This is a genomic window from Burkholderia lata (genome assembly GCF_000012945.1).
Taxonomy (GTDB): domain Bacteria; phylum Pseudomonadota; class Gammaproteobacteria; order Burkholderiales; family Burkholderiaceae; genus Burkholderia; species Burkholderia lata.
On sequence record NC_007510.1, the window covers coordinates 2,495,162 to 2,722,664 of the forward strand.

A 227,503-nucleotide genomic window follows, 5' to 3' on the forward strand; every position below is an offset into this window, starting at 1 on the left:
ATCATCGACTACCCGGTCGAAGTGTCGCCGCTCGCACGTGCATCGGATACGGTGCCGGGCATCACCGAGCGTTTCGAGCTGTTCATGACCGGCCGCGAAATCGCGAACGGCTTCTCGGAGCTGAACGATCCGGAAGACCAGGCTGCGCGCTTCAAGAAGCAGGTCGAGCAGAAGGATGCGGGCGACGAGGAAGCGATGTTCTTCGACGCCGACTACATCCGCGCACTCGAATACGGGATGCCTCCGACCGGCGGCTGCGGGATCGGCATCGACCGTCTCGTGATGCTGCTGACCGACAGCCCGACGATCCGCGACGTGCTGCTGTTCCCGCATCTGCGCCGCGAAGACTGATCGCCGCGCCCGCGTGTGCGCCGCGCCCTGCGGCGCGCACGCATCAGCTTTGTAACCACGCGTAAATCCCGCCAGCCGGCGTCCGCCGGCTTTCGACCCCGCCCCGTTTTATCCCCTCGTCGCGACGGCCTTCTCCGGGTTTTCCCTGTCATGACTGCCGGCGCCCCGCTGCAATTCGTTACACCTTGATACGGCGCGCCGCGTGCCGGTGGACGACACTCCTCTTGCGTCACCACGCATGACCACGGGACCAGAACAAGGCGCAGGAACGCCAAGTCTGCTCGAGCCCGCAGCGTGGGGTCCGGCCCGGCACCGCAACGCCGATCCGGATCGACATCGGAGAAAAAAATGGACAACCAGAATCAGACCACGCCGCAAAAGCAACGCCTCCACCCGCTCATCGCTACCGCCGCCGGCGCCGTCATCGTCGCCAGCCTCGCGGCGACGGCCGCGATCACCGGCGTGTTCCCGAAGGCCAGCAGCAGCAACGAACAGAACGGCCAGACCCAGGCCGCACTGATCGCATCGCAGCCGGCCGTCGATACGGCCGCCGCTGCCAGCGCCGCACTGGCCGCTCAGGCCAAGCAACAAGCGGCTGAACAGGCCGCCCAGGCCGCCGCGCAGCAGAAAGCCGCCGTCGCGCAGGCCGAGCCGAAGCCCGCACCGCGCCCGGCCGCGCCGCATCGCCGTCACACGACGGCACCGCAGCCGCCGCAATACGCACAGCAACCGTCGGCACCCGCGCAGACCTACTGCCAGAGCTGCGGTACGGTCGTCTCGGTCACGCCGATCCGCACGCCTGGCCAAAGCTCGGGCATCGGTGCGGTCGGCGGCGCCGCGGCGGGCGGCCTGCTGGGCAACCAGTTCGGCCACGGTAACGGCCGTACCGCGATGACGATCATCGGCGCACTGGGTGGCGGCCTCGCCGGCAACCAGGTGGAAAAGCAGGTGCGCGCGGAAACCGACTACCAGGTGCAAGTGCAGATGGAGAGCGGCGCGACGCGCACGTTCACGTACCGCAACCAGCAGCCGCCGTTCGGCCAGGGCCAGCGCGTGCGGATCGAGAACGGGTCGCTGGTCGGCGCGTGATCGCGTGACGCCCCTGCCCGCGTATCGACCGCGGGCAACCGGCCTGAAAATGAAAACGGCTCGTGAGCGATTGCTCACGAGCCGTTTCTTTCATTACCGGCCGGCTGCGCCATTGCGGCGCACGCGGTATTCAGTCTTCGTCGTCGAAGTCCGATTCGTCGATCCAGTGGGCCTGGATCGCCTCGAGGATCTTCTCGCCGGAATGCGTCGGATCGTCGTTGAAGCCATCGAGCTCGAGCACCCACTGGCGCAAGTCGACGAAGTTGATCCGCTGCGGGTCGATGTCCGGGTGCTTGTCCGCCAGCGCAATGGCTATTTCACGCGAATCGGTCCATTTCATCGCCTGCCTCCGGTTCCTGTCAGTGGTTTTCCTTCGCGTGGTTGATCGAGTACTTCGGAATCTCGACCACCAGGTCCGAATCTTCCTTCACGATTGCCTGGCACGACAAGCGCGACGTCGGCTCGAGGCCCCACGCCTTGTCCAGCAGATCGTCCTCGTCCTCCTCGGACGGCGTCAGGTCGTTGAAGCCTTCGCGGATCACCACGTGGCACGTCGTGCACGCGCACGATTTCTCGCATGCATGCTCGATCTCGATCCCGTGTTCGAGCAGGTTGTCGCAGATACTCTTGCCGGGCGTCGCGTCGATCACTGCGCCATCCGGGCACAGTTCGACGTGAGGCAGCACCACCAGTTGAGGCATGTCCGTTCCGTCAGTCAGGGTGCGGCGCCAGGCGCCGCACGGTTCATTATCGCGCGGGCCGTCCCCGGCCCATGCGCAGTTCGTGAGTTCAGATTTCGTCGAGCCGGCGGCCCGACAGCGCGCGCTTGATGCTCTTGTCCATCCGGCGCGCCGCGAATTCGTCGGTGCCTTCGGCCAGCGCCTTGGTCGCCGCTTCGATCGCGTTCGTATCGTCGCCTTGCGCGACCGCGCGCAGCGCCGCGGCCAACGTGTCGACTTGCGTGCGCTCGTCCGCGTCGAGCAGTTCGCCGTCGGCCGCCAGCGCAGCCTGCGTCGCCTCGAGCATCCGCTCGGCCTCGACCTGCGCTTCGCGCAGCGCGCGGGCGCGCATGTCGATTTCGGCGGTCTTGAAGCTGTCCTCGAGCATCTTCGCGATGTCGTCGTCGGCAAGACCGTACGACGGCTTCACGACGACCGATGCCTCGACGCCCGACAGCTGCTCGCGGGCAAACACCGACAGCAGGCCGTCCGCGTCGACCTGGTAGGTCACGCGAATGCGTGCGGCGCCGGCCGTCATCGGCGGAATGCCGCGCAGCTCGAAGCGCGCCAGCGACCGGCAGTCGGCGACGAGCTCGCGCTCGCCCTGCACGACGTGGATCGCCATCGCGGTCTGGCCGTCCTTGAAGGTCGTAAATTCCTGCGCGCGTGCGATCGGAATCGTCGAGTTGCGCGGAATGATCTTCTCGACGAGGCCGCCCATCGTCTCGACACCGAGCGACAGCGGAATCACGTCGAGCAGCAGCCAGTCGTCGCCGGTGCCGCGATTGCCTGCGAGCAGGTCGGCCTGGATCGCCGCGCCGAGCGCGACGACCTGGTCCGGATCGAGGTTGACGAGCGGCGGCTGGCCGAAATATTTCGCGACCGCGTCGCGGATCACCGGCATGCGCGTCGCGCCGCCGACGAGCACGACACCCTTGATGTCGGCCGACGTGACCTGCGCGTCGCGCAGCGCCTTGCGGGTCGGCGTGAGCGTGCGTTGCACGAGCGGCTCGACGAGCGACGCGAACGTGTCGTGCGAGATGGTCTGCACGAGGTGCGCGCCACCCGACAGCGTGACGTCGAGCGACGCCTGCGGCGCGGACGACAGCGCTTCCTTCAGCACGCGCACACGATCGAGCAGCAGGCGCACATCCTCGGGCGCGAGCGTCTTCACATCGATGCCGGCTTGCGCGAGCACGTGACCGAACAGCGCGTGGTCGAAATCGTCGCCGCCGAGCGCGGAATCACCGCCCGCGGCCAGCACTTCGAACACGCCCTTGGTCAGCTTCAGGATCGACAGGTCGAACGTGCCGCCGCCGAGGTCGTACACTGCGTAGAGGCCTTCGGACCCGTTGTCGAGACCGTAGGCGATCGCCGCGGCGGTCGGTTCGTTCAGCAGGCGCAGCACGTTGAGGCCCGCGAGGCGTGCGGCATCCTTGGTCGCCTGGCGTTGTGCTTCATCGAAATACGCGGGCACCGTGATCACCGCGCCGACCAGATCGTCGCCCAGCGAATCTTCCGCGCGATAGCGCAGCGTCGCGAGAATCTCGGCCGACACTTCGACCGGGCTCTTCACGCCGTCGATGGTGCGGATCTGCACCATGCCCGGCGCATCGACGAATTCGTACGGCGCGTTCGCCGCGCCTTCGACCTCGGCCTTGCCGCGGCCCATGAAGCGCTTGACCGACACGATCGTGTTGCGCGGATCGGTCGCGGCCTGCTCTTTCGCCTCGTGGCCAATGCGTCGGCCGCCCTTCTCGAGATAGCGGACCACCGACGGCAGCAGCACGCGGCCTGCTTCGTCCGGCAGGACTTCGGGCACGCTGTTGCGCACCGCCGCGACGAGCGAGTTCGTCGTGCCGAGATCGATCCCGACGGCGAGTCGCCGCTGATGCGGCGCCGGCGCCATGCCCGGTTCGGAAATTTGCAGTAAAGCCATCTTGGTTCGTTCGGGCGCTCGGCCCGTTTGCTGCGCGTGCCGCAAGGCACGCGGTTAAGTTTCGAGGCGCTCGATCTGCGCGCCCACTTCCGACGCGACCCGTTCGATGAACATCAGCTGGCGCACGGCCTCGGCGGCCGCCTGATCGGCGCCGCTGTCAAGCAGCGTGCCGAGGCGCTCCACCCGCACGCGCCGCTCTTCGCGCAACTCGGCGAGCAGCGCGTCGAGCGCGTCGACGTTGCGGGCGGCCGCGGCATCCTCGATGCCCTCGCGCCACTCCATCTGCTGCATCAGGAACGCAGGCTCCATCGCGGTGTTGTTTTCCGCGCCGATATCGACGCCGCGCAGCGACAGCAGATACGACGCGCGCTTCAGAGGATCCCGCAGCGTGCGATACGCCTCGTTCGCGCGGGTGGCCCATTGCATCGCGATGCGCTTCTGCGCGTCGCCGGCCGCCGCGAAGCGGTCCGGGTGCACCTGCGTCTGCACCGTTCGGTAAGCGGCGTCGAGCACCGTCTCGTCGAGCGCGAATTGCGCCGGCAGGTGAAACAGGTCGAAGTGGCTGTCTTTCAGCGAGACCATCGTCGCGTTCAATTCCGGTTCGTCGCGCGGCAAACGCCGCACATTAAAAAGGCGGCCCGTGCCGCCTCTTGCCCGCATCGCGCGGAGATCCGCGTGGTCACACGCGGAACGATTCGCCGCAGCCGCACTCGTCCTTCACGTTCGGGTTGTTGAACTTGAACCCTTCGTTCAGGCCTTCGCGTGCGAAGTCGAGTTCGGTGCCGTCGATGTAGGCCAGGCTCTTCGGATCGACGATGACCTTCACGCCATGGCTCTCGAACACCTGATCCTCGGGAGCCAGCTCGTCGACATACTCGAGCTTGTACGCGAGCCCCGAGCACCCGGTCGTGCGAACGCCAAGCCGCAGGCCCACACCCTTGCCGCGACGGACGAGGTATTTCTGGACGTGCTGTGCTGCTTTTTCGGTCAGTGAAATTGCCATGATGTCCTTGCCGCGGCGCGCCACCGGGGCCCGCCGCGTTCCTTCTGAAAGCCGCTCGATGCCGCTCAGGCTGCTGCCTGATCGCCTTCCGTGGTGTCGTGACGCTTCTTGTAGTCGGCCACGGCTGCCTTGATCGCGTCTTCCGCGAGGATCGAGCAGTGAATCTTCACCGGCGGCAGCGCGAGTTCTTCCGCGATCTGCGTGTTCTTGATCGACAGGGCTTCATCGAGCGTCTTGCCCTTCACCCATTCGGTGACGAGCGAGCTCGACGCGATCGCCGAACCGCAACCGTAGGTCTTGAACTTCGCGTCTTCGATCACGCCGTCCGCGCCGACGCGGATCTGCAGCTTCATCACGTCGCCGCAGGCCGGCGCGCCGACCATGCCCGTGCCGACCGTGTCGTCGTCCTTCGCGAACGAACCGACGTTGCGCGGGTTTTCGTAGTGATCCAGAACCTTGTTGCTGTAAGACATGACTCAGACTCCTTGACTCGTAACGTCTGCGTGCGCGAATCCGCCCGCGGGTATGTTCTTCAATCCGGCGCTCAGTGTGCGGCCCATTCGATCGTCGACAGATCGATGCCTTCCTGGTGCATTTCCCAGAGCGGCGAGAGTTCGCGCAGCTTCGCGATCTTGCTGTTCAGCAGGTTGATCACGAAGTCGACTTCCTGCTCCGTCGTGAAGCGGCCGACCGTGAAGCGGATCGAGCTGTGTGCCAGCTCGTCGTTGCGGCCGAGCGCACGCAGCACGTACGACGGCTCCAGCGACGCCGACGTGCATGCGGAGCCCGACGACACCGCGACGTCCTTGATCGCCATGATCAGCGACTCGCCTTCGACGAAGTTGAAACTGATGTTGAGGTTGTGCGGGACACGGCGTTCCATGTCGCCGTTCACGTACGTTTCCTCGATTTGCGACAGGCCGCGCAGCAGCTTGTCGCGCAGCATGCGGACGCGCTCGTTTTCCGTCGCCATTTCTTCACGTGCGATACGGAACGCTTCGCCCATGCCGACGATCTGGTGCGTCGCCAGCGTGCCCGAACGCATGCCGCGCTCGTGGCCGCCGCCGTGCATCTGCGCTTCGATGCGCACGCGCGGCTTGCGACGCACGTACAGCGCGCCGATACCCTTCGGGCCGTAGGTCTTGTGCGCCGAGAACGACATCAGGTCGACCTTCAGCTTCGCGAGGTCGATCTCGACCTTGCCGGTCGACTGGGCGGCGTCGACGTGGAACACGATGCCCTTCTCGCGGCAGATTTCACCGATCGTCTCGATGTCCTGGATCACGCCGATCTCGTTGTTCACGTGCATCACCGACACGAGGATCGTGTCCGGGCGCAGCGCGGCCTTGAACACGTCGAGGTCGATCAGGCCGTCATCCTTCACGTCGAGGTAGGTGACTTCGAAACCGTCACGCTCGAGCTCGCGGCACGTATCGAGCACGGCCTTGTGCTCGGTCTTCACCGTGATGATGTGCTTGCCCTTGCCCTTGTAGAAGTTCGCGGCACCCTTGATCGCGAGGTTGTCCGATTCCGTGGCGCCGGACGTCCAGATGATCTCGCGCGGATCCGCGTTCACGAGCGCGGCCACGTTCTCGCGCGCTTCCTCGACCGCACGCTCCGCGTCCCAGCCATACGCGTGGCTGCGCGACGCCGGGTTGCCGAACTGCTCGCGCAGGTACGGCACCATCTTGTCGACCACGCGCGGGTCGACCGGCGTCGTCGCGCTGTAATCCATATAGATGGGCAGGTGGAGAGTGTCTTGGGTCATCTGTCGCTCCGGGAATTCTGTGCAGGGACTATGTACGTTGTGGGGTATGGCGGCGCTTTCGCGCTCACGAACTCGCGATGTTGAACACCGAATTGGGGCCGAGCGGCATCGTGCGAACCGGCTCGGCCGGTGCCGCAACGGGCTCCGGCGTGCGCCGGTCGCGCAGCACCGCAGGTGCGCCCTCGCGAGCGCGCTGCTGATCGACGAGATCCTGCAGCGACACCGAATCGAGGTACTCGACCATCTTCTGGTTCAGCGTCGACCACAGCTCGTGCGTCATGCAATGGCCGTCGGGCTGCTTCGAGCCGTCGCACGTGCCTTTGCCGCCGCACTGCGTGGCGTCGAGCGGTTCATCGACCGCGATGATGATGTCGGCGACGGTGACGTCCTGCGCGCGACGCGCGAGGTTGTAGCCGCCGCCCGGGCCGCGCACGGATTCGACGATTTCATGCCTGCGCAGCTTGCCGAACAGCTGTTCGAGATACGAGAGCGAAATCCGCTGGCGCTGGCTGATGCCTGCAAGCGTCACCGGGCCCTGCTCCTGGCGCAGTGCCAAGTCAATCATCGCCGTGACGGCGAAACGGCCTTTGGTGGTGAGTCTCATGGTGTCTAGGGGACTGCAATCTTGACGATTTTGGTCAAGTATAAATATTTGACGATTTTAGTCAAGTATCCATGTCTTTGAAAGGGTATTCGCAGACCGCTGAATACCGCGCGATCAGCGCTCGGTGCGGGCCCGGAGCGTCTCCAGCAGGCCTGCGCACGCGCGCTCGACCTGATCGAGCACCTGCTCGAAGCCCTGCGCACCGCCGAAATAGGGATCGGCCACTTCGGTTTCGGTCGAATCCGGCGCGAATTCCATCAGCAGGCGCACCTTGTCGTGATGCTGCGGCGGACAGCGGCGGCGCAACTCCGCGAGATTCGCGTCGTCCATCGCGAGCAGCAGGTCGAAGCGCTCGAAATCCGCCGCGCTCACCTGTCGTGCGCGCAGCGCCGACAGGTCGTAGCCGCGGCCACGCGCGGCAGCCTGCGCCCGCGTATCGGGCGGCTCGCCGACATGCCAGTCGCCGGTACCGGCCGAATCGATCGCGATCCGGTCCGCCAGCGCGGCCGCGTCGACCTGGTGACGCATCACGCCTTCCGCGGTGGGCGAACGGCAGATGTTGCCGAGACAGACGAAACAGATCGAAACGCGGGTCATCGCACTATCGGAAAGCCGCGGCGAGCCGCGTGGGAGAAGAACACGCCATTATACAAAGGCGGCCGAAATCGCGCCGCCGCGCAAAGCGACGGCGCCATGCCCTACAGCGCCTTCGGCGCGGCGAGCACGACGTCGCCGGATGCCGCCGGCAGCGGCTTCGCCGCGTCGCCGACCAGCCCGAACGACACCGCGCGCGCCAGCTCGGCCGAAGCCTGATGAACCGCGAGCGGACCACGCGACGGCGCCTCGGCCATCGCATGCAGATAGGCAGCCGCGGCCAGCGGAACGACGATTGCCAGCGGCCAGTACATCGATATTGTCTTTTTCATGATGCGGACCTCCTTGACCTCGTACCCCGAAACCCAATTCCGGGGACTACAGACAGGATTCTATAGACCGCACCTATCGAGATAAATATACAAATAGCGAACGCACTGTTGTCACCGGATGAACAGTCGTCAGCCGAGGTGACTTTGCGAGGCCGCGTACAGCTCGCGGAACGTGCGCCCGGTCGGCGTCGGCATGTCGCGCGTATCCATCCAGCCGCCCATCATCGGCAGGCGCCGCAGCGTGCCGCCGTTGCCGCCCAGCCGCTCGAGGATGCGCACCGCGAGCTTGGTCGTCAGCGCGTACAGCATCGGCCGGCGTGCGAAGAAGCCCCAGGCGGCGAGTGCCGCCCGCTCGCGCCACGGCCGCAGGTGCCGCTCGACCTGCTTCTCGCGCAGCGTGCGCAACAGGTGCGACAGCGGAATCCCGGCCGGGCACACGCTGTCGCATTCTCCGCATAGGGTTGCGGCCTGCGGCAGGTCGAGAGAGCGGTCGAGCCCGACGTAGCTCGGCGTCAGCACGGACCCCATCGGCCCCGGATAGACCCAGCCGTACGCGTGGCCGCCGACCTTCTGGTACACCGGACAATGGTTCATGCATGCGCCGCAGCGGATGCAGCGCAGCATCTCCTGGAATTCGCCGCCGATCAGCCCGGTGCGGCCGCCGTCGACGAGCACGACATAGTTGTGTTCGGGGCCATCCTCGTCGCCCGGGCCCCGCGGCCCGGTCAGCAGCGAGAAGTAGTTCGACGTCTTCTGCCCCGTCGCGGAGCGCGGCAGCAGGCGCATCGCGGTCGCGAGATCCTCGAGCGTCGGCAGCACCTTCTCGATGCCCGTCACCGCCACATGCACGCGCGGCATCACGGTGCACATCCCCTCGTTCCCTTCATTCGTCACGATCGCGACCGAACCGGTCTCGGCAATCACGAAGTTGCCGCCCGTCACGCCCATGTCGGCCGACATGAAATGCGGGCGCAGCACCTCGCGCGCCTCGCGCGTCATGTCCGGAATCTCGGTGAGCCGCTCGCGATGGTGCGTGCGCGCGAACAGGTCGGCGATCTCGTCCTTGTCCTTGTGCACGACGGGCGCAATGATGTGGCTCGGCGGCTCGTTGTCGTTGATCTGCAGGATGTATTCGCCGAGATCCGTCTCGATCGACTGCACGCCCATCTCCGCGAGCACCGCGTTCAGGCGCATTTCCTCCGACACCATCGACTTGGTCTTGATGACCTTCTTCACGTCGTGACGGCGCGCGATGTCGGCCACGAGCCGTGCGGCATCCGCGGTCGTTTCGGCGAACAGCACCGTCGTGCCGCGCCGCGTCGCCTCGCGCTCGAACGCCTCGAGCCACACGTCAAGGTTCTCCAGCGCGCGGTTGCGGCGGGCCTTCAGTGCGGCGCGCGTGGCCGGGAAGTCGATCGCGGTCATCGCGTCGGCGCGCGCGGACACGAATTTCGTCGACAGCTTCTTCAGGTTCTGCTGCAGGCGCTGGTCGGCCAGCTTCTGGCCGGCGCGCGCTTTGAAATGCATCGATTGGACTTGCATCGCGGTATCGGGGAAAAGTGAGCGGAACCGGGCGTCAGACGTCGCCCGCCAGCACCTGCGCGACGTGCAGCACGCGCGTGTCGCGGTCGCCGGTGCGGCGCAACCGCCCTTCGATGTTCAGCATGCAGCCGAGATCGCCAAGCACGACGGCGCCGGTACCGGCCGCGCGCACGTTCGCACATTTCTCGTCAGCGATGGCCGCCGAAATGTCGCCGTACTTGACCGCAAACGTGCCGCCGAAGCCGCAGCAGTGCTCGCAGTCCTTCATCTCGGTAACCGCGATGCCGCGCTGCGCGAGCAGCGCGCGCGGCTGCGCCTTCACGCCGAGCTCGCGCAGGCCCGAGCACGAATCGTGATAGGTGACCGGCCCGGTGAATTCACCCGGCGCGAGCGACACCTTCGCGACGTTCGCCAGGAAATCGGTCAGTTCGTAGACCTTCTGCTGGAACCGCGTGTAGCGCCCCATCAGCTCGGGGTCGTCGCGGAACAGGTCGCCGTAGTGCGCACGGATCATCCCGCCGCACGAACCCGACGGCGCGACGACGTAATCGAACTGCTCGAACTCGCGCAGCGTCTTTTCCGCGAGATCGCGTGCGAGCGCGCGCTCGCCCGAGTTGTAGGCCGGCTGGCCGCAGCAAGTCTGCGCGGGCGGCACGATCACCTCGTAGCCGGCGTCGCGAATCAGCTTGAGCGCCGAAAAACCGATTTCGGGGCGCATCAGATCGACCAGGCAGGTCACGAACAAACCGACTCGCATACGTGCTCCTTCGAGAAAACGGCTCTCATTATCCGCCGTTTGGCCGGCAAGACCAACGCCGGCGCTCACGCAAGCCCGCACGGCGCGAAACGAGGATTTCCTCGAACGGCGTTCGCTTTTTTCACGATACGAGATACAATCGTTCCAACACCGCTTGACGCGTCAACCGATTTCTCCCCCGACATGAGCCAACCCACCCCGGATTCAAAAACGTCGATCCAGGTGATCGAACGCATGATGCGGTTGCTGGACGCGCTCGCCGCGCACAGTGACCCTGTCAGCCTGAAGGAGCTTGCGCAGCGGACGGAGCTGCACCCGTCGACCGCGCACCGCATCCTCAACGACATGGTGACCTGCCGTCTCGTCGACCGCTCCGATCCCGGCACGTACCGCCTCGGCATGCGGTTGCTGGAGCTCGGCAACCTCGTGAAGGCGCGCCTGTCGGTACGCGACGCGGCGCTGATGCCGATGCGCGAGCTGCACCGCCTCACCGGGCAGACCGTGAACCTGTCGGTGCGCCAGGGCGACGAGATCGTCTACATCGAGCGCGCGTATTCGGAGCGCTCCGGGATGCAGGTCGTCCGTGCGATCGGTGGCCGCGCGCCGCTGCACCTCACGTCGGTCGGCAAGCTGTTCCTCGCGGCCGACGAGACGTCGCGCGTGCGCGCCTATGCGACGCGCACGGGGCTGTCCGGCCATACGCAGAACAGCATCACCGACATCGCGAAGCTCGAACGCGAGCTGACGATCGTGCGCCAGCAATCGTGCGCACGCGACAACGAGGAGCTGGAGCTCGGCGTGCGCTGTATCGCGGCCGGCATCTACGACGATTCGGGCAAGCTCGTCGCGGGCCTGTCGCTGTCGGCGCCGGCCGATCGCCTCCAGGATGCGTGGCTCGGCCAGTTGAGCCGCACGGCCCTCACCATTTCGGAATCGCTCGGCTACCGGCCGGCGCCCACGAAGGATACGGACGGGCTGCAGCGGCAGGCGTAAGCCGCTCCCGCGCACCCAATGAAAAAGCCCCGCGATTGCGGGGCTTTTTTTTAGCCGTCGGCGCGGCGGCGAACCGCCACGCCTTCGTGCGATCAGGTCCCGCCGGCCGGCGTGTTGGCCGCCGTCAGGCGCTCGCCGCCGCCGGCATCGAGCCAGTTGCGCAGGCGCGCCGCATCGGCGAAGCGCGAATACTTGCCGAACGAATCCAGCAGCACCATCACCATCGGCTTGCCGTGGATCGTCGCCTGCATCACGAGACATTCGCCGGCTTCGTTGATGAAGCCCGTCTTCTGCAGACCGATGTCCCACGAGCCATTGCCGCGGATCAGCGCGTTCGTGCTGTTGTAGACCAGGTTGCGCTTGCCCGTGTACACCTCGTAGGTGCGATCGGTCGAGAACTGACGAATCATCGGGTACTGGTACGCCGCATTGACCATCTTCACGAGGTCGCGCGCGCTCGACACGTTCGAGCTCGACAGACCCGTCGAATTCTCGAAGTGCGTATCGGTCATGCCGAGCGACTTCGCCTTCGCGTTCATCGCGGCGATGAACGCCGGACGACCACCCGCGTAGTAACGCGACAGCGCAGCGGCCGCGCGGTTTTCCGACGCCATCAGCGCGATGTGCAGCATGTCTTCACGCGACAGCACCGAGCCGACCGACAGGCGCGAGCCCGTGCCCTTCTCGTAGTCGCGGTCTTCGTCGGTGACTTCGATCTGGTCGGTCATCGGCGTCTTCGAGTCGAGCACGACCATCGCCGTCATCAGCTTCGAGATCGACGCGATCGGCACGACGGCGTGCGAATTCTTGTCGAACAGCGGCTCGCCCGAATTCTGGTCGACGACATACGCGACGCTCGAACGCAGCGCGAGCGCGTCGGGCGTGTCGTGCAGGCCGAACGCCTGGCCGACGGTCGGCCGGCGCGGCTGGAACGCGACCTTGCGCACTGCGCCGTGATGGCCGCCATGCACGTTCGACGCGAGCGTCACGCGCTTGCGCGATGCCTTCGCGCGCGGCGCGTCGGCGGCCGCGACTTTCGCGGATTTGTCGGAGCTGGCCTTGGCCGACTTCTTCTTCGCGGACGAAGCAGGAGCGACAGCCTTTTTCTTGGCGGCTTGTTGGGTCTTCGCAGTGGCGGCAAAGGCGTCAGCGGGCGCGACGGTCGCGGTGGTCGCCAGCAAGGCGACTGCGATCGACACAGCCGTGCCGAGCGTCATGCTCTGCAACAATCTGCGCGGTGAAAACGATTCGGCTTTCATTGGGGTCTGGACAAAGCGGGCGGGAGGTTTCCGCAAGTGTAGTTAAAGCTGAAAAAAAGAGCAATATTAGGCACTTACCGATCGTCGTTAAACCGGAATGTAAGGGTTGGCCAACCTCTGGCCAATGAACCCTCCCGCTCCCATCGAAAAAATTGATGGGATGCGCTGCCCGACAGTACCCGTCTCCCGATTACACACGGTTAATTGAGATAACGTCACTTCGGAGGCGATTTAAAGCGGGGAAACTACGTATCCGGCGCTCGGGGTGCCAGGGGCGCCGGTCTCGGCCGTGGCAGCGGCACGTCGCCACGGTACGCGCATCGAAACGGCGCGTTTTTCGACAGGAACAGAAGGATAACGTTCCACGGGCCTGTCAGGTTTACCTGTGCATGATCATGGTGCGCCGCGCCTGCCCCTCAACCGTGCGCACCATCTGGGATCGCGGCATGAAACCGATTCCGAACGACCACGATAACTCGTTGTTTTATCGATAATTTGTCACGATTGTGCAACGCACAAAAAATACTTGACATTGGTTTTCTCTGCCCTAAAATAAGCCTCATTGTTGCGTTGCACAAAGCACGCACATCCGAGGTTCCCCAGCGTAGTGCCCTTTACCCTGCGATCGACGCGATCGCTTTTCAGGAGCTTGACATGTCCTTGCTGACCCCCGAGCAAATCGCCGCCGCCCAGAAAGCCAACCTCGAAAGCCTGTTCGGTCTGACGACCAAGGCGTTCGAAGGCGTCGAAAAGCTGATCGAACTCAACCTGCAGGTCGTGAAGTCGACGCTGGCCGAAGGCCAGGAAAACGCACAGCGCCTGCTGTCGGTGAAGGACGCACAGGAACTGATCGCGCTGCAAGCGAGCCTGTCGCAGCCGGTCGCGGAAAAGGTGCTGTCGTACGGCCGTCACCTGTATGAAATCGCATCGTCGACGCAAGCCGAGTTCGCGAAGGTTGCTGAAGCGCAATTCGAAGAGCAGAACAAGAAGGTCCAGGCACTCGTCGACAACGTCGCGAAGAACGCCCCGGCTGGTTCGGAAACGGCTGTCGCTGCACTGAAGTCGGCACTGAACGCTGCGAACACCACGTACGAAACGGTTCAGAAGGCAACGAAGCAAGCCGTCGAAATCGCTGAAACGAACTTCAACGCTGCTGCTGCCGTCGCAACGAAGGCTGCTACCGCCGCTGCTGCACGTCGTACGAGCAAGCCGACCGCGTAAGCGTCCCCTGCTCCTGAAAGAGCCGCGCCCAGCGCGGCTTTTTCGTTTGTGGTGCCGGAATACGCTGGAACCGGCGCATTGCCGGCCGTTCTCGAACGGTCGTTTGAGCATCGGCCGCAAATAAAAGAAAACGCCGCCGCCCGGATGGCCCGGGAGGCGGCGTTTTTTCGTGGCCGGCAGATTGCCGGTCGAGCCCGCTGAGTTACTTCTTGCGTTGCGGCGGCAGGTCCGTACAGACGCCTTCATACAGCTCGGCGGCCATGCCGACCGATTCGCCGAGCGTCGGGTGCGGATGGATCGTCTTGCCGATGTCTTCCGCGTCCGCGCCCATCTCGACGGCGAGGCACACTTCGCTGATCAGGTCGCCTGCGTTCAGGCCGACGATTGCGCCACCGATCACGCGATGGGTTTCCTCGTCGAAGATCAGCTTCGTGAAGCCTTCATCGCGACCGTTCGCGATCGCGCGGCCCGATGCGGCCCACGGGAACACGGCCTTGCCGTACTTGATGCCTTCGGCCTTGCACTGGTCTTCCGTCTTGCCGGCCCAGGCCACTTCCGGATCGGTGTACGCCACCGACGGGATCTGCAAGGCGTCGAAGTACGCCTTCTCGCCGTGCGCGGCTTCCGCTGCGACGTGGCCTTCATGCACGGCCTTGTGCGCGAGCATCGGCTGGCCGACGACGTCGCCGATCGCGAAGATGTGCGGGACGTTCGTGCGCATCTGCTTGTCGACGTCGATGAAGCCGCGATCCGTGACCGCAACGCCAGCCTTGTCGGCGCCGATCTTCTTGCCGTTCGGGCTGCGGCCCACCGCGACGAGCACGAGGTCGTAGCGCTGCGCTTCCGCCGGCGCCTTCTCGCCCTCGAACTTCACGTAGATGCCGTCTTCCTTCGCTTCCGCGCCGACCGTCTTGGTCTTCAGCATCACGTTGCCGAAGCGCTTCGCGTTGTACTTTTCCCAGACCTTCACGAGATCGCGGTCCGCGCCCATCATCAGGCCGTCCATCATTTCGACGACGTCGATCTCGGCGCCGAGCGTCGAGTACACCGTGGCCATTTCGAGGCCGATGATGCCGCCGCCGATCACGAGCATGCGTTTCGGCAGTTGACGCAGTTCGAGTGCGCCGGTCGAATCGACGACGCGCGGGTCTTCCGGCATGAACGGCAGCTTCACGGCCTGCGAGCCCGCAGCGATGATCGCCTGCTTGAACTTCACGACCTTCTTGCCGTTTTCGCCCTGCACTTCCATGTGGAACGGATCGACGAATGCGCCGACGCCCGTGACCACTTCGACCTTGCGTGCCTTCGCCATGCCGGCAAGGCCGGTCGTCAGCTTCTTGACGACGCCGCCCTTGAAGTCGCGCAGCTTGTCGAGATCGACTTCCGGCTTGCCGAACGTGATGCCGTGCGACGCGAGCGCCGCGGCTTCTTCGACGACGAGCGACGTATGCAGCAGTGCTTTCGACGGGATGCAGCCGACGTTCAGGCACACGCCGCCGAGCGTCGAATAGCGTTCGACGAGCACGGTCTTCATGCCGAGGTCGGCAGCGCGGAACGCGGCCGAGTAGCCACCGGGGCCGGCGCCGAGCACGAGCATGTCGCATTCGACGTCGACGGCGCCAGCGTAGCTGCCGGCTTGCGGTGCGGGAGCCGGAGCGGCTGCGGCCGGTGCGGGTGCAGCTGCGGCGGGCTTGGCCGCTTCGGGTGCTTTCGCGGGTGCGGCGGCGCCTGCTGCTGCTTCGACGATGGCGATGACGGTGCCTTGCGAGACTTTCTCGCCGGCTTTGACCTTGATTTCCTTGACGGTGCCGGCGACGTCGCTGGGCACTTCCATGGAGGCTTTATCGGATTCGAGCGTGATGAGCGTTTGCTCTTTTTCGATCACGTCGCCGGGTTTGACGTTGACTTCGATGACATCGACGCCGCTGAAATCGCCGATATCCGGAACCTTGACTTCGATGAGACTCATTACTGTCCCCTTCTTGATTAGCTGCAGACAGAGAGGGAGAAACCCGCAGAGAAAACCCGCGACTACGGCCTGATCAAAGAGCGCGAACCTGGGCAGAACCACCTTTGCTGTCCGCCCAAGGACGCGCCTTTCTTTTGGTTACTTTTCTTTGGAAGACAAAGAAAAGTGACCGCCGCCCCGCGCAGGGGCGACGCTAATAGACCGTTAGCGAAACAGGTTCAACGACCGGGCGCGGATGACAAACAAAAAACCCACGCCCCCGCGAGCACTCTCCCCGCTCATCAAAGAATGATGCGACGGAAATCCGCGAGCAACGCGCCGAGATACGCATTGAACCGCGCGGCTTCCGCGCCATCGATCACGCGATGGTCATACGACAGCGACAGCGGCAGCGTCAGACGCGGCACGAACTGCTTGCCGTCCCACACCGGCTTCATCTGGCCGCGCGACAACCCGAGGATCGCCACTTCCGGCGCGTTGATGATCGGCGTGAAGTTCGTGCCGCCGATCCCGCCGAGCGACGAGATCGAGAAGCAGCCGCCTTGCATCTGGTCCGGCTTCAGCTTGCCGTCGCGTGCGGCCTTCGACAGCTCGGCCATTTCCTTCGCGATATCGACGAGCCCCTTCTTGTCCGCATCGCGGATCACCGGCACGACGAGACCGTTCGGCGTGTCCGCAGCAAAACCGACGTGGTAGTACTGCTTGAACACCAGGTTGTCGCCGTCGAGGCTCGCGTTGAAGGTCGGGAACTTCTTCAGCGCAGCGACGACCGCCTTGATCACGAACGCGAGCATCGTGAACTTCACGCCCGCCTTTTCGTGTTCCTTGTTCAACTGCACGCGCAGTGCTTCGAGCTCGGTGATGTCCGCTTCGTCGTTGTTCGTGACGTGCGGGATCATCACCCAGTTGCGATGCAGGTTCGCGCCCGAGATCTTCTTGATGCGCGACAGCGGCTTCGCCTCGAACGGGCCGAACTTCGAGAAGTCGACCTTCGGCCACGGCAGCAGGTTCAGCTCACCGCCGCCTGCCGGCGCGGCTGCCGCGCCCGGTGCTGTGCGCTGGCCGGTCATCACGCCCTTCACGAAGCCCGTGACGTCTTCCTTCGTAATGCGGCCCTTCGGACCCGAACCCTGCACGCGTGCGACTTCGACGCCGAGTTCGCGCGCGAACTTGCGCACCGACGGCGATGCGTGGCTGGCGCGGTATTCACCCGACGGCGCAGCGGCCGGAGCCGGCGCAGCAGCAGCCGGTGCTGCGGCCTTCGCGGGCGCGGCGGCAGGTGCCGGTGCGGCAGCGGCCGGAGCCGGTGCGCTCGCCTGCGGTGCGGCTGCTGCCGGCGCTGCGCCTGCCGCGTCGAGCAGCACGATCAGCGTGCCTTCCGACACCGAATCGCCCACCTTGACCTTGATCTCTTTCACGACGCCGGCGGCCGGGCTCGGCACGTCCATCGTCGCCTTGTCGGACTCGAGCGTGACGAGCGACTGCTCCTTCTCGACCGTGTCGCCAACCTTCACGCCGATCTCGATCACCGGCACATCCTTGTAATCGCCGATGTCGGGGACCTTCACTTCGAGCGTGCCACCGGTCGCTGCCGGGGCAGCCGCCGGGGTTGCTGCAGCCGGTGCCGGCGCTGCCGCCGGAGCCGGAGCAGCTGCGGGCGCTGCCGCGCCGTTCGCCTGCGCCGCGGCGCCGCCTTCGAGCAGGATGATCAGCGAGCCTTCCGACACGGAATCGCCCACCTTGACCTTGATTTCCTTCACGACGCCGCCGACCGGGCTCGGCACGTCCATCGTCGCCTTGTCCGACTCGAGCGTGACGAGCGACTGCTCCGGCTCGACGGTATCGCCGACCTTCACGCCGATCTCGATCACCGGGACGTCCTTGTAATCGCCGATATCCGGCACCTTCACTTCGATCGCTTGACTCATCTGTTTCTGTCTCCATGACCGCGCGCGCCCCTCGCGGGAGCGGCGCGCGGCATCACACGGCGTGTGCGTTAAACGGTCATCGGGTTGGGCTTCGACGGATCGAGGTTGTACTTGGCGATCGCTTCCGCGACCACCTTGCGCTCGATCGTGCCCTCGTCGGCCAGCGCATTGAGCGCGGCGACGGTGACCCAGTGACGGTCGACTTCGAAGAAGTGACGCAGCTTCTCGCGGGTATCCGAGCGGCCGAAGCCGTCCGTGCCCAGCACGACGAAGCGGCGATCGATCTGGCCGCGGATCTGGTCGACCAGCGCGCGGACGTAGTCGGTCGATGCGATGACCGGGCCCTGCGTGTCCTTCAGGCACTTCTGCACGTGCGACAGACGACGCTCTTCGGTCGGATGGAGCAGGTTCCAGCGTTCGACCTGGTGGCCTTCACGCGCGAGCTCGGTGAAGCTCGGCACGCTCCACAGGTCGGCAGCGACGCCCCAGTCGTTCTTCAGCAGGTCGGCGGCAGCGATCACTTCGTTGAAGATCGTGCCCGCGCCGAGCAGCTGGACGCGCGGCGCCTTCTTGTCGGCGTCGGCCTTCTTGAACGCGTACATGCCCTTGATGATGTCGGCCGCCACGTGCTCGCCCTGCGGAATCGCCGGGTGCTCGTAGTTCTCGTTCATCACCGTGATGTAGTAGTACACGTCTTCCTGGTCCGCCACCATGCGGCGCAGGCCGTCCTGGACGATCACGGCGAGTTCGTAGCCGAAGGTCGGGTCGTAGCTCACGCAGTTCGGCACCGATGCCGCCCACAGGAGCGAGTGGCCGTCTTCGTGCTGCAGGCCTTCGCCGTTCAGCGTCGTGCGGCCCGCGGTACCGCCGAGCAGGAAGCCGCGCGAACGCATGTCGCCCGCGGCCCATGCCAGGTCGCCGATCCGCTGGAAGCCGAACATCGAATAGAAGATGTAGAACGGCACCATGATCTCGCCGTGCGTCGAGTACGACGTCGCCGCAGCGATCCAGTCGCACATGCCGCCCGCTTCGTTGATGCCTTCCTGCAGGATCTGGCCGGTTTCCGATTCCTTGTAGAACATCAGCTGGTCGGAATCTTCCGGCACGTACTTCTGGCCTTCCTGGTTCCAGATACCGATCTGGCGGAACAGGCCTTCCATGCCGAACGTACGCGATTCGTCCGGGACGATCGGCACGATGCGCTTGCCCAGCGCCTTGTCCTTCAGCAGGATGTTCAGGATCCGCACGAACGACATCGTCGTCGAGATCTCACGGCCTTCGCCCGTGCCCTTCAGCAGCGGCTCGAACACGTCGAGCGCCGGCACCGGCAGCGACGTCGCCTTCTCGCGGCGATGCGGCAGGTAGCCGCCGAGGTCCATGCGCTTCTGGCGCATGTATTCGAGTTCCTTCGAGCCTTCCTCGAACTTCAGGTACGGCACGTCGGCGATCTGCTCGTCGGTGATCGGCAGGCGGAACTGGTCACGGAACTTCTTCAGTTGCTCGACCGGCAGCTTCTTCTGCTGGTGCGTGATGTTCATCGCCTGGCCCGACTCGCCCATCCCGTAGCCCTTGATGGTCTTCGCGAGGATGACGGTCGGCGCGCCCTTCGTGTTCGTGGCTTCGTGGAACGCCGCGTAGATCTTGTGCGGATCGTGGCCGCCGCGGTTCAGCGCCCAGATGTCGTCGTCCGACCAGTCGGCGACGAGTGCCTTCAGCTCAGGCGTGTTGAAGAAGTGCTCGCGCACGAATGCGCCCGACTCCGACTTGTACGTCTGGTATTCGCCGTCGACGGCTTCCATCATGCGGCGCATCAGCGCGCCCGACTTGTCGCGTGCGAACAGCGCATCCCAGCGGCTGCCCCAGATGACCTTGATCACGTTCCAGCCGGCGCCGCGGAACTCCGATTCGAGTTCCTGGATGATCTTGCCGTTGCCGCGCACCGGGCCGTCGAGACGCTGCAGGTTGCAGTTGATCACGAACACGAGGTTGTCGAGCTTCTCGCGGCTCGCCATCCCGATCGCGCCGAGCGATTCCGGCTCGTCCGTCTCGCCGTCGCCGAGGAATGCCCACACCTTGCGGCCTTCGGTCTTCGTGATGCCGCGCGCCTGCAGGTACTTCATGAAGCGCGCCTGGTAGATCGCCATGATCGGGCCGAGACCCATCGACACGGTCGGGAACTGCCAGAAGTCCGGCATCAGCCACGGGTGCGGGTACGACGAAATGCCCTGGCCGTCGACTTCCTGGCGGAAGTTGTCGAGCTGCTCTTCCTTCAGGCGGCCGAGCAGGAACGCGCGCGAGTACACGCCCGGCGACGAGTGGCCCTGCACGAACACGAGATCGCCGCCGTGCTGCTCGGACGCTGCGTGCCAGAAGTGGTTGTAGCCGACGTCATAGAGCGTCGCGGCCGATGCGAACGAGGCGATGTGGCCGCCGACGTTCGTGTCCTTGCCTGCGCGCAGCACCATCGCCAGCGCGTTCCAGCGCGTGTACGAACGGATGCGGTGCTCGAGGTCCTGGTCGCCCGGGATCTTCGCCTGCGCGGCGACCGGGATCGTGTTGATGTACGGGGTGTTGGCGGAGAACGGCAGGTGTTCGCCGTGCATGCGGGCGAACTCGATCTGCTTTTCGATCAGGTAATGCGCACGGCCGGTGCCCACGGAGGAGATCACGCCATCGAGCGACTCCAGCCACTCGACGGTTTCTTGCGGGTCGTCGTCACGTTCGGCGGCGACATATTTCATCACTTCGTTCGGTACAGCGGACATTCTCGTCTCCTGGGTCCTGGAATGTGAGGATCGCTCTCGTGCAGACGACGCGACGCGACCGGCTGCGGGCAAGCTCCGACGGATTGTAATGAGCGTGCACGGGCCTGCGCAACAAAATTTTCGAATTGTGAGATCTTTTCTCGCAATGCGGAATATTGCTGCGCTGCACCCATATTTCGGGGCTCTCCGGCGCGTCTCGGCTGAACAAATCCGTTTCCGTTCAACATATCCGGTATAGGTTTTCCATGTATTGCGCTGCGCTACAATCGTCGAATGTTGACCGATCGGCTTTTCGCACGCTCGGCGCGACCGTCGGGCCCGCCGGCGGAGTCGCAGCCGTCCCGTTGGCACCACGGACCGTGGTGGTCCAATTCCTATTTGCTGACGCCCCTGCTGTCGATCCTGGTGTTCCTGGTGGTGATGAGTCTCATCCTGTGGAGCCTCAATCGCCGCGAACAGCAGCAGCAGGAAGACACCCTCTTCCGTAACGTTGCGTGGGCGCAGCAACAGATCCGCCTGTCGATGACGGGGGCGCAGGAACAGCTCCAGGCCCTCTCCCGCGATCTCGCGTCCGGCCGCCTCGACCAGAACGCGTTCCAGATGGCCGTCGCGGACGTGATGCAAACGCATCCGGAAATCCTCTACCTGAACTGGTACACGTCGCCCGGCGTGCAGCGCTGGCCGACCGTGCATCCGCCGCTGCTCGGCCAGCGGCTCGCGAAGCCCGGCGAAGCGCAGATGCAGGATGCCGTGCGCGGCGCGTACGACGAGGCGCGCAGCACGCGCCGCCAGGCCTATTCGCCGCTGATCTACGACGACTTCGGCAACGGCTTCATCACGCTGCAGACACCGGTGATGCGCGGCGACCGCGAGTACCTCGGCTCGATCGCGGCGGTGTTCTCGGTCGAAGGCATCCTGAAGCACGACATCCCGCAGGAACTGTCGTCGAAGTACAAGATTTCGATCACCGACGCGAACAACCGCGAGCTGTCGTCCACGTCGACGCGCCCGCGCCTGCCGCGCGACTCGCACTACGACCTGCCGCTCGATCCGCCCGGCCAGGGGCTGACCGTGCGCGTGTACGCGTTCCCGCAGCTCACGAACCTGACCAACAACACGCTCGTGTGGCTCGTCGCGGGCCTGTCGTGCTTCGTGCTGTGGAGCCTCTGGAGCCTGTGGAAGCACACGCGTCAGCGCTTCGAGGCGCAGCAGGCGCTGTACGCGGAAGCGTTCTTCCGCCGTGCGATGGAAAATTCCGTGCTGATCGGCATGCGCGTGCTCGACATGCACGGCCGCATCACGCACGTGAACCCCGCCTTCTGCCGGATGACGGGCTGGGACGAAACCGACCTCGTCGGCAAGGTCGCGCCGTTCCCGTACTGGCCGCGTGACGCGTACCCGGAAATGCAGCGCCAGCTCGACATGACGCTGCGCGGCAAGGCGCCGAGCTCGGGCTTCGAGCTGCGCGTGCGGCGCAAGAACGGCACGCTGTTCCATGCGCGCCTGTACGTGTCGCCGCTGATCGACAGCTCGGGCCGCCAGACCGGCTGGATGTCGTCGATGACCGACATCACCGAGCCGAAGCGTGCGCGCGAGGAACTCGCGGCCGCGCACGAGCGCTTCACGACGGTGCTCGAAAGCCTCGACGCCGCGGTGTCGGTGCTGGCCGCCGACGAAGCCGAGCTGCTGTTCGCGAACCGCTACTACCGCCACCTGTTCGGCATTCGCCCGGACGGCCATCTCGAACTGTCGGGCGGCGGCTTCGACCGCGCGCAGGCCTCGTCAGACTCGATCGACATGGTCGACGCGTTCGCAGGCCTGCCGGCCGCCGCGCTGACGAGCAGCACCGCCGATGCGCAAGAGGTGTACGTCGAGAGCATCCAGAAGTGGTTCGAGGTGCGCCGCCAGTACATCCAGTGGGTGGACGGCCACCTCGCGCAAATGCAGATCGCGACCGACATCACGACCCGCAAGAAGGCACAGGAACTCGCGCACCAGCAGGAAGAGAAGCTGCAGTTCACGAGCCGATTGATGACGATGGGTGAAATGGCGTCGTCGATTGCTCACGAATTGAATCAGCCGCTCGCCGCGATCAACAACTACTGCTCGGGCACGCTCGCACTCGTGAAGAGCGGCCGCGGCACGCCGGAGACGCTGCAGCCCGCGCTGGAAAAGACCGCGCAACAGGCGCTGCGCGCGGGGATGATCGTCAAGCGGATCCGCGAATTCGTGAAGCGCAGCGAGCCGAAGCGCCAGCCGGCGCGGGTCGCGGACATCGTCGCCGACGCGGTCGGGCTCGCCGAAATCGAGGCCAGGAAGCGCAGGATCCGGATCGTCACGGAAATCCTCGCAAGAATGCCTATTATTTATGTCGACCCCGTGCTGATCGAGCAGGTGCTCGTGAACCTGATGAAGAACGCGGCCGAAGCGATGGCCGACGTGAAGCCGGCGTCGGTGGACGGCGTGATCCGCGTCGTCGCCGACATCGAGGCGGGCTTCGTCGACATCCGCGTGATCGACCAGGGCCCGGGCGTCGACGAAGCGACCGCCGAGCGCCTGTTTGAACCGTTTTACAGCACCAAGTCCGATGGCATGGGCATGGGGCTGAATATCTGTCGTTCGATTATCGAATCGCATCGGGGGCGTCTGTGGGTGGTCAACAACGTCGAGCCGGATGGCCGCATATCCGGCGCAACGTTCCACTGCAGCTTGCCCATTGGGGAACCCGCTGATCTCGGCCAAGGGGGGCGCGAGGCATCGGCATCACATACCGTTACGGGAGAACTATGAATAGCCCTGTCACCACCACTCAGGAAACCGTCTTTGTCGTTGACGACGACGAGGCCGTACGGGACTCGCTGCGCTGGCTGCTGGAGGCGAACGGCTATCGCGTGCAATGCTTCTCGAGCGCCGAGCAGTTCCTCGATGCCTACCAGCCTGCACAGCAGGCCGGCCAGATCGCGTGCCTGATCCTCGACGTCCGGATGTCGGGCATGAGCGGCCTCGAACTGCAGGAGCGCCTGATTGCCGACAATGCCGCGCTGCCGATCATCTTCGTCACGGGTCACGGCGACGTGCCGATGGCCGTCTCGACGATGAAAAAGGGTGCGATGGACTTTATCGAGAAACCGTTCGACGAAGCCGAGCTGCGCAAGCTCGTCGAGCGGATGCTCGACAAGGCCCGAAGCGAAAGCAAGAGCGTCCAGGAGCAGCGTGCCGCGAGCGAACGCCTGTCGAAGCTGACCGCGCGCGAGCAGCAGGTGCTCGAACGGATCATCGCGGGCCGCCTGAACAAGCAGATCGCCGACGATCTCGGCATCAGCATCAAGACGGTCGAAGCGCACCGCGCGAACATCATGGAAAAGCTCAACGTCAACACGGTGGCTGACCTGCTGCGCCTCGCGCTGTCGAAGAAGCAGGCCTGAGCGAGCGCCGGCCGCGGCGGCACTGCCCGCCCGGCCCGCGGCCCGCCCTGGCCGCCCCGCGCGATGCGGCCCACTCGCGCGGCGGCGGCCTTTCTCCCGGCGCGCAAGCGCCGCGGCCATGACGCTTCCTGCTTATTCGCTGTCGGGCGGCAGCAGGCGAACGGTATAATCGCGTGCTTTGCTGCGACGCTTCGGGCGCCGCACGACCGCATTCCAACTTCCCGGCAGGACCACCACCATGACAGCCCTCCTCATCGACGGCAACGCCCTTTCGAAGACCCTGCGCGCACAGGCCGCCGAACGCGCCGCCGCCCTGACCGCACGCGGCCACCAGCCCGGTCTCGCGGTGATCCTCGTCGGCGCCAACCCGGCGAGCGAAGTCTACGTGCGCAACAAGATCAAGGCGTGCGAGGACAACGGCTTCTTCTCGCTGAAGGACGCGTACCCGGACACGCTGTCGGAGGCCGACCTGCTCGCGCGCATCGACGAGCTGAACCGCGATCCGAAGATCCACGGCATCCTCGTCCAGCTCCCGCTGCCCAAGCATATCGACAGCCACAAGGTGATCGAGGCGATCGCGCCGGAGAAGGACGTCGACGGCTTCCACATCGCGAACGCCGGCGCGCTGATGACCGGCAAGCCGCTGTTCCGCCCGTGCACGCCGTATGGCGTGATGAAGATGTTCGAGGCACATGACATTCCGCTGCAGGGTGCGAACGCGGTCGTGATCGGTCGCTCGAACATCGTCGGCAAGCCGATGGCGATGATGCTGCTCGACGCCGGCGCGACCGTGACGATCTGCCACAGCAAGACGCGTGACCTCGCCGCGCACACGCGGCAGGCCGACATCGTGGTCGCCGCGGTCGGCAAGCGCAACATCCTGACCGCCGACATGGTGAAGCCCGGCGCGACGGTGATCGACGTCGGCATGAACCGCGACGACGCCGGCAAGCTGTGCGGCGACGTCGACTTCGCGGGTGTGAAGGAAGTCGCCAGCCACATCACGCCGGTGCCGGGCGGTGTCGGCCCGATGACCATCACGATGCTGCTGATCAACACGATCGAAGCCGCCGAGCGCGCCGCCGACGCGGCCGCCTGAGCGCCAGCCCATTCAGCCGGCGTGCGATTCCGCGCGCCGGCGCCTCGCCGGCCACACCGCACCGCGTCGGCCGCGCCGTCAAACGCCTTCCCCCCGCATTCGACCCCGCGTCAATCGCATCGTTAGAAACTAACGATTGGAAAGCGCGCGATGCGCCCCAATAATGTCGATATCGGGCGCCGCGTTGCCTTGCGCGCCTTACCCTTTTCACTCCGGTTCATCCGGCAACAGACAGGGAGTCTTATGTCCGCCAGCGCCAACACCAACCCGCTTCTCGATTTCTCGGGCCTGCCCCGCTTCGGCGAGATCCGTCCGGAACACGTGACGCCCGCGCTCGACACGCTGCTCGAAGCCGCCAACCATGCGGTCGACACGGCAAGCGCGGCCGCGACGCCGGCAACCTGGGCAGAAGTCGTCGAGACGGTCGAGCACGCAACGGAGCCGCTCGGTCGCGCCTGGGGCATCGTCGGCCACCTGAACGCGGTCGCCGATACGCCCGAGCTGCGGGCCGCCTATGGCGAGAACCTGCCGCGCGTAACCGAATTCTGGTCGAGCGTCGGCCAGAACCTCGCGCTGTACGAGAAGTACAAGGCGATCGCCGCAAGCGCCGAATACGCGACGCTGTCCACCGAACGCAAGAAGATCCTCGACAACGCGCTGCGCGATTTCCGCCTGTCGGGCGCCGAGTTGCCCGAGGACCAGAAGCCGCGCTTCGCCGAACTGCAGGAACAGCAGGCCGCACTGTCGAAGGCCTTTTCCGACCACGTGCTCGACGCGACCAACGCGTACGCGTATTTCGTTCAGGACGAAGCCGACCTGGCCGGCCTACCCGGCGACGCGATCGAGGCCGCGCGCGAAGCCGCGCAAAAGGATGCCAAGGAAGGCTGGAAATTCACGCTGCACTTCCCGTCGTACTTCCCGGTGCTGCAATACGCGGACAACCGCGCACTGCGCGAGACGCTCTACCGCGCCTATGCGACGCGCGCGTCGGAACTCGGGCCGCAGTACGGCGACGGCAAGGCCGAATGGGACAACACGGCGATCGTCGCCGATGCACTGAAGCTGCGCCGCGAAGAAGCGCTGATGCTCGGCTTCCGCAACTTCGCCGAAGTATCGCTCGCGCCGAAGATGGCCGAATCGCCGCAGCAGGTCATCGCGTTCCTCGAGGATCTCGCAACGCGTGCGCGCCCGCACGCGGACAAGGACTGGGACGAGCTGCGCACGTTCGCCGCGAAGGAACTCGGCCTCGCCGAACTCGCGCCGTGGGACGTCGCATTCGCAGCCGAAAAGCTGCGCCAGCAGCGCTATGCGTTCTCGGAAAACGAGGTCAAGCAGTACTTCCCGGAGCCGGCCGCGCTGAAGGGCCTGTTCACCGTCACCGAGACGCTGTTCGGCGTGCAGATCAAGCCGGACGACGCGCCGGTGTGGCACAAGGACGTGCGTTTCTTCCGCGTCGAGAACCGCGACGGCTCGCTCGTCGCGCAGTTCTATCTCGACCTGTACGCGCGCGAAGGCAAGCGCGGCGGCGCATGGATGGACGACGCGCGTTCGCGCGCGAAGCGCGGCAGCAGCGTGCAGACGCCGGTCGCCTATCTCACCTGCAATTTCTCGGCACCGGTCGGCGGCAAGCCCGCGTGCTTCACGCACGACGAAGTCATCACGCTGTTCCATGAGTTCGGCCACGGGCTGCACCACATGCTCACGCGTGTCGACGAGCTCGGCGTGTCGGGCATCAACGGCGTCGAATGGGATGCCGTCGAACTGCCGTCGCAGTTCATGGAAAACTTCTGCTGGGAATGGGACGTGCTGTCGTCGATGTCGTCGCACGTCGACACGGGCGCCACGCTGCCGCGCGAGCTGTTCGACAAGATGATCGCGGCGAAGAACTTCCAGAGCGGGCTCGGCACGCTGCGCCAGATCGTGTTCTCGATGTTCGACATGCTGCTGCACGTCGACTTCGACCCGGCGGGCGCCACCGGCGTGACCGCGTTCGCGCGCGAGATCAACGAACGCTATCACGTGATCCCGCAAGCCGCGTTCTCGCGCTGGCCGAACACGTTCAGCCACATCTTCGCGGGAGGCTACGCGGCCGGCTACTACAGCTACAAGTGGGCCGAAGTGCTGTCGGCCGACGCGTACGCGGCGTTCGAGGAAGCGGCTGCCGCGAGCGGCAGCGTGCTCGATGCGGCGACCGGCACGCGCTATCGCCGTGAAATCCTCGAGGTCGGCGGCAGCCGCCCGGCGATGGATTCGTTCAAGGCGTTCCGCGGCCGCGAGCCGCAGATCGATGCGCTGCTGCGCCACAACGGGATGGCCACGCCCGCGCACTGAGTGCCGCCCGGCCCTTCCGGCTGCATGCAAGCAAAGGCACCGCTTCGGCGGTGCCTTTTTTCATGGCGCGGGCGATGCGTCGTCGAATAGCGAGAACTGCCCGTGGCGCTCGGCCGTATCCTCGTCGATGCGCACGCCGACGCCGAGCAGCCGCACCGCCTGCGCACGCCGTTGCAGCCCCTTCGCGAGCAGCGTGACGGCCGTGTCCGCATTCGTCGCATCGGCCACGCACTCGACCGTCGTGCGCTGGAAATCGGCGAAGCGGATCTTCACGTACAGCTTGCGGATCGAGCGCGCGGCGCCCGCCCGTTCGATCCGCGCGTCGAGTTGCACGACGAGGCGGCGGATTTCCTCCGCGCACTGCTCGAGCGTCGTCAGGTCGGTCACGTAGGTCGTCTCGACGCTGACCGACTTGCGCCCCTGGTCGGCCTGCACGCGCCGCTCGTCGATCCCGCGCGACAGTTCGTACAGCCGCTTCCCGAACGCGCCGAATTCGCGGTGCAGGTCGATCAGCGGCCAGTCGCGCAACTGCGCGCAGGTCTGGATGCCGAGCCGGTCGAGCCGCGTGGCCGTTACCTTGCCGACGCCGTGCAGCTTGCGCACCGGCAGCGCCGCGACGAACGCGTCGATCTCGTGCGGCCGCACGACGAACAGCCCGTCGGGCTTGTTCCAGTCGGACGCGATCTTCGCGATGAACTTGTTCGGCGCGACACCGGCCGACACGGTCACGCCGACCGTGTCGAACACGCGCTGACGGATCTCGCGCGCAATCAGCGTCGCACTGCCCTGGCACCGCTCCGACCCGCTGACGTCGAGGTACGCCTCGTCGAGCGACAACGGCTCGACGTCGGGCGTGTAGTCGCGATAGATCGCCATGATCTGCCGCGACGCCGCGCGGTATTTGTCCATTGCGGTCGGCAGGATCAGCAGATCCGGGCACTTGCGCATCGCCAGCGCCGACGACATCGCCGAATGCACGCCGTAGCGCCGCGCCTCGTAATTACAGGTCGCGATCACGCCACGCTGGTCGGGCCGGCCGCCGACCGCGAGCGGCCGGTTGCGCAGCGACGGGTCGTCGCGCATCTCGACCGACGCGTAGAAGCAGTCGCAGTCGCAGTGAATGATCTTGCGCATGCGCGGCAGCGCGTCGCCCGGCAGCGGCACGTGCGGATCGGCAGGCGGAATGATGGTCGGGTTCACGGTGCCGATACTGTACAAAAACACAGTGCCGGTTTCAACTGTCGCGTGCGGCCGGGCCCGGCGGCGCCGTACTGGCCCGCTTTGCGCGGATCGTACCGGCCGGGCGCGGAGAGCGGCGCCTATACTCGTCTGCCGCAATACACGAAACGCACAGGTGACGGATGAAGACGATCGGATTGATCGGCGGGATGAGCTGGGAATCGTCCGCCGAGTACTACCGGATGATCAATCGCCATTCGAAGGCGTTGCACGGCGGGCACCACAACGCGAAGAGCGTGCTGGTGACGGTCGATTTCGCCGAGATCGAGGCGCTGCAGCGCACGCACGACTGGGCCGCGCTCGGCGAACGGATGGCCGGCGCCGCGCGACAGCTCGAAGCGGCCGGTGCCGATCTCGTCGTGCTGACCACCAATACGATGCATCGCGTGTGCGATGCGATCGAAGCCGCGGTGACGCTGCCGTTCCTGCACATCGCCGATCCGACAGGCAGTGCGCTGCGCGATGCGGGCGTCGAGCGCGTCGCGCTGCTCGGCACGCGCTACACGATGGAGTTGCCGTTCTACGCGGAGCGGCTGCGCGGCAAGTTCGGGATGGAGGTGCTCGTGCCGGACGAACGCGGGCGCGACGACGTGCACCGGATCATCTACGACGAGCTGTGCCACGGCATCATCTCGCCGGAATCGCGCGCGACGTACGTGACGATCATCGAGGAACTGGCCCGGCGCGGCGCGCAGGCCGTGATCCTCGGCTGTACGGAAATCACGCTGCTGATCGGCGCGGACGACTCGCCGCTGCCGGTGTTCGACACGACCGCGTTGCACGCGAAGGCGGCGGTCGAGTGGGCGGCACGCTGACCGGGCCCGCCGCTGCGATGCGGCCGATGACGCGAACGCGTCCCGGCACAATGGGCCGCTCGCCTCGACCGAACGGCCTCAGGAGCGGGAAGTAGCGAGGCAGGCGCCAGCATGGATGTACAACGACACCGCTGAATCGGTTCGCCTCGCATTCGCCGGCCAGTCAGGATGCTTCGGCCGTCGCGCCTGACCCGTCGCTCGGTTCGACTGGCCGCTCGAACGGGCACGCGGCAGCGAATGGCGCTCGCTCCCCCTGTCCCGGCGTGCCGATCAACGCGACCAGCCCGCACGCGAGCGACCCGCGCCAATGCAGGTAGTCGTGGCCGCTCGCCGTCGACGCATAGCGCACCGCATAGCCTTTCGCCTGCAGCACGTCGCGCATGTGGCGGCTCGTCGTGCCGATGCCGCCCGGCCCCTTGCCGTCCTCGAAACGGCCGCTCTCCAGATAGAAGCGCACGGGCAACCGCTCGCGCGACGCATATTCGCGCGTCAGCCATCCGGCGGCACGCGTGCGTGCATCGCCCTGCGCGGGTGCCCACCAGAACGAACCCGACTGGCTCAGCACGTTGCCGAACAGCTCCGGGTGACGCAGCGCCGCGTAGGCCGACGCGAGCCCGCCGTAGCTCGACCCCGCGATCACGGTGCGCGCCGCCGGCGCGCTCACGCCCTCGCGACGCGCCCACGGCATCAGTTCTTCCGCGAGAAAGCGCGCGAACGCGGGATTCGGCGGCAGTTCCCGGCCGCGCGTCGCGCCGTCCGGATTGCCGACGATGAGTGCAGCGGTGCGCGGCACGCGCCCTTCCGCGATCAGGTTGTCGAGGATCGTCGGCGTCGGCACCGTGTCGACGTACGCGTGTGCGTCGAACACCACGACGAGCGCGCGCGCCGGATCGTCCGCACGGTAGCCGGCCGGTCGATACAGGTACACGTCGCGGGTATTGCCGAGCACGGTGCTGGCGAACCGGTATGCGGCCAGCGAGCCGGCCGGCACGTTCGCGCGCGGGGCGATCCACGGCTGCGGCGGCGCGTCGCGCAACTCGAGCACCGACTTGCCCTGGAACGGATCGGGCGCCGGATTCATGAACGCGTGCGGATTGAGCGGATCACGCTGCGCGGTCGCGAGAATCGCGCGGCGCCGCGCACCGTCGTCGAGATCCAGTTCGGGTACGTCGGGCGCGAGCAGGTAGCTGATGCGCGTCGTGGCCGGCACCACGTAGCTGCGGTACCAGACGTCGCTGCCCGGCAGGTGCCGCAGCGTGTCGTGCTCGCCCGACGGGCTGCCGAGCAGCCGCACGTTGTCGCGCGCACCGCGCCACAGGAACGTGACGAGCCGCATCGCTTCGTCGGGCGGGTTCAGGCCGCGCGCGATCGTTGCGTCGCTGCGCGCCGGCTGCGCGGGCACCGGTTCGACGAGCGGCGTGCCGCTTGCCGCCACCTCGCGCCAGAACGCGTCGGTCGACCCGCCCGCCGCAAGTTCGACAGCGAGCGTCGCGATGCGCGGGCTCGCGATGCCGGGCACCGGTGCGTGCTGCTGCGCGCGCGGTACGCGACTTACGATCGCGAGCCGGTACGCTCGCCGTCCGTCAGCCGACAGTGCGCCGGCCTCGGGCGCCGACACCTGCAACACATAGCCACCGTCCGCCGGCGCGACGAACATGAAATCGCGCGACTGGCCATCGGCCGTCACGAGTCGCCGCAGGGGGTGCCCGTCGCTCGTCACGAGATCGACATTCGCCGCCGCGCCGTCGAGGCGCCCCTGGACGAACGTACCGGCATCGAGCGCCAGCGCGTGCGCCGTCTGCTCGCGCGCGACATTGCCCGTCACCACCTCGCCCGTCGCGAACGTGCCTTCCGCGTGCGCGGTCGACATGCCGATCGCCGCCAGCGCCACACCGACACGCCACGTACACGCCATGCGCATCGCCCAGTTCCGGAGAGTCATCATCGTGCGCCTCAGAAGTCGATGGTGGCCGACACCTTGAAGGTGCGCGGCGCATTCTGCGTGACGTAGCCGTCGTTGAAGGTGCCGGCCCAGAACGTGCGGTTCGCGACGTTCTCGACGGCGCCGCGCAGCACGACCGCCTTGCCGGCGACCTGCGTTGCGTAGCGCGCGCCGAGATCGAAGCGGGTCCAGCCGGGAATGCGCTGTGTGTTCGTCGAGTTGACGAACTGCGCGCTCGTCGCCACCGCGCGGCCGGACAGCGTCAGCCCGCGCACCCACGGCGCATCCCATTCGAGGCCGAGGTTCGCCGTCCATTTCGGCACGCCGTACGCCGTGTTGCCGTCATAGGCACCGCCGGCCGTGTGCGTCAGCAGCGCCTGCGTGTACGCGACGCCGCCCAGCACGCGCAGCCGCGGCACCACCTGGCCGAACACGTTCCATTCGACGCCGCGGTTGCGCTGCTCGCCATCGGCGCTGTACAGGTTGGTCGCGGGGTCCTTCAGCATGCTCGGCTTCGTGATCTGGAACAGCGACAGCGTGTTCGCGAAGGTGTCGGTCTCCCATTTCGCGCCGACCTCGACCTGCTTGCTCTTGTACGGCGCAAACATCTGGCCATAGTTCTTCGCCGTGACATCAGACACGGTGTCGCCCTGGGTCAGCCCTTCGACATAGTTCGCATACAGCGACACGTCCGGCCCGAACGGTCTGACGACGAGCGCGAACGCCGGCGTCAGCGCGGTTTCGTTGTAGTCCGCGGTCTTCAGTCCCGTCGCGGCCGCATAGGTCTTCGCATGGACGCGCTGGCTGCGCAACCCGACCGTGAGCTGCACGCGATCGCGTGCGAGCGACAGCGTATCGGCCAGCGCGACGCTCGTCAGCGCGGACTCCGACGTCTTCGGCGCCGGGCCCGGCGACGGCGCGAGCGGCGGATCGATCGGCGCGTAGATGTTCGACGCGAACGTCGCGCTCGTCCGGTTGATCGTGCCGGCCTCGATCTGCAGCGACGTCACGCCGAGCGACACCTGATGGCTGACGGGCCCCGTACGAAACCGGGCGCGGGCGCCGGCCTCGATCGACGTCGTGTCGGTATAGCCGTTCTGGTTGTACGTCACCGCGCGATAGTTGCCGTTCGGCTGGATCGCGCCGGCCCGCGTCCCGTTGATGAAACCCGCGTAGCGATAGCTGAGGCCGCCGATCCCCGCGTACGCGGTAATCCGGTCGGTCAGGTCGAGTTCGCCGCGCGCGACGACGGCCTGGTTGTCGAGCTTGCCCCATGCGCCGCGCAGCAGGTTCGTGCCGGGCGACGGCGGGCTCACGACCTGGCTCGCGAACGATGCCATCCACGGGCTGCCGTTGTCGAAACGTTCGGTGTCCGTATAGGCATCGAGCGAAAAACGCGCACGCTCGCCTTTCACGTCGAACGCGAGCGACGCGAACTCGCGCTTCTTGTTCTGCCCGTCCATCGTCGTGCGGCCGTCGCGATACGCGCCGTTCACGCGGATGCCGACCTGGTTTCTGTCGCCGAAGCGCCGGCCGAGATCGGCGTGCACGCCGAACTGGCCGTCCGAGATGTAGTCGGTGGTGAGCCGCGCGAGCGGCGTATCGCCCGCCCGCTTCGGGACGAGGTTGATCGCACCGCCGACGCCGCCGCTCGGCGAGATGCCGTTCAGCAACGCGTTCGGCCCTTTCAGCACTTCGATGCGCTCGATGAATTCGGTGGGCGAGTGACCGTATGGCGCGAGCCCGTACATCCCGTTGAACGCGAGATCGTCGGCGATCACGTTGAAGCCGCGGATCGTGTAGTTCTCGACGATGTGGCCGGTCGACGTCGTGAAACGCACCGACGGATCGTTCTCCAGCACGTCGGCGACGGTACCGGCCTGCTGGTTCTCGATCAGCGCCGAGGTATAGCTCGTGATGTTGAACGGCGCATCCATGAAGTCGGCGTTGCCGAGCATGCCGAGCCGGCCCCCGCGCGCGACCTGACCGCCAGTGTACGCCTCGGGCAACGCCCCCGCACGCGCATTCACGACGATCGTCGGCAACGTCGCGCCGGCGCCCGCCGCGGCCGGCACGGCCGACGCGCGGCGCCGCACGAGGTAACCGCCGCCGGTGCGCACAGCCTCGAGCCCGTGCGGCGCGAGCAGGCGTGCGAAACCTTCCGCGACGCCCACGCGAGCGTTCAACCCGTCGCTCGCGAGATGCTGCGTGAGTGCTGCGTCGCTCGCCAGTTCGACGCCTGCCGCCACCGCGTAGCGATTCAGCACGACGTCGAGCGCGCCGGCCGGAATCGCATACGCGCGCCGCTCGTCGGTGTCGACGCGCGACGGCGGATCGTCGGGCTGCGCTTGCGCGCCGATCGGCATCGCAAGCGCCAACGCGGCGGCAAGCGCCGGTTCGAACGCGCGCGACGCGGCGCGGCGGCGTACGGGCCGGTTGGCGGGACGGGAGGCTGCAGACGGGGAAAACCGGCGGAACGCCATGATGAAGAATCCTTTGGGTTCGGAATATTGCGAAGGTGCATCGTGTATTCCGAACGAACCGCCGAAACCCTCAATCGTCCCGTGAATTTTTTTACTGATGACCCTGCGCCGACGTTCAGCGCGGGACGACCGTGACCCAGTAGCGCGTGCGGTAGACGACGTCGACCGGCAACGCGGTACGCAGGCTGGCGAGTGCGCGATCGGTGTCGGTCAGCGAGAACACGCCCGACACCGACAGCCGCGCAAGCGCCGGATCGCAGCGCAGGACGCCCGGCCGGTAGCGTGCGAGCTCGGCGCACCATGCATCGACGCGCATGCGTTCGGCGATCAGCCGGCCCTGCGTCCATGCGCTCGCACGGACATCTGCCGGCTCACGCGGCGCGAAGCCGTCCGCATCGAACCGCACGGCTTCGCCGGCCTCGAGCCGCAGCAAGCGATCGGCTGCGCGGGCCGGCCGGATCTCGACCGCGCCGTCGAACACGTCGACGCGTGCGCGCATCCCCTCGTCCGAGGCCGTGAAGCGCGTGCCGAGCGCACGCGCCATCCCCTGCCGCATCTCGACGCGCAGCGGCCGCCCCGCCGTGTCGTGCGCGGTCTCGACATGAACCGCGCCACGCACGAGCACGATGCGTCGCTCGCGCGCGTCGAAACGCACGTCGATCGCACTCTCCGTGTCGAGCCATACGCGCGTGCCGTCCGCGAGCGTGACATCGCGCACTTCGCCCACCCCGCTCGCATAGTCGGATGTCGCCGATTGCCACAGACGCGTACTGCGCACGCCGTAGCTCGCGCCGCCGAGCGTGATCGCCCAGCCGAGCGCGCGCATCGCGCGCCGGCGTGCGGGCCGGGCCGGCTGGGCAAGCAGGACACCGCGCGCCGTATCGGCCGGCACGCTGCCGAGTTTCGCGTCGATGCCGGCAAGCCGCTGCCATGCGCGCTCATGTTCGGGATGCTCGGCACGCCAGGCCGCGCAGCGGCGCCGATTGTCGTCGGTCGCGTCGCCCGACCACAGACGGGCAAGCCAGCCGATCGCCTGCTCGACGACGGCCTCGGGCAATGCATCGCCCTGCCGCCCGCTCACGATGCGCTCCCGTAGAGCGCCGCATAGCACGCGCGCAGCGCGGACGCGACGTACTTCTCGACCGACGACACCGACACGCCGAGCTGCGCGGCGATCTCGCGATAGGTCAGGCCGTCTAGCTTGCACAGCAGCAGCGCCGTGCGTGCGTTGGCGGGCAGGCGGTCGAGCATCGCGTCGATTTCGCACAGCGCCTCGATCACGAGCGCGCGTGTTTCGGGAGAAGGCGCTTCGGCCTCGGGCAGGTATCGAACCGTGTCGAGATAGGCCGACTCGATATGCCGCCGCCGATAGAGATCGATCACGAGTCCGTTCGCGATCTGGGTCAGGTAGCGGCGCGAATCGTCGGGTTGAGGCGTCGTGCCGGATGCGAGCACGCGCAGATAGGTGTCGTGGGCGAGATCGGCCGCGTCGCACGCATTGCCGAGCTTCTTGCGCAGCCAGCCGCGCAGCCAGCCGTGATGATCGTTGTAGAGCGCACGGAAACCCCGCTGCGCATGACTGTCGATGACGCCCATGTTCCCCGACGCCGCGTGGTCGCGCAGCGCCCCATTAATGATAATGATTCTCATTAATTTTATGAGACAGGAGGCGGGACTGGCAAGCGGGAATCCGGCCGGCGACGCGTTTCCGGGGCCGGAAAACAAAAAACCCGGCACGGGGCCGGGTTCCTGTCGACGAAGCGCGCATCGGTCACTTGCGCTGCACATCGTCTGGTGTGCTTGGTTGCGGGGGTAGGATTTGAACCTACGACCTTCGGGTTATGAGCCCGACGAGCTGCCAGACTGCTCCACCCCGCGTCAGAGAAATAAATTATAGGGTGAGGGAGTACTCACGTCAATACTTTTGTCACAATTTCTTCTCGGTTCATCGAAACCGCTGCGCGCGGCGCCTCCCCCGCCCCGCACGAAGCGCGCGTTCGCGCCGCGTGCTCGCGGTAAGATGGCGGCCTTCGCATTCACCCCGCACGCACACTCCCGTTCATGAAAATCGCCACCTGGAACGTCAACTCGCTCAACGTCCGCAAGCAGCATGTGCTCGACTGGCTCGCGCAAAGCGGAACCGACGTGCTGTGCCTGCAGGAACTGAAGCTGCCGGACGAGAAATTTCCGCGCGCCGAGCTTGAAGCCGCCGGCTACCGCAGCTGGTTCACGGGCCAGAAGACCTACAACGGCGTCGCGATCCTCGCGCGCGACACGCTGTCCGTCGACGAATCGGATGTCGTGCGCAACATCCCCGGTTTCGACGATCCGCAGCAGCGCGTGGTCGCCGCGACGGTCGACGGCGTGCGCATCGTGTCCGCGTATTTCCCGAACGGCCAGGCGCCCGACTCCGACAAGTTCGTCTACAAGATGCAATGGCTCGACGCGCTGCAGGCATGGCTGCGCACCGAGCTGCAGCGCTACCCGAAGCTCGCGCTGCTCGGCGACTACAACATCGCACCGGAAGACCGCGACGTGCACGACCCGGCGAAATGGGAAGGCCAGAACCTCGTGTCGCCGCAGGAGCGCGCCCACTTCGCGCAGCTGATCGAGCTCGGCTTCGTCGATGCGTTCCGCCGCTTCGAACAGCCGGAGAAGACCTTCACGTGGTGGGACTACCGGATGATGGCGTTCCGCCGCAACGCGGGGCTGCGCATCGACCACGTGCTGCTGTCGCCGGCGCTCGCCGAGACGTGCACGTCGTGCGAAGTCGATCGCACGCCGCGCACGTGGGAACAGCCGTCCGACCACACGCCCGTCGTCGCGGTCGTCGGCTGATCGCTCGATCCGCCCGCGCGCGTTCAGCGCCGCGCGGGCGCCGGCCCGAGATGGGCCCACAGGAACCCGAATTCGGCCGCATCGGCTTCCGCGCGTTCCAGATCGTCGGCGCTGCCGTGGCCACCGTCGGTGTTCTCCCAGTACCACACCCGTTCGTGACCGAGCGCATGCATGCGCGCGGCCATCTTGCGCGCATGCGCGGGATGCACACGGTCGTCGCGCGTCGACGTCGTCAGCAGCAGCGGCGGATACGCGACACCTTCGCGCACGCGGTGATACGGCGAGTACGCGGCCAGCGCCGCGCCTTCATGCGGATCGTCCGGATCGCCGTATTCGTCGAGCCATGCGGCGCCCGCGTGCAGCTTCGGATAACGCCGCATGTCGAGCAGCGGCACGCGGCAGAGCACCGCGCCGAACAGCTCCGGCCGCTGCACCATGCACGCGGCGACCAGCAACCCGCCGTTGCTGCCCCCCTCGATGCCGAGCTGCGCGGCGGTCGTCACGCCGGTCGCGGCCAGATCCTCGGCCACCGCGATGAAATCGTCGAAGGAACGCTGGCGGTGTTCGCGCTGCGCATCGACGTGCCAGCGCGGCCCGAACTCGCCGCCGCCGCGGATGTGCGCGAACGCCATCACGCCGCCGCGCTCGAGCCACCCGATACCGAACGCATCGCTGTAGCCCGGCAGGTTCGGAATCGCAAAACCGCCATAGCCCGATAGCAGGCACGGCCGCGCAACGCGCGCGGCGCCGTCGGCCACGTCGAGTGCATCGCGTGGCCCGATCAGCGTGTACGGCACGATCGTGCCGTCTTGCGAGCGCGCGCTCGCACGACGCACGACCAGCCCGGCCGCATCGAACTGCACCGGCGGCCGGTCGAGCAGCACGCGACGCGACGGCGCGTCGTCCGCGCGATCGGCAAGATCGGCCAGCCAGCATTCGGGCGGATCGAGATAGGTGTCGACGTCCACGTAAATCTCGTCGTTCAGCGTCGCTTCGACCGGCTCGACGTCGATCTGCGCGTCGCCCGGCCCCGGCCACTCGAACGGCCGGGCATCCCACGTCCACGTACCGTCGTCGGCCTGGCTCGGCTGCCACAGCATCGTGCGGTTGTGCACGTCGTCGAGCCAGCTCGCGATCAGCGTCGTGCGCGTGTGCGTCCACGTGCACGCGGATGTCGTCGGTTGCGGCACGAACAGCGTCGTGAGTGCGCGCGACCCGGCGAGAAACGCCTGCTCGCGGATCGCGAGCAGCGAACCGCCCGCATGGCGCACGCCGTCACAATCCCAGTCGAGGCGCGGCTCCAGCATGAGCCAGCCCTCCCAGAACCCGACCTCGACATGGGTCGGCACGTCGTAGCGCGCCCACTCGCCCGTGTCGGTCAGCCGGTACGCATGTGCGTCGAAGAAATCGACGCTGCGCCACGCGACGTGACGGTTGTCGATCGGATCGAACCCCGCACCCGCACTGATGTCGTCGGGTTCGCCGCTGAACACGACGGGCGCATCGGCGAGCGCCGTGCCGCGCACCCAGCGCCGCGCTTCATACGGATAGCCGGCCGCGGTCGCATGCGCTTCGCCGCGATCCCAGCTCACGTAGACGGTATCGCGATCGATCCAGCCGACCGTGTGATGCCCCGGCTCGTCGATCGTGAAGCCGCCGTCGACGAAACGCCGTTCGACGAGATCGAATTCACGCACGACGACCGCGTCGGCGCCGCCCGGCGACAGCGACAGCAGCGCCCGATCACCGTCCGGATACAGGATCGAGTCCTGCTCGAACACCCACGACTCGCCCTCCTCCGCACCAAGCGCGTCGACGTCGAGCAGCGTTTCCCACGCCGGGTTTCCCGCGCGCCAGTCGTCCCAGCGCGTGCGGCGCCACAGCCCTTTCGGATGGAGATCGTCCTGCCACAGGTCGTAGGCCCAGTCGCGCCAGCGGGTCGGAATCACCGGGCGTTCGCGCGGCAGATACGCTTTGGCGAGGCGCGCGGTCAGCGCGCGATACGCGTCGTCGTCACGCAGCGCGGCGCGCGTGCGCGCATTCTGCTCGTCGACCCAGGTGCGGGCGCGCTTGCTGTCGAGCGATTCGAGGAAACGGAACGGGTCGGCCCCAGCGGGCCAGCGGAAGGAATCGGACATTGCGGATAGGCGGAATGGCAAACAGCGTGCAAACCGCGATTATGTCCGATTGCGGCATGCGCGATGCCCGCGCATGCCGCAAATCGTGCTCAGGGCTCCAGATGGAGTTCCTGGATCTTGCGCGTGATCGTGTTGCGACCGATGCCGAGCCGCTCCGCGGCCTCGACCTTGCGGCCGCGCGTGAAGTCGAGCGCCTCGCGGATCACGGCCGCCTCGAAGCGGCGTGCGAGTTCGTCCATCACGTCGGCCGAGTTCTCGCGCAACAGCCGTGCAACCTCGGTGCGCAGGCCGTGCTCCCACAGCGGATAGCCGGCCGGCGCGCTGCCGTTCGGCGCCGCCGCGACCGGTGCGGACGCCAGTGGAGCGCCGCCAATCGCCGGTTGCGCGAGCGTTGCCGCCTCGCCACTGCCGCCGTGCGCGTCCACACCGTCGCTCGTCGCAACCACCGGCGCACCGGCCGGCACGAGGTCGGGCGGCAGGTCCTTGATCTCGACCGTCTGCGCGGGCGCCATCACGGTCAGCCAGTTCGCGAGGTTCTCGAGCTGGCGCACGTTGCCGGGAAACGCCAGCGACGTGAGGTACACCAGCGCTTCGTCGGACACGCGCTTCGGCTCGACGCCGAGATCGCGCGCGCTCTTCTGCAGGAAGTGGCGCGTGAGCAGCGCGATGTCCTCGCTGCGCTCGCGCAGCGGCGGCAGGCGCAGCCGGATCACGTTGAGCCGGTGGTAAAGGTCCTCGCGGAACAGCCCCTGCCGCACGCGCGATTCGAGATTCTGGTGGGTAGCGGCGATCACGCGCACGTTCGCGCGCAACGGGTTGTGGCCGCCGACCCGATAGAACTGTCCGTCCGACAGCACGCGCAACAGGCGCGTCTGCAGGTCGAACGGCATGTCGCCGATTTCGTCGAGGAACAGCGTGCCGTTCTCGGCCTGCTCGAAGCGGCCCTGCCGCGTCGTCTGCGCGCCGGTGAACGCGCCGCGCTCATGGCCGAACAGCTCGGATTCGAGCAGGTCCTTCGGAATCGCCGCGGTGTTCAGCGCGATGAACGGCCCGTTTGCACGCGGGCTGTGACGGTGCAGCGCACGCGCGACGAGTTCCTTGCCGGTGCCCGATTCACCGGTGATCAGCACGGTCGCGGCCGAGTGCGACAGGCGACCGATCGCGCGAAACATGTCCTGCATCGCGGGGGCCTGGCCGAGCATCTCGGGCGCCTCGGCCACGCGCTCGTCCTGCGGCGCGCCGCCGCGCAGGCTTTCCTCGACCGCACGGCGGATCAGCTCGACCGCCTTGTCGACGTCGAACGGCTTCGCGAGATATTCGAACGCGCCGCCCTGGAACGCCGCAACGGCGCTGTCGAGATCGGAGAACGCCGTCATGATGATGACGGGCAGGCCCGGCAGGCGCTCGTGCATCGCCTGCAGCAACTCGAGGCCCGAGCCGCCCGGCATCCGGATGTCGGATACCAGCACCTGCGGGGTCTCGTGGTCGAGCGCGGCCAGCGCGTCCCGCACGTTCGCGAAACTCTTCGTCGCGAAGCTGTCCCGGGCGAGCGCCTTTTCGAGCACCCAGCGGATCGATTGGTCGTCGTCTACTATCCAGATCGGCTTCATAGGTCGGTCAGATATTGGTGAATCTGGTGAATCGCCATGCCGCCGCTCAATGGTCGAGCGGCAGCAGGATCTGAAATTCGGTACGTCCGGGCCGGCTTTCGACCTCGATCATCCCGTCGTGCTGCTGCACGAACGTCTGCGCGAGCGTCAGGCCGAGGCCGCTGCCGTCGTCGCGCCCGGACACGAGCGGGTAGAAGATCCGGTCGCGGATTTCCTCCGGAATGCCGGGCCCGTTGTCGATCACGTGCAAGTCCAGTGCCAGCCGGTACAGGCGCTTCGCGATCGTCACCTTGCGCGCGATGCGCGTGCGCAGCTCGATCTTCGCGTCGCCCTGCGCGATCCGTTCGCGCAGCGCCTGCGCGGCGTTGCGCACGATGTTGAGCAGCGCCTGGATCAGTTGCTCCTTGTCGCCGCGCAGGTCCGGCACGCTCACGTCGTAGTCGCGCTCGATCGAGAGCCCGCGCGGGAATTCCGCGAGCATCACCGCACGCACGCGTTCGCATACTTCATGAATGTTCACGTCGCCGACGATGTGCGGATGCCGGTGCGGCTCCAGCAACCGGTCGACGAGCGTCTGCAGGCGGTCGGACTCCTTGATGATCACCTGCGTGTATTCGCGCAACTCGCCGCGCTCGCGCTCGCCGAGCTCGAATTCGAGCAGCTGGGCTGCGCCGCGAATGCCGCCGAGCGGGTTCTTGATCTCGTGCGCGAGGTTGCGGATCAACTGCTTGTTGACCGCGGTCAGGTCGTGGATGCGCTCCTCGCGATCGGTGCGCGACTGCCGCTCGTTCTCGAACAGCTCGACGAGCACGAAATCGGGCGAGGTCTCGAGAAAGCCGACGATCGCGTGCACATGCAGCGGTTCGCGGCCGGGCCGGTCGAGCACGGTATCGAGGTGCGTCGCATGAAAGCGTTCTTCGCCGATCGCGGTGATCGTCGATGCCAGCTCGTTCGCATTCGGAAAAATCTCGCCCCACGGCCGCTGCGCGAGCTGCCGGCGCGAAATGTCGAGCATCGCCTCGGCTGACGGGTTCGCGAACGCGATCCGCAGCGTCTTGCGGTCGAGCACGATCACGACCGTCGGCAACGCTTCCAGCCCCGCCAGCAGGCCCGAGCGCGAGAGCCGCTCGTCGTCCGTCAGTCGCTCGGGCTGCCCCGTTTTCGCCTTGATCAGATTCTTCAGAACCATCTGCGTGCTTGTCGCGCCTTTACGGGCCAGAAAAGGAAAATCACCGGAACAAAAAAGGGACGGCTGGACGCCGCCCCTTTCAGACTCCGCCGTTCCCGCCGCAAGCCGCGCGACGGGAACGAACCGGCATGACGGCGCTGAATCGAAGCGCCATCGCCGATTAGAGCGAGTAGTACATCTCGAACTCGATCGGGTGCGTCGTCATGCGGAACTTCGCCAGCTCCTGCTCCTTCAGCGCAAGGTACGCGTCCAGCATGCCGTCCGTGAACACGCCGCCGCGCGTCAGGAACTCGCGATCCTTGTCGAGTGCTTCGAGTGCCTGGTCGAGGCCCGCGCACACGGTCGGGATCTTTGCATCTTCTTCCGGCGGCAGGTCGTACAGGTTCTTGTCCGCTGCTTCGCCCGGATGGATCTTGTTCTGGATCCCGTCCAGACCCGCCATCATCAGTGCCGAGAACAACAGGTACGGGTTCGCCATCGGATCCGGGAAGCGCGTTTCGATACGGCGGCCCTTCGGGTTCGACACGTGCGGAATGCGGATCGATGCCGAACGGTTGCGTGCCGAGTAGGCGAGCTTGACCGGTGCTTCGAAGTGCGGGACCAGACGCTTGTACGAGTTCGTCGTCGGGTTCGTGATCGCGTTCAGCGCGCGGGCGTGCTTGATGATGCCGCCGATGTAGAACAGCGCCATTTCCGACAGGCCGGCGTAGCCGTTACCCGCGAACAGGTTCTGGCCGTCCTTCCAGATCGACTGGTGAACGTGCATGCCCGAACCGTTGTCGCCAACGATCGGCTTCGGCATGAACGTCGCCGTCTTGCCGTACGAGTGCGCGACGTTGTGGATGATGTACTTCGACCATTGCGTCCAGTCGGCGCGCTCGACCAGCGTCGAGAACTTCGTGCCGATTTCGTTCTGGCCCTGGCCCGCCACTTCGTGGTGGTGCACTTCGACCGGGATGCCGAGCTGTTCGAGCAGCAGGCACATTTCCGAACGCATGTCCTGGAACGTGTCGACCGGCGCGACCGGGAAGTAGCCGCCCTTCGTGCCCGGACGGTGGCCCGTGTTGCCGCCTTCGAATTCCTTGGCCGACGACCACGGTGCTTCTTCCGAGTTGATCTTCACGAAGCAGCCCGACATGTCCGTGCTCCACTGGACCGAGTCGAAAATGAAGAATTCCGGTTCCGGACCGAAGTAGGCGGTGTCGCCGATGCCCGTGCTCTTCAGGTAAGCTTCAGCGCGCTTCGCGAGCGAACGCGGGTCGCGCTCGTAGCCCTTGCCGTCTGCCGGCTCGACCACGTCGCAGGTCAGCACCAGGGTCGACTCTTCATAGAACGGGTCGACGAATGCGGCGTTCGGGTCCGGCATGAGCAGCATGTCCGACGCCTCGATGCCCTTCCAGCCGGCGATCGACGAGCCGTCGAATGCATGGCCGCTTTCGAACTTGTCTTCGTCAAACGCCGAAACCGGCACCGACACGTGCTGTTCCTTGCCGCGCGTATCCGTGAAGCGGAAATCGACAAACTTGACGTCCTCGTCCTTCACGAGCTGCATGACGTCGGCGACGGTTTTACTCATAACCTCTTCTCCTGATTGAACAATTCCGGCGGACTGGGAACCGCCTCGTTTATCGAGCTGACCGGGGTCTTGCTTTGGCGCAGCGCGCCCCGATTCGACCGAATCCTATAAAGCAGCTTCCGTGCCACCTATGCGCAAGATTGGCGCGAATCGCGCCGGCGCTCGTCGCGACGGGGCTGTGCTGCGCAATTCCGGGGCTCGGCTTCGCACCGCCTGCCAACCGAAGGCACCGCGCTGGTGCAATCGTTGCAGTGCGCCGCGCCCACTGGATCATCTTGGTGCATGCGCGCCATTCTGCACTCTTTTGGTGAATGCGTGTGGGGTGCGCGCACCGTATTCCACGCGGACATCCGTGCCGCGACGCCGCGCTAGAATGTTCGTTTGACCGATAGGAGACTCCCTGCCATGAGTACGCTCGACCAGCTTTACGCGAAGGCCGACGAACGCCGCGCACAAGCCGCGCTCAACTACGCCGGGGCGCTGCTGCCGGCCGAGGCCTTCGAACTGCTGCAGCTCGATCCGTCGGCGCGCCTCGTCGACGTGCGCACCCGCGCCGAACTCGACTGGATCGGCCGCCCGCTCGTCGGCGACGGCCAGTACCTGCACCTCGAATGGACGCGCTACCCGGGCGGCGTGCCGAACGCCGAATTCGTCAACGAACTGAAGGCGGCCCTCCCGGCCGATACGCCGATCCTGTTCCTGTGCCGCAGCGCCGCGCGCTCGAAGCTCGCCGCGATCGCCTCCACGCAGGCCGGCTACACGAAGGCGTTCGACCTGCTCGAAGGCTTCGAGGGCGCGAAGGACGCCGAAGGCCACCGCAAGACGGTCGACGGCTGGTGCTTCCGGAAACTGCCGTGGATCGGCGCCTGACGGCACGCCGCTCCCGCCGGTTGCGACAACCCCATCGTCGAGCCGGGCGATGACATGCCGATGACGGGCCGCGTTGCGCGGCCCGTGGCTTTTGTACCGCTGATCGAGGGGCCGCTCAGGCGCGCGGCGTCTCGGGCTCGACGACGTCGCCGCCGAGCAGGTGCACGCCTTCGCGCAGCTTCACGTACGCGGCCGCGACCGCTTCCGGCTCGCCCTTCACGCCGAGGTCGATGTGACGGCGCGCGTAGATCCCGCCGCGCTCCGCATCGCCGACGCTCGGCAGGCTGAACACGCGCACGCCCGGGAAATCGCGCTCGATGCGCTCCATCAGCGGCGTGAGCGTCGATTCCGGCAGCTCGAACACGTACAGCGAGCGCTCCGCGTGCGGCGTCGCGTGATGCAGGTGCGCGTACTTCGTGTCGAGCACCCATTCGATCATCGGCCACGCCATCACCGGGAAGCCCGGCACGAAGTGCAGGTCGCCGACCGAGAAGCCGGGAATCCGGTTGTAGCCGTTCGGGATGATCGTCGCGCCCACCGGGAACACGCCCATGTTGAAGCGGTGCTGGTTCTCCGGCGAATCGAAGTCGACCGGCGTGGCCGGATCGGTGTGCGTTTCGCGGATCCGCTCCGAAATCAGCACCTTCGCTTCTGGATGCAGCTCAAGGGACACACCGAGCGCGGCGGCCGCGCACTGGCGCGTGTGGTCGTCCGGCGTCGCGCCGATGCCGCCCGTCGAGAACACGATGTCGCCCGACGCGATCGCGCGTGCGAGGGTCGCCGTGATGCGCGCCGGATCGTCGCCGACGTATTCGGCCCAGTCGAGCGTGAGGCCGCGCGCGCCGAGCAGCTCGATGACCTTCGCCAGATGCTTGTCCTGCCGGCGGCCCGAAAGGATTTCGTCGCCGATGATGATGATGCCGATGCTCATGCCTGCCCCATGTCGATTGCGGTGGCGCGCGAACTCGCACGCAGGTCCTCCAGCGCGCGCAGGCAGTAATGCCCGAACCACAGCGCCGAGAAGACGAGGATGAAAGCGTATACCCAGATCATGGCGGCCGCGACGAACGGAAACAGCACCATCATCCAGACCGACGATACCCATACGAAGGTCGGCACGGTGCCGAGCAGCCCGGTCGCGACGCCGATGCCGATCAGCGGCCAGCGGTGCTGCCGCACGAGCGCGCGGCGCTCGTCGCGGCTCGCGTGCAGCGCGAGCGCGTCGTAGGTCATCACGCGATACGTGAGCCAGCCCCAGATCACCGGCGGCAGCAGCGCGAAGAACGGCGGAATCAGCCACAGCGGGATGGTGACGACGAGCACGACGACGCCGGCCAGCGCCGCCCACAGCGAATTGAACACGCTGCCGAAGAAAGTGCCGCCCCGCTTCGACTCGAGCGCCGCGAACTGCCGGTTCGACAGGTGCTTGATCACGACCGGCATCGAAATCGTCGCGATCAGCAGCAGCACGGTCAGCACGATCAGCGGAATCGCAAGCGACACGACCACGAACGGCGCGACGACCGCATGCAGCTGCGACATGCCGATCGCGTCGAACGCGCGGTACAGCATGGCCGTCAGCACGAAGCCGTCGAGCGCGCCGCGTGCGAGGTCCAGCAGCGACTGCCACGAGAACCACAGCACGGCGCCCCACAGGACGGCCGAGACGAGAAACGGCATCAGGGTGAGCCACAGCATGCGCGGATGCAGTGCGCTCGCCAATGCCCGGACGAAGGAACGCAGCAAATCGTTCATGCGAGCCTGTATCGACGGAGAAAAACGGGGAAAGGATAAACCACGCGGCCCGCATGCGCCAAAGCACATGCGGGCCGCGTGGGAGAGCCGCTCAACGCAGGAATGGCCGGATCAGGCCGATGCCGCGCCGCGCTTGGCGGGGAACAGGCGCCGGAAGATCCGCACGAACGCGAGGCCGTGCTGCGCCCAGAAGCCTTCGCCGTAGGACACGCCCTCGACCTGGTCGCGGATGCCGGTCGGCTCGACCGTGCGGCTCCACGACGCGGTGCCGAACATCATGTCCCACCACGGGAACAGCACGCCGAAGTTGCAGCCGTACTTCGTGCCTTCGTGGCCGTAGCCGACCGCGTGGTGGCGGCGGTGGAAGATCGGGCTCACGAACAGGCGCTCGCCGAGCCAGCCGAACGGCAGCCGCGCATTCGTGTGCTGAATGCTCTGCATGAAGTTGGTGAACGCGGTCAGCACGACGAACTGCGACGGCGTCACGCCGATCACGAGCGCGATCGCCGCGAAGAAGCACGACTGGATCACGTCGTCGAGCACGTGGTTGCGGTCGTCGCACCACAGCGACATCTGGCGCTGGCTGTGATGCACGGCGTGCAGTTCCCACCAGACGCCGAACTTGTGCTGCCAGCGGTGATACCAGTAGCCGGCGAAATCGAGCACGACGAGATAGATCGCGAACGTGACGATCGGCTTCGAGGTCACGCCCGGCCACAGGTAGTCGAGGTTGAGGTTCGCGACGCCGTGCAGGCGCAGCCACGCCTGGAAGTTGTCGAACAGCGGCTGCAGCGCGAAGAAGAAGAACAGCGAATAAATGCCGAGCTTCGCGATCGCCGTGTAGATCACGTCGACCCGCACGGCACGGCGATTCGTCCAGCGCTCGACGGGCAGCAGCGCCTCGAGCGGGCGCAGCAGCACGAACATCAGGACCATCTGCAGCGCGCCGACGATCACCCAGTACAGCGCGTCGTAGGTGTCCTCGTCATAGTCCATCAGGTTGAACTTGAAGAGGAGCGGCTGCACGACGTCGACGTACAGCCAGGTCTGGATGTCCGATACGAATGCATCGATCAGGTGCAGCATCGTTCTCCCCCGCCCGTCACGCGCCGTTCGCGGCGCGCCACGGCGCGCGGTCGTAGAAATAGATGCCGTGCGGCGAGCGGCCGACAGCGATCGTCTGCACCAGCTTGCGCGACGCCAGGTCGATGATCCCGACCTTCTTCGCGAAGCGGAACGTCACCCACAGCGTCTTCTTGTCGGCGGACAGCTCCATGTCGTCCGGGCCCGGCAGCAGGCCGGTGATGTCGCCGACGTTGGTGAGCGTGTTCTCGTCGATGATGCTGATCGTGTTCGCGACCCGGTTCGTCACCGCGACGTGCGTGCCGTCGGCGAGCGAGCGGAAGTTGTGCGCGCCCTTGCCGGTGTAGATCTGCTTGACGACCTTCTGGTTGCGCCAGTCGACCACCGCGACGTAATCCGCGCCGGTCATCCCGACGAGCAGGTACTTGTCGTCCGGCGTGAGCCACAGGCCGGCCGGCACCTTGCCGACCTTCATCTTCCACTTGACCGTCTGCGTCGGCAGGTCGATCGCCGCGATCTCGCCGGAGACTTGCAGCGACACGAGCAGCGTCTTGCTGTCCTTCGTGAACGCGAGGTGGCTCGGCATCACTTCGAGCGGCACGCGCTTCACGAGCTTCAGGTCGCGGCCGTCGTAGCCGTAGATGTCGACGCGGTCGAGGCGCAGGCCGGCCGCCGCGAACCACTTGCGGTCGGGCGAGAAGCCGAGCTGGTAAGGATCGTCGATCCCTTCGATGGTGCGCTGCAGCTTGCCCGTCTTCGGATCGAGGAACATCAGGCTGTTCGAGACCGAATTTGCAACGATCAGCGACGAATTGTCGGGCGTCGCCATCAGGTGATGCGGTTCCTTGCCGGTCGGCATCGTGCCGACGACCTGGCGGGTCTGCTGATCGATCAGGGAAAGCGTCGCTTCGGCCGAATTGAGGATGATGACGTTATTCGCGTGTGCGGCGGGCGCCAGCACGGCGGCGGCCAGCGCAAGCGTGCGGCCGAGGGAAAGGAAAGTGCGCATGAAGACTCACGTCGAGGAACAACCGTCATTGTAAAACGTTCAACCGGCCCGGCCGGTTGACCGAAGCCGGCATTGCGCCACTTCGACGCACGCCGCGGCGGCCCGGTCGGCCGGCGCGGCAGGCGCCGCGCGGCCGGCCGGGGCCGGCCGCCGGTGCGAGCCCGGGAAACCGATGTTGCGCTAGCGCTGCATCGACTCCCAGACCTTGTGCAGACGCTTGACAGAGACAGGCATCGGCGTGCGCAGTTCCTGCGCGAACAGCGAAATCCGCAGTTCCTCGAGCAGCCAGCGGAATTCCGCGAGCCGCGAATCGGCGACGCCGCCGCGCTGCGACACCGCGCGCTGGTACTGCTGGGCGAGCGGCAGCAGGTCGGCCGACTGCTTCGCGTCGCGCGCCGGATCGGCCTTCAGCTTGTCGATCCGCAGCGCGATGCCCTTCAGGTAGCGCGGGAAGTGCGCCAGTTGCGCGTACGGCGTATCGATCACGAAGCGCTTGCCGACCAGCGCGCCGAGCTGCTGCTGCAGGTCCGCGTGGGCCTGCGCGAACGGCTTCGCCTGCGCGAGCTTCTTCACGAGCCCCGCGTATTCGGCCAGGATCTGCCCGACCAGCCGCGCGATTTCCTGCGCGAGCAGGTTCAGGCGGCTCCGGCCCTCGTCGCGGCGCGCGTGGAAGCTTGCGTCGTCGTCGGGCAGCGGGTCCTGCAGGCACGCGCGGTCGAGCGCCGTGTCGATCAGCTGGTCGCGCAGCTCGTCCTGCGTGCCGAGCGACATGTACTGCATCGCCATCTCGCGCAGGCCCGGCAGGTTCTTCTCGAGGAACTTGATCGGCTCCTTCAGCTGCAGCGCGAACAGCCGCCGCAGGCCGGCCCGGTGGATGCGCGCGGCCTCCTCCGGCGAATCGAACACTTCGACGTCGCAATGCGTGCCGCGATCGACGAGTGCCGGGTAGCCGTACAGCGTCTGGCCGCGCCGGCGGATCTCCAGCAGCTCGGGCAGCTTGCCGAAATTCCACGTCGTCAGGTTCTCGTACAGCGCGGTCGCGCCGGCTTCCGCCGGAGCGGCCGTCTGCGGCGCCGCGCCCTTGCCGGCCTTCGCGTTGCGGCCGGCGGCACCGGTCGTGGCAGCCGTCGCCGGCGCCTGGCCGATGGGCTGGCCGTCATCGGCATCGCCGCCCGCGGCGATCGTCGACGCCGCCGCGATCTTCTGGAACTGCTGCTGCGCCTGCGCCCCCAGCTCCTGGCGAAGCTGCGCGAGATTGCGCCCCATCGCGAGCTGGCGGCCGTGCTCGTCGATCACCTTGAAATTCATGAACAGGTGCGCGGGCAGCGTCTCGAGCTTGAAGTCGGCCGTTTTCATCGCGATTTGCGTTTCACCACGCACGTCGGCGATCAGCGCCTCGACGAGCCCGCCCGCGCCGAAGCGCTCGCGGCCCATCCGCTCGACGAAGCCGGCCGCGTACTCGGGCAGCGGCACGCAATGCCGGCGCAGCTTCTGCGGCAACGACTTCAGCAGCAACTGCACCTTTTCCTTCAGCATCCCCGGCACGAGCCACTCGCAGCGGCGCGCGTCGACCTGGTTCAGCGCATACAGCGGCACCGCGAGCGTCACGCCGTCGCGCGGCGTGCCGGGCTCGAAGTGATACGTGAGCGCCATCTCGACGCCGGCCATCGTCGCGCGCTTCGGGAACAGCTCGGTCGTCACGCCGGCCGCCTCGTGGCGCATCAGGTCGTCGCGCGACAGATACAGCAGCCGCAGCTTGTCCTCGGGCTGGCCGCCCTTCTTCACTTCGTCGCGATACCAGCGCTCGAACGCGGCGCCCGTGTGAATGCCTTCCGGAATCGCCTGGTCGTAGTACGCGTAGATCAGCTCGTCGTCGACCAGCACGTCCTGCCGGCGCGACTTGTGCTCGAGCTGCTCGATGTCGGCGAGCAGCTTGCGGTTGTGCGCGAAGAACGCGAGCTTCGTGTCGAACTCGCCCTCGACCAGCGCGCCGCGGATGAACAGCTCGCGCGCCCGCGACGGATCCTGCTTGCCGAACGCGACGCGCCGGCGGTGGTAGATCGGCAGCCCGTACAGCGTCGCGCGCTCGTATGCGCTGACCTGCGCCGGGCGCTTTTCCCAGTGCGGCTCCGACAGTGACTTCTTCAGCAGGTGCGCGCCGACCTTCTCGACCCATTCGGGCTCGATCTTCGCGAGGCAGCGCGCATACAGCCGGCTCGTCTCGACGAGCTCGGCCGCCATCACCCAGCGGCCGGCCTTCTTCGCGAGCACGGAGCCTGGCCACAGGTAGAACTTGATCCCGCGCGCGCCGAGATAGTGCGGATCGTCGTCGGCCTTCAGGCCGAGGTTGCCGAGCAGGCCGGTCAACAGGGCCAGATGGATCTGTTCGTAGGTCGCCTCGACTTCGTTCAGCCGCCAGCCGTGCTCGCGCACAACCGTCAGCAGTTGCGAATGGACGTCGCGCCACTCGCGCAGCCGCAGGTGCGACAGGAAGTTCTGCCGGCACGCATCGATCAGCTGGCGGTTCGACTTCTTGTGCGCGACGGCCTCTTCGAACCACGCCCAGATCTTCAGCCACTGCAGGAATTCGGAACGCTCGTCGGCAAACCGGCGGTGCGCCTGGTCGGCCTGCTCCTGCGCTTCGATCGGGCGGTCGCGCGGATCCTGCACGGACAGCGCGCTCGCGATGATCAGCACCTCGCGCAGCGACTGCTGGTCGCGCGCGGCGAGAATCATCCGGCCGACGCGCGGGTCGAGCGGCAGCCGCGCGAGTTCGCGGCCGAGCGGCGTCAGCGCGTTGTCGTCGTCGACCGCGCCAAGCTCGTTGAGCAGCTGGTAGCCGTCCGCGATCGCGCGGCCGGGCGGCGGCTCGAGGAACGGGAACGATTCGATCGCCGTCAGGTGCAGCGATTTCATCCGCAGAATCACCGACGCGAGCGACGAGCGCAGGATTTCCGGATCGGTGAAGCGCGCGCGCGCCTGATAGTCGCTTTCCTCGTACAAGCGGATGCAGACGCCATCGGCCACGCGGCCGCAACGGCCCGCGCGCTGGTTCGCGGCCGCCTGCGAGATCGACTCGACCTGCAGCTGCTCGACCTTGTTCCGGTACGAATAGCGCTTCACGCGCGCGAGGCCGGTATCGACGACGTAGCGGATGCCCGGCACCGTCAGCGAGGTTTCGGCCACGTTGGTCGCGAGCACGATCCGGCGCGCATTCGACGCCTTGAACACCTTGTCCTGGTCGGCCGCCGAGAGCCGCGCGAACAGCGGCAGGATCTCGGTATGCGGCGGGTGGTGCTTGCGCAGCGCCTCGGCCGCTTCGCGGATCTCGCGCTCGCCGGGCAGGAACACCAGCACGTCGCCGGGGCCTTCGCGGCACAGCTCGTCGACTGCGTCGACGATCGCGTCCATCAGGTCGCGCTCGGCTTCGCGCGCGGTCTTCACGCGGTCGCGGCCGCCCGTGCCTTCGGCGTTCTTCACGGCCGGGCGATCCTCCGCCACGGGCCGGTAGCGCATCTCGACCGGATACAGCCGCCCGCTCACCTCGATCACGGGCGCGGGGCGCTCGTCGGAGCCGAAATGGCGCGCGAAGCGATCGGCGTCGATCGTCGCGGACGTGACGATCAGCTTCAGGTCCGGCCGCCTCGGCAGGATTTCCTTCAGGTAGCCGAGCAGGAAGTCGATGTTCAGGCTGCGCTCGTGCGCCTCGTCGATGATCAGCGTGTCGTACGCCTTCAGCAGCGGGTCGGTCTGCGTCTCGGCGAGCAGGATCCCGTCCGTCATCAGCTTCACGGACGCGCCCGGCGCGAGATTGTCGGTGAAGCGCACCTTGTAGCCGACCACTTCGCCGAACGGCGTGCCGAGTTCCTCGGCGATCCGGCGACCGGTGGACGACGCGGCGAGGCGGCGCGGCTGCGTATGGCCGATCAGGCCCGTGCCGCCGGCGCCGAGGCCGCGGCCGAGATCGAGACAGATCTTCGGCAACTGCGTGGTCTTGCCCGAGCCGGTTTCGCCGCAGACGATGACAACCTGATGACCGGCGATCGCGCGCGCGATTTCGTCGCGCTTGCCCGACACGGGCAGGCTTTCGGGGTACGTGATCGGCGGGACCGGGTTCGGCGCGACGACCGCGCGCGGCGGACGCTCGCGGCGCGGCGGACGCTCGCCCGTTGCCTGCGGTGCGCCCTTTGCGGCCGGCTGGCGCGCATCGCTGCGCCGTTCGTCGCCGCGCGGCCCGCGCGGCGCGTGTGCCGGCGTGCCCGCCGGCTTGTCCTGCTGCTGGCGAGGTGGCTGGCCCTGCTGCTCGCGTGCATCGGCCGCACCATCCGGGTGCCGGGCCGACGGCGTATTGGCCCGCGTCGGCGCGGGACTTTTAGAAACATTCGACATGGGGGCGCATTATAATCCCGCCCATGAATTCCCAAACCGACCTCCCCCCCGCCCAGACCGGCGCCACGACGCCGCCGGCTGCCGACGACTCGGCCGCCAGTCACGCGCAGTTCGTCGACTGGATGCGCTCCGTCGCGCCCTATATCCACAAGTTCCGCAACAGCACGTTCGTCGTGGGGTTTGGCGGCGAGGTGGTGCAGCAGGGGCTGCTGAATGCGCTCGTGTCCGACATCGCGCTGCTGCAGGCGATGGGTATCCAGATCGTGCTGGTGCACGGCTCGCGCCCGCAGGTCGAGGAGCAGCTGAGCCTGCATGGTGTCGAATCCGAGTTTTCGCACGGGCTGCGCATCACCGATGCGCGCGCGCTCGAATCCGCGAAGGAAGCGGCCGGTGAAGTGCGTCTCGACATCGAGGCCGCGATCAGCCAGGGTCTGCCGAACTCGCCGATGGCGCACGCGCACATCAGCGTCGTGTCGGGCAACTTCGTGACCGCGCGGCCGGTGGGGATTCTCGACGGGGTCGATTTCGCGCATACGGGCATCGTGCGCAAGATCGACGCCGAATCGATCCGTCATTCGCTCTCGAGCCGCAAGCTCGTGCTGCTGTCGCCGCTCGGGTTCTCGCCGACCGGCGAAGCGTTCAACCTGTCGATGGAAGACGTGGCGTCGGCCGCCGCGATCGCGCTGCGCGCCGACAAGATCGTGTTCCTGACCGAAGGCCCCGGCATCGTCGACGACGAAGGCGAGCTGATCCGCGAAATGTCGCTCGACGCGGCGGCCGAGCTGCTCGATTCCGGCAACGTCCAGGGCGACGACGCGTTCTTCCTGAAGCATTCGATCCGCGCGTGCCGCGGCGGCGTGACCCGGGCGCACCTGATCCCGCAATCGCTCGACGGCAGCATGCTGCTCGAACTGTTCCTGCACGACGGCGTCGGCACGATGATCTCGTACGAGAACCTCGAGAGCCTGCGCGAAGCGACGCCGGACGACGTCGGCGGCATCCTGTCGCTGATCGAGCCGCTCGAGTCGGACGGCACGCTGGTGCGACGCGGCCGCCACCAGATCGAACGCGACATCGACCACTTCTCGGTGATCGAGCACGATGGCGTGCTGTTCGGCTGCGCGGCGCTGTATCCGTACCAGCAGGAAAAGATCGGCGAGATGGCGTGCCTGACGGTCGCGCCGGAAGCGCAGGGCTCGGGCGACGGCGAACGCCTGCTCAAGCGGATCGAGCAGCGCGCCCGCGCGCGCGGCCTCACGCATATCTTCGTGCTCACGACGCGCACCGAGCACTGGTTCCTCAAGCGCGGCTTCGTCAAGGTCAGCGTCGACGACCTGCCGGAAGACCGCCGCAAACTCTATAACTGGCAGCGCAAGTCGCTCGTGCTGATGAAACAGCTCTGAGCGCAGGCACGACTGCCCTCCCCCAGACCGATTACAGGAGAAGTACACGATGGCTCGAATGATCCAATGCGCGAAGCTCGGCAAGGAAGCCGAAGGCCTCGATTTCCCGCCGCTGCCGGGCGAACTCGGCAAGCGCATTTACGAGAGCGTCTCGAAGGAAGCGTGGCAAGGCTGGCTGAAGCAGCAGACGATGCTGATCAACGAAAACCGCCTGAACATGGCCGACCCGCGTGCGCGCCAGTACCTGATGAAGCAGACCGAGAAATACTTCTTCGGCGACGGCGCGGACCAGGCGTCCGGCTACGTGCCGCCGACGGAAGGCTGAAGACGCGCTGCCGCGCGGCCGGCGCAAGTTGCCGGCCACGCGCTCCGGGAAAGACGGCACCGTGTTTCGCACGGTGCCGTTTTCTTTTGGGAACGCGCGAGGCGGTATGCCGCTCCGCTCAACCGGCCGGCTTCAGCGCGCCGCCCTCGCCTGGCTGCGTGTTCCCGTCGACCGCGGGCTCCACGCCGCCGCCTTCGGTGCCCCATTCGGCCGCGTCGCTGCGTTCGGCCGTCGACAGTTCGTCCGCGCGATATCCGGTGCGATTCAGCAGCGCCAGCATGCAGACGAGCGACACGAACGCGTAAAGCCCCGACGCAACCGCGACACCGACGATGCTGCCGGTCGAATTGAGGATCGCCTGCGCGAGCACGGGCGTGCCGCCGCCGACGACGAGCGCGCTCAGCTGATACGCGAGCGACAGGCCCGTATAGCGGATGTTCGCCGGGAACACGCGTGCGAGCACGCCGCCGACCGCGCCATAGAACATCGCCGATGGAATCGTCGAGATGCACATGCCCGCGACGGCCACCCAGTACGACCGTGTCGCGAGCGCGTGAAACATCACGGGCATCAGCACGATTTCCGGAATCAGGATCCAGCACATCGCGCGGCGCATGTCGACCTTCGACACGAACCACGCGCCGACCGGCTGCATCAGGAACTGCACGACGAGCGAGATCGACAGGATGCCGAGGAACGTACCCTGCGCGTAGCCGAGCTCCTTGGTCGCCCACGACAGCGCGAACGTGCTGCGGAAGTACGTGACGTTGATCACCGGCAGCGTGCCGGCCGCGAGCAGCACGACGACCCAGTGATCGCGCACGACGTCGCGCAGCGGCAGCTTCACGGTGCGCTTGCGCGCGAGCACGCGCTGCATGTCGGCCGACTCCTCGAGCTTCAGCCGGATCACCATGCCGATGATCACGAGCACGGCCGACAGCAGGAACGGAATCCGCCAGCCCCACATCAGGAACGACGGCGTCGGCAGCGCGCTCAGCGCGAAGAACGCGGCAGTCGCGAGCAGGTTGCCGGTGGGCGAGCCCTGCTGCGCGAACGCCGCATACAGGATGCTGCGATGCTTCGGCGCGTTCTCGCTCGCGATCAGCACCGCGCCGCCCCACTCGCCGCCGACCGCGATGCCCTGCAGCACGCGCAGCACGACGAGGCCGGCCGGCGCCCAGACGCCGATCTGCGCATAACCGGGCAACAGGCCGATGCCGGTCGTGGCCAGCCCCATCATCACCAGCGTGATCACGAGCGCGGTCTTGCGGCCGACACGATCGCCGAGATGCCCGAACACGATGCCGCCGAGCGGTCGCGCGGCAAAGCCGGCCCAGAACGTAACGAACGCCAGCAGCGTCGCAACGCCGGGATCCATTGTGCTCGCAAAGAACACCTTGCCGAACACGAGCGCCGCGGCCGTGCCGTAGATGTAGAAGTCGTACCACTCGATCGTGGTGCCGACGAACGCCGCGAAGGCGGCGCGGCCGGGCCGCGGTTGCGGTGCGGTAGTCGGGGATTGCTGACGGCTCATCGATGTCTCCATGTTTGCGTGTCGGGGGCGCGACTGTCGCGCGCCTTTCCCGGGTGGCCGGCATCGCGCCGCCGGCCGGCGGCGTCGTGCCGGTCGGCGGCGCCTAGCCGGGGGCTTCCCTCAGCACGCCGGCGTCGAGCAGTTGCTGCTGGAGCGCGGGATCGACGCCGAGGCGATCGAGCACCGCGCGCGTGTCGCCGCCCAGTGCAGGCGGCGGCGAACGATAGGTGGCCGGCGTGCGCGACAGCTTCACCGGCGACGCCGTGCCGCGATACGCACCGATTTCGACGAACAGGTTGCGGTGCAGCGCATGCGGATCGTGCGCGACGTCGGCGACCGTTCGCACCGGCCCGCACGGCACGCCGGCCGCCATCAGGTCGCGCGCGAGCGGCTCGCATGCATGCGCGGCGAGCCGTGCTTCCAGTTCGGCCTTCAGCTCGGGCCGATGCGCGCAGCGGCTACGGTTGTCGACGAAACGCGGATCGCTTGCGAGCGCCGGCACGCCGAGATGCGCGACGAGCCGCGCGAACTGCCGGTCGTTGCCGATCGCGAGGAAGATCGGCACGGTCGCCGTGCGATAGCTGTCGTACGGCGCGATGTTCGGATGCGCGTTGCCGCTGCGCTCCGGCACGCGCCCCGAACCGAAGAAGTTCGGCAGGTGCGGATGCAGCAGCGACACGCCGCAGTCGTACAGTGCGATGTCGATCGACTGGCCCTGCCCGCTCTTCTCGCGCTCCGCGAGCGCCAGCAGGATGCCCGCGAGCGCATTGAGTCCCGTGACCATGTCGACGATCGGCAGACCGATACGCGTCGCATCGCCGTCGCGCTCGCCGTTGACGCTCATCAGCCCCGCCATCGCCTGGATCACCGCGTCGTAGCCGGGCAGCCCGCCGAGCGGGCCGTCTTCGCCGAAGCCCGTCACCGCGCAGTGGATCAGGCGCGGGAAACGCGGCTGCAGGTCGCGCGCGTAATCCATCCCCCAGCGCGCGAGCGTGCCGGGCTTGAAGTTCTCGACGAGCACGTCGGCCTCTTCGAGCAGACGCCACAGGATTGCGCGCCCTTCGGCGCGAGACAGGTCGAGCGCGAGCCCTTCCTTGTTGCGGTTCACGCCCATGAAATACCAGGCCGTATCGCCGAGGAATGGCGGCCCCCAGCCGCGCGTCTCGTCGCCGTCCGGCGGCTCGATCTTGACCACCGTCGCACCGTGGTCGGCGAGCGCCTGCGTGCAGTACGGGCCGCCGAGCACACGGCTCAGGTCGACGACCTTCAGGCCGTCCAGAGCACCACGCGTCAGGCTCATCGTTCGACCTCCGGCAGCAGATCGAGCGCGGTATCGAGTGCGATCGGCGTGCCGCGCAGCAGTGCGTCGTACGCGGCCGATTCGTCGTCGCGCGATGCCGGCGCGAGCGGATCGATCGGCAGTAGCTTGTGGCGCACAACCAGGTGCGCGAGCGCGAGCCGCCGGAAATCCGGCGCGAGCCGCACGCCTTCGCACGCCATCAGCACGGCCGCGCTCGCGTAGTACAGCGCGGATGCGGCCTGGCGCACGCGAGCGTCGTCGCCTTCGGCCGCGACCCGCATAAGCGCGTCGCAGGCGCGCGCGAGAATGCGCCGCAGCGCCGCGCGGCTCGCATCGGGCAGCGGCGCCGCGCCGAGGCGGTCGCCGAGGAACGCGCGCAGCGCATCGAGCGCCTGCTCACGCTGCGCGGCCCGCGCGACGTCGAGCGCGACGATGTTGCTCGTGCCCTCCCAGATCGAGCCGAGATGCGCATCGCGCACGACGCGCGCGTCGCTCCATTCCTCGATGTAGCCGGTGCCGCCGCGCACTTCCATCGCATCGCCGGTCACGCGCCGCGCATCGCGGCACGCGCGGAACTTGATCAGCGGTGTCAGGATCCGCACGCAGCGCGCGGCCTGCTCGTCGCCCGCATCGGCCTGCGGCAACAGCAGCGCGATCTGCATGAACATCGCGCGCGCGGCTTCGGCCGGCAGCAGCATCTTCAGCAACTGGCGCTGCATCAGCGGCATCTCGATCAGCTTGCGGCCGAAGGCCTCGCGATGCGCGGCGACATGCAGCGCTTCGTTCAGCGCGCGCCGCATCAGCCCCGCCGCGCGCACGCCGTTCGACAGCCGCGACATGTTGATCATGTCGGCCATCTGGTGAAAACCGCGGCCGATCTCGCCGATCAGGTACGCCTGCGCGCCTTCGAGCGCGATCTCGCCGCTCGCCATCGAACGGCTGCCGAGCTTGTCCTTCAGGCGCACGATCCGGTAGCGGTTGCGCGTGCCGTCCGGCAGCGTCTTCGGCAGCAGGAACAGCGCGAGGCCCTTGATGCCGTCCGGCGCGCCGTCGGGCCGCGCGAGCACCATCGCAAGATCGGCGTCCGCGTTCGAGCAGAACCACTTGTCGCCAGTCAGGCGCCAGACGGTCTCGCCGAGCGCGTCCGTCTCGCGCGTCGCCCGCGTCGCGATCCGGGCGACGTCGGAGCCCGCCGCCTGCTCGGTCATGAACATCGCGCCCTGGTACAGCGTGTCGAAATCGCGCGACGCAAGCATCGGCAGGTAGCGCGCGACGAGCGCCGGATCGCCGAAGCGGCGCAGCGTGCGCGTCAGCGAATCGGTCATGCTGACCGGGCAGCACAGCCCGAATTCCGCCTGCACGAACAGGAACGTCAGCGCGTACTTGACGAGCGGCGGCACCGATTCGGACCCGTGGCTCAGCGACGCGAGCCCGAGTTCGGCATACGCGACGCGTTCGAGCGCGACATACGCGGGATCCTTGTCGATCCGCTGCACGGCCTCGCCGCGCCGGTTGCGGTGCTCGAGCACGGGCGGGTGCTTGTCCGCGCGCGATGCCCATTCGTCGAGCTCGCCCGACACGCGTGCGCCGAGCGCGCGCAGCCGCGGCTCCAGCTCGGCATAGTGCGCATCGCCGAGATGCAGCTTCAGCAACGCGCCGAGGTCGGGATCGACGGTGAAGAAATTGATGCCCCGGCTGTCGGGGATGTTGGATGCGCCGGCGTCCGGCGTGCGAGCGGTGTCGTTCATGCGTGCGTCTCCTGGGTTGCCTGCACGTCGGCTGGAAGCGGCGCCGCAGCGCCCGGCCAGTCCCGTGCAAAGCCTTCCGCAGAGCGTAGGCGCGCGATCGATAAGCGTCCAATACAGGATTTATCCGGTACGATAGATATCGCTTATCGATGCCGACGCCGCGAGGAGACACGATGGAACTGAGGCAGTTGCGCTACTTCGTGGCGGTCGCCGAGGAGCTGCATTTCGGGCGCGCGGCGAAGCGCCTGTTCATCTCGCAGCCGGCGCTGAGTTTCGACATCCGCAAGTTCGAGGACGCGCTTGGCGTGCAGCTGTTCTCGCGCACCAACAAGACCGTCGCACTGACCAACGCGGGCGAGGTGCTGCTCGGCGAAGCGCGCCGGCTGCTGCTGCAGGCGGCCGAGGCCGAACGCCTGACGGTGCGCTCCGCCTCCGGTCTCGCGGGCCGGCTGCGGATCGGCTTCGTTCATTCGATGCTGTATCGCGGGCTGCCCGATGCCGTGCGGCGCTTCGAGGCCGACTACCCCGGTGTCGAAGTCGTGCTGAGCGAAATGAACACGCAGGCGCAGGTACAGGCGATCCAGCGCGGCCAGATCGATCTCGGCTATGCGCACTGGGGCCACTTCCCGCCCGAAGTCGAATCGACGCCCGTCTATGCGGAGCCGTTCGTGTGCTGCCTGCCGGCCGCGCATCCGCTCGCGAAGCGCAAGCAGGTCGCGCTCGCCGCGCTGGCCTCGGAGCCGTTCATCCTGTTTCCGCGCGAAGCGGCGCCCCACTATCACGACCTGATCATCGCGCAGTGCGTGAATGCCGGCTTCAGCCCGCTGATCCGCCACGAGGCACGGCTGTGGCAGACGATCCTGTCGATGATCGAGTTCGGGATGGGTATCGCGCTCGTGCCGCGCGTGCTGCAGCAGGTGAAGAGCGAGCGGCTCGCGTTCCGGTCGCTGAAGGATGCGTCGCTCGAATCGCGCACGCTCGCGCTGAAGCGCAGCGGCACCACTGAGCCCGTGGCGCTGCGCTTCGCGGATTACGTCCGCGCGTCGATCGACGCACTGCCCGCGCTGGCAGGCTGAGCTGGCCGACGGCCAATGGGTCTTGCGCGGGGGCGTGAAAAAAATTGCAGAAAGGGCTTTACAGACCCCAAAAGCTCTGACATAATCTTTTCTTCTTTGGGCGGTTAGCTCAGCGGTAGAGCACTGCCTTCACACGGCAGGGGTCACTGGTTCGATCCCAGTACCGCCCACCAAAGAATTCAAGGCCCTGCGTCTCACGACGCAGGGCCTTTTCGTTTTTGGCACGCCGAATTCACGGCCCACCCGTGCAGACTCACGTGAACCGGCAGTCATCGCCTCCTCCACGAATCCGCCATCTCGATTTCGATCGCCCCCTTCGTTTTCGGCGCGTTGATTTACGCCCGCAGGAAATCAATGTCGATCCGGCCAACTTGCTGGACGCTGTGCGATTTTCCAACAGTAACGCCACACTACCGATCGGGAGCCGGTGCAGGGGCATGGTCCTCAAACGCTGCCCGACCATTGACGCGTCTCGATTCGCCAAACACCATTAGCTCGTATCGGTCGATGGAAATCCGGCAAATCCGCTATCAGCGGCAAAATCTACGATTTCTTCGCGCATCATGCCCCGTCGGGTCAACACCGCCTCCCGGTCGAGCGTACGAACAAAGTTCAGACATTTCATTTACGTCATACAAAATCTTTCAACACGAAAGAATGAAAATTGCTAGTGTAATTTTTGGTAATTCTTCTGTAACATTTGTAGAAATCCGGATGCATAGAATCCTTACACCAAATAACAGCCAGCCGAATCGGCATCGCATTTAGGCGCGAGATCATGACTTGCGATGATGAGAGTTGGCGATAGAGATTGCACACCCATGTCCCAAGAGAAGAACGACTACACCTTGTGGCTTACCGGTCTGAGCGGCGCCGGCAAGTCAACCCTCTCGCGCGAAATTGCGGCGCAGTTGCGCGCACGCAAAATTCCGACATGCATCCTTGACGGCGATGAATTGCGGGCAGGCGTTTCTCCTGATCTCGGTTTCTCGCGGGAAGATCGCACCGAAAACTGCCGACGCACCGCCGAGATCGCCAAGTTGCTCAATAGCCAGGGCTTCATGGTGATCGTCGCGCTGATCTCGCCTTATGAAGCCGACCGGCAGCGGGCACGACAGATCGTCGGCGTGGACCACTTCGTCGAGGTCTACCTGAAAACCGATATCGCCACTTGCTCGGCACGTGATCCGAAGCAGCTTTACGCAAAGGCGATCACCGGCCAGACAACGCAATTCACCGGCATTTCGGATCCATACGAAGTACCGACCACGCCTGATCTCGTCGTCGAAACGGGATCGATGGATATTGCCTCGTCGGTCGCGCTCATCATGAATTTCGAGCGGCAGCGATTCACGCACGCGTAATCTCGCCCCTTCGTTACCACGCATCCGAACAGCAACGCACCGCGCTCCGTCAATCGTGCCGCATCAAAAGTCGACACGATTAACGGACACGCTCTGTGCTGGGTAACGTCCAGCCCTGTCGCAAGAAAACCGCTCGCCAGTCCGGTCACGCGCGTCAAATCCCGATCGGGACAAATTCCACATGCGTCTCGCGTAATGGCATCCGCACGAACGCTGGGCGACGTGTCGCGCGACTACCCCACCCGCTCCGCCGTCGCATCGAACGCGCGCTTCGCCTTGTCGACGATCTCGTCAACTTCCGCCTCGCGAATCACGAGCGGCGGCGACAGCAGCATCCGGTCGCCGGTCGCACGCATGATCAGGTTGCCGTTGAAGCAGAAGTCGCGGCAGATCGTGCCGATATCGACGCTCGCACCGAACCGCTCGCGCCGGTCCCGGTCGCGCGCAAGCTGAACGCCCGCGACCAGCCCCGCTCCCGCAATCTCTCCGACGATCGGATGATCGCCCAGCGCATCGCGCAGCCGGCGCTGGAAGTACGGCCCGATGTCGTTCTTCACGCGCTCGACGATCCCTTCGTCGCGCAGCAGCTTCAGGTTCGCGACCGCGACGGCCGCCGCAACCGGGTGGCCCGAGTACGTGAGGCCGTGGTTGAATTCGCCGTTGTCGATGATCGGTCGCGCCACGCGCTCGTGAATGCCGACGGCGCCCATCGGCACGTAACCCGACGTGAGGCCCTTCGCCATCGTGATGAGGTCAGGCTCGAAGCCGAAATGCTGGTGTGCGAACCATTCGCCAGTACGGCCGAAGCCGCCGATCACTTCGTCGGCCGCGAGCAGGATGTCGTACTTGCGGCAGATCCGCTGGATTTCCGGCCAGTACGTCGACGGCGGGAAGATCACGCCGCCCGCGCCCTGGAACGGCTCGCCGATGAACGCGGCGACGTTCTCCGCGCCGAGTTCGAGGATCTTCGCTTCGAGCTGCTGCGCGCGGGCAAGGCCGAACGCTTCCGGCGTTTCACCGGCTGCCGCTTCGCCGAAGAAATACGGCTGGTCGATGTGCACGATGTTCTCGACCTTCGACGGCATCTGCTCGTGCATGTAGCCCATCCCGCCGAGCGTACCGCCCGCGATCGTCGAGCCGTGATAGCCGTTCTTGCGCGAGATCACATACTTCTTCTGCGGCTGGCCCTGCACGCGCCAGTACTGGTGCACGAGGCGCAGCACGGTGTCGTTGCCTTCCGAGCCGCTGTTGCAGTAGAAGAAGTGGTTGAAGCCCTTCGGCGACACTTCCGCGAGCATCGCGGACAGTTCGATCACCGGCGGGTGCGTGGTCTTGAAGAACGTGTTGTAGAACGGCAGTTCCTGGATCTGGCGATACGCGGCGTCGGCGAGTGCCTTGCAGCCGTAGCCGACGCTCACGCACCAGAGGCCGGCCATCCCGTCGATGATCTTGTTGCCGTCCGAGTCCCACAGGTAGACGCCGTCGGCTTTCACGATCACGCGGCTGCCCGCGCGGTTCAGCGCGCCCATGTCAGAGAACGGGTGGATGTGGTGTGCGGCGTCGAGCGCGCGATAGTCCGCGGTCGAATGCGGTGGGACAGCTTCGTTTCGATCGGTCATGTTTCCTCCGGATAACAGTGCCGCACGCTCACACGTGCAGCAGCAGATGCCTGCGTTCCCACGAGCTGATCACGCGGAAAAACGCCTCGTATTCGGTGTCCTTCAGCGCCAGGTACGCTTTCACGAACTTGTCGCCGAGAATGCCGGCCAGCGGCGTGCAGGCCGCCATCAGCGAGATGCCCTCCTCGAGATTGCGCGGCAGCTGGTACGGCAGCTTGTAGCCGTCCGACGCAATCGGCTCGGTCGGTGCGAGCTGCTGGGTCAAGCCGAGATAGCCGGCCGCGAGCGTCGCGGCGAAGGCGAGATACGGATTGCAGTCGACGCCCGGGATCCGGTTCTCGATGCGGCGGGCCGATGCGCCCGACTGCGGAATGCGGAAACCGACCGTGCGGTTGTCGTAACCCCACTGCACGTTGATCGGCGCCGCCATGAAGCGCGACAGGCGGCGATACGAGTTGATGTACGGCGCAAAGATCGGCATCAACGCGGGCGTGTACTTCTGCAGCCCCGCGAGATAGCTGTGGAACATCGGCGACACGGCACCGTCCTCGCTGGAGAACAGGTTGCGCCCCGTGCGCGCGTCGGCCAGGCTCTGGTGGATGTGCATCGCGGAGCCGGGCTCGTCCTGCATCGGCTTCGCCATGAAGGTCGCGTACATGTTGTGGCGCAGCGCCGCCTCGCGCACGGTGCGCTTGAACAGGAACACCTGGTCGGCGAGCGACAGCGCATCGCCGTGCACGAAGTTGATCTCCATCTGCGCGGCACCGACCTCGTGGATCAGCGTCTCGATATCGAGCCCCTGCATCTCGCAATATTCGTAGATATCCTCGAACAGCGAATCGAACTCGTTCACGGCCTCGATCGAATACGACTGCCGGCCGGTCTCCGCACGCCCGGTGCGGCCGACCGGCGGACGCAGCGGCAGGTCGGGATCGGCATTCATGTCGACGAGATAGAACTCGAGCTCGGGCGCGACGACCGGCTGCCAGCCCTTCTCCTTGTAAAGATCGAGTACGCGTCGCAACACATAGCGCGGCGAGATCTCGACCGGCGAGCCGTCGAAGTGCACGCAGTCGTGGATCACCTGCGCGGTCGGGTCGACGGCCCACGGAATCAGGCAGATCGTCGACGGATCGGGCACGCACACCATGTCGGGGTCGGTCACGCCGGTCAGCGTGCCGTCCTCCGGATAGTCGCCGGTGACGGTCTGCACCATCACGGCCTGCGGCAGGCGCATCGATTCGCCGGATTCGAACTTGTTGCGCGGAATGATCTTGCCGCGCGCAATGCCGGCCATGTCGGGAATGATCGCCTCGACCTCGGTGATGCGGTGCTGTCGCAGGAATTCGCTCAGTTCGGGTTGCATGATCGGCCTCTATCAGTCGACGTCGGATGCAGCCGGCGACGCCATCGCGCCGCCGGCTGCATGAATGCGATGCGTCATGCGCGCGCGGCACGCCGCGCCAAATGCCGCGAAGATGTCGCGCGACAGCGACTGTTCCGCGTAGCGCCATTCGGGATGCCACTGCACGCCGAGCGCGAACGCGCGCGCGCCGCGCACGCTGACGGCCTCGACCAGCCCGTCGGGCGCACTGGCTTCGACGACGAGCCCCGCGCCGAGCTGCGCGATGCCCTGATCGTGCAGCGAATTGACCGTCGCCGCCTGCGCGCCGCGCGCGACCCGCTGCAGCAGGCCGCCCGGCGCGAACTGCACGACGTGCGCGGGGCCGTACTGCCGTTCGAGCGGATCGGCGGGCCGCTCGCGGTGATCGTCGAAGCCGGTCGTCGCGTGCAGCCTCTGGTGCAGCGTGCCGCCGTACGCGACGTTCAGCTCCTGCATGCCGCGACAGATCGCGAGCACGGGCACGCCCGCGTCGATCGCCGCGCGGATCAGCGGCAGCGCGGTCGCATCGCGCGCGGGGTCGTGCAGCGTGTCGGGCGCGCTCGCGGTGCCGCCATAGTGATGCGGCTCGACGTTCGAATAGCTGCCGGTCAACAGCAACCCGTCGATCGCCGCGACGATCGCGTCGGCCGGCTGGCGCGCGCCGAGCGCGGGCAGCACGAATGCAAGCGCGCCGGCGCCGTCGACGAGCGCGGCCAGGTACTTCTCCCCCGCGGTGTGGTTCGGATGCGCACCGCGCAGGATGCGGTCGGCGGTGACGGCTACGATCGGGCGCGCACGCATGGGGGTCTCTCCGGTAATCGCGCGCGATACGGTCGCACGCGGAACAGTGAAGGCGGTTCGCGCCGGCGCCGCACACGCACACCACGACGCGGCGCATGCCCATGCGCGATCCTGCCGCGCGGATGATGCGGCAACAGGCGGTGCGACCCGGAACGGAAGCGGAAAACGACGCTAGGGCAACAACGATGCGCTGCCGTCGCACTGCACCGCGCTGAACACGAGCGCGGTCACGAGATTGAAGCGGCGCAGGCCGCGATGGGAAATGGCGAAGAAACGAGGCTCGCGTAAAGAGGCGGCACGCGTGCCGCGATCAGCATGCCGGATCGGCCCGGCCTGAGGCGGCGCGCCCGCCGACGGACTTCGCGTCCGGCGTATCGAAGGGCTGGCGGCTTTCACGATCGTACTCGACTGACTGATGGATGCAGGACACGTGTCGCGATGAAGCGCATGCGGCAATGCCGCGCGGCGACACGTCGGCAAGGTGTCTCGCAGCACATTCCGGCGCAGTGCGGCCACGATCGATGGCCCCGCCGCAAGTGCACGCGTGACGACTTCCTGACATTCAGCTTATATCACCTAAAAATTGCGTCAAATTTTCAGGTACCGATGACGACATCGGTCAGACGAAAGCTGCACGAAAAAAAACGGCATCGATCCCGTGGATCGATGCCGTGTTGTGCATTGCATCGGTGCGACAAGCTGCGTGCCGGCGGGCTGTGACACGCCTGCTCCACCGCGCTGCCGCATCCGTGCGGCCCGCGCTCAACGATGCGCGAGCGCGGTTTCGACGAGCGTCTGCAATAGCGGCACAATCCGCGCTGCACGCGTTTCGTCATACGCGTAAGGACGCGTCTCTTCCATGTAGGTGATCTGCGAGAGCTCGAGCTGCACGGCCTCGACGCCGGTATCGGGCACGCCATAGTGACGCGTGATGTAGCCGCCCTTGAAGCGCCCGTTCGCGACGGCCGTATAGCCGCCCTGTTCGAGCACGCGTGCGGCCAGCGCTTCTGCCAGGCCAGGCGCGGCACTCGCACCGCTCGACGTGCCGAAGTTGAAGTCCGGCAGGCGGCCGTCGAAGAAGCGCGGCACGTGCGAGCGGATCGAATGCGCTTCCCACACGAGCACACGGCCGTGCTCGCGCTTCAGGCGTGCCACCTCGCCTTGCAACGCCTCGTGATACGGCAGCCAGTAGCGGTCGCGGCGACGCATGATCTCGTCGTTGCCGGGCAGCGCATTCGCCGGATACAGCGGCGCCTTGTCGAACGTATCGACCGGCACGAGCCCCGTCGTGTCCTGCCCCGGGTACAGGTTCTCGTTGTCGGGCGGACGGTTCAGGTCGACGACGTAACGCGCATGGGACGGTACGAGGATCGATGCGCCGAGGTCGGCCGCGAATCCATACAGCCGTTCGAGATGCCAGTCGCAATCGTCGACGAAGCGCGCGTCGGCCGTCATCGTCGCGGCGATGTCGTCGGGGATGTGCGTGCCTGCGTGCGGAATCGAGATCAGCAGCGGCAGCGTGCCCTGCTTCAGCGTGAATACAGCCGGTTGTTCAGTCATGTCGCATCACCGTAGGAGGTCTGCCGGCGCACGCTTGCGGCGTGCGCCGGTTGCGCGCGTCAGCGCAGCAGTTGCGCCAGCGCGGCGCGGTAGTCGGCATACGCGACGGCTTCGTCGCGATGACGGCGGCCGCTCACGACGCGCTCGCCGCCCGTGTAGACGTCGAGCACCGGCGTCTCGCCGTGCTCCGCGAACACGATACCCGACAACCACGACGTGCTGTCGTGTTCGGCGATCGCCGGATGATCGGGATCGAGCACGAGCCAGTCGGCGCGGCACCCTTCGCGCAGCGCACCGACATGCCGCCCGCTGGCCTGTGCACCGCCCGCAAGCGAAGCGTCGAACAGGCGATCGGCGACGTGCGCCTGCGTGTCGCTCGCCAGCACGTTGCGCGCGCGATGCACGAGCCGCTGCCCGTATTCGAGCAGGCGCAATTCCGAGCGCCAGTCGACCGACGCGTGGCTGTCCGAGCCGACACCGATCACACCACCCTGCGCGAGATAGTCGACGGCCGGGAACACGCCGTCGCCGAGATTTGCTTCGGTCGTCAGGCACAGGCCGGCGACCGCGCGACGCTTGGCGAGCGCTGCCGTTTCGGCCGCGTCGACGTGCGTCGCGTGCACCAGGCACCAGCGCGCATCGACGTCGAAGCGATCGAGCAGCCATTGCACGGGGCGCGCACCGTAGGCACGCACGCAGTCGTCGACTTCGGCCGTCTGCTCGGCGATATGGATGTGCACGGGCGCATCGCCGGGCAACCCTTCGAGCAGCACGCGCAACCCGTTCTCGGATACCGCCCGCAGCGAGTGCGGCGCAACGCCGTAGCGCAGCCCGCCGTGCTCCGGCGCCACGCGACGCATCGCGTCGAGCAGCTCGAGCAGGCCGTCGGGCGTATTGATGAAACGGCGCTGGTCGTCGCGCGGCGGCTTGTCGCCGAAGCCGGCGAACTGGTACGACACCGGCAGCATCGTGATGCCGATGCCGGCCGCGCGTGCGGCGTCGATCACGCGCGTGCCGAGCTCGGCGATCTGCGGATAGCGCGAGCCGTCCTGCGTGTGGTGCACGTAGTGGAATTCGCACACCGACGTGTAGCCGCACTTGAGCATCTCGACATACAGCCAGCGCGCGATTGCCGCGAGCGCGTCGGGCGTGATCTTCAGCGCGAAGCGGTACATCAGGTCGCGCCAGCTCCAGAAGCTGTCGGACGGATTCGCGCGGTATTCGGTGAGCCCCGCCATCGCGCGCTGGAACGCGTGCGAATGCAGGTTCGGCATACCGGGCATCACGGGCCCGGCCGCGCGCGCGACGCCAGCGGGTGCGTCGGTGTCGGGCGTCACGCCGGTCAGCGTGCCGGCCGCGTCCCAGCGCAGCAGCACGTTACGGCGCCAGCCTTCGGGCAGGTACGCATGGTCTGCGAACAACAGGGTGTCGGTCATGAGGCTATCCATTCATCCGGCGAAACACGGTCGTGCCGCCGCGTACGACCTGCTCGCACAGCGGCCGGCCGATCCAGTAGGCGAGCTCCGCCAGCGAGCCGACCGACCACGCGGCGAAGTCGGCTTGTCGACCGACCTCGAGCGCGCCGTGGCGATCCGCGCGGCCGAGCGCCGCGGCCGCATGGCGCGTGACGCCCTGCAGCACTTCGGGCACCGTCATGCGGAACAGCGTGCAGCCCATGTTCAACGTCAGCAGCAGCGATTCGAGCGGCGACGTGCCGGGGTTGTGATCGGTCGCGAGCGCGATCGGCACGCCGTGCTTGCGCAGCAGCTCGATCGGCGGCAGTTGCGTCTCGCGGATGAAGTAGTACGCGCCGGGCAGCAGCACGGCAACCGTACCGGCTGCCTTCATCGCCTCGATGCCGGCTTCATCGAGAAATTCGAGGTGATCGGCGGACAGTGCGCGATAACGCGCGGCCAGCGCCGTGCCGCCCGCATTCGACAGTTGCTCCGCATGCAGCTTCACGGGCAGCCCGCGCCGCGTGGCGGCCTCGAACACGCGCTCGGTCTGCGCGAGCGAAAAGCCGATGCGTTCGCAGAACACGTCGACCGCGTCGACGAGCCCTTCGTCGGCCAGTGCCGGCAGCATCCGGTCGCACACTTCGTCGATGTACGCATCCGCGCGGCCCGCATATTCGGGCGGCAGCGCGTGTGCGCCGAGGAAGGTCGTGTAGACGGTGACCGGGAAGCGCTCGCCGAGCTGACGCGCGACGCGCAGCATCTTTCGTTCGCTCGCGAGGTCGAGCCCGTAGCCCGACTTGATCTCGATCGCGGTCACGCCTTCGGCGAGCAGCGGCTGCAGGCGTGCGGCGGCCTGCACGAACAGCGTCGTCTCGTCGGCCGCGCGCGTCGCGCGCACCGTCGACACGATCCCGCCGCCCTGCCGCGCGATTTCCTCGTAGCTGACGCCCGCGAGGCGCTGCGCGAATTCGTCGGCACGCGTGCCGCCGTACACGAGGTGCGTGTGGCAGTCGACGAGGCCTGGCGTCACCCACGCGCCGTGCAGATCCTCGCGTTGCCAGTGGGCATAACCGTGCGGCAGCGCGGACATCGCGCCGAGCCAGACGATCGTGCCGGTTTCGTCGACGGCGATCGCCGCGTCGTCGATCGTCTCGTCAGGATGGCCGTGCGGACACAGCCTCAGGTGATGCCAGACAGTCGGTTTCATGCGTTCAGTCTCGTTCGCCGATGGCGAGCGACACGGCCAGCAACGCGCCGCTCCCGCTCACGACGACGTCAAACGCACGCCGCGGCCCGTCGAGCCGCAACGTGTCCATTTCTTCCAGGGTGTAGCGCGTGCCGTCGATTTCAACGGCGGCTTCGCCGGCCGCGCAATACAGCAGCACGGTATCGGCATGCTCGATGCGGTGCGCGCCTGCGCGCCATACGTCGAGCGCACCGCGCGCGGCCGAACGGCGCGTCATCAGGTTGAAGTCGCGCGTCGCGCCGTCGTGCAGCGTCGCGTCGATCGCCGCCTCGCCCGCAAAATCCGCGCGGTCCAGCGGCGCGTCGAGCACGTGGCGTGCGCCGCCTTCCTCGGCGAGCGTCATGCCTGCGCCGGACAGCAGCACGAGCGTGCGGTCGATCCCGTCGAAACGCGAGAACGGGCCGGCCGTGCCGACGTCCGCGACGCTCACGCGCCACGCGAACGCGTCGAGCGCAGCGCCCGGCGGGAACGCACCGATTTCGCGCGTCACGCCGCCGCCGTTCTTCCATGGCGACGCGACGAGATCCGCTGCGCGGATCATCGTCGCGTTCACCGGCGCCTGGTGGAGCGCCGTCATGCTCAGCGGCCGAGCATCGGCAGCTTCAGGCCGGCTTCGCGGGCCGTCTGCTGCGCGAGTTCGTAGCCGGCATCCGCATGGCGCATCACGCCCGTCGCCGGGTCGTTCAGCAGCACGCGGCCGAGACGCTCGTGCGCTTCGGCGGTACCGTCGGCGACGATCACGACGCCCGAGTGCTGCGAGAAGCCCATGCCGACACCACCGCCATGGTGCAGCGACACCCACGAAGCGCCGCCTGCGGTGTTCAGCAGTGCGTTCAGCAGCGGCCAGTCGCTCACGGCGTCCGAACCGTCCTTCATCGATTCCGTCTCGCGGTTCGGGCTGGCAACCGAGCCGGTGTCCAGGTGGTCGCGGCCGATCACGATCGGGGCCTTCAGTTCGCCGTTCTTGACCATCTCGTTGAACGCCTGGCCGAGGCGATAGCGATCCTTCACGCCGACCCAGCAGATCCGTGCCGGCAGGCCCTGGAACGCAATGCGCTCACGTGCCATGTCGAGCCAGTTGTGCAGGTGCGGATCGTCGGGGATCAGCTCCTTCACCTTCTGGTCGGTCTTGTAGATGTCTTCCGGATCGCCCGACAGCGCGACCCAGCGGAACGGGCCCTTGCCTTCGCAGAACAGCGGGCGGATGTACGCCGGCACGAAGCCCGGGAAGTCGAATGCGTTCTCGACACCCATTTCCAGCGCCATCTGGCGGATGTTGTTGCCGTAGTCGAGCGTCGCCGCACCGCGTTCCTGCAGCGCCAGCATTGCGCGCACCTGGACGGCCATCGACTGCTTCGCGACCTTCACGATGCTCTGCGGATCGACCTTCTGCGCTTCGCGCCATTGCGCGACGGTCCAGCCTTGCGGCAGGTAGCCGTTGATCGGGTCGTGCGCGCTCGTCTGGTCGGTCACGCAATCCGGCGTGATGCCGCGCGTGACGAGTTCCGCGAACACGTCGGCCGCGTTGCCGAGCAGGCCGATCGACACCGGCTTGCCGTCGCGCTTCGCTTCCTCGATCATGCCGAGCGCTTCGTCGAGCGTCGTTGCCTTCTTGTCGACGTAGCGCGTCTTCAGGCGGAAGTCGATGCGGGTCTCGTCGCATTCGACCGCGATCATCGAGAAACCGGCCATCGTCGCGGCCAGCGGCTGCGCGCCGCCCATGCCGCCGAGGCCGCCCGTCAGGATCCAGCGGCCCGACGGATCGCCGTTGAAGTGCTGGTTCGCGACCGAGAAGAACGTTTCATAGGTGCCCTGAACGATGCCCTGGCTGCCGATGTAGATCCAGCTGCCGGCCGTCATCTGGCCGTACATCATCAGGCCCTTGCGGTCGAGCTCGTGGAAGTGATCCCAGTTCGCCCAGTGCGGCACCAGGTTCGAGTTCGCGAGCAGCACGCGCGGCGCATCCTTGTGCGTGCGGAACACACCGACCGGCTTGCCCGACTGGATCAGCAGCGTCTCGTTCTCTTCGAGATCCTTCAGCGACGCGAGGATCTGGTCGTAGCATTCCCAGTTGCGTGCCGCGCGGCCGATGCCGCCGTACACGACGAGCGCATGCGGATGCTCGGCGACTTCCGGGTCGAGGTTGTTCTGGATCATCCGGTAGGCCGCTTCGGCCAGCCAGGTCTTGCAGACTTTCTCGCTGCCGCGCGGCGCACGGATCGTGCGGGTCGGATCGAGACGGGGATCGATGTGTTTCGGATGGTTCATGACGACTGCTCCCGAAGGAAAATGAATATCAAATAGGAATCAGAAATGCCCGGTGAAGCGGTATCGGCTGCCGGGATGCCACAGATTCGCCACCGAGGCGACGACGCCCTGCGACCAGGTGCGTCGATGTAAAACCAGACACGGCTCGACGTCGTCCATCCGCAGCTGCTCGCGCCGCTCCGGCGCCGGGGCCGCCGCTTCGATCCGGTACTCGACGCGCTGCAGCGGAGCCGCGCGCATCAGGTACAGGTTCGGCGTCGTGTTCGTGAAATCCTGCTCGGCGTAATCCGGCGCGACCGCCGGATTCACCCATCGTTCTTCAAGCTGCACGGGCTCGTCATTCTCGAAGTGCAGCACCTGCGAATGAAACAGCTTCGTGCGCACGGCGACCTGCATCTCGTCGGCGAGCGCCTCGTCGGCGCGGATCGTGTCGAGGCCGAGGACGCTGGCGTGATACGCATGCCCGCGTGCACCGACTTCCTCCGAGATGCTGCGGATCGCCACCAGCGTCGATTCGTACTTCGGCCGCGCGACGTAGGTGCCCGCCCCCTTCATGCGGGTGAGCACCTGCTCGGCCGTCAACTCGCGCAACGCGCGGTTGACGGTCATGCGCGCCACCTTGAATTCGCGCGCCAACTCGTTCTCGGACGGCACCTGATCGCCCTCCTCCCACTCGCCTGCGTGGATGCGGCCCAGGATGAAATCCTTGATCTCCTGGTAGACCGGCGCGCTCATGGGCTTACTGTTCCGACGCGAACGAGAACGGCGCGACCTTCGCGAACGCACGCTCGCCGACCAGCTTCGCGATCACCGCGATATCCGGTGCGAAGTAGTGGTCGAGTTCGTAGTGCGCGACCTTGCCGCGGATCGTTTCCATCACGGGCGCCAGCTTCGGGCTCGTGTGGTACGGCGCGCGCAGGTCGACGCCTTGCGCGGCTGCCAGCAGTTCGATCGCGAGGATGTGCTTCGTGTTGTCCGCGATGTCGGCGAGCTTGCGCGCGGCGAACGTCGCCATCGACACGTGGTCTTCCTGGTTCGCGGAAGTCGGCAGCGAGTCGACCGACGCCGGGTGCGCGAGCGTCTTGTTTTCCGATGCGAGTGCAGCCGCCGTCACGTGGGCGATCATGAAGCCCGAGTTCACGCCGCCGTCCCGCACGAGGAACGGGGGCAGGCCCGACAGCGTCGCGTCGATCAGCAGCGCGATGCGGCGTTCGGCCAGTGCGCCGATTTCCGATGCGGCGAGCGCGAGGTTGTCGGCCGCGAACGCGACGGGTTCGGCGTGGAAGTTGCCGCCCGACAGCACTTCGCCGGTATCCGGGAAGATCAGCGGGTTGTCCGACACGGCGTTCGCTTCGACCAGCAGCACGTCGGCTGCATGGCGCATCTGGTCCAGACACGCGCCCATCACCTGCGGCTGGCAGCGCAGGCTGTACGGGTCCTGCACCTTGTCGCAGTCGAGGTGCGACTGGTTGATCGGCGAGCCTGCGAGCAGGTCGCGATACGACGCAGCTGCGTCGATCTGGCCCTGGTGGCCGCGCAGTTCATGAATGCGTGCGTCGAACGGCTTCACCGAACCGGCAGCCGCGTCGACCGACAGCGCGCCCGCGACGAGCGCGGTGCGGTACAGGTCTTCGATCGAGAACATGTTGTCGAGCGCCAGCGCGGTCGATGCCTGCGTGCCGTTCAGCAGCGCGAGGCCTTCCTTCGCCTGCAGCGTCAGCGGCGCGAGGCCGGCAACGCGCAGACCGTCGAGTGCGCTTGCACGCTCGCCGCGGATGAACACTTCGCCGACGCCCAGCAGCACGGCCGACATGTGCGCGAGCGGTGCCAGGTCGCCCGATGCGCCGACCGAGCCCTTCACCGGGATCAGCGGCAGCACGTCCGCGTTGAACAGCTTGATCAGCGCGTCCATCACTTCGCGACGGATGCCCGAGTGGCCGCGGCCGAGGCTCGACAGCTTCAGTGCCATCAGCAGGCGCACCGACGAGCGTGCCATCGGCTCGCCCACGCCGACCGCGTGCGACAGCACGAGGTTCTTCTGCAGCAGTTCGAGCTGGTCGTGCGGGATGTGCGTGCTGGCCAGGCGGCCGAAACCGGTGTTGATGCCGTAGGCCGGCTCGCCCTTCGCGGCGATGTCGGCGACGGCCTTCGCGCCGGCGTCGATCTTCGCGAAGCTGGCCGGATCGAGCGTCAGTTGCACGGATTCGCGTGCGATCTGGCGCAGTTGCGGGAGGGTCAGGTGGCCGGGGGTCAACGTAATCATGTGAGCAATCCTGTCTAGACAAGTTCGGAATGGATTGAAGTGTAGCCACGCCAACTTGTCTAGACAACCCGTATTTCACCGATTTCGACTCAGGAGTTTCCCTGATGCCCGGCGCGGCCCGCCGAATCGGCCCGCACGATCCGACGCTTAACAGTTGTTGCAATTATTTTGTCTTTGGCAACATACGGATCATCATTCGCCACGGAGACCGCCATGCCCTTCCCGCCACGATTCGCCGCCCGATTCGTCCGCCCTCTGCTGTTCGCCGCGTGCGCACTCGCATGCGGCGCGTCGCTCGCCGCGGAGCCGCTGTCGGGCACGCTCGATAAGATCCGGCAGAGCAACCTGATCTCGATCGGCCACCGCGAAACGTCGGTGCCGTTCTCCTACGCCGACGCGAACGGCAAGGTCATCGGCTTCTCGCAGGACCTGTGCGACCGCGTGATCGCCGCCGTGAAAGCGCGCACCGGCAAGCCCGACCTGCAGGTGCGCTTCATCCCCGTCACGTCGCAGAACCGCATTCCGCTCGTGCAGAACGGCACCGTCGATCTCGAATGCGGCGTCACCACGAACCTCGCCGCGCGACACGCGCAGGTCGCGTTCTCGACCACCTTCTTCGTCGCGACGACGCGCCTGCTCACGCGCACGAACTCCGGCATCCGCGACTTCCCCGATCTCGCCGGCAAGACGGTCGTGACGAACCAGGGCACGACGTCCGAGCGCCTGCTGCGCAAGATGAACGAGGAAAAGAAGATGAACATGCGGATCATCAGCGCGAAGGACTATGGCGAAGGACGCCTCACGCTCGAATCGGGCCGTGCGGCCGCGTACATGATGGACGACGTGCTGCTCGCGGGCGTGCGCCAGCTCGCGGCGAAGCCGGCCGACTGGCAGATCGTCGGCACGCCGCAATCGTCGGAAGCCTACGGGTTCATGCTGCGCAAGGACGATCCGCAGTTCAAGGCGCTCGTCGACGGCGTGCTCGTGCAGTTGATGAAGCGCGGCGAGATCGACACGCTGTACGACAAGTGGTTCACGAAGCCGGTGCCGCCGAAGGGGCTGTCGTTCGACTTCGCGATGAGCGACGTGATCAAGGCGCGCTATGCGGCGCCGAACGACGCGCCGCTCGAATGAGCGTCGCGCGCGGATCCCGGCTCACGCACGCGTCCACGCGACGCACGCCGCGTAGCCGGGCGCCGCGTCGAGCCACGCCGCCTCGAACGCCGCGACGCCGGCGGCGGGCGCGGCCGGCTCGACGATCGTCGTCGCCGGGGTCGTGACATCGCGCGGCGGCATGACCGCGAACGCGCTCAGCCCGCCGACGATGCCCGTGCCGAGCGCCTTGAGCAGCGCCTCCTTCGCACACCAGACGCGCATGAATTCGCCGGCGCGCGCGGCAAGCGGCACGCTGTCGAGATAGGCGGCCTCGGCGGGCGCGCAGACTTCGCGCGTCAGCGCGCGCCAGTCGGCCGCGCGATTGCAGCACTCGATATCGACACCGACGCGGCCCGCGGGTACCCACGCAAGCAGCGCATGGTCGCCCGCATGCGACACGTTGAAGTCGAGCGATGCGCGATGCGCGCCGTCCAGCGACGGTCGCCCCGATGCATCGACGACGATCGCCACCGCCTGCGGCGCAATGCCGAGGGCCGTGCCGAGCACGTCGCGAAGCGCGGCACGCGTCGCGGCGCTGCGCACCGCATCCTCATGCCGCATGAAGCGTGCGGCCCGCGCGCGCTCGTCATCGCTGAGTGCCGCATACGCGGGCGACGCAAGCGGTACGCGCCAGTCGAAATCGACACGCGCAACCTGCACGCCGGCGCGGGACGCGGCGGGCGGCGCGTCGAGCCGCTGCATGCGCCACGCGCGGGGGATGTCGGACGGGGAAGCGGAATCGGGCGGGACGAGCATCGACGTGCGGCGGCCTGTGGAATGAAACGTCCGATGTTAATCGATCAGGCGGTACGGCGAGCCGTTGCGGCCCGTCGGTGGCAATGCTGCCGGCACTGGGCGCCGCGCTGACGCTTGTTGTCCTCGCGGCAGGCACCCGCGTGACGCGGCCGCCCTGTCACCCGTTCGCGGCAACGCCCGGCACACCGCTGCCGGGCCCACGTCTGCGCGATGCCGGGTGGATCGCATGTACTTTGCCCGGCGCATCGGCCGGCAGCACGCCGTGTTGCAGCCAGTGGAGCGCCAGCGGCCACAGTGTTTCGGTGAAGCGACTGTGGAAAAACGCGAAATGGCCGATCGCGTCGACGCCGATGTCGGCCGGCGCGATCCGCAGGTGCGTGACGTCGCTGCCCGTGTAGTAGCCGACCAGCCGCTCGATCGCCTCGACCGTGCCGAACCCGTCGTCGTCGAGACCGATCGCGAGCATCGGCGCCGATAGCGCTGCGAAGCGGGCGGGCAACGCGGCGCGGCTCGCGGCGGGTTCGGCGAGCAGGCCGCTCGTATAGCTGTCCTCGAAGCGCGCCTGCGAGCGCACCCACGACAACGCGACGCCGCGCGGCGTGTCCTCCATCCAGCCGAGCCGCTTCGCTGGCACGTAACCGAACACGGCCGCGAGCACCGGCATCGCGACGTGCCACTTCCACCACATGCGCCGCCGTTCGGCCGGCATGTAATCGCGCCAGTACGCATACTGCGCGCCGACCGTCACCGCATGCCGCACGTGGACGTTCGATGCGGCGAGCCCGAGCGCAACCCCGCCGACGCTGTGCGCGACGACGTCGATCGGCTGGCCCGGAAACGCGTCGTGTGCGTATTGCAGCGCGGCTTCGCAATCGAGCCGCCCCCAGTCGAGCCAGTTCGCGCGCAGCTTCGCGAGCTGCGCCGGGCGCGACCCGCCGATGCCGCGATAGTCGTAGACGAGCACGTCGCGCCCCTGGGCAAACAGCCAGGCCGCGAAACGAAAGTAGTAGTCGCAACGCACCGACGTCGCGCAATTGATGACCGTTACGGGGCGAGCGCCACTGCCGCCGCGATGGCGCCATACGTGGCCGCGCAATGCATAGCCGTCGGCCGCGCGCAGCGTCACGGGTTCGGGGGGCAATGCGTCTGCCGCGCGGGTGCCCTGCTTCATTCCGTTGCCTTCGTTCGAAATTGTCATCTTGTCTCCTGTCGGTCCGAGTTGGCGCTTCAGCGCTTACTCGGACCCCATGGCGTGGATGGGTGGAGTTAGCGCTTCAGCGCTTACTCCACCCCCACGGCGGTCGGCCGGAGTTAGCGCTTTAGCGCTTACTCCACCCCCACGGCGGTCGGTCCGAGTTAGCGCTTCAGCGCTTACTCGGCCCCCCCTCCTTCGTGATCCGTCCGGGTTATCGCCTCGGTGCCTGCTCGTGCTCACGCTTCGCGGCCGGCCAACGCGTCAACAGACGAGCGCCCGCTCCCGCCCCATCCTTCGCCTTCCACACCAGCCTCCATTGAACTTGACGCGCCCGGCGTTCTCAACCAATCTTGCTGCTCCGTTCGCATGAGTCACGCGCATGTCAACGCCGCTCGTCCGTCTCCCGTCGCTCGACCTCGTCCGCGGTTTCGTCGCCGTCGGCCGCCGCATGAGCATCACGCTCGCCGCGCAGGACCTGTGCGTCACGCAATCGGCGGTCAGCCGCCAGGTGCACGCACTCGAAGCGCATCTCGGTGTCGCGCTGCTGCAGCGCGGCTACCGGAAGATCGCGTTCACACCCGAAGGCGAGCGGCTGTTTCGTGTCGCGGATGCGGCACTGCACGGGCTGCAGGACACCGTCGCGTCGCTCGCCGCCGCGCGCGAGCGCCAGCCCGTCACGATCACCGCGAGCATCGGCGTCACCGCGCTGTGGCTGCTGCCGCGGCTCGGGCGGCTGCAGGCGCGCCTGCCGGAGATCGACTTACGCGTCGCCGCGAACGACAAGGTACTCGATTTGCGCGCCGAAGGCATCGACCTCGGGATCCGCTATTGTCCGCGCGACCGCGCGCCGGCCGGCGCGCTGCGGCTGTTCGACGAAATCGTCGTGCCGGTCGCGCATCCGGCGCTCGCCGCGCGGCCCGTCACGAACGCGGCCGCGATCGCCGACCACGTGCTGCTCGAATTCGACGGGCCGCCGCAGCCGCAGTTGCAGTGGCGCGCACACCTGCACGCGGCCGGGCTCGGCGACGCGCGCCCGAAAGGCGTGCTGCGTTTCAACCAGTACGACCAGGTGATCCAGGCCGCGATCGCGGGCCAGGGCGTCGCGCTCGGCCGCCTCGCGCTCGTCGCGCCGATGCTCGCGGACGGGCGGCTCGCGGTGCTCGGCCCACACACGCAGGCGCTGTCGGATGCGTACGGCTACTGGCTGTTCCAGCACGATCCGGCCCCGCGCCGCGAAGTTGCCGACGTCCGCGACTGGATGCTCGCCGAAGCGGCCGAATGCGATGCCGCGATGCGTGCGCACGGCCCGACTTCGGCGTAAGCCGGCGCAACGGTGACAAACGAAGCTGACCGTTGCCGGGCGCTCCCGCCCCACTCCGCACGCCCCGCGTCGCATTCCCTGCACGCATGCCAACCTGACCGAATGATCGCTTGAGCGACGGCGAGCCCGATCGTCTAATCGGATCGAGCGCGGCCGTCTTGCCGCGCCTTCATCCGGAGACACGCATGACCCCGATCGAGCAGGAAGTCCGCCGCCGCTGGCTGCCCGTACTGGCCGGCGGCTTGATCATGGGCGCCGCGCTCGGCATCCGCCACGTGCAGGGCCTGTTCCTCGCACCGGTGTCGCTCGACCACGGCTGGTCGCGCGAGGCGTTCGGCCTCGCCCTGGCGCTGCAGAACCTGATCTGGGGCGTCGCGCAGCCGTTCACGGGGATGGTCGCCGATCGCTTCGGCTCGCTGCGCGTGATCGTCGCCGGGATGCTGCTTTACGCGGCCGGGCTCGTCACGATGGCGCACGCGGCGACGACCGGCATGTTCACGATCGGCGCCGGGCTCGTGATCGGCGTTGCGCTGTCAGGCTCGGCGTTCGCGTCGATCTATGGCGCGCTGAGCCGCCTGTTTCCGCCCGACCGGCGCGGCTGGGCGCTCGGCGTCGCAGGTGCGATCGGCGGGCTCGGCCAGTTCTGCATGGTGCCCGTCGCGCAAGAGCTGATCGGCGGCATCGGCTGGCGGCATGCGTTCATCGCGCTGGCGCTCGTCGCGGCGCTGCTCGCACCGCTCGCCGTGTTGTTGCGCGACCGGCCCGCGCAGGCGGCCGGCGTAGCCGCCGGCCCCGACCAGTCGATCGGCGAAGCCGTGCGCGAGGCGTTCGCGCATCGCGGCTTCTGGCTGCTGAACGCGGGCTTCTTCGCGTGCGGCTTCCAGCTCGCGTTCATCGCGACGCATCTTCCCGCGTACCTGCTCGACCACGGGCTGCCGGCACGCCACGCGAGCGTCGCGCTCGCGCTGATCGCGCTGACCAACGTGGCCGGCACCTATGCGTGCGGCCATCTCGGCGGGCTGCTGCGGCGCAAGTACGTGCTGTCGGTGCTGTACCTCGTGCGGGCGCTCACGATGGCCGTGTTCGTCGCCGCGCCGCTGTCGCCCGCGAGCGTCTACGTGTTCGCAGCCGTGATGGGGTTCACGTGGCTCGGCACCGTGCCGCTGACGAACGGCGTGATCTCGCAGGTGTTCGGCGTGCGCTACATCGCGACGCTGTTCGGCTTCGTGTTCTTCGGGCACCAGCTCGGCAGCTTCTTCGGCGTCTGGCTCGGCGCGGTGGTGTACGACGCGACGCATTCGTACATGCCGCTGTGGATCGGCTCGATCGCGCTCGGCGTACTCGCGGCGTTGCTGCACCTGCCGATCAACGACGCGCGCGTCGCGCGTCCCGCATCGGGCAACGCGGCATGGGCATGATCCGCGCGGCGCTGGCCGCCGGCACGCTCGCGTTCGTCGCATGGTGCGGCGCGGCCTATTTCAGTTCGGGCGTCGCGTACGCGCTGCTCGAACACGTCGCGTTCTGCAATTGATGCGACAGCCCGGAGCGTGCGGTCAGCGGCGCTTCGGCAATGCCGCCAACGCATCGAGCGCACGGGCACGCGCGGCCGCATGCTCGACGAGCGGTGCCGGATAGTCGACGCCGAGCCGCACGCCGGCCGCGTCGAGTTCCAGCGGCGATGCTTCCCACGGCGCGTGGATCGATGCGTTGTCGAGGCCGGCAAGCTCGGGCACCCAGCGCCGCACGTACGCACCGTCCGGATCGAACTTCTGCCCCTGTGCGACCGGATTGAAGATGCGGAAATACGGCGCGGCGTCGGCACCGCAACCGGCCACCCACTGCCAGCTCGCCGCGTTGTTCGCGGGATCGGCGTCGACCAGCGTGTCCCAGAACCACGCTTCGCCCGCGCGCCAGTCGATCAGCAAATGCTTGATCAGGAACGACGCGACGACCATCCGCACGCGGTTGTGCATCCAGCCGGTCGTCCACAGTTCGCGCAGGCCCGCATCGACGAGCGGATAGCCGGTCCGCCCGCGCTGCCATGCACGCAGCGCGGCGGGATCGTCGCGCCACGGCATCGCATCGAATTGCGCGCGGAAGTTGTCGCTGGCGAGCGCCGGGAAGTGATACAGCAGCGTGTAGCTGAACTCGCGCCAGCCGAGCTCGCTCAGGAATTTGTCGGCGTCCGCGGCCACCGCCGCGCCGCCTGCGTTCGCGGCACCCTGCACCGCATGCCACACCTGTCGCGGCGACAGGTTGCCAAAGCGCAGGAACGGCGACAGCCGGCTCGTCGCGGGACGGTCGGGAAGGTCGCGCGCATCCGCATAGCCGGCGAGCGATGCCGTCAGGAATGCGTCGAGCCGGGCGTGCGCGCCAGCTTCGTCGGGCGCGGGCCACGCGTCGCGCAGGCCGCCGGCCCAATCCGGCACCGGCGGACGCAAAGCAAGCACGTCGAGCGCCAGCGCGCAGTCACGCACGGCTTTCGGCCACGGATGAAACGCGATCCGCTCGGGTTCCGGCAGCGGCACGGCGACCGTGCGGTCGCGACGCGCCGCACGCCAGTAGGCCGTGAACACCTGATACGGGCCGCCGCTGCCTGTCAGCACTTCCCAGGGCTCGTTCAGCAGGCTGCCGTTGCTGCTCTCGACCGTCACACCACGCGCCTTGAGCGACGCCTTCAGCGCCGCATCGGCGTCGCGCTGCGGTTGCGCATAGCGGCGGTTCCAGTACACGGCTTCCGCGCCCGTGTCGTGCACGACGCGCTCGATCTCGCGCTGCGCGTCGCCACGCAACAGCAGCAGGCGCCCGCCATGACGCGCGAGCGCCGCATCGAGCCCCGCCAGCGACCCGTGCAGCCACCAGCGCGCCGCGCCGCCGAGCGCTCGCCCCGCGCCGTCGCCCGTGTCGTCGACGAATACGCACACGAGCGGCCGGCCCGATTCCACCGCGCGCGTCAGCGCGGGCTGGTCGGTCACGCGCAGATCGTCGCGGAACCAGACGATCGCGGGAGCAACGGACGACTTGGCGGGCACAGGCACCTCGATGACGAAAGCGGAAAGAGACACGTATTGTCGCGGCTGCGCTGCGTGGTGTCGACGTGCGACGCACACGGCGCGCCGGCGCGCCCATGCCGCCGGCCGTCACGGCAATCGCACCGCCCTGCTGCCCCGGTGAAACGCCTTAGTCCATTCCGACGATTCTTCGCCGCGTGCGCGGGCCTACGCTCGATGTCGGGTGCGCCGCACTGCGCGGCACGTGCGGGCGGCGAACGCCCCGCAGGTCCCGATCCGCACCCGTCACGCGCGCCGACCGATATCGGCGCGGCTCCTTCCGACCGCCGCGACGCTTCCCGCCACCCGGGCACGCGCGGCTTCATCCGATACGCCGCCATGACCAAACCCTCGAATCTCGTCACCTCGATCACCGTCGACATCGACGCACCGGCCTCCGTCGTCTGGGAAGTGCTGACCGACTTCCCGCGCTACGGCGAATGGAACACGTTCTGCGTCGGCTTCGAAACGACCGGCAAACTCGGTGATTTCGTGCACATGCAGGTGCGCATCCCGGGCACGGAGACCGTGATTCCCGTCAACGAGATCCTCGTCGCGTACGAACCCGAACGCCTGCTGTCGTGGGAGCAGCGCCCGACCGACGACAACAAGGACGCCGCGCGCCGCGACCAGTACATCGATGCGATCGGCGCGGAGCGCTGCCGCTATTTCACGACCGACCAGTTCCTCGGCCTCAACGCAGACACGATCATGCAGAACCACGGCGGGTGGGTGAAACAGGGCTTCGACCAGTGCGCGCGCGACGTGAAGCAGCGTGCCGAAGCGCTCCACGCGGCACGCCGGCGCAACAACGCGTGACCGGGAGCCGCCGATGCCCGATCTGCAAACACTGTCCGACCATCACGACATCCGCGAGCTGATCGTCGCGTATTCGACTGCGATCGACACGCGCGACTTCGACGCGCTCGACGCGGTGTTCACACCGGATGCCGCAATCGACTATCGCGCGATGGGCGGCATCGCCGGCCGCTATCCGGAGGTAAAGGCGTGGCTGCGCACCGTGCTGCCGCAGTTTCCGCAGTACCAGCACATGGTCGGCAACCTGTCGATCCGGCTCGAAGGCGATACCGCGCGCGGCCGCACGATCTGCTTCAATCCGATGGAGGTCGCGCTGCCGGACGGCAGCACGCAGGTGATGTTTCTCGGGCTGTGGTACGTCGACCGGTTCATGCGCACCGCGCAGGGCTGGCGCATCGCCGAGCGCGTCGAAGAGCGCTGCTACGGCCACAACGTGCCGGCCGTGCTCGCGGGCGCGACCGGTTGATCCATGCGCGACGCGCGCGCCGTGCGAAAGCTGCACGGCGCGCGCATCCTGGACCATCGCGTCGATCAATCGAGCCGGAACGCGGCCTCGAATCGCTCGGCGAACGCGTCGAACTCGGTTTCCGGCAGATGGTTGATGCCGCCCGCGCGCTTGCGCCCGCCGCCGGTCGGGAAGCCGCGACAGAACTCGTCGGCGCCGAGCGGCCGGCCATCGGGCACGCGCACGCTGACGACGAGCCCGCCGTCCGCGCGCGGCGACAGCACCGCGAGCGCCGCATGCGGCGCGTTGCGTATCCGCTCGTTCGCGAGCATGCCCGTCGCGCGCCGTGCCCACGGATGATCAGGCATCCGGACCAGCGTCGCACCGGGCACCTCGCGCAGCGGCGCGAGTGCGCACGCGTGCGCCATGTCGTCGCGGTAGCCGTCGCGCAGCGCGGCGAATACGGCCGTCTCGCGCACGAAATCGAGCGGGTCGACGCACGGCAGCATCGCGTCGGCGAGCGCGGCCGGATCGAAATGCAGATCGCCGACACACTCGCCGTACGCGTTGTAGTTCAGGTAGAGCCCGAGTTCGGCGAGCGTGTCGCGCTCGGCGTCGCCAATCCCGTGCTCGCGCGCGAGCGCGTGGCCGAGCGCCGGCAACTCGTCGCCGAACGCCGCGACGATCGCCCAGCGCACGTGCCGGCCGCCGAGATAGCGGTTCACGATTGCGCTCGTGCAGACGTCGGCTGCCGTGTCGATATGCGCGTCGAAGCGCGGCTCGTCAGGCAGCTCGCCCGCGAAGTGATGGTCGAAATAGCGGACCGTCGCGCCGTCGCGCAGCAGCCGCGCGCACGCGTCGCGATTCTGGTCGTGCGACACGTCGAGCACGGTGACGATGTCGCCTGCCCGCGCGTCGATCCGCTCGAGCAGCTTGATGTCGCGCTTCACGCCGGTCACGAGCGTGCCGTGCACGCCCTCCGCCAGCCGCAGTTGCTGAAGTGCGCACAGCCCGTCCGCGTCGCCGTTGAACGCAAAGAAATGTTGTGTTTCGTGGTTGTCCTGCATGTTCCCTTGCTCCATCGTCAGGGCATGAAATCGCCGCCATTCGCGTCGAGCGTCGCGCCCGTCACCGCGTTCGCGTAGTCCGACGCGAGGAACAGTGCGGCACGCGCGCAGTCATCGTCGGTCGGCAGCTTCGCGAGCGCGATGTTCGACGCGATCGGCGCGATGATCTGCTCTTCCGTCATCCCGTACTCGGCGGCCGCCTGCCGGAAATACGTCTGGGTCGGCACGCCCCACATCCACCCCATGTGGATGCTGTTCGCGCGAATGCCGTGCACGCCGAGTTCTCGCGCCAGGTATTTTGCCGCAACCGCGAGCGCGCCCTTCGATACAGCGTAACCGCCTTCCCCTGCAAACGGCTTGCGGGTCGCCTGCGTGTTGATCATCACGATCGCGCCGCGCTTCTGTCGCTTCATGTGCGGCACGACTTCCTGCGTGAGCGCCATCGTACCGAACACGTTGGTGTCGAACACCGCGCGCCAGCCATCGAGATCGGCCTCCTCCACCGGTTCCGGGAACGTGCCGTGCACGAATGCGCTGTTCACGAGCGCGTCGATCCGGCCGAAGCGCTCGACGGCCTGCGTCGCGAGCTGCCGGCATTGTGCGCGGTCGGTGATGTCGGTCTTCACCTTCAGCACATCGCAATCGACGCCGAGTGCTTGGATTCGCGCTTCGGCGTCGTCGAGCTTTTCCATCGTGCGCGCGGCGACGACCACGCCGCGCGCGCCCTCGCGTGCAGCTTCGACAGCGAGCTTCACGCCGAGCCCCGGCCCGATCCCTGAAATCACGACGATCTTGTCCTTCAGCAACATGGGTTGTCTCCTGGTTGTCGTTGATCTAGCGAGCAATGGCCGTCAGCCTGCCGCCCGCAGGTGCCGCGCGCGATACGCGGCGAAGTCGCGCGCGAGCTGCGCATCGGTGAAGCCGAAGCGCGCGATCGAATAGTCGTGTGCGGCGCGCTTGTCACGGCCGTTGCGCGCCATCCAGTCCGTCATCGCCGTGCGCTGCCGCGCATCGAGCGGCATCCCCGCAAACGCGTACACGGCCTCGGCCACGCCAAGCGGATTCGACACCGTATCCTCGAAGCGCACGTCGAGGAACCGGTCGGCCGGCAGCGCGTCGCGCGCGGCCATCGCCGCACCGATCGCGCGCGCCATCCCCGCGTTCCACTGCGCGCCGACGGCAAGCGGATCAGGATCGTCCGCATACATCTGCCACAACGTGTGCGCCATGCTCGCCATCGACGGAATCGTCTGCGCCGGATCGCGGTGCGTGAGCACGACCTGCGCGCGCGGAAACACCCGGCACAGCACGTCGAGCGCGTGCAGGTGCTGCGGCGTCTTCAGCAGCCAGCGCGCGGCCGGCGCGACGCCGCGTTGCGCCTTCTGCCACTGCAGGAACTGCAGCATCCGCTTCAGGTACGTATAGACCGGCGTGAGATCCTGCCGCGCGAGCCACGCCGTATAGCGAGGCACGTTCGCGTACGAATCCATCGCGCACACGAACGAATGCTCCATCAGCATGAACTCCTCGTCGGCGAGCATCGCATCGAGCGGGTGGATCGTCAGGATCTGCGGGATGCAGTCGATCATCGTCGCGACCTCGGCCTGCGCACGCGCGATGCGCACCGCCGGTTCGGCAAGCGTCTCGCCCGCGAGCGGCGCCGGGTAGCGGGTTTCCCACCACGCGGCCGTATGGAAGCGCGGGTCGACGGCCAGCAGGCGCTGCAGCAGCGTCGTCCCCGTGCGCGGCAGGCCGACGATCACGAGCGGATCGTCGATCTCGACGTCCGCGATCTCCGGATGACGCCGGAAGTAATCCTCGATAACGAGCCGGTTCACGAGTTGGCCGACGAGCTTCTCGCGCATCATCTCCGCGCCGCGCGCGGACAGCTTCGCGTCGTCGATCAGCGACGCGCACATCACGTCGAGCGCCTCGCGATACGGCCCGTCACCGAACGCGGTCAGTCCGCCCGTGCGCGACACGGCTTCGGCGATCAACCCGTCGGCCGCGAGCAGCGTGCGGACCCGGTCAAGCGGCGCGTTCATGCGGCCTCCTTCAGCGTCGCGAGCTTCACCACCCGCGTGCGCGGATGCACCGGCTGCGCGGCGCCCACCCAGCGCCAGCAGATCGTGCCGGTGCGATGGCCGGCCGTATCGAGCCAGTTCGCGTCACCCGGCCGCGCGGCCGCGACGACCACCGTCACGCCGCCGTCCGCGTTCAGCCGTGCGCTGTGCTTGTTCACGCAGATATCGAAGTGCCGGTAATCGAGCGACTCCATCCAGTAGTTGTTGAGCTGCACGTTCCAGAAGTCGCAATCGGGCACCGTGTCGACGTCGATCACGAGCGCTTCATCGTCGGCCAGCGCCCAGCATGAGTGGTAGTAATAAATGTTCGGATCGCCGCCGACCGACTGGCACAGCGCCTGGTCGGCAGGCGGCAGCGCGTTCACGTGCGACCGGTAGCTCGCGGCCCAGTCCGCGAACAGCTTCGACGTCTGCTCGACGAACTGCGCGGCGCGCGTGAGGCCGCCCTGCAGCACGAGCGGGTCGAGCGGCGCCGGGCGATCGTCGGCGCCGATGCGCTCGATCTTCAGCTGCGCCGGCGTTTCCGCACGACGGTCGAGGAAGGTCTGGCGCACCAGCAACGCGTTGGTGCCCGGCTCCATGCGCACCCAGTTGCCCGCACGCGGCGTTTCGCTCAGCACGATCTCGAAGCTGCCGTCCGGCGCGATCTCGAGCTGCTTCGCATCGAGAAAGCCCGTCTGCAGCATCTTGCCGTCGGTCTCGTAGCCGCCCTTCTGCGTGCCGAAGCTCAGGTAGGCCACCGTGCCGCGCCGCCCCGTCACGCGGTATTCGCAGCGGCCGTCGAGACGCGCGTACTGGTACAGGTTGTCGGGATTGTCGGCGCCGATCTTCGCGGTCTCGTGCGACGGCGAGAAAAAGCCCGGCCATGCGCCGTCCGCGAACTCGACGTGCATTTCGAGCGCGATGCGCATCAGCCGGCTCAGGTAGCGGAATCCTTCCGCGCGCGTCAGCGGATCGTCCGGCGCCTCGGCGCGCAGGATCTGTTGTCCGCTGCGTTTCAGGGTGTCGCAGAAATCGGCCCAGGTCTGGCCCGAAAGCAATTGCGTGGCACGTGTGTCGTCCGTCATGTGTTCTCTCCGCCGATGGTCGAGCGCTCACCTTAAGCGCCGCCGCCGCGCGCCACTTCGTCCGGGTGGACTAAGGAAAGATCCGCTCCACCGCCATGCCGCGATTTAGTCCACCCGGACGAAGATCGGCATGCCGCTCGCTCGATACCGTCGGTGTCATGCACGAAACGCCGCACATGTCGCGCGGCACCGGCATGAAACAAGGAGACGAACGATGTTGACCCACTTGGAGCGGCTGGAGGCCGAAAGCATCCACATCATGCGCGAGGTGGTCGCCGAGAGCGAAAACCCGGTGATGCTGTATTCGATCGGCAAGGACAGCTCGGTCATGCTGCATCTCGCGATGAAGGCGTTCTACCCGGCGAAGCCGCCCTTTCCGCTGCTGCACGTCGATACGACCTGGAAATTCCGCGAGATGATCGCGTTTCGCGACGAGACGGCCGCGCGCCTCGGCCTCGACCTGCGCGTGCACATCAACCCCGACGGCGTCGCGAACGGCATCGATCCGTTCACGCACGGCTCGGCCGTGCACACCGACGTGTGGAAGACGCAAGGGCTCAAGCAGGCGCTCGATCACTACGGCTTCGACGCCGCGTTCGGCGGCGCCCGCCGCGACGAGGAAAAATCGCGCGCGAAGGAGCGCATCGTGTCGCTGCGCTCGGAACAGCACCGCTGGGACCCGAAGCGCCAGCGCCCCGAGCTCTGGTCGCTGTACAACGCGCGCAAGCGCAAGGGCGAAAGCCTGCGCGTGTTCCCGATCTCGAACTGGACCGAGCTCGACATCTGGCAGTACATCCAGCTTCACGACATCCCGATCGTCCCGCTCTACTTCGCGAAGGAACGGCCCGTGGTCGAACGCGACGGCGCGCTGATCATGGTCGACGACGAGCGCCTGCCGCTGCGCGAAGGCGAAGTGCCGCAGATGCGCAAGGTGCGCTTTCGCACGCTCGGCTGCTATCCGCTGACGGGTGCGATCGACAGCGACGCGACGTCGCTCGACGACATCCTGCAGGAGATGCGCGAGACGCGCACGTCCGAACGGCAAGGACGACTGATCGACAGCGATTCGGCCGGTTCGATGGAAAAGAAGAAACAGGAGGGATATTTCTGATGGCACACGTTCTCACCGCGCCCGAGGCGCTCGCGCACCATGCACCCGATTCACACGCTGCCGACGAAGCGGACACGCCAACCCAGGACCTGTTGCGCTTCATCACGTGCGGCAGTGTCGACGACGGCAAGAGCACGCTGATCGGCCGCCTGCTCTACGAATCGAACATGCTGTTCGACGACCAGCTCACGCAGCTCGAGGCCGATTCGAAGAAGGTCGGCACGCAGGGCGGCGAACTCGATTTCGCACTGCTCGTCGACGGCCTGTCGGCCGAACGCGAGCAAGGGATCACGATCGACGTCGCGTACCGTTTCTTCGCCACCGCGCGGCGCAAGTTCATCGTCGCCGATACGCCCGGCCACGAGCAGTACACGCGCAACATGATCACCGGCGCGTCGACTGCCGATCTCGCCGTGATCCTGATCGACGCGCGCAAGGGCGTGCTCACGCAGACGCGCCGCCACAGCCATCTCGTCGCGCTGATCGGCATCAAGCGCGTGGTGCTCGCGATCAACAAGATGGACCTGGTCGACTACGACCAGGCCGTGTTCGATCGCATCGACGCCGACTATCGCGCGTTCGCGGCCGAGCTCGGGCTGGCGGAGATCGTCAGCATCCCGATGTCAGCGCTGCGCGGCGACAACGTGATCGTGCCGAGCGCGCGGATGCCGTGGTACGCGGGCCTGACGCTGATGCAGCATCTCGACACCTTGCCGCTCGCCGCACGCGTGACTAGCGACGAGCCGTTCCGGCTGCCGGTGCAGTGGGTCAACCGCCCGCACCTGAATTTCCGCGGCTACGCGGGCAGCATCGCATCGGGCGAGATCCGCGTCGGCGAGCGCGTGCGCGTGCTGCCGTCCGGCAAGGAGAGCCGCGTCGCGTCGGTGATCACGCAAGGCGGCGAAAGCGACATCGCGCGCGCCGGCGACGCGGTGACGCTCACGCTCGCCGACGAGATCGATATCAGCCGCGGCGACATGATCGCGCGCGCGGATGCGCCGCCCGAGGTGGCCGACCAGTTCGAGGCGACGCTCGTGTGGATGCACGACGCGCCGCTGCTGCCCGGGCGCCCGTATCTCGTGAAGCTCGGCACGCAGACGGTCGGCGCGACCTGCGCGACGCCGAAGTACAAGATCGACGTGAACACGCGCGAGCATCTCGCGGCGCGCACGCTCGCGCTCAACGAGATCGGCGTGTGCAACCTGAGCTTCGACCGGCCCGTTGCGTTCGATCCGTACGACCGCAATCGCCACACCGGCGGCTTCATCGTGATCGACCGCGTCACCAACGACACGGTCGGTGCCGGGATGCTGCACTTCGCGCTGCGCCGCGCGCACAACGTGCACTGGCAGGCCGTCGACGTCGATCGCGCCGCGCGTGCCGCACTGAAGGCGCAGACGCCGCGCATCGTGTGGCTGACGGGGCTGTCGGGCGCCGGCAAGTCGACGATTGCGAATCTCGTCGAGAAGCGGCTGCACGCGCTCGGCAAGCACACGTACCTGCTCGACGGCGACAACGTGCGGCACGGGCTCAATCGCGATCTCGGCTTCACCGAGGCCGATCGTGTGGAGAACATCCGGCGTGTCGCCGAAGTCGCGCGGCTGATGCTCGACGCGGGGCTCATCACGCTCGTGTCGTTCATCTCGCCGTTCCGCGCGGAGCGCGACATGGCGCGCGCGCTGGTCGGGGCCGACGAGTTCGTCGAAGTGTTCGTCGACACGCCGCTCGCGGTTGCCGAGGAACGCGATCCGAAGGGCCTGTACAAGAAGGCGCGACGCGGCGAGCTGAAGCACTTCACGGGCATCGATTCGCCGTACGAACCGCCCGCGCAGGCCGAACTGCGTGTCGACACGGTCGCCGAGTCGCCGGAAGAAGCGGCCGATCGCATCGTCGCGTACCTGCTGCGCGAGCGCGCGGCGTAAGTGCCGCGAGTGGGCCGCCCGGCGGCGGCCCGCTCGCCCGCGTCGCCTACTCCGTTCGGATGACGCGGGCCGCCAGCCGGCCGGTATGCTGGTCCGGGAATCCTTCATCCCGACCAGGAGAACACAAGCATGCCCATCGCGCTGGCGCCCGGCGACCCGGCCGCGCACGACGGTTTCGACGACGCCGCATGGACGGCGCGCGAACTCAGCGCGTGGCTCGGGCTCGTCTATCAGGGCCCGTCGGAACCGACCCCGTGGGGCGGCTTCCTCGAAGCGGTCCGCGCGCGGCTCGACGCGAGCTTCACGACCCTGGTGCTGCGCAATCCGGGCAGCGCACGGCACGGGCTCATCATCAATGCATCGGCGCAGGGCCCGCTGCTGCCCGGCGAACCGTCGTACAGCGAGCAGTTCTACGCGCTGTGCCCGTTTCTCGACCAGCCCCCCGGCCAGGTCTTCACGGCCGACCGGCTGTTCGGCGAAACCGCGTGGTGCGCGCACGATTTCTACCGGCAGTACCTGCAGCCGCTCGACCTGCGCTACATCCTCGGCGCGAACCTGCGCGGCGAACGCGGCGTCGAATGCGCGTTCTTCGTGAGCCGCGCGCACGGCGGCCGCGATTTCGATGCGGCCGAGCGCGCGCAGGTCGCGACGCTGCTGCCGCACCTGCAGCGGGCGGTCGAACTGCACGCGGCCTTCGACGTGCTCGATGCCGAACGCGCGCTGTACGCGGGCACCGTCGACCGGCTCGACGTCGGCACAGCGATCGTCGACGAGGACGGCCGCGTGATCAAGCGCAACCGCATCGCCGAGCGGCTGATCGAGCAGCAGGACGGGCTGTGCGTGCGCCAGGAGCGGCTCCACGCGTCGTGTCCGCTCGATGAGCGCCGGCTGCAGAAGGCGCTGCAGGCCGCGCTCGAGCATTTCCGCGCGGGCGCGCTCGCCCGCATCGAAGCCACCACGCTGTCGCGCCCCGGCGGCGCGATGCCGTTGAGTGTGCTGCTGCGCCCGCTCGCGCCCTACCGCGGTGCGGAGGACCGCCAGCACCGGCCGGCCGTCGCGGTGTTCGTCCGCGATCCGGCGTCGTCGCCGCAGACGTCGCGCGACATGCTGCACCGGTTGTTCCGGCTCACGCCGATGGAAACCGAAATCGCGCTGCTGCTCGTCGACGGGCTGACGCTCGACGAGGCGGCCGCCGCGACCGGCATCACGAAGAACACCGCGCGCGCGCACCTGCGCGGCATCTTCGCGAAAACGGGCGCGACGCGGCAGGCCGTGCTCGTGAAGACGCTGCTCAACAGCGTCGTGTCGATGGCATAGCAACCGCACCGGCAGCCTCGCGACGGGCTGCCCGGTCGATGCATCGCGCGCGGGTCGCGACCGAAACCACGAAAATCGGCTCGCACTCATTTCATGTCATACGTCATCAGACATGAATGAATCATCGAAGCGTCTCATCAAATTCCCCAATATCTGAGCAATTCACGGGTAAACCCGCGACCTCATCATCGGCACTCAGGCGTACCATGTCATACGACGACATACTACACAGACTGCCACCCAGACGCTGACGCGAGCACCCGCCCCGTCCGCCGCCGCCCGACCGGAGACACGCTTGAACCCGCCCTCGCCCGCTCTGCCCGGACGCGACCCGCTCGCGTCCGCCGTCTCGAAAGTGAAGTGGCACGTGCTGCCGCTCGTGCTGATCATGTTCATCGCGAACTACATCGACCGCGTGAACGTCGGCTTCGTCGATCGTCACCTCGAAGCGTCGATCGGCATCGGCGCGGCCGCGTACGGGCTCGGCGCCGGGCTGTTCTTCGTCGGCTACGCGCTGTTCGAAGTGCCGTCGAACCTGCTGATGCAGCGCTACGGCGCACGCGTGTGGCTCGCCCGGATCATGGCGACGTGGGGCATCGTCGCGGCCGCGATGGCGTTCGTGTGGAACGACACGTCGTTCTACACGCTGCGCTTCCTGCTCGGCGTGGCCGAGGCCGGCTTCTTCCCCGGCGTCGTGCTGTACCTGTCGCAATGGCTGCCGCCGCAGGAGCGCGGCAAGGCGATGGCGATCTTCCTCGGCGGCTCCGCGTTCGCGTCGGTACTGTCCGGGCCCGTTACGGGCGCGCTGCTGTCGATTCGCGGCTTCGGCCTCGAAGGCTGGCAATGGATGTTCCTGATCGAAGGGCTGTTCTCGGTCGCGCTGTGCGGCGCGAGCTGGCTGCTGCTGAAATCGCATATCCGCGACGCGACGTGGCTCACGGCCGAAGAACGCACGGCGCTCCAGAACGCGCTCGACGAGGAGCGCGCGACGCGCGACGTCCGCTCGAACGTGCCGGTGCGCGCCACCGCGCTGCTGCGCGACCCGCAGATCATGCTGTTCTGCTTCCTGTATTTCTCGATCCAGCTGACGATCTACGCGGCCACGTTCTGGCTGCCGACGATCATCCGCAAGATGGGCGGCCTCACCGATTTCCAGGTCGGCCTGTACAACACGATTCCGTGGATGATCGCGATCGGCGCGATGTACGGCTTCGCGGTGCTGTCGTCGAAGTGGAAGCATCCGCAGCGCTGGCTCTCAGTCGCGCTCGTGCTCGCCGCATGCGGGCTGTTCGCGTCGACGTCGCACGATCCGGTATGGTCGTTCGCGTCGATCTGCTTCGCCGCGCTCGGCTTCAAGGCCGCGTCGTCGCTGTTCTGGCCGATCCCGCAGGGCTATCTCGACACGCGCGTGGCCGCGGCCGTGATCGCGCTGATCAACTCGGTCGGCAACCTCGGCGGCTTCGTCGCGCCGACGGCGTTCGGCTATCTGAAGCAACATACGGGTTCGATCACGGGCGGGCTGTATGCGCTCGCGATCGCTTCGCTCGTCGCCGCGGTCGCCGCGCTGTTCGCGCGCACGCACCGGCGTAGCGATCCGCCGCGCGGCCTGCCGGCCGACGAATCCTTCACGAACGCTTCGATGCTCCGCCATGCCGAACACTGACCGCCCGACCGTCGTCGTCTCGAATGCCGCAGACGGCGATCTCTCCACCTTCTCGCTCGCGGCCGACGGCACGCTTGCGCCGCTCGCCCGCTATCCCGCAGCCGACGTCGCGATGCCGATCGCCGTGCAGGCCGACCGGGCTCGCCTCTACGTCGCGACGCGCGGTGAACAACCGACGATCGTCGCGTTCCGCGTCGTGCCGGCCACCGGCGCGCTCGTGCGCATCGGCACGACCGCGATCGACGCGAGCCATGCGTACCTGTCGCTCGACCGCAGCGGCCGCTGGCTGCTCGGCGCGTCTTACGGCGGGAACTCGCTGAGTCTCTACGACGCCGCGCACGTGCGCGACGGCGACGGCACGCCGTTGCAAGTCGCGAGCGGCATCGCGAACGCGCACTCGGTGATCGTGTCGCCGGACAACCGTTTCGCGTACGTCAGTTCACTCGGCTCGGATCGCGTGTTCAGCTTCGCGCTCGTCGAAGACGCGGCCGGCCTGCGCGCGCTCGAACACGGCGAAACGCGCGTGCCGACCGGGTTCGGCCCGCGTCACCTGCAATTTGCTGATGACGGCCGTGCGCTCGTCGTCGTCAGCGAATTCGAGGCCACGCTCGCGACGTTCACGCGCGATCCCGACACCGGCCGGCTCGGCGATGCGCATGTCAGCGCGCGCCATCCCGCCGTCGCCGAACTCGCGCAAGGCCATGCGCGGCCGCCCGCGCCCACCGAACCGTCCGTCTGGGCCGCCGACCTGCACCTGACGCCCGACGAGCGTTTCGCCTATGTCAGCGAACGCACGTCAAGCCGCCTGCTCTGCTATCGCCGCGGCGAAGACGGCACGTTCGAACCCGCGCACGCGACCGCCACCGAGACGCAGCCGCGCGGGTTCGCCATCGACCCGTCGGGGCGCTGGCTCGTCGCCTGCGGCGAACAGTCGGAATACGTATCGGTGTATGCGATCGCGCCGGACGACGGCGCGCTGTCGCCGCACGCGCGCGTGCCGGGCGGACGCGGTGCGAACTGGGTCGCGATCGTCTGATGAAGTCGTGGCGCACGGAACCTGACTCGGCAGGCCCGCCATGCAGGCCGGTGCGGCCCCGCGTTCAGCGCCGCTCGCTCGGCGCGACGCCCGTCCAGCGCTTGAACGCGCGCGTGAAATTGGCGCGATCCGTATAGCCGACGCGCGCGGCGATCTCGTCGACCGGCAGCCGTGTCCCCTCGAGCAGCCGCAGCGCGTCGCGCAGCCGAATCTCGTCGAGCAGCGCCGAATAGGTCGCGCCGTACTCGGCGAGCTTGCGCTTGAGCGTCCGCGCCGACACATGCAGTTCGCGCGCGACGTCGTCGACCGACGGATAGCCGCCCTCGCCGCAAATCAGCAGGTTGCGCACGCGCTCGACGATGCTTTCCGCATAGCCGAGCCGCGCGAGTTCGGCCTCGCACTGCTGCACGATCATCTGCGCGGTGTGCGCATTCGCGGTACCGATCGGCTCGTCGAGCAGCGCGGCGTCGCAGCGGATGCGGTTGGCGCTCGCGTCGAAGTGACAGCGCGGCAGTCGCGCGCGATAACGCTCGAACCACGGCGGCTCCGGCCATTCGAAATGGAGTTCGGCACGCGACTGCAGCGTGCGCCCTGGCACCGGATACAGCAGCGAATTGAACAGGATCGCCGTCTCGACCAGGAAGTTCTCGACCGCAAACTGCCGCAACCGGCCGAGCGGAAACGCCTCGAGCACGTCGATATCGACGATCCCGTCGAGCTGCGCGAGCCGCACCGAGAAGAACGGCACGCGTGTCGGCAGGTAGCGGATGCCGAGCGAGATCGCCTCGCCGAGCGTCGCGCAGCTCATCAGCCCGAAGCCGATCAGTCCCGCTTTCGTCAGGCTGCTGCGCAGGCCGATCTCGATCGCGATCGACGGATCGTCGGTCGCGTCGAGCAGGTTGAACACGATCGCCGCCTGCTGCAGCGGCGTGATGCGCGCATCGGGCTGCGCGAGCCGGTCGCGCTCGACGCCCGAGCCGGCAAGCACGCGGTCGCCGTCGATGCCGCGCTCCTCGGCCAGCATCAGCATGAACAGCGCATACGCGGACGATACCGTCGCCTTGTTCAGCTGGCGCGCGGCATCCGGGACGGACAGGACCATGCGGCGGACTCCGAAGCGGTTTCGGCGGATTGTAGCGTCGCTGGCCCGCAATGACACCGGGGCAAGACTCTAGCCGCGCCGGCCGGCCATCGTGGCCCGAAATGACACCGCCATTGGCACCCACGGCCCTCGCGTGCGGTCCGGCGCGCGCCTATGCTTGTCACATCGGCATTGCGCCCCACCCTTTCCGCAGGAATCCCGGTCGATGAGCCAACCCGCACGAACCGCCTTTCGCAACGACGCGGACAAGGTCGCGTACGTCCGCCGCGAGGTCAACGCCGCGAGCGACGCGATCCGCGCGCGCTTTCCGCTGCTCGACAACCAGAACCTCGTCGGCGCGACCGTGATGGCCGTCTCGGTGAGCGCGATGCTCGCGATCGCCTGGCTGTATGCGCGCGGCGCGATCGCATGGTACGTCGCACTCCCGCTCGCCGCGTTCGTCACGTCGCTGATCCACGAGCTCGAGCACGACCTGATCCACCTGATGTACTTCAAGAAGACGCCGTGGGCCTACCACCTGATGATGGCGCTGTGCTGGCTCACGCGGCCCGGCACGATCAACCCGTGGACGCGGCGGCGCATGCACCTGCATCACCACAAGGTGTCGGGCGGCGAATCGGATCTCGAGGAATTCGGCATCACCAACGGCGAGCGCTGGGGCGTGAAACGGCTGCTGATGATCGCGGACGGCATGCTCGCCGTCGTGCTGCGCCCCACCGCGATGCGCCGCAAGGTGAAGCAGTATGTGGCCGCGCAGCCGGTGCAGGATCCGTCCGAGCGCCTGCAGCTGCGCGTCGAGCAGGTGTCGTCGTACATGCCGGTCGGTCACGTGTATTACGTGCTGTGGCACGCGTTCATCGTCTATCACGTCGGCCTGTTCGCGCTGCATGCGTTCGGCTTCCCGGTGACGGTGCCGGCCGTCGTCGAACGCGTGATGAGCGTCGTCGATTTCCTGGCCGTGGTATGGCTCGGGCCGAACTTCGTGCGCAGCTTCTGCATCAACTTCGTCAGCTCGAACATGCATTACTTCGGCGACATCGATTCGCGCAACGTGATCCAGCAGACGCAGGTGCTCAACCCGTGGTGGATGCTGCCGTTCCAGCTGTTCTGCTTCAATTTCGGCAGCACGCACGCGATCCATCACTTCGTGGTGCGCGACCCGTTCTACATCCGCCAGCTGACCGCGCGCACCGCGCATGCGGCGCTGCGTGAAGTCGGCGTGCGCTTCAACGACGTCGGCACGTTCGCGCGGGCGAATCGCTGGAGCGGTTATCGCCCGTCGCGTGGTACGCGCCAGGCTCAGGCCGACGCGTAACGCCCCCCTCAGCCGCCGATCGGCGGCATCGGCCCTTGCCCGCGGATCCACGACCAGTTCGCGAGCTCGGCCATTTCCTTATCGCCGCGGCTGTCGCCGTACGCGAACAATTGTTTCGGCGGCCGGTTGCCCCACCACCCGCGCAGCCGCACGACCTTCTGCGGCCCCCAGCAGTTTTCGCCGTCGAGCCGCCCGGCGAAGCTGCCGCGCTCGAACGCCAGCCGCGTCGCGAGCACCGCATCGAAGCCGGCCGTCTTCGCCCACTTCTCCAGATACAGCGACGGCGACGCGCTCACCAGTACGACTTCGTGCCCGCGTGCCCGATGCTCGCGGATGCGTTCGAGCATTTCCGGACGCACGAGGCTCGGCAGATAGCTGTCGACGAACGTGCGCGCCTGCGCATCGAGCGCGTCCTCGCGCACCGGCCCGAATGCGAACGACGCAAATTTCGCTTTCGCGTCGCCACGCGATATCAGCCCGGCCTTCATCGCGATAATCCACGGCAGCGCGCGCAATCCGGCCCACGCGAAGCGCGGCGTGCCGACCGCATAGCGGACGAAATGGCGAAAGCTGTCGGTGGTCGTGATGGTGCCGTCGAAATCGAATGCGGCAACGATGCGGTCAGTCATGGAGAATCGGCGGGAAAGCGATGAGATGCCCGGGAAGATAGCAGACTCGCGCCGGTGCACGTGAAATGAAGTGATGCGGCGCGGCCCGCACAGCGAACGCGCGCGCCGCCGCGCACGCGTTCGTGCCCTTCGTGCCGTGCGCTCAGCGTTGCGGCCGCGCCGCCAATGCCGCCGGCAGCACGACATTCATCAGGTGATCGGCGCGCGACAGCAGATCGGTCACGCGCTCGTCGAGCCCGCGCAATTGCGCAGGCTGCATGCGGATCTGCTGCACCGCCTGCCCGACGATGTTGCGGCGGTCGAACAGCGTGCGCTCGACGCCCGCATCGTCCGGCGCGCGCACGACGTCCGACACCGCGCTCAGCGCCGCGAGCACGACCACGAGGTTTTCTTCCGCATGACGGACCTTCGCGGCAAGGTCCTCGGTACGACGGGGGAAGAACCCGAGCGACTGCTTGAGTGCCCCGATCGCCGCACGATAGTCGACATGGCCCGTCGCCGTGCCGAACCAGCGTTCGAACATGCCGGCCTTGCGGGTCGCCTGTGCGAGCATCCCGGCCATCATGTCGGCCGCGCCGAGTTCGTTGAATTCGCGCGTCGTGGCCGCGACGGCTTCGACGAGGTTGCCCGCCGTTTCCAGCGCGCCGTCGCCGATCGTCGCGACCGTCGCGAGCTTCAGCGGTACCAGTTGCCGGATGTGCCGCTCGATGCGCGGCGCGAAGTCGGGATAGAGATTCGGGAAACTGGCCTGCGCGGCGCGGAAGCACGCCTCGAGCTGCGGATGGTTCGATTCGCCGAACACCGCGCGGCCGACCGCCTCGGCCGGCGCTGCGCGCACCGCCTTGTCAGACGCGGGCGCCGGCTCGAAGTCGAGCGCCTGCGGCGTCGGCCGCTCGGGTCCACGCGCAACCGGCGCCGCGGCCGCGGGCGGCGCGTCGAACGCAAGACGCCCGGGCGTGCGCTCGGGCGTCGTATCGAACTCGAGCCGCTTCGGCTCGTCGGACGGATTCGTCATCGCTGCTTCCTGCCCGGTGCGGCGGTATCCCGCCGGCCGGGCTGCCGCCAGTCAGACCGCGCCGCCATAAGCGCGCACGAAATCGCCCAGGCCGCGGTTGTAGCCGGCGCCGACTGCCTTGAACATGAAGTGGCCGTCGCGGCGATAGAAGCTGCCGACCTGCACCGACGTCTCCATCGAGAAGTCTTCCTCGAGCGCGTACTTCGCGATCACCGCGCCCGACACCTCGTCGGCGATCTGGATGTAGCTGTTGCGCACCTGGCCGAAATTCTGGCGACGCGCTTCGGCCTGGTCGATCGTCACGACCACCGAGATTTCCTCGATGTCCGCGGCAAGCTTCGTCATGTCGATGAAGATCACCTCGTCGTCGCCGTCGCCGCTGCCCGTGCGGTTGTCGCCGCTATGCACGACACCCAGGCACTTCGACGCGGGCATCCCGCGCTTCGGGAAATCGTCGCCCGGCTGGATGAAGGTGTCCTTGCGCTCCATCGTGCGCACTTCGCTGTTGTAGAACACGAAGTGCTGATCCGAGATCAGCTTCGGATTGCTCTGCGGGTCGTACTTGCACAGGAACACCGACACGTCGAGATCGAAATCCGTACCCGTGTCGGTCGAGTTCGCATCCCAACCGAGACCGATGCGGAACTTCTGCGTGCCGGGCGCTTCCTTCGACAGGTTGACGCGACCGCCTTTCGACAAATTGATCATCTGAACCTCTTCTGCTGGAACCGCCGTGGTGCCGGCGGCAATGCCGGGCCGCCCTGCGCGGCCCCTCGTTGATGGTGTTCGCCCCGCGCGTGACGCGCGATTACTCGCCCGCCACGGCCGTCCGGTCTTCCTTGCGTTGCACGATGATCGACGACCATACGGCCGCCGCGATCATCGCTGCGCCGACCAGGCCCGTGATGACCTCGGGCACCTCGAACTTCACGCCGAGGAACATGATCGTTGCGAGCGCACCGATTGCCCAGAACGCGCCGTGTTCGAGATAACGGTATTGCGCGAGCGTGCCCTTCTTCAGCAGCACCAGCGTCATCTCCCGGATATAGGCCGCGCCGACGCCAAGGCCGAGCGCGATCAGGAAGATGTTGTTCGACAGCGCGAATGCACCGATCACGCCGTCGAAGCTGAACGACGAATCGAGCACTTCGAGATACATGAAACCCGCGACGCCTTCGCGCACCACGCGCGTACCCGTCTCCTCGCCGCCGATCAGGTCGCCGATGCCGTGCGCGATCACGAAGCTGATCACGCCGAATGCACCCGCGAGCAGGAAGGCCACCTGCTCGGCTGCCGGCACGTAGAGCGACGCAATGATGATGATCGCGAGCGTCAGCGCCACTTCCAGCGCCGTGATGCGGCCGAGGTGGCTCATCGGGCCTTCCAGGAAGCCGATCCAGTGCTCGTCCTTCTCGGTGTCGAGCATGAACTTGAAGAACACCATCAGCAGGAATGCGCCGCCGAATGCGGATACCTGGTGATGCGCGGACGTGAGGATCGACGCGTACTGCTCCGGCGACTCGATCGCGAGCTTCAGCGCGTCCCACATGCCGATGTGGCCGATCACCGCGACGATCAGCAGCGGGAACACGAGCCGCATGCCGAACACGGCGACCGGCAGGCCGAACACCATGAAGCGGTTGCGCCACTTCTCCGACCAGTTCTTGAGCACCGATGCGTTGACGACCGCGTTGTCGAGCGACAGCGAGATTTCGAGCACCGACAGGACCGCGACGATCAGCATGTCCTTCACGCCGCCGAGGAAATAGGCCGCGACGAGCGCGAGCACCGTGAGCGACAACGGGATCTTGAAGTCTTTCAACATGATGGGGGTATTCGAGTTCTGGATAAAAGGCGTACGGGCTGCGCTTACTTCGCGCGCACCCATTCGCAGAATTCCTGCGTGATCAGCTGTTCGTAGATCTGTTCGTCGCTGAGGTCGAGCGATTCGAGATGCAGGAAGCCGACGTTCGGCATCTCGTCCGCGACTTCCGCGAGGAAGCCGAATTCGCTCGGATCGCCGACGCCGACGAGCGACCAGTACAGCGGGTAGTGCTGCGACTCGGCCAGCAACTGGCGCACGCGCTTGCGGTCGTTCTTCGGGTTCTGGCCGTCGGTGACGAACAGCACCCATGCGGGCAGATGGCCGTTCACCGGCGCGGAAGCGGCCGGCGCGGGCGTCTCGTCCGCCCCGCCGAACAGCCGGCTCAGGAAGCCGCGCTTCTCTTCGCGCTTCGGCGACGGCTCCGGCGCGCGGAAGAAGAAGTCGACGATGTCGTTCATTACCGGCGCGTACTGCGTGCCGCCCCACTTGTCGATCCGCGCCTCGAGCACGTGGTCGGAAATGTACGAGCCGTAGTTGTCCGGCGTGGCGGTCGGCAGGCGGTCGTAGCCTTCGGTGAAGGTCCACGTGTCGACTTCGCCGTTGTCGTCGAACTTCAGTGCAATGCCGAGGATCCGGTCATGCGTCTCCTGGATCACGCCCGACTGGTACAGCGGCTTCGCGGAGCCGGAGATGTCGAGCGCCGCGCCCACGCGCACGACGGGCGGCTTCAGGATCTGGCGTTTTTCGAGGACGATCGCGACCTTCGCCGCGCGTTTCTCAAGCGTAATCATGCGGTGTTCTCTCAGTTCTCTCAGTTGTGCTTCGGAGCGAATCGGGTGATCAGGTCCTGTTCGAGCTGGCGCAGGCGCGGCGCGTCCTGCTCGCGCTGGCGCTTGCCGTCGGCGATGATCTGCGTGACGTCGTCGAATGCGCCGAACAGCTGCTGCTGCGCGTATTCGAACGTATCGGTCGAGATCACCGGGCGCTGGCCGAGCTTCGCGACTTCCTGCGCGTTCTGGCGGTTCAGGTCGGCCTGCGCGCGGATCGCCTCGTCGGCTGCGTCGTACGTCGCGTTCGCGAGTGCCGCCGCGCGTTTCGTGCTGAGCTGCTCGAGGTAGAGCGCGAACGCGTTGGTCCACGCGGGGATCAGCACGGTCTTGATCGTCATGAACTTCGACGTCAGCGTGCGTTTCTGGTCCTGCTCCATCCGGATTTGCGGCGCGAGCTGCTTCGACATCAGCATCGCGCGATCGAGGTCGTCGAGCTTGCTTTCGAGCGCGTCGACCTTGCGCTTCACGTCGAGCAGGCGCTGTGCGGCGAACGCATCGTCCGCCGGCTGCTGGCCGGCCGCGAGATGCGCGCGCAGCGTCGCGAGCGCCGTTTCGCCGTGCGCCTTCGACTGCGCGAGCTCCTGGTGCAGCGCGTAGTTGTCGTTGTACATCCGCTCGAGCTCGTCGATGCCGGCCTTCTGGCGCTGCGCATGGTTCTCGAGTTCGACGACGAGCGTGTCCATCCGCTTGCTCACCGACTCGTATTGCGACAGCAGCTTCTCCTTGGTCGAGCGGAACAGCCGCGTGACCTGCGTGAGCAACCCGCCCTTGTCGGCGCCGCGCGGGTCGAGCCCCTTCGCGGTCGAGATCAGTTCGTTGAGCTTGTCGCCGAACTGGTCGGCATCCGACGCACGGACGCTTGCGAGAATCTGCTGGGAGAAGGCCGCGATCCGCGTGCCCTGCGTCGCGCCGAGCTGGTCGATCTCGTCGACGGTGATCAGGCGGACATTCTCCGCCGGGCGTGCTGCCGGCACGGCAACGGCGGCGGCAGGCATGACGACGGGTGACGAAGACGGGGTGGAAGGACGATCGCTGACCGCATCGGAGTTCTTGTCATCGAATAGCGGCTTCATGTGGCTACCACGTTTCCTTTTCTGCTTTCTGCTGCGTGTTGTCATGCGCGCGAGGCGCGCATCCGCGATTGCCGCCGTGCTCTCTCACGGGCGGCAGACGGACAATAAAGGGCGACGACGCGGTGCGTCAAGGGATGCGAATCTTTCATTTTCCATACGCTTTGTAATGTATGAGATGGAAATCTCGATACGGCTCCGGGTGACGTGAGGACACATGCCTTGATGGAGCGTGAATCCGGATTTCTCGGGAAACGTGGGCAGCGAATAATAGAAAGTGTTTTGAAAGAATTAGTCTTTTGTTATTCCGCTGATTGTTACAGATTGCTTAATACGGTGAGCGCCATTGTCGCGACGCATCACGCGGCGGTGAATGTGTCAAAGCCCGTCATGCAGGCTTGCGATGTTCTCTCTCCCGCAATCGTCCTGTGGCGGGTTCTACTCCGAATAGCCCTGCGACGTCGGACCTGCATCATGACGACGGCCCCACCACGGCAAGTACGCGTTGTTTCCACCGCGCGCGCGGAACCAGTTCTTGCTGGTGTCGATCGGTGTCAGCTTCGACGGTGCGACCACCACCACTGCCGTCGGATGCTCGGTGTCGGTCGTTCCCGCCACGAGCACGTTTCCGCCGAGGTGCTTCGCTCGGCCGATCGCCAACGCGACATCGGTCAACGCCGCGCCGGCACCCATGTCACCGAGCAATGCCGACGTATTGAAGGTCTGTGCGTGGAGGTCGTATTCCGGCAGCACTTCGGTCAGTGATTGCGATAGCGCGGCGGCCCTTGCCGACGCAGCATCGCTGCCCTTGCCTGCGTCGTGAATGACGTAGTTCAGTGACGAGACCGTGACGCCGGCATTGCTCGCCGCTGCGTCGATCGTCGATGCCCATGCCCGCACCACGCGGCTCGCGCCTTGCTTCGCCTCGAAATCGTCGACGTTGCTTCGTGCAGCCTTGCCGATCCACGCCAGCGGTTCGCGCTCGGTCTTCAAATTCGGGCCGGCGAGGAACAGCAGCACCATGTTCTCGTTGATCTGTTCGTCCTGCGGCGGAAAGCTTGGCGCGTCCCAGTTCATCACCCAGACGCTTTTGTCGGGGTGTACGGCCAGATAGTCCAGTGCAGCGTTCAGCGACGTGAAACCGGCGTTTCCTTGACCTGACGTCACGTGCACATCGGGCGGCGTATCGCGGCTCCATAGATTTTTTGCAGACGGGTTGCCGATTTCGAAGATGGTGACAGCGCGATCCTGCAAATAAGCCGCTGCCAGTTCAGGGTTCAACCGATCGCTGGGAACAGCCAACTCGACATGAATGCCGGCCAGCTCTCGCCAGTTCCACCGCCAGCGCGGGCTGACGGTATAGAAGTAGTCGCCGTTCAAAAAATAGCGTGTGCGAAACAGCACCAGGAGTTTGTCGACATACTTTTCATAGAACCCGGAAAACGACTCACTGCCCCGATTACCATCTGCAACGATGGATATCGGTTGCAAGGTCGTGTATTTCGCGGGTTTGGTCCGCACCATATCGTCGTTGCTGTTCGGCTTGACCAATCCGAGCGTCCACAGCAATTGCCACTCGGTCGGATAATCTCGACGCTGCAGCGGATTAAGCCATTCCAGCCCCACAACCTGCGCAACGAAGGGCGCGTCAGACGCACCTACGGCAGTTTGCGCCGATATAGCGCTCGCCTCCGCCCGCACCGGCAAGGCCGACAGGATTACCGCCGCCGCACTCACAACGAATCCGACGTGCCTGACAAGAGTGAAGCGGTACATGAGTATTCCTGACCTAGTCGGTCGATAACCCGTTGAACGCCGACCAGCCCGCATCGGAGCCCGGTCGAAACCGGAACCCCAACTCCATTCCCAATGATGAGTTCGTCGCGGTAGCCGGCCCAACGACTCATTCCCGCCCTGACGACGCCAGACTCGAAATCAGCGTCGCGCCACACGAAGTCTTGTGACCATCGAACGCCGCGGGTTTTCCGTCGACGATCACCTGCGGATCGCCTTCGGCGATAAAGCAAGCCTGATGCCCCGAGATCGGGCAGACGCACGTGTCACCGAGCCGGGCAACCGGCCGCCCCATCACTTCACTGACCGCGCTGCCCGTCACGACCTGGCCGCCGTGGCTCGTCGCGTCGCCGACCCGAATGATTCCGCGCATGCGGGCTCCTTATTCCGAATAGCCTTGCGATGCCTGACGCGCATCGTGACGGCGGCCCCACCACGGCAAGTACGCGTTGTTTTCACCGCGTGCGCGAAACCAGTTCTTGCCCGCGTCGATCGGCGTCAGCTTCGACGGTGCGACCACCACCACTGCCGTCGGATGCTCGGTGTCGGTCGTTCCGGCTACGAGCACATTTCCGCCGAGGTGATTCGCTCGGCCGATCGCCAGAACCACATCAGTCAATGCCGCGCCGGCACCCATGTCACCTAGCAGCGCTGCCGTATTGAAGGTTTGCGTACGGAAGTCGTATTCCGGCAGCACTTCCGTCAGCGTTTGCGACAGTGAGGCAATCCGCGTCGATGCGGCGTCGCTGCCCTTGCCTGCGTCGTGCACGACGTAGTTCAACGATGACACGGGTACGCCCGCATTGCTCGCCGCCGTATCGATCGTCGATTTCCAAGCCTGTACCGCGCGGCTCGCGCCTTGTTTCGCCTCGAAATCCTTGACGTTGCTTCGTGCAGCCTTGCCAATCCAGGCAAGCGGCTCACGCTCGGTCTTCAGATCCGGGCCGGCGAGGAACAGCACCGCCATGTTCTCGTTGATCTGTTCGTCCTGCGGCGGAAAGCTCGGCGCGTCCCAGTTCATCACCCATGCGCTTTTGTCCGGATGCACGGCCAGATAGTCGAGTGCCGCGTTCAGCGACGTGAAGCCGGCGTTGCCTTGACCTGACGTCACGTGCACATCGGGCGGCGTATCACGGCTCCAGAGATTTTTTGCGGACGGATTCCCAATTTCGAAAATATTAACAATCTGGCCTCGCAAATGTGAGGCCGCAAACGCAGGGTTGAGTCGACCAGCGGGAATGGCCAGCTCAACATGCATTCCAGCCAACTCCCGCCACTTCCTCTGATCATCTGAGCTAACCGTATAAAAATAATCCTGATTCGTAAAATATCGCGTACGAAAAAGTATCAGCAGCTCATTGACGTATTTTTTATAGAATCCGGAAAAAGATTCACGCCCCCAACGACCGTCAGCCACGATGGAAATCGGCTGTAACGTAGAATATTTTTTCGGATTGGTCCGAACCATGTCATCGTTGACATTCGGCTTTACCAAGCCCAGCGTCCACAATATCTGCCACTCCGTGGGGTAATCCCTGCGCTGCAGCGGGTTCATCCAGCCAAGCCCGACGACCTGGGCAACGAACGGTCTGGACGCCTCTGCTCCGACAACTGGAATCGCCTTTTCCGCCGATGAGGCAGCAACTGCACGCGGCCCTGCAATCAGCGTTGCGAATGCAAATACCATGATTGCCACAAGCCCTGGAACCAATACCAAACGCTTCATCAGAGTTCCCATACTTAACGATGCTCCTGTCGCCCCATCAGACGAAACCAATATCAAAAATGATGCTCCCAACGCGAGAAGCAACGCAGCGACTGCAATTCCAAATCGGCGCGGCCAGGTAGCGATGACCGACCTCATAAAATGCCCCCGATCTTCAGGAAAAGTCCGCCATCTCTTTCATCATGTATCTTGGGCGGCATTTTTGCGTACTCTTCCGTATCAATCCAGTCCCGCAAAAACAATCTATTACACTTTCCGGTTGAAATATATTCCGCCATCTGACCGTTTGGATTGCTACCATCACCGCCATCGTCGACATCAGCACTGCCATCGTCGACATCAGCACTGCCATCACCGCCATCACCGCCACCATCTTCGGCATCATCACCCAGGCCCTTTACGAACCTCCAATCAGCCTGGATTCTGAATTCCTCCAAATCAGCCGCAGTCAAATAGCAAAGTCCAATGGCCACATCGTAAGCCAACGCCTTTTCAGCATGGTCCTTGTTGGTCATGATGGTCGAATGATTGGTGGGATTATTCTTGTCCCCGCCGTTCAGAATCTCGAAGATCTCCTTGTTCCGCCATTCGGTATAGTCAGCGCTCGCTGCGTCCGGATCGTCCTCTCCGACCACCTTTCCGTCCTTGTCGACCCAGCTGCGATTCCCTGATCTCCGCGCCTCCATCCGCAGAATGGAGTGATCCTCGTATCGCTGCGCAGCCTCGGATAATGCGTCACCCTTTGCTTTCAGCGGGTCGCCCGCGGGCGTCGCAAATTTTTCTGACTTTGTGTCGAAGTTGTCGTACGGATCGTCATCCCGCTTGTCCTTCTTACCGGCATCGCGTCCGGCGGACGGGGGATCGTAACCCTCGTTGAAGTCTGCTCCTTTGAGCAGATTCCCATCCGCATCGCATGCGCCCGATGCCTTGCCGTAGCGCAACGCCTTTGGAAAGAAGCGAGTTTCCTTGTCAAGCATCGGTGCCGTAATCGGGATTTCCCATTTTTCCGGCGGCAGGGCATTGACCTCCATGTGCGACAAGTTGAACAGGTAGAGGGCTGGGCTCGTTACAAACGTGACAAACTTCGCGAGCCAACCTTCATTGGAATGCATGCCTCGCGCAAAACCGTACCGCGCGGGCGGTGACGGCGGATACCAAAACCCCTCCTCCTTGTTCGTGCTGCTACGCCAGTCATTCTCCCAATACTGGTATTTCTTGTTGTCACCGCCGACCTCGAAATTCGACGCGAATACGCGTTGCGAGAAAACACCCCATGCGTTCGTCGCACTGATCTCTTCGATGCTCATGCCGCGCCAGCCGATCCCTTGAACGGGCAGCGCGGAAATAACCTGATCATGCGGGCAGCAATACAGTGTCACTCTCCCGTAGGTGTTCTTCTGGTACAACCCGTGCGCCTCCCGGTCCTTGGCTGCGCTATACGGTTTACCGCCGTTCTTCGACGGTCTTGCGTTTTCCATCGCGCGATCAAGATCTTCCGCAGGCATCTCCAGATCGGCTCGAGCGCGCAGGATATCGAAGTACTCCCTCAGCGTTTCCGTGCGCGCGACATAGGTCTCGCGCCCCACATGCCCGTTCTTGTCGCGTACCCCGCGCTGTGCCCAGGTATCGGTGAAGTTGCTCTCCACGAGGCTGTACGGCGGATTGGCGAGAACATAAGTGTCCGCGACGCAGCGTCCTTTCTTGCCCAACCGGTCCTTCACCTCGGGCAACCGGTCGCCGAGGAATGCAGCGGCGAGACCGATCATGTTGCCCTGGCTGTGGCACACGATCGTGATCGGCACGTCGGCCTGGCGCTTGCGGATCGACTCGACCAGGCGCGCAAGCCGCATTGCACCCAGCACGCCGTAGGTACGCGGCGGCGTCGAATAGATCTTGCGATTGCCGACCGAGTTCATGTGCTGGACGGTCAGCCACAGAAAAAGCCGGTCATGCAGCCCGTCATTCCACAGATCCGGCAGGCTCGAACACCCACCCGCGAACGGCCCGCCACCCCAGTAGTTCTTCTCGTTGAGCATGATCTTGTCGCCATACTCTTTCAGCTCCTCGGCATTCGCGGCGTAACCCCACCGGAAATGAATGACGGGCGAAAAGGACGGATCGCGCTTGATGTACGTCTTCGACGACATTTCCGGATTCAGAAATCCGTCAGACGTCAGGCTTTCGATATAGCTGACCGGCGACATCTGCCCGGCCACCGGCCCAAAATGGAACAGTTGATCGTCATACCGCCCCATGCGCCGGTTCAATCCAGCGCACAGCCCTTCCTCGGCGTCCTTGAACCATTCGCCCTCCGAATTCACCCCGTGAACGAAAATGACGACACCCGGCAGCGGCATCTGCATCACGCACTGGAGGTCGTTGCGGTTGAACAGCGTCGTCCCCGCTCCACCACCCACCGACGTCTGCGACGGGTCGTCCGTCGACGGCTGTCCGCCCGGGTTCTGCGAAAAGTTGTAGTTGAACATGTTGTTTTTCTTGAAGACTCAGCTCAGGTTCTCGACTTGAAGAAGCGCACCGCCAATTGTTCGAACTGATCGCTGCTGACCGGCGCCAGCTTGCCTTCCGCGTCGGTCTTCCCCTTGATCAATTCGCCCGATGCCTTGCGCACCTCGGCTTCCATCCCTTCGACCGGCTGCCCGTCGGTCGCCCGGACCAGTTTCGGCACCCGTCCCAGCGAGCCCTGGTCGAACTTCGGGAAATCGGCGCTCATGCTCGCCGGCCCGGCCCACGTATGCGACGCGGACTTGACGGTGAAACTCCCCGGACACCCGAGCTCGATATCCCCGCCCTGCAGCTTCAGATACGCGCCGCCCGACGTCACGAACACGACTTGCTCGCTGGCCATGCCCGCGAGCTTTCCGCCCCCCGCCGTCATCTGGATGTTTTTCGCCGAATCGATCTGCGTGTCGTCGTTCTGGCTCTGCAGCGTCACCTTCCCCTGGTTGGCGATCGCCGAGACCCCTTCGCTGTGCGCGAACATCGCCACGCCATGGCCGGCCTGCAGGTTGATCCGCTGCCCGCTCGTGTACTGCAAATGGTTCTGCGCGACGATATCGACGTTGCCGCCCGCATGGGTCGCGACGGTCTTCGGCGTCGCGATGCTGATCCCGGCCGGCGCGGTGATGCCGATCGCCGCCATCGACGCGCCCGACGCCTCACCGCCACCGGCGGCTTCCCCGTTCGGCCAGCCTTTCACCGTGGTCATCAGCGCGTCGTGCGGCTGCGTATCGGGCACCACGCCCTGATGCTGGCCCGCATAGTCGCCGAGACTCTTGAACAGCTCGACGCATTCCTGCATCAGTTGCAGATACTCGTCCCGCGCCAGGTGGCCGTCGCTCGCGCGCAGCCGTTCCCAGGCCGAAATCAGCATCGCCTTGCCGCTGCGGATCGCCACATGCGCATCGCTGCGCAACTCGGCGCCCTCGCCACGCGCCGTGCCCTGGCCGTTGTCGCGCGGCTGCGTCAGATAACCGAGGTTCAGCTGGCTATGCGCATGCTCGCTCGCCAGCTGGCTGCTGATCTGCCCCGGCGTATCGTCGAAGCGGATCTGGTTGTACCGCTGCCCCTTGATTTCCTTCGTCTTCGTGCCGGACAGGTAACGGTTGCCCGGCAGTGCGCCGGTGTGGCTGAAGGTCGCCGGCATGTTCGGCCCGTTGGCCAGCACGCCCATCACGACGAGCCGGTCCGGATCGCCGCCGATATGGCCGATCAGCACCTCCATGCCGACACGCGGCAAGGTATTCGCGCCGAAGCTCGGCCCGGCGAGTGCGCAGGCGACTCGCACCGGCGCGCTGTCGGTCGGCGTGCCGCTCGTGCCGGCGCCTTGCGCATGCGCGTGATCGTCCGCGTTCAGCCCCTGGATCTGCACCCGGATGCGGCCCATTTCATCGCAGAACACCTCTTCCCCGTCGGGTCCGACGACGACGGCCGTCATCGGATGCACGGCCGGCAGGTCGACATGGGGATCGTAGGCCGGGGTCAGCGGCACGCCGCGTCGCACGCACGAGAACGTGTTCTCGTAGCGCCGGTCGTTTTCATCGCCTGGCTTGCTGTTCACGTCGGTCGGCACCGCGTTGAACAGCACGCGGCTTGCCGCGAACAGCGACTGCGCGCGCTCGTTCAGCTCCTTCGGCAGGTTGTTCCGTACCCGGTGATGAAGCGACGTGACGACGAACTGCCGCTGCTCGGCCGGCAATGTGTCGAGCTGCGGATGCTCGGCGAGCGCAAACCAGTGGCCGACGGCCAGATCGCGCACGTTGCTCACGCCGTCGACGGATTCCGCGCGCAGTTCGTGCGCAAGCATGCGGTCCTTGCCGATCCGGTCGAGATCGGACGACGAATTTCCCGCGTGCGGAATATCGATGACGCTGTCGGCCAGCAAATGCCCGAGATCGTTGCCGCCGTCGCCCTGGTCGACGATCGTCGCCTGTTCGGTTTGCGACATCCGGCCGGTCTTGTAATCCCACGTCGGCCGGACGATCTTGCCCGGGATCAGGCTGCGGCTCGTCGCCCACAGTGTGATCGAGTCGCGCTCTTCGGTGGCGGCGTCGCGGTGATAGCGCACGGTACCGGCAAGCGTCTCGGGCAACTTCATCGAATCGTCGGCAAAGACCAGCGTATGAACCGGCGTGTCGTTCGCGTTGCCGTTCGCCCGCTCGCCGGCCTTGCCTGCCTTGACGAAGACGGTCGCACCGTCGCGCCGCAGCAGCCGCCGGATGAAGTGCGCGTCCGACTCGTTGACCTGCCGCGTGAGTTCGCGCGCCGGGTAACGTTCGCCTTGCAGGCCGGACAGGTCGAACTCAAATGCGCCCGCCAGCGCCGAGCTGCGCTGGCGCCACTCCTGCAGCAGCACGCCGAGGATGTCGGGCAGGTTCTTGGTGCGGAACAGTCGCGAATTGATTCGCCGCTCCATGACCGACAGCACGTCGCGAACCGTCAACTGGTAGCAGGTCAGTGAACCGTCCGACTGCCCGGTACGGACGTCGGTAACGATGCCGTTGATGGTATGGAGACGCCCGCGATCGGTCGTCATCTCGACGGAAACCGGTAGCCCGATAAAGCTGCGGATCGGGAGATCGGCCCGCGCGGACACGCAGGTCAGATGTCCCTCGATGCCCGTCATCAACCCTTCGCGGATGTCCGCATACTGGAGCGCGAGCACCTGCTCGAGCGTTTTCTGAGCAGGCCCCCAGTTCATGCGAACCGGTCGATTGTTCTGATCGACCACCCCGGACGCAAATGTGCGTAGCAATTCGGCTGTATTCACAGCATGACTCTCAGGATTTTGTTTTACTTCGTTGTTCACCGGGAAATCACGCCCGATGGTCCGTCCTGGGAGTGCTGCCCGCCTGGTTTTTTGGCGAGCATATCAAATTTGTCAGGCAGGTGACGAAATTTTGAAAGGATTTAGAGCGCTTTGTGTAATGCTCCTGACCAGATTTAAAACTTCACAATCTTTCAAAGGGATAGCGCCTCGTCCGGCGGCACCCGATCGTCGTCATGGCGTCGCGCCGGCAGGCACTTGCCGCATACCTAGCCGCGGCAACACGAACGGCACCGATCGGTCACGAATCGTGAAATCCCACCGTCCTTCAATGTCCACGAACGTCGCGCTGAAATGCCGGTCGTCGGCCCACGTCATGTCATCCAGATGGCACGACGCGTACATCGCGCCCACCGTGCGCCGCGCGAGCTCCTTCAACGGAGCCTTCGACACGAGCGTGAACGTGATGGCCTCCTCGAACGGGCAGTCGTAGTCGGTGACGAGCAGATAGGCGTCCGGCGTCTCGAACTGGCGAAGCAGGACAAAGCCGGAAACGGTGAGGCCGGAACGCTCGCCATTCACGAGCACACGGGTGCGTGACGGCCACGCTTCATACGGACCGTCGTGCGTTTCGAGCGTGAAGCGCTCGATCGACTTCATCGCCGAGCCGGTTGGCGAGGGGCTTGCTCCCGACGCATCGCCGCGTCAGTTCGCGGCCTTGCGATACAGCGCGACGTACCCCGCGAGCATCAGCAGCAGCGACCCGCTGACGCGGTTCAGCCACTTCTCCCCCGCCGCTTTCCACACACGCACCGAATGCACGCCGAGCAGCGCATAGCCGGTCATCCCGACGACATCGATCGCGACGATCGTCGCCGCGAGGATCGCGTACTGCGGCGCGATCGCATGCGACCGGTCGACGAACTGCGGCAGCAGCGCGGACATGAACAGGTAGTACTTCGGGTTGCTCATTGCAACGAAGAAGCTCTTCAGGAACGCGGCCCGGCGATCGGGCGTCGCGTGCTCGAGCGACGGTGCAGCGGCAGAACCGCCGGACGACAGCAGCATCCGCACGCCGACATAGGCGAGCCACGCGGCACCGGCCAGCTTCAGCGTGACGAATGCCGTTTCCGACGCGTCGAGCAGCATCCCTAGACCGAACCCGACCAGCGCAACGAGCACGACATCGGCCGTGACGGCGCCGAGCATGCCGACCGTCGCGTGACGCAATCCGTACCGCGAGCCGTTGCTCATTGCGAGCAACACCGTCGGGCCGGGCGTCGCAACGCCGACGGACAGGATCAGGGCAAAAGCGAGCAAGGCGGACAGCGACATGGCGTGGCGTTCCTTCTGAAGGGAGCTTGCGTACGGGGTGGCGTCGCCGTCTTCGGCCATGCGGGCCGCTGCCGGCACGCACGCATCGTTACGACGAATTCGGGCGACTCATGATCGCACGTTCGTCCCGATGTGCGCTCGGCGGCTCTATGACGTCGATCCTGCACGGCGCCCCCCGCCATCCCAAATAGTGAGCGATCATTTTCGCAAACGACAATGATTCTCGTTTACGTTAGACTCCGCCGCTCAATAAAAAAACCGTCCGCGACTGCACGGACGCATCACACCGCCCGGATTCCGACTTGCCGCCCTGGGATGGATTACCGACCACACCCGATTTGCGTCCCATGTCGACACTTTCGTTACCCGCCCGGCGTCTCACGCCGATTGCCTTCGGCATTGCGCTGACCTGCGCGCTCGCGACCTCGGCGCAGGCCCAGCAGGCCGCGTCCGCCACCGCTGTCGCGCCCGACACGTCCGTGCTGCCGTCGATCAACGTCACGGGCGCCGCCGAGCCGCTGCCCGGCGACCTCGCGCCGACCTACGCGGGCGGCCAGGTCGCGCGCGGTGCGGATTACGGCGTACTCGGCCGGCAAAAGGCGAGCGACGTGCCGTTCAGCATGACCACCTACACGTCGAAGCTGATCGAAGACCAGCAGGCACGCACCCTCGCCGACGTGCTCGACAACGATCCGGCCGTGCGCAGCGCGACCGGCTACGGCAACTTCTCGCAGGTATTCGTCATTCGCGGCTTCCAGCTCGCCGGCGACGACGTATCGCTGAACGGCCTGTACGGCATCACGCCGCGACAGCTCGTCCAGACCGATGCGGTCGAACGCGTCGACGTGCTCAAGGGCGCGAATGCATTCCTGAGCGGCGCATCGCCGAACGGCTCCGCGGTTGGCGGCGGCGTGAACCTGCAGTTGAAGCGCGCGGACGACAAACCGCTCACGCGTGTCACCGTCGACGGCTCGGTGTCCGGCTCGATCGGCACCCACGTCGACGTCGGCCGCCGCTTCGGCAGCGAGGGCCAGTTCGGTGTGCGCGTGAACCAGTCGATCAGCGGCGGCGACACGGCCGTCAGCGACGAGCGCCACCGCAACAACGTGACGGCCGTGTCGCTCGACTGGCGCGGCGACAAGCTGCGCCTGTACGGCGACTTCCTGTATCAGCGCGAACGGATCGACAACGGCCGCCCCGTCGTGCTGGTCAGCGGCAACCAGGTACCGGCCGTGCCGTCCGCGACGCACAACTACGCGCAGCCGTGGAGCTTCAGCGAGCTCGAGGATACGGTCGGGATCGTGCGCGCCGAATACGATTTCCTGCCCGCGTGGACGGCCTATGTGTCGGCCGGCGCCCGACATACGAACGAGCACGGCGACTACTACACGCCGACCTACTCGTCGTCCGGCACGACCGGCTCGCGCCTGAGCGTGCCGCACAAGGAGGATGCCCAATCGGCCGAAGCCGGCGTGCGCGGCCGCTTCACGACCGGCCCCGTGTCGCACTTCGTGACGGCCGGCGCGTCGTTCATCCGCATCGACAGCCAGTCTGCGTACACGATGTCGAGCGCGTTCCCGACGACGCTCTACGATCCGGCGCCGGTCGCGTTCCCGCCGACTGCCTATGCGGGCGGCGACATGAGCGATCCGGGCACGGTCACCAAGACCTGGCTGCGCAGCGTCGCGGTGTCAGACACGCTCGGCTTCCTCGGCGACCGCGTGCTGTTCACGATCGGTGCGCGCCGCCAGTCGATCTCCGTCGACAATTTCGACTACACGGGCGCGGTGTCGTCGACGTACAGCGACGCGATCACGACGCCCGTGTTCGGTCTCGTCGTCAAACCGTGGCAGAACGTATCGATCTACGCGAATCGCAGCGAGGCGCTCGCGCAGGGCGAAATCGCGCCGAACACCGCGCGCAATGCGGGCCAGTCGCTGTCGCCGTTCCGGTCGAAACAGGTCGAGGCCGGCATCCGCTACGACACCAGCAAGTACGGTGCGTCGCTCGCGCTGTTCCAGATCGAGAAGCCGATGGCGTACACCGATCCGACGTCGAACCTGTTCGGCGCCAATGGCACGCAACGACACCGCGGCGTGGAAACGGCCGTGTACGGCGAACCGTGGAAAGGCGTCCGGCTGATCGCGGGCGCGACGTACATCAACGCGACGCTGCAGAACACGGCGGGCGGCGCGAACGACGGCAACCGGCCGATCGGCGTGCCGTCGTTCCTGCTCAACGCGGGCGCCGAATACGACGTGCCGATGCTGCGCGGCCTCACGCTGACCGCGCGCTGGATCCACACGGGCCCGCAGTACGTGGACGTCGCGAATACGGCGTCGATCCAGGCGTGGGACCGCTACGACCTCGGTGCGCGCTACGCGACGGCGCTGTTCGGCCGGAAGACGACGTTCCGTGCGACCGTGCGCAATGTCACGAACAAGTCGTACTGGTCGTCGACGACCGGCGGGTACCTGACGCAGGGCGATCCGCGCTCGGTGTGGCTGTCGATGACGACGGATTTTTGACGATTGCCGAAGGGAGTGGCGGGCGGCCCCCAGAGTTTGCTATACTCTCGGTCTTCCGGAGAGATGGATGAGTGGTTTAAGTCGCACGCCTGGAAAGCGTGTATAGGTTAATCGCCTATCGGGGGTTCGAATCCCCCTCTCTCCGCCAGATTTGAATGCCCGCGCAAGCGGGCATTTTCGTTTCCGGAGAGAAGCAAGCCGACAGTTCGGCTTGCGCGGGGGATTCGAAGGGATTCGCTTGCAAGCGAATCCGCGGCCCGCGCTCGTGTGGGCGAATCCCCCTCTCTCCGCCAGGACATCTGCAAAAACGGGCCGCTCGGCCCGTTTTTCATTTCTGCACGTCAAAGCGCCCGTCGATCGCCGGTGCCGCAACTGTTGGCGGCACCCATGATGCGCTCTTGCAGCGTCGCCCCAGCGCAAACTCGCCAGCCATCGCACGCTTCGCATCGATTTCCGCCACCGGGCATAGAGCGATGTGCGCGGGCGCGGGTCATGCAATTCAAAGCGTTTTTATCGCTCGCATGTCTTGCTCAGCCTGAAAACGCCCTATTCGATCCGTCATTCGAAATGGAATAGCGATCACATATCCGCGTCGCAGATTGTCGGCAACTCAAATATTCCGGTATGCGGCCGTTAAAATGACGTCCCGATAAACAATATGAACGCGTGTAGAGACCATGAAAAAGAAAAAACTGATGGCGATCGCCGGAATCGCAATAGCTGCGGGCGTGGCGTCCAGTTATGCGAGCCCGTACATCACCCTGTATCAGATGCGATCGGCCCTGGTCGACAACGATGCCGACTCGTTTTCTTCCTATGTCGACTATCCATCGATGCGAGAAAGCCTGCGTGCACAATTCATGACCATGATGCACGCGAAATTGGCGAATTCCCCCGAGATGAACGGCAATTCACTCGCCGACCTGGGAATGATGATGGCGGTGGGCGTCGTGAATCAAGCCATCGACACGATGGTTACACCAGCGGGTGTCATGGCCATGATGGCTCAGGGACCCGCCAGGCCCGCGCACGCCAGCGTGCCTGCATCCGCTCCCGAACCATCGGAAACAGCCCACGCTGGCTCCGGCGGCAACGCCGCGCCGCAAACATCGGGGAGCAAGCCGAAGGCCGACTATTCGATCGGCTACAAGAACTGGTCCACTGTCACCGCAACTTCTCGAAAAGGAACCGACGACGAGGTAACGTTTGTCTTCAAGCGTGACGGCCTATGGTCCTGGAAGCTGAGCGCAGTCAATCTGCCGATCGACAAATTCGGTTCAAACTGATTGCCAGGAAACGGACGGGACCCTGCGCGGTCCATCCGCTTCCTCGTTTGGGCCGAGCGTGCGGCGCACCGCAACTCCCGAACACGGCATGCTAAAGATGTGTATTCTCCTGACGATATCCAGGGTTTCATCACCGCGAGTCAGATCCATGCGATTGAGTCCACGGTTCGCCATGCTGGCTGTCGCGGCGACGATGCTGTCAGCCTGCACAACGGCATTTTCGCCCGCGTCGATCAGCACCACCGTCGCGGTGACCTCTCCCCCGCCGCTCGAGAAATCGCTGCGCGACGGTGGATCGTCGACCGACCTGTCGGTCATCGGTCAGCCTGCATCGCAATTCCGCACGCTGCTTTCCGTTCGTGAATGCGCTGCCGCCAAATGCGCGGCGGGAATCGCCAAGCCGACGCTCGCGGTCACGGTCCAGCGCGTGTCCGAAGGACAGGCAGCGATACGGTTCTCGGTCAACGGAGAGATCGGCAGCAGCCAGACGCTGAAATCGCAAACCGGGAACGCCGCGTCGGAAGTGACCATGTCGATCCCGTCGGGCGTGACGCCGATCAACGATCAATTTGCCGTCGATCGGGCCGCGACGATCAAGATTGGCGAGTTCCGCCACGTGGCCTTGCCGCATGGCATCCGTGCCTATGTCTGCGTCGCCATACCGAATGCCAAAGGCGTGACGGACGGAAGCTGTGATTTCAGCCGGGTGCAGATGACCAAGGGAGCAGAGCTCGGGATTTCCTCGCTCTGACCCACCCGTCGCGGCGCCGACACGAACACGTCCCGACACTTGAGCCGTGTCGAACGACACCCGCGTCACGGATGCCGGATGTAATCCACCAGCGCCCGCGTATATTCATCCGGCTTTCGATCAAGCAGACTCACGACGATCGCCACCGCGAACCCCGCCGGTACCCCGAACACCCCCGAACTGATCGACTCGATCCCGAACCACGTGCGCCCCGCGAACCCCGTCAGCTGCGTGAAGAACGGATAGGTCGACACGATGTAGTACACGCACACCGCGAGCCCCGTCACCATCCCGGCGATTGCACCGCGCGTCGTCGTGCGCTTCCAGAACACGCCGAGCACGAGCACCGGAAAGAAGCTCGAGGCCGCCAGCGAGAACGCGGCGCCGACGAGAAACAGGATCTTCCCGGTATTGAGCGACGCGACATACGACGCGAACAAGGCGACGCCGAGCAGCAGCACCTTCGAGATCGTCACGCGCCGCTGGCTCGATGCATCGGGCGCGACCATGCAGTAATAGACGTCGTGCGACAGCGCGTTGGCGATCGTCAGCAGCAGCCCGTCCGCGGTCGACAGCGCCGCGGCAAGCGCACCGGCCGCGATCAGCCCCGACACGACATACGGCAGCCCCGCGATCTCCGGCGCGGCCAGCACGACCATGTCCGGCTGCATCTGGATTTCCGACCAGTGCACGATGCCGTCGCGAATCACTTCGACGACGCTGATCAGGTCGGGTTCGAAGTGATGCCATTGCGTGACCCACGCCGGCAATTCGGCGAACGGCCGTCCGACGAGGTTCGCGAGGATCTCGTACTTGATCAGCACCGCGAGCACCGGCACGCTCAGGTAGAACAGCGCGATGAAGAACAAGGTCCACCCGACCGAGCGCCGCGCCGACGCAACCGACGTGGTCGTGTTGTAGCGCGTCAGGATGTGCGGCAGGCTCGCGGTGCCGAGCGACAGGCACAGCAGTAGTGCAAGGAAATTCCGCTCGCGCGGCTTGCGTTCGTCATCGCTCGCGGCGGGAAACGGCTCGTGCATCGGCACGGGCGGCTCGGCACGGGCCAGCAGATCGTCGCGCGCCTGCGTCCACGCGACGCGCGCCGCCGCCGGATCGCGCGGGAAGTCGGCCAGCTCGCGCTCGCGCTGGTTGATCTCGCGCAGCGGCCCGTTGTGGCGCCGCAGGTCGGCCAGTTGGTCGGTGAGATGGCGGCGTGCGTCCGCATAGGATGCCGGCAGCCGGTCGAGCCGCGTCTGGATATCCGCCGCTTGCCGGCGATACGCGTCGCGCACCTGCTGCTCGTCGAAGGCATCGCGCACCTGCGCCTCACGCGCCGCGACCCGCTCCATCAGCTTGCCGTAATTGAACTGCGGCACGGGGCCGAGCCCGTTTTTCATCGCGATCAGCGACACCGGAATCAGGATCGCGCTGATCAGGATGATGTACTGCGCGACCTGCGTCCACGTGACCGCGCGCATCCCGCCGAGAAACGAGCACACGAGAATGCCCGCGAGCCCGCAGAAGATCCCGATCGCGAAATCGACGCCGATGAAGCGTGTCGCGATCAGGCCAATCCCCTGGATCTGCGCGACCAGGTACACGAACGAACACAGGATCGCCGCACCGGCCGCCAGTGCGCGCACGGCTGTGCTCGAAAAGCGCGTACCGAGAAAATCGGGAATCGTGTAGCGCGCGAGCTTGCGCACATAAGGCGCGAGCAGGAACGCGACGAGGCAGAACCCGCCCGTCCAGCCCATCACGTACGCGAGTGCATCGTAGCCGGTCGAGTAGAGCGATCCGGCCAGGCCAATGAACGATGCGGCCGATAGCCAGTCGGCCGCCGTCGCCATTCCGTTGAAGGCAGACGGCACGCGCCGCCCGGCCACGTAGTACTCGACGAGATCGGACGTGCGCGACAGCAGCCCGATCACCGCATACACGGCAATCGGCACGAACAGGAACACGTAGCCGATCCAGACGCCGGAGCCGGTGGCACGCTCGATCCGCCACATCAGCAGCACGAACCCGAGAAACCCCAGCGTGTAGAGCGCGTATGCGCGGATCAGTCGATGCGTCAGCATGAATCAGGGCCCGCCGCGTGCGTTGCCGGCAAGCGCCGCATGGTCGTCGTATGCGCGGCGCAACGTCCGGTCCGCGCGTTGCATCAAGCCGATGTAGACGACGATCAGCACGAGATACACGAGAATCGCGCCCTGCGCACCGACGTAGAACGGCAGGCTGAACCCGGCGAAGCGGATCCCTGCGAGCGCGGGTGCGAAGAACGGCACGATGAACGACACCGAAAAGCCGATCACCATCAGCACCGCGATCAGCGCGACGTTGAAGCGCCAGTAGCGAGCGTGGGCACGCGCGAGCGGCTCGGGAACGGGCGGCGGTGCGGCAGGCGCGGGACGGGTCGGAACGGTCATGCCGTTATGTAACAAAAAGCCCCTGCGCGGGCAATCGGGATTGCCGCGCAGGGGCTCGTGCGCGAGATGCGCAACCGGTACCGATCAGCGCACTTCGGCGAGCTGATCGAGGATGGCCGGGTTCTCGAGCGTGGACGTGTCCTGCGTGATCGCTTCACCCTTCGCGAGCGAACGCAGCAGGCGCCGCATGATCTTGCCCGAGCGGGTCTTCGGCAGGTTGTCGCCGAAGCGGATGTCCTTCGGCTTCGCGATCGGCCCGATCTGCTTGCCGACCCAGTCGCGCAGCGTCTTCGCCAGCGCCGCTGCTTCCTCGCCTTCCGGACGCGAACGCTTCAGCACCACGAACGCGACCACCGCCTCGCCCGTCGTATCGTCCGGACGGCCGACCACAGCCGCCTCGGCCACGAGTTCGTGCGAGACCAGCGCCGATTCGATTTCCATCGTGCCGAGCCGGTGGCCCGACACGTTCAGCACATCGTCGATCCGGCCCATGATCGTGAAGTAGCCGGTGTCCTTGTCGCGCACGGTGCCGTCGCCGGCCAGATACAGCCGCCCGCCGAGTTCCTCGGGGTAGTAACTCTTCTTGAAACGCTCCGGGTCGCCCCAGATCGTGCGGATCATCGCGGGCCACGGACGCTTGACGACGAGGATGCCGCCCTGCCCGTTCGGCACGTCCTGGCCGGTTTCATCGACCACCGCGGCCATGATGCCGGGCAACGGCAGCGTGCACGAACCGGGCACGGTCGGCGTCGCGCCCGGCAGCGGCGTGATCATGTGGCCGCCCGTCTCGGTCTGCCACCACGTGTCGACGATCGGGCAGCGCTCCTGGCCGACGTGCTTGTGATACCACATCCATGCTTCCGGATTGATCGGCTCGCCGACGGTGCCGATGATGCGCAGGCTCGACAGGTCGTAGCTCTTCGGATGCACCTTGTCGTCGGCCTCGGCCGCCTTGATCAGCGAACGGATCGCGGTCGGCGCGGTGTAGAACACGGTGACCTTGTGGTCGCCGATCATCTTCCAGAAGCGGCCGGCGTCCGGGTAGGTCGGCACGCCTTCGAACACGACCTGCGTGCCGCCGCATGCGAGCGGGCCGTACGTGATGTACGTGTGGCCCGTGACCCAGCCGATGTCGGCCGTGCACCAGAACACGTCGGTGGGCTTCCAGTCGAAGGTCCACTTCATCGTCTGCGCGGCCCACAGCAGGTAGCCGCCCGTGCTGTGCTGCACGCCCTTCGGCTTGCCGGTCGAGCCCGACGTATACAGGATGAACAGCGGATGCTCGGCGCCGACCCATTCCGGCTCGCACTGGTCCGATTCGCCGGCCGTCAGTTCGTGCATCCACAGGTCGCGCTCGGCGTGCCAGTCGATCTTGCCGCCGGTGCGGCGATAGACGATCACGCTCTTCACGGCTTCGCAGCCGCCCAGCGCGATCGCTTCATCCGCGATGCTCTTCAGCGGCAGCGTCTTGCCGCCGCGCGCCTGTTCGTCGGCCGTGATGAGCGCCGTTGCGCCGACGTCGACGAGCCGCTCGTTCAACGACTTCGCGGAGAAGCCGCCGAACACGACCGAGTGCGTCGCGCCGATGCGCGCGCAGGCCTGCATCGCGACGATGCCTTCGATCGACATCGGGATATAGATGACGACGCGGTCGCCCTTGCCGATCCCGCGCTTCTTCAATGCATTCGCGAAACGCGATACGCGCGCGAGGAGATCTGCATAGGTGACGCGCGTGACGGTACCGTCGTCGGCTTCGAAGATCACCGCGACGCGCTCGCCGTTGCCGGCTTCGACGTGACGGTCGAGGCAGTTGTACGACGCGTTCAGCTCGCCGTCCTCGAACCACTTGTAGAACGGCGCGTTGGACTCGTCGAGCACTTTCGTGAACGGCTTGTGCCACGCAAGACCCTCGCGCGCGAGACGCGCCCAGAATCCTTCGTAATCGTTCTCGGCCTCGGCGGCGAGCGCACGGTAGGCCGGCATGCCGGAAATGGTCGCCGCCTGTTCGAGCGCCGCGGGCGGCGCAAACTGACGGGTTTCGTGAAGAACCGATTCAATCGCAGACATCGACTACCCCTTGGTGAACATGAATCCTCTGCATGGCGGCGCGATCGTGCGCACCGCGCGTCTTGGCCGGCGCAAGCGCGCCGCTGTCTCCTACCACCCGCGCACCGCCCGAAGGCTGCTGCACGATGCTGCGCCGCACCACGTCGCACAATGGCGACCAGGCGACCCGACAGTTTCCACGATAAGCGCTTGAACTTACCCGTCACTTACGCGGCACGGCCGTTTCGCCCGTCGGGCGGCGCCCGCTTGTAGCTTTACGCTGTAACGAGCGCGACCCTACAATCCTAACTGAACTCGCCTTCCGGATTCCAGCTTGAATCGCTACGCTTTCTTTCTCGTGCTGTCGATGCTGTTCGTCGGCAGCAATGTCGGTATCGGTAAATCGATCGTTGTCTTCGTTCCCGTCGCCATCCTCGCCACGCTGCGCTTCGTGATCGCAATTGCCGTGCTGTGGCCGTTGTTCAGCCCGGTGAAGATGCGCACGGTCAAGCGCGGCGAATGGCTGAACCTGTTCCTGCAGGCGTTCTTCGGCACCTTCATGTTTACGCTGCTGATGCTGAACGGCGTGCAGCGCACGAGCGCGGTCGCCGCCGGCGTGATCACCAGCACGATCCCGGCGATCGTCGCGCTGTTCGCGTGGCTGATCCTGCGTGAAAAACCGAACGGCCGTGCGCTCGTGTCGATTGCACTCGCGATCGCCGGCGTCGTGACGATCAACCTCGCGAACGGGAGCGCGGCCGGGCACGGCGCGTCGTCGCTGACCGGCAACCTGCTGATCCTCGGCGCGGTGTGCTGCGAATCGATCTACGTGATCCTGTCGCGCCGCCTCACGCAGACGCTCGCGCCGATCGACATCTGCGCGTACACGCACCTGTTCGGCCTGTGCCTGATGCTGCCGCTCGGCGCGACGGCCATGTGGCATTTCGATTACGCGAGCGTGCCGGCCGGCACCTGGGCGCTCGTCGTCTGGTATGGCTTGTCGGCCAGCATCTTCTCGTTCTGGCTGTGGATGAAAGGCATCCGGCACGTGCCGGGCAGCCTCGCCGGCGTGTTCAGCGCGGTGCTGCCGGTCGCGGCCGCCGCGTACGGCATCGCATTCCTCGGCGAGCGCCCGACGCTCGCCCACGGCATCGCGCTCGCGTGCGTCGTCACCGGCATCGTGCTCGCGAGCCTGCGCGTGAAACGCGTGCCGGCTGCCGCCTCCTGATCCGTCCCTGGCAGGGCCGGCGCGTCACTGCAGTCGCGCTGGCCGACGCGTTACAATAGCGCGCCTTTTCAAGATTACCCCCGATACCTGCGCACCGCGCCCGACTTTTCACCATGTCTGCCCCGCATTCGCCCGGCCGCCCCGCGCGTCGCCCGCTTCGCCCGCTTCCCGCGCTGATTTTCATGAGCCGCTGGCTCCAGGTTCCGCTTTACCTCGGCCTGATCGTTGCGCAGGCCGTCTATGTGTTCCTGTTCCTGAAGGAAGTCTGGCACCTGCTGTCGCATGCGACGAGCCTCGACGAAATCAGCGTGATGCTCGCGGTGCTCGGCCTGATCGACGTGGTGATGATCTCGAACCTGCTGATCATGGTGATCGTCGGCGGCTACGAAACGTTCGTGTCGCGGCTCGGCATCGAGGGCCACCCCGACGAGCCCGAGTGGCTCGACCACGTGAACGCGGGCGTGCTGAAGGTCAAGCTGTCGATGGCGCTGATCAGCATTTCGTCGATCCACCTGCTGAAGACGTTCATCAACCCCGACCAGCACACGATGCACGCGATCATGTGGCAGGTGATCATCCACGTGTCGTTCCTGGTGTCGGCGCTCGTGATGGCGTGGGTCGACCGCCTGACGACGCACACGCACCCGGCCCATTTCCACGAGCAGCACGCCCGCGACGCGCACGCGCCTGCGGCGAACGAGCCACGCAAGCCGGCCGAAGCAGCCGTCAACGCATAAACGCATTCCCCACAGTCCCCACAGAGTCTCAGCCATGACCGTCATCAAACAGGAAGACCTGATCCAGAGCATCGCGGATTCGCTGCAGTACATCAGCTACTACCATCCGCTCGACTACATCCAGGCCCTCGGCCGCGCGTACGAGCTGGAAGAAAGCCCGGCCGCGAAGGATGCGATCGCGCAGATCCTCACGAACAGCCGCATGTGCGCGGAAGGCAAGCGCCCGATCTGCCAGGACACCGGCATCGTCACGATCTTCGTGAAGGTCGGCATGGACGTGCGCTGGGACGGCGCGACGATGGGCCTGACCGACATGATCAACGAAGGCGTGCGCCGCGGTTACACGCACCCGGACAACGTACTGCGCGCGTCGATCGTCAATCCGCCGGAAGGCGCCCGCAAGAACACGAAGGACAACACGCCGGCCGTGATCCACTACGAGATCGTGCCGGGCGACAAGGTCGACGTGCAGGTTGCGGCGAAGGGCGGCGGCTCGGAGAACAAGTCGAAGTTCGTGATGCTGAACCCGTCCGACTCGATCGTCGACTGGGTGCTGAAGACGGTCCCGACGATGGGTGCGGGCTGGTGCCCGCCCGGCATGCTCGGGATCGGCATCGGCGGCACCGCTGAAAAGGCGATGCTGATGGCGAAGGAATCGCTGATGGAGCCGATCGACATCCAGGAAATCATCGCACGCGGTCCGAAGGACTGGGTCGAGGAACTGCGCGTCGAACTGCACGAGAAGGTCAACGCGCTCGGCATCGGCGCACAGGGCCTCGGCGGCCTGGCAACCGTGCTCGACGTGAAGATCATGGCCGCACCGACGCACGCGGCGTCGAAGCCGGTCGCGCTGATCCCGAACTGCGCAGCAACGCGCCACGCGCACTTCGTGCTCGACGGCTCGGGCCCGGCCAAGCTTGAAGCACCGTCGCTCGACGCGTGGCCGAAGGTCAACTGGGAACCGAATACCGAAACCAGCAAGCGCGTCGACCTGAACACGCTGACGCCGGAGGAAGTTGCAAGCTGGGCGCCGGGCCAGACGCTGCTGCTGTCGGGCAAGATGCTCACCGGCCGCGACGCCGCGCACAAGCGTATCGCCGACATGCTCGCGAAGGGCGAGAAGCTGCCGGTCGACTTCACGAACCGCGTGATCTACTACGTCGGCCCGGTCGATCCGGTCCGCGACGAAGTGGTCGGCCCGGCAGGCCCGACGACGGCCACGCGCATGGACAAGTTCACCGAGACGATGCTCGCGCAAACCGGCCTGATCTCGATGGTCGGCAAGGCCGAGCGCGGCCCGGTCGCGATCGAAGCGATCAAGAAGCACAAGGCGGCCTACCTGATGGCGGTCGGCGGGGCGGCTTACCTCGTGTCGAAGGCGATCCGCGGCGCGAAGGTGCTCGCATTCGAAGACCTCGGCATGGAAGCGATCTACGAGTTCGACGTGCAGGACATGCCGGTGACGGTGGCTGTCGATTCGTCGGGCACGTCGGTGCACCAGACCGGTCCGAAGGAGTGGCAGGCGAAGATCGGCAAGATCCCGGTCGCAGCCGCTTAAGCGCGATCGAACGAAAGGCCGGACGCAAGTCCGGCCTTTTTACTTCTCATTCTCATTTTCGTGTTTCGTCGGTCATTCAAGGCTGATTCTCATTACACGCAAAAAGCAGGCCCGACAAGGTTTTGAGGCTTGGCTTTTCTCGTTCGAGCGATTATCTTTCGGTTTCTGAAGCCCCACTGAACAAGGAACAAGCCATGCAAGGCGACAAGAAAGTCATCGAATATCTGAACGCCCAGTTGAAGAATGAACTCACGGCGATCAACCAGTACTTCCTGCATGCGCGCATGTACAAGCACTGGGGCCTCGAGAAGCTCGGCAAGCACGAGTACGACGAGTCGATCGGCGAAATGAAGCACGCCGACTGGCTGATCGAGCGCGTATTCATGCTCGACGGCCTGCCGAACCTGCAGGATCTGCACAAGCTGCTCGTCGGCGAGGAAACCGAAGAGATCCTGAAGTGCGACCTGAAGCTCGAGCAGATCTCGCAGTCCACCTGCAAGGAAGCGATCGCCTACTGCGAATCGGTTCGTGACTACGTGTCGCGCGAGATCTTCGAAAAGATCCTCGACGACACCGAAGAGCACATCGACTGGCTGGAAACGCAGATCGACCTGATCGGCAAGGTCGGCCTGCAGAACTACCAGCAAACGATGATGGGGTCGCCGGAGTAAACTCACTCCACGCTTCCCGTTATCGCCCCCAGCCCGTTCATGTCGACATCTTCCGTTATTGCAGCGACGGCTTCGACCGTCGCCCCCATCGGCATCTTCGATTCAGGGCTGGGCGGCCTGTCGGTGCTGCGCGCCGTGCGCGCGCAGCTGCCCGACGAATCGTTCATCTACGTCGCCGATTCGCACCATGCGCCGTATGGTCCGCGCGATGAGGCGTTCATTACGGAACGCACGCTGGCAATCGGCGAGTGGCTGGCCCGCGAAGGAGCGAAAGCGCTCGTCATCGCCTGCAATACCGCAACCGCACGCGCGATCGCCGCGACCCGCGAACACCTGTCGATGCCGCTCGTCGGCGTCGAGCCGGGCATCAAGCCGGCCGCCGCCGTGTCCGCGAGCGGCGTCGCGGGCGTCCTGGCCACGCAGTCGACGCTGAACAGTCCGCGCTTCCAGGCGCTGCTCGACCGCTACGGCGCCGGCCGCCGCTTCATCTGCCAGCCCGGCCACGGGCTCGTCGAGGCCATCGAGCGCGGCGACACGAATTCGCCCGCCTTGCGCGCGTTGCTCGACAGCTACCTGCAACCGATGCTCGACGACGGCGCCGATACGCTGGTACTCGGCTGCACGCATTACCCGTTCTTCACGGAAACGATTCGTGACCTTGTGGGCGATCGCCTGACGCTCGTCGACACCAGCGACGCGATCGCGCGCCAGCTCGTGCGGGTGCTCGACGAGCGCCACCTGCGCGCACCGGCCGGCACGCGCGCGGCACCGCCCCGCTTCTGCTCGACTAGCGACGGTCGCCAACTGCAGGCGCTCGCGTCGACGCTGCTCGGCCTCGCTGCGCCGGTCGAATCCGTCACCATTTCCTCGCCGAACGCGCGCGCCTGCGCGACCGCCTGACACGGGCCGGCACGCCCTGCTCCGCGTGCCGATCCACCCCCTCGACGTTTCAAGGGTCCGATGACCTTAAAAAAAGCCCGCCCCAGGCTTGTCAACGTCCGCAAATTTAATGATAATAATTCGCATTACCGTTAGCTATCGCAACTCATCATGATCGTCTGCGTGTGCAAGTCTGTTTCCGATCGCAAGATTCGCGCGTCCCTCGCAGAGGGCGTGAACTCTTTCGATGAACTCCAGTTCGAGCTCGGCGTGGCCACGTGCTGCGGCAAGTGCGAGGAGTCCGTACGCGACCTCATGGCCGAACAAGGCGTCTGCGCGAGCCAGTGCGGTGTCGAGCATCATGCTCACCCGATCCCGGTCACGTTCTACGAACGCAAGGCCGCCTGACCGGCGCCGAGTGTGCGCATGCGGCCCAGGCCGCATTTTTTGTTTTGACCGTCAGCAAGCCACCGTCTGCGCGAGCCAGCGGCTTACCTGCCAAGGAGCCTGTCATGGAATTGCTGATCGGATTTGTGACCACCGTTTGCATCTCGCTGCTGATCTTCCGCAAGTGATGCCGATTCACCCGCCGCGCCCCGGGTGCGACATCGTTCTTTCAAGCTAACATGCAGGCTTCGCATCTCGCTCCTGCCGGCGCCGTGCCGGCTGCACCACGTATGAATCCCCGAGTGATCGTCGTCGCGGTCGGTGTGCTTGCCGCACACGCGATCATGCTGACGGCCGCCTGGCTCCATCGCAACGCGCCGCCGCCGCCGAAGGAGATCGAGGTTCAGTCGATCACCGCGCAGCTCATTCCGCCTGCGCCCCCTGCCCAGCCCGTCGCGGTCCAGTCGGCCGCGCAGCAGCCTACGCCGCCCAAGCTCACGCCGCGCGTGAAGCCGAAGGTCGAGCCGAAGCCGGTGCAGAAAGCAGTCCTGACGCCTAAGCCGGTCTCGCAGGCACCGTCGCCGACACCCGCGCCGGCCGTTGCCGATCCGACACCGGCCCCCGCCGCGCCGGCGCCTGCTGCACCGGCTGCAGCCCCCGGCCCGGCGCGCGAGACGATGCAGGTCAGCGCGCCGAAGAACGTGTCGGCGCTCACCTGCAATTTCGTCAAGCCGACCTATCCGTCGATGTCGCGCCGTCGCGGCGAAACGGGCACGGCCTATGTTCACTTCATCATCGGCGTGACGGGCAAGATCGAAAGCGTCCAGCTTCAGAAGAGCAGCGGCTACCCGCGTCTCGATGAAGCCGCACTCGAGGCGACGCGCGCCAGCACCTGCCCGCCGTATCTCGAGAACGGCCAGGCGATCCGCGCCGCCCATACGCTGCCCTTCAACTTCACGCTTGACGACTAACCCGTCATATTCGGTAGATTCAAAGGAAATAAGAAAATGCAAAGCTACGGTATCGCGCACGTCTGGGCGCAAGGTGATTTCGTCACGCGCGCCATCGCGATCACGCTGCTCGTGATGTCGGTCCTGTCGTGGATCGTGATCGTCATCAAGGGCTGGAACGTGATCCGCCTGAACCGCCTGACGAAGAACGCCGAACAGGCATTCTGGCATTCGGACGATTTCGACGACGGCATCAAGAAGCTCGGGCTCGCCGCATCGACGCCGAACGACAACCCGTTCCTCGCGCTCGCGCTGTCGGGCAAGGAAGCCGCCGATCACCACCATCAGACTCAGCCGCACCTGCACGACCGCATGGACGTGTCGGACTGGGTCACGCGCTGCCTGAAGGACACGATGGACGAAGGCATCTCGCGCATGCAGAGCGGCCTCGCGATCCTCGCGTCGATCGGCAGCACGGCGCCGTTCGTCGGCCTGTTCGGTACGGTCTGGGGGATCTACCACGCACTGCTCGCGATCGGCGCATCCGGCCAGACGTCGATCGACCAGGTCGCGGGCCCGGTCGGCGAATCGCTGATCATGACCGCGTTCGGCCTGTTCGTCGCGATCCCGGCCGTGCTCGGCTACAACGCACTCACCCGCGCGAACAAGGGTATCGTCAGCAAGCTGCGTCGCTTCGCACACGGTCTGCATGCGTACTTCGTGACGGGCGCGAGCCTTGCCTCGTCGTCGACGCGCGACGGCCTGCGTCTCGCGACGCGCGCCAGCTGAGACGGGGTGAACCATGGCAATGAACACCGGTTTCAGCGACGATGACGACGATGCAGTGATGAGCGAGATCAACATGACGCCGCTCGTCGACGTCATGCTCGTACTCCTGATCATTTTCCTCGTGACGATCCCGGCGATGCAGCATGCGGTGAAGATCGACCTGCCGCACGCCAGCAGCCAGCCCGTCGACGAAAAGCCGCAGACGGTCGACGTCGCGATCCAGGGTGACGGCACGATCCTGTGGGACGACCACACGGTCACGCGCGAACAATTGCAGGAACGCATCGCGGAAGCGGCAAAACGCACGCCGCAACCGGAGTTGCACCTGCGTGCGGACCGCAAGGTCGCGTACGAACACGTCGCGGAAGTGATGTCGGATGCGCAGGCAGGCGGGCTGACGAAGCTCGGCTTCGTGACGGAGCCGACCGCGAAAGCGAAGTAACGCACGCGCCATTCGACGCGCAGGCCGCACCTAGCCGGCCGCGCCTAGCCGGCCGCACACAAAGTAAAAGGCCTTCATCGCCAGATGAAGGCCTTTTTTCATGCGCACGCGGGCGCCTTCGGGCGGCGGGCTCTTTGGCGGTATCGGTTGCGCCTCGAGCAACGCAAATGCGACTCTGCCGTGGTCTGCACGGACTGCGCGTTCTGCCCTATCTGGCTCACAATATATGCGGCCACCTGATTTCGCTCAGAACTTCCTTCACGAAATGGGATTTCAATATAGGCCCGCGCGCACGCGCATTCAAGGTTCCGGCGATTGAAACTTGCGATTGCAGGCGACGCTTCAATGACAAAACAAATTTGCCTCGCCGTGCGTGTCGTGTTCAGGTCGCCGAAACATCGGCCGCCGCTTCCTTCTTCGCCCGTTCCGGGCACCCCGGATCCTTGTAGGCGCCGTGGTCGAGCTTCTCGACCAGATAGTCGACGAACGCACGCACCGCGGGCGGCATCCCCTGCCGCGACACGAACACCGCGTACAGTTGCGGCACCGGCAGCGTCCAGCCCGGCATCACTGGCGACAGTTGCCCCGCGCGCAGCGCGTTGCCGTACATCATCTCCGGCAGTGCCGCGATGCCGAGGCCATCGAGCACGGCTTCACGGATCGTCATCAGGTCGGCCGTCACGAGCCGCGGGTCGTGCTCGTGCACGTGACGCGTGCCGTCCGGCGCGATCAGGTTGAACACGTGTCGCCCGTCGACGCTCGGTGTATCGAGCGTTTCGAATCCGCTCAGGTCGTCCGGTACCAGCGGCGGCGCATTCTGGCTCAGCAGGCTCGGCGCGCCGACCAGCATCTGCTCGGTGCGCCACAGCGGCCGCACGACGATGTTCGCGTTCTGCGGCGGCTCCGAGCGCACGCGCAGCGCGACGTCGATCGAATCCTCGAACAGGTCGATCACGCGATTCGTCACGCGGACGTGCACCTTCACCTCGGGATAGCGACGCAGGAATTCGGGCAGGATGCGCGACAGCATCGTCTGCGACAGCGTCACGGGCACGCTGACGCGCACCGAGCCGCGCGGCGACGAGCGCAGCTGCTGGACTGCGTTCATCGCCGCCTGCGCTTCGGCCAGCATCGCCTGGCAATGCTGGTAGAACAGCTCCCCCGCCTCGGTCAACGCGAGCTTGCGTGTGGAGCGCTGCAGCAGGCGCACGCCGAGCGCCGCCTCGAGTTCGGTCAGGCGCCGCGACAGGCGCGATTTCGAGATGCCCAGCACGCGCTCCGCGGCCGAGAAACCGCCATGTTCGACGACCTGCGAAAAGTACATGAGGTCGTTCAGGTTATGTGCATCGATATTCATCTCATCGTTCCATTTTCAGAACAATCCATTGCGAACCGTCGCGAATCGAACGGTAAAACGCCCAATATAATAGCGCTATGTTTCAAAAATAACGCTATTCCGATCATTTCGAGGGTATCCGCATGACGACCGCTCGCTCGCTTGACCGCACGTACCCCGCACTTCGCACGACCGAAGGCGGCGGCTTCGTGGTTCACCGCCCGTTCCCGACCCGGCTCCTGATGGATTTCGATCCGTTCCTGCTGCTCGACGAAATGGGCCCCGTCGACTACGCACCCGGCGAAGCCAAGGGCGCCCCCGACCATCCGCATCGCGGCTTCGAGACCGTGACCTACGCACTCGACGGGCGCTTTCGCCATCGCGACTCGTCCGGCCATGCCGGCACGCTCGGCCCGGGCGACGTGCAATGGATGACGGCGGGCGCCGGCGTCGTGCACAGCGAAATGCCCGATCCTGAATTCGCGCAGACGGGCGGCCGCTCCCACGGCTTCCAGCTGTGGGTCAACCTGCCGCGCCGCGACAAGCTGATCGCGCCGCGCTACCAGGAGATCCCTGCCGACCGCGTCCCGACCGCGACGTCGCCGGACGGCCGCGCGCGCGTACGCGTGATCGCCGGCGAAGCGTTCGGCGTCCGCGCCGCGATCGAAACGCGCACACCGATCCTCTACCAGCATTTCACGCTGCAGCCCGGTGCAACGGTCACGCAGACCGTCCCGGCAGGCTATCGTGTGTTCGCCTATCCGATCGACGGAACGGGCCTCTACGGGCCCGCCAGGCAGGCGGTCGACGCACGGCACATGGTCGTGTACTGCGACGACGGCGACACGGTCACGTTCTCCGCCGGCGACACGCCGCTCGACCTGCTGCTGATCGGCGGCGTGCCGCTCAACGAGCCGATCGTCCGCTACGGCCCGTTCGTGATGAACACCGAGGAAGAGATCCGGCAGGCGGTCGTCGACTACCAGACCGGTCGCATGGGTCGCATCGAAGCATGACGCCCGGACGGGCGCGCAGGTGCCGCGAAACTGCCCGTTTTGCGTCACAATGACTTCTTGAACCATGTGGCCGCCCGCCACCAGAAGGAACCCGTCCCCTTGAACTTCGAACATCTGATCCAGATCAATTCCGACGATCCGGCCGTGCCGACCCTCACCCGCGACCAGCTCTGGGAAGGTCTCGTGCTGCGCGCCGAACAGCCGCAACTGTTCGTGCTCGGTCTCGACAGCTGCGTCGTCCACGAGCGCACGGATACGACGCTCGAACGCGAACTGCACTACGGTCACGCGACCGTGCGCGATCACGTCACGTTCACGCCGAACCAGCAGGTCCGCTACGACATCCTCGCCGCCGGCGGCGAGATCGGCGGCTCGCTGACGATGACGATCGAGGAACGCGACGACCACGAGCTGTTCCTGCGTTTCGAATACCGCACGACGCTGGTCGTCACGGACGACAGCGAAGACGCGCGACAGACGCACGGGATCGTCAAGGAGGCGTACCGCACGTCGGATATCGACACGGTCCGCCTGATCCGCGAGTACGCACAGGGCCGCAAGGACCCCGATCCGCTGCACTGAACCCGATGGCGGCCTGCGGGCCGCCTCTTTGACTCAAGCTATCAGGTTCACGATTTCGATCGATAAAGAGTTTTTGTAAATGGGAATAGTTATCATTTAGAATTCATTCCATCGTATCGACAGTCACCGATCAAACGAATGACCGACACCATGCGCCCGACCCCGACCACGCTGACCTTGCGCCGCACGACCGGCCCTGCAGGCAGCAGCCGTCAGAAGACGGCAGCGGTCACCACGCCGGCGAAATCCGCCGGCAACCGCGAAGCAGGCACGCGGGTCGTCAGCAGCGATGCGCTGCTGCAAGGCCAAAGCCACGTCAGCATCGCGCATAACGGAGAGACCTATCAGTTGCGCGCCACACGGCTCGGCAAACTGATCCTGACGAAGTAACGACAGAGTATTGTGGGGACCACCTCCCTGAGAGGTGTTGGGCAGTAGCCAGCGTAACGGCTTGCACGCGAGATCTAGACCCCTTCGTGCAAACACACTCAAGCAGCCGTTGCAGCAAGCCAAGCCACTTTTTTTGGTTCTCGCACAAGGAAGAAAAAAAGCGACACGTCCTTCGACGTGTCGCTTTTTTTATTTAGGCGGCCAATGCGTGAAGCACGCCGCCCGGGTTCGTTATCGCGTCGCTGCGTGACCGCCGAAGCGGTATGCGATCCGCTTCAGAAACCCCAGAACATCAACCACCATGCGCTGTCGATGACGGCAAGCCCGGCGGCGAACCACGCGAATGCCGCAAGCCGGCGCAGCCAGCCCGCATAGCGCCCCGTCACTTTCCATGCGAGCCACGCACTCCATGCGTTGGCGCCGACCAGGATCGCGATGCGCACATCGGTCGCCCAGCCGAGCGGTACATGCTCGGCACGCAGCAGCGACAGTGTCGTGGCCGACAGGCCAAGGAACACACCCGCGCCTGCAATCGGAATCAACGCCTGCGCAAGATGATGCAGCCGCACGCGATCGAAGCGGCCGAGCATCAGCGTGGCGCCGGCCAGCAGCACCAGCAGCGCCGTGCCGTACACGAGCCCCGTACCGACGATGTAGCTGATGACCAGCCCGCCGTCGAGCCACGAGAACACGTCGTTGCGATCCGGATAGTGCGTGAGCAGGAACCAAGGCGCGTTGGTCTCGAGCGGCCACGTGATGTCATGGTCGATCAGCCAGCCCGCGAGCCATTGCTTGATCTGCACGAACCACGGGCTGACGGTCCAGTGGAACGCGCCGATCGCGACGCCAAGCAGACCGTAAAGGATCAGCGCGGTGTCCCACGGGTTCGCCTGCTGCGCGCCGAGGTTCACGACTTCGTCGGACGGCGAGCGCAGCGACAGCGAGATCGCATCGCGGTGCCCGCTGCAGCGGCCGCACATGTGGCAGTCCGCCGCGCCCTTCATGTTGCGCAAGGGCACGAGCGGCGCGCAGTTGATCGGAATCACGCGATGGCCATGCTCGCCGTTCTTGTACGAACGGCGCCATGCATCCTCATCGACCTTGTAGCGCATCGGCGCGAGCCGCGCGAGCAGCCCGAACACGCCGTTGACCGGACACAGGTACTTGCACCACACGCGCTTCTCGCGGCCGTACAGCACGCCGATCACGATCGCGCCGACGGTCGAGCCGCCGAGCACGAACAGCACCGCGAGCGGGTACTGGTACACGCTCACCATCTGCCCGTAGATCGTCGTGAGCCCGAACGCAACGAACGGCCAGCCGCCCCACCGGATCCAGCGTGGAATCGGACCGCCGCGGCCGAACTTGCTCGCGAATTCGGTAAGCGCCCCTTCCGGACACAGCACGCCGCACCAGACACGGCCGAGCATCACCATCGACAGCAGCACGAACGGCCACCAGATGCCCCAGAACGTGAATTGCGCGATCAGCGTGAGGTTGCTCCACAGGTGCGCGGTGTCGTCCGGCAGCGGCAGCACCGCCGGCACGATGATCAGGAACGCATAGACGGCGACGACGGCCCACTGGATGCCGCGGATCAGCGCACCGTGGCGCTGCATCCACTGGCCGGCCTGCGCGAGCCAGCCCTGCTTGGCTGCGGCGACAACGCTCATGCCGCGCGACCTGCCGCGACGGCCGGACGACGGCTCGCACGCTTCATCAGCAGCCAGACCACCGCCCAGTACACCGCGTAGGCAACCAGGTTGGTCAGTGCCGGGTGCGCACGATAGCCGGTCAGCGTTGCGACGAGCGAGCCGAACGTGCTCGAATCATCGAGGATCGCGGACGTGTCCCACACCTGCGAAATGCCGAGCGGCAGGATTTCCTTGTCGATCAGCTTGTCGACGCCGGTCTGGAACAGGCCCGCGCCGAGGAACAGCAGCATCACTTCGGTGACGCGGAAGAAATGCCGCCACGAGAAGTACTTGCCGCCGAGCTGCAGCAGATAGAACGTGAGGAATGCGAGGCCGAGACCGATCACGACCGCAAGCATCTGGCTGCCGTCGACGTGACCCGACTGGCCGAATCCGAGACCGTACAGGAAGATCACCGTTTCGCTGCCTTCGCGCGCGATCGCCAGCGCGACCAGCACCGCGACGCCCCACCAGTTCGAATCGCGCGTGCTCTGCTGCAGCGATTGCTCCATGTCGCGCTTCAGCGTGCGGCCGTGGCGGCGCATCCACAGCACCATCTGCACGATCAGCACGCATGCGATCAGCACCATGGCGGTCTGGAAGTAGTCCTGCGCGTCGCCGGACAGCACTTCAGTGAAACCGACCAGTGCGGCACCGAGGCCGACGGCCATCAGCAGGCCGACACCGACGCCGGTCCAGAGAAAAGGCAGGCCGCGGCGCGCGTCGTCGTCGCCGTTTTTCAGCCATGCATAGAGAATGCCGACGACGAGCAGCGCTTCGACGCTCTCCCGCCAGACGATGAACAAGATCTGACCCATCGATACCTCCTGACGCGCAGTACACCGGGCAGGTGTGCCCGCGCGCAGATAAAACGCGTTACTTCGCGACGATCACGCCCTGCGCCTGCTGGTGGAAATCGTCGAAAAACTTGTATTCACCCGGTGACAACGGTGCGACGACCACGAACGAATCGGCGCCCGGAGCGAGCACCTTCTCCTTGCGCAGTTGCACGCTCTCGAATTCGGCGGCGCCCTTGCCGGTGTTCTTGATCTCGATCTTGAAACGCTGGCCGGCCGGCACTTCGATGCGGGCGGGATTCAGCTTGCCGTCCGTCATTTCGAGCTTGAACGTCGGCAGATCGGCAGCGTACGCTGCGCCGGCAAACCACAACGCAGCGGCTGCGGCAAAGACTTTCTGGGGAATTTTCATTCTGGGTTCTCTACGCCGACGGCGCGCCGAAGCGCGCCGTCCGTGATGCCACCGATCAGTAACCGCCCTTCTTGCCGATACCGGCGAACGGGAAGTCGTACTCGAGGGTAACGGGCTTGAACCATGCGCCCACGCCCGTTTCCTTGTCGATGTGACGGCCGAACGCCATGTGGCCCGTCTGCATCGGCGGCTTGACGACCATCGTCAGGTGATACTTGCCCGGGCCGTTCAGCTTCACGTTGTCGCCGTAGTGCGGGCCGTCGCTCGCGACCATGCCCATCAGGTCGCCTTCAGCCTTCCACTTCGCGTCGCCCTGCTTCGTCAGCTTGTACGTGACCTGCAGGTACGGCATCCAGTCGCCTTCCGCGAAACCCGTCGGGTTGTTCTTGACCGCATGGATGTCGGCCTCGAGGTGGATGTCGGAATCCGACGCCTTGCGCATCATCCCTTCCGGGTCCATCGTGATCGGCTGCAGGTACACCGCGCCGATTTCCATGCCGCCCTGGATCTGCTGCTTGCCGATCGGATATTCGGCAGCCGAGGCCGACATCGCGGCAAGCGCCGCCGCTACCGCAACCGTCGTGCGGATGAACGAAGAACCCAACATGGACACTCCTTGTTATTTGATCTGGAACCATGCGGACCGACCGCCTGGCCGGCCCACTGAAAACACTAACGCGACGAAGAACGTTAATGCGAACAATTCTCAATAATTGTGGAGTTTAGCACCGAACCTGTTTCGGAACAAACGGGGAGCCGTGTAAACCCCTGATCCGACAAGGCTTACAGGCTCGTTACCTCCGGGTTTCGGTGACGCTTGGAAAGAATTACCGGCCGCCGTTGATGTGATCGCCGACGTTCGCACCGAACACGCGCTCACGAAGCAGCGCAAGCTGGTCGCGAGTCGAGGCTGCCTTCTCGAACTCGAGATTCTTCGCGTAGTCGGCCATCTGCTTCTCGAGGCGCTTGATTTCCTTGGCGAGCTGCTTTTCCGACATGTCCTCGAATTTGGCGCGCTGCTGCGCTTCCTTCAGCTCGGCGCGTGCCTCGTCCGCGTTGTAGACGCCGTCGATGATGTCCTTGATGCGCTTCACGACACCGCGCGGCGTGATGCCCATCTTTTCGTTGTGCGCGATCTGCTTCGCACGGCGCCGCTCGGTCTCGCCGATCGCGCGCTTCATCGACTCGGTCATGTTGTCCGCGTAGAGGATCGCCTTGCCGTTCACGTTCCGGGCCGCACGGCCGATCGTCTGGATCAGCGAGCGCTCGGCGCGTAGGAAGCCTTCCTTGTCCGCGTCGAGGATCGCGACGAGCGACACTTCGGGAATATCGAGCCCTTCCCGCAGCAGGTTGATCCCGACCAGCACGTCGAACGTGCCGAGCCGCAGGTCGCGGATGATCTCGACGCGCTCGACCGTGTCGATGTCGCTGTGCAGGTAACGCACCTTGACCCCGTGATCGGCGAGAAACTCGGTGAGCTGCTCGGCCATGCGCTTCGTCAACACGGTGATCAGCACACGCTCCTCGGCCTTCACGCGCGCATTGATCTCGGCCAGCACGTCGTCGACTTGCGAGCTCGCCGGCCGCACTTCGATTTCCGGATCGACAAGGCCCGTCGGCCGCACGACCTGTTCGGCGATCTGCCCGGTCACGCGCTTCTCGTAGTCGGCCGGCGTAGCCGACACGAACACGACCTGGCGCATCTTGCGTTCGAACTCCGGGAACTTGAGCGGCCGGTTGTCCAGCGCCGACGGCAACCGGAACCCGTAGTTGACGAGGTTTTCCTTGCGCGCGCGATCGCCGTTGTACATGCCGTTCAACTGGCCGATCAGCACGTGCGATTCGTCGAGCAGCATCAGCGCATCGGGCGGCAGGTAGTCGACGAGGGTCGGCGGCGGATCGCCGGGCGACGCGCCCGAGAAATGCCGCGAGTAGTTCTCGATGCCCTTGCAGAAGCCGAGCTCCTGCAGCATCTCGAGATCGAAGCGCGTGCGCTGCTCGAGGCGCTGCGCCTCGACGAGCTTGCCGTCGCTGTGAAAGAACTCGAGCCGCTCGCGCAGTTCGTCCTTGATCGTCTCGACCGCGCGCATCACGGTGTCGCGCGGCGTCACGTAGTGCGACGACGGATACACGGTGAAGCGCGGGATCTTCTGCCGTACGCGCCCGGTCAGCGGGTCGAACAGCTGCAGCGTCTCCACCTCGTCGTCGAACAATTCGACGCGCACGGCCAGCTCCGCATGTTCGGCCGGGAAGATGTCGATCGTGTCGCCGCGCACGCGGAACGTGCCGCGCTGGAAATCCTGCTCGTTGCGTGTGTACTGCATCGCGATCAGCCGCGCGATCACGTCGCGCTGGCCGAGCTTGTCGCCGGCGCGCAGCGTCAGGATCATCTGGTGGTATTCGGACGGGTTGCCGATACCGTAGATCGCCGACACCGTCGCGACGATCACGACATCGCGACGCTCCATCAGGCTCTTCGTCGCCGACAGCCGCATCTGCTCGATGTGCTCGTTGATCGACGAGTCCTTCTCGATGAACAGGTCGCGCTGCGGCACATACGCTTCAGGCTGGTAATAGTCGTAGTACGAGACGAAGTACTCGACCGCGTTGCGCGGGAAGAACTCGCGAAATTCCGAGTAGAGCTGAGCGGCGAGCGTCTTGTTCGGCGCGAACACGATCGCCGGGCGGCCGAGTCGCGCGATCGTGTTCGCCATCGTGAAGGTCTTGCCCGAGCCCGTCACGCCGAGCAGCGTCTGGAACGAGAGACCGTCCTCGACCCCTTCGACGAGCGTCTCGATCGCGGTCGGCTGGTCGCCTGCGGGCGGATACGGTTGATACAGCTGGAACGGCGACCCTTCGAAGGTCACGAATTTCGATTCGTCGAGCGCGTCGCCGGTTTCGGCTTTATGTTCGTACATGGAATGCGGCCGGAGCGAGGGCAAAGAAAGCATTCTAGCGCTTCGCGGCGTCGCGAACTGCTGTCGGCTCCTGACGCGCGGCGGCCGCCCGGCATCTCGATTTGCCGCCGAATTTCGCCACCGATTCGCCGCCCCCGCCTGCACGAATTCGCTACAATGTCAGGCTGCTGCGCTTTCCGGCGTCGTGCCTGCCCGCGCGCGGTCCACCGCGACCGCCCCGCCAGTTGAAAGCCTGACCCTCTTTTCACTACTGCAGAATCATCATGTCGCTCTTCTCCGCTGTCCAGCTTGCTCCCCGCGACCCGATCCTGGGCCTGAACGAAGCCTTCAACGCCGATGCGCGTCCGACCAAGGTCAACCTCGGCGTCGGTGTGTACACGAACGAAGAAGGCAAGATTCCGCTGCTGCGCGCGGTTCGCGAAGCAGAGAAGGTGCGTGTCGACGCCGGCCTGCCCCGCGGCTACCTGCCGATCGACGGCATCGCTGCCTACGACGCGGCCGTGCAGAAGCTGCTGCTCGGCAACGACTCGCCGCTGATCGCAGCTGGTCGCGTGGTCACGGCCCAGGCGCTGGGCGGCACGGGCGCACTGAAGATCGGCGCCGATTTCCTGCGCACCGTGAACCCGAACGTGAAGGTCGCGATTAGCGATCCGAGCTGGGAAAACCACCGCGCGCTGTTCGAAGCAGCCGGTTTCGAAGTCGTTGCGTACCCGTATTACGACGCTGCCACCAATGGCGTGAACTTCGAAGGCATGCTGTCGGCACTGAATAGCTACGCGGCAGGTACGGTCGTCGTGCTGCACGCGTGCTGCCACAACCCGACCGGCGTGGACCTGACCGAAGCGCAATGGCAACAGGTCGTCGACGTCGTGAAGGCGCGCAACCTCGTGCCGTTCCTCGACATGGCCTACCAGGGCTTCGGCGAGAACATCGAGGCCGATGCTGCTGCCGTGCGCCTGTTTGCCGCGGCTGACCTGAACGCATTCGTGTCGTCGTCGTTCTCGAAGTCGTTCTCGCTGTATGGCGAGCGCGTCGGCGCACTGTCGATCATCACGTCGAGCAAGGAAGAGGCGACGCGCGTGCTGTCGCAACTGAAGCGCGTGATCCGCACGAACTACTCGAACCCGCCGACCCATGGCGGCGCCGTGGTCGCAGCGGTGCTCGCATCGCCGGAACTGCACGCTTCGTGGGTGCAGGAACTCGGTGAAATGCGCGATCGTATCCGCTCGATGCGCAATGGTCTCGTCGAGCGCCTGAAGGCAAGCGGCGTCGATCGCGACTTCAGCTTCATCAACGAGCAGCGCGGGATGTTCTCGTATTCGGGCCTGACCTCGGCGCAAGTCGATCGCCTGCGCGACGAGTTCGGCATCTACGCAGTCGGCACGGGCCGGATCTGCGTCGCAGCACTGAACACGCGCAACCTCGACGCGGTCGCCAATGCGGTCGCAGCCGTCCTGAAGTAACGCGGCTTGAGCGGGTGGCAGCCGTCATCGGCCCCGCCCTGCCAAAATAGAAACGCGCTCTACGGAGCGCGTTTTTTTATGCCATTCGCCGGCGGGCAACTACCCTGCCCACGCCCGCATCACTGCATGAACCAGCCGTGGCTGACGATGAACGACTGGCCCGTGAGCGCGGCGCTCGGGAAGGCCGACAGGAACAGCACCGTCTGCGCGACGTCCTGAACGGTCGTGAACACGCCGTCGACCGTGTTGCCGAGCATCACCTTCTTCACCACTTCCTCTTCGCTGATGCCGAGCTCCTTCGCCTGCTCCGGAATCTGCTTGTCGACCAGCGGCGTGCGCACGAAGCCCGGACACACGACGTGCGAGCGCACGTTGTGCTTCGCGCCTTCCTTCGCCAGCACACGGGCCAGGCCGAGCAGGCCGTGCTTGGCCGTCACGTACGCCGACTTCAGCGGCGACGCTTCGTGCGAGTGCACCGAGCCCATGTAGATCACGACACCGCCGCGATCGTCCTTGTACATGTGCTTGAGCGCGGCCTTGGTCGTCAGGAACGCGCCGTCGACGTGGATCGCCTGCATCTTCTTCCAGTCGGAGAACGCGTAGTTCTCGATCGGGTTGACGATCTGGATGCCTGCGTTCGACACGAGGATGTCGACCGAGCCGAACGTTGCGGCCACCTTGTCGATCCCGCTGTTCACGGCTTCCTCGTTCGTCACGTCCATCGCGACGCCGATCGCCTTGCCGCCCGCCTTGACGATCTCGTCGGCAACGGCGTTCGCGCCGTCCTGGTTCAGGTCGGCGATCGCAACGGCCGCGCCCGCCTTGGCGAGCTCGAGTGCGATTTCCTTGCCGATGCCGCTCGCGGCGCCCGTGACGACTGCGGTCTTGCCGCTCAGATCTGCTGCCATGTCCGTCTCCTCCGGTTGTCGGATCGATAAAACACGCGCCCGCCACATCCGCTACCGTCGCGCGATCGTACTGGCGGGCCAGCCATCATTGTGCACGATCGGCCCCGCCGTTCGCGCGCAAAACGTCTAAGCTTAAGGTCGGTTCTGTCACGCAGGAGATTCGCATGCACTATCGACGGCTAGGCCGCTCCGGCCTGCAGATCAGCGAGCTTTCGCTCGGTTCGTGGGTGACCTACGGCAACCAGGTCGACCAGCGGGTCGCGCGCGAATGCCTGGCTGCGGCGCGCGACGCAGGCGTCAATTTCTTCGACAACGCCGAAGTCTACGCCGGCGGCAAATCCGAGGAAATCATGGGCCAAGCGCTCAAGTCGCTCGACTGGCCGCGCGTCAGCTATATCGTGTCCACGAAGTTCTTCTGGGGCCTGGCCGAAGCGCCGAACCAGTATCACACGCTGAACCGGAAGTACCTGCTGAACGCCATCGACGGCTCGCTGCGCCGGCTGCAACTCGACTATGTCGATCTCGTCTACTGCCATCGCCCCGACCCGAACACGCCGATCGAGGAAACCGTCTGGGCGATGAGCGACATGATCGTACGCGGCAAGGCGCTGTACTGGGGCACGTCGGAATGGAGTGCCGACGAGATCCGCGCTGCGTGCGAGATCGCCGAGCGGCATCACCTGCACAAGCCCGTCGTCGAGCAGCCGCAGTACAACCTGTTCCATCGCACGCGGGTCGAACAGGAATACGCGCGGCTCTATGACGACTACGGTCTCGGCCTCACTACCTGGAGCCCGCTGGCATCGGGCCTGCTCACCGGCAAGTACCGCAACGGCGTGCCGCCAGGCAGCCGCGCACAGTTGCAGGGTTACGACTGGATGCGCGACCGCCTGACCAATCAAGCCGCCAACGACATCGTCGAACGGCTCGGCACAATCGCAGCCGTGCTCGGATGCAGCACGGCCCAGCTCGCGATCGCGTGGGTGCTCGCCAATCCGCGCGTGAGTTCGGTCATCACGGGTGCGTCGCGGATCGAGCAGATCCGTGACAACATGCGCGCGCTCGACGTTGCCGAGAAGCTGACACCGGATGTGAAGCAACGCATCGAGGAGGTGGTCGGCGACGCGTACGAGTAAGGCGATGCGCGGCCACTCGCGTACAATACGCGGCCCGCATCGGCGCCCGTCCTGACGGCCGCGCACGATCGACCGCTTTCATCGACTCACCTTTCGTTTCAGGCAGCCCGCCATGCTCAGTTATCGTCACGGTTTTCACGCAGGCAATCACGCGGACGTGCTCAAGCACGCCGTCGTCGTCCAGCTGTTGCGCTACCTGAACAAGAAAGACAAGTCGTACTGGTACATCGACACGCATGCCGGTGCCGGCGTGTACTCGCTGCGCGACGGCTACGCGGCGAAGACGTCGGAATTCGACACCGGAATCGGCCGACTGTGGAACGAAAAGAACCTGCCGGAGGCGCTGGGTGATTATGTGGATGAAGTTCGCGCGCTGAACGACGACGGTGAACTGCGCTTCTACCCCGGTTCTCCGTACATCGCCTGGCGATCGATGCGCGAGCAGGACCGCATGCGCCTGTTCGAAATGCACACGACGGAAATCGACGTGCTACGCCACAATTTCCGTGATGCGGGGCGACGCGCGATGATCTTCGCGGGCGACGGCTTCGAAGGCGTCAAGGCGCTGCTGCCGCCGCCGCCGCGACGCGCACTCGTGCTGATCGACCCGTCCTATGAGGACAAGAAGGATTACGCGCGCACGGTGACTTGCGTGACGGAATGCCTGAAGCGTTTCGCGACCGGCTGCTATGCAGTCTGGTATCCGCAGGTGACCCGGACCGAATCGCAGCGTTTTCCCGAGCAGTTGAAGCGCCTGCAACCGAACAACTGGCTGCACCTGACACTGACGGTATCGAATCCGCCGACTGACGGGCTGGGTCTCTACGGCAGCGGGATGTTCATTCTGAATCCGCCGTATACGCTCGCCCAGAGCATGAACGAGGCACTGCCCTACCTGGTCGAGATGCTCGGACAGGATAGCGGCGCCCGCTGCCAGATCGAACACCGCGGAAACTGATCGGGCGACTGGCCGTTACGGCTGAGGTCTCGGTGCGAGCCTGGGCTGGGGGGGCTGCTGTCCACCCCACGCGGGGACATTGATATACGGTGCGACGAACAGCGGAACCGACGTGTTCGGCGCCTGCCCGGCCGGCGCCCGCATGCCCGCCGGCTCGACGATCGGCTCGGAAGACAACGGTGCCGTCTGCAGCACCAACCCGCCCTTGCCGTCCTGGATTCCGCGTTGCGTATCGAGAATCAACGGTTTGGACGACGTCGCGGCAACGGCCGCGAGTCCATGGACAAGCACCGCCGCGCCCAGAACGAGACGCGCGCGGGCACTTCGACGCACATCGAGACGCAAACGCATGATCGTGTCCTTCAGGATGAAAAGCAGGTGCATACCATAGCGCTGGACTGACGATTGCGCCAGATCCGGCGCACAAAAAAACAAAGCCCCGTCAAATACGGGGCTTGCTTATCGTTCGGTGCCACGTGGCACCTGAAGGTGACTCCGATTACAGCGAGTAGCCGTTGGTTTCCAGCGAGCGGATGCGGCTTTCGAGCTGGACGATGTCCGACGACGTGGCGAGGTAGGCCTCACGGCGTTCACGTTCTGCGGATTCGAACCAGTTGCTCAGCTTTTCGACGATGTAGGCGATCATAACGTTCTCCAAGGAAGGGGGACCCCTGGTGAATCGGTGTTCAGGGATTTCCCGTATAGGGTTATCCCGAATTATAGCGATGCCGCACCAAGATGCTAGTGAAATACTTGCATGGAAACCATTCCCAATTGGAATGACCGCCCTCCGAAGCGTCGTAACTCATTGATTTTTATAAAAATCGAATCGAGGCCTGATTTGAGCCTCGAGTGCGCGCACTAATTTGGTTCACCAACGGGGTCAGAAAGACGCGCCAAAATCGGGCATTCGGGCCGTCCGTCACCATGGCAGTGCGCAGCAAGATCGGCCAGTGTGTCGCGCATGTCGCTCAGCTCGGCGATGCGCTTGTCGAGTTCGGCCACATGCTCGAGGGCAATCGACTTCACTTCGGCGCTCGCGCGGGAGCGGTCTTGCCAGAGCATCAGTAGCTTGCGGATGTCCTCGACGAGAAAGCCAAGGCGTCGCGCCTGACGGATGAAGCGCAGGATATGGATCTCGTCCGCACCGTAGATCCGGTAGCCGGCGTCGGTACGCTTGCTCGGCGCGAGCAGACCGACCTGTTCGTAGTACCGGATCATCTTTGCGCTGACTCCGGATTCGCGCGACGCGTCGCCGATATTCATTCCCGCCCTCTCCATCAAGCCCTGGTTTCGAACATGAACGTCGACTCGTGCAATCGCCGACGGCACGTCGATCGTATCAAATCGCGTGGTTTCGTTCCGGAGTAAGGCGTGACTGCAGAATCTCTGCTGAGTGAGCTGGCGTGCGTGCCAGTGGGATCTGAGGAATAGCGCGCTCGTCCTCAACGCCTATTCATTTCTGCCGCGCCAATGCAAAAACCCCCGCCTTTCGGGCGGGGGTTCTTGGCTTAGGGAGCCTGACGATTACCTACTTTCACACGGGAATCCGCACTATCATCGGCGTAGAGTCGTTTCACGGTCCTGTTCGGGATGGGAAGGGGTGGGACCGACTCGCTATGGTCATCAGGCAAAGAGGGATGTTGCGCTGGCTTCGCAGCACAACCAATCTTGGAAGAAGCAGTAATTTTGAGTTGTGTGTATCACACACGAGAATCAACCAGTCCGACGCGCTGTTTTCAGCGCGAGACAGACTTGTTATAGGATCAAGCCTTACGGGCAATTAGTATCAGTTAGCTGAACGCATTACTGCGCTTACACACCTGACCTATCAACGTCCTGGTCTCGAACGACCCTTCAAGGGGATCTAGTCCCCAGGGATATCTCATCTTAAGGCGAGTTTCCCGCTTAGATGCTTTCAGCGGTTATCTCTTCCGAACATAGCTACCCGGCGATGCCACTGGCGTGACAACCGGTACACCAGAGGTTCGTCCACTCCGGTCCTCTCGTACTAGGAGCAGCCCCCTTCAAATATCCAACGCCCACGGCAGATAGGGACCAAACTGTCTCACGACGTTTTAAACCCAGCTCACGTACCTCTTTAAATGGCGAACAGCCATACCCTTGGGACCGGCTACAGCCCCAGGATGAGATGAGCCGACATCGAGGTGCCAAACACCGCCGTCGATATGAACTCTTGGGCGGTATCAGCCTGTTATCCCCAGAGTACCTTTTATCCGTTGAGCGATGGCCCTTCCATACAGAACCACCGGATCACTATGACCTGCTTTCGCACCTGCTCGACTTGTCGGTCTCGCAGTTAAGCACGCTTATGCCATTGCACTATCAGCACGATTTCCGACCGTACCTAGCGTACCTTCGTACTCCTCCGTTACGCTTTGGGAGGAGACCGCCCCAGTCAAACTGCCTACCATGCACTGTCCCCGACCCGGATCACGGGCCAAGGTTAGAACCTCAAACAAACCAGGGTGGTATTTCAAGGACGGCTCCACCGAAACTAGCGTTCCGGTTTCATAGCCTCCCACCTATCCTACACAGATCGGTTCAAAGTCCAATGCAAAGCTACAGTAAAGGTTCATGGGGTCTTTCCGTCTAGCCGCGGGTAGATTGCATCATCACAAACACTTCAACTTCGCTGAGTCTCGGGAGGAGACAGTGTGGCCATCGTTACGCCATTCGTGCAGGTCGGAACTTACCCGACAAGGAATTTCGCTACCTTAGGACCGTTATAGTTACGGCCGCCGTTTACCGGGACTTCAATCAAGAGCTTGCACCCCATCATTTAATCTTCCGGCACCGGGCAGGCGTCACACCCTATACGTCCACTTTCGTGTTTGCAGAGTGCTGTGTTTTTATTAAACAGTCGCAGCCACCAGTTTATTGCAACCCCTTCACCCTTTGCCCGCAGGGGCATCAAGCTACAAGGGCGTACCTTATCCCGAAGTTACGGTACCAATTTGCCGAGTTCCTTCTCCCGAGTTCTCTCAAGCGCCTTAGAATACTCATCTCGCCCACCTGTGTCGGTTTGCGGTACGGTCATCATTAGACTGAAGCTTAGAGGCTTTTCTTGGAACCACTTCCAATTGCTTCGCTCCCTAAGGAGCTCGCGCCACACCCTTGAATTCCGCGCCCGGATTTGCCTAAGCGCCTTCTCCAATGCAGCGACCGGGACTTCCAACACCCGGACAACTTTCCGCGATCCGTCCCCCCATCGCATCTAACAATGGTGCAGGAATATTGACCTGCTTCCCATCAGCTACGCATTTCTGCCTCGCCTTAGGGGCCGACTCACCCTACGCCGATGAACGTTGCGTAGGAAACCTTGGGCTTACGGCGAGGGGGCCTTTCACCCCCTTTATCGCTACTCATGTCAGCATTCGCACTTCTGATACCTCCAGCATCCCTTCCGAGACACCTTCGCAGGCTTACAGAACGCTCTCCTACCATGCGTGCAAAGCACGCATCCGCAGCTTCGGTATATAGCTTAGCCCCGTTACATCTTCCGCGCAGGACGACTCGATCAGTGAGCTATTACGCTTTCTTTAAAGGGTGGCTGCTTCTAAGCCAACCTCCTGACTGTTTTAGCCTTCCCACTTCGTTTCCCACTTAGCTATATTTGGGGACCTTAGCTGGCGGTCTGGGTTGTTTCCCTCTTGACACCGGACGTTAGCACCCGATGTCTGTCTCCCGTGATTGCACTCTTCGGTATTCGGAGTTTGCTATGGCGGGGTAATCTGCAATAGACCCCCCAACCATGACAGTGCTCTACCCCCGAAGGTGAGACACGAGGCACTACCTAAATAGTTTTCGGAGAGAACCAGCTATTTCCAAGTTTGTTTAGCCTTTCACCCCTATCCACAGCTCATCCCCTAACTTTTCAACGTTAGTGGGTTCGGACCTCCAGTACGTGTTACCGCACCTTCATCCTGGCCATGGATAGATCACTTGGTTTCGGGTCTACGCCCAGCAACTGAACGCCCTATTCGGACTCGCTTTCGCTACGCCTGCCCTATACGGTTAAGCTTGCTACTGAACGTAAGTCGCTGACCCATTATACAAAAGGTACGCCGTCACCCCTTACGAGGCTCCGACTGTTTGTATGCATGCGGTTTCAGGATCTATTTCACTCCCCTCCCGGGGTTCTTTTCGCCTTTCCCTCACGGTACTGGTTCACTATCGGTCGATCACGAGTATTTAGCCTTGGAGGATGGTCCCCCCATCTTCAGACAGGATTTCACGTGTCCCGCCCTACTTGTCGCACACCTAGTTCTTTCATACTGTTTTCGCCTACAGGGCTATCACCTGCTATGGCCGCACTTTCCAGAGCGTTCGGCTAACAATATAAATAAAGAGTGCAAGGCTCATCCCATTTCGCTCGCCACTACTTTGGGAATCTCGGTTGATTTCTTTTCCTGCGGTTACTTAGATGTTTCAGTTCACCGCGTTCGCTTCGCATGGCCTATGTATTCAGCCATGGATACTCCAAAAGGAGTGGGTTTCCCCATTCGGACATCTACGGATCAAAGCTTGTTTGCCAGCTCCCCGTAGCTTTTCGCAGGCTACCGCGTCCTTCATCGCCTGTGATCGCCAAGGCATCCACCACATGCACTTGTTCGCTTGACCCTATAACGAGTCTGTCTCTCGACAGTCGTTACAGGTTGAGTTCTCGCATTTGTGCCGTATTCCAATTGAGTCAAACATAGAGTTCGAATCATCTTGAGATACATCGATACAATCACAACCCGGATAGTTTTCACGTCCATCTCATAGACGCTTCCGCTATCCAAATTACTTACTTCTTCCAGATTGTTAAAGAACGACAGCCGATATGGTTTTATTCATATCATCTGACTGGCTCAATCGCCAATGCAAAATTCTCGGTTCAGTGTCTGAACCAAGCCCTTAGCGTTGGTGATTGGTGGAGGCAGACGGGATCGAACCGACGACCCCCTGCTTGCAAAGCAGGTGCTCTCCCAGCTGAGCTATGCCCCCATGTACAGATATTCCTCAGGGTGTACCGCCAGTCAAGACGGTGGTGGGTCTGGTTGGATTCGAACCAACGACCCCCGCCTTATCAAGACGGTGCTCTAACCGACTGAGCTACAGACCCCTGAGTCTGTCTTTAAATTTACAGCCGATAAGCGTGAGCGCTCAACTTTGCGAGAAGCTCTAGAAAGGAGGTGATCCAGCCGCACCTTCCGATACGGCTACCTTGTTACGACTTCACCCCAGTCATGAATCCTACCGTGGTGACCGTCCTCCTTGCGGTTAGACTAGCCACTTCTGGTAAAACCCACTCCCATGGTGTGACGGGCGGTGTGTACAAGACCCGGGAACGTATTCACCGCGGCATGCTGATCCGCGATTACTAGCGATTCCAGCTTCACGCACTCGAGTTGCAGAGTGCGATCCGGACTACGATCGGTTTTCTGGGATTAGCTCCCCCTCGCGGGTTGGCGACCCTCTGTTCCGACCATTGTATGACGTGTGAAGCCCTACCCATAAGGGCCATGAGGACTTGACGTCATCCCCACCTTCCTCCGGTTTGTCACCGGCAGTCTCCTTAGAGTGCTCTTGCGTAGCAACTAAGGACAAGGGTTGCGCTCGTTGCGGGACTTAACCCAACATCTCACGACACGAGCTGACGACAGCCATGCAGCACCTGTGCGCCGGTTCTCTTTCGAGCACTCCCACCTCTCAGCGGGATTCCGACCATGTCAAGGGTAGGTAAGGTTTTTCGCGTTGCATCGAATTAATCCACATCATCCACCGCTTGTGCGGGTCCCCGTCAATTCCTTTGAGTTTTAATCTTGCGACCGTACTCCCCAGGCGGTCAACTTCACGCGTTAGCTACGTTACTAAGGAAATGAATCCCCAACAACTAGTTGACATCGTTTAGGGCGTGGACTACCAGGGTATCTAATCCTGTTTGCTCCCCACGCTTTCGTGCATGAGCGTCAGTATTGGCCCAGGGGGCTGCCTTCGCCATCGGTATTCCTCCACATCTCTACGCATTTCACTGCTACACGTGGAATTCTACCCCCCTCTGCCATACTCTAGCCTGCCAGTCACCAATGCAGTTCCCAGGTTGAGCCCGGGGATTTCACATCGGTCTTAGCAAACCGCCTGCGCACGCTTTACGCCCAGTAATTCCGATTAACGCTCGCACCCTACGTATTACCGCGGCTGCTGGCACGTAGTTAGCCGGTGCTTATTCTTCCGGTACCGTCATCCCCCGACTGTATTAGAGCCAAGGATTTCTTTCCGGACAAAAGTGCTTTACAACCCGAAGGCCTTCTTCACACACGCGGCATTGCTGGATCAGGCTTTCGCCCATTGTCCAAAATTCCCCACTGCTGCCTCCCGTAGGAGTCTGGGCCGTGTCTCAGTCCCAGTGTGGCTGGTCGTCCTCTCAGACCAGCTACTGATCGTCGCCTTGGTAGGCCTTTACCCCACCAACTAGCTAATCAGCCATCGGCCAACCCTATAGCGCGAGGCCCGAAGGTCCCCCGCTTTCATCCGTAGATCGTATGCGGTATTAATCCGGCTTTCGCCGGGCTATCCCCCACTACAGGACATGTTCCGATGTATTACTCACCCGTTCGCCACTCGCCACCAGGTGCAAGCACCCGTGCTGCCGTTCGACTTGCATGTGTAAGGCATGCCGCCAGCGTTCAATCTGAGCCAGGATCAAACTCTTCAGTTTAAACCTGTTACTGTTTTCGGTTCAGTTAAGAACCGGTCGCTCACTCAAAGCTGACAGGAATATGAATTGCTTCATAAACCTGACTTACTTTAGTGTGAGACTCTTGATACTTTCGCTATCTGATCCGAGGATCAGCTCGCTTCCATCAAGCGCCCACACTTATCGGCTGTTAATTTTTAAAGAGCATTCTGCGAGGAACTTCGTGTTTCTCAGCAGCGCTGCGTTTTCAGCAGCAGAGAAGCGAGATTATGAACCGTGTTTCGCATTTCGTCAACAACTTTTTTCACTACATCGTTGCGACTGCGGGGCTCAACTTCCAGGCCAGTTGCGCGCTCCAGACTGCTGCGCACCGCCGACCCTGCTTCCCTCTTCCGCGCCGTGTTTCCGTTAGCGCGAAAGAGGCGTGATTGTAGGTAGCTCGCGGCATTCGCGCAAGGGGTTTGAAGCAACTTTTTTACAAAAGCTGCAATTCGGCCGGCCGGCCATGCCTCGGCACGAGACCGCTTATGGTGCAAAGAACGGACTAGAATGTGAGGTTCTTCGCCTCTTTCTATATACGTCTTTAATATGCGCCAGCGAATCGCCAAACGCCTCCCCCCCGATGCCGACAAACTGGTCGGTCTGTCGCTTGCGCTCTTCGCGTCGGGCAGCCGCATCGAGGATCGCTTCTGGGAAGCGAAGCTCGACGCGCTGCTCGCCAAGATTGTCCGCAACGGCAACCAGACCACGCTCGACGCAGCGCTCGACCATCTTCAGCAGAATCACCCCGACGCCTATGGCGCGCTCGCCGACATGGCCGAGACGCACAGCGAGTCGATGGTGATCGAGCACGAAGGCCAACCGTTCGATGCGCTGCTGGTCGCCGTCCCGGTTCTCGCATGGACGCGCTACATGATTCCGTCGGGCCCGCTCAAGGGCGACGTTGCCGACGCGCTGCGAACACACCTGCAGGCGCACGTGCTTGCGAACGGCACCCTCGTCGGGCTTGCCCCGTTCCTCTACAGCATCGACCAGTTGCCGCGCCACCATGTCGAGACCTACCGGCTCGCCCAGCAGCTCGCGCATGCGGCGATCAGCCAGCACACGCCCAAGCTCAGCTTCGGCGACCTGCCCGAAACCTCGCCGATCCTGGCCGACCCGCGCTTCCTGCTCGCCGTCGTCGCGGCCCCCGCTGGCGCACCACTGTTCCGCTGGCAGGAAGAAGAAAGCGGCAGCCGGATCGAACGTGGTCAGTGCCTCGAGCAATGGACGGCCCAGGGCGGCCCGAACCTGTCGATTGCCCTGCCCGGCTGCGAGTTCGAATGCCTGCTTCCGGACGCGTACTATTCCGCCTGCCGCGATGCGGACGAACGTGTGCGTCCGCACACGGTGAGAACGGCCATTCGTTATCTTTTCGACACACTTGGTGCAGCACCGCAAGAGCTGCGCGCGGTGGTCGCCGGCTTCGGCGAACGCCGTATCGACGAGTACCGTGTCGGCTTCACGCGGCGTGCCAGCAACGACGTAATTTACGGCGTCGTATGGCCGCTCTACGGCCGTGAAAACGGCGACGTGTCGATCGACAGCGCAACGCTCGAAGGCGAAGCACCGATCGAAGGGCCGGTCGAGGAAATCGTGAGCCTGCTGAAGGAATGCGGCGTAACCGACGTCCGGCGGCACGCGGGCCGCTTCGAACCCGAATACTGCGATGACTGCGGCGTGCCGCTTTACGCGGATCCGCTCGGCGAAATCGTCCACGCAGAAATGCCGGAAGACGCGTCACCCGCGCAGCCGCATTTCCACTGACCCGCAGCACAGCAGGCCCTGATGGCCTGCCCACCTGAAGCCGCTCACGGTTCCCGCCGGAGCGGCTTTTTACTTGTCTGCCCTCCCGCCGCCCGAAATTTCATACTTTTCCTAAGCCTTTCAGCCAAGCAGACATCGTGTAAGGTCTTTGTCATCATCAGACCCAAGGCATGCCAGACGGCAGATCAATGGCTCACATAATGGAGGTTGAATATGCGGTTCCTGATGCTCAATTCAGACGCCGAGCGGCGTGACGGACTGAAGGCCCTGTTGCGACAGATCGACCGTCACGCCGGCATCAACGACGCGCCCGACAGTTTCCAGGCGCGCAGGCTGCTGCGTAACCAGCGCTTCGACCTCGTCGCGATCGACTGGCTCGACGTCGGCCGGCTCAGCGAGCTTCAGGCGATCTGCAACGCTTGCTCGCCGACACCCGTCGCCGTCCTGGTCGACGAAACATCGCCCGAAGCCATCCAGCGCTTCTTCAACTACGGTGTTGCCGGCGTGATCCCGCATTCCACGCGCCCACACCTGATCGTGCGTGCGCTCGAGATCGTGCTGCTGGGCGGGCACTACATCCCGCCGATCGCGCTCCGCCTGCTGCCCTCTACTGCTGCGGCGCGCTACGATGCCCATTTCCAGACACTCGCCGGGTCACTTCCCCGCCGGCCGCCCAGCGGCCTCTTGTCGCCACGGCAGGCGCAGATCATGCGCTTCGTCCACATGGGCAGCACCAACAAGATGATCGCCCGCACACTCGGCATCAGCGAGGGCACCGTCAAGATCCATCTCGCCAGCATCTTCCAGCAGCTTGGTGCCGCCAACCGCGCCGCCGCGGTGGCGATCTACAACGGCTGGCTGTCGCCCCACCTCGAGGTGCTGCTGGCGAACCGCAGTCGCGCGCGCAAGCCGCCCATCGGCGAACACGGCCCGGTGCCGCTGCGTACGCAACGGAATGACCGCCCGTACCCGTTGCCTGCCTCGATCGACAGCGCGCAGGACCTGCCGATCGCCGCCGAGCCACCGGCGCGGTTCCGGCGGGAACGCTAGGCAAACAGTCTCGATATTGCGACGGTCGGCGTGTGCGGATTCCCACCTTTGATGCTCAACGAGTAATATGGACGCATGGGTTTTCTTTTCACACCGCTTCCGCTCTGGGTTGGCATCGGTGGCTGGATCGCCGCCGTGGCCCTGCTCGCGCTCGCGATCTGGAATCGTCCATTCGTACGCCTGCAGGACGCCACGCTCCAGCACGTGTGGCTCGCGCTCGTCACCGCCATTGCGGTCCTCTGGGCCTCGAATGCGTGGCTCGAAGATGGCATCGTCATGCATCTGCTCGGCGCGACGCTGCTCGTCACATTGTTCGACTGGACACTCGCACTGATCGCGATGGGCGCCGTCACAGCGGTCGCCGCGATCATCTTCGACGCGCCCTGGCAGGGCATTGGCCTGACCTATCTGATCTACGGCGCGCTGCCGGTCGCCGTGTCGGCATTGCTGCAGCGCGCCGCACTCGCATGGTTGCCACACAATCTCGCGTCGTTCATTACCGGTCAGGGATTCCTGTCGCCGGCCATCGCGATCATCGCGGTCGCCGCTGCTGCGGCCGGGGTCCAGCTTGCGCTCGCGGATGGCGTGCCCGTCGTGATTCCCGCCGGCTATCTGCTGAACACCGCGCTGCTCGCACTCGGCGAAGCGTGGTTCACCGGCATGGCGACGGCACTCATCGCCGTCTATCGCCCCGCCTGGGTCACGACCTTCGACGTCCGGCGCTATCGTCTCGGCGGCCCGCGCGCCTGAATTGCCCTCTGGCGGCTGTACTGTCATCACGTACCGGCAGCCCCTCGCGCAGTGCGGCAGAATGCGACATCTACTGCCGCACAACTTTTTTACGCTAAGATTGAACTCCGGTTCTTCATCGGGCATCTATACGTGCCCGATGTCTCATTCGCTCCTCACCAATAACCAGATGGACAGCTCTCCTGCGTCGCTCCGGATTTTCCGGGCGCTCGGCAAGCTGGCAGCCTGTATTGCGGGCCTGTCGCTTGCGCTTCCGACACCGGCATTCGCCGATCTGCTCGACCAGCGCTCCGAACTGATCAACAAATTCGTCAACGAAATGCATGCCGATCCGCTCGCCGCCGATTGTGCAGCGCACGGCAGTTTCATCGCCAGCACGTCGTCGGCCTTCGACCGCGTCGACTTCGCGCCGAACGCATTCGACAGCGGTAACGCGACGATCACGCCATGGAACGACTCGTTCGACCAGGGCAAGCAGCGCGTGAAGGTCGACAATATCGTCACGGTCGACGGCCTCGGCATCCATAGCGACGGCAGCGACCCGACGCCGCTGAAATTCCGATGCGGCTATGTCGGTCAGCAAATGCTCGCGTTCAGCTGGAACGACCCGGTTCCGCCGCTGAAGCCGCGCGTCGAGCGCTCCTCGTCCTCGACGAAGAAATTCAAGGGCAAGTCGCACCGAGGCAAGGGCAAGGCAAAGGCATCGGGCCGCACCGGCAGCAAGAAGGCCGTCGCAACGAAAAAATCGAGCGGCCAGAAGAAGGTCGTGAAGAAGACCGCGAAGAAGTCCTGATACGGCGAAGCGACACCGACAGAAGCGAAAAAGCCGGGGCATCCTGAGATGCCCCGGCTTTTTTCATGTAGCGACGCTACGCTTAAGCGAACGTGTCGACGTGCACCAGGATCGCCGCCAGCATCGCCGCGCCAAGCGCCGCGCTGCGCTCGCCGTTCCAGCCGACTCGTTCGTCGGGCAGGTTCGCGTTGTCCTTGAACGGCATCTCGAGCGTCAGCGACAAACAGCCGAACTGGTGGCCGATGTACTTCGACGCGAGCTTGAGCGCGTCCTCCTTGTACTTGCTCGCGGCATAGCCATGCTCAGTCTGGAAGTCAGGGCTCGCGACCTTGAACGCGTCGATGAACGCGGTCTGCTCCTTGCCCTGCTGCTCGGTGAAGCTCGGCAGCATCTCGGACCCGGCAACGAACACGTACGGCAGATCCTCGTCGCCGTGAATGTCGAAGAACATGTCGCAGCCGATCGCATGGATTGCATCGCGCACGGCCAGCACCTCGGGACTGCGCTCGGCATCGGGCGCCATCCACTCGCGATTCAGGTTCGCACCTGCCGCATTGGTGCGCAGGTTGCCATGCACGCTGCCGTCCGGGTTCATGTTCGGGACGATATGGAACGTCGCACGATCGTACAGCTTGCGCGCGACCGGATCGCCGGCCCAGTCGCCCCATCCGGCCAGCCGCTTGACGAGGCCTTCGACGAACCATTCGGCCATCGACTCGCCAGGATGCTGGCGCGCGATGATCCACACCTTCTTCTTCGGCGTGCCGTCGGTTTCCGGCGTACCGAGCGTCAGCAGCGACATCGGGCGACCTTCGACCGTGCGGCCGAGTTCGACGACGCTCGCCTGCGGCAACTGCTGGACCGCGCCGAGAAACGCCGCGTGACGCTCTTCCGAGTACGGTTCGAAATACGCGTAGTAGATGCTGTCGAATTCCGGCGTGTGATCGATGGTCATCGTCTTGCCGTCGAACGTCGTCGGCACGCGGAACCAGTCGACCCGGTCATAGCTCGCCACCGCGCTGTAATTGCGCCAGCCCGACGGATACGCACATTCGGCAGCATTCTCGAACGTCATCACGCAGCGCTCGCCGCGCGCGCCCGTCAAACGGTAGTAAAACCATTGCGCAAATTCCGAGCGGGTGTCGCCGCGCACGCGCAGCCGAATCGCGTCGGGACTGTCGCAGGACACGACGTCGATTGCGCCTGCGTCGAAATTGCTGGTGATCGAAAGGGCCATCTGTCTCTCCTTGGGCGACCGGAACAGGCGGTGTAGCGCTTGCCCGGCCTCATGCATGCGCCGGCCGTCTCGTGAACGGCCGGCTGGGTCACTCGCCGACTCGCCGGCGATATACGTAAGTCGAATCGTTCGACGCGGCCGCATCGAACGCATAGCCTTCCGTCGCGAAATCCTTCAGCGCCTTCGGGTCGGTAATGCGGTTCTCGACGATAAAGCGCGCCATCAGGCCGCGCGCACGCTTCGCATGGAAGCTGATGATCTTGTAGCGGCCGCCCTTCCAGTCCTCGAATACCGGCGTGATGACGGGCGCGGCCAGCAGTTTCGGTTTGACCGACTTGAAATATTCGGTCGACGCGCAGTTGACCAGCACACGCGCCGCGCCGCTGCGCGTTTCGAGCTGCTCGTTCAGCGCCCGCGTGATGCGGTCGCCCCAGAACGCGTACAGATCCTTGCCGCGCGCAGTCGGGAAGCGCGTACCCATCTCGAGCCGGTACGGCTGCAGCAGGTCGAGCGGACGCAACAGCCCGTACAGGCCCGACAGCACGCGCACGTGCTGTTGCGCATAGTCGAGATCGGCGGACGACAGCGATTTGGCGTCGAATCCTTCATATACGTCGCCGTTGAACGCGAGCACGGCCTGCTTCGCGTTGGCCGGCGTAAAGGTCGTCGACCAGTCCGCGTAGCGCTGGAAATTCAGGCGCGCGAGCGGATCGGAGATATCCATCAGCGTCGCGATGTCCTGCGGCGAAAGCTTGCGCAGGCCGTCGATCAACTCGGACGCGTCGTCGACGAATGCAGGCTTCGTGTAAGACTGGACATGTGCGGGCGTATCGTAGTCGAGGGATTTGGCTGGAGAGAGAACGATTATCATAGAGGCTCGCTGGCACGCCGTGCCTTGCGGTCAGACGAAAACCACCGATTGTAACGAATGACCCGCTCTCTCGCCCCGCATGCCGCACATCGCGTCGTGCTCGACTCGAACGTCTGGATCGACATCCTCGTATTCGACGACCCCGCTACGCGCCCGATCCGTGCCGCGCTCGAACGCGGCACGCTTGCTGCCGTGATCGACGGCCGCTGCCTGACCGAACTCGAGTATGTGCTCGATTATCCGCAGTTCCAGGCGCGCGCTGTCGACAAGGCGGCCGCACTCGCGACCGTCGCTCGCCTCGCGAACCTCGTCGAGCCGCCGGCCGTCGACGCCGACGCCCCGCCCCTGCCGAAGTGCAAGGACCGCGACGACCAGAAGTTTCTGGAACTCGCCCGCGCCGCCCAGGCCGAGTGGCTCGTGTCGAAAGACCGCGCGCTGCTGAAGCTTGCGAAGCGCACCGCACGCGACTTCGGCTTCCGGATCGCGCAACCCGCACCGTTTGCCGAGGCCTGCGCGCTCGACGCCACGCCGGCCTGACGCACGCACCACCACCCGATTTCGACCGTATCGATGAACGCTCCTTCAGACATGCCAACGACTCCCGTTTTCCCCTCGCGCCTGCCGAACGTCGGCACGACGATCTTCACGGTCATGAGCGCGCTTGCCGCAGAAAAAGGCGCGGTGAACCTCGGCCAGGGCTTTCCGGATTTCGACTGCGATCCGCGCATCGTCGATGCGGTTGCCACGGCGATGCGCAACGGGCACAACCAGTATCCGCCGATGGCCGGTGTCGCGCCGCTACGGGACGCGATCGCAGACAAGATCGCGCAGGTCTACGGCCGGCGTTACGATCCGGCCACCGAAATCACCGTCACGGCCGGCGCGACGCAGGCATTGCTGACCGCGATCATGTGCACGGTGCATCCGGGTGATGAAGTGATCGTCGTCGAGCCGACCTACGACAGCTACCTGCCGTCGATCGAACTCGCGGGCGGCAAGCCCGTGTTCGTCACGCTGGAAGCGCCCGACTACGCGATCCCGTTCGACCGTCTGGCGGCCGCAATCACGCCGAAAACGCGCATGATCCTGATCAACACACCGCATAACCCGACGGGTACCGTGTGGCGCGAGGCGGACATGCGCAAGCTCGAGGAGATCGTGCGCGGCACCAACGTGCTGATCCTGTCCGACGAGGTCTACGAGCACATGGTCTATGACGGCGCGCGCCACGAGAGCGTCGCGCGCTATCCGGAACTCGCCGCGCGCAGCTTCATCGTGTCGAGCTTCGGCAAGACCTATCACGTGACGGGCTGGAAGGTCGGCTATGTCGCGGCGCCTGCCGCGCTGACCGCGGAATTCCGCAAGGTCCACCAGTTCAACGTGTTCACGGTGAACACGCCGATGCAGATCGGGCTCGCCGACTATCTGCGCGACCCGGCGCCGTACCTGACGCTTGCCGACTTCTACCAGAAGAAGCGCGACTTCTTCCGGGCCGGCCTCGAGCGCACGCGCTTCAAGTTGCTGCCCTGCACGGGCACATACTTCCAGTGCGTCGATTATTCGGCGATCAGCGACCAGCCGGAAGCGGAATTCTCGAAGTGGCTCACGTCGGAGATTGGCGTGGCCGCCATTCCGGTGTCGGCGTTCTATCACGAGCCGCACGAATCGGGCGTCGTCCGATTCTGCTTCGCGAAGCAGGAAAGCACGCTCGCGTCCGCGCTCGAGCGGCTCGCCCGCCTGTAAGACCCGCACGGGCGGCCGCACGCCGCCCTGCGGGAATCGCGCTTACGAGCGCGCGACGCTCGTCGCGTCGATATACGCCTTGCGCTCGGCCGCCACGCGCTGCGCGGCAGGGCGCTCGCCCACCTGCTTCACATGCGCCTTCCAGTCGATGCCGGCATCGAGCAGGAAATCGCGTCCGTAGATGGCCTTCGTCGCCATGCCGATGACCGGCAGATGGACCCAGGCGGCGATGTCCGCGAGGCCGAACGACTCGCCGAGCACGTACGGCGAAAACTGCGTCATCTGCTTGAACGCATCGATCGCGCGCGGCAGGCGCTTCTCGACGTGCGCCTTCATTCCATCGCTGACCTTGCCGCCGAAAAACGCTTCGGTGTAGACCTCGCGCGCCATCCATTCGAGATACAGCTCGAGCGTCTCGATCAGTTCGCGCACCTTCGCGCTCGCGAACGGGCTTGCCGGAAAAATGCCTTTCTCGGGATAGCGCGCGGCCAGGTACTCGATGATCACCTGCGACTCGAACAGCGCGCCTTCTTCGGTCTTCAGAAACGGAATCTTGCCGAGCGGCGAATCGACGAGCTGCGCCGGATCGCTGATCGGCAAACCGCATACCGACTCTTCGAACGGAATGTCGTGCTCGAGCAGGACGAACTTCACCTTGTTGTAATAGTTGGACAACGGAATACCGCACAGCTGTAGCATCGGAGTCTCCTTCCTTGCTGAAGCGCGGCCGCATCAATGCCGGCCGCATCGGGATTCATCGCGCTGAAAAGCACGTTCGTGCTAGTCTAAAGCAAGTTTTGCGTTCGTCACGACAACAATACATCTGCTACGGCATCGGCCGCGTCAGCACGCACGATGCGCCCGCCGCCGCAGCCCCGCCATCCGATGGAGACACGCTCGCATGAGTGCTGAACTGCTGGCCTCGCGTCCGCCCGAGAGCGAATCGACGCTCGTCCTCACGCTATCCAATCCCGGCGCACGCAATGCGCTGCATCCCGACATGTACGCGGCCGGTATCGAAGCGCTCGCCACCGCCGAACGCGACCCCGGGATCCGCGCGGTCGTGCTCACCGGCGCCGATCGCTTCTTCTGCGCGGGCGGCAACCTGAACCGGCTGCTCGACAACCGCTCGAAGGATCCGTCCTACCAGGCCGACAGCATCGATCAGCTCGCTGCATGGGTAGCGGCGATCCACGCTTCGACGAAGCCGGTGATCGCTGCGGTAGAAGGCGCAGCCGCCGGCGCGGGCTTCTCGCTCGCGCTCGCGTGCGACCTGATCGTCGCTGCGCACGACGCGAAGTTCGTGATGTCGTATGCACGCGTCGGCCTGACGCCCGATGGAGGCGGTTCGTGGTTCATCGCGCGCGCGCTGCCGCGTGCGCTCGCGGCCGAGATCCTGTTCGAAGGCAAGCCTGTCGCAGCCGAACGCCTGCACACGCTCGGCGTCGTCAACCGGCTTGCCGTGCCCGGCGCGGCACTGACCGATGCGCTGGCATGGGCCGATGCGCTCGCCGGCATCTCGCCGAACGCACTCACGCGCATCAAGTCGCTGCTCGACGACGCGACGATGCAACCGCTCGATGCGCATCTCGCCACCGAGCGCGATCATTTCGTCGCATCGCTGCATCATGCGGACGGGCTCGAAGGCATCACCGCATTTCTCGAGAAACGCCCGCCCCGCTACAAGCGCTGAGCCGCCGCGCCGGCTATTGAATAGACGCATCGCCGCCGCATCAACCCGATGCGGCGCGGCGCCCCCATCCAGACGACTCGGACGACATGTGATTGCCCTCGGCGCCGTGTCGCTCAACACGCGCACTCGCGCCTGCGCACGCGCATCGGCACGCACATTTCCGTCGCCAGCAGCCCATATCGATCCATGCTCTAATGACCGCCTGTCGCGGCGCTGCCGGCGCCGTTTTCGCGCATGCCACAAAGGAGTTCACAATGATCGACGTCTACAGTTGGGCGACCCCGAACGGCCACAAGGTGCACATCATGCTCGAGGAAACGGGCCTCGCTTATCGTGTCCATCCGGTCGATATCGGCGCGGGCGACCAGTTCAAGCCGGAATTCCTGACGATCAGCCCGAACAACAAGATCCCCGCGATCGTCGATCCGGACGGCCCCGGCGGCCAGCCGATCTCGCTGTTCGAATCCGGCGCGATCCTGATCTACCTCGCGGAGAAGACCGGCAAGTTCCTGCCGACCGATCCGGCCGCACGCTACGCGACGCTCGAATGGCTGATGTTCCAGATGGGCGGGGTCGGCCCGATGCTCGGGCAGGCGCATCACTTCCGCCTGTATGCGCCGGAGAAGATCGAATATGCGGTCAACCGCTACACGAACGAGGCGAGGCGCCTGTACAACGTGATGGACAAACGTCTCGGCGAATCCGAGTATCTCGCGGGCGATGCGTACACGATCGCGGACATTGCGACGTTCCCGTGGACACGCTCGTGGCAGAACCAGGGCATCGTGCTCGACGAATTGCCGAACGTGAAGCGCTGGTACGACGCGATCGCTGCACGACCGGCCGTGCAGCGCGGTGTCGAAGTGCTCGCATCGATGCGCAAGGCGCTGCAGGACGACAAGGCGCGCGAGGTGCTGTTCGGCGCGACGCAATACGCGAAGCACTGACGCGCATGTGAAAAGCGGAGCGGCATCCGTGCATGCCGCTCCCCGCTTCAGAAGTAATGCAGCGTGATGAATTCCGCCGCGCAAACAGGCAGCGGCGCATCGGGACGCTCGACCTGCATCGTCACCGACCACGTCACCTGCACACCGTCCCGCGCGGCCTCGGCGGTTTCCTTTACCGCAAACAGCGCCCGCACGCGCGCGCCGACTGGCACCGGCTTCAGGAACCGCACGCGGTTCAGTCCGTAGTTCACGCCCATCTTCTGCTCGAAACGCATCGCGTCGGCCATCAACGCCGGAATCAGCGATAGCGTCAGGAACCCGTGCGCGATCGGGCCACCGAACGGCGACTCGCGTCGCGCGCGTTCGGGATCGACGTGAATCCATTGATGATCGTCGGTCGCATCGGCAAAGCCATCGACACGACGCTGGTCGATCGAGAGCCAGCCGCTCGCGAGCGGCTCTGCGCCAACACGCGCCTGCAGCGCCTGTGCCGATGCGATCAGCGGCAAGGTCACGTCGGTCATGCCTGCTTGCCTCCCGGATGGCGCAGCCCGAAGATCACCTTGGTATGCACGGTGATCACCGTCTCGCCGGCGCTGTTCACGCCGACCCACTCCGTCGACACGATGCCGCGGTCGGGCTTGCTCTCCGACACGCGCTTGTCGTGCACCTTCTGATACATGGTGATCGTGTCGCCGGCGCGCACCGGCTTGAGCCAGCGGATCGAATCGATGCCGGGCGAGCCCATGCTCGTCGAATCCGACCCGAGCTTCTTGATGAGCAGGCTCATGAACACCGAACACGTATGCCAGCCGCTCGCGACGAGCCCGCCGAAATGCGACGCTTTCCCGGCCTCTTCGTCGAGATGGAACGGCTGCGGGTCGTAGCGTTGCGCGAACGCCTTGATGTCGTCGGGTTCGAACGTGTAACGGCCCACTTCGGTGGTGCTGCCGACCACCAGGTCTTCGTAACTGATGCCCACTAGGTGTCTCCTTGTCTGGCGCGCTCGCGCGTCACCGTCATGCCTCGTCGGTCTGCGCGAAATCGGGCAGCGCCGCGATACGGGCGAGATGATGATCGGTGTCGCCGAGCGTCGTCTCGATGATCGTCAGCCGCTTGAACAGATGCGCGGCGGCGACCTCGTTGGTCACGCCCATGCCGCCGTGCAGTTGAACGGCCTGCTGGCCGACGAAGCGCGCGGCGGCGCCGACACGTGCTTTCGCGGCCGACACGGCCTTGCGCCGCGCATCAGCATCGCCGCTCGCGTAGCGTACGGCAGCCAGGTAGGTCAGCGAACGCGCCTGCTCGGCATGGATCAGCATGTCGACCATCCGGTGCTGCAGCGCCTGGAAACGTGCGATCGGCACGCCGAACTGTTCGCGTGTCTTCGTGTATTCGACCGTGGCACGGTTCAGTTCGTCGAGTACGCCGACCGCTTCCGCGCACAGCAGGAACGTCGCGTAATCGGCAACCTGCTCGAGGGCCGCAGCGTCGCGCGCACCGCCCGTCAGCAGTCGCGCCGGCGTTTCGTCGAACCCGATCGTCGCGGCACGCTGACCGTCGATCGTCCGGTAGTCGGCCACCTTCGCGTTTGCGGCATTCCGGTCGACGACGAAGAGGCCGATACCGCCGCCGTCGACACGTGCGGGCACGATCCACACATCCGCCTGTGCACCATGCTGAACGACCGACTTCGTGCCGGTCAGCCGGTACGTGCCGCCCTGCTCACGCGCATGCGTGTCGAGTTCGAACAGGTCGTAGCGCGCATGCGGTTCGTGGAACGCAACCGCCACGCGCTTCTGCCCCTGCGCGATCGCCTCCAGCAGCACCGCATCCTCGCCGGCGCTCGAGCCGGCGATACGCAAGGCTTCGACGCCCACTGCCGTTGCCCAGTGCGGCTCGATCACGAGCGCGCGGCCGAGTTCCTGCATCACGACCAGCATGTCGACCGGGCCGCCGCCGAAGCCACCCTGCGCGTCCGGCACGGGCAGCGCGGTCAACCCCAGTTCGGCGAACGCGCTCCATTGCGTGTCCGACACGCCCGCATCGCTGTGCACGATTGCCTGGCGCGCTTCGAAGCCGTATTGCTCGCCGAGATAACGGCGCAGCGCATCGGCAAACTGCTGCTGCTCATCGGTAAAGCTGAAATCCATGGTTGTCTCCGTTCCCTGATCACAGCCCCAGAATCATCTGCGCGATGATGTTCTTCTGGATCTCGTTCGAGCCGCCGTAGATCGACGTCTTCCGGTAATTGAAGTAGTACGCGGCAAGCGGCGCCGCATCGTCGTCGCCCGCGATGCTGTGCTCGCGCTGCCCGTCGAGGAACGGTACGTCGAACGGTGCAGCGAGCGGGCCGATCGCATCGACCATCAGCTCGGTGAGTGCCTGCTGCACTTCCGTGCCCTTGATCTTCAGCATCGACGCCTCGGGGCCCGGCCCCTTGCCGCTCGTCTCGCGGCTGACGACGCGCAGCACCGTCACCTCGAGCGCCATCAGCTCGACCTCGAGCGCCGCGACCTTCGCGGCGAACACGGGATCGGCGAGCAACGGCTTGCCGTTCTTGCGCTGGTTCGACGCGACGCGCTTCAGGAATGCGAGCTCGCGCTTCGACGCGCCGACGCGCGCGATACCGGTGCGCTCATGGCCAAGCAGGTATTTCGCGTAGGTCCAGCCGCGGTTCTCGTCGCCGACGAGGTTCTCGACCGGCACCTTCACGTCCTCGAAGAACACCTCGTTGACCTCGTGGTCCTCGTCGAGCATGACGATCGGGCGCACCGTGATACCGGGCGTCTTCATGTCGATCAGCAGGAACGAGATACCCTCCTGTTTCTTCGCGGCCGGATCGGTGCGTACGAGGCAGAACATCATGTCGGCGTACTGGCCGAGCGTCGTCCAGGTCTTCTGGCCATTGACGACGTAGTGGTCGCCCTGGCGCTCGGCGCGCGTGCGCAACGAGGCGAGGTCGGATCCCGAACCCGGCTCCGAGTAGCCCTGACACCACCAGTCGGTGCCATCGAGAATGCGCGGCAGATAATGACGTTTCTGCGCTTCGCTGCCGTATTTCATCAACACGGGCGCGACCATCGATACACCGAACGGCAGCACGGTCGGCGCGCCGATCCGCGCGCACTCCTCGTCCCAGATGTGTCGTTGCGTCGCGTTCCAGCCCGGGCCGCCGTATTCAACCGGCCACGCGGGCGCAGACCAGCCGCGCTGGCCGAGAATCCGGTGCCAGCTCGCGAAATCTTCGCGGTCGAGTCGTTTGTGATCGAGTACTTTGGCGCGCAGTGCGTGAGGCAGGTTGGCCTCAAGCCAGGCGCGGACGTCGACGCGGAACGCGTCGTCGGCGGGGGAATAATCCAGATCCATGCGCAGTGTCTCCTCGCCGCGGCCGTCGTCCGACCGGGCAAGGACTCACTGCATACGTCATTGCAGCGGTTCTTTCAGCGCGGCAGGAATCGGCAGCGGCATCACGTCGATGCCTTCTTCAGCCAAGGATTGCGCATCTTCGGGCGTCGTAACGCCACGAATGCTGCGTGCCGGCGCCTCGTTGTAATGGATGCGCCGCGCTTCCTCGGCGAAGCGCTCGCCCACATTCTCGGTTTTCTCCAGCACCTCGCGCAGTGCACGCATCACCTGCGCCTGCAGCGCACGCGGATCGGCCGGCTGTGCCTGCGTCGCGCCCGACAAGTTCAGGCGCGGCGCCGACGGCAGACGGTTGACCTGGGTCGTTCCACACACCGGACATTCGACCAGCTTGCGGGACAACTGCGCTTCGAATTCATCGGCGGAAGCGAACCAGCCTTCGAACCGATGACCGTGCGGGCACTGTAAATCGAGGACCTTCATGCTGAATCAGGGCGTGTGAGGAGTGTAGCGCAAAAAGCCGTTTTGTGAACGATCGTGCTAAATTTCGATGGCGCGACGCGGCGGCACCGCGTCACCGGATTGTAACGCGGCGCCCCACCCGCCGCTGACGCCGCGCTCAGGGCGTCAGGACGGGCCCGAGCGGCCACGTGCCGGACAGTACCTTGTCGAGCCACATCGTGCCGATGATCGTCTTCACGTCGGAGATCTGGCCCGTGCGCACCCACTCCTGCAGATCGGCCTGCGTCGCGGTGAAGGTCTCGAGGAATTCGCCTTCGTCGAGCTTGCGTTCGCCAGCCGTCAGCCCGCGCGCCAGGTACAGGTCGATGAATTCGGTCGAATAGGAAATGATCGGGTGAATCCGGGCGAGGAACACGTATTCGCGTGCCGTGTAGCCGGTTTCTTCGCGCAGTTCGCGCACCGCGCATGCGAGCGCGCCTTCATTCGGATCGAGCTTGCCGGCCGGGAATTCGGCCATCACCTTGCCGATCGGGTAGCGATACTGGCTTTCCATCAGCACGCGCCCGTCGTCGAACAGCGGGATCACCATCACCGCGCCCGGATGCTGGACGTATTCGCGCGTGGCTTTCTTGCCGTCCGGCAGACGGACGGTATCGCGCTTGAGCTTGAGAAACGAGCCTTCGAAGATCGCCTCGCTTTCGAGGCAGGTTTCGGTCAGTGCGGCGTCGTGATTGGGTAGTTCGGCCATCGGCGGCTCCGGGAATGAGCGCGACGGCCAAGGGCCCGTCCGCGCTAATAACAAGCTTGCGCTGGCCGCCAGAAGGGCCGAGCGCAAGGACTGCGACGCAGCGAATACTCGACGTATTCGCAAGGAGCATGACGCCGCGATCGGCCCTTCTGGCGGCCAGCCCCACTACAGTATTTTTTCAATCAGGGGAGCGCGCCTTGCCGGCCGTACTGCGGCGTCGATCGTCGCTTGTTTGGCGCGGCCAAACGGCGCTCCTCACTCCTTGCATTACGGCCGGCAAGGCGCGTTCGCAAGCTTGTTATTAGCGCGGACAGGCCCTTGTCAGCGTCGTTTGACGAGATACTGGAACGTGAAGCCGGGAAACGCGAACACGATGAAAAGACTGAACGTGATCGCGTAGAACTGCCAGCCCTGTTCGAAGCGGTTGCCGGCGCGCGACTCGAGCCAGAAGCCCAGCGCGCCAACGATGAAATACAGCACGATCAGCTCGCCGATCCGCACCCACCCGCTCTTCTTCGCCGTGCCGAACGGCACGACGGCGAAGAGGCGTTGGTTCAGGAACGGCAGGTTGGCGCAGACGAGCGCCAACAGCACGATAAACCAGCCGGCTGCCGACATTACAGCGGCGGCAGCGTGTGACGAATTGCCTGCAGGCAGGCCGTCAGCAGCGGGCTCGGGATCAGGCCGAGCACCACGACCGCCAGGCCGTTCAGCACGAGGATCGTGCGCTTGCAGAAATCGCCCGAGATCGGGGTCGTATCCTGCGGTGCATCGAAGTACATCAGCTTCACGATGCGCAGGTAGTAGAACGCGCCGAACAGCGACGTGATCACGGCCAGCACGGCCAGCCACGTGAGACCCGCGTTGACGGTCGCCTCGAGCACGGCGAGCTTCGCGTAGAAGCCGACGGTCGGCGGAATACCAGCCAGCGAGAACATCATGACCATCATCACGAACGCGAACACCGGGCTGCGCTTGTTGAGGCCCTTGAAGTCGTCGATCGTCTCGGCTTCGAAATCGCGGCGTGCGAGCAGCATCACCACGCCGAACGAGCCGAGCGTCGTGATCAGGTAGACGATCGCATAGAACATCGCCGAGCTGTATGCGTTCGCCGGTGCCGTTGCGTCGCCCTTCACGATGCCCGCGAGCAGGCCGAGCAGCACGAAGCCCATGTTCGAGATCGCCGAGTACGCGAGCATCCGCTTGATGTTGCGCTGGACGATACCCGTGATGTTGCCGACGATCAGCGACAGTGCGGCCAGGATCACGAGCGCGGTCTGCCAGTTCTGTGCGAGCGGCAGCAGGCCCATCACCAGGAAGCGCAGGCCCCACGCGAACGCGGCAACCTTCGGGCCGCCGCCGACGAACAGCGTCATTGCGGTCGGTGCGCCCTGGTAGACGTCCGGCACCCACATGTGGAACGGCACGGCGCCGAGCTTGAACGCGATACCGGCGACGATGAAGACCACGCCGAACATCAGCACGGCTGCGTCGGTGTTGCCGCTAACCGCCTTGTACACCTCGCCCAGCTCGAGCGAGCCGGTCGCGCCGTAGAGCATCGAGATGCCATACAGCACGAAGCCCGATGCGAGCGCGCCCAGCACGTAGTACTTCATCGCAGCTTCGCTCGACTGCGCGGCGTCGCGGCGCAGCGCGATGACGGCGTACAGCGACAGCGACATCAGTTCGAGACCGAGGTACAGCGTCAGGAAGTTGTTGCCCGACACCATGACCAGCTGACCGAGCAGCGAGAACATGCCGAGCAGGAACACGTCACCGCGGAACATGTCGCGATCTTCGAGGTACTTGCGCGAATAGACGAGCGAGACCGCGAAACCGAACGACACGACAGCCTTCATCGTGCTCGCGAACGAGTCGACGACGACCATCTTCGAGAAGAAGTAGTACTGCTGCGGGTCGAGTGCCTGCACCGCGAACCACACGCCGGCGACGACCGACGATACGACCGCGATCAGATAAGTCAGGCGGCGGCCGGAAGCACCGGTAAAGGTGTCGTTCAGCCATGCGACGACGATGGCGGCCATCACCAGCGCGTCAGGCAACAGGACATTCATAGGAGCGTTCATGATCTTGAGTTCCTCCGCTCGCGATTACTGGGCCAGCGGCAGCTTCGACTGCGCGACATGGGAGAGGAGGTTTTCCACGGAAACGTGCATCACGTCGGTGAAGGGCTTCGGATACAGGCCCATCAGCATCGTGAACGCGGCGAGCACAGCCAGCATCAGGAATTCGCGACGGCCGATGTCCTTCAGCTTGGCAACGTGATCGTTCGCAACCGCGCCGAAGTACACGCGCTTGTACATCCACAGCGTGTAGGCAGCGCCGAGGATCAGCGTGAATGCCGCACCGAATGCGATCCAGAAGTTGTACTGGACGGCAGCGAGAATCACCATGAACTCGCCGACGAAACCCGACGTGCCCGGCAGGCCGCAGTTGGCCATCGAGAACAGCATCGCGAATGCCGCGAACTTCGGCATCACGTTCACGACGCCGCCGTAATCGGCGATCTGGCGCGAGTGCACGCGGTCGTACAGCACGCCGATGCACAGGAACATCGCGCCCGACACGAAGCCGTGCGAGATCATCTGGATGATCGCGCCTTCGACGCCGAGCTGGTTGAAGATGAAGAAGCCGAGCGTGACGAAGCCCATGTGCGCGATCGACGAATACGCGACCAGCTTCTTCATGTCGGACTGCACCATCGCGACGAGGCCGATGTAGATCACCGCGATCAGCGACAGCGTGATCACGACGGGAGCCAGGAAGTGGCTCGCGTCAGGCGTGATCGGCAGCGAGAAGCGCAGGAAACCGTACGCACCGAGCTTCAGCATGATCGCAGCCAGCACGACCGAGCCGCCCGTCGGCGCTTCCACGTGCGCGTCCGGCAACCAGGTGTGGACCGGCCACATCGGCACCTTCACCGCGAACGCGAGGAAAAAGGCAATGAACAGCAGTATCTGCGGCGTCATCGCGATCTTGGCGTTCTGCCACGTCGCGAGGTCGAACGAATGCGTTTCCGTGTACAGGTAGATCAGCGCGACCAGCATCAGCAGCGAGCCGGCCAGCGTGTACAGGAAGAACTTGAATGCCGCATACACGCGGTTCGGGCCGCCCCACACGCCGATGATGATGTACATCGGGATCAGGGTCGCTTCGAAGAACACGTAGAACAGCAGGCCGTCGGCCGCCGAGAATACACCGATCATGATCCCGGACAGGATCAGGAATGCCGCGAGGTACTGCGCGACGTTCTCGGTGATCACTTCCCATGCGGCGATCACGACGATCACCGTGATCAGCGCGGTCAGCACGACGAACCACATCGAGATGCCGTCGACGCCGAGGTGATACGCAATGTCGAAGCGTTCGATCCAGGTCGACTTCTCGACGAACTGCAGCGCAGCCGTGCTCGAGTCGAAGCCCGTGATCAGCGGGATCGTGACCGCGAGACCGAGCAGCGAACCGATCAGTGCGATCCAGCGGGCCGTCCCCGGATTTTTGTCGTTACCCACCGCAAGCACGAGGAGGCCGAAAACGATCGGCAACCAGATCGCGGTACTGAGAATCGGAAAAGCGTGCATTAAGTTGTCCCCCGCCTTATTTGCCGCCGAGCGTTACAAACAGGGTCAGGAGCCCCAGCATGCCGATGATCATGGCGAACGCGTAGTGATAGATGTAACCGGATTGGAGGAAGCGGATCACGCCGGCGAACCAGCCGATGAACCGGGCGCTGCCGTTGACGAGGCCGTCGATCACCACGACGTCACCCTCCTTCCACAGGCCGCGGCCGATCGCCACCGAACCACGGGCGAACACCACTTCGTTGATCTTGTCCATGTAGTACTTGTTGTCCAGCAGCGTGTAGATCGGGCCGAACGCGCGGCGGATCGACGCCGGCAGTTCCGGACGCTTCAGGTACAGGAACCACGCGACAACGACACCGGCGAGCGCGAGCCAGACCGGCAGGCCCGACACCGAGTGCAGGCCCATGCCCACCCAGCCGTGGAACTCTTCGGCCATCTCGGCCAGGGCCGGATGGTTTTCGCCGATGAAGATCACCTTGTCGAATGCAACGCCGTGCTGGAAGAAGTCGCCGAACAGCATCGGGCTGATCGCGAACGCGCCGATGATGACTGACGGGATCGCCAGCAGGACCAGCGGCACCCACACGACCCACGGGGTCTCGTGCGGTTCGTGCGCGTGGTCGTCATGACCGTGGCCGTGGCCGTGGTCGTCGTGGCCATGCGCAGCCGCCATGCCCATCGGCGATTCCGGATGCTTCGGCTTGCGGAAGCGCTCTTCGCCGTGGAACACCAGGAAGTACATGCGGAACGAGTACAGCGCCGTGACGAACACGCTCGCGACGACCGCGAAGTACGCGAAGCCCGAACCCGGCAGGTGCGACAGCTTCACCGCGTCGATGATCGAGTCCTTCGAGTAGAAGCCCGAGAAGAACGGCGTGCCGATCAGCGCGAGCGAACCGACGAGCGACGTGATCCACGTGATCGGCATGTACTTGCGCAGGCCACCCATGTTGCGCATGTCCTGGTCGTGGTGCATGCCCATGATGACCGAGCCTGCGCCAAGGAACAGCAGTGCCTTGAAGAACGCGTGCGTCATCAGGTGAAACACGGCGACCGGGTAAGCGGACACGCCGAGCGCGACGGTCATGTAGCCGAGCTGCGACAGCGTCGAGTACGCAACCACGCGCTTGATGTCGTTCTGGACGATGCCGAGGAAGCCCATGAAGAGCGCCGTGATCGCGCCGATCACCGTGATGAACGACAGCGCGGTATCCGACAGTTCGAACAGCGGCGACATGCGCGACACCATGAAGATGCCGGCGGTCACCATCGTCGCCGCGTGAATCAGCGCGGAGATCGGGGTCGGGCCTTCCATCGAGTCCGGCAGCCACACGTGCAGCGGGAACTGTGCCGACTTGCCCATCGCGCCGATGAACAGGCAGATACAGGCAACGGTCAGCAGGCCCCAGTCGGTGCCCGGGAAGTGCAGGCTCGCGAGTTCCGCGCGCTTTGCGAACACTTCGCCGTAGTTCATCGAGCCGGCGAATGCGAGCAGCAGGCCGATGCCGAGCAGGAAGCCGAAGTCGCCCACGCGGTTCACGAGGAACGCCTTCATGTTCGCGTAGATCGCGCTCTCACGCGTGAAGTAGAAGCCGATCAGCAGGTACGACACCAGACCCACCGCTTCCCAGCCGAAGAACAGCTGCAGGAAGTTGTTGCTCATCACGAGCATCAGCATCGAGAACGTGAACAGCGAGATGTACGAGAAGAAGCGCTGGTAGCCGTCTTCTTCCGCCATGTAGCCGATCGTGTACACGTGCACCATCAGCGAGACGAAGGTCACGACGACCATCATCATCGCGGTCAGCGAATCGACGAGGAAGCCGACTTCGAGCTTCAGCGAGCCGACGTTCATCCATTCGTAGACGGTCGCGTTGAAGCTTGCGCCGCCCATCACGTCGAAGAAGACTTTCGCCGACAGGAGGAACGCGATCATTACGCCGAGGATCGTGATCCGGTGTGCGCCCTTGCGCCCGACTGCGTTCCCGAACAGCCCCGCAATCAGCGAGCCGGCCAGCGGAGCGAGCGGAATCGCCAGCAGCAGGTTTTCATTGAGTGTCGTTGACATAACAGCGTTGCCTGAAATTAACCTTTGAGCTGATCGAGATCCTCGACATTGATCGTGTCGAGCTTACGGAACAGGGTCACCAGAATCGCGAGGCCGATCGCGGCTTCCGCTGCGGCGACGGTCAGCACGAAGAACACGAAGATCTGGCCGTGCACATCGCCGAGGTAATGCGAAAACGCGACGAAGTTGGTATTCACCGCCAGCAGCATCAGTTCGATCGACATCAGGATGATGATGACGTTGCGGCGGTTCAGAAAGATCCCGACGATCGCGATCGCAAAGAGGATCGCGCCGAGCACGAGGTAGTGAGCAAGAGTCAGCATGATTTTCTTTTCCTCCGCTTAGCCGTTGGTGCCCGAACCGGCTTCGCTCTGCGCCGCTTCCGGCTGCGGCTTTTCCGCTTCCATCTTCACGAGGCGCACGCGGTCGTTGCGGCGCACCTTGACCTGATCCGACACGCGCTGGCGCTTGCTGTCCTTGCCCTTGCGCTCGGTCAGCCCGATCGCGGCAATGATCGCGACCAGCAGCACGAGGCCGGCGATTTCAAACGCGAAGATGTAGTCGGTGTAGATCACCTTGCCGATCAGGCGCGTGTTCGACCAGTTGGCCATCTCGCCCGTCGCCATCGCGTGCACGGTCTGCGTGTCGCCGTAGCCGCGCCACAGGATCAGCGCGGTTTCGATCACGATGATCGCGCCAACCACGGTCGCCATCGGGACAAAGCGCTTGAAATCGCGGCGCAGGTAGTCGATGTTGATGTCCAGCATCATCACGACGAACAGGAACAGCACCATCACCGCGCCCACGTAGACCAGCACCAGCAGGATCGCGAGGAACTCCGCTTCCAGCAGCATCCAGATCGCGGCGGCGTTGAAGAACGCCAGCACAAGGAAAAGCGCAGACGCCACCGGGTTGCGCGAAGTGATCACCTTCAGCCCTGATACCACCAGGAGCAGCGCGAAGATGTAGAACAGTACGGTCGTGAATTCCATGATTACCGGTTCATCGTTAGGCCATAGTCAGGCGCGGCTTGCGGGACGCTCTTGCGAGCCGCACCCGTCGCGGCGGCTCGGCCCGTACTTCGGGCCGGCACTGCAAACACAATCAACGATACGGCGCGTCGGCAGCCTTCGCCGCGGCGATGTCCTTCTCGTAGCGATCGCCCACTGCGAGCAGCATTTCCTTCGTGAAATACAGGTCGCCGCGCTTTTCGCCGTGGTACTCGAGAATCTGCGTCTCGACGATCGAATCGACCGGGCAGCTCTCTTCGCAGAAACCGCAGAAGATGCACTTCGTCAGGTCGATGTCGTAGCGCGTCGTGCGGCGCGTGTTGTCCGCGCGCGTTTCCGATTCGATCGTGATCGCCATCGCGGGGCACACGGCCTCGCACAGCTTGCACGCGATGCAGCGCTCTTCGCCGTTTTCGTAGCGGCGCAGCGCATGCAGCCCGCGGAAACGCGGCGAAATCGGCGTCTTTTCTTCCGGGAACTGCACGGTGACCTTGCGCTTGAACGTGTAACGGCCGGTCAGCGCGAGCCCCTGCAGGAGCTCGGTCAGGAAGAAGGTCTTAAAGAAGTGTTGGATTGCGCTCATGATTTCGTCCGATTACTTCACCCAGATGTTGAGCGGCGACATCATCCAGAAGCCGACCACGACCACCCAGACCACCGTGACGGGCAGGAACACCTTCCAGCCCAAGCGCATGATCTGGTCGTAACGGAAACGCGGGAACGTCGCGCGAACCCAGATGAACACCGACAGCAGCGCGAATATCTTCAGCACCAGCCAGAAGATGCCCGGAATGAACGACAGGAATTCGAACGGTGCATCCCAGCCGCCGAGGAACAGCGTCGCGGTCAGCGCCGAGATCACGATCATGTTGATGTACTCGGCGAGGAAGAACAGCGCGAACGCCATACCCGAGTAATCGATCATGTGACCGGCAACGATTTCCGACTCCCCTTCCACCACGTCGAACGGGTGGCGGTTCGTTTCGGCGATGCCCGAGATGAAGTACACGACGAACGCCGGCAGGAGCGGCAGCCAGTTCCACGACAGGAAGTTCACGCCGTGGCCGGCGAAGAAGCCGTGCTGCTGCGAACCGACGATTTCCGACAGGTTCAGGCTGCCGGCCGTCATCAGCACCAGCACCAGCGCGAAGCCCATCGAGATTTCGTACGACACCATCTGTGCCGCGGCGCGCATCGCGCCGAGGAACGCGTACTTCGAGTTCGATGCCCAGCCCGCGAGAATCACCGCGTACACGCCGATCGACGAGATCGCCATCGCGTACAGCAGGCCCGCGTTGACGTTCGCGAGGACCGCTTCGGCCTGGAACGGGATCACGGCCCACACGGCGAACGCCGGCACGACGGTCATCACCGGCGCGATCAGGTACAGCCAGCGGCTGGCGGCGCTCGGCTGAATGACTTCCTTCAGCAGCAGCTTCAGCACGTCGGCGATCGGCTGCAGCAAGCCGCCGGGGCCGACGCGGTTCGGGCCGAGACGCACGTGCATCCAGCCGATCAGCTTGCGTTCCCACAGAATCAGGTACGCGACGCACAGCAGGATGACGACGGAGACGACGAGGATGCGCACGATTGCCCACACCGTCGGCCATGCGAAGCCGAGAAGCTGGGACCCGCCCGCGTTGATCGTATCGAACAAGCTCATTTACGCCTTCTCCACCACCAGTTCACCGGACAGGCTGCCGAGCGCTGCGCCGGCAGGCGTTGCCGCCGACACGCGAACGACGGTCTCCGCAAGATTCGCGTCGCGCACGGCCGGCAACTGCACCGCACGCTCGCCCTGGCGCACGCGCACCGCGTCGCCTTCCTTCAAGCCCAGCTTGTCGAACAGCGCGGCCGGCAGGGCTGCGGCATTCGCCGCCTTCGCGGCGGTCGTCAGGTGCAGCGCACCTGCGCGGCGCACGAGTGCGTCGGCGTGATAGATCGGCACATCGGCCAGGCGCTCGAAACCGCCGTTCGCGGCATTCGCCGCGACGCGCACCGGCGCGACCGACGTCTGGTTCGACAGGCGGCCCGCGACGCCGGCATCGCCGAGCGCGGCGAGACGCACTTCTTCCGAGGTCTCGTATTCGAAGTTCGGCAGGCCGAGCACGCTGCCCAGCACACGCAGCACCTTCCAGCCCGGACGCGTGTCGCCGAGCGGGCGCACCACGCCGTTGAAGCTCTGCACGGTGCCTTCCGCATTCACGTACGTACCGGCCGTTTCCGTGAACGGCGCAACCGGCAGCAGTACGTCGGCGTAGTCGAGGCCATGCTTGAACGGCGACATCACGACAACCATTTCCGCCTGGTTCAGCGCGGCGAGTGCCTGCGCCGGATCGGCGGTGTCGAATTCCGGTTCGACGTTCAGCAGCACGTAACCCTTGCGCGGCTGCTCGAACGCTTCGCGTGCGTTCAGGCCGCCTTCGCCCGGCAGTGCGCCGACGACGTGCGCGCCGACCGTGTTGGCCGCTTCCGTCAGGAAGCCGAACGTGGCGCCGGTGTTGTCGGCGATCCACTTGGCGACGGCGTGCAGCTTGGCGAATTCCGGATGGCGGACCGCGACGTTGCCGAGCAGCACCGCGCGGCGTTCGCCGTTCGCGAGCGACTGGGCGACAGCCTGCGCGGCCGGCGATGCCGTGACGCCTGCCAGCGCGTCGGGCAGTGCGACGCCGCGCAGTTGCGCGACGGCCGCTGCGATACCGGCCAACTGGTCGAGCCATGCCGACGGCGCTGCAACGATGCGCTGCGCGGTCGGGATCAGTGCGTCGTCACCGGTTGCGTGCAGGAAGTGCAGCTTCGCGCCGTTCTTCGCGGCCTGACGCAGGCGCGAGGCGAACAGCGGGTGGTCGCGGCGCAGGAACGAACCGACGACGAACGCGGCATCCACGTTCGACAGGTCGGCGATCGGCATGCCGAGCCACGGTGCGCCCTGGACCGGCGCCGAGAAATCCTGCTGACGCAGACGGAAGTCGACGTTCGGCGTCTTCAGTTCGTTGGCGAGCTGCTTCACGAGGAACAGCTCTTCGGCCGTGCTGTGCGCGCTCGCGAGCATCGCCAGCGCGTTCGCGCCGTGATCCGCGGCGATGCCCTTCAGGCCCTTCGCGACGTATTCGAGTGCGGTCTGCCAGTCGGTTTCGATCCACTGGCCGCCCTGCTTCAGCATCGGCTTCGTCAGGCGCTCTTCGCTGTTGAGGCCTTCATACGAGAAGCGATCCTTGTCCGAGATCCAGCATTCGTTGATGGCTTCGTTCTCGAACGGCAGCACGCGCATCACGCGGTTGTTCTTCACTTGCACGACGAGGTTCGCGCCGACGGAATCGTGCGGGCTCACCGACTTGCGGCGCGACAGTTCCCACGTACGGGCGCTGTAGCGGAACGGCTTGCTGGTCAGCGCGCCGACCGGGCACAGGTCGATCATGTTGCCCGACATTTCGGAATCGACCGTCTTGCCGACGAACGTCGTGATTTCCGAATGCTCGCCGCGGCCCAGCATGCCGAACTCCATCACGCCGGCGATTTCCTGGCCGAAGCGGACGCAGCGCGTGCAGTGGATGCAACGCGACATTTCTTCCATCGAGATCAGCGGGCCCACATTCTTGTGGAACACCACGCGCTTCTCTTCCGAGTAACGCGACGACGACTTGCCGTAACCGACCGCCAGATCCTGCAGCTGGCATTCACCGCCCTGATCGCAGATCGGGCAGTCGAGTGGGTGGTTGATGAGGAGGAATTCCATCACCGACTGCTGCGCCTTCACGGCCTTGTCGGATTGCGTATGGACGATCATGCCGGCCGACACGGGGGTCGCGCAGGCAGGCACGGCCTTCGGCATCTTCTCGACTTCGACGAGACACATCCGGCAGTTGGCCGCAACCGACAGTTTCTTGTGATAGCAGAAGTGAGGAATGTACTTGTCCGCCTTGTGCGCAGCCTGGATCACCATGCTGCCTTCGGGCACCTCGACCTTCTTGCCGTCTATTTCAAGTTCAACCATGATGGTGAATGGTCCTTAACCTATTTCCGCCCGTTCGCGCCTTCGCCCGACCGTGCGCTCAAATTCCGCAACCGGGTTCGCTTCAGGCTGCCGCCGCGTGCGCGTGGCCGCCGACCATGCAGTGCTTGTGCTCGACGTGGTACGCGAATTCGTCCCAGTAGTGCTTGAGCATCCCGCGTACCGGCATCGCCGCCGCATCGCCGAGTGCACAGATCGTGCGGCCCATGATGTTCTCGGCAACCGAGTTCAGCAGGTCCAGATCTTCCTGGCGGCCTTCGCCGTGCTCGATACGATTCACGACGCGATACAGCCAGCCGGTGCCTTCACGGCACGGCGTGCACTGACCGCACGATTCTTCGTAGTAGAAGTACGACAGGCGCAGCAGCGAGCGCACCATGCAGCGCGTCTCGTCCATCACGATCACCGCGCCGGAACCGAGCATCGAGCCCGCCTTCGCGATCGAATCGTAGTCGAGATCCGTCTGCATCATGATGTCGCCCGGGATCACCGGCGCCGACGAACCGCCCGGAATCACGGCCTTGATCTTCTTGCCGCCGCGCATCCCGCCTGCGAGCTCCATCAGCGTCGCGAACGGCGTGCCGAGCGGCACTTCATAGTTGCCCGGACGCTCGACGTCGCCCGACACCGAGAAAATCTTCGTGCCGCCGTTGTTCGGCTTGCCGATCTCGAGGTAATTCTGCGGCCCGATGGACAGCAAGAACGGCACCGCGGCGAACGTCTCGGTGTTGTTGATCGTGGTGGGCTTGCCGTACACGCCGAAGCTCGCCGGGAACGGCGGCTTGAAGCGCGGCTGGCCCTTCTTGCCTTCGAGCGACTCGAGCAGTGCCGTTTCTTCGCCGCAGATGTACGCGCCGTAACCGTGGTGCGCGTGCAGCTGGAACGAGAATTCCGAGCCCATGATGTTGTCGCCGAGGAACCCGGCAGCGCGCGCTTCATCGAGCGCGGCTTCGAAGCGTCGATACACTTCGAAGATTTCGCCGTGGATGTAGTTGTAGCCGACGGTGATGCCCATCGCGTACGCGCCGATGGCCATGCCTTCGATCAGCGCGTGCGGGTTCCAGCGCAGGATGTCGCGATCCTTGAACGTGCCCGGCTCGCCTTCGTCCGAGTTGCAGACGAGGTACTTCTGCCCCGGGAACTGACGCGGCATGAAGCTCCACTTCAGGCCGGTCGGGAAGCCCGCACCGCCACGGCCACGCAGGCCCGACGCCTTGACGTCGGCGATCACCTGCTCGGGCGGAATCTTTTCTTCGAGAATGCGGCGCAGCTGCTTGTAGCCGCCGCGCGCAACGTAATCTTCGAGATGCCAGTTCTCGCCGTTCAGACCAGCGAGGATCAGCGGTTTGATGTGACGGTCGTGGAGGGACGTCATTTCGAGAGCTCCTCAAGCAGCTGGTCGATCTTCTCGCGGCTCATGAAGCTGCACATTCTGTGATTGTTCACCAGCAGCACCGGCGCATCGCCGCACGAGCCCATGCATTCGCCTTCCTTCAGCGTGAACTTGCCGTCGGGCGTGGTCTCGCCGAAGCCGATGCCGAGCTTCTGTTTCAGGTAGTCGGCAGTCGCTTCCGCGCCACCGTCCGGGCCGAGCTGGCACGGCAGGTTCGTGCAGAGCGTGATCTTGTGCTTGCCGACCGGGTTGAGCTCGTACATCGTGTAGAACGTCGCGACTTCCTGCACGGCAACGGCCGGCATGCCGAGATAGTCCGCGACGAACTGCATCAGTTCGGGCGACAGCCAGCCGTGCTCTTCCTGAGCAACGGCCAATGCCGACATCACGGCGGACTGTTTCTGATCGGCGGGATACTTCGTCAACGCTCGATCGATTTCCTTCAGGCCTTCAGCTGAGATCATTTTCAGACACGACTCTTTCAATTCCTACCGAACGAACAACCTGCCGCACATTGGGGTGCATGGACGGCAGACCTGGCGCTCACTCTGTTGACAGCTTGCGAAGCCGCGCCGGTTCAGCGCGCATCGCGTGTGACTTGCTGCTCGCCGCCCGCTCGCGCGGGCGGCGCTAACCATTAGCGATCGATTTCGCCGAACACGATGTCCTGCGTACCGATGATCGTGACGGCGTCGGCGATCATGTGACCGCGCGCCATTTCGTCGAGCGACGCCAGGTGCGCGAAACCCGGTGCGCGAATCTTGAGGCGATACGGCTTGTTCGCACCATCCGACACGAGGTAGATGCCGAACTCACCCTTCGGATGCTCGACCGCCGCGTACGCTTCGCCTTCCGGCACATGGAAACCTTCGGTGAAGAGCTTGAAGTGGTGAATCAAGTCTTCCATGTTGGTCTTCATGCCAACGCGCGACGGCGGTGCAACCTTGTGATTGTCCGTCATCACCGGGCCCGGATTCTTGCGGAGCCACTCAATACACTGTTTCGCGATGCGGATCGACTGGCGCATTTCTTCGACGCGCACCAGATAGCGGTCGTAGCAATCGCCGTTCACGCCGACCGGCACATCGAAATCCATGCGATCGTACACTTCGTACGGCTGCTTCTTGCGCAGATCCCAGGCGATGCCCGAGCCGCGCAGCATCGGGCCCGTCAGGCCCATCTGCAGCGCACGTTCCGGGCTGACCACGCCGATCCCGACCAGACGCTGTTTCCAGATCCGGTTGTCGGTGAGCAGCGTTTCGTATTCGTCGACGCACTTCGGGAAGCGCGCGAAGAAGTCGTCGATGAAGTCGAGCACCGAGCCGCTGCGCGCTTCGTTCATCTTCGCGAGCGCCTTCTCGTTGCGAATCTTCGACGCCTTGTATTGCGGCATTGCGTCAGGCAGGTCGCGGTAGACGCCGCCCGGACGATAGTACGCCGCGTGCATCCGGGCGCCGGACACCGCTTCGTACACGTCCATCAGGTCTTCGCGTTCGCGGAATGCGTACAGGAACACGGCCATCGCGCCGACGTCGAGTGCGTGTGCGCCGATCCACATCAGGTGGTTCAGCACGCGCGTGATCTCGTCGAACAGCACGCGGATGTACTGCGCGCGCTCAGGCACTTCGATGCCGAGCAGCTTTTCGATCGCGAGCACGTAGCCGTGCTCGTTGACCATCATCGACACGTAGTCGAGACGGTCCATGTACGGCACGGACTGGATGAACGTCTTGGATTCCGCGAGCTTTTCCGTCGCGCGGTGCAGCAGGCCGATGTGCGGATCGGCACGCTGGATGACTTCGCCGTCGAGCTCGAGCACGAGGCGCAGCACGCCGTGCGCTGCCGGGTGCTGCGGGCCGAAGTTGAGCGTGTAGTTCTTGATTTCTGCCATGACGCCCCCTTAATGTTTCAGACCGCCATAGCGATCCTCGCGGATCACGCGCGGCGTGATTTCGCGCGGTTCGATCGTCACCGGCTGGTACACGACCCGCTTCTCTTCCGGGTCGTAACGCATTTCGACATAGCCCGACACCGGGAAGTCCTTGCGGAACGGATGGCCGATGAAGCCGTAGTCGGTGAGGATGCGGCGCAGGTCGGGGTGGCCTTCGAACACGATGCCGTACAGGTCGAACGCTTCGCGCTCGTACCAGTTCGCGGAGGTCCAGATGTCGACCAGCGATGCCACGATCGGCAGGTCGTCGTCCGGCGCGAATGCGCGCAGGCGCAGACGCCAGTTGTTCGTGACCGACAGCAGGTGCGACACGGCCGCGAAACGCGGGCCGTCGTAGGCACCGTCGCCGAAGGTCTGGTAGTCGACGCCGCACAGGTCGAGCAACTGCTCGAAACGGAGCTTCGGATCGTCGCGCAGCATCTTTGCGACTTCGAGGTAATCGCTCGCCTTTACGACGAGCGTCAGTTCACCGATCGCTTCGGTGAGGCTCACCACGCGCGCGCCGAGCGCGGCTTCGAGGTTTGCCTTGAGGGTCTCGATTTTGCTTGCCATATTGAGGGGACGCTCGGGGCTTTATTGACGGGCGATGGTATTGGTGCGGCGGATCTTCGCCTGAAGCTGGATCACGCCGTAGACCAGCGCCTCGGCCGTGGGCGGACAGCCCGGCACGTAGACGTCGACCGGCACGATCCGGTCGCAGCCGCGGACCACCGAGTACGAGTAGTGGTAGTAGCCACCGCCGTTCGCGCACGATCCCATCGAGATCACCCAGCGCGGTTCGGCCATCTGGTCGTACACGCGACGCAGCGCGGGTGCCATCTTGTTGCAGAGCGTGCCAGCGACGATCATCACGTCCGACTGACGCGGGCTCGGGCGAAACACGACGCCGAACCGGTCCAGGTCATAACGGGCTGCGCCCGCATGCATCATTTCGACGGCGCAACACGCGAGCCCGAACGTCATCGGCCACAGCGAGCCGGTACGCGTCCAGTTGATCAGCTTGTCAGCCGTCGTGGTGACAAACCCTTCCTTCAAGACCCCTTCGATACTCATTTGCTTTCCACTCCAGACGAGCGACCGAGCGTGGCCGCCCATGCAAACCGGCGATTAACCCATCACTCCCAGTCGAGCCCGCCTTTCTTCCAGATATAGGCAAAGCCCAGCAGGAATTCGAGCAGAAAAATCATCATTGCGATGAAACCCGGCCAGCCGATATCCCGGAGCGCGACGCCCCACGGAAACAGGAAAGCGGTTTCGAGATCGAAGATGATGAACAGGATGGCGACGAGGTAGTACCGGACGTCGAATTTCATCCGGGCGTCTTCAAAGGCTTCGAAGCCGCACTCGTACGGTGCGTTCTTCTCGACGTCCGGCTTGTTGGGACCAAGGAGCTTGCCGATGCTGACCAGCGCTATACCTAAACCAGTGCCCACGAGGAGGAACAACAAGACGGGGTAATAGGCTGCGAGGTTCAAGGCAATCCTCTATCGGTTGGTTCTGAGCGTCCGGAGAATACCACTATCCGGCGGAAGGGATCATTTCGGAGTGCATGCGATCGCAAGACAACCGCAAGCACACTCCAGAAATGAAAAATGCCAGCCACTAGAAGCGGCTGGCATTGAGTAACTTTGGTGCCGACGGCGAGACTCGAACTCGCACAGCTTTCGCCACTACCCCCTCAAGATAGCGTGTCTACCAATTTCACCACGTCGGCACTGCATGCAACCGGGGTTGTAACTACTTGTTTCCCGCGAATCGCTTCAAGAATTAAATTCTAACCCGAGTTCCAGAATTGTTCAACGCACAATCGCAAAAAATTTAACTTTTTATTTCGGGACGTCCTGGCCCGGCGCACTTGCAGCCGAACCTGCGGCAGCGGATGCCGCGACAGCCGGCGCCGATGCTGCAGGTGCCGATGCCGGTGCGGTCGCAACCCCACCCAGCACGCCTGCCGACGGCGTCGACTTGTACGAACCGAGGTACGTCAGCGCGAGCGTCGCGACGAAGAAGATCGTTGCGAGAATGCCCGTCGTACGCGACAGGAAGTTCGCCGAGCCCGTTGCACCGAACAGGCTGCCCGACGCGCCGCTGCCGAACGCAGCGCCCATGTCGGCACCCTTGCCGTGCTGCAGCAGCACGAGACCAATCACACCAAGTGCAGACAGCACCTGCACCACAATAATCAGCGTCTTGAATAACAGCATCACACCCACCCGAATGGATCAGGCGACCGGAACGACCGGCCACCGTCATGGTTCAATTCGATCCCGGACCGCTCAACGCGCGGCCCGGCAGATCGCCAGGAAATCTTCCGCCTTCAGCGACGCGCCGCCGATCAGGCCGCCGTCGATGTCCGGCTGCGCAAACAGCTCTTCCGCGTTGTCCGGCTTAACGCTGCCGCCGTACAGCACGGACACGTCCGCCGCACCCTTTGCCGCGAGACGCGCACGCAGGAACGCGTGCACGTCCTGTGCCTGCGCCGACGTCGCGCTCTTGCCCGTGCCGATCGCCCAGACCGGCTCGTATGCGACGACGATGCGCGTCGCTTCGTCAGCCGTCAGCACGGCCAGCACTGCGTCGAGCTGCGCACCGACCACCTGCTCGGTCGCACCCGACTCGCGCTCGTCGAGCGTCTCGCCAACGCACACGACTGGCGTGAGCCCCGCTGCGAGCGCGCGCTGCGTCTTCGCGGCGACCGTCTCGTTGCGTTCGCCGTGATACGCGCGGCGCTCCGAGTGACCGACGATCGCATAGCGTGCGCCGAACTCCGCGACCATCGCGGCCGCGACTTCACCGGTGAACGCGCCCTGTTCGTGCGCCGACACGTCCTGCGCACCCCAGGCGACACGGCCGCCGTCGAGCTGCGCCTGAACCTGCGCGAGATACGGGAACGGCACGCACACGCCGATCGACGTTTCGGCCGCCACCGCGCCCGCGCCCTGCACCACTTCGTTCAGCAACGCCTGGTTGCCGGCCAGCCGGCCGTGCATCTTCCAGTTGCCGATCACACGCTTAGTTCTCTGTTTCGACATCGTGTCTGTCTCGTCACCGCTTGGTCATTAACGTGCCGGAAACCGGCCGTCAGGTTTGATCTGGCGAAGCAAACCGGCGATTTTACTGCGCGCGGCTTGAACCGGTCAAACCGCGCATGTCAAGCCCGGTCGCACGGGCCGTCAGGCGTTCGTACCCCAATCGAGCACGATCTTGCCGGTGTGCTCGCTGCTTTCCATCAGCGCGTGCGCCTGAGCGGCGTCCGCAGCCGGCAATACGCGATAGATCACCGGCTTGATGCGGCCGTCGGCAAGCAGCGGCCACACGCGCGACTTCAGCTGCGCGGCGATCTGCGCCTTGAACTCGACCGGACGCGGGCGCAGCGTCGACCCCGTGATCGTCAGCCGGCGGCGCAGGATCTCGCCCAGGTTGACGTCGGCCTTCGCGCCGCCGAGCAGCGCGATCAGCACGAGACGGCCGCCATCCACGAGCGCGGACAGTTCGCGCGGCACGTACGAGCCCGCCACCATGTCGAGGATCACGTCGACGCCGCGATCGTGCGTCAGCGACTTCACGACCTCGACGAAATCTTCCGTCTTGTAGTTGATCGCGCGTTCGGCGCCGAGCGCCTCGCAAGCGCGGCATTTATCGGCCGTGCCGGCCGTCGCGAACACGCGAAAGCCGAGCGCATGCGCGATCTGGATCGCCGTCACGCCGATGCCGCTCGAGCCGCCCTGCACGAGCAGCGTTTCCTGCTCGCCGCCCTCGCCCGCGCCGAGCTGCGCACGGTCGAACACGTTGCTCCACACCGTGAAAAACGTTTCGGGCAGCGACGCGGCCTCGATATCGGTGAGCCCGTCGGGCACCGGCAGGCATTGCGGCAGCGGTGCGACCGCGTACTCCGCATAGCCACCGCCTGCAAGCAACGCGCACACGCGATCGCCGAGCTTCAGGCCGAACGGGTTCAGCGCAGCGTCCGACAGGTCACCGCCGACGATCTCGCCTGCAACCTCGAGGCCCGGCAGGTCCGACGCGCCCGGCGGCGGCGCATACGCCCCCTTGCGCTGGAACACGTCGGGCCGGTTCACGCCGGAAGCCGCCACCTTGATCAGCACTTCGCCGCGCTTCGGTTCGGGGCGCGGACGCTCCGCAAGCTTCAGCACGTCGGGGGCACCGAATTCGGTGATTTCGATGGCTTTCATGGTGATGGTCGCTCCAGGATCAGGATCGGAATCGGATGGCGCGCCCGCGCGCGGCACAGGCGCCTGGCCGGCGCTGCTGCGCCGCACAACGATGCTACAGAAAAAACGGCCGGCACGCTTTCGCACTGCCGGCCGTTGGTCCGCCTGCCCGCTTACTGCTGCGGCGGCGTGTCCGACTGCGACGCCGCCGCTGCTTCATTCAGCAGCGCCTTCGCCGACAGACGCACGCGACCCTTTTCGTCCGTCTGGATGACCTTGACCTTCACTTGCTGGCCTTCCTTCAGGTAGTCGTTGATGTCCTTCACACGCTCGTTGACGATTTCCGAGATGTGCAGCAGGCCATCCTTGCCCGGCAGCAGGTTCACGATCGCGCCGAAATCGAGCAGCTTCAGAACCGTGCCTTCGTACACCTGGCCGACTTCGATTTCGGCCGTGATGTTCTCGATACGCTTCTTCGCTTCGGCCATGCCGTCGCTGTTCGTGCTTGCGATCGTCACGACGCCGTCGTCGGAGATGTCGATGGTCGTGCCGGTTTCTTCCGTCAGCGCGCGGATCACCGAACCGCCCTTGCCGATCACGTCGCGGATCTTTTCCGGGTTGATCTTGATCGTGATCATGCGCGGCGCGAATTCCGACAGTTGCGTGTTCGCACCCGAGACTGCCGACGTCATCTTGCCGAGGATGTGCATGCGGCCTTCCTTCGCCTGCGCGAGCGCGACCTGCATGATTTCCTTCGTGATGCCCTGGATCTTGATGTCCATCTGCAGTGCCGTCACGCCTTGTTCCGTGCCGGCCACCTTGAAGTCCATGTCGCCGAGGTGATCTTCGTCGCCGAGGATGTCGGTCAGCACCGCGAACTTGTTGCCTTCGAGGATCAGGCCCATCGCGATACCCGCGACGTGTGCCTTCATCGGCACGCCGGCGTCCATCAGCGCGAGGCAGCCGCCGCACACCGATGCCATCGACGACGAACCGTTCGATTCGGTGATTTCCGACACGACGCGGATCGAGTAGCCGAATTCGTCGGCGCTCGGCAGGCACTTGACCAGTGCACGCTTCGCGAGGCGGCCGTGGCCGATTTCGCGGCGCTTCGGCGAGCCGACGCGGCCCGTTTCGCCGGTCGCGAACGGGGGCATGTTGTAGTGGAGCATGAAGCGCTCGCGGTACTCGCCTTCGAGTGCGTCGATGATCTGCTCGTCACCCTTCGTGCCGAGCGTCGCGACGACCAGCGCCTGCGTCTCGCCGCGCGTGAACAGCGCCGAGCCGTGGGTACGCGGCAGCACGCCGGTACGGATTTCGATCGGGCGCACGGTGCGCGTGTCGCGGCCGTCGATACGCGGCTCGCCGTTCAGGATCTGCGAACGGACGATCTTGGCTTCGATGTCGAACAGCACGTTGCCGACGGTAGCCTTGTCCGCTGCGACCGTACCGGCCGCCGATGCGTCTTCCTCGAGCTTCGCCGAGGTTGCTGCATAGACTTCCTTCAGCTTCGTCGAGCGTGCTTGCTTGTCGCGGAGCTGATAAGCCGCGAGCAGGTCGTTCTGTGCCAGCTCGGTCACGCGCGCGATCAGCGGTTCGTTCTTCGGGGCCGGCTGCCAGTCCCACTCGGGCTTGCCGCCTTCGCGCACCAGTTCGTGGATCGCGTCGATCGCGACCTGCATTTGCTCGTGGCCGAACACCACGGCGCCCAGCATCACGTCTTCCGACAGCTGATCGGCTTCCGATTCAACCATCAGCACGGCACGTTCCGTACCTGCGACGACGAGGTCGAGGCTCGATGCCTTGATCTGGTCACGCGTCGGGTTCAGCACGTATGCGTTGTCGATGTAGGCCACGCGTGCGGCACCGACCGGGCCGTTGAACGGCAGGCCCGACACGGCGAGCGCAGCCGATGCGCCGATCAGTGCGGGGATGTCCGCCGGGATTTCCGGGTTCACGGACAGCACGTGGATCACGACCTGGACTTCGTTGTAGAAGCCTTCCGGGAACAGCGGGCGCAGCGGACGGTCGATCAGGCGCGACGTCAGCGTCTCGTGTTCCGACGGACGGCCTTCGCGACGGAAGAAGCCGCCCGGGATCTTGCCGGCCGAGTAGGTCTTCTCGAGGTAGTCGACGGTCAGCGGGAAGAAATCCTGCCCCGGCTTCGCCGACTTCGCGCCGACGACGGTTGCCAGCACGACGGTGTCTTCGACGTCGACGATCACGGCGCCGCTTGCCTGGCGAGCGACTTCACCGGTTTCGAGGCGCACCTTGTGCTGGCCCCACTGGAATTCCTTCACGACCTTGTTGAACATGGACATGGTTGCTCCTTTGAATTCATGCATTTCATTCGCCGCGCCGGCCATCCCGCGCGGCGGCGTCCCGACCGAATCACCCGGAGCAAGGTGTGTTTTTTATGCCATTCCAGCGCGGCGCTCATGCAGCGACGCGCTGGAATGACACAAATCCTGCCCCGGTATCAGTCGTTGCGGCAGCCCTGCACAACCGTGCCGGACAGCCTGCGGTGCGTGTGACGCTACGCACCGCGCAAAAACAAAATGCCTGTATCAGCGGACTGACACAGGCATCTTGCTGGCGGCAATCGCCTCGATTACTTACGCAGACCCAGCTTCTCGATCAGTGCGCGGTAACGGTCGGCATCCTTGCCCTTGAGGTAGTCGAGCAGCTTGCGGCGGCGGCTCACCATGCGCAGCAGACCGCGGCGGCTGTGGTGATCCTTCGCGTGGGTCTTGAAGTGACCCGTCAGTTCGACGATACGTGCGGTCAGCAGTGCGACCTGGACTTCGGGGCTCCCCGTGTCGTTGGTACCGCGGGCGAACTGAGCAACAACTTCCGACTTCTTGATATCTGCAACAGACATGTGATTTCCTTTCTAACTGAACAGGCGGACACGGAAGAATGGCCGTGCCGTGACTTACAACCGGCGCGCATTGTAGCACAACTCCGCGCCGTTCTTACCGCCTCCTGTCACGGGCGCGTCATCGAGCAGGCGGACGGCGTCTCCGTGCGCTGCGCCGGCACCGCAAGCACCGTCCGGAAGCCGTAGCCGGAACCCTCGTTGTCGAAGCGCACGCCCGGCGTGCCGACCTTGTCCATCTCCATCACGTAAAGGGGCTGGATCAACTGATGATCCTGCGCGCGCATCTTCGACGCGTGGAAGCCGTCGTCGAACGACAGGCCCTCGAGCGCACGCGCGACCGCGACGGGGTCGGCCGAACCCGCGCGGTTCATCGCGGCGGCCAGCATCTCGATCATCAGGCTCATCCGTCGCACCGGATAGTCGTCCTGGGCGGCCGGAAAACGGTTCCGGAACGCACGGTAGAACGCATCGGATTTCACGCCGCCCGCGTTCGGATGCCAGTCCGCCACGGCCACGACCCGCCCGACACCGGCATCGCCAAGCGCGGCCGGCGCGCCGAGGCTGTTGCCGTAGAAGGTATAGAACTTCGCATTCAGCCCCTGCTCGCGCGCCGCCTTCACGAGCAGCGTCAGGTCGTTGCCCCAGTTGCCGGTCACGACGGCGTCGGCACCGCTCGCGCGGATCTTCGCGATGTACGGTGAGAAATCCTTGATCCGCCCGATCGGGTGGAATTCGTCGCCGGCGATCGTCACGTCCGGGCGCCGCGCGGCCAGCGCCTGCCGGGCGAGCGTGCTGACATCGTGGCCGAAACTGTAGTCCTGGTTCAGCAGATAAACCTTGCGGAGCGCACGGTCGCGCGCCATCACGTCCGCGAGCGCAGCCATCCGCATGCCCGCGTGCGCATCGAAGCGAAAATGCCAGAAACTGCAGCGTGCGCCGGTCAGCGCCGGATCGTCGGCCGAATAGTTGAGGAACAGCATCCGGTTGTCCGGATCGCGCGCGTTCAGCTTGTCGAGCGCGGCGACGAGCGCGGCCGCGACGGCCGAGCTGTTGCCCTGCGCGACGAACCCGATATGGCGGTCCGCGGCCGCGCGCAACTGCACGAGTGCCTCCTCGGGGCTGCCCTTGCTGTCGAGCACCACCAGTTCGAGCGGATGCGCGCCGTCGCGCAGCTTCACGCCGCCCGCCGCGTTGACCTGCTCGACGCCGAAGCGCAGGTTGCGTTCGACCGCCGCGCCCGCATTCGCGAACGGGCCCGACATCCCTTCGATCAGCGCGATCCGCACCGGCTCGCCGCCCGCAAACGCGGACGACACCAGCATCCACCCCGCGCTCAACGCGAGCGCACACCGCTTCCACCCCTGCATCGGCCACCTGCCCTTCAATCTGCCCGAGAAGCGCGGATCATAGGCCGGCGCGCCCGCCACCCGCAAGCGCGGCGCGCCCGGCGATCCGCACCGATTTTTTCCTCGCGGTGCGCGGCCGCGCGCCGTCCGTGATAAAACGGGACTTGTTTCCGTGTTCTGGAGAATCCCCATGCGCATTCGCATTTCCGCGCGCCTGCCGGTGCTGTTCGCCAGCGCCGCCGCGCTGCTGGCCGGTTGCGCGCAACCGTGGCAGCAATACCAGGCCGGCCAGGACGAGTCGGCGATCGTCGCACGCATGGGCCCGCCGCGCGAGATCTACGACCTGCCCGGCGGCGGCAAGCGCCTGATGTGGCCGACCCAGCCGATGGGCGAAATCACCATCGCGGCCGACGTCGACGCGGCCCACAAGATCGTCAACGTGCGCCAGGTCCTGCAGCCGAACGAGTTCTATCGCGCAGAGATCGGCAAATGGACGAAGACCGATGTGCTCGTCAACTTCGGACGCCCCGTCGAGACGTCCTACTTCCCGCTGATGAAGCGCGAGGTGTGGACCTATCGGTATCTCGAGGACAACGTCTGGTACATGATGTACAGCTTCTACTTCGATCCGCAGGGCATCCTGCGCATCACGCAGAAAACGCCCGACCCGCTGCACGATCCAGACCGCCGCAACCTGTTCTGACCGATTACGCATTTACGCGCAATTTTCATCATGGCCATTCACGAATCATTGCGTGAATGGCCATTTCCTTTTTTCCGCTTTCCTATTAATTCGGCAAATTCGACGGAAATCTTTTCCGATCGATGACAGGCCGATGGCACCACGCTGACATCCCCGTCATGCGGGCCTTTGCGCGGAAACAGGCATGCGCAGTGCATGTCATGCGGCGAATTGGTGCACGCAATGCACTACGCCAAATCAATTTGAAACAAATTGTTTCAACCCACCCGAAGCGCTAGGGCATACCCCTAATATCAGTCGAAACCAAACCTTTCAATTTAGAAAGAATGCCATTGCGTCATTTCTGCCGATATTCGTTTGCCTTTATCACAAAGGAGTCCTCATGAATCGCCCCAAGAGCATGCTGGTTGCCAACATCGCCTGGGCCCGCGAAACGCGTGAATACACGCCCGGCTTCTTCGACGCGCTCGCGCGCGGCCAGAACCCGCGCGTGCTGTGGATCGGCTGCGCCGACAGCCGCGTGCCGGCCGAAACCATCACGCACTGCGCGCCCGGCGAGCTGTTCGTCCATCGCAACATCGCGAACCTGTTCCATCCCGACGACGACAATTCCGCCAGCGTGCTGGAGTACGCGGTGCGCGTGCTGCAGGTCGACCACGTGATCGTGTGCGGGCACTACGGATGCGGCGGCGTACGCGCGTCGCTGCTGCCGCCGCCGTCCGACCTGCCGCACGTCGCGCGCCGCATCGCGCCGCTCTGCGCGCTCGCGCGGCGCCATCGCGACGCGCTGGACGGGCTCGACGACACGGCCGCCGCCGATCGCCTCGCCGAGCTCAACGTGCTCGAACAGGTGCGGCTGCTGCGCGCGTCGCCGATCGTGCAAGGCCGCGAACGGCCGCCGCTCGTGCACGGCTGGATCTTCTCGCTCGCCGACGGCCGCCTGCAGGAACTCGACTCCGGCTACACCAACCCGCCCGTCGACGTCGAAACCATGCAGGCCGCGACGGCCGGTGCGCTCGGCTGATCTACCCCGCCCCCAAGCCAATGAAATCGCCCCAACCATGAAACTGAACGAGCGCCTGTCCACCCTGCCGCGCGACATCGTCGCCGGCGTCGTCGTTTTCCTCGTCGCGCTGCCGCTGTGTCTCGGCATCGCCAATGCATCCGGCGTCGAGCCATTCGCCGGGCTCGTGTCCGGCATCGTCGGCGGTATCGTCGTCGCGCTGCTGAGCGGCTCGTCGCTGTCCGTCAGCGGGCCGGCCGCCGGCCTCGTCGTGATCGTCGTCGAAGGGATCGCCCAACTCGGCAGCTTCTCCGCGTTCCTGCTCGCGGTGCTGCTGTCCGGCGTACTGCAGTTCGGGTTCGGCATGCTGCGCGCCGGCCGCTTCGCCGCCTATGTGCCGTCGCCCGTCATCAAGGGCATGCTCGCCGCGATCGGCCTCCTGCTGATCGTGAAGCAGATTCCGTTCGCATTCGGTCTCGGCGGCTCGGCCGCGCAATCGTTTGCGAATTGGCCGGGCCTGCCGGTCGCGTGGGCCGCGACGGCCATCGCGCTCGCCTCGCTCGCGCTGCTGGTCGCGTGGGACACGCCCGCGCTGCACCGCTTCGCGCTGGTGCGCTCGGTGCCGGCTCCGCTTGCCGTGGTCGTGCTGGGTATCGGCGCCACGCTCGTGCTGGGCGTCGTCGCGCCGTCGATTGCACCGGGTGCCGCCCATCGCGTCACGCTGCCCGAACTCGGATCGTTCGCGGCCTTCGCAGCGTCGCTCAAGCATGCGGAGCTCGGCCCGAACTTCGCGCAGCTCGTGAATCCGGACGTGTGGCGCGTCGCAATCACGCTTGCGGTCGTTGCAAGCCTCGAGACGCTGCTGAGCCTCGAAGCAGTCGAGCAGATCGACCCGAAGCGCCGGCCGACCCAGCCCGACCGCGAGCTCAAGGCCCAGGGCGTCGGCAATCTCGTGGCGGGCGCGGTCGGCGGATTGCCGATCACGTCGGTGATCGTGCGCAGCTCGGTGAACGTCAATGCGGGCGCACAAAGCCGGATGTCGGCGATCGTGCACGGGATGCTGCTGCTCGCGAGCGTGTTCGCGCTCACCGGCCTGATCAACCTGATCCCGCTCGCGAGCCTCGCGGCGATCCTGATCCACACCGGCTTCAAGCTCGCGAAACCGGCGCTGTTCCGCTCGGTGATGAAACAGGGCCCGGCCGCGTTCGTGCCGTTCGCCGCGACGATTGCTGGTGTGCTTGCGGTCGACCTGCTGTTCGGCATCGCGCTCGGCCTTGCCTGCAGCGTGCTGGCAGTCGCCGTTGCGAACCTGAAGAGCCCCGTCACGCTCGCGCAGCACGACGACCACTTCCTGCTGTCGTTCCGCAAGGATGTGTCGTTCCTCGGCAAGGTGCAGGTCAAGCATCACCTGCGGCACATTCCCGACCGGGCCGCAGTGATCATCGACGCGACGCGCGCCGACTACATCGACCACGACGTGCTCGAACTGCTCGACGCGTTCGTCGCCGATGCACCGCGACGCGGCATCGCAGTCGAGTTCCGGCGGCGCAGCCCGGCGCAGCGCACGGCCACGCGTCGCTGGCTGTTCCGCGCGCCGGCCGCCGAATGAGCCGCGCATGAAAAAACGCCCCGGCGGCGCAGGGCCGCACGGGGCGTTTCAGTGATGCGCGGTACGCGGCGCTTACGAGCGCTGCGGATTGACCTTGTCGTCCTTCGAATGCAGCTTGTTCAGTGCGGAGATGTAGGCCTTCGCGGATGCGGCGACGATGTCCGGATCGGTGCCGACGCCATTGACGATCCGCCCGCTCTTCGACAACCGGACCGTCACTTCGCCCTGTGCCTGCGTGCCGGTCGTGATCGCGTTCACCGAGTACAGCAGCAACTCGGAACCGCTGCCGACTTCGCTCTCGATCGCGTTGAACGTCGCATCGACCGGACCGTTGCCGCGTGCCTCGCCGGTCACTTCCTTGCCTTCGACCCCGAACACGACCTTCGCATGCGGCTGCTCGCCCGTTTCCGAGTGCTGCGACAGCGACACGAACTTGAAGTGCTCCTGCTCGTGCGCAAGTGCCGATTCCTCGGACACGATCGCGATGATGTCTTCGTCGAAGATCTCGGCCTTGCGGTCGGCCAGATCCTTGAAGCGCATGAACGCGGCGTTCAGTTCGCTCTCGCTGTCGAGCGACACGCCGAGCTCCTGCAGGCGCTGCTTGAATGCGTTACGGCCCGACAGCTTGCCGAGCACGATCTTGTTCGCGGTCCAGCCCACGTCTTCCGCGCGCATGATCTCGTAGGTGTCGCGCGCCTTCAGCACGCCGTCCTGGTGGATGCCCGACGCATGCGCGAATGCGTTCGCACCGACCACCGCCTTGTTCGGCTGCACGACGAAACCGGTGATCTGCGACACGAGCTTCGACGTCGGCACGATCTGCGACGTGTCGATGCCGACGTCGAGACCGAAGTAGTCCTTGCGCGTCTTCACGGCCATCACGATTTCTTCGAGCGACGTGTTGCCCGCGCGCTCGCCGAGACCGTTGATCGTGCACTCGATCTGACGCGCGCCGCCGATCTTCACGCCGGCGAGCGAGTTTGCGACCGCCATCCCGAGGTCGTTATGGCAATGCACCGAGAAGATCGCCTTGTCCGAATTCGGAATGCGTTCGCGCAGCGTCTTCACCAAGTTGCCGTACAGCTCCGGCACGCCATAGCCGACCGTGTCGGCGATGTTGATCGTCGTCGCCCCCTCGGCAATCACGGCTTCCAGCACGCGGCACAGGAAATCCATGTCGGAGCGGCTGCCGTCTTCCGGCGAGAACTCGACGTTGTCGGTGAACTTGCGCGCGAAACGCACCGCGAGGCGCGCCTGCTCGAACACCTGGTCGGGCGTCATCCGCAGCTTCTTCTCCATGTGCAGCGGCGACGTCGCGATGAACGTGTGGATCCGGAAGCTCTCGGCCGGCTTCAGCGCGTCGGCTGCGCGCTGGATGTCCTTGTCGTTGGCGCGCGCCAGCGAGCAGATCGTGCTGTCCTTGATGAGACCGGCGATCGTGTGGATCGCGTCGAAATCGCCGTTCGAGCTGGCCGCGAAGCCGGCCTCGATCACATCGACCTTCATCCGCTCGAGGTGCTTCGCGATGCGGATTTTCTCTTCCTTCGTCATCGACGCACCGGGCGATTGTTCGCCGTCACGCAACGTCGTATCGAAAATGATCAGCTTGTCTGTCATGGGGGGCTCCAGGGCTCTTTATACGGAAGTCAAACGTAACGAGATCGCGCCACCGCTGGCGACGCTCAACAACAGACGAGGCTTGACGGGGGGGCGAGAACGGTCAGCGCGGCAGGCGCGCCAAAGCTAGCGCGCGTAGCGGCGCACCGGCTAGAAGGAGGGAGAGGCGGGAAAATGCAGTCATGCCGACGACTATAGCGGCATTCCGTTGGGTGCGCAATCGGACGGCACCCGGGGCCTCCGGCGGCCCGGTTCGAAAAAGGGGCAAATAAAAACGGCGGCCCGGAGGCCGCCGTTTTCGGGCAAAAAATGCGCGTCAGTGATCGCGCTGCGACGAGCGCGCCGGATTCGCGCGCCCGCGAATGGCCATGTAGGCCCAGAACACGTAGCCGGACAGCCCGTACAGCACGAACAGGCAGAACAGCATCAGCGGCGGATCGGACGACACGAGCACGAACGCGACGACGACCAGCAGGATCGCCGCGAACGGCACACGGTGCCGCACGTCGAGCGCCTTGCCGCTGTAGAACGGCGCGTTCGACACCATCGTCACGCCCGCGTAGATCGTCAGCACGAACGCGACCCACGGCAGCCAGCCGAGCTTCATCGGCACGCGGTTGTCGGTGGCGAGCCACACGAAGCCGGCAATCAGCGCCGCGGCCGCCGGGCTCGGCAGCCCCTGGAAGAAACGCTTGTCGACGCTGCCGATGTTCGTGTTGAAACGCGCGAGCCGCAGCGCGGCGCCCGAGCAATAGACGAACGCGGCGAGCCAGCCCCAGCGGCCGAGATCCTTCAGCACCCACTCGTACATCACGAGCGCGGGCGCGACGCCGAACGACACCATGTCCGACAGGCTGTCGAACTGCTCGCCGAACGCGCTCTGCGTATGCGTCATGCGGGCAACGCGCCCGTCCATCCCGTCGAGCACCATCGCGACGAAAATCGCGATCGCGGCGATCTCGAAGCGCACGTTCATCGCCTGCACGACCGCGAAGAAGCCGCAGAACAGCGCGGCGGTCGTGAATGCGTTCGGCAGCAGGTAGATGCCGCGCGTCTTCAGGAACCGCTGGCGCGCGGCGCGGCGGCTCTCGATGGGCACCGAATCCGGTGCCATCACCTTGTTGCGGCGGAACGGGCGTGGCGTCTGGCCGGCGCCGTTGCGCGGCCGACGCGGTTTGAATGCGGCCATCGTGCGCCCCGCCGCTTACTGTTCGAGCTCGGCGAGGATCGTCGACGACGCGTAGACCTTCTCGCCGATCGACACCTTCGCGCGGCTGCCGAGCGGCAGGTACACGTCGACGCGCGAACCGAAGCGGATGAAACCGTAGCGCTGGCCGCGCGACAGCGGTTCGCCGGCGCGCACGTAGCAGAGGATCCGGCGTGCGACGAGGCCGGCGATCTGCACGGCGGTCACGGTCTTGCCGCTCGCCGTCTGGATCACGACCGCGTTACGCTCGTTCTCGGTCGACGCCTTGTCGATCGCCGCGTTCAGGAACGCGCCCGGGAAGTACTCGACCTTGGAGATCGCGCCATCGACCGGCGAACGCTGCGAATGGACGTTGAAGACATTCATGAACACGCTGATCTTCAGCGCTTCGCGGTTCGCGTACGGGTCTTGCGCAGTCTCGACCGCGACGATGCGGCCGTCCGCCGGGCATAGCACCGCGTTCGGCTGCGCCGGGATCGGGCGCTGCGGATCGCGGAAGAACTGGACGACGAAGACGAGCAGCAGCCAGAACGGCCACGCGAAGCCGAAGCCCCCGACAGCATGGATCAACAGCGCGATGACGGCTGCAATCGCGATGAACGGCCAGCCTTCGCGCGCGATGATCGGATGAGGATAGTTCATGGATTCGTTCTGTGTTCGGTGAATTGCAAAGCCCGTAGGATAGCAAAAGCCGCCCGGGGCACTGCTGCCTTCGGGCGGCTTTTTGGTACCGGCCCTCTATTCGAGGGGCCGGAACAGCACGCGGTGCTTAGTTCTTCGACTGGTCGACGAGCTTGTTCTTCGCGATCCACGGCATCATCGCGCGCAGCTTCGCACCCACTTGCTCGATCTGGTGCTCGGCCGTCAGGCGGCGGCGCGACTGCAGCGTCGGTGCGCCTGCCTTGTTCTCGAGAATGAAGCTCTTCGCGTACTCGCCCGTCTGGATGTCGGTCAGGCACTGCTTCATCGCCTTCTTCGTCTCTTCCGTGACGATGCGCGGGCCCGTCACGTACTCGCCGTACTCGGCGTTGTTCGAGATCGAGTAGTTCATGTTCGCGATGCCGCCTTCGTAGATCAGGTCGACGATCAGCTTCAGTTCGTGCAGGCACTCGAAGTACGCCATTTCCGGCGCGTAGCCTGCTTCGACCAGCGTCTCGAAGCCCGCCTTGATCAGCTCGACGGTACCGCCGCACAGCACGGCCTGCTCGCCGAACAGGTCGGTTTCGGTTTCTTCACGGAAGTTGGTTTCGATGATGCCTGCACGGCCGCCGCCGTTCGCTGCCGCGTACGACAGCGCGATGTCGCGTGCCGCGCCCGACTTGTTCTGCGCAACCGCGATCAGGTGCGGCACGCCGCCACCTTGCGAGTACGTGCCGCGAACCGTGTGGCCCGGTGCCTTCGGCGCGATCATGATCACGTCGAGGTCGGCGCGCGGGATCACCGCACCGTAGTGAACGTTGAAGCCGTGCGCGAATGCCAGCGCTGCGCCCTGCTTGATGTTCGCGTGGACTTCCTTCGCGTACACGTCGGCGATCTGCTCGTCCGGCAGCAGCATCATCACGACATCTGCGCTCTTCACCGCTTCCGCGACTTCCTTGACCGACAGGCCGGCGTTTTCGGCCTTGCTCCACGACGCGCCGCCCTTGCGCAGGCCGACCGTCACGTTCACGCCGCTGTCCTTCAGGTTCAGCGCGTGTGCATGGCCTTGCGAGCCGTAGCCGATGATCGTGACTTGCTTGCCCTTGATGAGGGAGAGGTCAGCGTCTTTGTCGTAGAAAACGTTCATGATGGTTCCTTCGCTAATTCAAAAATTCAACAATTCGTTCGGATGGAGTACTGCGGGCCGGGACATGACGGCGCACCCGGCGTGCCTGTCTGGCATCACACCTTCAGGATGCGCTCGCCGCGTCCGATGCCGGAGCTGCCGGTGCGCACGGTCTCTAGGATCGCGCCCGCGTCCAGCCCCTGGATGAATGCGTCGAGCTTGTCGCTCGCGCCCGTCAATTCGATCGTGTAGGTCTTTTCGGTCACGTCGATGATGCGGCCGCGGAAAATGTCCGCCATCCGCTTCATTTCTTCGCGCTCCTTGCCCACTGCACGTACCTTGATCAGCATCAGCTCGCGTTCGATGTGTGCACCGTCGGTCAGGTCCACCACTTTCACCACCTCGATCAGGCGGTTCAGATGCTTCGTGATCTGTTCGATCACGTCGTCGGAGCCAATGGAAACGATGGTGAGCCGCGACAGCGATTGGTCTTCGGTCGGCGCCACCGTCAAGGTTTCGATGTTGTAGCCGCGTGCGGAAAACAGACCGACCACGCGCGACAGCGCGCCCGGTTCGTTCTCCAGCAGGACGGAAATGATGTGTCTCATGTTCGCTTCTTCCAGAATGTGTCCGTGTCGATTCACTCGCGCCGCGCGCTGCCGCGTGCCGCACCGCCCTTCGTGAAGGCGGCCGCATCGGGCTCAGGCGCGCGTCGCGCCGTTACAGATCTTCCGATCCGAGCAGCATCTCGGTGATGCCCTTGCCGGCCTGTACCATCGGCCAGACGTTTTCGGTCGGATCAGTCTGGAAGTCGAGAAACACGGTGCGATCCTTCAGGCGCAGCGCTTCCTTCAGCGCCGGCTCCACATCCGAGGTCTTTTCGATCCGCAAGCCGACATGGCCGTACGCTTCGGCAAGCTTCACGAAATCAGGCAGCGCATCCATGTACGAATGCGAATAGCGCTTGCTGTATTCGATCTGCTGCCACTGGCGAACCATGCCGAGATAGCGGTTGTTCAGCGAAATGATCTTCACGGGCGTGTCGTACTGCAGGCAGGTCGACAGTTCCTGTATGCACATCTGGATCGAGCCTTCGCCCGTGATGCACAGCACGTCGTCGTCCGGGTGCGCCATCTTGACGCCCATCGCTGCCGGCAGGCCGAAGCCCATCGTGCCGAGGCCGCCGGAGTTGATCCAGCGACGCGGCTTGTTGAAACGGTAGAACTGCGCCGCCCACATCTGGTGCTGGCCGACGTCCGAGCACACGAACGCATTGCCGTCCGTCAGCTCCCACGCCTTCTCCACCACGTATTGCGGCTTGATGATCTCGCTTTCGCGGTCGTATTTCAGGCAGTCCTTCGAGCGCCAGCCCTCGATGTCCTTCCACCATTGCGCGAGCGCCTCGGTGTCGGGGCCATGCTCGGCCGTCTGCAGTTGCTCGATCAGTTCCTTCAGCACTTCCTTCACGTCGCCGACGATCGGGATATCGACCTTCACGCGCTTCGAGATCGACGACGGGTCGATGTCGATGTGGATGATCTTGCGCGGACGCGACGCGAAGTGCGCCGGGTCGCCGATCACGCGGTCATCGAAGCGGGCACCGATCGCGATCAGCACGTCGCAGTGCTGCATCGCCATGTTCGCTTCGTAGGTGCCGTGCATGCCGAGCATGCCGAGGAATTTCTTGTCCGACGCGCGATAGCCGCCGAGGCCCATCAGCGTGTTGGTGACCGGGTAGCCGAGCAGGTCCGCGAACTGGTTCAGTTCACGCGACGCGTCGGCGAGGATGATGCCGCCACCCGTGTAGATGTACGGACGCTTCGCGGTCAGCAGCAGCGACACGGCCTTGCGGATCTGGCCCGAATGGCCCTTCGTGACCGGGTTGTACGAACGCAGCGACACGCTCTTGACGGGCTCGTATTCGCACGGCGTCTTCGAGATGTCCTTCGGGATGTCGATCAGCACCGGGCCCGGACGGCCGGTGCGGGCGATATAAAACGCCTTCTTGACGGTTTCCGCGAGGTCGCGCACGTCCTTCACGAGGAAGTTGTGCTTCACGCACGGACGCGTGATGCCGACGGTGTCGCACTCCTGGAATGCATCCTGGCCGATCGCGGCCGTGGGCACCTGGCCGCTGATCACGACCATCGGGATCGAATCCATGTACGCCGTGGCGATGCCGGTCACCGCATTGGTGACACCGGGGCCCGACGTCACGAGACAGACGCCGACATTGCCGGTGGAACGCGCATACGCATCGGCTGCGTGCACGGCCGCCTGTTCATGGCGCACCAGCACGTGCTGAATCTTGTCCTGCTTGTAAAGCTCGTCGTAGATGTAGAGTACCGAGCCGCCGGGGTAGCCCCAGATGAATTCGACGTTTTCATCGGCCAGTGCCTTCATGAGCACGGTACCGCCGATGGAGTCGCTATCGGGAGGGGAAAGGGGTTCCGACGTGGAGAATTCCGCGCTGGGCATGTTCATTTTGACCTTTCGAATTTTCGGCAAAAAATTGATCGGGTGCTCTCTGCCGGGCTTGTGGCTCGGGTTCAAGCGGCGCGTCCAGTTTGAAGGGCTGGCTTCTTGGGCCAACCTCAAATGAGACCATCACTTCATGTTGCGAATCATTGACGATAGCGGGTCGTGATTGGGTCGTCAAGCAAAATATCCCGCAGCGCATCATGGGCGCCGTCCGGCACCCCGCCGCCGCGGCTCGCGCGCAACGTACGGCGCCCAACCCGGTGCCAAGCGGCGCGAAAATTTGATAGCATCCGCGGGTTTTACGAAATTTTTCGACCTTTTACACCACGCAGCGGCCCGCAGCGCATACCTTCACGGAATGGCATCAGACAAGGAACTCGCCGACTTTCTGGCGGGCGTCGAAAGGCGCGCGTTCAAGCAGGCTGCGTACGCCGTGCGTGACGACGATGCGTCGCTCGACATCGTGCAGGACGCGATGATCAAGCTTGCGGAGAAGTACGGCGACCGGCCGGCGGCAGAACTGCCGCTGCTTTTTCAGCGGATCCTGCAGAACGCGATCCACGACTGGTTCCGCCGGCAGAAGGTCCGCAATACGTGGGTCACGCTCTTCTCGTCGCTGAACAACAGCGACGACGACGACTTCGACCCCCTCGAAACACTCGAATCCGCGGACGACAACGCGGGCGTCGAGAGCAGCGAGCACCGCCTCGAACGAGAGCAGGTTCTGGCCCTGATCGACGAAGAAATCCAGAAGCTTCCGGCGCGTCAACGGGAAGCGTTCCTGATGCGTTATTGGGAAGATATGGATGTCGCCGAGACGGCCGCCGCAATGGGGTGCTCCGAGGGCAGCGTGAAGACGCACTGCTCACGGGCCACCCACACGCTGGCGCACGCGCTCAAGGCCAAAGGAATCACGCTATGAGCTCCTCTCCCGCAAATCGAGAACACGAATTCGCGCTGAAGGTGCGCCGCGCGCTGGACGAGCGCGCGGCCGACCTGCCTGCCGCGACCACCGACCGTCTGGCCGTCGCCCGCCGGGCTGCGCTCGCGCGCAAGAAGCCCGAAGCCGCGACCGTGCCGGTGTTCGTGCCGGCCTTCGCCGGCGCGGCCGGTGCGTACGGCACGGCACCCGCGAGCCGCCCGCAGGCGTCGTTCGCGCGCCGCCTGCTGCGCGCGTGGCCGCTGGCGCTGCTGCTCGCGGGGCTCGTCGGCATCGCCTACTGGGAAGACATGCAGCGCACCGCCGAACTCGCCGACATCGACGCGGCGATGCTCAGCGACGACCTGCCGCTCAACGCGTATCTCGATCACGGGTTCAACGCGTATCTGTCGCGCGCTCACTAACAGACAATAACGAGGGGATCGCACGGGTGAGTCAGAAGCGCGGCCTGGCCGTATTTTTCGGATGCGTAATCGCGATCGCCGTTTCCTACGTCGCCACTTACCCACGATTCCGCCCGGCCCCCGCGACGACCACCGCCGCGGCCAGCAGCCCTGCCGCGCCCGCATCGGCCGCGACCGGGCTGACCACCGAACTCCCCCCGCTCCCCCTGCCGCTGCCGGCCGCTACCGGCCCGCTGTCGTGGGCACGCCTCACGCCGGCGCAGCACGCGGCACTCGCGCCGTTCGCCGACCAGTGGGACGGCTTCAGCGATGCCCGCAAGCGCAAATGGCTGAAGATCGCGTCGCGTTTCGCGAAGTTGACGCCCGATGATCAGAAGCGCCTGCAAGACCGGATGACCGAATGGGCAAAGATGACGCCCGAGCAGCGCCGCGTCGCGCGCGAGAATTACCAGAGTGCGAAGGAGCTTTCCGCGCAGGCTCGCGAGCGTGCATGGAAGGCGTACCAGCAACTCCCCGAAGAGCAGAAGGAACGTCTCGCGGCCGCCGAGCGCCGCCGCCGGCCGAGCGTCGTCAGTGCGCCGCCGACCGTCGCCGACCGTGACGTCCGTCGCCTCGTCAATTCGCACGAACACCCGGCAAGCGGCCCGGCCACCGCACCGGCGCCCGTCTCGGCCGCCGTCGCGCCGCCGGTGCCCGCCTCGTCGACGGCCGGCACCGCATCCGCGCCGGCCGCCGTGGCGCCCGTGTCGCCCGCCGACGCACCCTCGCTGTTCAAGGGTTCCTGAGCGCCCGTGGCGAACGCCCGCGCACCCGAAATTCCGGCCGCCGCGCCATCCGTGCGGCGGCGTCTCGCTGCCCTGCTCTACGAAGGCGTGCTGCTGTTCGGCGTGGTGTTCTTCGCCGGGCTCGCGTTCAGCCTTGCGACGCAGCAACGCAACGGCCTAGTCCATCACAACCTGCTCGCCGCCTGGATCGCACTCGTGGTCGGCGCGTACTTCGTCTGGTTCTGGACCCACGGCGGCCAGACACTGCCGATGAAGACCTGGCGGCTGCGGCTCGAATCGTCGAGCGGCCGGCCGCTGAGCGCGGGCCACGCGCTCGTCCGCTATGCGCTCGGCTGGCTGTGGTTCCTGCCGCCGCTCGCGCTGCATCCGCTCCTCGGCCTGTCGGTACCCGTCACGCTCGCGCTCACCGCCGCATGGATCGTCGTGTGGGCCGGCGCCGCGCGGCTGCATGCCGGCCGCCAGTTTCCGCACGACCGGATCGCACGTACGCGCGTCGTCGCGATACCACGCTGACGCACCGCATTCGCCTGACGAAAACGCCTCGCCGACGCGACTCCCGCCCGGCCTGACAGCCTTACCGGACAACGCTCGGCCGTTCCGTACGGCAGGTTGCACAACGCTCCGTCATTCACTGCTAAACACCCTGCAGCGGCCGTAATAAGAACGTCTCGTGACTGTCACGGCACAGTCACGCCCGCATGGCGGAATGCCGGTAATGTCAACCGGCGCGAGTCATGCATGGGCCAGAAAACGTCCGCGACCTCCCTGTTCCGTCACCCCATCGGCGCCCGCGCCGCTACCGCTTTCCTGTCCGGTTCTGCCGCAACCGACGGGCTGGTGTCGCAAGACCCGCCAGCCGGTCACGCCGCGCAGCATGACGACCCCGACTCGTCTGCCCACCGCTACCGCACCATCTGGCTGTCCGACATCCACCTCGGCTCGAGCGGTTGCCAGGCGCCGTACCTGCTCGACTTCCTGCGCCACAACGATTCGGAGTACCTGTACCTCGTCGGCGACATCATCGACGGCTGGCAGCTGAAGAAGGGCTGGTACTGGCCGCAGGCGCACAACGACGTCGTGCAGAAGATCCTGCGCAAGGCGCGCAAGGGCACGCAGGTCGTCTACATCCCCGGCAACCACGACGAAGGCGCGCGGCAGTTCTGCGATCTCGCGTTCGGCGACATCCAGGTGCGCGGCGAGGCGTTCCACACGACGCTCGCGGGCAAACGTTTGTGGATCGTGCACGGCGACCTGTTCGACGGCGTGATCCAGCACGCGAAATGGCTCGCGTACCTCGGCGACACGCTCTACACGCTGATCCTCGTGCTGAACCGCTGGTTCAACCGGATCCGCAGCCGGCTCGGCTTCCAGTACTGGTCGCTGTCGCAGTACCTGAAGCACCAGGTCAAGAACGCCGTCAACTTCATCTCGCAGTTCGAGACCGTGATGACCGACGAGGCGCGCCGCCGCGGCTGCGACGGCGTCGTGTGCGGCCACATCCACAAGGCCGAGATCCGCGACATCGACGGCGTGCTGTACTGCAACGACGGCGACTGGGTCGAAAGCCTGTCCGCGCTCGTCGAAACGATGGAAGGCGAACTGAAGATCGTCTACTGGACGGTGATGCGCACTGCCCCGACGGAGACCACGTCGCGCAAGGCCAAGGCCACTGCCTGACACACCCTTACTTACAGGACAAAGCCGCGATGAAGATCATGATCGTCACCGACGCGTGGGAACCGCAGGTCAACGGTGTCGTGCGCACGCTGAAGAGCACGTCGCGCGAGCTCACCGCGCTCGGCCACCGCGTCGAAATGCTGACGCCGCTGGAATTCCGCACGGTGCCCTGCCCGACCTATCCCGAGATTCGCCTGTCGATCCTGCCGTACCGCAAGCTGCGCGCGCGGATCGATGCGTTCGCACCCGACGCGCTGCACATCGCGACCGAGGGCCCGCTCGGCCTCGCCGCGCGGCGCTATGCGCGTTCGCGCAAGCTGCCGTACACGACCGCGTACCACACGCGCTTTCCGGAATACGTGCAGGCGCGCTTCGGCATCCCGCTCGCCGCGACCTACCGCTTCCTGCACTGGTTCCACGGCCCGTCGCTCGCGGTGATGGCGCCGACGCCGGTCGTCAAGCAGGACCTCGAAAAATTCGGCTTCACGAACGTCGTGCTGTGGACCCGCGGCGTCGATCTCGACGTGTTCCGGCCGATGGAATCGAAGGTGCTCAATACCGTGCGGCCGATCTTCCTGTACGTGGGCCGCGTCGCGATCGAGAAGAACGTCGAGGCCTTCCTGCGCCTCGACCTGCCCGGCTCGAAGTGGGTCGCGGGCGAAGGCCCCGCGCTCGCGGAGCTGAAGTCGCGCTATCCGGAAGCAAACTATCTCGGCGTGCTGTCACAGGCCGAGCTCGCGAAGGTGTATGCTGCGGCCGACGTGTTCGTGTTCCCGAGTCGCACCGACACGTTCGGCCTCGTGCTGCTCGAGGCGCTCGCCTGCGGCACGCCGGTTGCCGCGTATCCCGTGACAGGCCCGATCGACGTGCTCGGCGGAGGCGACGCCGGCGCGATGCACGAAGACCTGCAGGAAGCCTGCCTCGAGGCGCTGAAGATCGAACGCACCACTGCGCGCGCATGGGCCGAACGCTTCTCGTGGCGCGCGGCATCCGAGCAGTTCGCGTCGCATCTGAAGCCGCTGCCGAAGACTGCGTACTCGCCAGCAGAAGGTGCCGCCGTTTGAAACGAGACCTGAACGACAAGACCCCGCCCCCCGACGCAACGCCGCAACGGCACCGCCCGTTCGACGAGGAAGAGCCGCACGCCGACGCGGACGTGCATGCGCACGAGCCGCTCGGCCCCGACGATCGGCTCGCGCCGCTGCCGCCGAACCCGTACAAGCGCCATCGCGGCATCACGCGCGCCTGGTACGCCCTCAAGCATTCGCTGAACGGCTTTCGCGTCGCGATCCGCGAGGAGAGCGCGTTTCGCCAGGAACTCACGCTCGCCGCGCTGATGCTCCCGATCGGCGCGTTCGCACCGGTGCCGGCCGCCTCGCGCGCACTGCTGATCGCGTCGGTGCTGCTCGTGCTGATCGTCGAGCTGCTGAACTCGAGCGTCGAAGCCGCGATCGACCGCATCTCGCTCGAGCGTCACGAACTCTCGAAGCGCGCGAAGGACCTCGGCAGCGCCGCCGTGACGGTCGCGCTGTTTGCATGCGTGACGACGTGGGGCTTCGTGCTCGGACCGGTCGTTGCACGCTGGCTCGGCTTCTAGACAGCTGCCCTGCGGGCACCTGTCGTACCGCCCGCGTGCGGCGCTGCACCATGCGCCGCGCGGGGCCGCGATCACGAAATGCCCCGATGTGGCGAAACCCCGGTTTATAATCGTCCGCTAGACATAGAACAGCAACCCGCGCCGGACGAATCACGCAGCATCGATTGCAGCGCCCGCCAGTCCGGCACACACAGGGCCGGACGACATGGAAGCGAAACCTCCCCGCCGCACCCGCGAACGGATTCTCGAGTTGTCGTTGAAACTCTTCAACGAGATCGGCGAGCCGAACGTCACGACCACGACGATCGCCGAGGAAATGGAAATCAGTCCAGGCAACCTGTACTACCATTTCCGCAACAAGGACGACATCATCAACAGCATCTTCGCGCAGTTCGAGCAGCAGATCGAACGGCGGCTGCGCTTTCCCGAAGATCATCGTCCGACCATCGACGAAACCTGGTCGTACCTGCAGTACATGGCCGATTTCATGTGGACCTACCGGTTCCTGTATCGCGACCTCAACGACCTGCTCGCCCGCAACCGCACGCTCGAGACGCACTTCAAGCAGATCATCAGCCACAAGGTGCGCTTCGCGCGCGACATGTGCGAGCTGCTCGTGTCCGACACCGAGATGGTCGCGACGCCCGCCGAGATCGAGGTCATCGCCACCAACATGGCCGTCATTTCGACGTACTGGCTGTCGTATCAGTACGTGATGCATCCGCGCAAATACAACGACCAGGACGCGATCCGCGAGGAACTGCACCAGGTCAGCATGCACGTGATCTCCGTGATGGCACCGTACCTGCGCGGCCGGTCGCGCCAGCTGTTCGACGACCTGGTGTCCGGCAAGCTGCCGAAGCGCCAGTTCACCGACTACCTGCCGCCGCGCGACGGTTCGCCGCGCCCCGCCGGCAGCCCGGTCGTCACCGGGCAAGCCGCCGCCAAGGATTCCAAGCAATGAAGGCAGTGTGTGTTTACTGCGGCTCGTCGTCCGGCGTGCGGCCCGTCTATGCCGACGCCGCGCGCGCATTCGGCCGCGCGCTCGTGGATGCGGGCCTCACGCTCGTCTACGGCGGCGGCCGGGTCGGCCTGATGGGCGTGATCGCCGACGAAGTGATGGCGGCCGGCGGCCGTGCGGTCGGCGTGATCCCCGAACTGCTCGTCGACAAGGAAGTCGGCCATACGGGGCTGTCGGAACTGCACGTCGTGCCCGACATGCACCACCGCAAGAAAATGATGGCCGACCTCTCCGACGCGTTCGTCGCGATGCCCGGCGGCGCCGGCACGCTCGAGGAGCTCTTCGAGGTCTACACGTGGGCGCAGCTCGGCTATCACCGCAAGCCCGTCGCGCTCTACAACATCGATTCGTTCTACGATCCGCTGATCGCGCTGCTGCGCCATACGGTCGACGAGGGCTTCATGCGTCCGGCCTATTTCGACGCACTGTGCGTCGAATCGGAACCCGTCGAACTGATCGAGCGACTGCGTCGCTACCAGCCGCCCGTTCACGACAAGTGGGCGCCCGACGCAGCCAAGTAACCGTCACCGGAACCCGCACGCGATGACCGCACCGTCCGACCGCAAAGCCGTCCTCATCACCGGCGCGAGCCGTGGCATCGGCCGCGCAACCGCCGTGCTCGCGGCCGAGCGCGGCTGGGACGTCGGCATCAACTACGCGCGCGACGCGGCAGCGGCCGAACTCACTGCGCAGGCCGTCCGCGACGCGGGCGGCCGGGCGTGCGTCGTCGCGGGCGACGTCGCAAACGAAGCCGATGTCGTCGCGATGTTCGACACCGTCACGGCCGCGTTCGGTCGCGTCGACGCGCTGGTCAACAACGCGGGCATCGTCGCGCCGTCGATGCCGCTCGCCGACATGCCGGCCGACCGGCTGCGGCGGATGTTCGACACCAACGTGCTCGGCGCGTACCTGTGTGCGCGCGAAGCCGCGCGCCGGCTGTCCACCGACCGCGGCGGCCGCGGGGGCGCGATCGTCAACGTATCGTCGATCGCCTCCCGGCTCGGCTCGCCGAACGAATACGTCGACTATGCGGGGTCGAAAGGCGCGGTCGACTCGCTGACGATCGGCCTGGCCAAGGAACTCGGCCCGCACGGCGTGCGCGTCAACGCGGTGCGGCCCGGCCTGATCGAGACCGAAATTCACGCGAGCGGCGGCCAGCCCGGCCGTGCGGCCCGCCTCGGCGCAGCAACGCCGCTCGGCCGCGCGGGCGAAGCGCAGGAGATCGCCGAAGCGATCGTCTGGCTGCTGGGCGATGCGGCGTCCTACACGACGGGCGCCCTGCTCGACGTCGGCGGCGGCCGGTAATTCCGCACTGCGGCGCATCAAAAACCGCCGCCCGAAACAATCCGTCGTCACGGCACCACAAATCTCCACAATTCCGTGACACGAACGGTAAACCTCCGTAACAATTCCGTGGTCTACTACCGGACATTCAGACAGGTGTCATAAACACCTGTCCGTTACCCCTTGATGTGGCCCTAATCGGTCCTGCCCATGTCGCCGGACCGGCTCGACTCGACCCGAGATTCCTTCCATGCCCGGAACCGCAGCGCCCGGCCGGCGACGCACGACTGTGCCCGCTTCGGCCCCGCACACCCGCTCGCCCGCCGACGCCGACCTCACTGCAACGCTCGACGCCGGCGGCACGCCCGTCGTCGCCTCGACCGCCGCAGCCAGCACCACGCGCGAACGCTCGCTCCTGCTCGGCTGGCGCACGTGGCTGTTCGTCGCCGCGCTGATCTGCGCGTATACGCTGCCGGGCGTGCTCGGCCACGATCCGTGGAAGCAGGACGAAACCTACACGTTCGGCATCATCCAGCACATGCTCGAGACCGGCGACTTCGTCGTTCCGACCAATGCCGGCCTGCCGTTCATGGAAAAGCCGCCGCTTTACGCGTGGGTCGCGACCAGCCTCGCATGGCTGCTGCAGCGTGTGATGCCGCTGCATGACGCGGCACGGCTCGCGAGCGCATTGTTCGCCGCCCTTGCGTTCGGTTTCATCGCGCGCGCGGCGCGCGTCGCCAGCCGCGCGGACTCCTGGTTCGACCTGCGCGTGATCGGTCCCGTCGTGCTGAGCGCCGGCACGCTCGTCGTCATCAAGCACGTGCACGACATGATGACCGACGTCGCGCTGTTCGCCGGCACGGCAATCGCCTTCTGCGGACTGCTCGAACTCGTGATGCAGCACGTCGCGCGCGCGCAGCAGATGCGCCACGGGCTGCCGGTCCGGCCGTCGGGCCGCTGGGCCGCGCCGATCTTCGGCGCGGGCGTCGGCATCGCGCTGATGACGAAGGGGCTGTTCGTGCCGCTGGTGTTCGCGGCCACGCTCGTCGGCGCGCTGGTGCTCTATCCGGCCTGCCGCACCCGCTCGTTCGCCCGCTCGCTCGGCGTCGCCGCACTGGTGTTCGCGCCGTTCGCGCTCATCTGGCCGATCGCGCTGTTCCTGCGCTCCGAGACGCTGTTCATGACGTGGTTCTGGGATAACAACGTTGGCCGCTTCTTCGGTTTCTCCGTCCCCGAACTGGGCGCGGAGAATGACAAGCCGTTCTTCATCCTGCGCGCGTTCCTGGCCGTCGGCTTCCCGGTCGCACCGCTCGCGATCGTCGCGCTCGCGCGCGGTGCGTGGCGCGACTGGCGCACGCCGCGCATCGCGCTGCCCGTGATGTTCGCGGGCGTCGGGCTCGTCGTGCTGCAAGTGTCCGCGACGTCGCGCCAGCTCTACATCCTGCCGTTCTTCGCCCCGCTCGCGCTGGTCGCCGCACAGGCCATCGAGCGCCTGCCGCGCCAACTGCATCTCGCGTGGGACTACCTGAGCCGCATCCTGTTCGGCACGGCCGCCGCGCTCGCATGGGCAATCTGGGCGGTGATGGCCGATCCGGCCGCGTCGCGCAAGGATCTCGCGCTGCTTGGCCGCTGGCTGCCGCTCGACTGGACGATGCCGATCGAACCCGCGCTCGTGATCGGTGCGCTCGTGCTGACGGTCGGCTGGCTGACGCTGCTGCCGAAGCTGCGCGCGACGGGCGTCTGGCGCGGCGCGCTGTCGTGGGGCGCCGGCGCACTCGTCGCATGGGGGCTCATTTACACGCTGCTGCTTCCGTGGCTCGACGTCGCGAAGAGCTACCGCTCGGTGTTCGACGACCTGAACGCACACCTCGCGCTCGAATGGAACGACGGCGACTGCATGGCGAGCCTGCACGGGCTCGGCGAATCGGAAGCGCCGATGCTGTACTACTTCTCCGGCATCCAGCACACGCCGATCGCCGACGCGAAGACGACGCGCTGCACCTGGATGATCGTCCAGGGCGTGCGGGCCGTCGATCCGGCGCCCGGCAACGAATGGAAACTGTTCTGGACGGGCGCGCGCCCGGGCGACAACGACGAACTACTGCGCGTGTACGTACGCACGCCCGAACAGCACGTGGAGTAATTGCCGGGAGGCGCGGCGTCGTGCTTGCCCTCCCTCATGCCGGGTTTGCAGCGGTGAGCACCACCGTCTGAGCAGCGAACATCCAGCGGGAAATGCGCGCGGTCGACCGGCGTTCCCTACGGCCACCGTGCCCGCGTGAGCGTGACTCCGCGGGCCTGCCCCTCCCCTCGTCATGCCGCTGCCGGGATCGTCAGAACGAAGAACCGGGCTCGCGCAGAAATGCCGTCTCCTCGTCGCTTGATGCCCGACCGAGAATCGCATTCCGGTGCGGAAAGCGGCCGAAGCGCTCGACGACGGCCGCATGCAGCACCGCAAAGCGGTGATAGCTCTCGCACCCTGCTTCGTCCCGGATGCCCGCGCACAGGCGCACGGCCTCGCGCTGGCTCTCGACCGACTCGTCGTGCTCGAACGGCAGATACGCAAACGCGCGGTGATGCCCGCTCGGCAACTGCGCGTCCCAGCCGGCCGCAACGACGTGGCGCGCGAGCGCGAGCGCCTTCGGATCGGCAGCAAACGCGCGCGGCGTGCCGCGATGGATGTTGCGCGAGAACTGGTCGAGCACGACGATCAACGCCAGCGCCCCCGGCGGCGAGCCTGCCCAGTGATCGCAAGCGCCGTCGCACGCGGCGTCGAGCAAGGCGCCGTAGCGCGTGCGCAGCACGTCGTCGAACGCCGCGCCGCCGTTGAACCAGACCTTGCGGTCCTGCCCGAATTCGGCCGAGCCCGGCTCGCCGAACCAGAAATCCAGAATCTCCCGCGCTTGCGGATCGAGCGCCGCTGCGCCCGCGTGGGTGGTGTCAATCGTCATGCAAACTCCAGTACGAGGCGCCGGGTGCGCGCGCTCTTCTTTTCCAGTTTCGCGACCCGCAGCGCGCCGATTTCGGACGTGTTGCGCACATGTGTGCCGCCGCACGGCTGCAGGTCGACCTGTTCGATGCGCAGCAGCCGCACGCGGCCGAGGCCCATCGGCGGCTTCACGCTCATCGTGCGGACGAGGTCCGGCCGTGCGGCCATCTCGTCGTCAGTGATCCATTCGGTCGTGACCGGGTGCGCGCCGACCACCAGGCCGGCGAGGCGTCGCTCGACGTCATCGCGGTCGATTGCATCGGACGTCGCAAAATCGAGCCGCACGTAGTCGGCCGTCACGCTGCAGCCGTCGACCGCGTACGGCAGCACCGCGCACATCAGGTGCGCGGCCGTATGCAGCCGCATGTGGCGGTAGCGGCGCAGCCAGTCGATCTCCGCGACCACGCGCGTGCCGGCCACGAGCGCCGCGACGCTCGCCTCCTGCCCCGGTGCGGGCACGTGCACGGCATCGTCGGGGGTCGCGCCGTCGAACTTGGCCTTGCGCGTATCGGCAATCGCGATCGTGCTGCCGTCGGGCAGCGTCAGCGTGCCGGTGTCGCCGGCCTGGCCGCCGCCGAGCGGATAGAACACGGTGCGGTCGAGCCGGATGCCGTCGTCGCCGACGGCCAGGACGGCCGCATCGCATTGCGTGAGGTACGCGTCTTCGCGAAACAGCGCTTGTGTCGTCATCGGGCGAGCCTCGTATCGATTGGGGGAAGCGGCCAGTGTCGCGCCGCGCGGCGCGCGCGCCCAGACGCAGATCGTCCCGCGCGCGGGCGGCAGCGTACCGGTCGATCAACCGGGCCGGTTGCGCATCCAGTCGGCCGTGTCGTAGAACGAATGCATGAGCCGCTCGCGCAGCGGCTCGGGCAGCCCGATGTCGTCCATCGCCCACGCCATGCAGCGCAGCCACTGGTCGCGCTCGACCGACGCGATCGGGAACGGCAGGTGCCGCGCGCGCAGCCGCGGATGGCCGAACCGGCTGATGTAGTGGTCGGGGCCGCCGAGCCACCCGCACAGGAACCAGAAAAACTTGTCGCGCGAACCGTCTAGCGAATCCGGGTGCAGCGCGCGAATCTGCGCGAACTCGGGCTCGAGATCCATCAGGTCGTAAAAGCGGTCCACCATTTCGCGCACGCGGGCTTCGCCGCCCACGAGCTCGAACGCCGTGGGTTGCGACGGCGCATCGTCATTCACATCGGTCATACGGATAGTCGGAAAACAGGGGCTTCAGGGTTGCCGGCGACGCTCATGCGTCGCGCAGCGACTGCAGCGCGGGGCGCCGCAGCACATTATGCAGGCTCAGCCAGCCGGCCGCACCGGCGCACACGATGCCGGCCGCGATGCCGGCCGGCACCAGCCACGGATCGACGGCGAGCTGGAAGTCGAATACACGCGACGCGAGCACCCAGCCGACCGCGATCGCGCCCGCCGATGCCAGCGCACCAGCCAGCGCGCCGACCACGACGAATTCCGCGCGCTGCACCGCGTTGACCTGCGCGCGCGACGCGCCGAGCGCGCGCAGCAGCGCGGCCTCGCGCACCCGCTCGTCGCGCGTGCCGGCAAGCGCCGTGTACAGCACGAGCACGCCGGCCGCGAGCGTGAACGCAAACAGGAACTGCACCGCCCCGACCACCTGCAGCATCATCCGCTGCAGCTGCGCGAGAATCGGCGCGACGTCGATCGCGGTCAGGTTCGGGTAGCGCGCGATCAGCGGATCGAGCAGCGCGGCATCCGATGCGGGCAAATGGAAGCTCGTCAGGTACACGGCCGGGAAATCCTTCAGCACCGGCGGCGGCATCAGCACGAAGAAATTGACGCGGAACGAACCCCAGTCGAGCTTGCGCACGCTCGTGATCGGCGCGTCGACCGTCAGCCCCGTCACGTCGAAGCGCAGCATGTCGCCCGGCTTCACGTTCAGCGTCTTCGCGAGGCCGGCCTCGATCGAGATCTGCGGCGTGGCCGCGGTGCCGAACCAGTCGCCTTCGACGATCCGGTTGTCGGACGGCAGCTCGGTCGTATAGGACAGGTTGAACTCGCGGTCGACGAGCCGGCGCGCCTCCTCGGACGGGTACGCGTCCGGATTCACCGGCTTGCCGTTGATCGCGACGAGGCGGCCGCGCACCATCGGCGCGGGCTCCGCGTCGCGCACGCCGTGCGCGGTCAGGTAGGCCGCGACGTCAGCGCGCTGGTCGGGCTGGATGTCGATCAGGAACTGATTCGGCGCATCGGGCGGCGTCGACTGACGCCAGCCCGCGACGAGGTCGTTGCGCGTGATCGCGATCAGCAGCAGGCACATCAGGCCAAGCGCGAGTGCGGTGATCTGCAGCGCGCTGGCCGTGCCGCGCCGGTGCAGCGACGCGAGTGCGTAGCGCCAGCCGACGCCCGCAGCCACGCGCGCATTGCGCACCGCGCGCGCGGCGGCGAACAGCACGAGCCGCGCGATCAGCGCGAAACCGACCAGCGCGCCGGCGAAACCGCCCGCGACGATCAGCCCGAGTTTCAGGTTGCCGGCCGCCACGATCAGCAGCGCCGCGAACAGCACGACGCCGATCGCGTACGCGGCCCATGCGGTGCGCGACGCGTCGCCCCACTCGCGCCGCAGCACGCGCACCGGCGGCACGCGCGTGAGCGGCACGAGCGGCGGCAGCGCGAAGCCGAGCAGCAGCACGAGCGCAGCGCCCACGCCAATCAGCGCCGGCCACAGCGTGGGCGGCGGCAGCACCACGTCGATCAGGCCACCGAGCGCGGCCAGCAACGCCCAGTGGCCGCCGTAGCCGAGCACCGCGCCTGCGGCACCGGACACGATCCCGATCCCGGCGAATTCGAGCGCAAACAGCGCGCCGAGCGTGCGGCGGCTCACGCCGAGGCAGCGCATCGTCGCACAGCCGTCGAGGTGGCGCCGCATGTAGCGCTGCGCGGCCATCGCAATCGCGACCGCCGCGAGCAGCGCGGTAAGCAGTGCGACGAGCGTCAGGAAGTGGCGCGCTCGATCCAGCGTCTGCCGCACCTGCGGCTGGCCTTCCTGCAACGATTCCAGACCGACGCCGCGCAGCTTCCCGCCGTCGACACGTGCGTGCGCATACGCTTCGAAGCGTGTGACAGCCTGCTGGTCGCCGGCGACCAGCAGCCGGTACGTAACACGGCTGCCGTAGCCCGTGAGCCCCGTTGCGGCGAGTTCATCGGCGCGCATCATCAACCGCGGCGAAAAATTGACGAAGGAAAAGCCGCGATCGAGTTCGCGGGAGATCGATGCGGCGACCTTGAACGTGCGCAGTCCGACACGCACCGTATCGCCCGCTTTCAGGTGCAGCGCATCGAGCAGCGCCGGATCGGCCCATACGGTGCCGGGCGCGGGAATCTCGGCGGCCTTCTGCGCGACGGCAGCGCCGGCCGGCAGGATCTCGACCGCGCCGCGCAACGGATAGCCGGGCGACACGGCCTTCACGGCCGCGAGGCGAGAGGGCGCCGCGTCGGTCGCCTGCCCGCCCGTGGCGGACGCGATCATGCTCGGGAAGATGGCGGTCGTCGCGGTACGCAGCCCGAGCGCGCGGGCCTGCTGGTCGAACGACGGATCGACGGGGCGATCGGCCCGCACGACGAAATCGGCGCCGAGCATCTGGCGCGCGTCGCGCTCGAGCCCCTGGCGCAGCCGGTCGGCAAGGAAGCCGACGCTCGTCAGCGCCGCGACCGCGAGCACCAAGGCAAGGACGAGCAGCGTCAACTCGCCCGCGCGCCAGTCGCGCGCGGTCATGCGGGCGGCCTGGCGGATCAGGTCGCGCAGGCCGAAGCGGCCGGCATGCGCGCTCACCTCATGGCCGGGTTGCCCGGCCGGCGGCTGCGCCGCGTGTTGCCGCCCCTTCAATCGCGCTTCCCCCCGATCGAGTTGAGCCGCGACACCATGTGGTTCGCCATGCCGCGAAAGCCGCCCGAGACACCGCGCCACAGGCGCGGGAGCGCCCACGCGGAAGCCGCGATGAAGGCGGCAAGCAGCACGAGGAATGCAAGCGGCACGAAGAACGCGAGCACGAGCCCGCCGACCACGAGGCCGTCCTCGGTCGACGACGCGATCCAGTTCGAAATCGGTTCGGGTGACAGGTTGATCATCGCGCGCGTGCCGGCCTTCGCCACGTGCGCGGCACCGGCGAGCGAGCCGCCCGCGAGCCCCGCGACCGCGAGCACGGTCGGATCGGCATGGCCGAGCGCGCCGGCTGCGAGCACCGCGCCGGCCGGAATGCGGATGAAGGTGTGCACGGCATCCCACAGCGAGTCGAACGCAGGGATCTTGTCGGCAAGGAATTCGGTGACGGTGAGCACGGCTGCGGCGCCGATGACCCACGGCGACATCAGGACAGCCAGCGTATCGGGCAGGTGGAGCCAGCCGAACCGCGCCAGCACGCCGGCGATCAGCACCGTCAGGTACAGGCGCAGGCCGCTCGCCCACGCGAGCCCCGCGCCGAGCGAAATGGCTTCGATCATGGCCCTCTCCTTGCACTTTCCGTGCGCTTTGCCGATTGATCGGATCGAGGCGGACAGACCGGCCGCGCGGCGCGTGGCGACCGGCACCGCGTGCCGCGAGAAGCACGACGGTATTCAGGCCCGAATGCGTTCCATTATAGACAGGCTGGGCGGGCGGCCGGCGCAATTCCGCAGTGCGGCAGCCGGGTGCAGGCGCGCACGGCTGCCTTCGTCAGGCTGCCGACGACAGCTTGAGGCCGATCAGCCCCGCGACGATCAGCGCGGCGCTCGCGACCCGCGCGACGGTGAGCGCCTCGCCCATCATCACGATGCCGAACACGAACGCACCGACCGCGCCGATGCCCGTCCACACCGCGTACGCGGTGCCGAGCGGCAACTGGCGCATCGCGACCGCGAGCAGCCCGAAGCTGGCCAGCGCCGTCACGATCGTAAACACCGACGGACCGAGCTTCGTAAAGCCGTCCGACGATTTCATGCCGGCCGCCCAGGCCACTTCCAGCAAACCGGCAATGAACAACAATACCCACGCCATCTCGACGTACTCCGTATCGGATGGGGCCGTCCCCGTTGAAGCGAATGACCCGGGGTCGTCCCCGGGCGGCGCCGAGTATAACAAGATGCTTACGGACGCGGCGCGTGGCCGGCGGCCGATCGGGGGGCGACCGGCCGGGCCGGTCAGTTCGATACGCGCTTCGGCGTGGCGCCGCCGACGCAGCGGTCGTCGCGGTACAGCGCCCACTCCTCGCACACGCGGCCATCCTTGAACACGCACATGCCGACCTGCCCGCTCGACAGGTTGCGGACCGTGTGGCGGCCGCCGAGCTTGGCGCAATTGACCGACGCGGGATTGGCCATCGCCTGCTGCTGCGACGACGGTTGCTGCCCGGGCGGCAGCGGTTGGGCGAACGCGCCAGACGCAGCAAGCGCCAGCGCACAGATGACGACCAGACGGACGGACATTGCACGCTCCTCGTTTTCGTTCGCGGAACGGTCAGGATAACGGGGAATGAGCGCCGGGTGTGCAACGCGCGCGTCGGCCGCGAGACTGTCGCGCCGACGCAACCGTGCCGGCGCGCAACGTCACGTGCGCGTGCACCGCTGCGCCCCGGCCGGGCCCGTCATGCGGCGCCGACGAGCCGGTAGCCGACGCCCGTCTCGGTGACGATGTACTCGGGCTGCGCCGGGTCGCGCTCGAGCTTCTGGCGCAGGTGCGCCATGTAGATCCGCAGGTAATGGTGGCTTTCGACGTGCGACGGCCCCCACACGTCGCGCAGCAGCTGGCGGTGCGTGAGCACGCGCCCCGCATGCCGCACGAGCGTCGCGAGCAGCCGGTACTCGAGCGGCGTCAGGTGCACGATCTCGTTGTCGCGCCACACCTGGCGCAGCGCGAGATCGACGATGACGGTGCCGAAGGTCACCTTCGGCGACTCGTTCGCGCCACCCTGGTTGCGCCGGCGCAGTTGCGCGCGAATCCGCGCACGCAGTTCGGACACGCCGAACGGCTTGGTCAGGTAATCGTCGGCGCCCGCGTCGAGCGCCGCGACCTTCTCTTCTTCCTGCGTGCGCGCGGACAGCACGATCACCGGCACCTCGGACCAGCCGCGCAGCTCGCGGATCACGTCGAGGCCGTCGGTATCGGGCAGGCCGAGGTCGACGATCACGAGATCGGGCTTGCGCGTCGCCGCGTCGATCAGCCCCTGCTTGCCCGTCTCGGCCTCGAACACCGCGATGTCCTCCTCCTCGAGCGCGGCGCGCACGAAACGGCGGATCTGCTTTTCGTCCTCGATCAGGACGACGGTCAGGCTGGGTTCACTCATGGTCTGGCAATGATTCGGATGGGGACGACGCACCCGGTACATCGGGTTCGTCGTCGGGTACGGCAGGCGCGGCCGGCGGTGTCTCGACCGGCAGCGTGAACCAGAAACGCGCGCCCGTCACGTGGCCGTCGGGTGCCGTACGGTTGAGCGCGCCGATTTTACCGCCGTGCGCCTCGACGATCGCGCGGCAGATCGCGAGGCCGAGGCCGATGCCCGGCGTCGCCGATTCCTTCTCGCCGCGCGTGAACTTGTCGAAGATCCGCGTTTCCATCCCGGCCGGCAGGCCGGGACCGTAGTCGTCGACGAGCACGCGCACGAACGGCAGGCCGTCTTCCGTCATGCGCTCGGCACCGATGTCGAGCGGCGTATCGGCCGGCGTGTACTTTGCCGCGTTCTCGAACAGGTTGGTGAACAGGCGCTCCATCAGCACCGCGTCCATCTGCAGGAGCGGCAGGTCGGCCGGCAGCACGACGCGCGCGGGATGGCGGGCGAGCACGCGCTTGCATGCGGCGAGTGCGGCGCCGACGGTTTCCTCGAGCAGCGACCACTGGCGCTTCAACTGCAGGCTGCCGGCCTGCAGCCGCGCCATGTCGAGCAGGTTCGTGACGATGCCCGTCATCCGCAGCGCCTCGTCGTGGATCGCGTCGACGAGTTCGCCCTCGCGCTGCGCGAAGCGCTCGGCCGCCACGGCGTCGCCGCCCCGCGCGGCCGTGCGCCCGTTCGCGAGCATCGACGAGAAGCCGACGATCGTCGTGAGCGGCGTGCGCAGGTCGTGCGAGATCGCCGACAGCAGCGAGTTGCGCAGCCGCTCGGATTCCATGTTGACGAGCGCGTCGCGCGCGATCTCGACGTAGTGCACGCGTTCGAGCGCGAGTGCGATCTGCGCGGCGAATGCGTCGAGCATCCGCTGCTGTTCCGGCACCTCGAGTTCGCGCGGCTCGCGCGACGCCACCGCGAGCACGCCGCGCGTGCGCATCGGCGCCTTCAGCGGCAGGTACAGCGCGGCTGTCGCGGGCAACGTATCGGTGCCGCGGCCGGCCGGCTTCTGCTGGTCGTACACCCACTGGCCGACGTCGCTGTCGAGATCGGCGCCCGTCAGCGTGACGGCCGCATCGGGCTCCTCGATCTTCTGCCGCACCTTGTCCGCGCTGTCGGGCAGCAGGAACGCGACGCGCGCACGGAACACCTCGCCCACGTGGCGGCTGCCGATCTCGACGATCTGCTCGGTGGTCAGCGCCGCGCCCAGCTCGCGCGCCATCGCGTAGATCGCGCCGGTGCGCCGCTCGCGGCGCTGCGCGACGCTCGCCTGGCGCGTCAGCGTCGACGTCAGGTGGCTGATCACGAGCGACGTCAGCAGCATCCCGAAGAAAGTCAGCAGGTACTGCGTGTCGCTGACCGAGAACGACATGCGCGGCGGCACGAAGAAGTAATCGAACGCGGCCACCGACAGGAACGACTGCAGCACGCCCGGGCCGCGCCCGAGCCGCACGGCCGAGAACACGACGCCGAGCAGGTACAGCATCACGAGGTTCGTGAGGTCGAGCCGCTCGGACACGAGGCTCGCGACGACCGTGATCGCCGCGCAGATCGCGGCCGCGTACACGTAGTGCCGCGGCGGCGAACAATGCGTGCCGAACTGCGCGAACGCATCGCGCCAGTCGCGCGCACGCGCGTCGAGCGGTGCGGCGCGCGCCTCGTCGCTCGCGGACGCACGGATCAGCATCAGGTCGACGTCGCCCGCGCGTTCGGCAAGCTGCTCGCCGAACGGCCGCGCGAGGCGGCGCACGAGCCCGACCTTCGGCGAGCCGCCCGCGACGATCTTCGACACGTTGCGCACCTTCGCATAGCCGATCAGCGCGGCAACCGCGTCGCCACCGGCGAGCGTGGCCGTCTCCGCGCCGAGCTCGGCCGCGAGCTTCAGCGCGTCGAGCGTGCGTTGCCGTCGCGCATCGGGCAGCCGTTGCAGGCGCGGCGTTTCCACATAGACGGCGATCCAGTCGGCCTTCAGGCTCGCGGCGAGCCGCGCGGCCGCCCGCACGAGCGTCGGCGCTTCGGCGCCGGGACCGACGCACACGAGCAGCCGCTCGCGCGCCTGCCAGATGCGCTGGATCGAACGGTCGGCGCGGTATTCGCGCATCTGCGCGTCGACGCGATCGGCCGTGCGCCGCAGCGCCAGTTCGCGCAGCGCGATCAGGTTGCCCTTGCGGAAGAAGTTGCGCACCGCACGCTCGGCCTGCTGCGCGAGATAGACCTTGCCGTCGCGCATCCGCTCGAGCAGTTCCTCGGCCGGCAGGTCGACGAGCGTGACTTCGTCGGCCGCGTCGAACACGCGGTCGGGCACCGTCTCCCACACGCGGATGCCGGTGATCGCGCCGACCACGTCGTTCAGGCTTTCGAGGTGCTGGACGTTGACGGTCGTGTAGACGTCGATGCCCGCATCGAGCAGTTCGTACACGTCCTGCCAGCGCTTCAGGTGCCGTGCGCCCTGTACGTTCGAGTGTGCGAGTTCGTCGACGAGGATCAGTTGCGGCTGGCGCGCGAGCGCGCCGTCGAGGTCGAATTCGGCGAGCGTGCGGCCGCGATAGTCGATGCGCGCGAGCGGCAACACGTCGAGGCCGTCGAGCAGCGCAGCGGTTTCGCTGCGCCCGTGCGTCTCGACGATACCGACGACGACGTCGACGCCCTCCTGCAGGCGCTGGCGCGCGGCCTGCAGCATCGCGTAGGTCTTGCCGACACCGGCCGATGCGCCGAAGAAGATCTTGAGCTGGCCGCGCCGCTGTTTTTCTTCGTCGCGCTGCAGCTTGTCGAGGAGTTGGTCTGGATCTGGACGGTTCATGCGTCAGGAAGGCGGAGCGCCTGGATGCGCGCGAGTACGAGCATTGTTGTTCCAAATCGCCGCAAAAGGCAAAGACGGCGCATGCGCCGTCGGGAAAAAGCGCGTCCGGCGCGGATCGAGCCGCGCCGGACGCCGGTTGTCGCCGAAGCCGGACGCGCGCTCAGTGCGCGGCCTGCGCCGCGTCGAGCGCGAGGTTCAGCTTCAGCACGTTCACGCGCGGTTCGCCGAGCACGCCGAACTGGCGGCCCTTCGTGTTCGCGGCGACGAGCTGCGCGACCGCATCGGGCGCCAGGTTGCGCGCCTTCGCGACGCGCTCGACCTGGTACGCGGCGGCGGCCGGCGTGATCTCCGGATCGAGGCCGCTCGCCGACGCCGTCACGAGGTCGACCGGCACCGGCTTCGACATGTCGGTGCCCGCGTCGCGCAGCGCGGCGATGCGCCCCTTCACCTGGTCGGCGAGCGACGGGTTCAGCGGGCCGAGGTTCGAGCCGCCGGAACCGGTCGCGTTGTACGGCATCGGCGACGTGGCCGACAGGCGGCCCCAGAAGTACTTCGGCGCATCGAACTGCTGGCCGATCAGCGCGGAGCCGACTGCCTTGCCGTCCTTCTCGATCAGGCTGCCGTTCGCCTGCGACGGGAACACGGCCTGGCCGAACACGGTCATCACGGCCGGGTAAGCGAGCCCCGTCACCGCGGTCAGCACGACAAAGATCACGACGAGCGGACGAATCAACGTTTTCATGATGTTTCCTTCAAATACGGCCGGCTCACGCCCAGCCGAGTGCAGCGAGCGTCATGTCGATCAGCTTGATGAACGGGAACGGCAGCAGCACGCCGCCGAGGCCGTACACCAGCAGGTTGCGGCGCAGGAGCGAAGCGGCGCCGAGCGGCCGGTACGTGACGCCCTTCAGTGCCAGCGGAATCAGCGCGACGATGATCAGCGCGTTGAAGATCACCGCCGACAGGATCGCGGACGCCGGCGACGTCAGGTGCATGATGTCGAGCACGCGCAGCTGCGGGTACGTCGTGACGAACGCGGCCGGGATGATCGCGAAATACTTCGCGATGTCGTTCGCGATCGAGAACGTCGTCAGCGAACCGCGCGTCATCAGCATCTGCTTGCCGATCTCGACGATCTCGATCAGCTTCGTCGGGTTCGAGTCGAGGTCGACCATGTTGCCGGCTTCCTTCGCCGCCTGCGTGCCGGTGTTCATCGCCACGGCGACGTCGGCCTGCGCGAGTGCCGGTGCGTCGTTGGTGCCGTCGCCGGTCATCGCGACGAGGCGGCCTGCTGCCTGGTGTTCGCGGATCGTCGCGAGCTTGGTTTCCGGCGTCGCTTCCGCGAGGAAATCGTCGACGCCCGCTTCCGCCGCGATCGCCGCAGCCGTCAGCCGGTTGTCGCCCGTCACCATCACGGTCTTGATGCCCATCTTGCGCAGCTCCGCGAAGCGCTCCTTGATGCCGCCCTTCACGATGTCCTTCAGCTCGATCACGCCGAGTACGCGCGCCGCGCCTTCATGCAGGTCGGCCACGACGAGCGGCGTGCTGCCGCGGCGCGCGACTTCATCGACCGCGCGGCGCACCTCTTCCGGGAAGCGGCTGCCGTGCGATTCGACGTAGTTGCGGATCGCGTCGGCCGCGCCCTTGCGGATCTCGCGGCCGGGCAGGTCGACGCCGCTCATCCGCGTCTGCGCGGAGAAGCCGATGAACGTCGCGTGCAGTTGCCCCATGTCGCGCTGGCGAATGTTGAAGCGCTCCTTCGCGAGCACGACGATGCTGCGGCCTTCCGGCGTTTCGTCGGCGAGCGACGACAGTTGCGCGGCATCGGCCAGCGCTTCCTCGGTCACGCCCGGCGCGGGCACGAACGTCGATGCCTGGCGGTTACCGAGCGTGATCGTGCCGGTCTTGTCGAGCAGCAGCACGTCGACGTCGCCGGCCGCTTCCACTGCGCGGCCCGACGTCGCGATCACGTTCGCCTGCATCATCCGGCTCATCCCGGCCACGCCGATTGCGGACAAGAGACCGCCGATCGTCGTCGGGATCAGGCACACGAGCAGCGCAACCAAAGCGGTGATCGTCACCACGTGGCCGGCCTTCATCGCTTCCACCGAGAACATCGAGAACGGCAGCAGCGTCGCGGTCGCGAGCAGCATCACGATCGTCAGCGCGACGAGCAGGATCGTCAGCGCGATCTCGTTCGGCGTCTTCTTGCGCTTCGCGCCTTCGACCATCGCGATCATCCGGTCGAGGAACGCCTCGCCCGGGTTCGCGGTGACCTTGACGACGATCCAGTCCGACAGCACGCGCGTGCCGCCCGTGACCGACGAGAAGTCGCCGCCCGATTCGCGGATCACCGGCGCGGATTCGCCGGTGATTGCCGATTCGTCGACGGATGCGACACCGTCGACCACCTCGCCGTCGGCCGGGATCACGTCGCCGGCCTCGACCAGCACGACGTCGCCCTTGCGCAGCTCGGTCGCGGTCGTGATGCGGATCGGCGACTTCGGATGCGGCTCGTTGAGCTTCTTCGCCATCACGTCTTTCTTCGCGCTGCGCAGCGAGGCCGCCTGCGCCTTCGAGCGCCCTTCGGCGAGCGCTTCGGCGAAGTTCGCGAACAGGACGGTGAACCACAGCCACAGCGCGATCGCGAGGATGAAGCCCGCGGGCGCCTCGGCCTGGCCGGCGAGCGCCGCGATCCACAGGATCGTGGTCAGGATGCTGCCGACGTACACGCAGAACATCACCGGATTGCGGAACTGCGTGCGCGGCGTGAGTTTCTTGAACGAGTCCACGATCGCCGGGCGCAGCAGCGCCGGATCGAACATGGACCGTGTTGCGGAATGTTGAGTCATTGCGATCTCTTCAATCTCTTGAGTCTTTTCAAGGTGTCGCCATGCGGGCGCGCATCACGCGCCCAGCCACATCATCAGGTGCTCGACGCCCGGGCCGAGCGCAAGCGCCGGCACGTAGGTCAGCGCGCCCACCAGCAGCACGGTGCCGAGCAGCAGCACGACGAACAGCGGACCGTGCGTCGGCAGCGTGCCGCTCGTCACCGCGATGCGCTTCTTCGCGGCCAGCGAGCCGGCGATCGCCAGCACCGGCACGATCGTGCCGAAGCGGCCGAACCACATCGCGATCGCGGTCATCCAGTTGTAGAACGGCGTACCGACCGTCAGGCCCGCGAACGCGCTGCCGTTGTTGTTGGCGGCCGAGCTGAACGCGTACAGGATTTCCGAGAAGCCATGCGGCCCAGGGTTCGCGATGCCGGCCTTGCCCGCATCGGCGAGCACGGCGATCGACGTGCCGACCAGCACCAGCAGCGGCGTGAGCAGCACGACGATCGACACCATCTTCATCTCGTACGCTTCGATCTTCTTGCCGACGTATTCCGGCGTGCGGCCGATCATCAGGCCGGCGACGAACACCGCGAGCAGCGCGAACACGAGCATCCCGTAGAGACCCGAGCCGACCCCGCCGTAGATCACTTCGCCCAGCTGCATCAGCAGCATCGGCACGAGGCCGCCGAGCGGCGTCAGCGAGTCGTGCATCGTGTCGACCGCGCCGCACGACGCGGCCGTCGTCGCGACCGTGAAGATGCCGGTCTGCGCGATGCCGAAGCGCGTTTCCTTGCCTTCCATGTTGCCGCCGGGCTGCAGCGCGTTCGTCGACTGGTCGACGTGCAGCGCGGTAAGCGTCGGGTTGCCGCCCTGCTCGGCGCTCACTTCGACGCCGATCGCGATCACGAATGCCACCGTCATCGCCGCGAGCACGGCGATACCCTGCCGGCGATCGCCGATCACGCGGCCGAACACGAGACACAGCGCGGCCGGGATGATCAGGATCGAGAAGATTTGCAGGAAGTTCGCGAACGGCGTCGGGTTCTCGTACGGGTGCGCGGAGTTCGCGTTGAAGAAGCCGCCACCGTTGGTGCCGAGCATCTTGATCGCTTCCTGCGACGCGACCGGGCCCATTGCAAGCGTCTGCTTCGTGAGCTGGGTCGGCACCGTCACCGGGTTGCCCTTGTCGTCCTTCACTGGATTGCCCTGCGCGTCCAGCTTCGGCGCCGCATAGGTGCTCGTCTGCAGCACCGGCACGTCCTCGTACGCCTTCATGTTCTGGATCACGCCCTGGCTCATCAGCAGCGCGGCGATGATCGCGGCCATCGGCACGAGCACGTACATCGTCACGCGCGTGAGGTCGACCCAGAAGTTGCCGATCGTCTGCGCGGTGTGACGTGCGAAACCGCGGATCAGCGCGATCACGACGACGATACCGGTCGCGGCCGACAGGAAGTTCTGCACGGTGAAGCCGAGCATCTGCGCCAGGTAGCTGACGGTCTGTTCGGGCGTGTAGTCCTGCCAGTTCGTGTTGGTGACGAAGCTGACGGCCGTGTTGAACGCGCCATCGACCGTCATCGCGCCGAACTGCTGCGGGTTGCCGGGCAGGAAGCCCTGCAGGCGCAGCAGGCCGTAGAGGAACAGCGCGCCGAGCGCGTTGAACGCGATCGTCGCGACCGCGTACTGCTTCCAGTTCATTTCGCTGCCGGCGTCGACGCCGGCGATGCGGTACAGCGCGCGCTCGAGCGGCCCGAACACGCGCACGACACGCGAGCTGCCGTCCATCACCGCCGACAGGTAGCGCGCGACCGGAACGGCCGCCGCCAGCAGCACGACGATGAAAAGCCCCGTCTGAAAGAGATTGTTCGCGTTCATTCGATGTCCTCCGCGCGCAGCAGCGCAAAGACGAGATACGCAAACAGCAGCGCCGTCGAGGCGCCCGCCAGCCAAAGCATCCAGGTCATGCTCGCCCCCCGCGACCGTATTGCACCAGCTTGTCGCAACCGGCAACCAAACCGAGGATCAGCGCGGTGAAGAGCACCAGTGCGCCGATAAATACCCCATCCATTTTTCTGTTCTCCATCGTCGAAATCAGACGACTAGAACCTTATGGGAACGCACGTAAAGGACGGGTCAAAGGTATCGGGGCGCGTATAAAAAACGCGTAAACGCGGAATTCGGGAGAGGACGGCAGAAACCGGAGGGCGGGACGGACGGCGCGGTGGCGCCGTCCGGAAAAGCGCGTGCCAGCATGGCGCCGGCACGACGAGGAGGCAGGTCAGGGAACGAGGATCGTCGAGCCGGTGGTCTTGCGCGCTTCGAGATCTTCATGCGCGCGGGCGACTTCCGCGAGCGGATAGCGCTGGTTGATGCTCGTCTTCACCTTGCCCGACAGCAACACGTCGAACAGCTCGGCGGCAGCGGATTCGAGATCGGCGCGCTTCGCGATGTACGAGAACAGCGTGGGTCGCGTAAAGAACAGCGAGCCGCGCGACGAGAATTCCTTCGAGTCGATCAGCGGCAGCGGGCCCGACGCATTGCCGAAGCTGACGAACAGCCCGAGCGGCGCGAGGCTGTCGAGCGAGCCGATGTAGGTGTCCTTGCCGATCGAGTCGTAGACGACCGGTACGCCCGCGCCGTTCGTGATCTCCTTCACGCGCTGCGTGAAGTTCTCGCGCGTGTAGACGATCGGATGGTCGCAGCCGTGCGCCTTCGCGAGCGCGGCTTTCTCGTCGGAGCCGACCGTGCCGATCACGGTCGCGCCGAGCGCCTTCGCCCACTGGCATACAAGCAGGCCGACGCCGCCGGCCGCCGCGTGGATCAGGATCGTGTCGCCGGCCTTCACCGGATACGTGCGGCGCAGCAGGTAGTGCGCGGTCAGGCCCTGCAGCATCACCGACGCCGCGTCGTCGTAGCTGATGCCGTCGGGCAGTTTCACGAGCCGGTCGGCCGGCATCACGCGCTCCTGCGCGTAGGCGCCCGGCGGCTGCCCGACGTACGCGACGCGGTCGCCCGCCTTGAGCGTGGTCACGCCTTCGCCGACGGCCGTCACCTCGCCCGCCGCCTCCATCCCGAGCCCGCCGGGCAACGCTTGCGGGTACAGGCCGGTGCGGAAATAGACGTCGATGTAGTTGAGGCCGACCGCGTGCTGCCGGATACGGACTTCACCCGCCTTCGGTTCGCCGACCTCGACATCGACCCACTTCATCACGTCCGGGCCGCCCGGCTGGTCGTATCGGATTGCTTTCGGCATCGTTTCGCTCCTCGTTTCTGATTCGGTCAGGGAAAAATCCGGGTCGCCGATACGCGGAGCCGGCCGATTCATCAGGGAACCGGGCGGCCGGCGCGCGGCGCGACGCACGATTCTCGCGCGCCGCGGCCATCCGTGCATGGCCCTGCCGCCAGCAGGGGCAATCAGCCGCGGGCAGCGCCTAGCAAACGTCCTGCATGTTGCGCGCCAGATCGTCGAGCAGCATCCGCGCGGTGGCGACGTTGGTCGCGACCGGCACGTCGTGCACGTCGCATGCGCGCACGAGCGCGGTGATGTCGGGGTCGTGCGGCTGTGCGGTCATCGGGTCGCGCAGGAACACGACGATGTCGATGCGGCCGTCGGCCAGTTCCGCACCGATCTGCAGATCGCCGCCGAGCGGCCCCGACAGCTTGCGCTCGACTTCGAGCCCGTGCGCGTCCGCGATGCGGCCGCCCGTCGTGCCGGTCGCCACCAGCCGGCATTGCGCGAGCGTCGCGCGGAATTCGCCCGCGAGCGCGACGATCTCGTCCTTCTTCGCGTCGTGCGCAATCAATGCGATGCGGGGTTTGCTCATCTCCAGATCCTTCGTTTCAGGTTGTTGTCGTGAAAGGCGGTGCGCGCGTCAGAACGTGCCCGGATACGAGCCGCCGTCGAGCAGCCAGTTCTGCCCGGTGATGTAGCCGGCGTGCACGCTGCACAGGAACGCGCACGCCGCGCCGAACTCTTCGCGCGTGCCGAGGCGGCCGGCCGGGATGTCCTTCGTGCGCCGCGCGCGCATCTCGTCGACGCTCACGCCCTGCGCCTTCGCCGACGCGGCGAGCGTGGTCGCGATCCGGTCGGTATCGAACAGGCCCGGCAGCAGGTTGTTGATCGTCACGCCCTGCCCCGCGACCTTGCGCGACAGCCCCGCGACGAAGCCGGTCAGCCCCGAGCGCGCGCCGTTCGACAGCGCGAGCACGTCGATCGGCGCCTTCACGGCCGAGCTCGTGATGTTGACGATCCGGCCGAAGCCGCGCGCGATCATCCCGTCGAGGGTCGCGCGGATCAGCTCGATCGGCGTCAGCATGTTCGACTCGAGCGCGCGGATCCAGTCGTCGTGCGAGAAATCGCGGAAATCGCCGGGCGGCGGGCCGCCGGCATTCGTCACGAGAATGTCCGGCTGCGGGCATGCGGCGAGCGCGGCCGCGCGCCCGTCCGGCGTCGTGATGTCGCAGGCGACCGCGGTCACCGACACGTTCGCGCCGGCGCGGATCTCCTCCGCGGTTTCCTCCAGCGTGTCGCGCGTGCGCGCGACGATCACGAGGTTCACGCCCTCGGCGGCCAGCGCTTCCGCGCAGCCGCGACCGAGCCCCTTGCTGGCCGCGCACACGAGCGCGGTCTTTCCTTCGATGCCGAGATCCATCGTCGATTCCTTGGTGGCGACACGTGCCGGCCCGGCCCCGTCGCGCCGGCGCATGGACCCCGGGCGGGTCAGGCGGGCAATCGGGCGGGCGCGGGCACGCGGATTGTCGTAAGACGTCGATATTATCCGGATCACGCGGCGCGCCTTGGTAAAATTGCGGACATAAGCGCGCGGCCGGCTTGCGCCCGCCCCCGCCCCCGATCCTCTTTTGCCGCCAAGGCGCCCCCGTCATGAAACAGGACAGCCGTTTCCCGAATCTCTTCATCACCGATCACCCGCTGATCCAGCACAAGCTCACGCACATGCGCGACAAGGACACGTCCACGCGCACGTTCCGAGAGCTGCTGCGCGAAATCACGCTGCTGATGGGTTACGAGATCACCCGCAACCTACCGATCACGACCAAGCGGGTCGAAACCCCGCTCGTCGAGGTCGACGCGCCGGTGATCGCGGGCAAGAAACTGGCGATCGTGCCGGTGCTGCGCGCAGGCATCGGGATGTCGGACGGCCTGCTCGACCTGGTTCCGTCCGCGCGCGTCGGCCACATCGGCGTGTACCGCGCCGACGACCACCGCCCGGTCGAATACCTGGTGCGCCTGCCGGACCTGGAAGACCGCATCTTCATCCTGTGCGACCCGATGGTCGCGACCGGCTACTCGGCCGTGCACGCGGTCGACGTGCTGAAGCGCCGCAACGTGCCGGCCGCGAACATCATGTTCGTCGCGCTGGTCGCCGCGCCGGAAGGCGTGCAGGTGTTCCAGGACGCGCACCCGGACGTGAAGCTGTTCGTCGCGTCGCTCGATTCGCACCTGAACGAGCACGCGTACATCGTGCCGGGCCTCGGCGACGCGGGCGACCGCCTGTTCGGCACCAAGAACTGAGCATCTGGACGGCCGCGCGGCGCGCGGCCCGGCTCGCGGCGGCCTGCCTGGCCGTTCGGCCATGCGCGGCGGCCCCGATCCGGCGGTCGCCGCGTGATAAAATCTCGATCCACTCGACACGCGCGGCCCCGCGGCTTCATGCCCGCCGAAACGGCCGCCGATTCAACGACACATTGAAACAATCGCCCGCGCAGCGCGCCCGGGCACGGAGAAAGGTATGGCTGGTCATTCGAAATGGGCCAACATCAAGCATAAGAAGGCAGCGGCCGACGCGAAGCGCGGCAAGATCTGGACTCGCCTGATCAAGGAAATCCAGGTCGCGGCGCGCCTCGGCGGCGGCGATGTCAACTCGAACCCGCGCCTGCGTCTCGCGGTCGACAAGGCGGCCGACGCGAACATGCCGAAGGACAACGTCAAGCGCGCGATCGATCGCGGCGTCGGCGGCGCGGATGGCGCGAACTACGAGGAAATCCGCTACGAAGGCTACGGCATCAGCGGCGCGGCGATCATCGTCGACACGCTGACCGACAACCGCACCCGCACGGTCGCGGAAGTCCGCCATGCGTTCTCGAAGTTCGGCGGCAACATGGGCACCGACGGCTCGGTCGCGTTCATGTTCGATCACGTCGGCCAGTTCCTGTTTGCCCCGGGCACGTCGGAAGACGCGCTGATGGAAGCCGCGCTCGAAGCCGGCGCGAACGACGTGAACACGAACGACGACGGTTCGATCGAAGTGCTGTGCGACTGGCAGGCATTCTCGGCGGTGAAGGACGCGCTCGAAGCCGGCGGCTTCAAGGCCGAACTCGCCGAAGTGACGATGAAGCCGCAGAACGAAGTCGAATTCACCGGCGACGACGCGGCGAAGATGCAGAAGCTCCTGGACGCGCTCGAGAACCTCGACGACGTGCAGGACGTGTATACGAACGCCGTCATCGTCGAGGAATGACGTGCCGGCCGCCGTGCTCCTGTCGCGGCGGCGGCCCGACCGAATCCGCGGCCGGCGCGCCTGAGCGTGCCGGCCGCCCTGTTTTCTAGTCTGCGGGGAATCCCATGAAACTACTCGTCGTCGGTTCCGGCGGCCGCGAACATGCGCTGGCGTGGAAGCTCGCGCAGTCGCCGCGCGTCCAGATGGTCTACGTCGCGCCCGGCAATGGCGGCACGGCGCAGGACGAGCGCCTGAAGAACGTCGACATCACGGCGCTCGACGAACTCGCCGATTTCGCGGAACGCGAAGGCGTCGCGTTCACGCTCGTCGGGCCGGAAGCACCGCTCGCGGCCGGCATCGTCAACCTGTTCCGCGCACGCGGCCTGAAGGTCTTCGGCCCGACCCGCGAAGCCGCGCAGCTCGAGAGCTCGAAGGATTTCGCGAAGGCGTTCATGAAGCGCCACGGCATCCCGACCGCCGAGTACGAAACGTTCTCCGACGTGGCCGCCGCGCACGCGTACATCGACGCGAAGGGTGCGCCGATCGTCGTGAAGGCGGACGGCCTCGCGGCCGGCAAGGGTGTCGTCGTCGCGATGACGCTGGAAGAAGCACACGAAGCCGTCGACATGATGCTGTCGGGCAACAAGCTCGGCGATGCCGGCGCGCGCGTCGTGATCGAGGAATTCCTCGATGGCGAGGAAGCGAGCTTCATCGTGATGGTCGACGGCAAGCACGCGCTGGCGCTGGCTTCCAGCCAGGACCACAAGCGCCTGCTCGACGAGGACCGCGGCCCGAACACCGGCGGCATGGGCGCGTATTCGCCCGCGCCGATCGTCACGCCGCAGATGCATGCACGCGTGATGCGCGAGATCATCATGCCGACCGTGCGCGGGATGGAGAAGGACGGCATCCGCTTCACGGGCTTCCTGTACGCGGGCCTGATGATCGACAAGGAAGGCAATCCGCGCACGCTCGAGTTCAACTGCCGGATGGGCGACCCGGAAACGCAGCCGATCATGGCGCGCCTGAAGAGCGATTTCTCGAAGGTCGTCGAGCAGGCGATCGCGGGCACGCTCGACACGGTCGAGCTCGACTGGGACCGCCGCACCGCGCTGGGCGTCGTGCTGGCCGCGCACGGTTATCCGGATGCGCCGCGCAAGGGCGACCGCATCAACGGGATCCCGGCCG

202 protein-coding genes, 6 tRNA genes and 3 rRNA genes (2 of these 211 cut by a window edge) are annotated in these 227,503 nt (G+C 65.6%); 73 read left to right on the plus strand and 138 right to left on the minus strand.

The annotated features are described in order from the left end of the window. Together lysS and BCEP18194_RS17235 are read left to right on the plus strand one after the other, a co-directional pair. Positions 1 to 351: the final stretch of a lysine--tRNA ligase gene (lysS, locus tag BCEP18194_RS17230; RefSeq protein ID WP_041492890.1), read on the plus strand. The gene continues 1,176 nt to the left of window position 1, outside the view; 351 of the gene's 1,527 nt are visible here — the last part of the coding sequence; the start codon falls outside the window, past its left edge; the stop codon is at positions 349 to 351. Positions 352 to 699: 348 nt separating this feature from the next. Beyond that, a complete protein-coding gene (locus BCEP18194_RS17235) occupies positions 700 to 1,440 on the plus strand; it encodes a glycine zipper 2TM domain-containing protein (RefSeq protein WP_011352556.1) in 741 nt (246 codons plus the stop codon). Positions 1,441 to 1,570: 130 nt separating this feature from the next. Here the strand turns inward: BCEP18194_RS17235 and iscX are convergent, their stop codons facing one another. The 12 genes from iscX to BCEP18194_RS17295 form a co-directional block, all read right to left on the minus strand. Next, complete coding sequence (gene iscX / locus BCEP18194_RS17240) at positions 1,571 to 1,780, minus strand: Fe-S cluster assembly protein IscX (protein WP_011352557.1); 210 nt, start codon at positions 1,778 to 1,780, stop codon at positions 1,571 to 1,573. 19 nt (positions 1,781 to 1,799) lie between these two features. Continuing rightward, positions 1,800 to 2,141, minus strand: a complete 342-nt coding sequence (gene fdx, locus BCEP18194_RS17245) for an ISC system 2Fe-2S type ferredoxin (RefSeq protein WP_011352558.1) — start codon at positions 2,139 to 2,141, stop codon at positions 1,800 to 1,802. Positions 2,142 to 2,229: 88 nt separating this feature from the next. Then, on the minus strand, positions 2,230 to 4,098 hold the full coding sequence (gene hscA, locus BCEP18194_RS17250) for a Fe-S protein assembly chaperone HscA (RefSeq protein ID WP_011352559.1): 1,869 nt from the start codon (positions 4,096 to 4,098) through the stop codon (positions 2,230 to 2,232). A gap of 54 nt (positions 4,099 to 4,152) precedes the next feature. Beyond that, a complete protein-coding gene (hscB, locus tag BCEP18194_RS17255) occupies positions 4,153 to 4,680 on the minus strand; it encodes a Fe-S protein assembly co-chaperone HscB (protein WP_011352560.1) in 528 nt (175 codons plus the stop codon). 97 nt (positions 4,681 to 4,777) lie between these two features. After that, entirely contained in the window at positions 4,778 to 5,101 is a 324-nt protein-coding gene (gene iscA, locus BCEP18194_RS17260) for an iron-sulfur cluster assembly protein IscA (RefSeq protein ID WP_011352561.1), read from the minus strand. Positions 5,102 to 5,166: 65 nt separating this feature from the next. Continuing rightward, complete coding sequence (gene iscU / locus BCEP18194_RS17265) at positions 5,167 to 5,574, minus strand: Fe-S cluster assembly scaffold IscU (RefSeq protein ID WP_011352562.1); 408 nt, start codon at positions 5,572 to 5,574, stop codon at positions 5,167 to 5,169. Between the two features lie 71 nt (positions 5,575 to 5,645). Then, positions 5,646 to 6,869, minus strand: a complete 1,224-nt coding sequence (locus BCEP18194_RS17270) for an IscS subfamily cysteine desulfurase (RefSeq protein WP_011352563.1) — start codon at positions 6,867 to 6,869, stop codon at positions 5,646 to 5,648. A 64-nt stretch (positions 6,870 to 6,933) separates the two neighbouring features. After that, entirely contained in the window at positions 6,934 to 7,473 is a 540-nt protein-coding gene (gene iscR, locus BCEP18194_RS17275) for a Fe-S cluster assembly transcriptional regulator IscR (RefSeq protein WP_009691731.1), read from the minus strand. 114 nt (positions 7,474 to 7,587) lie between these two features. Continuing rightward, complete coding sequence (locus BCEP18194_RS17280; protein ID WP_011352564.1) at positions 7,588 to 8,070, minus strand: low molecular weight protein-tyrosine-phosphatase; 483 nt, start codon at positions 8,068 to 8,070, stop codon at positions 7,588 to 7,590. Positions 8,071 to 8,171: 101 nt separating this feature from the next. Continuing rightward, positions 8,172 to 8,399, minus strand: coding sequence for a hypothetical protein (locus BCEP18194_RS17285; protein WP_011352565.1), 228 nt, complete (start codon positions 8,397 to 8,399; stop codon positions 8,172 to 8,174). Positions 8,400 to 8,528: 129 nt separating this feature from the next. Beyond that, a complete protein-coding gene (locus tag BCEP18194_RS17290) occupies positions 8,529 to 9,941 on the minus strand; it encodes a lactate utilization protein B (protein ID WP_011352566.1) in 1,413 nt (470 codons plus the stop codon). Positions 9,942 to 9,975: 34 nt separating this feature from the next. Beyond that, a complete protein-coding gene (locus tag BCEP18194_RS17295) occupies positions 9,976 to 10,698 on the minus strand; it encodes a (Fe-S)-binding protein (RefSeq protein WP_011352567.1) in 723 nt (240 codons plus the stop codon). 183 nt (positions 10,699 to 10,881) lie between these two features. Between BCEP18194_RS17295 and BCEP18194_RS17300 the strand changes: the two genes are divergently transcribed. After that, entirely contained in the window at positions 10,882 to 11,691 is an 810-nt protein-coding gene (locus BCEP18194_RS17300; RefSeq protein WP_011352568.1) for an IclR family transcriptional regulator, read from the plus strand. A gap of 92 nt (positions 11,692 to 11,783) precedes the next feature. On the opposite strand, the gene pbpG is transcribed toward BCEP18194_RS17300, so the two are convergent. Further along, positions 11,784 to 12,950 (minus strand): D-alanyl-D-alanine endopeptidase, encoded by a 1,167-nt coding sequence (gene pbpG, locus BCEP18194_RS17305; RefSeq protein WP_011352569.1) that lies wholly within the window; start codon positions 12,948 to 12,950, stop codon positions 11,784 to 11,786. A gap of 654 nt (positions 12,951 to 13,604) precedes the next feature. Here pbpG and BCEP18194_RS17310 point away from each other — a divergent pair. Next, a complete protein-coding gene (locus tag BCEP18194_RS17310; protein ID WP_011352570.1) occupies positions 13,605 to 14,171 on the plus strand; it encodes a phasin family protein in 567 nt (188 codons plus the stop codon). A 202-nt stretch (positions 14,172 to 14,373) separates the two neighbouring features. Here the strand turns inward: BCEP18194_RS17310 and lpdA are convergent, their stop codons facing one another. From lpdA to aceE, 3 genes are all read right to left on the minus strand, one after another. Continuing rightward, positions 14,374 to 16,140, minus strand: coding sequence for a dihydrolipoyl dehydrogenase (lpdA, locus tag BCEP18194_RS17315; RefSeq protein WP_011352571.1), 1,767 nt, complete (start codon positions 16,138 to 16,140; stop codon positions 14,374 to 14,376). 281 nt (positions 16,141 to 16,421) lie between these two features. Next, entirely contained in the window at positions 16,422 to 18,068 is a 1,647-nt protein-coding gene (gene aceF / locus BCEP18194_RS17320; RefSeq protein ID WP_011352572.1) for a dihydrolipoyllysine-residue acetyltransferase, read from the minus strand. Between the two features lie 68 nt (positions 18,069 to 18,136). Beyond that, a complete protein-coding gene (aceE, locus tag BCEP18194_RS17325) occupies positions 18,137 to 20,833 on the minus strand; it encodes a pyruvate dehydrogenase (acetyl-transferring), homodimeric type (RefSeq protein ID WP_011352573.1) in 2,697 nt (898 codons plus the stop codon). Between the two features lie 273 nt (positions 20,834 to 21,106). Between aceE and fixL the strand changes: the two genes are divergently transcribed. From fixL to BCEP18194_RS17345, 4 genes are all read left to right on the plus strand, one after another. Beyond that, entirely contained in the window at positions 21,107 to 23,623 is a 2,517-nt protein-coding gene (fixL, locus tag BCEP18194_RS17330) for an oxygen sensor histidine kinase FixL (protein ID WP_011352574.1), read from the plus strand. Next, a complete protein-coding gene (fixJ, locus tag BCEP18194_RS17335; protein WP_006493245.1) occupies positions 23,620 to 24,258 on the plus strand; it encodes an oxygen response regulator transcription factor FixJ in 639 nt (212 codons plus the stop codon). Before fixL ends, fixJ begins: the two co-directional genes overlap by 4 nt. Before the next feature lie 238 nt (positions 24,259 to 24,496). Beyond that, entirely contained in the window at positions 24,497 to 25,357 is an 861-nt protein-coding gene (folD, locus tag BCEP18194_RS17340) for a bifunctional methylenetetrahydrofolate dehydrogenase/methenyltetrahydrofolate cyclohydrolase FolD (RefSeq protein WP_011352575.1), read from the plus strand. Between the two features lie 243 nt (positions 25,358 to 25,600). Beyond that, a complete protein-coding gene (locus BCEP18194_RS17345) occupies positions 25,601 to 27,688 on the plus strand; it encodes a M3 family metallopeptidase (RefSeq protein ID WP_011352576.1) in 2,088 nt (695 codons plus the stop codon). A 60-nt stretch (positions 27,689 to 27,748) separates the two neighbouring features. Here the strand turns inward: BCEP18194_RS17345 and dinB are convergent, their stop codons facing one another. Continuing rightward, positions 27,749 to 28,912, minus strand: coding sequence for a DNA polymerase IV (gene dinB, locus BCEP18194_RS17350; RefSeq protein WP_041492891.1), 1,164 nt, complete (start codon positions 28,910 to 28,912; stop codon positions 27,749 to 27,751). A gap of 137 nt (positions 28,913 to 29,049) precedes the next feature. On the opposite strand from dinB, the gene BCEP18194_RS17355 reads away from it, so the two are divergent. Next, positions 29,050 to 29,742, plus strand: coding sequence for an aspartate/glutamate racemase family protein (locus BCEP18194_RS17355; protein WP_011352578.1), 693 nt, complete (start codon positions 29,050 to 29,052; stop codon positions 29,740 to 29,742). Positions 29,743 to 29,905: 163 nt separating this feature from the next. Here the strand turns inward: BCEP18194_RS17355 and BCEP18194_RS17360 are convergent, their stop codons facing one another. From BCEP18194_RS17360 to BCEP18194_RS17380, 5 genes are all read right to left on the minus strand, one after another. Next, positions 29,906 to 31,687, minus strand: coding sequence for an alpha/beta hydrolase-fold protein (locus tag BCEP18194_RS17360; protein ID WP_011352579.1), 1,782 nt, complete (start codon positions 31,685 to 31,687; stop codon positions 29,906 to 29,908). A gap of 8 nt (positions 31,688 to 31,695) precedes the next feature. Further along, entirely contained in the window at positions 31,696 to 34,167 is a 2,472-nt protein-coding gene (locus BCEP18194_RS17365; protein WP_011352580.1) for a TonB-dependent receptor, read from the minus strand. Between the two features lie 115 nt (positions 34,168 to 34,282). After that, on the minus strand, positions 34,283 to 35,248 hold the full coding sequence (locus tag BCEP18194_RS17370; protein WP_011352581.1) for a FecR domain-containing protein: 966 nt from the start codon (positions 35,246 to 35,248) through the stop codon (positions 34,283 to 34,285). Then, the gene (locus tag BCEP18194_RS17375) at positions 35,245 to 35,763 is read right to left on the minus strand and encodes a sigma-70 family RNA polymerase sigma factor (protein ID WP_011352582.1); all 519 of its coding nucleotides are present in this window, start codon (positions 35,761 to 35,763) and stop codon (positions 35,245 to 35,247) included. Before BCEP18194_RS17375 ends, BCEP18194_RS17370 begins: the two co-directional genes overlap by 4 nt. Positions 35,764 to 35,968: 205 nt before the next feature. Continuing rightward, a tRNA-Met gene (locus BCEP18194_RS17380) sits at positions 35,969 to 36,045 on the minus strand. 183 nt (positions 36,046 to 36,228) lie between these two features. On the opposite strand from BCEP18194_RS17380, the gene xth reads away from it, so the two are divergent. After that, entirely contained in the window at positions 36,229 to 37,005 is a 777-nt protein-coding gene (gene xth / locus BCEP18194_RS17385; protein ID WP_011352583.1) for an exodeoxyribonuclease III, read from the plus strand. A 23-nt stretch (positions 37,006 to 37,028) separates the two neighbouring features. Here the strand turns inward: xth and BCEP18194_RS17390 are convergent, their stop codons facing one another. The 4 genes from BCEP18194_RS17390 to glnA form a co-directional block, all read right to left on the minus strand. Next, positions 37,029 to 39,143, minus strand: a complete 2,115-nt coding sequence (locus BCEP18194_RS17390; protein ID WP_011352584.1) for a prolyl oligopeptidase family serine peptidase — start codon at positions 39,141 to 39,143, stop codon at positions 37,029 to 37,031. 89 nt (positions 39,144 to 39,232) lie between these two features. Next, on the minus strand, positions 39,233 to 40,753 hold the full coding sequence (gene ntrC / locus BCEP18194_RS17395; RefSeq protein WP_011352585.1) for a nitrogen regulation protein NR(I): 1,521 nt from the start codon (positions 40,751 to 40,753) through the stop codon (positions 39,233 to 39,235). 46 nt (positions 40,754 to 40,799) lie between these two features. Further along, positions 40,800 to 41,942 carry a nitrogen regulation protein NR(II) gene (gene glnL, locus BCEP18194_RS17400; protein WP_011352586.1) on the minus strand — a complete coding sequence of 381 codons (1,143 nt, stop codon included), beginning with the start codon at positions 41,940 to 41,942 and terminating at the stop codon, positions 40,800 to 40,802. 160 nt (positions 41,943 to 42,102) lie between these two features. Then, entirely contained in the window at positions 42,103 to 43,518 is a 1,416-nt protein-coding gene (gene glnA / locus BCEP18194_RS17405; protein WP_011352587.1) for a type I glutamate--ammonia ligase, read from the minus strand. A 405-nt stretch (positions 43,519 to 43,923) separates the two neighbouring features. Here glnA and BCEP18194_RS17410 point away from each other — a divergent pair, with 405 nt between their 5' ends. Continuing rightward, positions 43,924 to 44,388 (plus strand): rhodanese-like domain-containing protein, encoded by a 465-nt coding sequence (locus BCEP18194_RS17410; RefSeq protein WP_011352588.1) that lies wholly within the window; start codon positions 43,924 to 43,926, stop codon positions 44,386 to 44,388. 115 nt (positions 44,389 to 44,503) lie between these two features. On the opposite strand, the gene BCEP18194_RS17415 is transcribed toward BCEP18194_RS17410, so the two are convergent. The 5 genes from BCEP18194_RS17415 to hrpA form a co-directional block, all read right to left on the minus strand. After that, on the minus strand, positions 44,504 to 45,319 hold the full coding sequence (locus tag BCEP18194_RS17415) for a competence/damage-inducible protein A (protein WP_011352589.1): 816 nt from the start codon (positions 45,317 to 45,319) through the stop codon (positions 44,504 to 44,506). Further along, positions 45,316 to 46,143, minus strand: coding sequence for an EI24 domain-containing protein (locus BCEP18194_RS17420; protein WP_041492892.1), 828 nt, complete (start codon positions 46,141 to 46,143; stop codon positions 45,316 to 45,318). The genes BCEP18194_RS17415 and BCEP18194_RS17420 overlap by 4 nt, the downstream gene beginning before the upstream one ends. Before the next feature lie 111 nt (positions 46,144 to 46,254). Beyond that, complete coding sequence (locus BCEP18194_RS17425; RefSeq protein ID WP_011352591.1) at positions 46,255 to 47,229, minus strand: sterol desaturase family protein; 975 nt, start codon at positions 47,227 to 47,229, stop codon at positions 46,255 to 46,257. A gap of 16 nt (positions 47,230 to 47,245) precedes the next feature. Further along, complete coding sequence (locus tag BCEP18194_RS17430) at positions 47,246 to 48,235, minus strand: beta-propeller fold lactonase family protein (RefSeq protein ID WP_011352592.1); 990 nt, start codon at positions 48,233 to 48,235, stop codon at positions 47,246 to 47,248. Positions 48,236 to 48,415: 180 nt separating this feature from the next. Then, a complete protein-coding gene (gene hrpA / locus BCEP18194_RS17435; RefSeq protein WP_011352593.1) occupies positions 48,416 to 52,624 on the minus strand; it encodes an ATP-dependent RNA helicase HrpA in 4,209 nt (1,402 codons plus the stop codon). 23 nt (positions 52,625 to 52,647) lie between these two features. Here hrpA and argA point away from each other — a divergent pair, with 23 nt between their 5' ends. Further along, positions 52,648 to 54,027 (plus strand): amino-acid N-acetyltransferase, encoded by a 1,380-nt coding sequence (gene argA / locus BCEP18194_RS17440; protein ID WP_011352594.1) that lies wholly within the window; start codon positions 52,648 to 52,650, stop codon positions 54,025 to 54,027. 49 nt (positions 54,028 to 54,076) lie between these two features. Then, complete coding sequence (locus tag BCEP18194_RS17445) at positions 54,077 to 54,352, plus strand: oxidative damage protection protein (protein WP_006478357.1); 276 nt, start codon at positions 54,077 to 54,079, stop codon at positions 54,350 to 54,352. Between the two features lie 118 nt (positions 54,353 to 54,470). Here BCEP18194_RS17445 and BCEP18194_RS17450 read toward each other — a convergent pair whose 3' ends face one another. From BCEP18194_RS17450 to BCEP18194_RS17460, 3 genes are all read right to left on the minus strand, one after another. Beyond that, a complete protein-coding gene (locus BCEP18194_RS17450; RefSeq protein WP_011352595.1) occupies positions 54,471 to 55,886 on the minus strand; it encodes an MFS transporter in 1,416 nt (471 codons plus the stop codon). Positions 55,887 to 55,989: 103 nt separating this feature from the next. Then, positions 55,990 to 57,186 (minus strand): CaiB/BaiF CoA transferase family protein, encoded by a 1,197-nt coding sequence (locus BCEP18194_RS17455; RefSeq protein ID WP_011352596.1) that lies wholly within the window; start codon positions 57,184 to 57,186, stop codon positions 55,990 to 55,992. Beyond that, complete coding sequence (locus BCEP18194_RS17460; protein WP_011352597.1) at positions 57,183 to 58,934, minus strand: acyl-CoA dehydrogenase family protein; 1,752 nt, start codon at positions 58,932 to 58,934, stop codon at positions 57,183 to 57,185. The genes BCEP18194_RS17455 and BCEP18194_RS17460 overlap by 4 nt, the downstream gene beginning before the upstream one ends. A gap of 173 nt (positions 58,935 to 59,107) precedes the next feature. Here BCEP18194_RS17460 and BCEP18194_RS17465 point away from each other — a divergent pair, with 173 nt between their 5' ends. The 3 genes from BCEP18194_RS17465 to cysC all read left to right on the plus strand — a co-directional run bounded on the left by BCEP18194_RS17465 (position 59,108) and on the right by cysC (position 61,374). Continuing rightward, positions 59,108 to 60,010, plus strand: coding sequence for a LysR family transcriptional regulator (locus tag BCEP18194_RS17465; protein ID WP_011352598.1), 903 nt, complete (start codon positions 59,108 to 59,110; stop codon positions 60,008 to 60,010). A 98-nt stretch (positions 60,011 to 60,108) separates the two neighbouring features. Continuing rightward, positions 60,109 to 60,183, plus strand: a tRNA-Val gene (locus BCEP18194_RS17470). A gap of 648 nt (positions 60,184 to 60,831) precedes the next feature. After that, a complete protein-coding gene (gene cysC / locus BCEP18194_RS17475) occupies positions 60,832 to 61,374 on the plus strand; it encodes an adenylyl-sulfate kinase (RefSeq protein ID WP_041492893.1) in 543 nt (180 codons plus the stop codon). A gap of 233 nt (positions 61,375 to 61,607) precedes the next feature. Here cysC and BCEP18194_RS17480 read toward each other — a convergent pair whose 3' ends face one another. The 11 genes from BCEP18194_RS17480 to hutH form a co-directional block, all read right to left on the minus strand. Beyond that, complete coding sequence (locus BCEP18194_RS17480) at positions 61,608 to 62,993, minus strand: aspartate aminotransferase family protein (RefSeq protein ID WP_011352600.1); 1,386 nt, start codon at positions 62,991 to 62,993, stop codon at positions 61,608 to 61,610. A 28-nt stretch (positions 62,994 to 63,021) separates the two neighbouring features. Next, positions 63,022 to 64,359: a glutamine synthetase family protein gene (locus BCEP18194_RS17485; protein WP_011352601.1), complete on the minus strand. Its 1,338-nt coding sequence runs from the start codon at positions 64,357 to 64,359 to the stop codon at positions 63,022 to 63,024. Between the two features lie 12 nt (positions 64,360 to 64,371). Then, positions 64,372 to 65,178, minus strand: a complete 807-nt coding sequence (locus BCEP18194_RS17490) for a gamma-glutamyl-gamma-aminobutyrate hydrolase family protein (protein ID WP_011352602.1) — start codon at positions 65,176 to 65,178, stop codon at positions 64,372 to 64,374. Positions 65,179 to 65,349: 171 nt separating this feature from the next. Further along, a complete protein-coding gene (locus BCEP18194_RS39815) occupies positions 65,350 to 65,574 on the minus strand; it encodes a hypothetical protein (RefSeq protein ID WP_081436611.1) in 225 nt (74 codons plus the stop codon). 366 nt (positions 65,575 to 65,940) lie between these two features. Next, on the minus strand, positions 65,941 to 66,738 hold the full coding sequence (gene hutG, locus BCEP18194_RS17495) for an N-formylglutamate deformylase (protein WP_011352604.1): 798 nt from the start codon (positions 66,736 to 66,738) through the stop codon (positions 65,941 to 65,943). Between the two features lie 59 nt (positions 66,739 to 66,797). Beyond that, positions 66,798 to 68,174 (minus strand): formimidoylglutamate deiminase, encoded by a 1,377-nt coding sequence (locus BCEP18194_RS17500; RefSeq protein ID WP_041492894.1) that lies wholly within the window; start codon positions 68,172 to 68,174, stop codon positions 66,798 to 66,800. A 4-nt stretch (positions 68,175 to 68,178) separates the two neighbouring features. Then, positions 68,179 to 69,402 (minus strand): imidazolonepropionase, encoded by a 1,224-nt coding sequence (gene hutI, locus BCEP18194_RS17505; RefSeq protein WP_011352606.1) that lies wholly within the window; start codon positions 69,400 to 69,402, stop codon positions 68,179 to 68,181. A 4-nt stretch (positions 69,403 to 69,406) separates the two neighbouring features. Next, positions 69,407 to 70,018: a HutD/Ves family protein gene (locus tag BCEP18194_RS17510; protein ID WP_041492895.1), complete on the minus strand. Its 612-nt coding sequence runs from the start codon at positions 70,016 to 70,018 to the stop codon at positions 69,407 to 69,409. Positions 70,019 to 70,020: 2 nt separating this feature from the next. Then, positions 70,021 to 71,709, minus strand: coding sequence for a urocanate hydratase (gene hutU / locus BCEP18194_RS17515; RefSeq protein WP_011352608.1), 1,689 nt, complete (start codon positions 71,707 to 71,709; stop codon positions 70,021 to 70,023). Positions 71,710 to 71,748: 39 nt separating this feature from the next. Beyond that, a complete protein-coding gene (gene hutC, locus BCEP18194_RS17520) occupies positions 71,749 to 72,444 on the minus strand; it encodes a histidine utilization repressor (RefSeq protein ID WP_011352609.1) in 696 nt (231 codons plus the stop codon). Between the two features lie 4 nt (positions 72,445 to 72,448). Beyond that, positions 72,449 to 73,972, minus strand: a complete 1,524-nt coding sequence (gene hutH, locus BCEP18194_RS17525) for a histidine ammonia-lyase (protein WP_011352610.1) — start codon at positions 73,970 to 73,972, stop codon at positions 72,449 to 72,451. Positions 73,973 to 74,185: 213 nt separating this feature from the next. Between hutH and BCEP18194_RS17530 the strand changes: the two genes are divergently transcribed. Continuing rightward, positions 74,186 to 75,106 carry a glutamate/aspartate ABC transporter substrate-binding protein gene (locus tag BCEP18194_RS17530; protein ID WP_011352611.1) on the plus strand — a complete coding sequence of 307 codons (921 nt, stop codon included), beginning with the start codon at positions 74,186 to 74,188 and terminating at the stop codon, positions 75,104 to 75,106. 21 nt (positions 75,107 to 75,127) lie between these two features. Here the strand turns inward: BCEP18194_RS17530 and BCEP18194_RS17535 are convergent, their stop codons facing one another. Together BCEP18194_RS17535 and BCEP18194_RS17540 are read right to left on the minus strand one after the other, a co-directional pair. Next, on the minus strand, positions 75,128 to 75,883 hold the full coding sequence (locus BCEP18194_RS17535; RefSeq protein WP_011352612.1) for a 4'-phosphopantetheinyl transferase family protein: 756 nt from the start codon (positions 75,881 to 75,883) through the stop codon (positions 75,128 to 75,130). A 157-nt stretch (positions 75,884 to 76,040) separates the two neighbouring features. Then, the gene (locus BCEP18194_RS17540; protein ID WP_011352613.1) at positions 76,041 to 77,081 is read right to left on the minus strand and encodes an alpha/beta hydrolase family protein; all 1,041 of its coding nucleotides are present in this window, start codon (positions 77,079 to 77,081) and stop codon (positions 76,041 to 76,043) included. Between the two features lie 376 nt (positions 77,082 to 77,457). On the opposite strand from BCEP18194_RS17540, the gene BCEP18194_RS17545 reads away from it, so the two are divergent. From BCEP18194_RS17545 to BCEP18194_RS42260, 3 genes are all read left to right on the plus strand, one after another. Continuing rightward, complete coding sequence (locus BCEP18194_RS17545; protein ID WP_011352614.1) at positions 77,458 to 78,399, plus strand: LysR substrate-binding domain-containing protein; 942 nt, start codon at positions 77,458 to 77,460, stop codon at positions 78,397 to 78,399. A 185-nt stretch (positions 78,400 to 78,584) separates the two neighbouring features. Continuing rightward, positions 78,585 to 79,817, plus strand: coding sequence for an MFS transporter (locus BCEP18194_RS17550; RefSeq protein ID WP_011352615.1), 1,233 nt, complete (start codon positions 78,585 to 78,587; stop codon positions 79,815 to 79,817). After that, positions 79,808 to 79,930, plus strand: a complete 123-nt coding sequence (locus BCEP18194_RS42260) for a hypothetical protein (protein WP_041492896.1) — start codon at positions 79,808 to 79,810, stop codon at positions 79,928 to 79,930. Before BCEP18194_RS17550 ends, BCEP18194_RS42260 begins: the two co-directional genes overlap by 10 nt. Positions 79,931 to 79,952: 22 nt before the next feature. On the opposite strand, the gene BCEP18194_RS17560 is transcribed toward BCEP18194_RS42260, so the two are convergent. Then, positions 79,953 to 81,431 carry a cryptochrome/photolyase family protein gene (locus tag BCEP18194_RS17560; protein ID WP_041492897.1) on the minus strand — a complete coding sequence of 493 codons (1,479 nt, stop codon included), beginning with the start codon at positions 81,429 to 81,431 and terminating at the stop codon, positions 79,953 to 79,955. A gap of 357 nt (positions 81,432 to 81,788) precedes the next feature. On the opposite strand from BCEP18194_RS17560, the gene BCEP18194_RS17565 reads away from it, so the two are divergent. Next, positions 81,789 to 82,268 (plus strand): SRPBCC domain-containing protein, encoded by a 480-nt coding sequence (locus tag BCEP18194_RS17565; RefSeq protein ID WP_011352617.1) that lies wholly within the window; start codon positions 81,789 to 81,791, stop codon positions 82,266 to 82,268. Positions 82,269 to 82,281: 13 nt separating this feature from the next. Then, positions 82,282 to 82,734 carry a nuclear transport factor 2 family protein gene (locus tag BCEP18194_RS17570; RefSeq protein ID WP_011352618.1) on the plus strand — a complete coding sequence of 151 codons (453 nt, stop codon included), beginning with the start codon at positions 82,282 to 82,284 and terminating at the stop codon, positions 82,732 to 82,734. Positions 82,735 to 82,799: 65 nt separating this feature from the next. Here the strand turns inward: BCEP18194_RS17570 and BCEP18194_RS17575 are convergent, their stop codons facing one another. From BCEP18194_RS17575 to BCEP18194_RS17590, 4 genes are read right to left on the minus strand one after another with little or no spacing between them, the layout of a single operon-like run. Next, on the minus strand, positions 82,800 to 83,780 hold the full coding sequence (locus tag BCEP18194_RS17575) for a hypothetical protein (RefSeq protein WP_011352619.1): 981 nt from the start codon (positions 83,778 to 83,780) through the stop codon (positions 82,800 to 82,802). Positions 83,781 to 83,797: 17 nt separating this feature from the next. Continuing rightward, a complete protein-coding gene (locus BCEP18194_RS17580; protein ID WP_011352620.1) occupies positions 83,798 to 84,589 on the minus strand; it encodes an SDR family oxidoreductase in 792 nt (263 codons plus the stop codon). A gap of 42 nt (positions 84,590 to 84,631) precedes the next feature. Further along, positions 84,632 to 85,825, minus strand: coding sequence for a sulfotransferase family protein (locus BCEP18194_RS17585; RefSeq protein ID WP_011352621.1), 1,194 nt, complete (start codon positions 85,823 to 85,825; stop codon positions 84,632 to 84,634). Then, positions 85,822 to 86,931 (minus strand): DUF1214 domain-containing protein, encoded by a 1,110-nt coding sequence (locus tag BCEP18194_RS17590; RefSeq protein ID WP_011352622.1) that lies wholly within the window; start codon positions 86,929 to 86,931, stop codon positions 85,822 to 85,824. The genes BCEP18194_RS17585 and BCEP18194_RS17590 overlap by 4 nt, the downstream gene beginning before the upstream one ends. Positions 86,932 to 87,145: 214 nt before the next feature. Here BCEP18194_RS17590 and cysD point away from each other — a divergent pair, with 214 nt between their 5' ends. The 5 genes from cysD to BCEP18194_RS17615 all read left to right on the plus strand — a co-directional run bounded on the left by cysD (position 87,146) and on the right by BCEP18194_RS17615 (position 93,980). Beyond that, positions 87,146 to 88,042: a sulfate adenylyltransferase subunit CysD gene (gene cysD, locus BCEP18194_RS17595; protein WP_011352623.1), complete on the plus strand. Its 897-nt coding sequence runs from the start codon at positions 87,146 to 87,148 to the stop codon at positions 88,040 to 88,042. Next, complete coding sequence (gene cysN, locus BCEP18194_RS17600) at positions 88,042 to 89,964, plus strand: sulfate adenylyltransferase subunit CysN (RefSeq protein WP_011352624.1); 1,923 nt, start codon at positions 88,042 to 88,044, stop codon at positions 89,962 to 89,964. The genes cysD and cysN overlap by 1 nt, the downstream gene beginning before the upstream one ends. 129 nt (positions 89,965 to 90,093) lie before the next feature. Continuing rightward, positions 90,094 to 91,281, plus strand: a complete 1,188-nt coding sequence (locus BCEP18194_RS17605; protein WP_011352625.1) for a helix-turn-helix transcriptional regulator — start codon at positions 90,094 to 90,096, stop codon at positions 91,279 to 91,281. 295 nt (positions 91,282 to 91,576) lie between these two features. After that, complete coding sequence (locus BCEP18194_RS17610) at positions 91,577 to 92,944, plus strand: MFS transporter (RefSeq protein WP_011352626.1); 1,368 nt, start codon at positions 91,577 to 91,579, stop codon at positions 92,942 to 92,944. Next, entirely contained in the window at positions 92,931 to 93,980 is a 1,050-nt protein-coding gene (locus BCEP18194_RS17615) for a lactonase family protein (RefSeq protein ID WP_011352627.1), read from the plus strand. The genes BCEP18194_RS17610 and BCEP18194_RS17615 overlap by 14 nt, the downstream gene beginning before the upstream one ends. Positions 93,981 to 94,044: 64 nt before the next feature. Here BCEP18194_RS17615 and BCEP18194_RS17620 read toward each other — a convergent pair whose 3' ends face one another. Beyond that, a complete protein-coding gene (locus BCEP18194_RS17620) occupies positions 94,045 to 95,082 on the minus strand; it encodes an AraC family transcriptional regulator (RefSeq protein ID WP_011352628.1) in 1,038 nt (345 codons plus the stop codon). 205 nt (positions 95,083 to 95,287) lie between these two features. Between BCEP18194_RS17620 and BCEP18194_RS17625 the strand changes: the two genes are divergently transcribed. Further along, the gene (locus BCEP18194_RS17625; protein ID WP_011352629.1) at positions 95,288 to 96,397 is read left to right on the plus strand and encodes a fatty acid desaturase; all 1,110 of its coding nucleotides are present in this window, start codon (positions 95,288 to 95,290) and stop codon (positions 96,395 to 96,397) included. A gap of 8 nt (positions 96,398 to 96,405) precedes the next feature. Here BCEP18194_RS17625 and BCEP18194_RS17630 read toward each other — a convergent pair whose 3' ends face one another. The 13 genes from BCEP18194_RS17630 to BCEP18194_RS17690 form a co-directional block, all read right to left on the minus strand. Further along, positions 96,406 to 97,026 (minus strand): HAD family hydrolase, encoded by a 621-nt coding sequence (locus BCEP18194_RS17630; protein ID WP_041492898.1) that lies wholly within the window; start codon positions 97,024 to 97,026, stop codon positions 96,406 to 96,408. 142 nt (positions 97,027 to 97,168) lie between these two features. Continuing rightward, on the minus strand, positions 97,169 to 98,041 hold the full coding sequence (locus tag BCEP18194_RS17635; RefSeq protein ID WP_011352631.1) for a hypothetical protein: 873 nt from the start codon (positions 98,039 to 98,041) through the stop codon (positions 97,169 to 97,171). A 51-nt stretch (positions 98,042 to 98,092) separates the two neighbouring features. Beyond that, positions 98,093 to 98,749: a TerD family protein gene (locus BCEP18194_RS17640; protein WP_011352632.1), complete on the minus strand. Its 657-nt coding sequence runs from the start codon at positions 98,747 to 98,749 to the stop codon at positions 98,093 to 98,095. 100 nt (positions 98,750 to 98,849) lie between these two features. Next, positions 98,850 to 99,866 carry a DUF475 domain-containing protein gene (locus BCEP18194_RS17645; RefSeq protein ID WP_041492899.1) on the minus strand — a complete coding sequence of 339 codons (1,017 nt, stop codon included), beginning with the start codon at positions 99,864 to 99,866 and terminating at the stop codon, positions 98,850 to 98,852. Between the two features lie 44 nt (positions 99,867 to 99,910). Continuing rightward, positions 99,911 to 100,657, minus strand: coding sequence for a VWA domain-containing protein (locus tag BCEP18194_RS17650; RefSeq protein WP_011352634.1), 747 nt, complete (start codon positions 100,655 to 100,657; stop codon positions 99,911 to 99,913). Between the two features lie 20 nt (positions 100,658 to 100,677). Continuing rightward, positions 100,678 to 101,769 (minus strand): toxic anion resistance protein, encoded by a 1,092-nt coding sequence (locus tag BCEP18194_RS17655; RefSeq protein ID WP_041492900.1) that lies wholly within the window; start codon positions 101,767 to 101,769, stop codon positions 100,678 to 100,680. A 435-nt stretch (positions 101,770 to 102,204) separates the two neighbouring features. Further along, entirely contained in the window at positions 102,205 to 103,542 is a 1,338-nt protein-coding gene (locus tag BCEP18194_RS17660) for a hypothetical protein (RefSeq protein WP_011352636.1), read from the minus strand. Positions 103,543 to 103,669: 127 nt separating this feature from the next. Then, on the minus strand, positions 103,670 to 103,933 hold the full coding sequence (locus BCEP18194_RS17665; protein WP_011352637.1) for a PAAR domain-containing protein: 264 nt from the start codon (positions 103,931 to 103,933) through the stop codon (positions 103,670 to 103,672). A gap of 9 nt (positions 103,934 to 103,942) precedes the next feature. Next, entirely contained in the window at positions 103,943 to 105,424 is a 1,482-nt protein-coding gene (locus BCEP18194_RS17670; protein WP_157687189.1) for a virulence factor, read from the minus strand. Next, positions 105,421 to 107,772: a T6SS effector phospholipase Tle3 domain-containing protein gene (locus BCEP18194_RS17675; RefSeq protein ID WP_011352639.1), complete on the minus strand. Its 2,352-nt coding sequence runs from the start codon at positions 107,770 to 107,772 to the stop codon at positions 105,421 to 105,423. The genes BCEP18194_RS17670 and BCEP18194_RS17675 overlap by 4 nt, the downstream gene beginning before the upstream one ends. A 23-nt stretch (positions 107,773 to 107,795) precedes the next feature. Further along, entirely contained in the window at positions 107,796 to 110,573 is a 2,778-nt protein-coding gene (locus BCEP18194_RS17680) for a type VI secretion system Vgr family protein (protein WP_041492901.1), read from the minus strand. 231 nt (positions 110,574 to 110,804) lie between these two features. Next, on the minus strand, positions 110,805 to 111,230 hold the full coding sequence (locus BCEP18194_RS17685; protein WP_011352641.1) for a hypothetical protein: 426 nt from the start codon (positions 111,228 to 111,230) through the stop codon (positions 110,805 to 110,807). A 45-nt stretch (positions 111,231 to 111,275) separates the two neighbouring features. Beyond that, complete coding sequence (locus BCEP18194_RS17690) at positions 111,276 to 111,905, minus strand: LysE family translocator (RefSeq protein WP_011352642.1); 630 nt, start codon at positions 111,903 to 111,905, stop codon at positions 111,276 to 111,278. Between the two features lie 347 nt (positions 111,906 to 112,252). Between BCEP18194_RS17690 and BCEP18194_RS17695 the strand changes: the two genes are divergently transcribed. From BCEP18194_RS17695 to BCEP18194_RS17710, 4 genes are all read left to right on the plus strand, one after another. Next, a complete protein-coding gene (locus BCEP18194_RS17695) occupies positions 112,253 to 114,433 on the plus strand; it encodes a TonB-dependent receptor (protein WP_011352643.1) in 2,181 nt (726 codons plus the stop codon). 57 nt (positions 114,434 to 114,490) lie between these two features. Next, positions 114,491 to 114,581 (plus strand) — tRNA-Ser (locus tag BCEP18194_RS17700). A gap of 529 nt (positions 114,582 to 115,110) precedes the next feature. Next, the gene (locus tag BCEP18194_RS17705; RefSeq protein WP_011352644.1) at positions 115,111 to 115,719 is read left to right on the plus strand and encodes a DUF2939 domain-containing protein; all 609 of its coding nucleotides are present in this window, start codon (positions 115,111 to 115,113) and stop codon (positions 115,717 to 115,719) included. A 148-nt stretch (positions 115,720 to 115,867) separates the two neighbouring features. Beyond that, a complete protein-coding gene (locus tag BCEP18194_RS17710; protein WP_041492902.1) occupies positions 115,868 to 116,470 on the plus strand; it encodes a hypothetical protein in 603 nt (200 codons plus the stop codon). A 65-nt stretch (positions 116,471 to 116,535) separates the two neighbouring features. On the opposite strand, the gene BCEP18194_RS17715 is transcribed toward BCEP18194_RS17710, so the two are convergent. The 3 genes from BCEP18194_RS17715 to acs form a co-directional block, all read right to left on the minus strand. After that, positions 116,536 to 118,551, minus strand: coding sequence for a sodium:solute symporter family protein (locus BCEP18194_RS17715; protein ID WP_011352646.1), 2,016 nt, complete (start codon positions 118,549 to 118,551; stop codon positions 116,536 to 116,538). Positions 118,552 to 118,554: 3 nt separating this feature from the next. Continuing rightward, positions 118,555 to 118,899 (minus strand): DUF4212 domain-containing protein, encoded by a 345-nt coding sequence (locus BCEP18194_RS17720; protein WP_011352647.1) that lies wholly within the window; start codon positions 118,897 to 118,899, stop codon positions 118,555 to 118,557. A gap of 84 nt (positions 118,900 to 118,983) precedes the next feature. Beyond that, the gene (gene acs / locus BCEP18194_RS17725) at positions 118,984 to 120,966 is read right to left on the minus strand and encodes an acetate--CoA ligase (protein ID WP_011352648.1); all 1,983 of its coding nucleotides are present in this window, start codon (positions 120,964 to 120,966) and stop codon (positions 118,984 to 118,986) included. A gap of 313 nt (positions 120,967 to 121,279) precedes the next feature. Here acs and BCEP18194_RS17730 point away from each other — a divergent pair, with 313 nt between their 5' ends. From BCEP18194_RS17730 to BCEP18194_RS17770, 9 genes are all read left to right on the plus strand, one after another. Beyond that, positions 121,280 to 122,173: a DMT family transporter gene (locus tag BCEP18194_RS17730; RefSeq protein ID WP_011352649.1), complete on the plus strand. Its 894-nt coding sequence runs from the start codon at positions 121,280 to 121,282 to the stop codon at positions 122,171 to 122,173. Between the two features lie 113 nt (positions 122,174 to 122,286). After that, a complete protein-coding gene (locus tag BCEP18194_RS17735) occupies positions 122,287 to 122,910 on the plus strand; it encodes a TIGR00645 family protein (protein WP_011352650.1) in 624 nt (207 codons plus the stop codon). A gap of 34 nt (positions 122,911 to 122,944) precedes the next feature. Beyond that, complete coding sequence (locus BCEP18194_RS17740; protein ID WP_011352651.1) at positions 122,945 to 124,468, plus strand: fumarate hydratase; 1,524 nt, start codon at positions 122,945 to 122,947, stop codon at positions 124,466 to 124,468. Positions 124,469 to 124,662: 194 nt separating this feature from the next. Further along, positions 124,663 to 125,139, plus strand: a complete 477-nt coding sequence (gene bfr, locus BCEP18194_RS17745) for a bacterioferritin (RefSeq protein ID WP_011352652.1) — start codon at positions 124,663 to 124,665, stop codon at positions 125,137 to 125,139. 39 nt (positions 125,140 to 125,178) lie between these two features. Next, positions 125,179 to 126,039, plus strand: coding sequence for a glutamate racemase (gene murI / locus BCEP18194_RS17750; protein ID WP_011352653.1), 861 nt, complete (start codon positions 125,179 to 125,181; stop codon positions 126,037 to 126,039). Positions 126,040 to 126,189: 150 nt separating this feature from the next. Continuing rightward, entirely contained in the window at positions 126,190 to 126,426 is a 237-nt protein-coding gene (locus BCEP18194_RS17755; RefSeq protein WP_011352654.1) for a (2Fe-2S)-binding protein, read from the plus strand. Positions 126,427 to 126,644: 218 nt separating this feature from the next. Next, entirely contained in the window at positions 126,645 to 127,376 is a 732-nt protein-coding gene (locus BCEP18194_RS17760; RefSeq protein ID WP_011352655.1) for an energy transducer TonB, read from the plus strand. Positions 127,377 to 127,412: 36 nt separating this feature from the next. Continuing rightward, the gene (locus BCEP18194_RS17765) at positions 127,413 to 128,144 is read left to right on the plus strand and encodes a MotA/TolQ/ExbB proton channel family protein (protein WP_011352656.1); all 732 of its coding nucleotides are present in this window, start codon (positions 127,413 to 127,415) and stop codon (positions 128,142 to 128,144) included. 13 nt (positions 128,145 to 128,157) lie between these two features. Further along, positions 128,158 to 128,586, plus strand: coding sequence for an ExbD/TolR family protein (locus BCEP18194_RS17770; protein ID WP_021163407.1), 429 nt, complete (start codon positions 128,158 to 128,160; stop codon positions 128,584 to 128,586). A 382-nt stretch (positions 128,587 to 128,968) separates the two neighbouring features. Here the strand turns inward: BCEP18194_RS17770 and BCEP18194_RS17775 are convergent, their stop codons facing one another. Next, on the minus strand, positions 128,969 to 129,943 hold the full coding sequence (locus BCEP18194_RS17775; protein ID WP_011352658.1) for a LysR family transcriptional regulator: 975 nt from the start codon (positions 129,941 to 129,943) through the stop codon (positions 128,969 to 128,971). A gap of 122 nt (positions 129,944 to 130,065) precedes the next feature. On the opposite strand from BCEP18194_RS17775, the gene BCEP18194_RS17780 reads away from it, so the two are divergent. From BCEP18194_RS17780 to hemP, 3 genes are all read left to right on the plus strand, one after another. After that, positions 130,066 to 130,938, plus strand: a complete 873-nt coding sequence (locus tag BCEP18194_RS17780; protein WP_011352659.1) for a pirin family protein — start codon at positions 130,066 to 130,068, stop codon at positions 130,936 to 130,938. Positions 130,939 to 131,037: 99 nt separating this feature from the next. Beyond that, the gene (locus BCEP18194_RS17785; RefSeq protein WP_011352660.1) at positions 131,038 to 131,520 is read left to right on the plus strand and encodes an SRPBCC family protein; all 483 of its coding nucleotides are present in this window, start codon (positions 131,038 to 131,040) and stop codon (positions 131,518 to 131,520) included. Positions 131,521 to 131,658: 138 nt separating this feature from the next. Beyond that, complete coding sequence (hemP, locus tag BCEP18194_RS17790; protein WP_011352661.1) at positions 131,659 to 131,910, plus strand: hemin uptake protein HemP; 252 nt, start codon at positions 131,659 to 131,661, stop codon at positions 131,908 to 131,910. A gap of 275 nt (positions 131,911 to 132,185) precedes the next feature. On the opposite strand, the gene BCEP18194_RS17795 is transcribed toward hemP, so the two are convergent. The 5 genes from BCEP18194_RS17795 to uvrB all read right to left on the minus strand — a co-directional run bounded on the left by BCEP18194_RS17795 (position 132,186) and on the right by uvrB (position 137,731). Beyond that, entirely contained in the window at positions 132,186 to 133,583 is a 1,398-nt protein-coding gene (locus BCEP18194_RS17795; protein ID WP_011352662.1) for a 4Fe-4S binding protein, read from the minus strand. Beyond that, on the minus strand, positions 133,580 to 134,422 hold the full coding sequence (locus BCEP18194_RS17800) for an FTR1 family iron permease (RefSeq protein WP_011352663.1): 843 nt from the start codon (positions 134,420 to 134,422) through the stop codon (positions 133,580 to 133,582). Before BCEP18194_RS17800 ends, BCEP18194_RS17795 begins: the two co-directional genes overlap by 4 nt. A 58-nt stretch (positions 134,423 to 134,480) precedes the next feature. Beyond that, entirely contained in the window at positions 134,481 to 134,813 is a 333-nt protein-coding gene (locus BCEP18194_RS17805; RefSeq protein ID WP_011352664.1) for a cupredoxin domain-containing protein, read from the minus strand. Between the two features lie 55 nt (positions 134,814 to 134,868). Continuing rightward, complete coding sequence (locus tag BCEP18194_RS17810) at positions 134,869 to 135,420, minus strand: iron transporter (protein WP_011352665.1); 552 nt, start codon at positions 135,418 to 135,420, stop codon at positions 134,869 to 134,871. A 220-nt stretch (positions 135,421 to 135,640) separates the two neighbouring features. Continuing rightward, a complete protein-coding gene (gene uvrB / locus BCEP18194_RS17815) occupies positions 135,641 to 137,731 on the minus strand; it encodes an excinuclease ABC subunit UvrB (protein ID WP_041492903.1) in 2,091 nt (696 codons plus the stop codon). Between the two features lie 263 nt (positions 137,732 to 137,994). Here uvrB and BCEP18194_RS17820 point away from each other — a divergent pair, with 263 nt between their 5' ends. Continuing rightward, on the plus strand, positions 137,995 to 139,194 hold the full coding sequence (locus BCEP18194_RS17820) for an amino acid aminotransferase (RefSeq protein ID WP_011352667.1): 1,200 nt from the start codon (positions 137,995 to 137,997) through the stop codon (positions 139,192 to 139,194). Between the two features lie 119 nt (positions 139,195 to 139,313). On the opposite strand, the gene BCEP18194_RS17825 is transcribed toward BCEP18194_RS17820, so the two are convergent. Beyond that, positions 139,314 to 140,102: a 3-hydroxybutyrate dehydrogenase gene (locus BCEP18194_RS17825; protein ID WP_011352668.1), complete on the minus strand. Its 789-nt coding sequence runs from the start codon at positions 140,100 to 140,102 to the stop codon at positions 139,314 to 139,316. A 164-nt stretch (positions 140,103 to 140,266) separates the two neighbouring features. Here BCEP18194_RS17825 and BCEP18194_RS17830 point away from each other — a divergent pair, with 164 nt between their 5' ends. Continuing rightward, positions 140,267 to 141,238, plus strand: coding sequence for a potassium channel beta subunit family protein (locus BCEP18194_RS17830; protein ID WP_011352669.1), 972 nt, complete (start codon positions 140,267 to 140,269; stop codon positions 141,236 to 141,238). A 112-nt stretch (positions 141,239 to 141,350) separates the two neighbouring features. Continuing rightward, positions 141,351 to 142,196 carry a 23S rRNA (adenine(2030)-N(6))-methyltransferase RlmJ gene (locus BCEP18194_RS17835; protein ID WP_011352670.1) on the plus strand — a complete coding sequence of 282 codons (846 nt, stop codon included), beginning with the start codon at positions 141,351 to 141,353 and terminating at the stop codon, positions 142,194 to 142,196. A gap of 15 nt (positions 142,197 to 142,211) precedes the next feature. Here BCEP18194_RS17835 and BCEP18194_RS17840 read toward each other — a convergent pair whose 3' ends face one another. The 8 genes from BCEP18194_RS17840 to BCEP18194_RS17870 all read right to left on the minus strand — a co-directional run bounded on the left by BCEP18194_RS17840 (position 142,212) and on the right by BCEP18194_RS17870 (position 148,923). Then, a complete protein-coding gene (locus BCEP18194_RS17840; protein ID WP_174946716.1) occupies positions 142,212 to 142,580 on the minus strand; it encodes a hypothetical protein in 369 nt (122 codons plus the stop codon). A 115-nt stretch (positions 142,581 to 142,695) separates the two neighbouring features. Next, complete coding sequence (locus tag BCEP18194_RS39840; RefSeq protein ID WP_006478295.1) at positions 142,696 to 142,842, minus strand: DUF3563 family protein; 147 nt, start codon at positions 142,840 to 142,842, stop codon at positions 142,696 to 142,698. A gap of 215 nt (positions 142,843 to 143,057) precedes the next feature. Next, a complete protein-coding gene (cueR, locus tag BCEP18194_RS17845) occupies positions 143,058 to 143,462 on the minus strand; it encodes a Cu(I)-responsive transcriptional regulator (RefSeq protein ID WP_041493104.1) in 405 nt (134 codons plus the stop codon). Between the two features lie 252 nt (positions 143,463 to 143,714). Next, positions 143,715 to 143,827 (minus strand): 5S ribosomal RNA (rrf, locus tag BCEP18194_RS17850). Between the two features lie 131 nt (positions 143,828 to 143,958). Beyond that, a 23S ribosomal RNA gene (locus tag BCEP18194_RS17855) occupies positions 143,959 to 146,840 on the minus strand. A 293-nt stretch (positions 146,841 to 147,133) separates the two neighbouring features. Continuing rightward, positions 147,134 to 147,209 (minus strand) — tRNA-Ala (locus tag BCEP18194_RS17860). A gap of 41 nt (positions 147,210 to 147,250) precedes the next feature. Next, positions 147,251 to 147,327: transfer RNA gene (locus tag BCEP18194_RS17865), tRNA-Ile, on the minus strand. A gap of 63 nt (positions 147,328 to 147,390) precedes the next feature. Continuing rightward, positions 147,391 to 148,923: ribosomal RNA gene (locus BCEP18194_RS17870) — 16S ribosomal RNA — on the minus strand. The 16S, 23S and 5S rRNA genes sit together here with 2 tRNA genes alongside, the layout of an rRNA operon. A gap of 567 nt (positions 148,924 to 149,490) precedes the next feature. Here BCEP18194_RS17870 and BCEP18194_RS17875 point away from each other — a divergent pair. The 4 genes from BCEP18194_RS17875 to BCEP18194_RS17890 all read left to right on the plus strand — a co-directional run bounded on the left by BCEP18194_RS17875 (position 149,491) and on the right by BCEP18194_RS17890 (position 153,301). Next, positions 149,491 to 150,708: a DUF2863 family protein gene (locus BCEP18194_RS17875; protein ID WP_011352673.1), complete on the plus strand. Its 1,218-nt coding sequence runs from the start codon at positions 149,491 to 149,493 to the stop codon at positions 150,706 to 150,708. Positions 150,709 to 150,921: 213 nt separating this feature from the next. Further along, a complete protein-coding gene (locus tag BCEP18194_RS17880) occupies positions 150,922 to 151,758 on the plus strand; it encodes a response regulator transcription factor (protein ID WP_011352674.1) in 837 nt (278 codons plus the stop codon). A 75-nt stretch (positions 151,759 to 151,833) separates the two neighbouring features. After that, entirely contained in the window at positions 151,834 to 152,508 is a 675-nt protein-coding gene (locus BCEP18194_RS17885) for an energy-coupling factor ABC transporter permease (protein ID WP_011352675.1), read from the plus strand. 139 nt (positions 152,509 to 152,647) lie between these two features. Beyond that, positions 152,648 to 153,301, plus strand: a complete 654-nt coding sequence (locus BCEP18194_RS17890; protein WP_041492904.1) for a BspC domain-containing protein — start codon at positions 152,648 to 152,650, stop codon at positions 153,299 to 153,301. Between the two features lie 82 nt (positions 153,302 to 153,383). On the opposite strand, the gene BCEP18194_RS17895 is transcribed toward BCEP18194_RS17890, so the two are convergent. Both BCEP18194_RS17895 and yaaA read right to left on the minus strand, forming a co-directional pair. Further along, complete coding sequence (locus BCEP18194_RS17895; protein ID WP_011352677.1) at positions 153,384 to 154,538, minus strand: M14 family metallopeptidase; 1,155 nt, start codon at positions 154,536 to 154,538, stop codon at positions 153,384 to 153,386. A gap of 88 nt (positions 154,539 to 154,626) precedes the next feature. Beyond that, positions 154,627 to 155,409 carry a peroxide stress protein YaaA gene (gene yaaA / locus BCEP18194_RS17900; protein WP_011352678.1) on the minus strand — a complete coding sequence of 261 codons (783 nt, stop codon included), beginning with the start codon at positions 155,407 to 155,409 and terminating at the stop codon, positions 154,627 to 154,629. A 57-nt stretch (positions 155,410 to 155,466) separates the two neighbouring features. On the opposite strand from yaaA, the gene BCEP18194_RS17905 reads away from it, so the two are divergent. Then, positions 155,467 to 155,946 carry a putative toxin-antitoxin system toxin component, PIN family gene (locus BCEP18194_RS17905; RefSeq protein ID WP_011352679.1) on the plus strand — a complete coding sequence of 160 codons (480 nt, stop codon included), beginning with the start codon at positions 155,467 to 155,469 and terminating at the stop codon, positions 155,944 to 155,946. Between the two features lie 33 nt (positions 155,947 to 155,979). Then, a complete protein-coding gene (locus BCEP18194_RS17910; RefSeq protein ID WP_011352680.1) occupies positions 155,980 to 157,152 on the plus strand; it encodes a pyridoxal phosphate-dependent aminotransferase in 1,173 nt (390 codons plus the stop codon). A 42-nt stretch (positions 157,153 to 157,194) separates the two neighbouring features. On the opposite strand, the gene BCEP18194_RS17915 is transcribed toward BCEP18194_RS17910, so the two are convergent. Then, positions 157,195 to 157,851, minus strand: coding sequence for a glutathione S-transferase (locus tag BCEP18194_RS17915; RefSeq protein WP_011352681.1), 657 nt, complete (start codon positions 157,849 to 157,851; stop codon positions 157,195 to 157,197). A gap of 14 nt (positions 157,852 to 157,865) precedes the next feature. On the opposite strand from BCEP18194_RS17915, the gene BCEP18194_RS41235 reads away from it, so the two are divergent. From BCEP18194_RS41235 to BCEP18194_RS17925, 3 genes are all read left to right on the plus strand, one after another. Then, on the plus strand, positions 157,866 to 158,057 hold the full coding sequence (locus BCEP18194_RS41235) for a hypothetical protein (protein WP_157687190.1): 192 nt from the start codon (positions 157,866 to 157,868) through the stop codon (positions 158,055 to 158,057). Continuing rightward, complete coding sequence (locus BCEP18194_RS17920; protein ID WP_011352682.1) at positions 158,054 to 158,845, plus strand: oxepin-CoA hydrolase, alternative type; 792 nt, start codon at positions 158,054 to 158,056, stop codon at positions 158,843 to 158,845. The genes BCEP18194_RS41235 and BCEP18194_RS17920 overlap by 4 nt, the downstream gene beginning before the upstream one ends. 254 nt (positions 158,846 to 159,099) lie before the next feature. Next, positions 159,100 to 159,792 carry a glutathione binding-like protein gene (locus BCEP18194_RS17925; RefSeq protein WP_011352683.1) on the plus strand — a complete coding sequence of 231 codons (693 nt, stop codon included), beginning with the start codon at positions 159,100 to 159,102 and terminating at the stop codon, positions 159,790 to 159,792. 47 nt (positions 159,793 to 159,839) lie between these two features. Here BCEP18194_RS17925 and BCEP18194_RS17930 read toward each other — a convergent pair whose 3' ends face one another. From BCEP18194_RS17930 to BCEP18194_RS18065, 28 genes are all read right to left on the minus strand, one after another. Beyond that, the gene (locus BCEP18194_RS17930) at positions 159,840 to 160,316 is read right to left on the minus strand and encodes a MaoC family dehydratase (protein WP_011352684.1); all 477 of its coding nucleotides are present in this window, start codon (positions 160,314 to 160,316) and stop codon (positions 159,840 to 159,842) included. Beyond that, complete coding sequence (locus BCEP18194_RS17935; protein WP_011352685.1) at positions 160,313 to 160,774, minus strand: MaoC family dehydratase; 462 nt, start codon at positions 160,772 to 160,774, stop codon at positions 160,313 to 160,315. The genes BCEP18194_RS17930 and BCEP18194_RS17935 overlap by 4 nt, the downstream gene beginning before the upstream one ends. Positions 160,775 to 160,811: 37 nt before the next feature. Further along, positions 160,812 to 161,945: an acyl-CoA dehydrogenase family protein gene (locus BCEP18194_RS17940; protein WP_011352686.1), complete on the minus strand. Its 1,134-nt coding sequence runs from the start codon at positions 161,943 to 161,945 to the stop codon at positions 160,812 to 160,814. Between the two features lie 19 nt (positions 161,946 to 161,964). Further along, complete coding sequence (locus tag BCEP18194_RS17945) at positions 161,965 to 163,161, minus strand: acyl-CoA dehydrogenase family protein (protein ID WP_011352687.1); 1,197 nt, start codon at positions 163,159 to 163,161, stop codon at positions 161,965 to 161,967. Between the two features lie 57 nt (positions 163,162 to 163,218). Further along, entirely contained in the window at positions 163,219 to 163,641 is a 423-nt protein-coding gene (locus tag BCEP18194_RS17950) for a DUF1178 family protein (protein ID WP_011352688.1), read from the minus strand. A 136-nt stretch (positions 163,642 to 163,777) separates the two neighbouring features. Further along, positions 163,778 to 164,368 (minus strand): NUDIX domain-containing protein, encoded by a 591-nt coding sequence (locus BCEP18194_RS17955; RefSeq protein ID WP_011352689.1) that lies wholly within the window; start codon positions 164,366 to 164,368, stop codon positions 163,778 to 163,780. Positions 164,369 to 164,689: 321 nt separating this feature from the next. Continuing rightward, positions 164,690 to 164,986 carry a DUF2818 family protein gene (locus BCEP18194_RS17960; RefSeq protein WP_011352690.1) on the minus strand — a complete coding sequence of 99 codons (297 nt, stop codon included), beginning with the start codon at positions 164,984 to 164,986 and terminating at the stop codon, positions 164,690 to 164,692. Next, entirely contained in the window at positions 164,986 to 166,443 is a 1,458-nt protein-coding gene (gene nuoN / locus BCEP18194_RS17965) for an NADH-quinone oxidoreductase subunit NuoN (RefSeq protein WP_174935312.1), read from the minus strand. Before nuoN ends, BCEP18194_RS17960 begins: the two co-directional genes overlap by 1 nt. 36 nt (positions 166,444 to 166,479) lie before the next feature. Continuing rightward, the gene (locus BCEP18194_RS17970) at positions 166,480 to 167,970 is read right to left on the minus strand and encodes an NADH-quinone oxidoreductase subunit M (RefSeq protein WP_011352692.1); all 1,491 of its coding nucleotides are present in this window, start codon (positions 167,968 to 167,970) and stop codon (positions 166,480 to 166,482) included. A 16-nt stretch (positions 167,971 to 167,986) separates the two neighbouring features. After that, positions 167,987 to 170,041, minus strand: coding sequence for an NADH-quinone oxidoreductase subunit L (gene nuoL / locus BCEP18194_RS17975; protein ID WP_011352693.1), 2,055 nt, complete (start codon positions 170,039 to 170,041; stop codon positions 167,987 to 167,989). A gap of 17 nt (positions 170,042 to 170,058) precedes the next feature. Next, the gene (gene nuoK, locus BCEP18194_RS17980; protein WP_006478272.1) at positions 170,059 to 170,364 is read right to left on the minus strand and encodes an NADH-quinone oxidoreductase subunit NuoK; all 306 of its coding nucleotides are present in this window, start codon (positions 170,362 to 170,364) and stop codon (positions 170,059 to 170,061) included. Positions 170,365 to 170,382: 18 nt separating this feature from the next. Then, entirely contained in the window at positions 170,383 to 171,033 is a 651-nt protein-coding gene (locus BCEP18194_RS17985; RefSeq protein ID WP_011352694.1) for an NADH-quinone oxidoreductase subunit J, read from the minus strand. A gap of 112 nt (positions 171,034 to 171,145) precedes the next feature. Next, a complete protein-coding gene (gene nuoI, locus BCEP18194_RS17990) occupies positions 171,146 to 171,634 on the minus strand; it encodes an NADH-quinone oxidoreductase subunit NuoI (RefSeq protein WP_011352695.1) in 489 nt (162 codons plus the stop codon). 12 nt (positions 171,635 to 171,646) lie between these two features. Further along, the gene (gene nuoH / locus BCEP18194_RS17995) at positions 171,647 to 172,714 is read right to left on the minus strand and encodes an NADH-quinone oxidoreductase subunit NuoH (protein ID WP_011352696.1); all 1,068 of its coding nucleotides are present in this window, start codon (positions 172,712 to 172,714) and stop codon (positions 171,647 to 171,649) included. Next, the gene (gene nuoG / locus BCEP18194_RS18000; protein ID WP_011352697.1) at positions 172,715 to 175,045 is read right to left on the minus strand and encodes an NADH-quinone oxidoreductase subunit NuoG; all 2,331 of its coding nucleotides are present in this window, start codon (positions 175,043 to 175,045) and stop codon (positions 172,715 to 172,717) included. A gap of 82 nt (positions 175,046 to 175,127) precedes the next feature. Then, complete coding sequence (gene nuoF / locus BCEP18194_RS18005) at positions 175,128 to 176,438, minus strand: NADH-quinone oxidoreductase subunit NuoF (RefSeq protein WP_006478267.1); 1,311 nt, start codon at positions 176,436 to 176,438, stop codon at positions 175,128 to 175,130. Next, a complete protein-coding gene (gene nuoE / locus BCEP18194_RS18010) occupies positions 176,435 to 176,920 on the minus strand; it encodes an NADH-quinone oxidoreductase subunit NuoE (RefSeq protein WP_006750460.1) in 486 nt (161 codons plus the stop codon). The genes nuoF and nuoE overlap by 4 nt, the downstream gene beginning before the upstream one ends. Positions 176,921 to 177,093: 173 nt before the next feature. After that, positions 177,094 to 178,347, minus strand: a complete 1,254-nt coding sequence (locus BCEP18194_RS18015; protein WP_011352698.1) for an NADH-quinone oxidoreductase subunit D — start codon at positions 178,345 to 178,347, stop codon at positions 177,094 to 177,096. A gap of 9 nt (positions 178,348 to 178,356) precedes the next feature. Beyond that, the gene (locus tag BCEP18194_RS18020; RefSeq protein WP_011352699.1) at positions 178,357 to 178,959 is read right to left on the minus strand and encodes an NADH-quinone oxidoreductase subunit C; all 603 of its coding nucleotides are present in this window, start codon (positions 178,957 to 178,959) and stop codon (positions 178,357 to 178,359) included. Between the two features lie 21 nt (positions 178,960 to 178,980). Further along, on the minus strand, positions 178,981 to 179,460 hold the full coding sequence (locus BCEP18194_RS18025; protein WP_006398799.1) for a NuoB/complex I 20 kDa subunit family protein: 480 nt from the start codon (positions 179,458 to 179,460) through the stop codon (positions 178,981 to 178,983). Between the two features lie 62 nt (positions 179,461 to 179,522). Continuing rightward, a complete protein-coding gene (locus tag BCEP18194_RS18030; RefSeq protein ID WP_006398798.1) occupies positions 179,523 to 179,882 on the minus strand; it encodes an NADH-quinone oxidoreductase subunit A in 360 nt (119 codons plus the stop codon). A gap of 154 nt (positions 179,883 to 180,036) precedes the next feature. Beyond that, a tRNA-Leu gene (locus BCEP18194_RS18035) sits at positions 180,037 to 180,121 on the minus strand. Between the two features lie 112 nt (positions 180,122 to 180,233). After that, positions 180,234 to 180,611 carry a preprotein translocase subunit SecG gene (secG, locus tag BCEP18194_RS18040; protein ID WP_011352700.1) on the minus strand — a complete coding sequence of 126 codons (378 nt, stop codon included), beginning with the start codon at positions 180,609 to 180,611 and terminating at the stop codon, positions 180,234 to 180,236. Positions 180,612 to 180,683: 72 nt separating this feature from the next. Further along, the gene (gene tpiA / locus BCEP18194_RS18045; RefSeq protein WP_011352701.1) at positions 180,684 to 181,439 is read right to left on the minus strand and encodes a triose-phosphate isomerase; all 756 of its coding nucleotides are present in this window, start codon (positions 181,437 to 181,439) and stop codon (positions 180,684 to 180,686) included. A 141-nt stretch (positions 181,440 to 181,580) separates the two neighbouring features. Then, the gene (locus BCEP18194_RS18050) at positions 181,581 to 182,600 is read right to left on the minus strand and encodes an NAD(P)H-quinone oxidoreductase (protein ID WP_011352702.1); all 1,020 of its coding nucleotides are present in this window, start codon (positions 182,598 to 182,600) and stop codon (positions 181,581 to 181,583) included. Positions 182,601 to 182,752: 152 nt separating this feature from the next. After that, positions 182,753 to 184,900, minus strand: a complete 2,148-nt coding sequence (gene pnp / locus BCEP18194_RS18055) for a polyribonucleotide nucleotidyltransferase (RefSeq protein ID WP_011352703.1) — start codon at positions 184,898 to 184,900, stop codon at positions 182,753 to 182,755. Positions 184,901 to 185,190: 290 nt separating this feature from the next. Beyond that, entirely contained in the window at positions 185,191 to 185,460 is a 270-nt protein-coding gene (rpsO, locus tag BCEP18194_RS18060; RefSeq protein ID WP_006398792.1) for a 30S ribosomal protein S15, read from the minus strand. 107 nt (positions 185,461 to 185,567) lie between these two features. Beyond that, positions 185,568 to 186,827 (minus strand): branched-chain amino acid ABC transporter substrate-binding protein, encoded by a 1,260-nt coding sequence (locus BCEP18194_RS18065; RefSeq protein WP_011352704.1) that lies wholly within the window; start codon positions 186,825 to 186,827, stop codon positions 185,568 to 185,570. Between the two features lie 169 nt (positions 186,828 to 186,996). On the opposite strand from BCEP18194_RS18065, the gene BCEP18194_RS18070 reads away from it, so the two are divergent. The 3 genes from BCEP18194_RS18070 (at position 186,997) to BCEP18194_RS18080 (ending at position 190,121) form a co-directional block, all read left to right on the plus strand. Next, positions 186,997 to 187,509 (plus strand): hypothetical protein, encoded by a 513-nt coding sequence (locus BCEP18194_RS18070; protein ID WP_011352705.1) that lies wholly within the window; start codon positions 186,997 to 186,999, stop codon positions 187,507 to 187,509. Positions 187,510 to 187,891: 382 nt separating this feature from the next. Further along, on the plus strand, positions 187,892 to 188,533 hold the full coding sequence (locus tag BCEP18194_RS18075; protein ID WP_011352706.1) for a carbonic anhydrase: 642 nt from the start codon (positions 187,892 to 187,894) through the stop codon (positions 188,531 to 188,533). A gap of 37 nt (positions 188,534 to 188,570) precedes the next feature. Continuing rightward, on the plus strand, positions 188,571 to 190,121 hold the full coding sequence (locus tag BCEP18194_RS18080; RefSeq protein WP_011352707.1) for a SulP family inorganic anion transporter: 1,551 nt from the start codon (positions 188,571 to 188,573) through the stop codon (positions 190,119 to 190,121). A 72-nt stretch (positions 190,122 to 190,193) separates the two neighbouring features. Here the strand turns inward: BCEP18194_RS18080 and BCEP18194_RS18085 are convergent, their stop codons facing one another. The 6 genes from BCEP18194_RS18085 to BCEP18194_RS18110 form a co-directional block, all read right to left on the minus strand. After that, positions 190,194 to 191,738 carry a 2-isopropylmalate synthase gene (locus tag BCEP18194_RS18085; RefSeq protein WP_011352708.1) on the minus strand — a complete coding sequence of 515 codons (1,545 nt, stop codon included), beginning with the start codon at positions 191,736 to 191,738 and terminating at the stop codon, positions 190,194 to 190,196. A gap of 316 nt (positions 191,739 to 192,054) precedes the next feature. Beyond that, a complete protein-coding gene (gene pssA / locus BCEP18194_RS18090) occupies positions 192,055 to 192,927 on the minus strand; it encodes a CDP-diacylglycerol--serine O-phosphatidyltransferase (RefSeq protein WP_011352709.1) in 873 nt (290 codons plus the stop codon). A 15-nt stretch (positions 192,928 to 192,942) separates the two neighbouring features. Further along, a complete protein-coding gene (locus BCEP18194_RS18095) occupies positions 192,943 to 193,587 on the minus strand; it encodes a phosphatidylserine decarboxylase (RefSeq protein ID WP_011352710.1) in 645 nt (214 codons plus the stop codon). A 127-nt stretch (positions 193,588 to 193,714) separates the two neighbouring features. Further along, a complete protein-coding gene (ilvC, locus tag BCEP18194_RS18100) occupies positions 193,715 to 194,731 on the minus strand; it encodes a ketol-acid reductoisomerase (protein ID WP_011352711.1) in 1,017 nt (338 codons plus the stop codon). A 95-nt stretch (positions 194,732 to 194,826) separates the two neighbouring features. Continuing rightward, the gene (gene ilvN / locus BCEP18194_RS18105; RefSeq protein WP_011352712.1) at positions 194,827 to 195,318 is read right to left on the minus strand and encodes an acetolactate synthase small subunit; all 492 of its coding nucleotides are present in this window, start codon (positions 195,316 to 195,318) and stop codon (positions 194,827 to 194,829) included. 112 nt (positions 195,319 to 195,430) lie between these two features. Further along, positions 195,431 to 197,194 (minus strand): acetolactate synthase 3 catalytic subunit, encoded by a 1,764-nt coding sequence (locus BCEP18194_RS18110; protein WP_011352713.1) that lies wholly within the window; start codon positions 197,192 to 197,194, stop codon positions 195,431 to 195,433. 355 nt (positions 197,195 to 197,549) lie between these two features. Between BCEP18194_RS18110 and BCEP18194_RS18115 the strand changes: the two genes are divergently transcribed. The 11 genes from BCEP18194_RS18115 (at position 197,550) to BCEP18194_RS18165 (ending at position 207,042) form a co-directional block, all read left to right on the plus strand. Beyond that, a complete protein-coding gene (locus tag BCEP18194_RS18115; RefSeq protein WP_011352714.1) occupies positions 197,550 to 198,113 on the plus strand; it encodes an RNA polymerase sigma factor in 564 nt (187 codons plus the stop codon). Beyond that, positions 198,110 to 198,535 carry a DUF3619 family protein gene (locus BCEP18194_RS18120; protein ID WP_011352715.1) on the plus strand — a complete coding sequence of 142 codons (426 nt, stop codon included), beginning with the start codon at positions 198,110 to 198,112 and terminating at the stop codon, positions 198,533 to 198,535. Before BCEP18194_RS18115 ends, BCEP18194_RS18120 begins: the two co-directional genes overlap by 4 nt. Positions 198,536 to 198,561: 26 nt before the next feature. Then, on the plus strand, positions 198,562 to 199,320 hold the full coding sequence (locus BCEP18194_RS18125) for a DUF3106 domain-containing protein (RefSeq protein ID WP_011352716.1): 759 nt from the start codon (positions 198,562 to 198,564) through the stop codon (positions 199,318 to 199,320). Positions 199,321 to 199,326: 6 nt separating this feature from the next. Further along, positions 199,327 to 199,833, plus strand: coding sequence for an RDD family protein (locus BCEP18194_RS18130; RefSeq protein ID WP_011352717.1), 507 nt, complete (start codon positions 199,327 to 199,329; stop codon positions 199,831 to 199,833). A 225-nt stretch (positions 199,834 to 200,058) separates the two neighbouring features. Beyond that, positions 200,059 to 200,997 (plus strand): UDP-2,3-diacylglucosamine diphosphatase, encoded by a 939-nt coding sequence (locus tag BCEP18194_RS18135; RefSeq protein ID WP_041492905.1) that lies wholly within the window; start codon positions 200,059 to 200,061, stop codon positions 200,995 to 200,997. Between the two features lie 29 nt (positions 200,998 to 201,026). Then, complete coding sequence (locus BCEP18194_RS18140; protein ID WP_011352719.1) at positions 201,027 to 202,061, plus strand: glycosyltransferase family 4 protein; 1,035 nt, start codon at positions 201,027 to 201,029, stop codon at positions 202,059 to 202,061. After that, the gene (locus BCEP18194_RS18145) at positions 202,058 to 202,594 is read left to right on the plus strand and encodes a diacylglycerol kinase (RefSeq protein ID WP_011352720.1); all 537 of its coding nucleotides are present in this window, start codon (positions 202,058 to 202,060) and stop codon (positions 202,592 to 202,594) included. Before BCEP18194_RS18140 ends, BCEP18194_RS18145 begins: the two co-directional genes overlap by 4 nt. Before the next feature lie 205 nt (positions 202,595 to 202,799). After that, positions 202,800 to 203,558: a TetR/AcrR family transcriptional regulator gene (locus tag BCEP18194_RS18150; RefSeq protein ID WP_011352721.1), complete on the plus strand. Its 759-nt coding sequence runs from the start codon at positions 202,800 to 202,802 to the stop codon at positions 203,556 to 203,558. Next, positions 203,555 to 204,136 carry a TIGR00730 family Rossman fold protein gene (locus BCEP18194_RS18155; protein ID WP_011352722.1) on the plus strand — a complete coding sequence of 194 codons (582 nt, stop codon included), beginning with the start codon at positions 203,555 to 203,557 and terminating at the stop codon, positions 204,134 to 204,136. The genes BCEP18194_RS18150 and BCEP18194_RS18155 overlap by 4 nt, the downstream gene beginning before the upstream one ends. Before the next feature lie 22 nt (positions 204,137 to 204,158). Beyond that, entirely contained in the window at positions 204,159 to 204,920 is a 762-nt protein-coding gene (locus BCEP18194_RS18160; RefSeq protein ID WP_011352723.1) for an SDR family oxidoreductase, read from the plus strand. A 229-nt stretch (positions 204,921 to 205,149) separates the two neighbouring features. Continuing rightward, complete coding sequence (locus tag BCEP18194_RS18165) at positions 205,150 to 207,042, plus strand: ArnT family glycosyltransferase (RefSeq protein WP_011352724.1); 1,893 nt, start codon at positions 205,150 to 205,152, stop codon at positions 207,040 to 207,042. A 190-nt stretch (positions 207,043 to 207,232) separates the two neighbouring features. Here BCEP18194_RS18165 and BCEP18194_RS18170 read toward each other — a convergent pair whose 3' ends face one another. The 17 genes from BCEP18194_RS18170 to BCEP18194_RS18250 all read right to left on the minus strand — a co-directional run bounded on the left by BCEP18194_RS18170 (position 207,233) and on the right by BCEP18194_RS18250 (position 224,509). Beyond that, on the minus strand, positions 207,233 to 207,850 hold the full coding sequence (locus BCEP18194_RS18170) for a DUF924 family protein (RefSeq protein ID WP_011352725.1): 618 nt from the start codon (positions 207,848 to 207,850) through the stop codon (positions 207,233 to 207,235). Continuing rightward, complete coding sequence (locus BCEP18194_RS18175) at positions 207,847 to 208,578, minus strand: alanyl-tRNA editing protein (protein ID WP_011352726.1); 732 nt, start codon at positions 208,576 to 208,578, stop codon at positions 207,847 to 207,849. The genes BCEP18194_RS18170 and BCEP18194_RS18175 overlap by 4 nt, the downstream gene beginning before the upstream one ends. Positions 208,579 to 208,683: 105 nt before the next feature. Continuing rightward, positions 208,684 to 209,094, minus strand: coding sequence for a group II truncated hemoglobin (locus BCEP18194_RS18180; protein WP_011352727.1), 411 nt, complete (start codon positions 209,092 to 209,094; stop codon positions 208,684 to 208,686). Between the two features lie 43 nt (positions 209,095 to 209,137). Then, the gene (locus tag BCEP18194_RS18185; RefSeq protein WP_011352728.1) at positions 209,138 to 211,753 is read right to left on the minus strand and encodes an ABC transporter permease; all 2,616 of its coding nucleotides are present in this window, start codon (positions 211,751 to 211,753) and stop codon (positions 209,138 to 209,140) included. After that, on the minus strand, positions 211,750 to 212,367 hold the full coding sequence (locus BCEP18194_RS18190; protein WP_011352729.1) for a DUF4126 domain-containing protein: 618 nt from the start codon (positions 212,365 to 212,367) through the stop codon (positions 211,750 to 211,752). The genes BCEP18194_RS18185 and BCEP18194_RS18190 overlap by 4 nt, the downstream gene beginning before the upstream one ends. Positions 212,368 to 212,578: 211 nt before the next feature. Continuing rightward, positions 212,579 to 212,899, minus strand: coding sequence for a quaternary ammonium compound efflux SMR transporter SugE (gene sugE / locus BCEP18194_RS18195; protein WP_039370509.1), 321 nt, complete (start codon positions 212,897 to 212,899; stop codon positions 212,579 to 212,581). A gap of 143 nt (positions 212,900 to 213,042) precedes the next feature. Further along, entirely contained in the window at positions 213,043 to 213,327 is a 285-nt protein-coding gene (locus BCEP18194_RS18200) for a putative hemolysin (RefSeq protein ID WP_041492906.1), read from the minus strand. Positions 213,328 to 213,485: 158 nt separating this feature from the next. Beyond that, positions 213,486 to 214,184: a two-component system response regulator KdpE gene (gene kdpE / locus BCEP18194_RS18205; protein ID WP_011352732.1), complete on the minus strand. Its 699-nt coding sequence runs from the start codon at positions 214,182 to 214,184 to the stop codon at positions 213,486 to 213,488. Next, positions 214,177 to 217,020 (minus strand): DUF4118 domain-containing protein, encoded by a 2,844-nt coding sequence (locus BCEP18194_RS18210; RefSeq protein WP_011352733.1) that lies wholly within the window; start codon positions 217,018 to 217,020, stop codon positions 214,177 to 214,179. Before BCEP18194_RS18210 ends, kdpE begins: the two co-directional genes overlap by 8 nt. Positions 217,021 to 217,180: 160 nt before the next feature. Continuing rightward, positions 217,181 to 217,762, minus strand: coding sequence for a potassium-transporting ATPase subunit KdpC (gene kdpC, locus BCEP18194_RS18215; protein ID WP_011352734.1), 582 nt, complete (start codon positions 217,760 to 217,762; stop codon positions 217,181 to 217,183). A 25-nt stretch (positions 217,763 to 217,787) separates the two neighbouring features. Then, a complete protein-coding gene (kdpB, locus tag BCEP18194_RS18220) occupies positions 217,788 to 219,872 on the minus strand; it encodes a potassium-transporting ATPase subunit KdpB (protein ID WP_011352735.1) in 2,085 nt (694 codons plus the stop codon). 54 nt (positions 219,873 to 219,926) lie between these two features. Continuing rightward, positions 219,927 to 221,732 (minus strand): potassium-transporting ATPase subunit KdpA, encoded by a 1,806-nt coding sequence (kdpA, locus tag BCEP18194_RS18225; RefSeq protein ID WP_011352736.1) that lies wholly within the window; start codon positions 221,730 to 221,732, stop codon positions 219,927 to 219,929. Continuing rightward, complete coding sequence (gene kdpF, locus BCEP18194_RS18230; RefSeq protein WP_006752209.1) at positions 221,729 to 221,821, minus strand: K(+)-transporting ATPase subunit F; 93 nt, start codon at positions 221,819 to 221,821, stop codon at positions 221,729 to 221,731. The genes kdpA and kdpF overlap by 4 nt, the downstream gene beginning before the upstream one ends. Continuing rightward, positions 221,818 to 221,940 (minus strand): hypothetical protein, encoded by a 123-nt coding sequence (locus BCEP18194_RS42265; protein ID WP_256976802.1) that lies wholly within the window; start codon positions 221,938 to 221,940, stop codon positions 221,818 to 221,820. Before BCEP18194_RS42265 ends, kdpF begins: the two co-directional genes overlap by 4 nt. A gap of 195 nt (positions 221,941 to 222,135) precedes the next feature. Beyond that, complete coding sequence (locus tag BCEP18194_RS18240) at positions 222,136 to 223,110, minus strand: quinone oxidoreductase family protein (protein ID WP_011352737.1); 975 nt, start codon at positions 223,108 to 223,110, stop codon at positions 222,136 to 222,138. Positions 223,111 to 223,288: 178 nt separating this feature from the next. Continuing rightward, a complete protein-coding gene (locus BCEP18194_RS18245; RefSeq protein WP_011352738.1) occupies positions 223,289 to 223,681 on the minus strand; it encodes a methylglyoxal synthase in 393 nt (130 codons plus the stop codon). Positions 223,682 to 223,729: 48 nt separating this feature from the next. Further along, the gene (locus BCEP18194_RS18250; protein WP_041493106.1) at positions 223,730 to 224,509 is read right to left on the minus strand and encodes an SDR family oxidoreductase; all 780 of its coding nucleotides are present in this window, start codon (positions 224,507 to 224,509) and stop codon (positions 223,730 to 223,732) included. A gap of 230 nt (positions 224,510 to 224,739) precedes the next feature. Here BCEP18194_RS18250 and upp point away from each other — a divergent pair, with 230 nt between their 5' ends. The 3 genes from upp to purD all read left to right on the plus strand — a co-directional run. Then, on the plus strand, positions 224,740 to 225,390 hold the full coding sequence (gene upp / locus BCEP18194_RS18255; RefSeq protein ID WP_011352740.1) for a uracil phosphoribosyltransferase: 651 nt from the start codon (positions 224,740 to 224,742) through the stop codon (positions 225,388 to 225,390). Positions 225,391 to 225,607: 217 nt separating this feature from the next. Then, positions 225,608 to 226,336: a YebC/PmpR family DNA-binding transcriptional regulator gene (locus BCEP18194_RS18260; RefSeq protein ID WP_011352741.1), complete on the plus strand. Its 729-nt coding sequence runs from the start codon at positions 225,608 to 225,610 to the stop codon at positions 226,334 to 226,336. 104 nt (positions 226,337 to 226,440) lie between these two features. After that, positions 226,441 to 227,503 carry the 5' portion of a phosphoribosylamine--glycine ligase gene (purD, locus tag BCEP18194_RS18265; protein WP_011352742.1) on the plus strand. The gene runs 215 nt beyond the window's last position, so only the first 1,063 of its 1,278 coding nucleotides appear in the window; the start codon lies at positions 226,441 to 226,443; its stop codon lies beyond the right edge, outside the window.

What these genes read in the sequence shown, in the direction of transcription:
- BCEP18194_RS17955 (WP_011352689.1), bottom strand. Translation starts at nt 164,368, where the DNA reads ATGGCCGAACTACCCAATCACGACGCCGCACTGACCGAAACCTGCCTC.
- secG (WP_011352700.1), bottom strand. Translation starts at nt 180,611, where the DNA reads ATGCTGTTATTCAAGACGCTGATTATTGTGGTGCAGGTGCTGTCTGCA.
- BCEP18194_RS17930 (WP_011352684.1), bottom strand. Translation starts at nt 160,316, where the DNA reads ATGACCGACGTGACCTTGCCGCTGATCGCATCGGCACAGGCGCTGCAG.
- rpsO (WP_006398792.1), bottom strand. Translation starts at nt 185,460, where the DNA reads ATGTCTGTTGCAGATATCAAGAAGTCGGAAGTTGTTGCTCAGTTCGCC.
- sugE (WP_039370509.1), bottom strand. Translation starts at nt 212,899, where the DNA reads ATGGCGTGGGTATTGTTGTTCATTGCCGGTTTGCTGGAAGTGGCCTGG.
- BCEP18194_RS17285 (WP_011352565.1), bottom strand. Translation starts at nt 8,399, where the DNA reads ATGAAAAAGACAATATCGATGTACTGGCCGCTGGCAATCGTCGTTCCG.
- tpiA (WP_011352701.1), bottom strand. Translation starts at nt 181,439, where the DNA reads ATGTCGAAACAGAGAACTAAGCGTGTGATCGGCAACTGGAAGATGCAC.
- BCEP18194_RS17450 (WP_011352595.1), bottom strand. Translation starts at nt 55,886, where the DNA reads ATGAGCCGTCAGCAATCCCCGACTACCGCACCGCAACCGCGGCCCGGC.
- BCEP18194_RS18190 (WP_011352729.1), bottom strand. Translation starts at nt 212,367, where the DNA reads ATGATCGAAGCCATTTCGCTCGGCGCGGGGCTCGCGTGGGCGAGCGGC.
- ntrC (WP_011352585.1), bottom strand. Translation starts at nt 40,753, where the DNA reads ATGAAGCCGATCTGGATAGTAGACGACGACCAATCGATCCGCTGGGTG.
- iscA (WP_011352561.1), bottom strand. Translation starts at nt 5,101, where the DNA reads ATGGCAATTTCACTGACCGAAAAAGCAGCACAGCACGTCCAGAAATAC.
- BCEP18194_RS17720 (WP_011352647.1), bottom strand. Translation starts at nt 118,899, where the DNA reads ATGACCGTTCCGACCCGTCCCGCGCCTGCCGCACCGCCGCCCGTTCCC.
- BCEP18194_RS18240 (WP_011352737.1), bottom strand. Translation starts at nt 223,110, where the DNA reads ATGCCGAAAGCAATCCGATACGACCAGCCGGGCGGCCCGGACGTGATG.
- BCEP18194_RS17765 (WP_011352656.1), top strand. Translation starts at nt 127,413, where the DNA reads ATGCAAAGCTACGGTATCGCGCACGTCTGGGCGCAAGGTGATTTCGTC.
- BCEP18194_RS18015 (WP_011352698.1), bottom strand. Translation starts at nt 178,347, where the DNA reads ATGGCAGAAATCAAGAACTACACGCTCAACTTCGGCCCGCAGCACCCG.
- bfr (WP_011352652.1), top strand. Translation starts at nt 124,663, where the DNA reads ATGCAAGGCGACAAGAAAGTCATCGAATATCTGAACGCCCAGTTGAAG.
- hutU (WP_011352608.1), bottom strand. Translation starts at nt 71,709, where the DNA reads ATGAACCATCCGAAACACATCGATCCCCGTCTCGATCCGACCCGCACG.
- BCEP18194_RS17650 (WP_011352634.1), bottom strand. Translation starts at nt 100,657, where the DNA reads ATGATTACGCTTGAGAAACGCGCGGCGAAGGTCGCGATCGTCCTCGAA.
- BCEP18194_RS17630 (WP_041492898.1), bottom strand. Translation starts at nt 97,026, where the DNA reads ATGACTGACCGCATCGTTGCCGCATTCGATTTCGACGGCACCATCACG.
- BCEP18194_RS17735 (WP_011352650.1), top strand. Translation starts at nt 122,287, where the DNA reads ATGTCTGCCCCGCATTCGCCCGGCCGCCCCGCGCGTCGCCCGCTTCGC.
- BCEP18194_RS18135 (WP_041492905.1), top strand. Translation starts at nt 200,059, where the DNA reads ATGGGCCAGAAAACGTCCGCGACCTCCCTGTTCCGTCACCCCATCGGC.
- BCEP18194_RS17425 (WP_011352591.1), bottom strand. Translation starts at nt 47,229, where the DNA reads ATGCTGCACCTGATCGATGCATTCGTATCGGACATCCAGACCTGGCTG.
- BCEP18194_RS17550 (WP_011352615.1), top strand. Translation starts at nt 78,585, where the DNA reads ATGACCCCGATCGAGCAGGAAGTCCGCCGCCGCTGGCTGCCCGTACTG.
- ilvN (WP_011352712.1), bottom strand. Translation starts at nt 195,318, where the DNA reads ATGAGACACATCATTTCCGTCCTGCTGGAGAACGAACCGGGCGCGCTG.
- BCEP18194_RS17780 (WP_011352659.1), top strand. Translation starts at nt 130,066, where the DNA reads ATGACGACCGCTCGCTCGCTTGACCGCACGTACCCCGCACTTCGCACG.
- BCEP18194_RS17530 (WP_011352611.1), top strand. Translation starts at nt 74,186, where the DNA reads ATGCCCTTCCCGCCACGATTCGCCGCCCGATTCGTCCGCCCTCTGCTG.
- nuoE (WP_006750460.1), bottom strand. Translation starts at nt 176,920, where the DNA reads ATGATCTCAGCTGAAGGCCTGAAGGAAATCGATCGAGCGTTGACGAAG.
- BCEP18194_RS18165 (WP_011352724.1), top strand. Translation starts at nt 205,150, where the DNA reads ATGCCCGGAACCGCAGCGCCCGGCCGGCGACGCACGACTGTGCCCGCT.
- BCEP18194_RS18155 (WP_011352722.1), top strand. Translation starts at nt 203,555, where the DNA reads ATGAAGGCAGTGTGTGTTTACTGCGGCTCGTCGTCCGGCGTGCGGCCC.
- BCEP18194_RS18115 (WP_011352714.1), top strand. Translation starts at nt 197,550, where the DNA reads ATGGCATCAGACAAGGAACTCGCCGACTTTCTGGCGGGCGTCGAAAGG.
- nuoI (WP_011352695.1), bottom strand. Translation starts at nt 171,634, where the DNA reads ATGAGCGCAATCCAACACTTCTTTAAGACCTTCTTCCTGACCGAGCTC.
- BCEP18194_RS42260 (WP_041492896.1), top strand. Translation starts at nt 79,808, where the DNA reads ATGGGCATGATCCGCGCGGCGCTGGCCGCCGGCACGCTCGCGTTCGTC.
- BCEP18194_RS17375 (WP_011352582.1), bottom strand. Translation starts at nt 35,763, where the DNA reads ATGGGCGTCATCGACAGTCATGCGCAGCGGGGTTTCCGTGCGCTCTAC.
- BCEP18194_RS17945 (WP_011352687.1), bottom strand. Translation starts at nt 163,161, where the DNA reads ATGGATCTGGATTATTCCCCCGCCGACGACGCGTTCCGCGTCGACGTC.
- BCEP18194_RS18210 (WP_011352733.1), bottom strand. Translation starts at nt 217,020, where the DNA reads ATGAACCGTCCAGATCCAGACCAACTCCTCGACAAGCTGCAGCGCGAC.
- glnL (WP_011352586.1), bottom strand. Translation starts at nt 41,942, where the DNA reads ATGGTTCTGAAGAATCTGATCAAGGCGAAAACGGGGCAGCCCGAGCGA.
- lpdA (WP_011352571.1), bottom strand. Translation starts at nt 16,140, where the DNA reads ATGAGTCTCATCGAAGTCAAGGTTCCGGATATCGGCGATTTCAGCGGC.
- BCEP18194_RS17695 (WP_011352643.1), top strand. Translation starts at nt 112,253, where the DNA reads ATGTCGACACTTTCGTTACCCGCCCGGCGTCTCACGCCGATTGCCTTC.
- BCEP18194_RS17355 (WP_011352578.1), top strand. Translation starts at nt 29,050, where the DNA reads ATGAAGACGATCGGATTGATCGGCGGGATGAGCTGGGAATCGTCCGCC.
- BCEP18194_RS17835 (WP_011352670.1), top strand. Translation starts at nt 141,351, where the DNA reads ATGCTCAGTTATCGTCACGGTTTTCACGCAGGCAATCACGCGGACGTG.
- nuoG (WP_011352697.1), bottom strand. Translation starts at nt 175,045, where the DNA reads ATGGTTGAACTTGAAATAGACGGCAAGAAGGTCGAGGTGCCCGAAGGC.
- BCEP18194_RS17460 (WP_011352597.1), bottom strand. Translation starts at nt 58,934, where the DNA reads ATGAACGACACCGCTCGCACGCCGGACGCCGGCGCATCCAACATCCCC.
- yaaA (WP_011352678.1), bottom strand. Translation starts at nt 155,409, where the DNA reads ATGATAATCGTTCTCTCTCCAGCCAAATCCCTCGACTACGATACGCCC.
- BCEP18194_RS18245 (WP_011352738.1), bottom strand. Translation starts at nt 223,681, where the DNA reads ATGAGCAAACCCCGCATCGCATTGATTGCGCACGACGCGAAGAAGGAC.
- BCEP18194_RS17740 (WP_011352651.1), top strand. Translation starts at nt 122,945, where the DNA reads ATGACCGTCATCAAACAGGAAGACCTGATCCAGAGCATCGCGGATTCG.
- BCEP18194_RS17940 (WP_011352686.1), bottom strand. Translation starts at nt 161,945, where the DNA reads ATGGATTTCAGCTTTACCGATGAGCAGCAGCAGTTTGCCGATGCGCTG.
- BCEP18194_RS18025 (WP_006398799.1), bottom strand. Translation starts at nt 179,460, where the DNA reads ATGAGTATCGAAGGGGTCTTGAAGGAAGGGTTTGTCACCACGACGGCT.
- kdpE (WP_011352732.1), bottom strand. Translation starts at nt 214,184, where the DNA reads ATGAGTGAACCCAGCCTGACCGTCGTCCTGATCGAGGACGAAAAGCAG.
- BCEP18194_RS18070 (WP_011352705.1), top strand. Translation starts at nt 186,997, where the DNA reads ATGCGCATTCGCATTTCCGCGCGCCTGCCGGTGCTGTTCGCCAGCGCC.
- BCEP18194_RS17420 (WP_041492892.1), bottom strand. Translation starts at nt 46,143, where the DNA reads ATGAACGATTTGCTGCGTTCCTTCGTCCGGGCATTGGCGAGCGCACTG.
- hutH (WP_011352610.1), bottom strand. Translation starts at nt 73,972, where the DNA reads ATGATTACGTTGACCCCCGGCCACCTGACCCTCCCGCAACTGCGCCAG.
- BCEP18194_RS17590 (WP_011352622.1), bottom strand. Translation starts at nt 86,931, where the DNA reads ATGACGGACGACACACGTGCCACGCAATTGCTTTCGGGCCAGACCTGG.
- BCEP18194_RS17570 (WP_011352618.1), top strand. Translation starts at nt 82,282, where the DNA reads ATGCCCGATCTGCAAACACTGTCCGACCATCACGACATCCGCGAGCTG.
- BCEP18194_RS17675 (WP_011352639.1), bottom strand. Translation starts at nt 107,772, where the DNA reads ATGTTCAACTACAACTTTTCGCAGAACCCGGGCGGACAGCCGTCGACG.
- BCEP18194_RS17895 (WP_011352677.1), bottom strand. Translation starts at nt 154,538, where the DNA reads ATGGCCCTTTCGATCACCAGCAATTTCGACGCAGGCGCAATCGACGTC.
- BCEP18194_RS18150 (WP_011352721.1), top strand. Translation starts at nt 202,800, where the DNA reads ATGGAAGCGAAACCTCCCCGCCGCACCCGCGAACGGATTCTCGAGTTG.
- nuoF (WP_006478267.1), bottom strand. Translation starts at nt 176,438, where the DNA reads ATGACGTCCCTCCACGACCGTCACATCAAACCGCTGATCCTCGCTGGT.
- BCEP18194_RS17755 (WP_011352654.1), top strand. Translation starts at nt 126,190, where the DNA reads ATGATCGTCTGCGTGTGCAAGTCTGTTTCCGATCGCAAGATTCGCGCG.
- BCEP18194_RS17565 (WP_011352617.1), top strand. Translation starts at nt 81,789, where the DNA reads ATGACCAAACCCTCGAATCTCGTCACCTCGATCACCGTCGACATCGAC.
- BCEP18194_RS17295 (WP_011352567.1), bottom strand. Translation starts at nt 10,698, where the DNA reads ATGCGAGTCGGTTTGTTCGTGACCTGCCTGGTCGATCTGATGCGCCCC.
- kdpA (WP_011352736.1), bottom strand. Translation starts at nt 221,732, where the DNA reads ATGAACGCGAACAATCTCTTTCAGACGGGGCTTTTCATCGTCGTGCTG.
- BCEP18194_RS17480 (WP_011352600.1), bottom strand. Translation starts at nt 62,993, where the DNA reads ATGACCGATCGAAACGAAGCTGTCCCACCGCATTCGACCGCGGACTAT.
- BCEP18194_RS17960 (WP_011352690.1), bottom strand. Translation starts at nt 164,986, where the DNA reads ATGTCGGCAGCCGGCTGGTTTATCGTGCTGTTGGCGCTCGTCTGCGCC.
- acs (WP_011352648.1), bottom strand. Translation starts at nt 120,966, where the DNA reads ATGTCTGCGATTGAATCGGTTCTTCACGAAACCCGTCAGTTTGCGCCG.
- cysD (WP_011352623.1), top strand. Translation starts at nt 87,146, where the DNA reads ATGTTGACCCACTTGGAGCGGCTGGAGGCCGAAAGCATCCACATCATG.
- BCEP18194_RS17805 (WP_011352664.1), bottom strand. Translation starts at nt 134,813, where the DNA reads ATGAAAATTCCCCAGAAAGTCTTTGCCGCAGCCGCTGCGTTGTGGTTT.
- kdpC (WP_011352734.1), bottom strand. Translation starts at nt 217,762, where the DNA reads ATGAAAACGTTGATTCGTCCGCTCGTCGTGATCTTTGTCGTGCTGACC.
- BCEP18194_RS17710 (WP_041492902.1), top strand. Translation starts at nt 115,868, where the DNA reads ATGCGATTGAGTCCACGGTTCGCCATGCTGGCTGTCGCGGCGACGATG.
- cysN (WP_011352624.1), top strand. Translation starts at nt 88,042, where the DNA reads ATGGCACACGTTCTCACCGCGCCCGAGGCGCTCGCGCACCATGCACCC.
- BCEP18194_RS17365 (WP_011352580.1), bottom strand. Translation starts at nt 34,167, where the DNA reads ATGGCGTTCCGCCGGTTTTCCCCGTCTGCAGCCTCCCGTCCCGCCAAC.
- BCEP18194_RS17270 (WP_011352563.1), bottom strand. Translation starts at nt 6,869, where the DNA reads ATGACCCAAGACACTCTCCACCTGCCCATCTATATGGATTACAGCGCG.
- BCEP18194_RS17645 (WP_041492899.1), bottom strand. Translation starts at nt 99,866, where the DNA reads ATGTTGAAAGACTTCAAGATCCCGTTGTCGCTCACGGTGCTCGCGCTC.
- pbpG (WP_011352569.1), bottom strand. Translation starts at nt 12,950, where the DNA reads ATGAAAGCCGAATCGTTTTCACCGCGCAGATTGTTGCAGAGCATGACG.
- pssA (WP_011352709.1), bottom strand. Translation starts at nt 192,927, where the DNA reads ATGGCCGCATTCAAACCGCGTCGGCCGCGCAACGGCGCCGGCCAGACG.
- BCEP18194_RS17620 (WP_011352628.1), bottom strand. Translation starts at nt 95,082, where the DNA reads ATGGTCCTGTCCGTCCCGGATGCCGCGCGCCAGCTGAACAAGGCGACG.
- BCEP18194_RS17925 (WP_011352683.1), top strand. Translation starts at nt 159,100, where the DNA reads ATGATCGACGTCTACAGTTGGGCGACCCCGAACGGCCACAAGGTGCAC.
- BCEP18194_RS17760 (WP_011352655.1), top strand. Translation starts at nt 126,645, where the DNA reads ATGCAGGCTTCGCATCTCGCTCCTGCCGGCGCCGTGCCGGCTGCACCA.
- BCEP18194_RS17825 (WP_011352668.1), bottom strand. Translation starts at nt 140,102, where the DNA reads ATGGCAGCAGATCTGAGCGGCAAGACCGCAGTCGTCACGGGCGCCGCG.
- iscU (WP_011352562.1), bottom strand. Translation starts at nt 5,574, where the DNA reads ATGTCTTACAGCAACAAGGTTCTGGATCACTACGAAAACCCGCGCAAC.
- BCEP18194_RS17985 (WP_011352694.1), bottom strand. Translation starts at nt 171,033, where the DNA reads ATGGAATTCACGACCGTACTGTTCTACATCTTCGCGCTGCTCCTGGTG.
- BCEP18194_RS18075 (WP_011352706.1), top strand. Translation starts at nt 187,892, where the DNA reads ATGAATCGCCCCAAGAGCATGCTGGTTGCCAACATCGCCTGGGCCCGC.
- BCEP18194_RS18200 (WP_041492906.1), bottom strand. Translation starts at nt 213,327, where the DNA reads ATGTCCGTCCGTCTGGTCGTCATCTGTGCGCTGGCGCTTGCTGCGTCT.
- BCEP18194_RS17455 (WP_011352596.1), bottom strand. Translation starts at nt 57,186, where the DNA reads ATGAGCCTGACGCGTGGTGCTCTGGACGGCCTGAAGGTCGTCGACCTG.
- BCEP18194_RS17585 (WP_011352621.1), bottom strand. Translation starts at nt 85,825, where the DNA reads ATGAACGCGCCGCTTGACCGGGTCCGCACGCTGCTCGCGGCCGACGGG.
- BCEP18194_RS17510 (WP_041492895.1), bottom strand. Translation starts at nt 70,018, where the DNA reads ATGACGGCGCTCCACCAGGCGCCGGTGAACGCGACGATGATCCGCGCA.
- xth (WP_011352583.1), top strand. Translation starts at nt 36,229, where the DNA reads ATGAAAATCGCCACCTGGAACGTCAACTCGCTCAACGTCCGCAAGCAG.
- BCEP18194_RS17300 (WP_011352568.1), top strand. Translation starts at nt 10,882, where the DNA reads ATGAGCCAACCCACCCCGGATTCAAAAACGTCGATCCAGGTGATCGAA.
- kdpF (WP_006752209.1), bottom strand. Translation starts at nt 221,821, where the DNA reads ATGACCTGGATGCTTTGGCTGGCGGGCGCCTCGACGGCGCTGCTGTTT.
- kdpB (WP_011352735.1), bottom strand. Translation starts at nt 219,872, where the DNA reads ATGACTCAACATTCCGCAACACGGTCCATGTTCGATCCGGCGCTGCTG.
- BCEP18194_RS17770 (WP_021163407.1), top strand. Translation starts at nt 128,158, where the DNA reads ATGGCAATGAACACCGGTTTCAGCGACGATGACGACGATGCAGTGATG.
- BCEP18194_RS17665 (WP_011352637.1), bottom strand. Translation starts at nt 103,933, where the DNA reads ATGCGCGGAATCATTCGGGTCGGCGACGCGACGAGCCACGGCGGCCAG.
- BCEP18194_RS17800 (WP_011352663.1), bottom strand. Translation starts at nt 134,422, where the DNA reads ATGGGTCAGATCTTGTTCATCGTCTGGCGGGAGAGCGTCGAAGCGCTG.
- BCEP18194_RS17390 (WP_011352584.1), bottom strand. Translation starts at nt 39,143, where the DNA reads ATGTCCGATTCCTTCCGCTGGCCCGCTGGGGCCGACCCGTTCCGTTTC.
- BCEP18194_RS17540 (WP_011352613.1), bottom strand. Translation starts at nt 77,081, where the DNA reads ATGACAATTTCGAACGAAGGCAACGGAATGAAGCAGGGCACCCGCGCG.
- fixJ (WP_006493245.1), top strand. Translation starts at nt 23,620, where the DNA reads ATGAATAGCCCTGTCACCACCACTCAGGAAACCGTCTTTGTCGTTGAC.
- BCEP18194_RS18260 (WP_011352741.1), top strand. Translation starts at nt 225,608, where the DNA reads ATGGCTGGTCATTCGAAATGGGCCAACATCAAGCATAAGAAGGCAGCG.
- hrpA (WP_011352593.1), bottom strand. Translation starts at nt 52,624, where the DNA reads ATGTCGAATGTTTCTAAAAGTCCCGCGCCGACGCGGGCCAATACGCCG.
- hutC (WP_011352609.1), bottom strand. Translation starts at nt 72,444, where the DNA reads ATGAGCGCGCCGGTCTACCAGGAGATCAAGGATTTCATCCTGGGCCGC.
- BCEP18194_RS17430 (WP_011352592.1), bottom strand. Translation starts at nt 48,235, where the DNA reads ATGCGCACTTTCCTTTCCCTCGGCCGCACGCTTGCGCTGGCCGCCGCC.
- BCEP18194_RS17830 (WP_011352669.1), top strand. Translation starts at nt 140,267, where the DNA reads ATGCACTATCGACGGCTAGGCCGCTCCGGCCTGCAGATCAGCGAGCTT.
- BCEP18194_RS17910 (WP_011352680.1), top strand. Translation starts at nt 155,980, where the DNA reads ATGAACGCTCCTTCAGACATGCCAACGACTCCCGTTTTCCCCTCGCGC.
- BCEP18194_RS17715 (WP_011352646.1), bottom strand. Translation starts at nt 118,551, where the DNA reads ATGCTGACGCATCGACTGATCCGCGCATACGCGCTCTACACGCTGGGG.
- BCEP18194_RS17235 (WP_011352556.1), top strand. Translation starts at nt 700, where the DNA reads ATGGACAACCAGAATCAGACCACGCCGCAAAAGCAACGCCTCCACCCG.
- BCEP18194_RS17465 (WP_011352598.1), top strand. Translation starts at nt 59,108, where the DNA reads ATGGAACTGAGGCAGTTGCGCTACTTCGTGGCGGTCGCCGAGGAGCTG.
- BCEP18194_RS18065 (WP_011352704.1), bottom strand. Translation starts at nt 186,827, where the DNA reads ATGCAGGGGTGGAAGCGGTGTGCGCTCGCGTTGAGCGCGGGGTGGATG.
- BCEP18194_RS18085 (WP_011352708.1), bottom strand. Translation starts at nt 191,738, where the DNA reads ATGACAGACAAGCTGATCATTTTCGATACGACGTTGCGTGACGGCGAA.
- fdx (WP_011352558.1), bottom strand. Translation starts at nt 2,141, where the DNA reads ATGCCTCAACTGGTGGTGCTGCCTCACGTCGAACTGTGCCCGGATGGC.
- BCEP18194_RS18110 (WP_011352713.1), bottom strand. Translation starts at nt 197,194, where the DNA reads ATGAACATGCCCAGCGCGGAATTCTCCACGTCGGAACCCCTTTCCCCT.
- BCEP18194_RS17685 (WP_011352641.1), bottom strand. Translation starts at nt 111,230, where the DNA reads ATGAAGTCGATCGAGCGCTTCACGCTCGAAACGCACGACGGTCCGTAT.
- BCEP18194_RS17605 (WP_011352625.1), top strand. Translation starts at nt 90,094, where the DNA reads ATGCCCATCGCGCTGGCGCCCGGCGACCCGGCCGCGCACGACGGTTTC.
- BCEP18194_RS18180 (WP_011352727.1), bottom strand. Translation starts at nt 209,094, where the DNA reads ATGACCGATGTGAATGACGATGCGCCGTCGCAACCCACGGCGTTCGAG.
- hemP (WP_011352661.1), top strand. Translation starts at nt 131,659, where the DNA reads ATGACCGACACCATGCGCCCGACCCCGACCACGCTGACCTTGCGCCGC.
- BCEP18194_RS17290 (WP_011352566.1), bottom strand. Translation starts at nt 9,941, where the DNA reads ATGCAAGTCCAATCGATGCATTTCAAAGCGCGCGCCGGCCAGAAGCTG.
- BCEP18194_RS18160 (WP_011352723.1), top strand. Translation starts at nt 204,159, where the DNA reads ATGACCGCACCGTCCGACCGCAAAGCCGTCCTCATCACCGGCGCGAGC.
- BCEP18194_RS17775 (WP_011352658.1), bottom strand. Translation starts at nt 129,943, where the DNA reads ATGAATATCGATGCACATAACCTGAACGACCTCATGTACTTTTCGCAG.
- folD (WP_011352575.1), top strand. Translation starts at nt 24,497, where the DNA reads ATGACAGCCCTCCTCATCGACGGCAACGCCCTTTCGAAGACCCTGCGC.
- BCEP18194_RS18170 (WP_011352725.1), bottom strand. Translation starts at nt 207,850, where the DNA reads ATGACGATTGACACCACCCACGCGGGCGCAGCGGCGCTCGATCCGCAA.
- BCEP18194_RS17575 (WP_011352619.1), bottom strand. Translation starts at nt 83,780, where the DNA reads ATGCAGGACAACCACGAAACACAACATTTCTTTGCGTTCAACGGCGAC.
- BCEP18194_RS17485 (WP_011352601.1), bottom strand. Translation starts at nt 64,359, where the DNA reads ATGCAACCCGAACTGAGCGAATTCCTGCGACAGCACCGCATCACCGAG.
- BCEP18194_RS17655 (WP_041492900.1), bottom strand. Translation starts at nt 101,769, where the DNA reads ATGAAGCCGCTATTCGATGACAAGAACTCCGATGCGGTCAGCGATCGT.
- BCEP18194_RS17705 (WP_011352644.1), top strand. Translation starts at nt 115,111, where the DNA reads ATGAAAAAGAAAAAACTGATGGCGATCGCCGGAATCGCAATAGCTGCG.
- BCEP18194_RS18250 (WP_041493106.1), bottom strand. Translation starts at nt 224,509, where the DNA reads ATGGATCTCGGCATCGAAGGAAAGACCGCGCTCGTGTGCGCGGCCAGC.
- ilvC (WP_011352711.1), bottom strand. Translation starts at nt 194,731, where the DNA reads ATGAACGTTTTCTACGACAAAGACGCTGACCTCTCCCTCATCAAGGGC.
- BCEP18194_RS17840 (WP_174946716.1), bottom strand. Translation starts at nt 142,580, where the DNA reads ATGCACCTGCTTTTCATCCTGAAGGACACGATCATGCGTTTGCGTCTC.
- BCEP18194_RS17890 (WP_041492904.1), top strand. Translation starts at nt 152,648, where the DNA reads ATGTCTCATTCGCTCCTCACCAATAACCAGATGGACAGCTCTCCTGCG.
- BCEP18194_RS17410 (WP_011352588.1), top strand. Translation starts at nt 43,924, where the DNA reads ATGAGTACGCTCGACCAGCTTTACGCGAAGGCCGACGAACGCCGCGCA.
- BCEP18194_RS18175 (WP_011352726.1), bottom strand. Translation starts at nt 208,578, where the DNA reads ATGACGACACAAGCGCTGTTTCGCGAAGACGCGTACCTCACGCAATGC.
- BCEP18194_RS18140 (WP_011352719.1), top strand. Translation starts at nt 201,027, where the DNA reads ATGAAGATCATGATCGTCACCGACGCGTGGGAACCGCAGGTCAACGGT.
- BCEP18194_RS17310 (WP_011352570.1), top strand. Translation starts at nt 13,605, where the DNA reads ATGTCCTTGCTGACCCCCGAGCAAATCGCCGCCGCCCAGAAAGCCAAC.
- BCEP18194_RS17490 (WP_011352602.1), bottom strand. Translation starts at nt 65,178, where the DNA reads ATGCGTGCGCGCCCGATCGTAGCCGTCACCGCCGACCGCATCCTGCGC.
- argA (WP_011352594.1), top strand. Translation starts at nt 52,648, where the DNA reads ATGAATTCCCAAACCGACCTCCCCCCCGCCCAGACCGGCGCCACGACG.
- cueR (WP_041493104.1), bottom strand. Translation starts at nt 143,462, where the DNA reads ATGAATATCGGCGACGCGTCGCGCGAATCCGGAGTCAGCGCAAAGATG.
- BCEP18194_RS18095 (WP_011352710.1), bottom strand. Translation starts at nt 193,587, where the DNA reads ATGAACTATCCTCATCCGATCATCGCGCGCGAAGGCTGGCCGTTCATC.
- BCEP18194_RS17445 (WP_006478357.1), top strand. Translation starts at nt 54,077, where the DNA reads ATGGCTCGAATGATCCAATGCGCGAAGCTCGGCAAGGAAGCCGAAGGC.
- BCEP18194_RS39840 (WP_006478295.1), bottom strand. Translation starts at nt 142,842, where the DNA reads ATGATCGCCTACATCGTCGAAAAGCTGAGCAACTGGTTCGAATCCGCA.
- hutG (WP_011352604.1), bottom strand. Translation starts at nt 66,738, where the DNA reads ATGACTGAACAACCGGCTGTATTCACGCTGAAGCAGGGCACGCTGCCG.
- BCEP18194_RS17625 (WP_011352629.1), top strand. Translation starts at nt 95,288, where the DNA reads ATGAGCCAACCCGCACGAACCGCCTTTCGCAACGACGCGGACAAGGTC.
- BCEP18194_RS17885 (WP_011352675.1), top strand. Translation starts at nt 151,834, where the DNA reads ATGGGTTTTCTTTTCACACCGCTTCCGCTCTGGGTTGGCATCGGTGGC.
- BCEP18194_RS17875 (WP_011352673.1), top strand. Translation starts at nt 149,491, where the DNA reads ATGCGCCAGCGAATCGCCAAACGCCTCCCCCCCGATGCCGACAAACTG.
- BCEP18194_RS17545 (WP_011352614.1), top strand. Translation starts at nt 77,458, where the DNA reads ATGTCAACGCCGCTCGTCCGTCTCCCGTCGCTCGACCTCGTCCGCGGT.
- BCEP18194_RS17970 (WP_011352692.1), bottom strand. Translation starts at nt 167,970, where the DNA reads ATGCACGCTTTTCCGATTCTCAGTACCGCGATCTGGTTGCCGATCGTT.
- nuoN (WP_174935312.1), bottom strand. Translation starts at nt 166,443, where the DNA reads ATGAATGTCCTGTTGCCTGACGCGCTGGTGATGGCCGCCATCGTCGTC.
- murI (WP_011352653.1), top strand. Translation starts at nt 125,179, where the DNA reads ATGTCGACATCTTCCGTTATTGCAGCGACGGCTTCGACCGTCGCCCCC.
- BCEP18194_RS17820 (WP_011352667.1), top strand. Translation starts at nt 137,995, where the DNA reads ATGTCGCTCTTCTCCGCTGTCCAGCTTGCTCCCCGCGACCCGATCCTG.
- iscX (WP_011352557.1), bottom strand. Translation starts at nt 1,780, where the DNA reads ATGAAATGGACCGATTCGCGTGAAATAGCCATTGCGCTGGCGGACAAG.
- BCEP18194_RS17280 (WP_011352564.1), bottom strand. Translation starts at nt 8,070, where the DNA reads ATGACCCGCGTTTCGATCTGTTTCGTCTGTCTCGGCAACATCTGCCGT.
- BCEP18194_RS17905 (WP_011352679.1), top strand. Translation starts at nt 155,467, where the DNA reads ATGACCCGCTCTCTCGCCCCGCATGCCGCACATCGCGTCGTGCTCGAC.
- BCEP18194_RS17880 (WP_011352674.1), top strand. Translation starts at nt 150,922, where the DNA reads ATGCGGTTCCTGATGCTCAATTCAGACGCCGAGCGGCGTGACGGACTG.
- BCEP18194_RS17640 (WP_011352632.1), bottom strand. Translation starts at nt 98,749, where the DNA reads ATGATCAATTTGTCGAAAGGCGGTCGCGTCAACCTGTCGAAGGAAGCG.
- BCEP18194_RS17670 (WP_157687189.1), bottom strand. Translation starts at nt 105,424, where the DNA reads ATGAGGTCGGTCATCGCTACCTGGCCGCGCCGATTTGGAATTGCAGTC.
- upp (WP_011352740.1), top strand. Translation starts at nt 224,740, where the DNA reads ATGAAACAGGACAGCCGTTTCCCGAATCTCTTCATCACCGATCACCCG.
- fixL (WP_011352574.1), top strand. Translation starts at nt 21,107, where the DNA reads ATGTTGACCGATCGGCTTTTCGCACGCTCGGCGCGACCGTCGGGCCCG.
- hscB (WP_011352560.1), bottom strand. Translation starts at nt 4,680, where the DNA reads ATGGTCTCGCTGAAAGACAGCCACTTCGACCTGTTTCACCTGCCGGCG.
- BCEP18194_RS17535 (WP_011352612.1), bottom strand. Translation starts at nt 75,883, where the DNA reads ATGCTCGTCCCGCCCGATTCCGCTTCCCCGTCCGACATCCCCCGCGCG.
- BCEP18194_RS17950 (WP_011352688.1), bottom strand. Translation starts at nt 163,641, where the DNA reads ATGAAGGTCCTCGATTTACAGTGCCCGCACGGTCATCGGTTCGAAGGC.
- BCEP18194_RS17615 (WP_011352627.1), top strand. Translation starts at nt 92,931, where the DNA reads ATGCCGAACACTGACCGCCCGACCGTCGTCGTCTCGAATGCCGCAGAC.
- hscA (WP_011352559.1), bottom strand. Translation starts at nt 4,098, where the DNA reads ATGGCTTTACTGCAAATTTCCGAACCGGGCATGGCGCCGGCGCCGCAT.
- uvrB (WP_041492903.1), bottom strand. Translation starts at nt 137,731, where the DNA reads ATGTACGAACATAAAGCCGAAACCGGCGACGCGCTCGACGAATCGAAA.
- BCEP18194_RS17500 (WP_041492894.1), bottom strand. Translation starts at nt 68,174, where the DNA reads ATGACCGACACCCTGTTGTTCGCAGACCATGCGTACCTGCCCGAAGGC.
- BCEP18194_RS18020 (WP_011352699.1), bottom strand. Translation starts at nt 178,959, where the DNA reads ATGGCAAGCAAAATCGAGACCCTCAAGGCAAACCTCGAAGCCGCGCTC.
- BCEP18194_RS18080 (WP_011352707.1), top strand. Translation starts at nt 188,571, where the DNA reads ATGAAACTGAACGAGCGCCTGTCCACCCTGCCGCGCGACATCGTCGCC.
- hutI (WP_011352606.1), bottom strand. Translation starts at nt 69,402, where the DNA reads ATGAAACCGACTGTCTGGCATCACCTGAGGCTGTGTCCGCACGGCCAT.
- BCEP18194_RS17580 (WP_011352620.1), bottom strand. Translation starts at nt 84,589, where the DNA reads ATGTTGCTGAAGGACAAGATCGTCGTGATTTCAGGGATCGGGCCGGGG.
- BCEP18194_RS42265 (WP_256976802.1), bottom strand. Translation starts at nt 221,940, where the DNA reads ATGGAGAACAGAAAAATGGATGGGGTATTTATCGGCGCACTGGTGCTC.
- nuoK (WP_006478272.1), bottom strand. Translation starts at nt 170,364, where the DNA reads ATGCTGACTCTTGCTCACTACCTCGTGCTCGGCGCGATCCTCTTTGCG.
- aceE (WP_011352573.1), bottom strand. Translation starts at nt 20,833, where the DNA reads ATGTCCGCTGTACCGAACGAAGTGATGAAATATGTCGCCGCCGAACGT.
- BCEP18194_RS18050 (WP_011352702.1), bottom strand. Translation starts at nt 182,600, where the DNA reads ATGAAAGCCATCGAAATCACCGAATTCGGTGCCCCCGACGTGCTGAAG.
- iscR (WP_009691731.1), bottom strand. Translation starts at nt 7,473, where the DNA reads ATGAGACTCACCACCAAAGGCCGTTTCGCCGTCACGGCGATGATTGAC.
- BCEP18194_RS17920 (WP_011352682.1), top strand. Translation starts at nt 158,054, where the DNA reads ATGAGTGCTGAACTGCTGGCCTCGCGTCCGCCCGAGAGCGAATCGACG.
- BCEP18194_RS17915 (WP_011352681.1), bottom strand. Translation starts at nt 157,851, where the DNA reads ATGCTACAGCTGTGCGGTATTCCGTTGTCCAACTATTACAACAAGGTG.
- BCEP18194_RS17345 (WP_011352576.1), top strand. Translation starts at nt 25,601, where the DNA reads ATGTCCGCCAGCGCCAACACCAACCCGCTTCTCGATTTCTCGGGCCTG.
- pnp (WP_011352703.1), bottom strand. Translation starts at nt 184,900, where the DNA reads ATGTCCATGTTCAACAAGGTCGTGAAGGAATTCCAGTGGGGCCAGCAC.
- BCEP18194_RS17635 (WP_011352631.1), bottom strand. Translation starts at nt 98,041, where the DNA reads ATGACGAATCCGTCCGACGAGCCGAAGCGGCTCGAGTTCGATACGACG.
- BCEP18194_RS17415 (WP_011352589.1), bottom strand. Translation starts at nt 45,319, where the DNA reads ATGAGCATCGGCATCATCATCATCGGCGACGAAATCCTTTCGGGCCGC.
- cysC (WP_041492893.1), top strand. Translation starts at nt 60,832, where the DNA reads ATGTCCCAAGAGAAGAACGACTACACCTTGTGGCTTACCGGTCTGAGC.
- aceF (WP_011352572.1), bottom strand. Translation starts at nt 18,068, where the DNA reads ATGAGTCAAGCGATCGAAGTGAAGGTGCCGGATATCGGCGATTACAAG.
- BCEP18194_RS17795 (WP_011352662.1), bottom strand. Translation starts at nt 133,583, where the DNA reads ATGAGCGTTGTCGCCGCAGCCAAGCAGGGCTGGCTCGCGCAGGCCGGC.
- BCEP18194_RS17690 (WP_011352642.1), bottom strand. Translation starts at nt 111,905, where the DNA reads ATGTCGCTGTCCGCCTTGCTCGCTTTTGCCCTGATCCTGTCCGTCGGC.
- nuoL (WP_011352693.1), bottom strand. Translation starts at nt 170,041, where the DNA reads ATGTCAACGACACTCAATGAAAACCTGCTGCTGGCGATTCCGCTCGCT.
- BCEP18194_RS17810 (WP_011352665.1), bottom strand. Translation starts at nt 135,420, where the DNA reads ATGTTGGGTTCTTCGTTCATCCGCACGACGGTTGCGGTAGCGGCGGCG.
- glnA (WP_011352587.1), bottom strand. Translation starts at nt 43,518, where the DNA reads ATGAGTAAAACCGTCGCCGACGTCATGCAGCTCGTGAAGGACGAGGAC.
- BCEP18194_RS17660 (WP_011352636.1), bottom strand. Translation starts at nt 103,542, where the DNA reads ATGTACCGCTTCACTCTTGTCAGGCACGTCGGATTCGTTGTGAGTGCG.
- BCEP18194_RS17360 (WP_011352579.1), bottom strand. Translation starts at nt 31,687, where the DNA reads ATGATGACTCTCCGGAACTGGGCGATGCGCATGGCGTGTACGTGGCGT.
- nuoH (WP_011352696.1), bottom strand. Translation starts at nt 172,714, where the DNA reads ATGAGCTTGTTCGATACGATCAACGCGGGCGGGTCCCAGCTTCTCGGC.
- BCEP18194_RS18120 (WP_011352715.1), top strand. Translation starts at nt 198,110, where the DNA reads ATGAGCTCCTCTCCCGCAAATCGAGAACACGAATTCGCGCTGAAGGTG.